Origin of the sequence: Bombella sp. ESL0385 (assembly GCF_009725755.1) — a bacterium.
Lineage (GTDB): Bacteria > Pseudomonadota > Alphaproteobacteria > Acetobacterales > Acetobacteraceae > Bombella > Bombella pollinis.
The window spans coordinates 1,030,985-1,261,670 of record NZ_WNIJ01000001.1; the positions used below are offsets into that span (position 1 = coordinate 1,030,985).

Here is a 230,686-nt window from a genome sequence, read left to right on the forward strand (position 1 = left end):
GGAAGACCCTTATGCGCCATCGATTGAGCGGTTATTGAAGGCTTTTCGGGAGGACCGGAAGGGGACGATTAAGAGGTTGAAGAAAGTGGGCGTCCGATGGGATCATGCTGAGGATGCGGCAGATTTAGTTCTTTCCCAGAAGGGGCGTTATTGGCGTTGCGCGGTTATTGTAGGGGGGTTGTTGGATAATATGGGGTATGAGTGGGGGGATATTACCCATCATGTAGATGCGATAAATAAGGGGTTTTATTACGTAGGGAGTACGGTTGGCGATGGGGTTTGTGATGTGGATAATATGAATCATGACCCGCGAGAGGGATGGTAGAGCAAGGGGTTAGGTTGCTCCGTTGTGAGGTGGTTTTTGGCCGAGATTGGTGCGGATGCAATCTATGGTTGTGTGCCATTTGCCTTCCGCTATTTCTGTTGAGACTTCATGTTGGATGGCAATGGGGAGCCATAGGCCATCCCAAGGGGCTTTGCTGATAAGCTGGTGACTTTGGTTGGTGAGGCTGTTCGGTTGGCTTTGTGGAGGGAGCCAGTTTGCGGGAGCGTATTTGCTATCTAGGGTGAATGGTTGCCAGAAGGCGATGTCTGGGCGGAGGAGTGTTGTGATGGTTGTTCCGGCCTCGTTATATTTGGGGTAGCCAACCATACCATTTTGGGCGGAGATGATGGGTATTGATTTTTCTTGCCCATTTGGAGGGGTGCCAGTGTAGGAGCCGCCCCAGATTTCAACTACCCCTAGATGGGCTGTTGTTTGGGAGATTTGCTGCTTGTAGCTGTTGGGGAGGTTGTTAGTCTCGTCTTGCGTAATGGGGGTGTAAGGTCGGATATTATATTTGATATGTGTTGCGTTTACAACCCCCTTTATTTGGTCTAGCGCAGTCCCAGAGCGGTAATGGTTGGTGAGGGGGGCGTTGTTATCATCGCTCACAGAGAGCATGATGCTGGTGCGGCCGGGAAGAACGTGGTTGAGGAATGTTAAGGTGACAATATGGTTTATTTGTTGATAGGGTGGCTTTGACTTTGTGATTATTGGGGGGTGTGATGCGGGGCATTGTTGCGGGTATTTTGAGTTTTGCGGCGTTTATTTTGGTGTCTGGTTTGGGTGTTTGTGCTGATGGGATACCGCCTATAGAGGAGGGGTTGAAGATGGTTGCGGCGCAGCAGCAATATGCGTTGCAGCGGATGGGCTTGAGTGCGGCGTTAGCGCGGCAGGCTTTGTGGGGGGCGAAGTATAAGCCTGAGTCTATGTGCGCGCAGCATGTGAGTTTGCTGTTGAGCGGGTATGATGCGTTGCATCCTGAGTTCCCTGATGATGGGCCGCCGGATAAGGATAGGCAGGAGCGTATTCGCTTAGCGAATTCTGGGTCGTGGCGGTTTGTTTACGATATTGAGCAGGTGCATATTTGTAGCAAGGCCTTTTTGGATAAGACGCCTGCGAAGCCTGCTTATAACCCGGAGAATGATTCTGTTCAGATTATGGTGCGCGAATTTCGAGAAAATCGGCAGGGTGTGATTGATGAAATGGTAGAAGGAGGGATTGATAGGTCGGTTGCGGAGAATGCGGCTATTCTCGTGAGCTCACAGAAAGGAAGGTATAGGTGGTGTGCGCAGACGTTGAATAATGTATTGAATCGTCGGATGCCTGGTATGCCGGTCGGTAAGGAGGATGCGCGCGAGATGAATCTGCGCAGTTATGAGACGGCGGAGAATATTTGTGACGTAGGGTTGATGTATCAAGACCCGAATGCGGAAGACCCTTATGCGCCATCGATTGAGCGGTTGCAGAGAGCTTTTCGGGAGGACCGGAAAGGGGTGATTAAGAAGTTTGTGAAGGTTGGCGTTAGGCGTATGTGGGCGGAGAATGCAGCGGATTTAGTATTGGCGCAGAAGGGGCGGTATCGACGATGCGCTGTCATTATGGGAGGATTATTGGATAATATGGGGTATGAGTGGGGGGATATTACCCACCATGTACAGGCGATTAATGAGGGGTTTTATACTACTGGTGGTTATCCCGGAGGGGGAGGAGGAAGTGGCGTAGGAGATAGTATTTGTGATGTGGATAATATGAACCAAAATCCTCAAGAGGGGTTATGGTGAGGGAGGCGTGTTTAGGGTTGTGAAGCATTAGGGTATTTCCTATCGAAGGGACGGTTTTTGGCCGAGGTTAGTGCGGATGCAGTCAATGGTTGTGTGCCATTTGCCTTCTTGCATTTCTGTTGAAACTTCATGTTGGATGGCGATGGGTAGGGGCTTTGCTGATAAGCTGGTGACTTTGGTTGGTGAGGCTGTTCGGTTGGTTGGGGGAAGGAAGCCAATTTTGAGGGGCGTATTTGCTCTCTAATATAAGAGGTTGCCAGAAGGCGATGTCTGGGCGAAGGAGTGGTTCTTTATGATACGGCCATGGTAAACTCAGCCCTAGCTTTATCTCGCAGGCGTCTGGCCTCTGCTAGCGTTATCTTTGGATATTATTGTTCGAACTTTATTGGCTGTAACTTAGGCCCGTTGGGCCAAACCAGTATATAAAGCCCCTGTGAGTTAGTAATCTTATACTTACTGCGGATTCTGTTATCTATCCCGCCTCAACGCTATGCCTGTCAGCATACCTTTTCAAAATCATGGGATACACCGGGGCGCATCAAAACCAACCGGAATGGTCGATACCCTGAGAAAGGCCGTTACTCAAGGGGCAGGGGGCGCACTGGAAGAGAGCGAGATAACACTGTGGAGGTCTGGGCGGGAATCGAACCCACATACGCGGATTTGCAGTCCGATGCATAGCCATTCTGCCACCAGACCTCAGCTGCGCTCTCTCTATTAAAGATTATGTCGCTCCGGTCAATAGGGAAAAAACATTCAAGATTTTTTTTACTTATTTTTCACCCTGTTCTGCCTTATACTCACGCCAATGGTTTTTTGTAACTGCAGGCCCTGATAGATTATCGCTATGACATTCCCTCTCTTCGCATTTTTGAAAAATAGACGGTCTATTCAGCTTGGACTAGGGCTTATTACAAGCTTAGGGCTGGGGGCTGGTTATGCGTCCGCGCAGACGATTGAGGGGGCAGGTCGCTCCGAGTTTATCCCTCATACACTAAAAGAAGCCCTCTCTATGGCGTATCTAACCAATCCTCAGCTGCGTGAAGCAAGGGCGCAGTTGCGTGCTGTGGATGAGCAAATGTCCGCCGCTATGGCCGGTTGGCGTCCGACCATTACTGGCAGTGCGGGTTTAACCTATTATAAAGGGAGTAGCCGTTATAGTCAGTTAACTGAGTTGATGGGGCGCAACGTAAAAATCCCGAACGAGCAGCGTTATAGCAATGGCGGTTATAATGCTAGTGTCTCTGTTACGCAGCCAATTTATCAAGGTGGTAAGACGGTTGCGGGCATTCATATGGCTAAGAACCAGATTTTTGCTCAACGTGCCCGCCTCATCGCGACTGAGCAGCAAGTTTTATATAATGCGATGGAAGCTTTTGTGAAGGTTGTTGGTAATAAGCAACTCCTTCAGGTGAGTATTAATAACGAGCGGTCCTTACAACAACAACTTGACGCTACGAATCGCCGTTTTCGTCTTGGGGAGCTAAGCCGTACTGATGTTGCGCAGGCGCAAGGGGCTTTGGCTACCGCTACGGCGGAACGTCAGCAGGCTGAGGGAACATTCCAAGCGGCACAAGCAAGTTATTTACAGACCATTGGTGTCCCGGCTCCGCCGGATCTCGTGCCACCTCAGCCTTTGGCCCTACCTGTACGGACAGAAAAGGAAGCTGTGGATGAAGCCGTGCGGAACAATCCGAATGTGATTGCCGCACTTTTTAACGAGGCGCAGCAGAAGGATAATATCTCCGTCCAAATGGCTGCTATTTTGCCGAAGATTACAGCAGGCTTAGGGTATCAACGCTCTAGGGACCAAGCATCAGATGATTCTTTGCAAGATAACAAGTTTGCGTCTCTGACGTTGCAAGTGCCTATTTATCAGGGGGGCAGTGAATATTCGGCGGTACGTCAGGCACGGCAAACAGCTATTGCAGCACGACATGAGGTAGATGTACAGCGGCGTTTGGCTCTGCAACAAACATCATCTAGCTGGCAATATTATATAGCAACGCAAGAAACGCTAAAAAGCAATAAAGTTGCTGTCTCCTCTAATTTGGCTGCCCTTGCTGGGGTGGAGCGGCAAGCTCTGATGGGGACAGCGACAACCTTATCTGTTCTTCAGCAGCAGCAATCTTTATTGCAAGCTCAGCGTCTTTTAATTCAAAATGCAGCAGCTTTGGTGACATCATCTTACGATATTGCGCGCGCTATGGGTCGTCTCACGGCGATTGATCTGAAATTGGACGTCCCACTTTATGATGAAAAAGCCTATTATAACGCTGTGAAGACCCGCCTATGGGGCGTTGGCGATTATAAAACGAATATTCCGGGACGATAAAAGGGGTTTTTCTAAGGGCGGCCTATCGGCAAGCCTCACGGTCGATGATATGAAGGTCTTATCAATGAAGACCATATATTAAGATGTGAGCGCATGCCTAAACAGACCTCCCACACACCCTTAGCTGCCTCTGAGTTAGAGAAGGCCTTCACCCCGGCTGATTATGAAAATACGCTTTATAAGCAATGGGAAGAGTCTGGTATTTTTGAGGCTCACCCTGAGGATAAGGGCACAGCCTATTCCATCATGTTCCCGCCGCCGAATGTGACGGGGACACTCCATCTCGGCCATGCTCTGACCTTTACCTTGCAGGATATTCTTATTCGCTGGCAGCGGGGGAAAGGGGCGAATGTTTTATGGCAACCCGGCACAGACCATGCTGGTATCGCTACCCAAATGGTGGTTGAGCGTGCTTTGGACAAAGAGGGCATAAACCGTAAAGAGCTGGGCCGCCCGCGCTTCATTGAGCGCGTCTGGGAGTGGAAGAATGAATATGGCGGCACGATTATCAAGCAATTACGCAGGTTAGGGGCCTCTGCTGATTGGACGCGTGAACGCTTTACAATGGATGCAGGCCTCTCACGCGCGGTGCGTAAGGTCTTTGTTCAGCTCCATAAAGAGGGGCTTATTTATCGGGACCGCCGTTTGGTGAATTGGGACCCGGTATTTCGTTCTGCGATTTCTGATTTAGAGGTGGATAATAAAGAAACTAAAGGCTCTATGTGGTATATCCGCTACCCGTTAGAGAGCGGAGCGCATATCACCATCGCCACGACCCGGCCAGAAACTATGCTGGGTGATGTTGCCGTAGCGGTGAATCCAGAAGATGAGCGTTACCAAGCCTTCATCGGGCAGAAGGTTATATTGCCTCTAACGGGGCGTTCTATCCCCATTGTAGCGGATGAACATTCCGATCCAGAAAAGGGAACAGGGGCTGTTAAGATTACTCCTGCTCATGATTTTAATGATTTTGAGGTCGGTAAGCGGCATAATCTCCCTGCCCCAACTATCCTTGATGAAGGGGCCTGCATTTGGCTGGATGAGGTGCGTGGAGAGTTCACCCAGCATGATGGCATTAGCGATTTAGAGTTTGTCCATTCCCTAGAAGGGCTACATCGCGATGAAGCGCGTAAAAAGATTATCGCGCGGCTTGAGGCGATGGAATGGCTGGAGAAAATCGAGCCGCATACTCTACAAGTCCCGACTGCGGAGCGTGGGGGGGCTGTTGTAGAGCCACGTCTGACACTGCAATGGTATTGCGATGCACCCAAACTCGCTCAACCTGCTGTTGATGCGGTTAAAAACGGGGCTATGAGCTTTGAGCCACGCCAGTGGGAGAACACTTTCTTCGCGTGGATGCGAGAGCTTCAACCATGGTGTATTAGCCGTCAATTATGGTGGGGGCACCAAATCCCCGCATGGTATGGCTCCGATGGTAAAACTTATGTGGCAGAGAGCGCGGAAGAAGCCCAACAACAAGCGGGGCCTTCTGTATCCTTAACGCAGGATGAGGATGTACTTGATACATGGTTCAGCTCAGCCTTATGGCCGTTTACGACCTTGGGATGGCCGGATAAGACAGAGGCATTAGAGTTCTATTACCCAACCAGCACATTGGTCACAGGGTTTGATATTATCTTCTTCTGGGTATCGCGGATGATGATGATGGGCCTTCACTTTATGGGGAAGGTGCCCTTCCAGAAGATTCTTATTCATGGGCTGGTGCGGGATGAAAAAGGGCAAAAAATGTCCAAGTCCCGCGGCAATGGGATTGATCCGCTGGATTTGATTGCCGAATATGGGGCTGATGCGACACGTCTGGCTATTGCGGCCGGGGCCGGGTTGGGGCGTGATATTAAGCTTGGGCGCGGTAAGGTGGAGGAGCATCGTGCTTTCATCACCAAGTTGTGGAATGCCTCACGCTTTTTGCAGATGAATGGTGTGAAGCCCCACTTAGAGTTTAATCCAGCTAAGGTGCAATCAACATTAGCGCGTTGGATTGTGGAGGAAGCGCGCAAGGCTGTTGTGCAAGCTGATGCCGCGCTGGAAGCATCACGCTTTGATGATTATACGCGCTGCTGTTATCAGTTCGTCTGGAACATCTTTTGTGATTGGTTTGTCGAGTTCTCCAAACCTGTATTCCGTAGCGGTGGGGCAGAGGCGGAGGAGTTAAAAGCGGCTGCTGCCTATGTTCTGGGTGTCATCTTACAGATGATGCACCCCGTTATTCCTTTTGTCACAGCAACCTTATGGCAGAAATTGGGGTATCATGGGGCCTCCATTGTGGGGCACTGGCCGACTATTCCAGAGAGGAAAGAGGCTCACGCTGCCGCGGATGAAGTGAATTGGGTGGTTCGTCTCATTAGTGAGGTGCGAACCGTGCGGGCAGAGATGAACGTGCCGCCTTCACAAAAGGCACCACTTCTCTTGCGTGATGCTTCGGCTCAGACAATCGAGCGTGCCCAGAGCTGGAAAGCGGCGATTGATCAAATGGCGCGTGCGTCTGAAGTGACAGTTCTTACCAATGAGCCGCCGAAAATGGCCGCGCAAATCATCTTAGATGAGGCAACCATTTTCATGCCGCTTGAAGGTGTGATCGACCTCGAAGCTGAAAAGACGCGCTTGAATAAGGAAATTGCCCGTCTTGAAAGCGAGATTGGGAAGGTTGAAAAGAAGCTCTCTAACGAGAACTTTGTCGCGCGTGCTAAAGCGGAAGTTGTGCAAGAGAACCGGGAGCGGTTGGAAACCTTCCTGCATGAGTTGAAGAAACAAAAAACCGCTTTAAGCCGGATTAGCTAGGCGTTGCATCATGCTGAATCAAAAAGCCTGCCCTTTTGGAGGCAGGCTTTTTTATGGGGAATCTTAACGCTTAGACGGAGCGTTTTTTGATAATAATCTGAGATAGGTCGCGCACAGCCCCATGTGCTGCGCTGGTCGTCATGGCGGCATAAGCTTTTAGAGCAGTGGACACAATACGCTCACGCTGCGGTTGCCAGCCTGCGGCCCCTTTGGCGTCCATAGCTGCACGCCGCGCTCCAATCTCCGTTGCGGCAACGTCCAAATGTAAGACGCGTTTGGGAATATCAATGATGATGGCATCGCCTTCCTCAACAAGGCCGATTAAGCCACCCTCTGCAGCTTCTGGTGACATATGCCCAACAGAGAGGCCAGAGCTCCCCCCAGAGAAGCGGCCATCAGTAATGAGGGCACAGGCTTCTCCCAACCCCATAGATTTCAAATAGCTGGTTGGATAAAGCATTTCCTGCATGCCCGGTCCACCTTTGGGGCCTTCATAACGGATGACAACAACATCGCCGGGGATAATCTGCTTACCCAAAATGGCTGTGACGGCGGCATCTTGGCTATCAAACACTCGAGCGCGCCCTTTGAATGTCAGGATATTCTCAGCAACGCCCGCTGTTTTTACGATGGCTCCATCCGTTGCTAAATTACCATAAAGGACAGCTAACCCACCATCTTGGGAGAAAGCATGATCCTTATCCCGCAATACACCAGCCTGACGGTCTGTATCCAATGTTTTATATTGGCTTTTTTGGGAGAAGGCCTCAACAGTTCTCACACCACCCGGTGCGGCTTTAAAGAAGGCTGTTGCTTTCTCCTTACCATGGGCAATATCCCATTCTGCAAGGGCTTCTTTTAAGCTGGGCGTATGAACAGTAGCTGCACTCGTATCAATCAAACCAGCACGGTCTAACTCCCCAAGAATGGCTGGAATCCCTCCAGCGCGGTGGACATCTTCCATATGAACATTCGGTACAGAAGGCGAAACTTTGCAGAGATGTGGCACTTTGCGGGAGAGAGCATCAATATCGCTCATCTTAAAATCAACGCCTGCCTCGTGTGCGGCGGCGAGGAGATGCAGCACGGTGTTGGTGGAGCCTCCCATGGCGATATCTAACGTCATAGCATTGGTAAAGGCTGCTTTTGTCGCAATCCCACGGGGGAGCGCGCGCTCATCTTCTTGCTCATACCAACGGCGGGCAAGCTCAACGCTCAAACGGCCAGCCTCAAGAAAGAGGTTTTTCCGCTCACTATGCGTTGCCAGAAGGGACCCATTGCCTGGTAGAGACAGCCCTAAAGCCTCTGTCAAGCAGTTCATAGAATTAGCGGTGAACATCCCAGAGCAAGACCCACATGTTGGGCAGGCTGACCGCTCTACTTGGGCGGAAACATCATCACTAACGCGCTCATCCGCTGCGGCCACCATGGAGGTTACAAGGTCCACTGCGCGCTCAATGCCGTTCATATCCGCTTTGCCAGCCTCCATAGGGCCACCAGAGACAAAAACGGTCGGGATATTCAGCCGAAGCGAAGCCATTAACATGCCCGGCGTAATTTTATCACAATTACTGATGCAGACTAACGCATCGGCACAATGGGCATTGACCATATATTCCACAGAATCAGCAATCAATTCCCGCGAGGGGAGGGAATAGAGCATCCCGCCATGACCCATCGCGATGCCATCATCCACGGCGATTGTATTAAACTCTTTAGCAACACCGCCGGCTTCTTCCACCGCGGATGCGACTAATGCCCCCATATTTTTGAGGTGAACATGACCGGGAACAAATTGGGTAAAGGAATTAGCGATGGCGATAATGGGTTTATTAAAATCATCATCCTTCATGCCGGTTGCACGCCATAGAGCGCGAGCCCCCGCCATATTGCGGCCGTGAGTACTAGTATGAGAACGATAGGCGGGCATGAAGAACCTCGTTTAAAAAGAAACGCTCAAAGGCATGTTGTGGTAAGAATAGGTAACATAAAATAAGAAAAATGAAAGATGTGAAAAGCATCTCTCATTTCCCTTTGCTCCCCTAGCTAAATGCATTTAGCTTCCCATATGATAGGGGACTGATTTATGAGACAAAGAGGCGTTATGGCAGAGGCATCATCAATTATCCTCGGAGGCGGTTGCTTCTGGTGTGTTGAGGCGATTTTTAAGGGATTGCGTGGTATTATAACCGCTAAACCCGGTTATGCAGGCGGGCATACGGAGCATCCACAGTACAAAGAGGTATGCACAGGCCATACAGGCCATACGGAAGTTGTAGAGCTTCGTTTTGATCCGCGCGAGATTAGCCTTGAAGATATTCTGCGTGTTTTCTTCACCACGCATGACCCAACACAACTTAATCGACAAGGCGATGATGTGGGGACGCAATATCGGTCCGTTATTTTTGGAGATGAGGCCCAGCAAGCCATAGCGAGGGCAATTCGTGATGAAATTGCCACGCAAGGGATTTGGAATGACCCCATCGTAACAGCGATTGAAGGTCCGGCTCATTTTTGGGAGGCCGAAGCAGACCACCATGATTACTTTGCGCGCAACCCCGAAACCGCTTATTGCGCCGCCGTAGTGGCCCCTAAGGTTGCTAAGGCACGCAAGCTTTATCGCGATCGTCTAAAGCCAGCAGACTAGGATAGTCTTTCCCCAACCCCTAAAAAGGTGGCGGGCTGTTATTCTTCACTTTCTAGTAAGATGCGGTCCGTCTCCTCATCATAATCGAACAGATTGGCATAACGTGCCCATGAGATGGCCGTGTTTAATGTCTGCCGAGCAAAGCTTATCGACATAGATTCTTCCAATCGCCGCCGAAAGACGTCTGCATCAATAGCGTGGCTGTTGCGTTCATCCAATGTGCCGCGAATCAATTTTAACAGTGGAACAGCATGGAGCAGAGCGGCACGCATAATATCGCGCCGTGCATCAGCATCGGCCTCCACAAAGGTACGTCCGGTTTGGGTTAAGATAATATCGCCATCCTCAAGGTCAGCGAAGTCCAATAATTGCAATGTTTCTCCTAATGGGAAAAGGTCATCCAAAGTCATTTGGAGATGTTGGGCTAATTCTGGGAGGTCAGCACGGCCAGAATGAGGCGCATGTTCCAACGCTTCCATAAGTCCGACCAACATCTCGATAGATAAATCAGGCAAGACAAGGAACAGCTCGCTTTCATCCTGTATCTCTGCCGATGGCATGGCTTCCGCCTCCGAGACACTAGGGGCGCGCAAGGTCATCAATGTATAAATCTGGTCCACAAAATGACGGAACTGCTCATCATGCCGGTTACGTGGGTGCGGGAAGGGGACACGGATTTCATGCGTGATGCGCCCCGGCCCCGATGAAAAGAGCAATATCCGGTCACACATTAAAACGGCTTCTTCAATCGCATGGGTTGCGAGAACCATAGCTTTAAGCGGGCCTAGGCGATGTTCCTGCCATAATTCAATCAAATCGGTTCGCAGATTTTCGGCACTCAGATGGTCAATATTTAAAAAAGGCTCATCTAGTAACAAAATCTCAGGTTGGCGAGCTAGGGCACGTGTCAGAGAGGTACGCTCTGCTAATGCATCGGATAATTCTCTCGGATAAGCCCCTTCATAGCCATCCATATCCAACACCTCGATAATCGCACTGGCTATTTTTTCCCGCTCTGCTTTGGATTGGCGTTTAGCTTCTAGGGCAAGGAGAATATTCTCCCGTACGGTCAACCACGGGAAAAGAACATCATCTTGCAAAATGATGGATACCCCCTCCAAAGCTAGGGGAGTGGCTTTATCATCCTTCCAAAAAACAGTGCCCGTTTTAGGCTGCTCAAGCCCGGCCATGATTTTTAATAAGCTTGATTTACCAGAGCCAGAACGCCCCACAAGGCCTAGAATCTCACCCTCTTGCACCTCCATATTAATCTGCTCAACAATAGGAAGGTCTTGGTTACGGGCCTTTTGAGCAACTTGTGTGCAGTCAACTAGGCGTAGAAGTGTATTCATGAGTTAAATCCCATAACGGCGCGTTACGCGCTCTTGTAATGGCATACACACTCCCCAGCGTACAGATAGGGCAAGTGCGGTCATTAAGGCGAGGAAGAGCATCTCTTGACCATAAGATTGACCATGCACCATCGCATAAAGTGTAGATGTTGGAGACGATAGTGCTCCATCATGGCCCAGAAAGCTCACTAGATACACATTATCCCAAAAAAAAGGGAGGGCGAGTGCAATGGACTCACAAAGGATGGGATATAGTAAGGGCAATCTAACCTTCTGCCATAGAGGAAAACTGGGTAAATGTAATTGCTCGCCCATAAGGAATAGTCGTTTTATATCCTCCCTCTTCGATTTATAGGCGATATTCCATCCTACAATACCTAATGATGCTAGTGCTGGTAAAGATATAGCAGGAATGATGTTCTCTAAATAAGGGAACATCACATATATAGGAAAGAGGCTCACAACAAAGCCAACATAACTTATTAGCTTTTGGAAGGGTTTAGGTAAGCCTAAAATTAGGCCTCCTATATAGCCCCAGAAAAGCCCAATAATGCAGACAGCCGCTAAAACGTAACTCAGAGGCCCTAAAAAACGGAGACTATCAACCGGCCATGGCCACATCAGATAGGTTAAAAAACCAGCGGATAGAATGAGGATAACCATTTGTGAGACAACGCTATAATCACGCCATTTCATCATCAAGCGTGATTCAGGGGGTACTTTTTTGAAGTTGTCTAGGCTGCACACAGCATAGCGTTTACCATGCCCGAGCAAGGGGGCTATTAAGCCATGCTGAACAAGGGCCATCAAACCAAGGCTCATAATAATTACAAGCCATATTGCCGCTATATGATGTTGCACTAAAGCCGTATAGGCATAGCCTCCTAAACCCGGATGCCATTCTGGATGGCAGAAGGCGAGCAGATATTCCCCCCCAAAGAGGCAAAGCCAGAAATCTGGGAGATTTAACAAGACAGACTGCACAAGCTCCGGGAAGGCAAAGGGTACATGTAATCGCCAGAACATCTGCCCATAACCCAGCCGTAATGCGCGTGCTGTCTTTAAAAACTCTGTTGGGATGTCGTGCCCTGTCTTTAAAGTTGCATATAAGCTGCGTGCAATGAGGCTAAAAGCCGCCATACATGCGATGCTCCAAAAGGAGGGGAGCACGGCAGAGAATAAGCCAAGCAAACAAAGGGAGGGAATCCCTGCCAAAATTACTGTTACTGCAGAGAGGCCCCGCCTGATAAAAGCTGAATAAGCTGCAAGGGATAATAGGGCGAACTGGCCGATAGCTGCGCTTAACAAAGCAGCGGCGACTTCGCCTAGCGTCCAAAAGGCAGCGTTCCATAATGGGGGAAGAAAGGCAAATGCCTCCAAGCCAAAGCCGAGGGAAAGCCCATATAAGGCCCCAAGCATTAACGCACAACAGGATAAGCCACTGCCGCCATGTGCGACCAACCAACGCAGACAGCTGCCCTCAATGCGCGAGATAAGAGCAAAGGAGAGGAGATGCTTCCTCATGGGCAGAAAAACTCCCGTTAATGGCCCGTACTGCCAAAGCCGTTATGGCCACGCTCTGTTGTATCAAGGCTTTCACATTCCTGCCACGCTATTTTAACAACAGGCGCAAGGACAGCCTGCGCAATCCTCATCCCACGATGTATCACAAAATCCTCAGCCCCAGCATTGATGAGAATAATGCGTATCTCCCCGCGATAATCTTCATCAATCGTGCCGGGACTATTGGGAACCATAATCCCGTATTTTAGCGCAAGGCCAGAGCGTGGGCGGATTTGTAATTCGTACCCTGCTGGTAAGGCGATAGACAAGCCGGTGGGAATTAAAGCACGTTCCCCAGCTTTAATGGTGAGGGGGGCCTCCACAGCGGCTTGCATATCCACCCCCGCTGCCCCGGCTGTCCCATAAGTGGGGAGGTCTAAATCGTGGCCGTGAGGCAGCCGTACAATACGAACCGTTATAGACGCTGACATAATTTAAGGAGCCTCTTGATGAAAAAATGAAGCAATTTTATCCGCTAGGTGCTGAGCAAGGTCCTGCTTGGACATTTCAGGCCATGGTTCCACCCCAGAGCCTGTCAGGAATAGAACCTGGTTCTCTGCCCCGCCAAATTGATGCTTGCTGACATCATTCGCTAACAGCCAATCACATCCCTTCTTTTGCCGCTTTTGCTGTGCATAGTCTTGTAGGTGAGTCGTCTCAGCAGCGAACCCCACGACCAAAGCAGGTCGTTGCTCTGCATGTGAGAGGGTAGCGAGAATATCGGGGTTTTCCACTAAGGAGAGGGTAGGGGCGGCTTCATCCCCCTTTTTCTTGATTTTATGGGCTTGTATCGTATCAGCGCGCCAATCACTTACAGCGGCTACGCAAATGGCAGCATCAACGGGTAAGTGAGCCAAACAAGCTTCATACATCTCTTGTGCTGTTTGGACATTAATCCGCGTAACATGAGGGGGTGTTGGTAAGGATACAGGACCACTTATAAGATGCACCTCCGCCCCACGGGCAGCGAGGGCCTCTGCAATGGCATAGCCCTGCAAACCTGATGAGCGGTTTGATATAAACCGCACCGGGTCAATCGGTTCAACTGTAGGGCCGGCTGTGACCAAAATACGCCGCCCTTTTAAATCAGCCTGCTTATGAGAGATAATGTCTCGGATGGCAGTAAGAATGACCTTAGGCTCGGCTAGACGACCACGTCCCGTTTCCCCACAGGCAACATCACCATGCGCAGGGCCGATTATCTTTACGCCTCGTTGTTGCAATAGAGCTACATTGGCTTGTGTGGCAGGATTCTCCCACATATGCGGATTCATCGCAGGGGCGAGTAAGATGGGGGCATCCGTGGCGAGTAAAAGAGTTGTTGCGAGGTCATCAGCCATACCATGCGCCATGCGTGCCATGAGATTTGCTGTTGCAGGGCATACTACAATAGCATCAGCCGAGCGCGCTAAAGAAATATGCCCGATATCACTCTCACCTCCCGGTTGAAAAAGCTCTGTATGAACAGCCTGACCGCACAGCACTTCTACCGATAAAGGGGTAATGAAATGATGAGCGGCATGCGTCATGACGGGGACAACCTCCACCCCATCACGCTTGAGCTGTCGTGCAACATCCAACGCTCTATAAGCGGCAATACCACCGCTTATGATGAGTAGAATACGGGCCATCTCTCAAAGCCGCCAACCAGAATGAATAGCGACAATCCCACCTGAGAGATTTTGGTAAGAGACACGCTCCATCCCCGCTTGGCGCATCATTCCCGCTAATGTCTCTTGGTCTGGGAACATACGAATACTCTCGGCGAGATACTGGTAGCTTTCCGCATCCCCAGCAATCATCTGGCCCATGCGTGGGAGCACCTGGAAGGACCAGAGATCATAAAGCGCGGAGAGGGCTGCAATATCTACTTTAGAGAACTCAAGGCATAAAAAACGACCACCGGGCTTTAGGACGCGGCGTACTTCGCGCAATACAGCCTCTTTATCCGTACAATTCCGCAATCCAAATGCCATGGAGACCCTATCCATTGAGGCATCAGGGAAGGGGAGTGATTCGGCATCAATGACGCACACATCCATCTTCCCGATCAAACCGGCATTGATAGCGCGTTGCCGTCCTACCTCTAACATGGCCTCGTTAATATCTGAGAGGACAGCGCGCCCTCCACCACGGCGTAGCCAACCAAAGGTAATGTCCCCCGTCCCACCGGCTAAATCCAACAGGTGATGGTTGGGTTGAGGCGAGAGCATAGTGACGAAAATGCGCTTCCAAACGCGATGAATCCCTAGGGACATCGCATCATTCATCACGTCATATTTTCCTGCAACACTTTCAAAAACCTGCCTGACAAGGGGTTTCTTCTCGTGGCGAGGAACATCACGATAGCCGAAATCAGCGCGCTCATTATCAAAATCAGCTGACGGCGAGGAGGGAATATGGGAAGAATGGGTCTCAGTCATAAAACCATCGTTATCTCATTATGAGGATTTATGCCAGAACTCCCAGAAGTAGAAACTATCCTTCAAAATATGAAGCCTTGCCTTATGGGGCGGAGTTTTGGGAAGATTGACGTAAATCGCCCTAATTTACGCACCCCTTTTCCCGCTGGGCTGGCAACGATTCCACTTCATCACCCTATTATAGAGTTGCGGCGGCGGGCTAAATACATCTTGATCGATTTTCAACATGGGTGGAGCCTACTGATTCATCTCGGCATGTCTGGCCGTCTTTTTATCGACCCGACTATCTTCGCGCCCGCTTCGCGCAAACATGAGCATCTCGTATTTTGGACGAATGATGACCAGCGTATTGCTTTTGTTGATGCGCGCCGTTTCGGTATGGTGGCTCTATTCCGCACAGATGAGGAGAGTCAGCAGCCTCAGCTTGCTCATCTTGGGATAGAACCCCTATCGCCACATTTTACAGCAGATTACCTTTACGGGCTGTGCCGTACAATACGGATGCCATTAAAGACGGCCTTGCTAGACCAAAGGAAAATCGTAGGGCTTGGCAATATCTATGTTTGTGAGGCCCTGTTCCGTGCGGGGTTGCATCCCCAAAGGGAGGCAAAAAGCTTAACCCAGCAAGATGCTGTTAGGCTGCATCACGCTATTATTGAGATTTTAGATGCTGCTATCAAAGCGGGAGGGTCAACCTTACGGGATTATGTGCATACAGACGGTACACCGGGGGCATTTCAAAATCTTCACCTTGTTTATGGGAGGGAAGGAGAGCCTTGCCCATCCTGCACGCAGGCTGCTCGGCAGAGGCTTATTGAACGTATAACCCAAAATGGGCGTTCAACCTTCTTTTGCCCTCATTGTCAGAAAAATAAAGAGAATGCTTGACGAGACTTAAACAGAAGGGTAGATGGCAAGCATCATTTTTAGCGAACTATCCGCAGGAAACTTGAAGCTCATGGCAAATAACGCATCCGCCCGTAAACGCATCCGTCAGAATGAACGCCGTCGTCTGCGCAATGCGTCTCGCCTGTCTCGTATGCGGACTTTCATTAAGTCTGTCGAAAAAGCGATTCTTTCTGGCGACAAGGCAGCAGCAGCCGAGGCTCTCCGTGCTGCTCAGCCTGAGATGCAACGCGCTGCTGGTAAGGGTGTGATTGCACGCAATACGGTTAGCCGTAAGCTTTCCCGCCTTTCTGCTCGCATTAAGGCTCTGTCTGCGGCCTGAGGTTAGGTTTGTAACCTACTGCTCCGCTAATATTATGGCGGAGCATTTTGGGCGCGCCTATGGGCGCGTTCTTTTTTCCTGTCAACAGTGATATGCTGTCCGTTCCTCTTTATGGGAAAATGGCCTATATCCTGTTTGCATAGGCAAAAAAGCTTGATTGCGCCTTCCAGCGGGCATTACTCTGGCTGGTGACTTATAAATTATAATGGAGAATAGAAGTGGAAAAAGCTCAGGATGCTGCTATGGCCTCTGCTGATGCCGCTTCTCTCCACGCCGCATGGCTCCGCATTTGTGACCGTTTAAAAGCCGAGGTTGGAGACGTAGAGTACCAATCATGGATTCAGCGCATCACGCTTGGGCCGTTGGATGATGATGAGATTACGCTCTATCTCCCAGAACGTTTTTTGAGGGATTGGGTCCGTACGCAATATGGCCAGCGACTGCAAACTTTGTGGCGGGAGGAAACGCCGCATGTGCAGCATGTTGAGTTAAAGATTGATAAAAAAGCACAGCGCGCCCCTATGTCGAATGGGAGCCATGCGCCGTCTTCTAAGTCCTCCCATAACATAGCGGCTTTTGCTCGCGAAGATGCTGCGGCTTTGGATGCCGAAAAAGAGACCTCCCCGACTGCGGCTAGTCCCTCCGTGGATGTGCGTAATGACCTCGCTGTGCCGTTGGATCGCCGTTTTACCTTTGATAATTTTGTTGTCGGTAAGCCGAATGAATTCGCTTATGCGTGTGCAGGGCGGGTAGCAGACCAGCCAGCAAGCCCCGGCTTTAACCCTCTTTTCCTTTATGGTGGCGTTGGGCTTGGCAAAACCCATCTCATGCATGCTATCGGCCTAAAGCTTATGAGCCGGGGTAATATTTCGGTCGCTTATATGTCGGCCGAAAAGTTCATGTATCGTTTTATTGCGTCCATGCAGTCTAAATCTCAAATGGAGTTTAAGGAACAATTAAGGTCTGTTGATGTTTTGATGATTGATGACCTCCAGTTCCTCATCGGTAAGAATAGTACACAAGAAGAGTTCTTCCATACATTTAATGCGCTTGTTGATGCAGGGCGACAAATTATTGTCAGTGCAGATAAAAGCCCCTCAGACTTATCAGGGTTGGAAGACCGACTACGAACTCGCCTAGGTTGCGGGATGGTCGCGGATATTCATGCGACAACCTTTGAGTTGCGTATTTCCATCCTTGAGGCAAAAGCGAAGGCATCGGGCACTCCTGTTCCACCAAAGGTTTTGGAATATTTAGCGCATAAAATCACCACTAATGTGCGTGAGCTGGAAGGCGCGTTAAATCGCCTCATCGCTCATGCAGATTTGGTTGGCCGTCCTGTTACGCTGGAATCAACGCAGGATGTTCTCAAAGACATGCTCAAGGCGCATGAACGGCGCGTTACGATTGATGAGATTCAGCGGAAAGTTGTGGAGCACTTTAATATCCGCCTAACGGATATGTCCTCCGCGCGTAGGGCACGTGCTGTTGCACGGCCACGACAGATTGCTATGTATCTTGCCAAGCAACTCACAAGCCGGAGCCTGCCAGAAATTGGCCGTAAATTTGGTAATCGGGACCACACGACCGTTATGCACGCCGTCAACCGTGTAGCAGAGCTTATGGAGCAAGACCCCGGTTTGGCAGAAAGTGTGGAGCTGTTAAAGCACATGCTAGAAAGCTAAAATCGCTTTCAAAATATTCTTTTCCTTGCTAGAAGGCCATACTACACGCATTCGGTAAGATTTGGGGTTATCATGAAGTTTAAGGTTGATCGCGCGCCGCTTCTGCGTGCTTTGTCCCATGTTAATGGTGTTGCCGAAAAGCGAAATACCATCCCCATTCTTGCCAATGTTTTGCTAGAACATGATGGCGAGACTCTCCGCTTAACCGCTACGGATATGGAAATTGCTGTTGTGGAGGAGATTCCTTCCACAGCGACACGCGCAGGTGCGGTAACCATTCCCGCTGCTGTTCTTTTCGAGATTGTCCGTAAATTGCCCGATGGTGCAGAGATTGAGTTCAATCAGGAGAGCGCAGAAGAGCCACTTCACCTGCGGGCTGGGCGGTATGCTACGAGCTTGAATGTCCTGCCGGTGGATGATTTCCCTGCTATGGTTGCAGGGGACCTTCCTCATCATTTCACCATCCAAGCAGGGGAGTTGCGCACTCTCATTGACCGTACGCGCTTTGCTATGTCCAATGAGGAAACACGCTATTACCTCAATGGGATTTACCTCCATGTCGTGCTGGAGGGTAAGAAGAACTATCTTCGTGCCGTTGCGACAGATGGGCATCGTCTGGCCAAAGTGGATACAGAGGCCCCACTCGGTGTTAAGTCCATGCCCGGCATTATTGTTCCGCGCAAAACGGTTACAGAAGTGCGAAAGCTACTGGATAATGATGGCGCAGATGTTGAGGTGGCCCTTTCTGAAACGCGCATCCAGTTCCGTATTGGCTCCATCTTGCTGACCTCTAAACTTGTGGATGGGACTTTTCCTGAATATTCACGCGTTATCCCGCAGAATAACAGCCGTATCTTGCGCGTTAGCAAGCAGGATCTTGCCGCGGCCGTTGGGCGTGTGGCAGCGATTAGCCAAGAGCGTTCTCGCCCTATCAAGCTGACGGTAACAAAGAATCATCTTACGCTTTCAGCGATCAGCCCTGACCAAGGGATTGCCCAAGAAGAGTTGGATGAAAATAGCGTCAGTTACGATAGTGATGACGTGGAGATTGGCTTCCAAGCGCGTTATCTAACGGATATTACCGACCAAATTGATGCGGAGGCGGAGTTCGCTTTAGCGGATAGCTCCTCACCGACATTGATTCGCGATACGGAGCAGCCTGCTGTTCTTTACGTTCTTATGCCTATCCGGGTTTAAGTGCCGCCTTGCGGTTACACCGTCTTACCTTAACGGATTTCCGTAATTATTGCCGTTGTGTTTGGGAGCCCGCTGCCAGTATCTCTGTCCTCACCGGAGAAAATGGCAGCGGGAAGACTAATCTTTTAGAGGCCCTGTCTCTCCTTGCCCCGGGGCAGGGCTTGTTAAGCTCCCCAGCGTCTCTTTTGCCACGCCATGGGACAACAGATTGGGGTGTCGCTGCACATTTGGAGAGGGGGGAGCATGATTTCCAGCTCGCTACCGGGGTTGCAGCGGGGAAGGGTCGCCGTGTTTTTCTACTAGATGGGGAAAAACCACGCACCCACGCAGAGATTGCTCAGCTTTATTCTTGTGTGTGGCTTACCCCGCAAATGGATCGTTTGTTTTTAGACGGAGCCTCTGGGCGCAGGCGTTTCTTAGACCGTCTCACTGTAGCTCTTATCCCAGACCATACCCAGCAGCTTATCGCACATGAACGCTCCGTGACGAGCCGTAACCGTGTCTTACAAGAACATCCTCAAGAAACCGCTTGGCTTGATTCGCTCGAAACATCCATAAGTCGTCACGCTGTAGCGGCAACTGTCGCCCGGATGAATCTGATAGACACTCTTGGGGCAACTCCCTTTGGGAATAAGGCCTTTCCTCATACGATGATAGAGCTGCATTGCCCCATTGCAGAGGCTCTTAGAACAAAACCAGCTATAGAGGTTGAGGACTGGTTGCGTCAGGCTCTCCAGCAAGCACGCCAGCAAGACCAAGTCCGCAAAAGCACCTCCCTCGGCGCACATCGGGCCGATATGAGTTTAAAAGACCAAGCAACAGGGCGGGACGCTATACAATCCAGCAGTGGGCAGAAAAAAATCATGCTACTAAGTATTATTTTGTCCCATGCAGAAGCTATAACGCATCTTTTAGGATATGCTCCGCTCATTTTGCTTGATGAACCACTAGTTCATCTTGATGAAAAGCGGCGTATTAATTTGATGGAAAGTTTGCGTGCTTTAAAAACAACCATACTCTTAACCGGTACAGAAGCCGCATTATTTTCCCCCCTGCGAGGTCATGCAGATTTTATAACCATTCGTAACGGAACACTCCTGCCAGAAAGGGGGAGGGAATAGCTCTGGTCATAAGCGGGTTCTCGCAGTATATTCATGGAAAATCCGTCTCTTTCAAACCGGAGTAATGCGTAGGCATGTCAGAATCCCAAAACCAACCGGAGACTCCCTCTTCCAACCATGAGGAATATGACGCATCGTCTATCTCCGTCTTGCGTGGGCTGGATGCTGTCCGCAAACGTCCCGGCATGTATATCGGTGATACGGATGATGGCTCTGGCCTGCATCATATGGTGTTTGAAATTATTGATAATGCCGTGGATGAGGTGCAAGCAGGCTTTGCGTCCTACTGCATATTAACCCTAAATGGGGATGGCTCTGTCACGGTGCGTGATAATGGCCGTGGCATCCCAACAGATATGCATGAGGAAGAAGGAATCAGTGCAGCCGAGGTTGTGTTGACTAAGCTGCATGCAGGAGGGAAGTTTAACCAAAACTCCTATAAAGTCTCTGGCGGGTTGCACGGGGTGGGGGCTGCTGTCGTCAACGCTCTTTCAGAGACGATGGATGTACGCATTTGGCGACAAGGGAAAGAGCATCTTATCCGCTTCCGTCACGGGGAGCCTGTAGCACCGCTCGAAGTTGTCGGGGAGTCCTCTGAGGAAAGTGGCACAGAGGTCACGTTCAAACCAAGTGCTGAGACATTCTCCAAAACGGAGTTCGATTTTAGTATCTTAGAGCGGCGTGTGCGTGAGCTAGCGTTCCTTAATTCCGGTATGCGGATTATTTTGCGAGATGAACGCCATAGCGAACCACGCGAAGTTATCTTCCATTATGAAGGCGGGCTGACAGCCTTTGTTCAATGGCTCAATAGCTCCAAGACAGCCTTAATTGATCCTCCCATCACAGGAGAGTTGCAAGATGAGGCCTCCGGTATTCGTGTAGAGTTTGCGTTATGCTGGAATGATAGCTTCCACGAGACGATGTTGTGCTTTACCAACAACATTCCTCAACGTGATGGGGGCACGCATCTTGCGGGGTTCCGTCAAGCTTTGACGCGCGCCGTTGGGAAATACGCGACTCGATTAAGTAGTCGAAAAGAGACAAATAACCTTACAGGTGAGGATATGCGGGAGGGTCTCTCTGCTGTTCTCTCCGTTAAGGTGCCGGACCCAAAGTTCTCCTCCCAAACTAAAGATAAGTTGGTTTCCTCCGAGGTTCAGCCCGTTGTCCATACCATTGCTGCTGATATGATTAGCCATTGGTTTGAGACCCACCCGAAGGAAGGCCGCACCGTTATTGCGAAAATTGCCGATGCTGCTAATGCCCGTGAGGCCGCTCGCCGTGCTCGTGAGTTGACACGCCGTAAGGGTATTTTGGATGTGTCCTCCCTACCGGGGAAGCTGGCCGATTGTCAGGAGCGTAACCCAGAGGGTGCAGAATTATTTATCGTTGAGGGGGATTCCGCTGGGGGAACGGCCAAGCAAGGGCGGGATAGACGTTTCCAAGCGATTTTGCCGTTACGTGGTAAAATCCTCAATATCGAGCGCGCCCGCTTTGACCGCATGTTAAGCTCTGCGGAGATTGGTACGCTTATTACAGCCCTTGGGACAGGGATTGGCCATGGCCCTGTAGAGCAGGGAGGCTTTAATATTGAGAAGCTTCGCTACCATAAGATAGTCATTATGACTGATGCGGATGTGGATGGCTCCCATATTCGGACTTTGTTATTGACCTTCTTTTTCCGTCAAATGCCGCAACTTATTGAGAATGGGCATCTTTATATCGCGCAACCACCGCTTTTCCGCGCTAAACGCGGGCAAGAGGAGCGGTATCTTAAAGATGAGCCGGCTCTTGATGCTTATCTGCTCGATAAAGCCCTCCATAACGCTGCTCTTACGCAGCATGATGGTCAATCCTTAACAGGAGAGGCGTTGCGTGTCGTTATTGACCGGTTGAGTAATATTGCTCAAGATTTGCGCGCGCTTTCTGCTCGGATTCCGCTGTGGATTATGGACCAAGCTGCTGTGAGTGGCATTGTTGATGCTGAGGCTTCAGCGCGTGAACAAGCCCTTGATCGCTTTCGTACACGGCTTGAAGAAGTCTCGCCTGAGAATGAACGAGGCTGGCAGGTTCAATGTGAGGGCAATGCCATCATATGTCGCCGCTTCTTGCGTGGTGTGGGGGAGCGTTATGTGTTCGAGCCTACGCTTCTGCGTTCTAGTGAGGCACGGCGTCTCCGTATGCAGCAAGAATGGTTAGCGCAGATTTTTGCCCAGCCCGTCACATTGCAATTAGACCAGAAAGAACATCATTTCTCTGGTCCGGGGCTGTTGATGGAGCAAGTCCTCACACAAGGGCGGCGCGGGTTGGCTATCAACCGCTTTAAAGGCCTTGGTGAGATGAATGATGAGCAGCTTTGGCACACAACGCTCGACCCGGCTACTCGTACCCTTCTGCAAGTACAGGTTGGTGATAGTGAGGATGCTGACCAAGTATTTTCTACATTAATGGGGGATGTTGTGGAGCCTCGGCGTGAGTTTATCGTCGATAATGCTCTAAAGGTCGCTAATCTTGATGTATAATCACCTTATAAAACGTCTTTATCGCATCGCATGGCTCTCCGCCCTTTTAATAGGGGGGAGCTGCTTTTGGGGGGCGGGGGTTGGGATGGCTCAGTCATCTCCCTTACCTCCTGCAATGGTGGCTAAAGAAAAACCTATAGGGCAGAATATTCATCTCCATTATAATATATATGTACGTGGCTATCATTTTGTAAATGTTGATGCTGATTATGTGCTTCACCCTTGGGGTTATGGCATACAGACGCATCTTTATAGCGTTGGCTTAGCGAGTTGGTTTTTTACAGTTAATTTACTCAGCACCGCGCAAGGTCATTTTAATGAAGCGAGCACACGGCCCTTGTCTTATGATAATCGCGGCTTCTCTCGCGGAGAAGAGCTGCATACACACATTGAGTTCGACCATGCAGGCCCTCATGTCACGGTGCTTCAACCGCCGGAAACAGGGCGAGAGGCTATGCCAGAAGTAGAGTTCCGGCAGTCTGTGGATATGCTCAGCTATCTCATCGGGTTAGTCCATCACATGGATGTCCATCAGAGCTGTACTACGGGGCAATCCGTTTTTGATGGGATTCGTCTTTCTTACATGGATATGCACGGCCCCTTTAAAACAACACTCCCTAAAGACCATCACCCTTTCTATACCGGGGATGCGATGCGATGCGACTTTACGGGAAAGCAGATTGGCGGTTTTTCCATTGGGTCTCCCTTTAAGGATGCAAAAGCAACACCTCATCCCGGGTCTGTATGGTTTGTTCGGGACCCAAAAGCGGGGCTAATCCCAGTACGATTGCAATTCTCGCACCCTAAGATAGGGATGCTCTTGGTCGTCTTACAAACGCCCCCTTATTTATCGGCTGTTCCTGCTCAAGCAGCTCCAAAATAATGTTACGAGGTCATTTATGAGTTCCATCACCACTGCCATTATTTTGGCCGCCGGGATGGGGTCGCGTATGAAGTCCCGCTACCCTAAAGCAATGCAACGCTTGGGAAACCGCCCTATGATTGGCCATTTACTAGAGACGGCCCAACATAGTGTTGACCAAATTATCGTTGTGGTCGGCCCGGGGATGGAGGAACTTACCCATTATGTTCAGCCGCATCAAACTATTATTCAAGCCGAGCGGTTAGGGACGGGACATGCAGCGAAAATAGGCGTCTCTTCGCTGACAGAGGGGAAAGCTGTTATCCTCTATGCAGATAATCCCCTTCTCACAGAAGATACAATGCAACGTCTGTTAGAGGCTCATACGCACGATAACAAATTATCCCTTTTAGGTATGCGTCCGCACAATCCGGGGCATTATGGACGTATTATTGTGGACCAAAAGGGCATGGTCGAACGTATTGTTGAGTATAAAGATGCCACCGAGGCAGAAAAACAGACGACCCTTTGTAATGCTGGGATGATGTGTGCCGATGTAAGTGACCTCAAGCGGTGGTTGGCGGAAATTACCCCTAATAATGCGCAAAATGAATATTATCTAACAGATATTGTCGCCCTTGCTGCGCGTGAAGGCCATGTAACATGCGTTGAAGGTGGGGAGGAGGAGCTTGCGGGTATTAATTCCCGCGCGGAATTAGCGCAAGCTGAAGCACGGCTCCAAGATAGATTGCGTTTTCGCGCTATGGAGCAGGGGGTTACGCTGATTGACCCTGCTAGTACTTTCCTCAGTATAGATACAAAGCTCGCCCCTGATGTCATCATTGAGCCACATGTTTTCATCGGCCCCGGCGTTACGCTGGAGGAAGGCTGTCTTATTCGTGCTTTTTCACATCTGGAGGGCTGTCACGTTAAAGCAAATGCAGTGATAGGGCCTTATGCCCGCCTACGACCGGGGACGCTTTGCCATGAAGAAACGCATGTTGGTAATTTTGTAGAGCTTAAAAATACGACTCTTGGAGCAGGCAGTAAGGTTAACCATCTCAGCTATTTGGGGGATAGTGAGGTCGGCACGCACAGCAATATCGGGGCCGGAAGCATTAGCTGTAATTATGATGGCGTCTTTAAACATAAAACGATGATTGGTGATGATTGTTTTATAGGCTCCAACAGCGTTATGGTGGCTCCTGTAAAGATAGAAGATGAGGCCATGACAGCTGCAGGCAGTATCATCACTCATGATGTCCCAGCGGGGGCTCTTGCCTTTGGGCGCGCACGTCAGGCAAATAAGCTGGAGCAAGGACGTGCCCTTCAGGCAGCGTTGAGGAAAAAGAAGGAGCGGGGCTGATGTGTGGTATCTGTGGTGTTGTTGGGCATCGTCCCGCTACCCCTATTGTTTTTGAAGGGCTACGCCGGCTGGAATATCGTGGTTATGATTCGGCTGGTATCGCAACGGTGGAACATGGGAAGCTCTCGCGGTGTCGTGCAGCAGGGAAACTAGATAATTTAAAGCATGCGTTGGAGAAAACACCGCTCTCTGGCACAACAGGGATTGGCCATACCCGTTGGGCAACGCATGGTGCCCCTACAACACAGAATGCTCACCCTCATCATGCTGGACAAGTCACTATTGTCCATAATGGTATCATTGAGAACTTTGTAGCCCTTAAACAACGCTTAGAAACTAAGGGACGGAGCTTTGAGACAGAGACGGACTCAGAGGCTGTAGCGCATCTCTTAGATGATTATATTCAACAAGGATTATCCCCTAAAGATGCCGCCTTTGCGACCATCAAGCAGTTGCAGGGGGCTTACGCTATTGCCATGATTTTTGAGGGGCATGATAATTTGCTCATCGGTGCGCGGCATGGTGCTCCTCTAGCCGTTGGGTATGGGGAAGGGGAGATGTTCCTCGGCTCAGATAGTCTGGCCTTAGCTCCTTTATCCAATCAAATCAGCTATCTTGAAGATGGTGATTGGTGCGTCCTAACGCGTGATCATGTTGAAATCTTTGATGCACATGGCGATGTAGTTCATCGCCCAATCCAAACCACCTCCCTTACAACAGGGCAGATTGGCAAAGACGGTTATCGTCATTTTATGGAGAAGGAGCTGCATGAGCATCCAGTAGCGATTGGCCAGACCCTTCAGAGAATTACGGATTCTGTAACGCGGCGCATTGCTCTGCCGCCTATGCCTTTTGATGTTGCCACTTTGCCACGAGTAACTATTACTGCGTGTGGGTCTGCTTTTTACGCCGGTATGGTAGGGCGTTATTGGCTAGAGGAATTGGCACGCCTTCCCATTGATATTGATGTCGCCTCAGAGCTTCGCTACCGCAATCCGCCACAACCTAATCATGGTCTTGCATTGCTTATCTCGCAATCTGGCGAAACGGCCGATACGCTTGGGGTCTTGCGGGAGTTAAAAGCAGCGGGGCAGCATGTTGTCTCGGTTTTAAATGTAGAACATTCTACAATGGGACGCGAGAGCGATTTGGTTCTTGGCATGGTCGCTGGGCCGGAGATTTCTGTGGCCTCTACAAAGGCCTTCACAGCACAACTTTCCGTTCTTGCTGCTTTAACCATCGATTTTGCTCGTCAACGAGGTCTTATTGATGAGGCAAAAGAGCGTGAACTCACCGATAGTCTTTTAGACCTTCCTTCCCATGCGATGGAGGTTTTGGGGCTTTTTGACCAAATCCGTGGTATGGCGCGTGTTATTGCACAAGCGCGCGATATTTTATATTTGGGGCGCGGTATTTGTATGCCTATCGCGCAAGAAGGGGCGTTAAAGCTTAAAGAAATCAGCTATATCCATGCGGAAGCCTATGCGGCAGGGGAGTTAAAGCATGGGCCTATCAGCTTGATAGACCCTAGCGTCCCTGTGGTTGCGATTGCCCCCTCAACAATATTGTTTGAGAAGACACTCTCCAACCTGCAAGAAGCCCGTGCCCGTGGGGGGCGCATCCTTGTCTTTACGGATGCCAAAGGAGCGGAGCAATTAAAGGATATTGCAGAGCATATTATTATCCTACCGGATGTTAATGCCTTTGTAGCTCCCATCCTTTATACAATCCCCGTGCAGATTTTGGCATATGAGGTTGCTTTGTTGAAAGGGACGGATGTGGACCAACCGCGCAATCTAGCCAAATCTGTAACGGTGGAATAAAAGACACTCCCTTCTACCTTCTTTCATTAGAGAAGTGGGTAAGGGGAGGCGGGTTGCTTAATGATGATTTTCTGCGTAACCTTGCCGGGGTATTACGCTAGAGGAAGTAAGAGGGGATAAGTTATGGAAGTGGGGCTTGCTGAGGTTCTGCTGACGCTTGCCTTCCTGTTGGGTCTAATTAGCTTCATCCCCCCTCTTGCTAAGAAGATCAACTTACCGGAAACCGTTATTATCGCCTTATTGGGGATTGTCCTTGGCGGTGTTTCATCCCTTATCAATAGCTCAATGGGGTTGGACCTTTTAGAAGGCCCTGCAAGTGCTCTCTTATCTTTTCCTATAGATAGTGAAGGTTTTCTCCTCATATTTCTTCCCTTATTGGTCTTTAAGGGAGCAATGGGGATTAATGTCCGTAGCTTAACACATGAGATCGCGACGGTGTTGCTGCTCGCGATTGTCGCTGTGATTGTGTCTACAGCAACAATCGGTTTTGCACTTTATCCTTTTGCACAACAAACATTAGTAGCCTGCCTATTATTAGGTGCCATTGTCGCCACGACCGACCCTTCTGCCGTGGCAAGTATTTTCCGCGAGATTGGGGCCGCTGCACGGTTAAGCCGTTTGGTGGAGGGAGAAGCCCTTTTAAATGATGCCGCAGCTATTGCCATCTTTACCATTCTTGCAGGGGCCATCACGGCGCATCATGAAATAAGCTTTCGTGAAGCCGTTACTGACTTTTTAACCAATTTTGCTGGGGCTGTAATTATTGGCGTGGCCGTTGCCCGCTTAGCTTTGCTTATCATCACCGCGATTAGTGGTTTCCCAGCAGCAGAAATTACCCTTTCGGTCGTACTGCCTTACGGTGTTTATATTCTATGCGATAATATTTTGGGATTTTCGGGCGTGGTGGCCACCGCATCTGCTGGGCTAACCGTATCTGCGCTAGGGCCGTCCACATTCCGCCCTTTGACATGGAACTTTCTTAAAGAATTATGGGAACAGCTAGAGTTTTGGGCAAGTACACTTGTCTTTATGCTAGCGGCGTTGCTCGTTCCCCGTATGATGATTGGTATCACACGCTGGGACCTTGTCCTCATCCTTATTGCAAGTCTAGCAGGGCTGTTAGCACGATCGGTTGTGATTTTCGGGATGCTTCCGATTTTGACAGTCACGCGTTTATCTCCGCCTGTTCCTACGCGCTTTAAGGTGACAATGGCATGGGGGGGACTACGCGGGGCCATTACGCTTGCCCTCGCGCTCGCTGTGAATGAAAACCCACATATCAATGATTCCATCACCCATTTTGTAGGGATTGTCGCTACGGGTTTCGTGCTTGTCACGCTGCTTGTAAATGGCACCACCCTGCGCTCTTTGGTGTTATTTCTCAAACTAGATCGTCTCTCACCGATTGATGAAGCTCTTAGAAATCAAATCATCGGGATTGGTCTTAGTCATGTTGCCCAACGGGTCTCTCATGTTTCTGATGAGCTAAGCTTTAGCTTCCGTACCCGCAGCGGGGTGATTAGCCGTCTGGAGCAACGTGCTGAAAAAGAAAAAGCCAGCAATAATTTTGAGACTGCTTTAAGTGATAGAGAGCGTGTGAATCTCGCCCTTTTGACTATTGCCAACCAAGAACGGTCCTTATTGTTGGATCTTTTTTGTGTCCAAGGCATGTCGAGCCGCCGTGTCATTGAGACGCTTTTGCGCGGGATAGAAGCCATTATCGATGCTACTCAATTAGAGGGACGATATGGGTATGTTAAAAGTCGGCGCAAAAGTCTCCAGCCTTCTTTACGCCTGCGCTTAGCACAGATGTTGCATAGGCGGTTTCATATTGACCGCCCTTTAACACTTTGCATGATGGAGCGTTTTGAGACGCTCATCATCTCGCATCTGGTTTCTACCTCTTTAATCCGCTTTGTGCGTGAGAGGATGGAGCCAACTTTGGGACGCCGTATTACGGAAATCGTCTCCGAAGTACTAGGCCGTCAACGTAAATTGCTGGAGGATGCGCTCGCAACCTTACGCCTGCATTATTCGGGTTATTCCGAAGCGTTGGAAAGCCGTCTATTACGGCAAATCGCCCTCCGTTTGGAGGATGAAGAATATGCAACACTTGCGAAAGATAATCTCATCTCAGAGGAGCTTCATCGTGAACTTCGCCGCTCGATTGAACGGCAAAGAACGCGCCTAGATACACCGTTGCGCTTTAACCTTCGTAGTGGGATTGAGCAGCGGTTAAGGATGTTCCAAGCCTTTAATGGCGTGCCAGATGGGGCTTTGCATGAGCTAGCTGCACGCGTCTTTATTTGCTTTCTATCCCCCGGTGAGGTGTTGATTCATAAAGGTGAGCGTATTCATACCATTTACGCACAAGTAGCAGGGCTTGTAGAATCAGCAACAAGTGTAGGAGATGCCCAAGAGGTCATGCTTGGGGCAGGAGACCTCATTGGAGCTAATAGCCATATCCAAGGGCTGCGGGCGCAAAATACTGTACGCTCCTTGCAATTCTCGCATTTACTGGCCATTCCTCAGGCTGATTTTGATAAGCTTTTACGCGCTTTCCCCATCGTGAAGCGGCAAATCATTAGGCGTCATGGGATGCGCCTAGACGGTACATTAGAGGCCAATGTCGTTATCACAAAAGAGGGGGAGACAATCTCCCCAGCGCATGAGGCGGGTTTCATCATTTCCCCTTCTGTAGAGAAGTCATAATCTCTGCGCTTTGGGGGAATCAGTAGGGAAGAGCCTTTGTGAAAGACGATTGGATGCTAATAGACCGAGTGTCGATAATAAGGCGGCACCGGAATGTAGCAGCCAGAAAAGGCTGTCAGGGATTTGATGCAACATAGCCGCCAATTTACCGACAAGCAGATTGCCTATGAAGATATGTAACGTAAAGCAGGAAATAAGCGTTGTATTATGTTGTGGGGGCGCGTACCGCGAGAAAAGGGCCATACCAATAGGAAAGGTCATCCCACAACCGATGTCATTAATGGTATGAAATGCCACACCCCACCAGAGGCTCACCTGATGCGCTCCCGGGTGGAGCCACTCTCCACAAATTAAAAAGAGAGGGCCTAATGTCGCGATAGCACTCCCGATGATAATCTTCATCATGTCGCGCACAATGCCATAGCGGTGGTCGTACCACTGCCAAAACCACAGAACAATAAACCCTGTTATCATGCTAATAACGCTATCTAAAGACACTAATGAGCTAACAGGGCATGTAACGCCCAATACTGTGAGTTGATAATGTTCTCCTCCCCATAGTAGATAGCCGTCCATGATCTCTTGGTTAGGAAGCACACCAAGAGCAAAAACCACTACAAGCCACATAAGGAAAAAGATGCGTTGTTTTTCTATTTTAGAGCAACGTGATTTTATAGGTATATCAGGAAAAGATACATTTTTTTGCTCATCTAAAGGCAGATAATGATGCCCCATAATATAGCATAGCAAGCCAATTATCATCGCACATGCTGTTGAAAGAAACGCCCAGTACCATGCAATCGTACCCAAAAAAGCACAGAGGAGGGGGGAGATTATCGCCATGATTTGGATACTTTGGCTATAGATTTGGTAAGCATCCGACCGGCGGCGGTCATCTAACTTATAGAGCGCGCCGACTTGGGCTTTCAAACTTCCTGAAAACCCAACCCCAATTAAAAACAGCCATAACGCGATGACAAAGAACGATTCTACTGCCATGAGGCAAAAGCTGAGGGTTAGTATAGTAATACCAATCACCCCGGAGCGTGTACGGCCTAAGCCGCGATCGGCAATAAAACTTCCTAAAAAGGGAGCAGCAAAAATAACGGCCATGATAAGCCCGGAGAGGCTTCCTGCCGTAGCGTCTACACCGTTTGGGTTATAAAAAGCTTGGTTAATGACTAAAAGAGAGCGCAGCCCAATAACATACTGCGTGCGCTCTGGATGTTGGAGCAGGTCTTTAAGATATAAGACCAATATAGAGAGCATGCCATATTGGGCAAAGGATAACCAACCTTCTGTCCCAAATAAAACCCATAACCCTTTAGGATGCCCCCATATTTCTGTCGAGGCAGGAGTGTGAGCATGAGAAGGAGGCGTAGATGTAGGGTTAGTCGTCATCCAACGCTTATAACAAGACTTTACCCAAAACGCACCTGGAGGCATGATCGAGCGGATGGAGAAAAATCACATAATATATATTATGCCAACTTATCTATGTTTCAATCTCTTTCCCATAGTCACATAAAGCTGAAACTTTTCACGGCTCAAATATCATCATCGTCATCATGATAAAAACGAGCGAAACGATGCCCCAAAGATGTTAATATCTCATACCCAATTGTCCCAGACTGCGCGGCAACTGTGGCTATATCCTGTTCTGGGCCAATTACGCTCAGCCAGCTGCCTTCTGCCAACTGCTCCTCTGGCACGGCTGTAACATCCACAGTTAGGCTATCCATAGAGACCCGGCCAATAATTGGTAATCGTATCCCTTTATGCCATAAATGGCCTCCTCCCTCCGAGAAAGCACGGAACACACCATCAGCATAACCAATCCCTACAGTAGCAAGACGCATAGAATGAGTGGCGTGATAACTTAGCCCGTAGCCAACACCGGCTCCTTTTGATATTTTTCTTAATTGTAAGATTTGTGCTTCTAGCTCTAAAACAGGATGAAGTGATGTATCCATTTCATTCGGTGGTAAACCATACAAAGCAACACCCGGGCGAACCAAATCAAAATGATAATCTGTTCCTAAGAAAATCCCTGATGAAGCCGCTAGAGAGCGTGGCACATGCGGGAAAGCAGCACTCATTTTTATAAAACGCTTACGTTGCTCCTCATTTGCTGGATGATCAAGATGATCGGCACAGGCCAGGTGGCTCATCACCAATATGGGCTTAAAGCCTTTTAAGGCCTCATTCTGTATATCCTCTTCTGCGAGGCCAAAACGAGACATTCCGGTATCGAACTGTAAAGCGGCTGGGTAATCCCTTCCTTTTCGTGAGCAGAAAGCACGCCACCCCCTCACCTGCTCCAGACTATTGAGAACCGGAATGAGGTTATAATCCGCCATAAGACCCGGACCATCAGGCAGGAAGCCATGTAACACAAAGATGCGCTTATTCGGTAGAATCTTCCTAAGAAGGCACCCTTCCTCTGGCTGGGCTACAAAAAAGCTTTTCACCTGCCCTGCTAAGGCCGTTGCAATTTTGTCCATACCCAGCCCATAGGCATCCGCCTTCACAACAGCTGCACAATCTGCCCCCACTGCGTAGCGTGAGAGCCTTGCATAATTCTTCCTAATGGCAGAAAGATCCACCTTTAGCCGTGCGCTTTTATGTTCGCAGAGCCCCCTCACACGCGGCCTCCTCATTCCCCATAGTGATGCTGAGATGATGCACAATCTTACAGAAAATGAAGCTGTTAGATATTATTTTCTCAAAAAACTGCTTATTTTATATGGATTAGAAGGATATTTTCACGCTCCCATCGCCTCCATCATCACCTAAAATGTGTCCTCTTTGCAATTTTGTCGCTGAAAATTGTGACAGAAGCTTGAGGAGAAGCCCCTTTTTGTATTAGAGAGCAGGGCACAGATGCTGTTTGGCTATTTCGCTAAACGGCTTTGCCCTGTTTTATGGGTAAGATTTTTTGATTTCGCAGGGGCCTAAGATAGTTCAATCTGAAGGTCCAAACGGAGCTAGTCTAGGTTTGACCGAGGCCAACCAAAACACCAATCCCGCGCTCTCCATCACGCCGAGCCGTTCAGGAATCGAACGCCGCTATGGAGACTTTCCCAGCTTCCCTGCTGCTCTGGACTATGCAGCCCAGGGTAAGAGTGGCTTTAACATTTATTCTGGTCGCGGCACCCTGCTGGAGGTTTTGCCTTACAGTAAGCTACGCCAGCAAGCCCATGCTACAGCACGACGCTTGCTTGGTGCAGGACTGAAAGCGGGTGATAGAGTCGCTATTGTGGCTGAGAGCGATGGGGATTTTGCCCGTATCTTCTTCGGTTGCCAATATGCGGGCCTTGTTCCAGCACCGTTGCCTTTACCGGTCGCCTTCGGCGGAAAGGAAGGCTATATTGAGACCCTGCGCGGGATGATTACTAGCGCAGATGCGCGCGCTGTTATTGTTCCTGATGTGATTGGAGGCTGGACAGCTGATATTATTAAGGGCTTCCCTCTTGTTTTTGGTGGTTCCCCTGCTGAATTAATGACCCTTGAGGAAAGAGACATCCCCCTGCCGGAAATATCAGGTGATGGGTTGTCTTATCTTCAATTCTCCTCAGGAAGTACGCGCTTCCCTATGGGGATAAGTGTGACCCAAAAAGCTGGTATGGCTAATGCTCATGCTATCGCAAAATATGGGTTACAAGTTTACCCAAGTGATGATGTGCGTGATGACCGTTGCGTCTCGTGGTTGCCTCTCTATCATGATATGGGGCTTGTTGGCTTCTTTCTCACCCCGATGACATGCCAACTTTCGGTCGATTTACTACCTACTCGTGAGTTTGCACGCCGCCCGAATGTTTGGTTGGAGTTGATTGCCCGTAACAAGGGTACGATGTCCTATAGCCCGTCTTTCGGTTATGAATTATGCGCACGCCGTGGCGCACGTGAGGATATAGACCTCTCCTCATGGCGTGTTGCGGGGATTGGCGGCGATATGATTCGCCCGCACATCATCCATAGCTTTGCAGAGACGTTTGAGAAAAGTGGCTTCGATAAGCGTGCTTTTGTTGCGAGCTACGGTATGGCTGAGACAACTCTCGCCATTAGCTTTGCTCCGCTCAATACGGGTCTTCGTGTTGATACGATTGACCTTGCCGCTATGGAGCGTGAGGATTTTGCTCGCCCCGCTCATGAAAGAACAGACACGGCGCGGGATTTCGTCTTATGTGGCGTTTGCTTGCCTGAGCATCAAATTGAGGTGCGTGACCCTGCCGGTAAGCCGCTCAAAGAACGTGAGGTTGGGACTGTCTTCGTCCGTGGGCCAAGTCTAATGTCCGGTTATTTCAACCGTCCTGAAGAGACAGAGGCCGTGCTTTCCCCAGATGGTTGGCTCAATACCGGTGATATTGGCTACATGCTGGATGGGCAGATTGTTATTACCGGCCGGGCGAAAGACCTCATCATCATCAATGCACGCAATATCTGGCCCCAAGATTTGGAATGGGCGGCTGAGCATGAGGTGAACTCCCTCCGCTCGCGTGATGTCGCAGTTTTCTCCGTTGATTCTGGTGAAGGCGAACAAGTTGTTGCATTGGTGCAATGTCGTTTCACGGATGAGGAGCCACGCACAACGCTGCGCAATGAGCTGGTCGGCCTTTTCCGCCGTATGCATGGCATTGATGTTAATGTTGTTCTCGTACCGCCGCGGTCTCTCCCACAGACCTCCTCTGGGAAGTTGACACGGGCACGGGCGCGGGCAATGTACCTCAACAAAGAATTTGAATAACTCTGCAAGGGCTATCTCCTCGCGAAGGAAGCTTCTATAATCGTCTTATCCTTCGCAGGCTATAAAGGGACAAAACATGACCGACAATGTTGCTGATATTTCTCAGATGATTCTCCAAAAATTGCTGGAGAACCCTAAAGTCCCGCGCGATATCACCGGGGATAGTCGCATTGTGGAGGATTTAGCCTTTGATAGCCTTGCTGTAATGAACTTCGTGATGGAAATTGAAGACACGCTTGATGTTTCCGTCCCACTTGATAAATTGGCCGATATCCGCACGATTAACGATCTTGCTGGCTGCTTGCAGGCCATTAAGGCAGAACAAGCATGAGTGCAGGGTTATTTGATAAATACGCGACCTTACGGGGGAATTATGAATCCCTTATGGCCGCTAGCCCACGCAACCCTTTTGGGGTTGTTATTGAGCGTCCCCTCTCAGCAACAGTTGGCATTATAGAGGGGCGTGAAACCCTTTTATTTGGCACAAATAACTATCTTGGTCTCAGCCAGTCTAACGCAGCACGGGATGCGGCTATCCATGCCGCTCAGACAATGGGGGTCGGAACGACTGGTTCCCGTATTGCCAATGGGACTTTCGGCCTGCATCAAAAGCTAGAGCATGCTCTTGCCAAAGTCTTCCAGAGAAAACATGCTATGATTTTCTCGACGGGCTATCAGGCAAATTTGGGCACGATTTCGGCTCTTGTAAATAAAGATGATACGCTTTTCCTAGATGCAGATAGCCATGCCTCCATTTATGATGGGGCGCGTCTCTCTGGGGCGCAAATTATCCGTTTCCGCCATAATGACCCTGCTGACCTTGAGAAGCGCATCGCTCGGACAAGCAATAGCACAGGGGCTCGCCTCATCATTGCTGAGGGCATTTACTCCATGACGGGGAATATTGCCCCTTTAAAGGAGTTTGTTGAGGTCAAAAAACGCCACAACGTCCCCCTCCTCGTAGATGAGGCTCACTCCTTTGGTGTGCTTGGTGCGCATGGCCGTGGTGTTGCAGAGATGCAAAATTGCGAAGCGGACATAGACTTCATCGTGGGGACCTTCTCCAAATCTTTGGGAACGGTAGGTGGTTATTGCGTTACAAATCATGATGAGATTGACCTCATCCGGCTTTGCTCGCGGCCTTATATGTTTACAGCCTCCCTCCCCCCGGAGATTATTGCTGCCACCCTCGCCGCTTTAGAGGAAATCGAAACAAAACCTGAGTTGCGTGAGAAGCTGCAAAAAAACGCTGCACGGTTGCATGAGGGCTTTAAGTCTGTTGGGTTGAATACCAGCAACTTCATCTCTCCTGTCATCGCTGTGACGTTGGAGGATATACCGCAAGCTCTCGCCTTCTGGAATGCGCTGCTGGCTGCGGGTGTTTATGTAAACCTCTCACTTCCCCCAGCAACGCCTGATAATCGTCCATTGTTGCGTTGCTCTGTCATGGCAGCACATTCTTTTGATGAAATTGACCGCGCTGTAGAGACATTTGGTACAATCGCTAAAGAACTACAGGTCGCTTAAAATATTCCCCCCTCTTTAATTAAGAGGGGGGATTTTTATACTTACTTTGTCGTTTTCCGAAAATGTCTAGCACGCCATAAGAAGAAAGGCAGAGTTAAGATAGGGTGCTTGCGCTCAAAAGTGAAAACATGCACCTGCTTACCGGTATGACGTTGTATCTTCCATAGTAGATAAGAAACGCCGTCCTTAAAGGTAAAAGCCGCTTTAATAAGGCGACTGAGATTAAGAGGGCGACCATAAGCAGCAATTTTTTGCCAGTTTTTGGCAGCTTTCTTCCGAGATGACGCTGTCAGATAAGGGCGCAGTGTTTCATTATTCGTTTGATAACTCAAACCTGCCTGTTGCCACGACGCTTTTAAAAGAGCTTCATATCGCTCCTCGCGCCCTTTAAGCAACTTATGACCACGCCCTTTTTTCTCTACTCGCAGCTCTGCGGCATAAGTATGAGCAAAGAGAGTACGCCAATAATCTATTGCTTCCCCTTCTTTTGGCCCAAGGAGAGCCGCCCAGCATGATGCGGTTATCAAGCATTGCCGCAATGCCTGCAAAATGCGATCAGCCGCACGGCCATTGCGTACCCAAACTAAACGCACAGGCTGACAAAAGCGCGCCCAAATGGTCGTATCAAGGCTAAAAAGCGTCCCTCTCCTTAAAAATTGCTCTTGAGAGAGAACAGCAACCTTAGCACGCAAGGTTGCGGCTTCAGTTTGATGCTCCATATAATAAACATTAGGCGGTAGAACTCGATTAGCGAACCGAGCGAAGGGATTGCCGCTTAAACTTGCTGGTTTCTCCGTAATAACATAAAAATCTAAAATCCCTGTCGGGTCCACTTCCCGCAGGAGAGAGCCGTAAAATAATATCCCTAAAGGAGGCTCCCCCATTTTATATGCGATGGCCTCAGCAAATTGTGCAATCTCGTGCGGGACAGGCGTTGTTAACTCTTGGATGAGGGTTTTATCAATAAAATCAGACATGTAAAAACCGGAAACTCGGCCCCTCTTCTAACATGATTTGCTTATTGGAGGACGCAGGAAATACCTCTCCATCTAAGACAAAATCACTATCTGTCTCCAAGATCATCTTCTGAGCAATCATGCTACTATAATCTTCATGCGACCATAACCAGTTAGGAACATGCCCTCTCAAAAGGTGAAAAAACGCCGCAGGAAGACGCTTGGGAAAGGCATGAACATCTAGAAAATGAAAGCCTTTCCGATTGGAACCAGTATTCCAAAACGGCCAAATACCATAGGATAACTTTTCTAAGGCGGTTGCCATATAAAGAAAACTATAACCTTCTCTTTGCTCCTTTAAATCATCCCCCTCGGCATGCCATGACAAAACATTCCCACTCAGCCATGACTGACGGCTACTCCGCCATAAAAGGCTCGCCACACTGCTAAATAATGTGAAAAATACGGCTAAATCATGAGGAGCAAATCTCAATACCGTTGGAGAATGGGCAATACGCACAGCGCGTGCATAACCAGTACAGCCACCAAACATCCCCAATACGGAGGGCATATCCTGCCCCGGCCAAGATAATTTTATGGGAGCGCGCACGCTACTTTTTAAGCTTTCAGGCTGTAAAATACGATCAACGGCCGCCTCACCACGCAGCCCAAAACCAACATCACCAGCAATGAGGTTCGTATTACCAGAGGGCAGCACTGCGACAGCCGGCAAAGGTGAGCCGCGATATGTGTTAGCGATGGCCGTAAGGGAGGCACTCACAGTGCCATCCCCACCATCAATAGCAATAAAATTAACGCCTTTCTTCTTCAACACTGCCAAATGGGCAGGGAGATGACTATCATTAAGTGTGGCAATGCAAAACTCTCCCATCTTCTGGCGCGCCATGCGCATAAAGCGACCGTTATCTTGTATATTTCTACGGCTATTGGGATTGTGAATGAGGGCAGCTTGTACGTTTTTCATGAATCTCTACATTTTATCCATCACATACCCGCCCAGAAACAAGAAGCCATGTTGTTTCCCAAGCTGGTCGAAATCCTTTAACATGGCTATGCTATAGGAACCAGAAGGGAGTTCCCCTGTAAAGACTGTTCTCTATCGCAATCTATGGTGCCGCCATGTTTTTCGACTCCTTAGCCTCTTTCCCCAACCGGCGCGCTCCCGCTATTCATCTGGCACATATGTCAGACCCGCATCTTCCACCTCCGCACATTCCTTGGACTTCTTTTTTTAATAAGCGATTGCTGAGCCGTACGTTATGGCGCAGCAAAAGACGCCATATTTTGCGCCCTGATATTACGCATCAATTGGTTGAAGATATTGCCTCTCATAAAGAAATACGCGCTGTTCTTATCAGCGGAGACATTACCAATTTTGGCACGAAGGAGGAGTATAAACAGGCCGCAACATGGCTGAAAGGGCTGCCTGTTTCCCCCGTTATTGTGCCTGGTAATCATGATTTTATGGCACCGATTGCCCATAAGCACAGCCTCGCGCAATGGGAAGAATGGTCCGACAAAACATTTCCCTTTGTGCGTTTTTTCGGCAAGGTGGCTGTTATCGGTTTAAACTCCGCGCTCCCGACCTTACCTTTTACGGCCTATGGCCTCATTAACAAAAAACAACGTAATAATCTGGCCAGATTGCTTGCGGAATTAGGCAAAGAGGGATACTGCCGGGTTGTTATGCTTCATCACCCCCCGCGGAAGGGGCTTCTACCCTACAGGAAGTCCCTCATCAATACATCACGCTTGAGTAAGATATTACGTACTTACGGGGCGGAGCTTGTGCTGCATGGTCATTCCCACGATGCCACGCTAACTACAGTGGAAGGCACGGATATTCCCCTCCTTGGGGTGAGTGCCGCGGCAATGGATAGCCACATTATAAGCCGTAAAGCGAGCTGGAATCATCTCAGCTTCACACCCCATACAAAAGGATGGCACATCGCTGTGCAACGCATAGATGCCACAGGGCATGTTTTCGCACAGATGGAATGGGACAGCAGTTCTTCTTTAAGGCCGGTAAATGTTCATTCGTAAGTCTTCTCTACCGACACTAGATCGTTATTTATTACGCCAATTAGTCCCACCTTTTACGATTGCTCTTGGGACAATGCTGGTCGCCTTGTTGCTTGATAGGTTATTGGCCCTTTTTAATCGGCTCGCCAGTAGTGGTAGCTCTATTGCCACCTTATTAACATTGCTAAGCGACCTGCTGCCTCATTATATGGGCTTAGCCCTACCAGCGGCTTTATGCATTGCTGTCTTTATGACCATTAACCGCATGAGCGAGCATAATGAGATTGACGTGCTCTATGCGGGCCATATCTCACTCCTCCGCATTAGCCAGCCTTATATTAAAGTGGGTGCGGTTCTCGCTGTTTTAAGCGTCCTTCTCTATGGTTATTTGCAGCCAATCGCGCGCTATGATTACCGTGAGGGCTTTTATTTTGCACGCCATACAGGCTGGGCCCCTCACCTACAATCCGATATGTTCGCAACTACCTCCACCACAACGCTTCTAACAGCAGATTACGTGGACCATGGAGGCTCTCGTTTACGCCGTATTTTCATCCGCGATGTGAAAGATGATGGGACAACGGAGCTTATTACAGCCCCTAAAGGTCTACTCACCCTCTCTGAACGTGATAAATCTACACAGCTTGATCTTTGGAATGGTCAGATCATACGCGCTAAATCGCCTAACCTTCCTGATAGCCATGTTTCAGTTACCCATTTTGAACATATTGCCCGCTTAATTGAACGCTCTGGCAACCAAGAAGCTTTTCGCTCCCGTGGGAATGATGAGAGAGAGATGACAACATTGGAGATTCTTTCTGCGATTCGGCATAATTCATCGCATATTTCTCCTAAAACGCTGCGAGCGGAAATAGATTTTCGCTTAGCCCGCGCGATTAGTATTATGTTTATACCGTTTCTCTCCATCGCCTTTGCCGTCCGAAAAAAGCGTAAACGCTCTGCCCTCGGGCAAATTATGCTAGCCATTATCCTTGTAGGGTTTGATGAAGTTTTGCTCTTTGGTGATAGCCTCGCCGCTAATGGGACAGCACCTGTGTGGCTAAGCCTTTGGGTGCCAGAAGCTATTTTCTGCCTCGGATGTACATTTGCGCTACTTGCACGCTCCAAAGTAAGTTGGCGGCATAGAGAGCAAAAAAGCTCAAGGACTGCGTGATATTATGAGATTTCCCCTACTCCACGCTACGTTGTTAAAAGTCTTTTTGCGCCCTCTTATCACTAAAATCCTCATTTGCTGCTGTGTGTTGACGGCACTCTTAGAGATATTGGCCCTTCTTGATGATGCTTCCACGATTTTGGACCGTCATCTTGGGTTCCACGGTATCCTAAAATATGTCGGGCTGCATTTGCCTACCCTGCTTGTCGAGATTATGCCTCTTTCGGTCATGATTGGGGGGTTGTTCACATTGCTGCAAATGGCACTCTCTAGTGAGATTGCTGTGCTGCGTGCAGCGGGCCTTTCTACCCTAAATATGTTCCGTTATCTTTTGCCCGGCCCGTTAATCTTGAGCGTCATCTGCATCGCGCTAAAGTTATGGGTCGTCCCTCCTTTTGAGCAAGAACTTAACCGTTGGTGGAATGAAGGGGCGACACAGGCTAACGCTACAAATGACCTCCACAGCCTTTGGTTTCGTGATGGGTCAGATATTGTACGGGTGGAAATGATTAGCCATGGCGGTAATACGCTTTCACAGGTTACGCTCTATCATCGCAACCCCAGTAACGGTGCCTTAACCTCCACTCAACATTATGAGCAGCTAAATTACGAACATAATCAATGGGTGGCGCATGGCACTTTCGATCGTACCGACCTCTACCAAGATAGTACAAAAGCTAGAATTACCTCGGAGTTTATTGTCCCTCTCCTATCTGCCACCCCGATGGATATCATCAATATGACTTTGCCGGGTGTCTATTATACGCCACACCAATTTCGGCAAATTTTTTCCAAAAAAGCACCCTCAAATTTACCTAGATCAAATTATTTGATGACCTTATATGCTATCTTATTCCTACCGTTGCAGATGGCCGTGATGCTTCTCGTTACGCTGCCTATTACATATATCCCGCCGCGGGCAGGGTTACGAACCCCCTTGCCTGTATATGTTATGGCAGCTGGGTTAGGGATTGTTATCCTCCAAGGTATGATTTCGGCCTTGGGGAATGCGGGTTCCTTGCCTATATTACTCGCTACATGTTCTGGTCAGGTTGTGGCGGCCCTGTTCAGCTTGGCTTGGATATTGCGAATGGAGGAAAAATGAGTACATTTAAAAACTTTTTTCAGGGCACGACTCTTATGCATAAGGGTCGAAGCTATGATCTAGGGAAGATGAACCTGTCTCAATTATGGGCAGCCTATCTCACCTACCCCACGATTCTACTTTATTTCGCCCTTATTATAGGGACAGCTGTACTCAGCGTGTATCTACGCCATAGCTGGTGGGGGGTATTGATCCCCGTTCCTGTTATCATCGCTGTTTATCCTACGGCATGGTATATTATTCATCGTTATATCCTTCATGGGCGTTGGTTTTATCGCAATCCAATCACCGCCGCGATGTGGAAGCGTATTCATTTTGACCATCACCAAGACCCGCATCTTTTGGAGGTGTTGTTCGGCTCCCCTCTAAACACTGTGCCAACCATGATGGCAATTACCATGCCTATTGGTGCACTTATTGGCGGATGGGGTGGTGCTTTTTCTGCTCTTGCCACCGCACTGGTGATGACCTGCATTTATGAGTTCTTTCACTGCATTCAGCATTTGGCCTACAAGCCTCGCTGGCAGTGGGTGGTGTATATTAAGCAGCTTCATGTTCTACACCATTTCCATGATGAAGACGGCAATTACGGCATTACAAACTATCTGCCAGACCGGATTATGGGGACATTCTACCGCGCAGCGAAGGATCGCCCTCGTAGCCCTTATGTCTTTAACTTGGGATATACGGTGGAAGAAGCTGAGCGTTATCCTTGGGTGATGCGCCGTACGGGGGCTCCGCCGCGTGACCGGCCCGACCCAGCACGCGCTCCTAAAAAAGAAGAACTCGCCAAGAGCGCATGACAGTTCCTGTTTTAATTCTGGCGGGTTCACGCGATGGAGAGCGTGACCCGCTAGCGCAGATGGGCAAGGTTACGCATAAGGCCCTCCTCCCTATTGGAGGAACCCCGATGATTGACCGTGTTGTCCACTCTTTAGAGCAAACATCGGGCATCGGGCGTATTTGGGTAAGTATAGAGCACCCCGAATATTTAGCGCATTTGGGGGATCGCGTTGCTCTTATAAAGGCGTCCCCTTCACCTAGCGAGAGCGTTCTCAATGCTGTGCGCATGATAGGGACGCCTTGCCTCGTTACCACGGCTGATCACGCCCTTTTACAACCTCAATGGGTCGAGGAGTTCCTAGAAAAAAGTTGTGCAGCGCAAGTGGACCTTACAGCCGGGATTGCTCTTAGGGAGACCATCCAACGGGATGTCCCGCAAACAGAAAGAACGTATATTCATCTCTCTGATATAAGCTTTTCAGGTTGTAATTTATTTTGGCTAGGTAATGAGACCTCACTTGAGGTTATCGCCCTCTGGCGTCAACTTCAGCGTTATCGTAAGCGGCCATGGCGTATGGCTCTTACCCTTGGACTCTCCACTATTCTGCGCGTCTTAACTAAGACACTCACCTCTCGGCGGTTGGAGGAGCGAATCCATACTCTCACCGGGGCGTCTGTCCGTCTTATCCCCCTCTCTGATGGTCGCGCTGCTGTGGATGTAGATAAGCCATCTGATGCCCATCTTGTTGCACAACTTTTAGAGACGTGGTGAGGGGAATACATCCCCTCACGAGCTTCCTCTCATCTTTTCAACAGTTCTTTTTTGAGTTTGAAAAAGGCCGGGCGCAGACCGTGTCGAATCTTTTTAAAATCAACCAAAGTGACTTTGCCCGCAGCAGAGAGCGTGTGCATACCATCAGGATAATCCTTCAAGATAGGCGTATGTAACGGAACAGCCTCTCCCCCGCACAGCACGGGACGTCCTTTTCCAAAGCCTGATAAATGGAGAAAACGTAAGCCACCTCCATAAGTTACGCTACAATCTTGCACAGGGAGAAACACGTCGTCCCCCTCCACAAATGGGGTCCCTCCCGGGCGCGCACCACTTTTATCAATAAGGAACCGGCCTAAATCACACCAAGGCCCGGTTAATTCTTCAGCTAACGCAATATGTAACGTACTCTGTCGGCATGTCTTTGGCTCTGGCGGCGTCCAGAATAACCACCACCGCCCAGCATGATAAAGTGGCGTTGCATCAATCGCCCCAATAGGAAATACAAAACTTGAAACTTTCTCCCATTCATAAGGGAAAGAACGTGCTTTATATAAAGTCAAACGGTCAGATTTATAACCCTCTGGCAGCATATAAGTAACCCCTTCATGCTGGAATACATAAGGGTAAGAGAGGTGCCAATCTTCTTTTAAAACGGTGCGATGTTCTAATAAAGTAAAGGTCTCATCATAAATAAGGACATCTATGACGCCTTTACTTTGGTGATAGTCATAATATTCCGCGAAGACATATAGCTTACCATCCCGCCAAAGCCCGAAAGGATCCGCCAAAAAACCATCATTCCCACAAGATGGCAGAAAGGTCATCTCAATATCATCGAGACCATTTTGCCGGATAATCTGCTCAAAAGGGGCGTGCAAGATTGCTGACCGCCAGTAATCCATTTTAAACAGTTTCATAACCTTGCATCCTACGGATTTATTTATGCGATGCTGTATCATACATCGCCCTTTCCTCAGACGAAAGGGCAGCATGCATAACAGACCTAAAATTGTACCATATCCTTTGTAAGCTTATTGTGATTATTATACCTCATTCTGCTTATTCATAACGAGACTCTATCATGCCAAATACCTCCGCTATTAATGAACGCTTTCATGCGGCACAAAAAATCATCAAAGATGCTGCACAGCTTGCCAAAAATATGCAATCTGCGCCGGGAAAAGCTACAGCCGAGCTAAAAGGCCATCAAGATTATGTCACTGAGGCTGATAGAGCTGTTGAGACTTTCCTTGTAAAGGAATTATCCGCCCTCTTTCCTGATGATGCTTTTTTAGGAGAGGAATATGGAGCCACGCAGTCGGGGGCGTTTCGTTGGGTTATTGACCCTATTGATGGCACCTCCAATTATGCACGAGGGCGTAATCGTTGGTGTATTTCTATAGGTCTTATGCACCATGACACACCCGTTGCAGGGATTATTGAAGCCCCAACTTTACGGGAAAGCTTTACCGCTCGCATAGGCCAAGGTGCCTTTCTTAACGGGACCCCTATCCAAGCCTCCAAAACAGATAAATTAAGGGAGGCTATGGTGGAAATCGGCTGGTCCCCTTATGTCCCAGAGGGATGGTATCCCCAAAAAATGGGCGCACTCCTCACCGAAGGAAGCATGCCACGCTCTCTTGGCTCTGGCGCATTAGCCCTTGCGGATGTCGCTTGCGGTCGCTCGGATGGTTATCATGAATATGTCATATTCTTATGGGACGTTGCCGCCGCACTTGTCTTGCTACAAGAGGCGGGAGCTTGTGTATCTCCCTTCCTAAAGAATGGGGGCCTAACACAACGTACGCCTATCCTCGCTTGCGCCCCGCTCATAGCACCCTCGCTTTCCAAAACTCTAGGCGTCTCACTAGATTAAGTTTATATTGCTGAAGTTCACCTCTATTTCCCTTGTTAGGAGAGATTCGTGTTTAAGCCTTTTGCGTTTGTCTCACGTTCCGTTGCCATTGCGGCAAGCTTACTTGCTGTCAATGCGTGTGCCGCTAATATTTCCACACCGCGGAAGCAGCAAGCTCTTGTTGATAAAGCCGCTTTTGCTGTGCATTCCGCCTTTATCAATTCAAAAACTAACCCTCATACTGCACAGATTCTGCGTGAAGCGAAAGCTATGGTCATTTGCCCAGATGTGACCAAGATGTCTCTCGTTTTCGGTGGTACAGGCGGGGCATGTGTTCTTGTTGGACGTGGTGCTAATAACTCTTGGTCTGACCCGGCTTTCTATACCCTTAGTGCAGGCTCCTTTGGGTTGCAGGCCGGTTATCAGCATAGCCAGCTCTTCCTCATCATCACATCCAAGAATGCTGTTCTCTCCATGATGGACCGTGAATACACTTTTGATGCAAGTGCTGATGCTGCCTTTGGGTCTCATGGAACCAGCGCAAGCAATGACCATCGTGAAGTTTATGCTCTGCAAAAGACTAACGGCGTCTTCGCTGGGGTTTCTTTAGGGAGCAGCAAGCTCAAAGCTAACAATGCTGCAAACCGTGATTATTACGGCCAAGTTGTTGGGGCTGAGGATATTGTTATCAATATGCGTGTTAATAACAAAGCCGCCGACCCACTACGCCGTAGCGTTATGAAGGCTGTGTCTCGCTAAGAGCTTATACTTTTATAGCAAGGAGGCCATTCCTTATTAGGAATGGCCTTTTTTATAATTACTGAACGTCTGCTTTAGTTCGGCGATATGTCCGAACATGCTCTATGTGCTCAGCTAATGTATGTGAAAAATGATGCCCACCATGACCCGTAGCCACAAAATAAAGCGCATCCCCATCAGCTGGATGGGCTACGGCCTCTAAAGCACTTTTCCCCGGTGAACATATAGGCCCCGGTGGTAGGCCCACATGTTGGTAACTATTATAAGGGCTATCAAATTGCAGGTCGTCTTTTGTCAAAGGGCGTGTTAACAGCCCTTCCCCATTGCTAACAGCATAAATGACGGTTGGGTCTGTCTGTAACTTCATCCCCTGTTTTAAACGATTTAGAAAGACACGCGCTATTTGTGGTCGTTCCTCTGGTAGGGAGGTCTCACGTTCAACTATAGAGGCAAGGATCAATAATTGCTCTGGTGTGGTGATGATACCTACTAACGCCTCTTGGTCTCGCCCCGCCCAAACCTCTTTGAGGAGAGTATTCATTAAGGTTTCCATATGGGTTAGTAGGGTTTGACGCTCCATCCCCCATACATAAAAGAAAGTTTGCGGTGCAACGCGGCCTTCTTGAATCTCCCCTATTGTGCCCTGTAAGGCGGGAGCCTGCATCAGTAGAGCTTGAATACGCCGTGCTGTTAGCCCTTCAGCGATTGTAAGGCTATGAGAAACAGGCTGCCCATGCCGCAAAATAGCTAAACTATGAGCGATGGAGACGCGATCGGGAAACTTGAGCTCTGCCGCATGGAGCGCCCCTTGCGATTTTGTAAGGAACAAGGCCAGTTTAAAGAAAAGAGAAGATACACTCCCACGCGCTAGCACACCGTTCTCTTGCAACACATGCACAACGCGATCCGTTCCCCCATGAGGAATGATAACCACGCGCTCTACTTGTAACGGGCCGGGGTCTGTGTAATGGCCGTATCCTGCAAAGACAGTTCCACCCGCTCCGGCAAGTAAAAGGGCCAACACACGCCCTTTTGTAATGAGGCGAAAGTGTTTTGACGTTTTTATTTGTTTATCTTGCGCCTCGGGGACGGGGGATTCTGGCATGCTATACTCTCCTCACCATGTAACGAGTATTACCAAGCCATCCCTCCCCCGGCAAATCAAGCTTTAAAGCGTTTCAATACAAGACTTGCATTCGTTCCGCCAAAGCCAAAGCTGTTGGAGAGAGCGATATCGACATGCTTCTCCTTAGCTGTATGAGGAATACGATCCATCACACTCTCGCGCGATGGCTTATCAAGATTAAGCGTTGGCGGCAGAACACCATCACGCATAGCTTGCAAACAGAAAATAGCTTCTACAGCCCCAGCCGCACCGAGCAAATGCCCGATAGCAGACTTGGTGGAGGACATACTCGCCCCAGCCGCAGCATCGCCAAAGAGACGCTCTACAGCACCAAGCTCTAAATCGTCAGCCATGGTGGATGTACCATGAGCATTAACATAGCCAATCTCGGAAGGCGTTACGCGCGCATCTTTTAAGGCTGCTTGCATAGCCCGGAAGGCACCTTCATGATTCTCAGCGGGAGCAGTGATGTGATAAGCATCGCCAGAGAGGCCATATCCTGCAATCTCACCGTAAATCTTGGCACCGCGGCGTTTAGCATGTTCGTATTCTTCCAATACGACAACACCAGCCCCCTCACCCATAATGAAGCCATCACGCGCTTCATCCCACGGGCGAGACGCTGTCGTTGGGCTATCATTAAAGCTGGTAGAAAGCGCACGCGCAGAGCAGAAACCGGCAATCCCCAACTCGCAGATAGCAGCCTCAGCACCACCAGCAATCATCACATCAGCATCGCCATGCTGAATCAACCGTGAGGCATCGCCAATCGCATGGGTCCCAGAGGCACAAGCCGTTACAACGGCATGATTCGGACCTTTAAAGCCATAACGGATGGACAGGTGTCCCGCCGTCAAATTGATTAAGGAAGATGGGATGAAGAAAGGCGACAGGCGGCGTGCCTTCCCAGAGGAGACCAGAACAGAATTGTCATAGATCGTCTTCAATCCGCCAATGCCGGAGCCAATCATGACACCTGTTGCGCAACGGTCTTCCTCAGACTCTGGCTTCCATCCAGAATCCTCTACGGCTTGAATTCCCGCTGCCAAACCAAGATGGATAAAACGATCCATCTTCTTTTGCTCTTTAACAGGAACCCAATCAGAGAGGGTCAAACCACCCTCTGCCGTTGGTCCTTCTGGCACTTCCCCGGCAATTTGTGCCGGCAAACCGGAAGCATCAAACTGCGTGATGCGCCCAATACCAGATTGTGACTCGATAAGGCGTTTCCACGTCAGTTCTGCACCAACAGCCAACGGGCTTACTACGCCTATTCCCGTAACGACCACACGTTTTCTGCTCGTTCCAGAACCGCTCATCGCCGCCTTACCTCATAATTCCTAATATGCATAAAGCGAAACGGAACTATTCCGCTTCGCTCTTATGATGGCGGGGCGCGCTTTTGCACGCCCGTCCATCATTTTCCGTCACCTAGCTAGATCAGGCAGCTTTCTGCTTGCTGATATACTCAATCGCATCATTCACTGTTGCGATCTTCTCGGCGGCATCCTCAGGAATCTCAACGGAAAATGCTTCCTCAAAAGCCATCACAAGCTCAACTGTATCCAAGCTGTCAGCACCGAGATCATCGATGAAGGAAGCATCTGGCTTTACCTTATCTTCCTCAACACCCAAATGCTCGACAACAATCTTCTTCACCTTGTCAGCGATTTCGTTGCTCATCTGTCTTAAATCCTTACTACCCTAGTGGGTTTGTTTAAGCAAAAACCTGCCCGATTAGAAGCCATACTCTGAACCTTGTCAGGCAAAGCAGGGCGCGCTTAGCACGTTTTTTAGCAAACGCCAAACTTTTCAAACCATGGCCATCCCACCATTAACATGAAGTGTCGTACCCGTCACCCATCCAGCCTCATCAGAAGCGAGATAAACAACAGCGGCAGCTACATCTTCTGGCTTGCCCATACGCCCAAGTGGAATACTACCCAAGAGCTTCTCACGCACGGAGTCTGGCAAAGCATCTGTCATAGCGGTCTCGACAAAGCCCGGGGCTACAACATTAATCGTTACCCCACGACGCCCAGCCTCTTGGGCAAGAGATTTGCTCATCCCGACAAGGCCAGCCTTAGCCGCTGCGTAATTGGCCTGACCGGGATTACCAGTTGTCCCTACGATGGAGGAAATAGAAATAATCCGCCCGCTCCGCCGCCGTTGCATGCCCCTTAAGGCTGCACGGGCGAGGCGAAATGGACTCTCCAAATCCACCTTGAGCACCTGCGCCCAATCTTCATCTTTCATCCGTACTGCCAAAGTATCCCGCGTCAGACCGGCATTATTGACGAGAATATCCAAGGGCTGCCCCGCTGCCTCCTCTGCACGGCTGACAAGCTCATCTGCGGCTGTGGCATCAGAGAGGTTGGCTGTCACGATATGAACACGCCCTTGCCCTAGAGTCGCAGCGACCTCCTGCAAGGCCCCCTCACGCGTGCCACTAAGGACTACAATAGCACCGCGCTCATGTAGCTGGCGTGCAATGGCGGCACCAATCCCGCCAGATGCCCCCGTAATCAATGCCATTTTACCTGATAAAGAAAACATCACTTATTCCTCTTAAAACGTCTTCAACATCGCTTCAATTTCTGCCGGGGTCCCGGCATGGTCGGCTGATAAATCCGGTACGATGCGGCGTGCAAGCCCTGTCAGCACCTTACCAGCCCCTAGCTCATGCTGGTTTGTAATAGCTTTATCAGCCATAGCGAGAACCGTCTCCCGCCACCGTACACGTCCAGTTACTTGTTGCACTAATAAAGACCGAATCTCATCCGGTTGGGAGACGATCGCAGCAGTCACATTAGCGATGACCGGAATCTCTGCTGGATGAAGTTCTGCCTCTGCCAACGCTTCCTTCATCTCCTGCGCGGCTGGAGCCATCAGGGAAGAATGGAAGGGAGCGGATACCGGCAATTTGACAACGCGGCGGATACCCTGCGCTTTTGCTGCCTCCATAGCGCGCTCTATTGCCGCTATATGGCCAGAAAGAACAATCTGACCACCGCCATTGTCATTAGCAATTTCTAACACGTCCCCTTTGGCACATTCGGCACAAATATTTTGTGCTACATCTGGCTCTACACCTAGGAGAGCAGCCATACCGCCTTGCCCAACAGGGACTGCGCGTTGCATAGCTTGCCCACGCAACCGTAAAAGACGTGCGCCCTCGCTAATCCCCATAACACCAGCGGCGGTTAAAGCGGCATATTCCCCTAAAGAATGGCCTGCTAGCACTGCAGCTTTCTCTTTAAGGACAAACCCACCCTCATGTTCCAAAACACGCACAACGGCCATAGAGACGGCAAATAACGCGGGTTGGGTATTTTCTGTTGCTGTAAGCTCTGCAGCATCCCCCTCGAACATCAACCGAGACAGATTGAAGCTAAGAGCCTCGTCCACTTCCTCAAAAACAGCGCGGGCAACGGGGAAGGCCTTATGAAGCTCCGCCCCCATCCCGACAGATTGACTCCCCTGACCGGGGAAAACAAATGCCTGACCTGTCATATTCACTCTCTCCAAACTACTAGATTATTACCGAGGAATCAGCCGGCCACGCTGCCATGATTCAGCGGCCTCCTCCGGCCCCATACCATCAACGCTCACTGCATAATCCAAAGCACTCATTACCTTATTACTGAGCATCATGATGGATAATTCATCCAACATATCCTCATCCACCTCATCGCGCAGTCCTTTACGCAAAACCAGCCGTGCAGTTTGCTCCTGCCCCGCTAAGAGGTCTCCCCCCGGTAGCTCGACCAACATATCGGTATGGAAGATAGCGTGAGGCTGCCATAGAGCAATCAATGGGCATTCCCCCGCTTCTTCTGCCTGCTTTACACGCTCTAAAACAGCCTCCGGGGCTAGAACCTCTAGGGGCAATTCTTTAAGCTCCGGCCGGGTTTCCATAACTTTTTCAAGATAAGGCTGCGCTGCTGCGGTGCTCAGCAAGGAGGTAAACTCCCCCACTGTCCAATTCGCCCCTTTCCCTGCTTTTTTAAGAGCAGAAAGCTTGAGTTCTGGATGATATAAACTGCCGAGAATCTCATGACCATGAGCTAACAAAGCCTCATCCTGCGGGAACCATGCTGAGACAAGAATATCAACACGCCCCTCATCCAACGCAGCTAAGCGTTCATCTGCGCTTAAATCCGCATAGGCGACATCCTCACCATTCGCCTCGATAACACGGGCCACGCCACTAGCACAGGCAGCATGTAACGCCGTGTAGAGATGACCAATAGTGAGATATGACATAGAAAACTGCCTTACGTTTATAAAAGATGCCTTGGGATAGCTATAGCCTACCCCTTTGTGAAGCCCTTAGCTCTGTTTTCCCACCCGCTAAAGGCCTCTATAAAAGATTTGCTCCTAGGAGCTACCAGATTTTAACGCGCTCTTGCGGTGGTAGGTAAAGCGCATCTCCCGCATGAACTGCAAAAGCTTTATACCAGAGGTCGATATTATGAGCGGGCATATTCACCCGGCTACGCGCTGGTGCATGCTCGTTCGATAAGACCTGACGCCGCAGCGCATCGGGGCGGTCCTTCTCGCGCCATACCTGCGCCCAGCCTAGGAACACACGCTGGTCCCCTGTCCAGCCATGCAATGGTTGGTCATCCTTACCGTGAAGGCTATTATGATAGGCTTGGAGGGCAAGATTCAGCCCGCCAAGGTCTGCAATATTCTCCCCCATGGTCATCGTGCCATTTACATGCAGCCCCGGTAGAACTTCTTGGGCGTCATATTGCGCCCCGAGCCGTTTTGCTCGTGCCTCAAAAGCCCGTGAAGATGCTTGGCTCCACCAATCATGCAAACGGCCATGCTCATCATAATGGCGGCCTTGGTCATCAAAACCATGGCTCATCTCATGGCCAATAACGCCGCCAATCCCACCATAATTCACCGCCATATCGCCTTTAGGGTCAAAAAAGGGCGGTTGAAGAATGGCTGCGGGGAAGACAATTTCGTTCTTTACCGGGTCATTATAGGCATTGACGGTTTGTGGCGTCATATCCCATTCGTCCCGGTCCACGGGGCGGTCAAGCTGATGAAGGCGATGCTGCCAATTAAACGCCGTTGCGCGTGAAGCATTGCCATACACATCCCCCGCTCGGACCTCCAAAGCGGAATAATCCCACCATTTCCGCGGGTAGCCAACCTGCATAGCGAAATGATCCAACTTTACCAACGCAGCTTTACGCGTGGGGCTGTCCATCCAGTCATTATGCTCTAGTCGCCAGCGGAAGGCGGTTTTTAGCTCATTAACAAGGTTGGTGATGCGCTCTTTGGCTTCTGGAGGGAAATAATGCTGCACATAAAGCCGTCCTAAAGCCCAACCCATTGCCGTGTTTGTGACACGCACAGCCCGCTTCCAACGGACTGGCTGTTGCGTAATACCGCTTAGCGTACGACCATTAAAAGCAAAGGACGCATCGGAGATATCATGGGACAGATAGGGGGCAGCATTATCGGCGAGATGAAATGCCAGCCATGCCCGCAATGTTGTGCTCTCTGTCCCTGCAATAATCTGCGCCATCGCCGCAATTGAGTGAGGCTCCCGCACATCAATCACACGCTCTGCTAAACCACGCTCCGGCAGCCCCATAGAGCGTAAGTAGGTCATCCAATCTATAGAGGGTGCGAGAGTGATGAGCTCTTTCACCTTCATCGGGTTGAACATTTTTAACGGGTCACGCGTTTGATCCCGTGGTGTCTCAACCTTCGCGAGGGCTGTCTCTAACTCTATAATAGCAGCGGCGTTATGCTCTGGCTCCGGCCATTGAATAAGCTTGAGCATTTGCAAGATATAAGCCTGATATGCTTGCTTTTGCGGGGCTAATTTAGGATTTGTATAATAGCTAATGTCAGGCAAGCCCAAGCCACCGCTAATGCCAATACTCATCCCTTGGTCCAGCATTAACATATACCGGGTTGGGTCTGCTTGGTCTTGCTCAATATCCAATGCAAAAGGACTAAACGATAAGGAGCCTGCCGCTGCTCCAAAGAGATGAGCAAAGGAAGGCGCATCTTTTGCAGCTTGGATTTGTGCTAACTCATCATGCAAAGGGGTTATCCCTTGTGCATCCACAGCGGCTTGGTCCAAATAGCTATGGTAAAAGATAGCAAGCTTATTTTGCTCATCATTCTTCCCTGAAGGCGATAAAGACTCCAATAAGCTCCGCTGCCGCGCTTGGGATAACTCAAATAGAATATGAAACGGCCCATAGCTACTCATATCATCGGGAATATGCAGCTGCGTGATGTAACGCCCATTAGCGTAGGTGAAGAAATCTTGCCCCGGTGGGGTGGTTGGGTCCATGCCCTCTTGGTCAAACCCCCAGCTATTTTGGTAAGGCTGAATAGATGATGCAGGCTCTTGAGCAAGGCTAGGCGTTACAACCCCACCCATAAATCCAGCCCCCATCATCATGAGGATGCTGCCCTGCTTTAATAATTTACGCAATGATAGAGCGTTAACTTTCATCATACCCTCAAGCCTGTTGTGCTAAATAGCGCGCGTAGGATTTCTGCTTCCATGCAATAATTTTATGGAACAGCTTTGCTAACCATGCCTGCATCTTGGAATGTGGTGTCAAACCAGAAGTTTTGAGAATCATTGCCGTTACACGGTCCAGATGCTTCTGCTGATAAAAAGACAAAGCACGCGCCATATAAGCCGCGATGAAGTCTTTATGATTATAATGTGCGTCACCGCGCGTATTTGTGATGTAATAAGCTGTGGCTAATTCATCATCTTCACTTTCCATCACGCGGCTAAGGGCAATCCTCAACCGGAACCAACGGCCTAATTTTTCACGGTCTAAATAACGGTGCATATTGTCATAAAAGAGCTTGAAATGCCGGTATTCGTCGGCGGCTATTTGTTTGCAGACGGCCTTTAAAACGGGTTCATCTGTCGCATCGGCTAACGCGGTGTAAAAGGAGGATGTCCCCGTCTCCACCATACAACGCGCAATCAACTCGCCCGTGCGTGAGCCACGGATGGAGGATGAAACGTCCGTATCGATTTTATAAGCTTCACGGTAGTGGTTAAAAGCCTCAACATAATCCCAACTAGGATCTGCCAGCATGGCCCATTTACCTAATGCATCGCCATGTTGGACTTCTTCTTCAGCCCAATTCTCTGCAGCATCACGAAAACCTGAATCATCATGAAAGACATTGCGGAGGTAAATTGTGTAATCCCGTGCGTTACGCTCCACAACGGAGGCAGCCTTTACCAAGGCCAGAATGTCTGGGTTCACTTTTGTGGCATCAAAAGCATCCCAATCCATTTGGTCGATCTGCCAATGTTTCATACAACCACACTCCTTATAGCCGTGATGATGCCGTAACCTTCATACATTTAGCACACTTTTCAGATGGCATAGCGCGCTCGTTTTGGATAGGTGTAGACAGCTAACTAGGAGAGAAAAGCTTAATGACTGAACAACCCTGCCCTGTGCCGCACGCCCCTCGCCTTCGGCATGATTGGACACGAGAGGAGGCAGAAGCCCTATTAGCCCTGCCCTTCCCCGAGTTAATCTTCCAAGCGCAACAGGCACATCGTCAGTTTTTTGACCCTACCAAAGTGCAGATATCGACTCTACTCTCCATCAAGAGTGGGGGCTGCCCAGAGGATTGCGCCTACTGCCCACAAAGTGCCCATCACGAGAAGCGCATGGAGGCAGAAAAACTCATGCCGTTAGAGCGCGTTATCGCTGATGCCAAACGCTCTAAAGAGGCTGGGGCAGGCCGGTTTTGTATGGGAGCCGCCTGGCGCGCACCTAAAGACCGCGACCTTGATGCCGTTTGCCGCATGGTAGAGGAGGTAAAAGCTTTGGGCCTTGAGACATGCCTAACCATTGGGATGCTCACCCCTAGCCAGTCTGCACGGTTAAAGGATGCCGGGTTGGATTATTACAACCATAACCTTGATACGTCCGAGGATTTTTACGGTAAGATTATCACCACACGCACCTACCAAGAGCGTTTGGATACGCTGGCGAATGTGCGTGATGCGGGGATTAAAATCTGTTGTGGCGGGATTATCGGCATGGGCGAAGATAGCCAAGACCGTGCCGGTTTGCTCACCACCTTAGCGAATCTTCCCACTCACCCTGAAAGTGTGCCGATTAATCTCCTAGTCCGTGTGGAAGGCACCCCTTTAGCGGATGAGACCACAGTGGACCCGATTACTTTTGCTCGCGTCATTGCAACAGCACGCATTATGATGCCTGCAAGCCATGTTCGCCTTGCCGCAGGGCGTGAGTCCATGTCCGAATCCACACATGCACTCTGTTTCCTCGCGGGGGCCAACTCTATCTTCTGGGGTGAGAAACTGCTCACGACACCCAACCCCGCCCAAAACCGTGATACCGAACTCTTGGCCATGCTAGGCATGACGCCTATGGTTCATGCCTAATAGTTTCAAACAGGCTCCCATTCTTACGCGGGAGCCTGTTTTCTAACGCATTTACGGGGTGGAGTGTGTTTTCTGACTATCCACTGCTTGCTGAAGGAGGTCACGGGCGGCGTCATCCTGCCCCATCGCGCGCAAAGCTTGGGCCCGCATCCTAAGAGCGCGCCGCATCGACTCGTAATGCAATGCCTCCTCCCGGATTTGGGCAAGATTATGGGCATCATCCGCAGCGCGCTGCCATTGTTGGTCCATCAATTCACGATGAATGAGCAGCTCTTTCATGTTGGCTTGGTCACGCCCATCATGGCTTTTAGAAAGGAAGGCGATAGCGTCATCCATATGTGAGGGATCACGTAATTCAGCCGCATCTAATCCTGCAAGAGCATAGGCTTCCGCTTGGGTAGCACCCTCTAGGCTTTGTTTAGCGCGTTCCGCCTCTGCGAAAGAGGCCTGCCATTGTTTTTGCTCATAAAACACACTGGCACGAATGAGATGTAAATCTGCTTGCTGCGCGTCTGTCCATCCTCGCACAGTAAGAGCTTGCGTGATATGTTGCAGCGTTGCAAGGCAATCTTGAAACAACTTCAAACGCAGTTCGCTCAACGCAAGGTTAAAGCCTGCATCATGAATAGCCTGTGCATTATTAGCCATAAAAGCACGGTCCAGCGCGGCCCTATATTGCTGTCGTGCAGGCTTTAGATGCTCTAGGTCGAATACACTATTACCGACATCCATCAAACTTTCATAACGCGGGTCATGCCAGCCCTTTGGGTTTCCTCCACCAAAGCAGCCTGAGAGCATCCCCGCTATGCATATAAGGGAACATGCAAGAACCCCCACCTTCATGGCTTCACCTCCCGCGCGGGAAGCCGGCGTGTATGATGTTTTTTACTGCTCCCGTGCCCCCCAAGGAACCACAAGCCACGCAGCTGCTCACTCAACTGTCGCAAACTCTCTGCGGTAGCTTCTGCCTCAGCCAAAACGGCGGGGAGTTGCTCTGTAGCCTCTGCCACATTACGCACTGTCCGATTAACATCGGGAACGGAGGTTTTTAAGCCGTTTGTCATATTGTTCACATTCTTCATCGTCCCATTAGCTTCATCTAATGTGATCTGAAGTTTACGCTCTAACGGCTGCACATTCTCGATCGCTTGGTTTAGGCTAATAAGAATGGCATTAATATGATTCGCTGTTTCCTCCCTTGTAAGGAGAGCACCGGCTGTACCCTTCCCTGCATGTAGGTCTGTCATAATATCGCGCGCTTGCTTCGTAATATCCTGAACATTGCTCATCGCAGGGAGAAGACTTGCCCGTAAATCCGTTAAGGTTTGGATGATCATATCCGCTGGGTTAGGATCAATATTGGTGTTAAGGACCGCGTACCCCCAATTTAACGGCTGGCCCTGCCCGCGTGTAATCTCAATATATCCAGCACCGGTTACAACAAGGCGTCTCTTAATGGTGGCAATGCTATCACTACGAATATAACGCTCAAAATGCGGCTCAATCGTCCCTTCAGCATACATCCGGCCAGACTCATTGAGGTCTAGCTTGCGTATTTCCCCAACACGAACCCCCATGACTTCAATATCATTATTAACGGCCAGACCTGCAACGCCACTTTCAGGCAAGACAAAATGAATCCGCCCAGCAGGGGTTAGCCATTGTTTAAGCAAACCAGCCTCTACCAAGGTTGCTGTTAAAATAACAATCGCAATTAAAACCAGCAGCCCTACCCACTCATCCACAAAAGTGCTTCGGAATAACGGAGCTGATAAACCTGTCTGGCGGCGCAAACGCAGGGAACGCATCATTTATCTCTCACTTTAAGAGTCCATTATCACCAAGACGAAAGCATTGCATACCCTGCTGAAGATAGCCAGACCATGCAGAACGCTCCGCCCCCACCCATATGACGGCACAGCCTCGCTCTCTTGCGGCTGTCAACTCGGTAAAAAACGCATTATAAAGCTCAACCGGTGCGGTAAGACTGACGGGATTTTCCAATAAAAGCAAGGAGGGGTTATTCATAAAAGCCCGCACATATTCTGCCCTTTTTCTATCAAGAGCAGAAAGCTTCTCGGGGAGCTGTGTTGGCAAACCCGGCAAACCAAATGATTGACATAATTTAACAGCCTCCCCCACTAATCTATCATAAGGGGCACGGCTATGATGCAAGCTCGGCCATAAGATATTGAGGTGCATTTCATAAAGGTCAATCCAGCCACTCTCAACTGTGATGCGCCCTATACGACCGCGCAAGGCATTGGCTCGCCGCTCATCCAGCTCCGCCCAATCTAACCCCATACAGCTGACAGCACCGCGCCTTTTCCCCGTTGCAGGGTCCTCTTTAACAGGCAAAATGCCAGCACAGAAATCTGCAAATTGGGCTGAACGGAACTCATCACGACACTCTACAAAGACACATTCGCCCGGCTCGACAAAGAGATTATATTTTACCGGTGGAAGGCCTGTTGAATCTGATGAAGGGACGGCTTCATCCAATTTTAAGATGAAGTCATAATCGCGCCCCATTCCGGTAAGGGTATTATCCATCAAAGACTCCCCAAAATAACGTCAATGAGGACATTAATCACCAAAATGGACATAATCCCCCGTGAGAAGCCGCGTGGCATTAATGTCGCCAAATTATCCTCTGCAGTCACATCAATACCTGACAGGCAACAACATAGCCCAACAGTGGAACCACTAAGTAAAAACTTTAAAGGGATACCAATATAATCCACCAACTGCATGCTATTTACGACTTCAAAAAGGAAAGACCAAATAGATACGGTGACAATTCCCTTCGCCCAGCATGCCACATAGCCAGTGGCCAGGGCCATTGCTCCAAACAAAGTCCCTAATGTCACCCCCCCAACAGTCATGGCGATTGTGCGCGGTACAACAAAGATAAGGAACGGGTCCATCCCCATACCGCTGAGGGTATTAAGCCGCCCTCCTTTTGTTAAATTACCCATTTCCGTCAGCATCAACATGCCAGAGCGACCTAGCAGAATGACCCCCACTAAAATGGGAGCTATTTCCCGCAGCAAGATACTGGACAAAAGGCCGCCTGTCATCTGAGACATACCGGCAAAACCTAGCCAATAAACAGCTTGGGAAACCAAGCCAAACCCGGTCAAACACGCCACAACAACAACGCTAAAAAATCCACCGCCTATTAACTGGCGCAAGCTTCGGCGGAACTCAATCATTACAGTTCGCCGCCACGCGCTAGGGCGGAGAACCGTATAAAGCACCCCCCATCCTCCCCCAATTACAATGAGGAAAAAGCGTGGGAGGGAACGAGAAAAACGCCCTAAAAAAGCAAGGCCAATATGTAAGATGGAAAAGCGTTCAGAAAAGTTCATGTTTTATCTGTCGCTCCTATATCCCCCTTACCGGCGAGGATATAGCTATTGGCAATGCCACTCCCCGGTAAGAAGAACTCCCCTCTCAAGCGGAATAGGAAGACCCCTTGCAGCACTTGATAGGCACGGTCCGACACTTGAATCTGCCCGCCATCTGGCACGTTATGGGCCAAAGCCCCGGCCATGGTTAGCCCTTCCCCCCAGAGGTTGAAGACGTCACGTTTCTGCCCTAACCGCGCTACAAGGACTGCGCCAACATCAATCCCGATACGGAACATAAGCCGCGTATTAGTTTGTGAAATCGTCATCAAGCATGCTTCGCGGATACCAATCGCTGCATCAGCTATATTAGCTGCCCCCTCGGAATCCGCAGTTTGAGAACAACTCCCTAGAAAAATAAATCGATTCCCCGCCACTTGTACTGAGAACAACTTATGTTCACGCGCAATAGCTTGGATCTTATCGGTCAACTCACTGACCAAATCCAACATCACACGCGCCGCATCATGATTGGCGGAATACGCCTCGGAGAACTCCAAGACCATAATAGGTACACTTGGATATAACCCTGATTCTGGGAGATCATTTGGATGATGTTCCTCCTCCCCAGAACGCAGGAGGAAGCCTTCGATAATCCGCATTGGCGGCCTAGATTGCGTTGCTGATGCTTGCTGTGCCACAGAAGGCGGCAGGGGAGACGCTTCTTGCGTGTGTTTATCTTCCTCTTGAGCCTGACTAAAACGCACCGCCAAAATAGAGGCTACTAACGTCATCACTCGCTCGGATTCCGTAATCTGGTTTGGGTCCTCCACCATAATAGCCCCAACGAGGTGATGTTCCTCTAAGATAGGAAGCAAAACAAGATGGTGCGTATCAATCATACGCATCACAACACGTTGCACACTCTGAAGACGAGGATCATCTTCTGCATTTGGCACATCGATGAGATGTCCGTCCTCTAAGCACTCAAACAAGCCGGGATGACCCATCTTTGTTAGCTCCATACCGAGACGATGGGCGTTGCGTTCCCGGTCGAACATATCTTCACAAAGAAGGCGATTACCATCAGATAAAAGCCGCCAAATACTAACACGCCGCGCCACAGACCTGTCGGCTAAAGCCTCACATAAATAAGGCTGCTCTTTACTGGGGTCTAACAAGCCCGTGGTGTTAATAATTTTGAGGAGGATGATATTATCTTCTTTTCTCTCCGTTGCAAAAGACCCTAACTTCTTCTGTAAGTTTTCAACACGACGCCCTTGATAAATAAGCCCCGCGGCCAAAACTAAAGCCAAACCAACGATAATAATGGAGAAGTAAAGTGTTTGATGCTTCACAACTTGTGTAAAATTAGCAAAATCATTCTCAGGAGCATTAAGTAAAAGCACCCAAGAGCGTTTTGCTAAAGGCATAGCTGCGGCAATTGTTACATAATTTAACCCACGCGTATGAACCAGACCAGAACCATCCCCCATAACGCGGAAGACATCTAACGCACGTACAAAAACAGGTTGTGTTTTAGGGTCTAGCCTCACATTAGCAGCATCAAAGCCGGGCTTGCCAATGTCAGCCATATTATGGCCCGCGATGACATGACCATCTAAATCGACAATAACGGCCTGCCCACTTTTACCGACTTTAAGGCTGTTTACAAACTTAGTAAGCTGATTAAGGGAAATATTAATTGCAAAAACAATCTTATGTCCATCCAATGCTTGGAAAGCCAAAGACGCTGTTACAATAAATTGACGTGTTGAAAGATGCAAATATGGTGCCGTCCAGAATAAACGGCGATCAGGCGTTCTACTTTCACGCTCTACAGCCTTTTTATACCAAAGCCGTAAGCGAGGGTCGTATCCTTCAGCCGAAAAACGATCTGTCGAGATAAAGCGACCATCTTTATCCGTGACTTTATGACGATAATAGGGAGCACCGTCCTCCATTTGCATGGTTGTTTCTTCATAATCATCATCTCGCCGGCTCGTCATCCAAAAATGACCTTGGTCATCCGCGAGATAAAAGCTATCGACATGCGGCATATCACGCAGGACGGAACGACCAAGGGTCATGAAGGTTGCGACATTTTGTTTCTGGTCGTCACCTGTCAGCATATTGCTAGCCATAAAGGAGATCCCCGTAGCGGGGGAGAGATAATGGCTGACCTCCTCGGTAATGTAGCGTTGTTGGCTACGCAGCAAGTTGCGCGATAGGGTAATCGCCCCTTCCCGCATGGTGCGATATGTGTAGAGCGTCACCATCGCGATGGTCACAATGACCAAAATAACGCCCAAAATCGGCCCAATAAATTGGAAGAGCTGCCACCGCCGCCCTGTGGTATCAATAGCGGGGTCAACGATTTCATCTGTCAGCAAAGCTTAAAAATCCCCTCTAATCGTCCAGAACGCGAAGATGATCTCTTGTATCTCACCCCTAAATGGGGCGAAACTCCCCACACCTAAGATTTCACTATCATGCGGACACTGATGAAGCGCAACCATCTTTCTCACCGTTCTGTCATTTCATTAACAGGAAATGAACGCGCAAGCTTTCTCCAAGGGCTTATCACTAATGATGTCCTCACTCTGCCACCACAACAAAGTTGCTGGGCGGCCCTCCTTAATGCACAAGGCCGTATAGAATCGCTCTTCTTTCTCTGGAAGACAGAAGACGCTCTCTATCTCGACATTACTGCCGCGCAGGCTGAAAGCATCATTAAAACACTCAAGCGGTTTCGCCTCCGGGCTGATGTGCAGATAGACCTAACAGAGTATGGCATCCTAACAGGTACGCCAGAAGATGCCCCCCCAGAACACACCCTCATCACCGTGACAGACCCGCGGCACCCTAGCCTTGGATGGCGGGCCATATGTCCCCCCTCTATCATCACGACACCTCATCACGACACGACATTAGCCTCTTTGGAACATCGCCTGACAATTGGTGTCCCTGATGATGCGGACATCATACCCGGCCAAACGCTCGTATTAGAAGCGAATATGGATTATTTGCATGGTGTCTCGTGGGAGAAAGGCTGTTACCTCGGCCAAGAAGTCACCGCTCGTACCCATTATCGTGGGCTTATCAAAAAGCGGATTTTGCCGATTTCATCACGAGATGGAACACCCTTCCCTGCTGATGCAGCTATCACGCTTGATGGGCAAGAGGTAGGCGAACTCCGCTCCTATAACGGATCTCACGGTCTTGCTCTGCTCCATCGCCGTGCTTGGGAGGCGACTAACCTTATGCTCGGACCATGCCCCATCACACTTAATTGGCCAGATTGGCTACCTCGTGAGGAGATGAAACATGACACAGCAGGACAATAAAGTGGAATGGGCCCCTATAGCCACGCCTATTTTGACAGAGCTTTTGGGAAAAGTCCGCTTTAATGAGCAAGGGCTTATCAGTGCCATTGCTCAAGATGAGAGCAGAAACGTCCTTATGCTCGCCTGGATGAATCGAGAGGCCCTGGCAGAAACACTCACAACGGGCCGGGTATGTTATTATTCACGCAGCCGCAAAACACTCTGGCGTAAAGGGGAAAGCTCTGGCCAAGTGCAGCATCTTCTTGCCGCTACGCTAGATTGTGATTTGGATTGTCTCTTGCTGACTGTAAGACAAAAAGGTGTGGCCTGCCATACAGGGCGGCGTAGCTGTTTTTATAACGCCCTTACCCCTACCGGCCTCATAGAACTTACCGAGCCAGACATCACACCAGATGCCCTTTATGGGGCAAAAACATCATCATAAAAGGAAAATCCCCTTCCTCTTATACAACAGGAAGGGGATTTTTTATAATAAGGACCTTACAGCAAGCCTTTAGCATGATGAGCGAGGTGATCTTTCACAAAGCTTTGCACAAACCAATAGGAATGGTCATAGCCTTTATGGCGGCGTAGCATGAGAGCTTGGCCTGCCTTCGCGGCCGCTTCCTCCAACAAATCAGGGCGTAAGCGGTCGAGGAACTCATCATCTGTACCCTGATCAACCAGCAAAGGCCCGGGATGAGTCTTCCCTGCGGCTAAAAGTAAACAAGGGTCATATTGCCCCCATTCAGCCTCATAGCCCCCAAAATAAGCCTTTGTGACTTTCTGGCCCCATTCGACGCGCGCAGGGGCAGAAATAGGCGCAAAAGCGGAGACCGTTTGCCAAGCAGAGGCATCCCCCAACGCAATGGCTAACGCTCCCATCCCGCCCATAGAATGGCCCATAATGCCACGGCATCCCGCTTTAAGGGGGAAATGGGCTTCCATCAAAGCAGGAAGCTCTTTGCAGATATAGGAGCCCATACGATAATGAGCTGCCCAAGGGTCCGCAGTGGCGTCCAGATAATAACCAGCCGCTGTCCCTAGGTCGTAAGCCTCATCTTCCCCCGCGACATCTGCGCCACGTGGAGAAGTATCAGGCGCAATAAGGGCCAAGCCATGCGCTGCCGCATAGCGGATGGCATTGCTTTTAATCAAAAACGTATCTTGGTCGCATGTCAGCCCAGCCAGACAATACACAGCCGGGACAGCCGCACCCGCCACGGCACTTTCTGGGAGGAAAAGATTAACCCGCGCTGGCAAGCCTAGCTCACGGGATTGATGGGAGAGGAAGCGTACTTCCCCCCCACAACATGCATGGCTCTCAAGAAGTGTGAAAGGATTTGCCGTCATAATCTGTAATTCACGACATTACGAATCCCTTCGCCGCGCCCCATCATGTCAAAACCTTTATTGATGTCCTCTAGCTTCATCTCATGGGTGATGAGGTCATCAATATTGATGCGTCCTTCCATGTACCAATCAACAATTTTGGGCACATCCGTCCGGCCACGCGCCCCCCCAAAGGCGGAACCAATCCAACGCCGACCTGTCACAAGCTGGAAGGGACGCGTGCTAATTTCTTCCCCCGCACCGGCAACACCAATCACGCAGGAAACACCCCAACCGCGATGGGCACTCTCTAGGGCCTGACGCATGAGGCTAACATTACCCACACATTCGAACGTATAATCCGCCCCACCATTGGTCAGCTCAATTAAGTGCGCAACAAGGTCACCCTTCTCACCAAGCTCTTTAGGATTCACAAAATCTGTCATCCCAAACTTACGGGCAATGGCCTCACGCTCTGGGTTCACATCAATACCGATGATGCGGTTTGCCCCGACCATTTTAGCCCCTTGGATGACATTCAGCCCAATACCGCCAAGGCCAAACACAGCCACGGTGGAGCCTGCTTCAACCTTCGCCGTAAATAATACCGCGCCGATACCCGTGGTCACACCGCAGCCAATATAGCAAACTTTATCAAACGGTGCGTCAGAGCGAATCTTTGCCAAAGCAATCTCCGGCATGACCGTGAAATTAGCAAAGGTAGAGCAGCCCATATAATGATGAACAGGCTTCCCTTTATAGGAAAAACGTGTCGTCCCATCAGGCATAAGGCCCTTGCCCTGTGTGCTGCGGATAGACGTGCACAGATTCGTCTTACGAGAGAGGCAAGACGGACATTCCCGACATTCCGGCGTGTAAAGAGGAATGACGTGATCGCCGGGTCTCAGATGCTTCACACCTGCGCCTACCTCACGCACAATCCCTGCACCCTCATGCCCCAAGATAGAGGGGAACAGCCCCTCCGGGTCTTTACCGGAGAGTGTATATTTATCCGTATGGCATAGCCCGGTAGCCATCAGCTCTACCAAAACTTCCCCTTCGCGAGGGCCTTCAAGCTGAACAGTATCGACAACCAGCGGTTGTCCTGCCTCTAAAGCGATTGCAGCGCGAACATCCATTGCGTAATTACCTTGTTTCCACAGTTTCTGTTATCTGGATTGTGCCACAGAATGAGCGGGCTTCAAGCCCTGATGTCATCACTGCTAATTTATGTGAGGATTCTGCCCCCGTGATCATCAAACGCCGGTACGGCTTCTCCATATTATTTAAGGAAATTATCCCCCCTCTCGTTATCCTGACAGGATGGGATTGCGTGGTTGTGATTCTCTTCCAAATCTTCCATCAGGAATGGATGGAGCAACCTGCCTTACCCTTCTCCCTGATGGGGTCGGCTTTAGCTATCTTCCTCGGTATCCGCAATAATGCTGCTTATGCGCGCTGGTGGGAGGGACGTACCTTATGGGGCTCTGTCACCAATAATTGCCGCTCTTTTGGCCGTGAGGTCGACTCCCTTCTCGGCGGAGCACCGGATCTTGCACGGGCTATGGCAGCCTATCCTTATATCCTCAAATCTTCCCTCAGTAATAATGAACCTGATGCTGTCATTCGCACATTGCTAGATGAAGATACCTATAACTTTGTATTTTCATGCGGCAATCCAGCCAATGCATTGCTTTATAAGCTGGGTCAGTCTGTCCGCCATCTTGTTATAGAACGTAATGTTGATGGTGCTGTTCATGGAACAGTGGATCGCATCCTCTCCGACCTTGCCAATGCACAAGGGGGGTTAGAGCGTATTCGTAATACACCATTACCGATTCAATATTCGATGCTACCGAATATCGTTACGCATTTATTTTGTATCTTACTTCCGCTTTCGGCTGTACAAACCTTAGGGTGGATTACTCCCTTAGGCTCCAGCATTATCGGGGTGCTCTTCCAAATGCTTGATAGAAGCGGGCGCAACCTGCAAGAACCCTTCCGCGATAGCCCTCATGCTCTACCTATGCTGACTATTAGCCGCACGATTGAGCGTGATTTGCTCCAACCCTTGGGGCAAAAGCCCCACCCCATGCCCACCCCACAATTTGGGCGTGTGCCGTAATAACGGTATAAAAAGATTAACCAGTGCGTAAAAACAAGACAACTTCCTCTTTTTCTGGTAGGGTCGCTACATGAACAACAGCTTCAGAATGCCCCATAAGGGTGGTGTCACTGACGAGATGGCCCGCGCCGCCGCCGAGCACACTGCCCGTCAGAAAGACCCTGAGCAGGAAAAGAATCCTTTCCGCGAGGGAGACGCTATCGTTTACGCAGCCCATGGTGTTGGCCGGGTTGACCGCATCGGCGAAGAAGAAATCGCTGATACGAAGATCGAAATGATTCAGATTTCCTTCCCCGGCAATCAAATGACTTTGCGCATCCCACTGGCTAAGGCGCGCAAATCCGGCTTGCGTAAAATTGCAACGCGCGAGATTGTCGATAAAGCCATGGCTGTGGTCAAAGGTAAGCCCCATGTTAGCCGTGGTATGTGGGCGCGTCGTGCTGTAGCGTATCAAGAGAAGATTAACTCTGGCGATCTCGTCCAAATCGCCGAAGTACTGCGCGACCTCCGCCGCAATGTCGATAGTTTGGATGGTAGCTTCTCTGAGCGGAAACTTTTTGAAGCCGCACAGGAACGCTTTGTTGCAGAGCTTGCCGTGTTGGAAAATAAAGACCCCGGCAAAGTTTTGGATGACCTTACCCAAACGATGAAAAACGCTTGATTTTCCTCTCCCTCTCCCACAGGATTCCTGCTGGGAGGGGTTTTCCTTCCCACAACCCTAACGGGAAAGGTTTGAGGTTTATATGTCCACAAATCCATCAAAACGTTTTAAAGGGCAGAAGGTCCTCATCACTGGGGCATCTCAGGGAATTGGTGAGGCTGCTGCACAATATTTTGCCAAAGAAGGGGCCCGCGTTGCTATTAATGGCCGTAAAGAAGATAAGTTACGGGCCGTTTTAGAGACATTGCCTAAAGTCGAGGCAGGTGAACACGTCATCGCTACAGGTGATATTTCACATGAGGAGACAGTCCAAAAGCTCTTTAAAGAGAGTATTGAGACCATGGGCGGCTTGGATGTACTCATTTGCAATGCCGGGTATCAAATCCCTTCCCCTTCTGAAGATGTCAAATTGGCGGATTTTGAAGGTGTATTATCCGTTAATGTCACAGGGGTGATGCTCTGCTGCCGCGAAGCCCTGCGCTATTGGCTAAAACACGGGATTAAAGGGAGGGTTGTTGTCAACTCCTCCGTGCATCAATTAATCCCTAAGCCCCATTATCTAGGTTATTCTGCCTCTAAAGGGGCAGTCGATAATATGGTGCGTACATTAGCGTTGGAATATGCCTCCCGCGGCATCCGCGTTAACGCTGTCGCCCCCGGTGCTATTGTGACACCAATCAACGATTCATGGGTAAAAGACCCTGAGCAATATAAAGCCGTTGCCAGCCATATCCCTATGAAACGACCGGGTGAAAGCCAAGAAATTGCCGATGCTATGGGCTTCCTCGCTTCTGAGGAAAGCAGCTACATTACAGGGCAGACGCTCTATGTCGATGGGGGGTTAACCCTCTTTGGGGATTTTGAGAAGAACTGGTCTTCCTAATCCCTTACCCTAGGGTCTATGGAGGATGGTTTTCGTCAAGCGGCCATCCTCCGCAGCATCTAACTATAACTATTAATCGTCTTGATCTTTGGAGGCAGGCTGTACAGCCTGCCGCTCAAACGCACCAGCAATCCGCAATTCTACTTCATCGCTAATATATGGGACGAACATTTTAATCCCAAACTCACTCCGTTTGATGGTCCCTGTTGCGTCAAAGCCCACTGTGTATTGTTTATCCAGCATATTAACACCCGCCCCAATAAAATGAACATGCAAGGTCTCTGGGCGTGTTATCCCATGCAGGGTCAAGTTACCCGTTACAAGGGCATCATTAGGCCCTGTTTGCTTCACACTTACGGAGACAAACTCCGCCTTAGGGAATTGCGCGGCCCCTAGCCATGCGTCACTTTTCAATTCTTCTGTCAGTTTGCTGCTGGTTGTTTGGACAGAGGCAATGGGGAGAGACACTGTTAGACTAGAGGATTCAGGCTGCCGAGGGTCCAAAATAAGGGTACCAGACGCCCCAGAAAACAACCCCTCATAAACAGTAAAGCCCAGATGCAAAACTGAGAAACTAACCTGTGTATGGAGAGGCTCGACCCTATAATACCCCCCTTGGATTGCCGCTGACTCACCGCTTACTTGGGCGAAAGCCGCTACCGGTGCGGCGCATGTTAATGCCATTGCGGCAAGAAGACTACGAGAGGTCAACAACATACCAAGGTCACCCTTTTTAGGACTGTAGAAACATAAATGTATAATTCTCTATCATCTTTACAGAGATGTCCCTTAATAATCTATCCCATAAGAAAGTCCAATGCTGGAGCCGGGGTCATTTTCTGGCGTGGTAAAGCCCGTCACTTGCCCGCCTGTACCAATAGTCGTGTTAAGTTGAAGCCTTTTTGTAAGGTCTACTTTTACCTGTGCTTGCGTCCCTTTACTGGAAAGCCCTTCCCTTGCGCCAACATAAACACGTTTTGTAATATATTTGCCAGCTTCCAAACTCGTACCGCCATTACCAACGCTACTCCCCCCACCTATAGCAAGATGATCTAACCCTAGGCCATTCCTCACCTTACTCATGGGATCAAAAGCCGAGCCACCCCCAATCTGCACAACCGCCACCCCCAAAGATGCTAATTGAGCAGGCGATAAGGAGCTACGCTTTGTCCCAAAAAGCAAAATCGATAATACCTCATCGCGCGGTAATTGAGGGTTAGAAACAAACTCAAACTTTGGCTCACTCGCATAACCACGAACGAGCAAACTCGCTAATGTGCCATCCGCATTACGATCAGCGCGAAAATCTATTGTCGGATCTAATTTATGCACTGCACTAGCCCCAGAAAAACCAATTTCCCCCCGCGTAAAATTAAGATTAATCCCCGCTAAGTTAAAATTACCCTGCTTGAGGGAAATCCCCCCCGTCACAACGGGGGCCATACTCAACCCTCCAATATGTAATTTCCCCTGCATTTCAGCAAAAAGCCCATGCCCACGCACAAATAATGCCCCCGGGGACATGACATTAACATTCAAGCCAATAATCATCTTGGGCGGTGGCTTAACTGGCGTCTTGGTTTGTTCTGGTGTAATAATCTCTAGTTGCGGCACAGAGGCCGGCATGGAATCCGGTATCGTGATGGCTGCCTCTGGGATAGTAACATCCCCCTCTACATCCAACCGTGTTGCCACTTGGCCATAAATATGAAGCCGACTATCTATCCGCTCGGTCAATAAATCACTTTGAACTGGCTGCGCCTTATCCATGGTAAAATAGACATCCACCGGCAGACCGGGTTGTAACGCGCCAATCTGCCCCGTTACCCCTAAAGAGCCTTGCCCTGCGCGCGCGGTAAAATGCTCGATTGTGAGGCGATCGCCCTGCGCTTTGATGAGGCCATCTCCTGCCTCAACATGCACACCATCGGCATATTCCTCGAACGAGCCATTATGTAATTGAATTGACCCTGTAAGCTGCGGCTGTTTGAGAAGGCCATTTACGCCAAGGTCTAAGTCCAACTGTCCCCCGGCCCCCATACCATCAGCCCCTAAAAACGCATTGGCAATGGAAAGGTCCGCTCGTCCTTTTGCGGCTACAGCAAATTGTCCCGTAGGAGATAATGGCACCTTCCCTGAAAGTATGAAGACCAACGGCTCCCCCGCACGGAATGTCGTATGAAGGAGTGCCTGCGTCCCGGCTAAATCGGCCTCTATATGCAGTTGCCCCGCCGGTAAGGAAGCTGTCGCAGCACTGATGAAGCGAAGACCGCGCCCCTCCATCGTAAACCGTCCGGTAGGAGAGGCTAATGTGCCACGTAGTTTTGCCGCCGCAGAGACATCCCCCTCCGCCTGTAAAGCCGGTAGAAACGGTGCGGCTAGCGCGGGGGTGATATGCTCCAATCGCGCTTCAAGAACCAGATTTGGCTTTATCGTCCCGTTGAGGAAAACACGCCCAGCCACGCCATGAGGCGGGCTAAGCTCTACCGCCATATGTTCCACGGCGAGGTCCGCCCCATAACGCACAATGGCAGGGGCTGTTAATTTGAATCTATCGCCCTTTATAGACGCTAACGCCCTATCCACTCTAACGCTGTGCTCTGGTAGATGGAGCTGTGCGGCGGCATCAAACCGCGCAGGCGCGTGCATAACATTTTCAAACGCTCCACGGGCTTGCACATCCAACGCTGTTTGCGGCCCTTTGAGAGAAAGCTGTGCCGCCCCCGTTATTTCTTTAAACCGCACCCCTGTAAGATGCAGATTCATCACCACATTAGGATCCTGCGTTATATTATGTAAATCAGCCTGCAAATGCGCTGCCTTAACGGCATAATCTTTCATGAAGGCCTGACCATCAAGCGCAATCTGCATATGGTCATGCGCCGTATTTTCCATACCCACATGGAGATGCCCCGTAAGGGATTGGCCAATTAAGCGGCTAAATATATCCAATCGCGGCACATTAAGCATGACCTCCCCTTGCGGAACCATCGTCCCCGCTGGGAGCAACAAAGAGGCACGCCCCTGCGCGTCTTTCCACGCTAATTTATGGAGATCTGCTTTTATCGTCCCATCGCTCGCACGCTCAAATTGTGTATCTACAATAAGAGGTGCGCGATCCAACATGCCCTCTATATGTAACATCCCTTGAGGATGAGAAGGCAGATGCGCCACATCCGCCGTCATCTCCAACGGGGCTACAGGGAGGGAGGCTGAAGGATGAACAACGCCCAACGCCCCCGCAAGACGGGTATGGACTGCCATATCATCCAAAGGCCCTTGCAGCTCTGCCTGCAAGGCTGCATGGCCCCGCAAGACTTTGTGCAAAGCTTCTAAATCCGGCAATGATAGCTTTACAGAAGAAGATAAATGCCTCTTTGCATCAAGCTGCCCCTCTCCCTCTAGCTGAAAGCCACACCCTGTTAGAGCTGCCTGCTTTATGAGGAAGGCACCATCATTTTGCTGTGCAAGATGGAACGTAAGGGTGCCTTTCGGCCCGATGAGAGCCATAAGAGGCGGAGGGCCTTTGTCTATACCAAATTGCCCCCCTAACGCCGCGGATAATGCTCCGCTTTGCCGTAAGGGTACGGTAAAATCCCCCAATAAATGCGCTGTCCCCTCGACCTTCTGCCCCATAAGGGCTGTGAGGTCTGGTAGTTTGTCTATAGCAAGCTGCACATGGCCAGAAAGCTGGTTCTCTACCTTCCCCGTAACATCTAACGCCATAGCCTCATGCTTGATATGAATCTGATACGGCTTTCCCTCTTGCTGGGGTGCAAGCATGGCCTCTATCGTCAGAGGTGCTGAAGCCAAAAGGGACGAAGCCTTACCCGGCACGCTAATCCCATCAAAACGAGCGGATAAAGCGAGATGATCTGCCCCTCCGCCCACTATCTTTTGACGGAAGGTTGTATCATCTAAAGCAGCGGCTAGGCTGTTTCCTTGCCCTTCAAATTGTACGGACATATGCCCAATACCCGCACCTGCGGCGAGCAAACCCGCCCCTTCTAACTTAACCGTGCCATAAGGTGCGCGGAGCGGGCCGTGAAGCTCCGCCTCCATCATCAAGCTCTCCCACCCCAAACCGGGGCGCAAGGTCATAGCCGGAGCATTGAGGGAAAAATGCAGGTCATGTGTATATTGGATGAGGTTTAGCTTGCCCCTCAATATAACTGCCAGCGGTGTGGCCTGATGGATCATCGCCGCTTGTATGTCCAAATTGGTCTTTAAGGCCTCATAAGGACCCTCCGCCGTAACATCAATCGACAACGGGTCTAGCACACCAACCGTTCCCGGCATGGCGGCAAAACCATTTACGGATTCATCATAATGCACATTGCTCATCATCTGATGACGGTCCATCCGAAAGTGCAAGCGCAAATACGCTGGGTTATCTAACCGCTTCATGAACAAATGGAGCTGCATAGGCGGCGCATCTGCAAAAGAGATGGGCTTAGAGAATGCACTCACATCCTTTATCTGCATATCACCAGACAGCTGCATAGACACTGCTTGCCCCATCACAGATGGGCCGAGTGTCAAACGCGGTATAGCTAGCTTATCAAGCCGCACACCCCATGCTGGCAGGCCTGTCGAAGGATGAGATGATGGAGGTGATGGTGGGAAAACGGGGTTACGCTTATAATCAAGCGTCTCAGCAGCGATCGTGCGTACACGGATGGTTTTTCCCAGCAGATCGAATAAACTTAGACGCAGCTCTAGCCCACGCCCTTCCAACCAAATGCCTTGCTGGTCTTTCAAAACAATATGCGCCAAAGAGAAATGCCACGGCAAAACGCTTTGCATCCCCTCTATCGCCACCATCCCACCCGTCCAATTTGGGACTTTATGCTCAATAAAACGCTTCGTTGGGGGCAAATTGATGCCTATGAGAGCAACAATCACCACACAATCCAGCACAATACCTACATAGGCACTATAACGGAGAAACCTACGCCAAAAGAGCATCAAAATGTCTCCCCCAACCCTAAATAAAGTTCCCACCGGTCTCCCCGTTCAGCCCGATGAAGCGGGAAGGCGACATCCACACGCACAGGGCCTATGGGCGTAAAATACCGCACACCACCACCATACCCAACCCGTAGCTTACCATGCGCAGGGATAGAGCCTGAACTTACCTGACCTGCATCAACAAACCCAACTACCCCCAGATTCTTAGGCAGTCTTTGACGAAACTCCACAGTCCCTGCATCCATAGCTGTGCCACCAATCGCATATTTTGTATGTTGATATTGCGGCCCAACCCCTTGATACCGATAACCACGAACAGAGCCCGGTCCCCCGGCATAGAGCCTTTGGTCTGGTGGTAAATGCCATGTCGTTGCCCCTTGTACGGACCCAACCATTGCACGCAGGGCAATAACACTATTCCCCGGTTTGGTTAGCCCTAGATGGGTAAGGTCAAAATATGTGGAGGCCTGTGCATTCATAGGGATAAAAAAGGAGGTTTGATGCTCTAGCGATAAAGAAGGCGTCACCCCAATAGAGGCTTTCACACCATGAGTTGCTGGTTCAATCGGATTGGAGCGATGGGTGCCGTCATAATCCAACTGAAGGGGAAGAGACGCGATGAAATATTCCGCCTTATGGCCAAATTGCCGAATATGCTCTTGTTCCACCGTAGCCCCTATACTGCCTGAAAGGTCCTTCCCTAACGGACGAGACACCCCACCATGAAGCAAGAAGGCCGTTTGTCCATAGGAATAAAGGAGCTGTCGAATCCCCTCCAACCGCACATTAAGCGTCTGACTACGTTTGAGAAAATCAGGCTTTGTAAAATCGACATAAGCGTCATAGCCCACACCTTGTTGTGCCGTACCGCCCAGCCCGGTTGCCAAAGCCGCAACACGCAACTGCTCCCCATTCCCCAAAAGGTTGCGATGCAGCCACGAAACACCTGCTCGCCCGCCAAGGTCAGTCGAATACCCAACATCGCCAGTGATACGATGGCGTTTGCCTTCATCAAAATCAAAGCTGAGAGGCAATGCCCCCTCTGCCCCAGCGGGTAAGGGAGGAGCTTTCCCTTTTTTATCAACCTTCCCTTTTGCTGAAGCCCCTTGAGGGGGCAAAGGCAGGACATAATCCGCATTACGTTGTTGGATGGAGGAAAATAGACCTGTACTCCCTAAATCCAATCGTGCTTGCTCAATAGCAGAGGGTTGATAAAGCTGCCCCTCTTTTAACGCTAAACGCCGCCTTACATATCGCTCCTTAACGCGCTTTAGCCCCTCCAACGCGATAGGGCCGACAATCAATTTGGGCCCGCGTTTCATCTTGATATAAACGTCAATCTGATGATTCGGCCGCAACATCGCTTGGGGGGTCTGTACGTCTGCAAGGCCATACCCTTCCTCTTGCAGAAAATGAGAAAGCCGCCCTTGCGCTGCTAAAATATCCCCTGCAATGGCCGGTTGCCCTTCTTGCACTCCCATACTCTTACGCTCTGCTTCAGAGAGGCTAGGCTCTTTATCCTTCGCAAGCCCCTCCGCAGGCGTGGCCGCTAAGGGAGTAATAACAATCTGTCCTATCGTAAATTGTATGCCCGGTTCTGCTTGGATGCGCACCTGAACCTTATCGTCTGCTTCAGCCTCATTAAGAAAAGAAGCGAGGTCAGGAGCGGTCCCCTCAAGAGTTTTGCCATGCAGGGACACGCGCACCACAACACGCCCTGCATAATATCCACGCGACTGCAACGCCCCTTGCAAACGCGCATAATCCCCCCTTATGCGCCCTGCTAACGCATAAGGCCCCACATGCCGCGTTTTTTGCAAACTCACAAGCTGAGAGGCCGCTGCCATATTATCGCTAATGGTTGTATCATCTGTTTGAGCAATATCGACCTCATAAGCGACGCCCTTTTTGGGAAGGGCCTGCACCTTAGGGAGGCTGTCATTTTGTTCTGCGGCAAAAAGATGCGTTGGTACGATGAGAGAGGCTATACACAGCACTCTCCTAACACCGCACAGTTTTTTATTGATGCCCTCAGTCAAACGCTGCACACCACCATAGACGAGACTGCCCTCCCTTTATCGCACCCACTGGCCAATGCAAAAGTGTCTATTCTGTCATTTATCGTTAAGATAGCTGTTAAGAGAGTATAAACAATATCCCCTATGTCGGATAATGATTGTCTCTCTCCCCTAAAACGCTTATTTAATGCATTATGTCTTTTGCTGAGCTTCCTTCCCCCAAACGCCGCAACAAAAATCGTCCGGTTTTTGATCCTGACCTCCTTTTTGCGGAAGATGAACGTGCCGCTGCACATGATACAATCTGCGACCGGCTGCGTATTCGCTTGCGTGCGTTAGCTCTCTTATTCTGGGCGGCATGTGGGTGTGTTGGCCAAGGAACATGCCTCCTTTTACCGGGGAAGATGTTTCGCCGTTTTCCGCTCTTTTTCTGGACAGTAGCTTGCCGAATCCTCAATATAAAAGTGCGGACTATCGGCAAGATGGAAGGCTCACTAACGCTGCGCCCTGATGGGCGGCGTGTTATTTATGTCGCTAATCATAGCTCATGGTTGGATGTCCTCGTACTGGGCAAGGTGCTGCCTGCCTTCTTCATTGCTAAGCAGGAAGTCCGCCATTGGCCATTGATTGGTTATTTAACCTATCTGGGTCGGACAATTTTCATTAATCGCAACCGGCAAGAAGCTGGGCAGGATGTGCAGGAGGTTATTAACCAACTCCGCAAAGGGTATAATATCGCCTTCTTCCCGGAGGGGACGACCTCAAAAGGAACACAGCTTTTACCCTTTATGTCCTCCCTTTTTGCCATTGCTAGGCCTGTACGCCGGCGTGATGACCCAACAGAAGATGACCATCCAACCTGCCTTATCCAGCCCGTAACTGTTACTTATGACCGCTTAGAAGGGCTACCTGTCGGGCGGCATAGGCGGTCCTTCGTCTTCTCATGGTTTGGTGATATGGATTTCGGCCCCCATCTTGTGGGCTTAACACGGTGGCGTTCTATGCGCGCGACAGTCCTCTTCCATCCTCCTCTAAAGCCGGAGGATTTCCCCTCCCGTAAGGCACTCTCTAACGCAGCTCGCGCGGCTATCGAACAAGGGAGTGAGGACCTCCGGCAAAATCGCCTCCCAGAGGACCATCTCCTCCCCACAACCGACCATACTGACCATTAACGGATAATCACACCTCTCTACTTATGCCAGAACAGCTCACCCCCTCCCCCGCTCGCGGTCTGCACATCATCACATGGGGCTGTCAGATGAATGTTTATGACAGTGCGCGTATGGCAGATGTGTTGCGCCCGCTCGGTTATAGTCCGGTAGATAGTCCTGACCATGCCGATATGATTATCCTCAATACCTGCCATATTCGTGAAAGAGCGGCAGAAAAGGTGTTTTCCGAGCTAGGGCGTCTGCGGCAAATCCGGGAAGCGCGCAAATTAGAGGGCAAGCAAACCCTCATTGCCGTTGCGGGCTGTGTTGCTCAAGCGGAAGGGAAAGAGCTTCTTGCCCGCGCTCCTTATGTGGACCTCGTCCTCGGCCCACAAACCTACCATCGCTTACCGGAAATGGTCGCCCGCATTGCGCGTGCTGGCGGTAGTGTGATTGATACAGACTTCCCCGTTGAATCGAAGTTCGACCTTCTACCGGAGGATGCCGCCCCACAGAATGAGGGCAACCTCACCGCCTTTCTGACCATTCAGGAAGGATGCGATAAGTTTTGTTCCTTCTGCGTAGTCCCTTACACACGCGGGGCAGAAACAAGCCGCCCCGTAGCCTCCATCCTTGCTGAGGCGGAGCGACTTGTCGCCAGTGGGGTGAAAGAAATCACCCTGTTGGGACAAAATGTAAACGCCTTCCATGGGGAATGGCAGGACGGTATCGCCAGCCTGCCAGAGCTTGCCTCATTGCTCCATGAGCGGATTCCCGCGCTCAAACGTCTGCGCTATGTTACGTCTCATCCGCGCGATATGGAGCAAGCCCTGATTAATGCTCATCGCGATAACCCCATCTTTATGCCTTATTTGCATCTCCCTGTGCAGAGTGGCTCCGACAAAGTGCTTAAAGCCATGAATCGTGGCCATACAGCGGATGAATATCGCGACATCATCCGTAAATTAAGGGCAGCTCGGCCTGACATTGCACTAACATCGGACTTTATTGTCGGCCATCCGGGGGAAACGGATGAGGATTTTGAGGCAACAATGCAACTGGTCCGTGATGTGCGCTTTGCCAGTGCCTATAGCTTTAAATACTCCCAACGCCCTGGCACACCCGCTGCGGGGCAGCCCTTCCAAGTGGCAGAAGATGTAAAAGAAAAACGCCTCGCAGCCTTGCAAGCCCTCCTTAGAGAGCAGCAAGATGCCTTCAATGCGTCTCTGATTGGCACAGTTCAGGATATTCTTGTGACGGGAATCGGTCGTAAACCGGGGCAGCTAAATGGACGCTCGCCTTACCTTCAGCCTGTGCATTTTGAGGGCGACCCTGCCCTTATTGGGCAGATTGTGAAGGTACATATTACAACCCCCTTCACCAATTCCCTCGGCGGTCATCTCTCTAAACAAGAAGGCACAACCATTTGAGCAGCTCTGCTGAAGGATATCGCACGACAACCTTGCGATTTGAGGATAACCAAAGGCTACAAAACGTCCTTGGGGACCATGACCGCCATCTCATTCGCCTAGAGCAAGGGACAGGAACACGGCTTGTGTGCCGTGGCAATCGTGTTGCCATCTCTGGCGAGAATGACGCTGTAGAGCGGGCACAAGCCGTGTTACACGCACTCTATAAGCAAGCGGGGAACGGCATGACGGTCGATAGTGAACAGGTTGATGGCGTGATTCGCCTCACCGCACTCCCTTCTCATCGCCGGGCAGTGCAAAATCCTGCCCCCCATACCCAAGATGACGCCTTACCGCCGGGGGCTCTACCGCAAATACAAACCAAACGGGGGGTTATTTCGCCACGCTCTCCGGGTCAGATGCACTATATGCAGGCTCTTGCTCGCAAAGAGCTTGTCTTTGGCCTTGGCCCAGCAGGAACGGGGAAAACATATCTCGCTGTAGCGCAAGCGGTGGCTCTCTTCCAAGCAGGGCAGGTGGACCGGATTATCCTCTCCCGCCCTGCGGTGGAAGCAGGCGAGCGGCTCGGCTTCCTCCCCGGTGATATGCGAGAAAAAATCGACCCATATCTCCGTCCACTTTATGACGCCTTGCATGACATGATGCCCGGGGATCAAGTCAGTCGCCGCATGGCTAGTGGCGAGATTGAAGTCGCCCCCCTCGCCTTCATGCGGGGGCGGACGTTAGCTCATGCCTATGTCATTCTTGATGAAGCCCAAAATACCACCTCAGCTCAGATGAAGATGTTCCTCACCCGTATGGGGCCGGGGACCCGTATGGCAATTACGGGAGATATGAGCCAAATTGACCTCCCCCGTGGGGTCACCTCTGGCCTGCGTGATGCTGTTACAACTCTTGAAGGGGTAAAAGGTATTTCGATTTGCCCCCTCACCGCGGCGGATGTGGTCCGTCATCCTCTTGTCGCACGCATTGTAGACGCTTACGATCGCCACGCAGATGAGACCTCTTACCCCTACCGGACGCATCATGAAACGCCCTATCGCCCCACGCGCTGAGATTATCGTTTCCGACCCTCGTTGGCGTGCTAGCGTGGGAAATATTGAGCAGCTCGTCCAACGCACATGCCAGATGGTTCAGCGTTATGGGATGATATTCGCACCAGATGCACCGGGGCCTTCATTTGTCTTTTCGGATAATCGGCATATTCAACGGTTGAATGCGCAATTCCGCGGTAAGAACAAACCAACTAATGTTCTTACATTCGAGCCACCGTCTCCCCTTATGGGAGGAGATATTATTCTTGCTTATCAAACCATGCAGCGCGAGGCTGAACAGGGGCGTAAGAGCCTGCGGGAACATACAACGCATCTTCTTGTTCACGGGTTGCTTCATCTTGCTGGTTATGACCATCATCACCCCGGTGAAGCCCGCAAAATGGAAGGGTTAGAGACCTTCATCCTCCGCCGGATGGGCCTCCCAGACCCATGGAAGCCACGCCTACAAGGCCATATGTCAGCCCCTGCTCCTCTCATTTTGTCGCGTTAAGGAAGACCGCTCTTACAATGAAACTTTTCAATCGCAAGGCCCGTACCAAGACTATTAGGCAGCAAATTGCTGACCTTGTCCGGGAAGCTGCCAGCCTTGGAAAGAATAGCCACGAAACACCAGAGCTCGACCGGCAAGAGCGCGCGCTCATCATGAATGTGCTGCGCCTACGCACTAGCACCGCTGATGATGTTATGATCCCCAGAGCGGACATCATCGCCATGTCCGATGACCTCTCATTTGATGAAGCCTTAGCCCTCATGCGGGAGGAAAATCATTCCCGTATGCCTGTCTATCATGGCGAGTTAGACGATATTATCGGGATGATTCATGTTAAAGACCTCGTAGCCCATATCGGAACGGACGAACCTTTCCGCCTACGCGCGCTTTTGCGCCAACCTCTTTTGGTAGCTCCTAGTATTCCCGTTTTGGACCTTCAGCTCCAAATGCGCCAACGCCGGACACATATGGCCCTCGTCATTGATGAATATGGCAGTATTGATGGCCTCGTCACGATTGAAGACCTCATCGAAACCATTGTGGGCGATATTTCTGATGAGCATGATGAGCCTGTCACAACCCCATGGTTCAACCGCCCTGATGGTACCATAGACCTTGATGCCCGCCTCACCGTCCAAGAGCTTGAAGACCGCCTTGGCCCTATCCTCACGCGTGAAGAACGTGAAGCCGAAATTGAAACGGTAGGCGGTTTAGTCTTTCACCTTGCCGAGCATGTTCCCGCGCGTGATGAAGTCCTCGCTCATCCTAGCGGGTTGGAGTTTCGTGTTATTGATTCTGATGCGCGGCATATCCTTACATTACGGATGCGCGTTCCCCCGCATCTTAGACGCCAGCCCCCTACGGCTGAGGGTCAAGCAGCAAACACACCTTCTCCCTCTTGACGGCAGGGCTATCTTGCCGTTCATGTTCGCCTAGCGTGGTCTCCTAGACCTCTGCCTCACCTATTGCCATCGCAAAGGAGCTACCATGTCCACCCAGCCTTCTCTCTCCCGCCGTAACCTCCTTATAGGGGGGGCTACCCTGCTCGCTGCTCCCTTCATCACGATGGGCCGTGCCCACGCACAAGCTGCACAAGACCCACGCATGGGTCCGCGCATTATTGGTAATCCACAAGCGCCTATCCTTGTGCAAGAATGGTTCTCCCTCACTTGCACCCATTGCGCTCATTTCGCGACAGAATTATTCCCCAAAATTAAAGAGCAATTCATCGATACAGGGAAGATTCGTTTTCAATTCCACGATTTCCCACTAGACCAAGTCGCCCTCATCGCCGCTATGGTTGCACGCTCCCTGCCAGAGGAGCGTTATGTACCCTTCATTGAATCTCTGTTCTCCCGGCAAATGCAATGGGCCTTCTCCGGCAATGACCCGGTCGCTCACCTCAAGCAAGAAGCCGCTTTAGCGGGCATCGCTCCGGCTGAGTTTGATAAAATCAGCAAGGATATGAGCTTTGGTCAGGCTCTTTATCAGCAGACACAAAAAGAGGGCCAAGAGTACGACATTAAAGGGACGCCTTATTTCCGCTTCAATAATACCCCTTATGCGCAAGACCCCGAAACGGTGGAAAAATTTGCGGAGCTTGTCAGTAAGGCCTAAAAGGCTCTCACTCACCTCATCCCAGCGTTTATAGGGTGCAATGACACAACATAAGGCGATCACAACCCGCCTCGATATTGTTGGCTTCAAAAGCTTTGCTGATGAGGTCCATCTGGATATCCTCCCCGGCCTAACGGGGATTGTCGGCCCTAATGGCTGCGGCAAATCTAATATTGTCGAAGCCTTACGCTGGACCATGGGGGAAAGCTCCGCCCGTGCCTTACGCGGCGGGGATAGTGATGACCTCATTTTTGCGGGTACAGGCAGTCGCCCTGCGCGTAACCTAGCCCGTGTCACGCTTCATCTTGCCGAGGCTACGGGCCTTGCTCCCGCCCCCTTCCACCAAGCAGGAGAGTTAGAAGTCTCCCGCCAAGCAGAGCGTGGGACGGGTAGCACCTACCGTATTAATAATCGGGTCATGCGCGCGCGGGATGTGCAAACCATCTTTGCCGACCTCTCCTCAGGGGCGCGTAGCTCCTCTATCATCAGCCAAAATCGTGTTAGCCAGCTTATTGCCGCTAAGCCGGAGGAAAGACGCCTCTTATTGGAAGAAGCTGCGGGCATTAGTGGCCTCTATGTACGCCGCCGTGATGCGGAACTTAAACTCCGCCAAGCAGAAGCAAATCTAGAGCGTGCTGAAGAACACCGCCAAAGCCTTGAGCAACAACTCACCACATTAGCTCGCCAGTCAGAAAAAGCACAAACTTACCGCGCTGTTTCAGAGGAAATCCGCCAGCATGAGCGTTCTCTCCTCATCCTCCAACATGCCCGTGCGGAACAGCTTGTCCAAACCCGCCGCACCGCTTTGGACAAAGCGCAAGAGACACTCACTAAGAATGATGCAGCCCTAAAAGAAGCCCAAGAGCAGCTTGCTCAAAAAACACACTCGCTCCAGCAAAAAGAGGATGAACACGCAGCCCTGCGCCCTCGTTTGGAGCAGCATCGCATCCATATTGAGGTCGCCCAGGCCTCTCTCCAGCATCAACGGCAGGCCTCTGAGGACCACGCACGCCAAAAAGCCCAACTTGATGAAGACATAGCCCGCCTTAAAGAGGACCTGCACCGCCTTGACGGCCAGCAAAAAGACGCCCAACAGACATTAGAGGACCTCACCGCTCAGCAACATACGCTCAACGCGCAACACCCAACTATAACAGAGCAAATTGCCGCTCTACGCACCCAAGAGACCGAGCAACATACCCAACTTGAGAGCGCATCATCCCAGTATCATACCGGGTTGCTCCAGCAAGAACGGTTACAAAGCCGCCAACAAGCTCTCGCTCGGCAAATCTCAGATGATTGCAACACATTAGACCATCTCAAAGCTGAACTGAAACGCCTTGAAGATGACTGCGCGCAACACACCCCTACGGACGATGCTGCCCAACATGTAGCGGATGCTATAACCGAGGCAAAGCAGCAAGACGAACAAGCCCATGAAGCGGCAGAACATTTCCAAGAGCAACGCCTCATCACAGAGCGTGCCCAACGAGATGTACAGGAAATGCGCGCGCATCTACAGCAGCTTCAGCAGCGGGAGGAGGAGCTTACACAACGCTTCACCAAACAGAAGGCGCGCCTTACAGCAGAGCAAGCACAAGCCAAACACACCCAAGCCACCTTGCTGGATGACCACGCCAAAGCAGCCCTTCATCAAACCCAACAAACCGCTCAACAAGCCGCCCATAAAGCGACGGAGGTGGAGCAGGCCCTCACACAACGCCGCCAAGAGGCTGAAAAATGCTGGTTAGACGAGCAAGCCGAAACAGAAAAACAACAACAACGCCGCACCTCTTTGCAGCACGATATCACCCGCCTCGCCGAACAACTAAAGGCACAAGCAGCACGCTCGGCTACATTACAAGCCGCTCTTGAGGATGTTCATGCCAAAGCCATCCCTCATCATGCGCTTGAGGAAGCGCAAAAAAACCTCGCATCATTAGAGGCTCAAAACACAAGCCAACATAACGCGATTGAAGAAACGGAAGCCCAGCTTGCTACACAACAGCACGCTACGCAGAAAGCACAAACGCTCCTCCGTGACATAGATACGGCTTTACTCCGCCATAAAGGCGAATATGAAGGGCTACAGCAAAGCCTTGCAAGCAGCTTAAAAACCATTCCTCACCCTGTGATGGAGCAACTCCACATCCCAGAGGAGCTTATCAATGCTTTGGCCAGTGCCCTAACTGATGGTTTAGAGGCCTCTTTGCCACAAGCTGATGCCCCTCTGGCAGATACCCCACGGCAATGGTGTTTATTACCCGATGATGGGGCTACCCTGCGGCCTGCTCCTGCCATCGCCGCCCTCCCTTGTTTGGCTGCTCTTATTAACGCCCCGGCCCCTCTTAGTCGGGCTCTCCATGCTATCTTTTTGCTTGATACGCCAGAAGATGGCCCAGATTTGCAAACCCAGCTACAACCGGGGCAATCGCTTGTTACAAAAGATGGGGCGTTATGGCGATGGGATGGTTTTATCCGCCAGCCGAACAGCCCTACTGCTGAAATGATTCGCCTTCAGCATATTCAAAAACTAAAGAAAACAGCCCATCTTATTGAAAAACTGACACAAGATTATAATGCCCAAAAACAGATAACCACACAAAGCGCACATCAATGCGCGGTGCTGGAACATACGCTAAAGGACTTACGCGACAACTATACCACAATGCGTGAGGATTATGCTCAACAACGTCACGCGCTGGAGGGGCTAAAACAACGCCATGCGTTGCATCAAGACCAACTTGCCCTCATCAACCATGAGGTCCAAACCCATGAGGCGCACATTGCACAGATAAAGGCCGAACATCATGCTGCACAGGAGGCTTTAACCACCCTCCCACCCCCCAAAACTGAACCCTCAGAAGCCGCTCTGACGCTTAAAACGCTACAAGCTGAAGAACAAGCCGCCCGCGAGGCGTTAGAACAGGCCCGCGCCCGCGCACAAGAGGCAACCACACACCAACAGCAAGCTCTCTTTCAGGATGACGCACGTCTTACACGCTTAAAGGAAATAGAGCAAAATATCGCCCAGCTTACGCAAGAGCTGGAGGACATCACAGCCCAAAAACACGCTTTAGAAGCAGAACGCGCCAAGAGCGACCTCCCCGCACGCCAAGCTTGTTACGAAAACGCTCATTCCGCCCTTCAACAGGCGCAAAGCACCGCAGAGGCAGCGGCTAAGCATGCTGCAGAAGCACGCCAAAACGCCACGCAGCTAGAGCAGGCTTTGCAGGAAAAGAAACGCTTGCTCACAGGATTGCAAGCGCGCCGCGATGGGTTGGTCCAGCATATTCAATCAAGTGAGGCTACACTCACGACACGTCAGCAGGAAGAACGAACTTGCCAAGCAGAGCAAGCCGCCCTACCGGACCTCTCTGCCCTAAAAGAAACGGTGGATCGCCTCACTGAGCACCTCAACCATACACAAGAGGCCCTCAGACGCGCACATGGCAAACGCCACGCCCTTACCCAGCAACTTTCCCTTCTCAAAGAACGTGAGGAGCATCTAAACCACACCTATCAGCAAGCGAAAGACCGACAAAATCAGCTTAATATGCAGCTTCAAGGCCTCACAGAGCGTCAGGCTGCCTTACAAAAAACAGCCTCCGCGCAAAAAGATGACGATAGCCTCGCGCGCCATGAGCAACAGCTTCAACGCGATAGTGAAGCCCTTAAACAGCTAGAAGAGCAAGAGCAAACACTCCTAGCCACTCTGGCTCAAGCACGACAGCATCTCCAAGAACAGCAAACCCTGTTAGAGCATCATCAAGAAGGGGCACATCGCTATCGTGAAGACACAATCCGCCTTAATGAGCGGCTCGCCCAAGCTCAAGAGGCCCTAGCCCTCCTCCAACATGAGACCCCTTTGCCTGACGATGCCGAAGCCCCAGAGACACTCTCGGCAGACACAGAGCAAGCTTTACGACAAACCCTCAAACGCGCGAACAAGAGACGTGATGAGCTAGGAGCTGTTAATCTCTGCGCTGAGGAGGAGTTCCGCACCGCCCAAGAGGAAGCAGAACGCATCACTAAAGAGCATCAAGACCTCTCCACGGCCATTGCCCGGCTGCGCGGTGGGGTTGGGGCTATTAATCGTGAAGGCCGGCAACGTCTTATGGCCGTCTTTACCGATATTAACACCCATTTCCAAACGCTTTTCACCCGGATGTTTAATGGGGGGCAAGCACATTTGCAGATGGTCGGCAGTGATGATCCGCTCGAAGCTGGATTGGAGATTTTTGCCCAACCACCGGGTAAGAAGCTCTCTACCCTCTCGCTCCTTTCGGGTGGGGAGCAAGCCCTTACGGCCTTATCGCTCATTTTTGCCGCCTTCCATTGCACCCCGGCCCCCATCTGCGTGCTTGATGAAGTCGATGCCCCTTTAGATGATGCTAATGTGGAACGTTTCTGCACCTTATTACGCGATATGACAGAACAAACCAAAACGCGCTTTTTAGTCATTACCCATCACCAACTCACAATGGCCCATATGGACCGGCTCTATGGCATTACGATGCAAGAGCGCGGAGTGAGTCGTCTCCTCTCTGTCAATCTTGATGAAAGTATCCGCATGGTAAATGGTTGACCTTCGGCCATTATCATCAGAGAATTGCCTCCCCTTTTAGAGAACCGGAGGCTGAGTTACCAAAACCGTGAACGAGCGACCTATTTTTTCAGAACCACGGCTTGCCGAATCGGTTTTATCCCGTATTCGCAAGTATGGGCTGCGCGTTGTCGGAGACGTCCACGGTGACCTCAATGCCTTTCGTCACGCTATCGCAACAAAACGTTTTATCATTCAACTTGGCGACCTCGTGGATCACGGGCCTGATAGTGCCGGCGTGTTAGAGACAATGCTGGACCTACAAGAAACCGAACGCGGCATGTTTGTTCTTGGGAATCATGACCGTAAATTAGGCCGCGCTTTAGAGGGAAGACGTTTAAGACGTGACCTCCCGCTAGAGACCACATTACAGCAAATCCAAGCCTCCCTCATGGAAGACCTCGCCCAACGGACCTATCATGCCGTTGCTACAGCCCCAGCATGGCAACGCCTTGGCAATTTACTGTTTGTTCATGGGGGATTTCATACAGCTATGCTCTCCGGCCCCCCGCCTGAAACAGGCCTTGCTGATATGTCCGCCCCGCTATCACGCGCACTCTTTGGGGAGACTACAAGCCGCCTCCAACCTGATGGCTACCCAGAACGCCGATTAAGTTGGATAAACCGCATCCCAGAAGGCATTACAGTTTATGTAGGCCATGATAGACGCTCCCTTGATGGCCGCCCCCTTTACAAAACAGGTCGTTTGGGGGGTAAGGCTATCTTTATGGACCTTGGTGCCGGTAAAGGCGGGCATCTCGCATGGATTGATCTCAATGACTTCTGACGCCACACAGCAGCTTTCTATCCTTCGTCAACGCATTGATAATATTGATGCCGCTTTGATTTATATGCTAGCCGAGCGTTTCCGTTGTACTAATGAGGTTGGGCATTTAAAGGCTGCTACGCATCTCCCCGCCTGTGACCCTGCACGAGAGGCAGAACAAATCCAGCGTTTAAAAAAACTTGCTGAAGATGCTGGGTTAGATATGGCCTTCACAAAAGCTTTTTTCACATTCCTTGTGGGGGAAGTAGTCGCAAAACATAAAATCATTGCACGTCAAAATCAGGCTAAATAAGCACGGACGGCCTCCAGCCTGCTATTCTAATATAGATAAAACCTTTCAATGATATAGGTTTTATCTTATATATTTACTTTCCAAGTTGTTAATTTTTGACTCATATCAAATCATGGTCCCTACCAACTGGAGGCAACAACGTGCCATCACTCTCATCTCGTAAAACCTCATTAGGATTCGCTGATTGGGTTATTTTTGCCCTCGCAGCCATCATTCTGTTTTTTGGCCTTTATTTCATCATAGGTGGTGTTTGGCTCGCTTGGTTAGGTGGATCATGGTATTATATCCTATGCGGCATCGTCCTTTTCCTCTCGGGCTTTTATCTGTTCCGCCGTAAGCCCCTTGGGGCATGGCTCTATCTTCTCGCTTGGGCAGCAACAATCCCATGGACAATTTATGAGGTTGGGTTTGATTGGTGGGGATGGCTGCCACGCCTTTTTGGTCCTACTTTATTGGCTATTCCTGTCGTGGTTTCCCTGCTTTTCCTCGTCCGTAAGCAAAGGGAATACCCTCATGCGTAAACATACTTATGCACTCACCGCACTGCTTACTGGGACAATCCTAGGGGCTTCCTTTTTTGTCTCACCCTCTCTGGCGCAGATTCCGCCGTCAGTTGAGACACCCGGCCCCGGCAATGCTGATGATTCCTCAGCCGATCCATCTCCCAGCATTTACCACGACCCCTCCCCTAACACCCCTCAAGCACCGGGTGTGAATGCGGCGAATCTGCCCGATATTGATGAGCTTCCCATCGACCAGCTTCCACAAGCTGTCCCGCAGGAAAGTGCCAACCCTAAGCCAGAGGACTGGCCCGCTTATGGCCGAGATGATTCAGCGAGCCGTTATTCACCGCTCACCCAAATCACACCTGCAAATGTTGGCCAACTAAAACGGGCCTTCGTCTATCATACTGGCAGCCTTCCGCCAAAAGATAAGGCAAATAAATGGGCCGCAGAGACAACCCCCATTAAGGTTGGGGATTCCCTCTATCTCTGCTCCGCTACAAACGACATGATGCGCGTTGATGCCGCAACAGGGCAGGAGAAATGGCATTTCCACTCTCATGAGAGTTATGATGCCATCCCCTACACAGCTGCTTGTAAGGCTGTAACCTATTACACCTCCTCCACCAGTGCGGAAGGCCAGCCCTGCCACAATCGCATCATTGAAGCCACATTGGATAACCGTCTCATCGCTGTTGACGCTGAAAATGGCAAATTATGCGAAAGCTTCGGCCATGGGGGGCAGGTCAATCTCATGCAGGGGATGGGATGGTCTGTCCCCGGTTTTGTCGCCATGACAAGCCCGCCGCCCATTATTAATGGCGTTATTGTCGTCAATCATGAGGTGTTAGATGGCCAACGCCGCTGGGCTCCCTCTGGCGTTATTCGTGGGTATGATGCTGAGAGCGGTAAGTTCCTCTGGGCGTGGGATGTCAATAATCCCGATAATCACCATCAGCCTGATAAAGACCATTTCTATAGCCGAGGCACGCCTAATTCTTGGGCCGCAATGACGGGCGATAACGCCCTAGGCCTTGTCTATGTCCCTACGGGTAACTCCGCTGCGGATTATTATAGTGCAATGCGCAGCGAGGCGGAAAATAAAGTCTCCTCCGCTGTTGTCGCTCTGGATGTCCGCACAGGTGAGCCACGCTGGGTCTTCCAAACAGTTCATAAAGATGTGTGGGATTACGATATTGGCTCTCAGCCCACATTATTCGACTACCATGCTGATGATGGCACCATCATCCCTGCCCTCATCATGCCAACCAAACGGGGGCAGACCTTCATCCTAGACCGCCGCACGGGCAAACCTTTGCCAGACTTCCCCGTGGTGGAAAAACCCGCCCCAAGCCCCGGCTTTGTAAAGGATGACCCACGCTCCCCTACACAGCCTTGGTCCATTGGGGTACCGCGTCTTGGTATCCCCAAAATGACAGAGGAAGGAACATGGGGCATTTCCCCGCTGGACCAGCTAGCGTGCCGTATCAAGTTCCGTCAGGCGCATTATGTGGGTGAGTTTACACCGCCTACCATTAAGCAACCATGGTTGGAATATCCCGGTTATAACGGGGGAAGCGATTGGGGAAGTGTCGCCTATAACCCTCAAACAGGCATCTTACTGGCGAATTGGAATAATTTGCCTATGTATGACCAGCTCGTCAGCCGTAAAGTGGCCGATAAGATGGGGCTTATCCCTATCGACTCTCCGCAATATAACCCGTCTGGCGGTGGTGCAGAAGGTAATGGTGCCCAGGCCCAAACACCTTATGGGATTGTCGTGACACCTTATTGGAATAGCTTTACAAAGATTATGTGCAATGCCCCGCCTTATGGCATGGTCACTGCGATTGACCTCAAAGCCCATAAGGTTCTTTGGCAAAAACCATTCGGGACAGCACGCGCTAATGGGCCGTGGGGCCTATCAACTGGTCTGCCTCTCACCGTTGGTACGCCTAATAATGGTGGCCCTGTGATAACCGCTGGTGGTGTTGCCTTTATCGGTGCCTCTACCGATAATCTGCTCCATGCCATTGATGTGAAAACCGGCAAAACACTTTGGACGGATGTTCTCCCCGGCGGCGGGCAAGCGAACGCTATGACCTATGCTGTGAATGGCCGCCAATATGTAGCTATCATGGCTGGGGGGCATCACTTTATGCGTAGCCCCGTCTCTGACGCGCTGGTTGTGTACGCGCTGCCAGAAGAAGGAAAATAAAATACGCCCAAATAAAAAGCGGAGCTCCGAGGGGAGTTCCGCTTTTTTAAATGCACATCTTGTTAACTTAGTCTGGATGGGTGGGCGGGCAGTTACAACCACGCGTTGGAGCTTGTGACCGCCGAACAATATGATGATCAATCCATTCCGACACTAAAAGCCGTGCCTCAGGCAATGAGGATTCGGGATGATGAATCCTATAAAGAGTTGTACAGGCGGCAAAAATCTTCATCTCATTCTGCCCCATAGCATGTAACTCTTGATACGCTGTAATTACGGCGCGTTCGCATTTGCGGCCAATGCGACGAGTGTTAACTTTCATATCCTAAAACCCCTACGATACCCTGTTTCTCCTGAAGGATACCCGCAAAAATAAAGATGTACCCTCTTTATCGCTCTGACACATAACAGAGTAAAGCGTCACCAATAACAGAAATAGGAAAAAAGACATCTTTCCCCTACCCCTATCCCCTTCTAACGGGTAGATGTCTCCAAAGGAACCATTTTTCGAGATTATGGAGAGAATAATGTCCTCAACTGGCACTGCCCCCACTCTGGGGCCTCGTCTCACGCAATGGGACCGCGATGCCGCCCTCACAACAGCGCGCATCCTGCTGGAGATTAAGGCCATTAACTTCCGCCCTAGTGAGCCTTATACCCTCACCTCTGGGTGGAAATCTCCTGTTTATATCGACTGCCGCAAGATTATCTTCTTCCCCCGCGCCCGCACAAAATTGATGGAACTGGCCGTGGAGAAGATTGGCCGTCATATCGGTTATGAGAGCATTGATGCCGTTGTGGGGGGAGAGACAGCCGGGATTCCTTTCTCCGCATGGATTGCCGACCGTTTAATGACACCTATGGCCTATGTTCGCAAAAAACCCAAAGGCTTTGGCCGTAATGCCCAAATTGAGGGCGATGTGCCAGAGGGTATGCGCACTTTGTTGGTCGAAGACCTCACAACCGATGGGGCCTCCAAGATTCGCTTCGCTAACGCACTGCGTAAAGCTGGGGCGATTGTGGACCATACCTTTGTGGTCTTTTTTTACGGCGTCTTCCCCGGTGCGCAAAAAACCTTACAGGATATGGGCATTAGCCTCCATGCGCTTTGCACGTGGTGGGACGTACTAGAAGCCTGTGCAGATGGACAATATTTCTCCACCGAGGATAGCGCAGAAGTCCGCCGCTTTTTGGAAGACCCTTGCAGTTGGTCCAAAGCACATGGCGGTGTTAGCAGCGCAGAAGAAGCTCTCGCTTTTAAACAAGGCTAAGACCTACGCCTTATAGGGATTCACTGATGCCGAATACATCACCCCCTCGTATTCTTGTCTTTGATTCCGGTATTGGGGGGCTTGGGGTGGTGCAGGCTCTGCGGAGCCTCGCCCCCTCCCTCACGCTAGATTATCTCGCTGATACAGCACTCTTTCCCTATGGGGAGCAAGATGATGACTTCTTGCGAGAGCGCATTACCCAGCTTATCCGCCATGCCTGCGCTTTATTACAACCCACTCTGGTCATAATCGCCTGTAATACCGCAAGTACCTTAGCCCTCGCCCCTCTGCGAGAGACACTCACCTTACCTATTGTTGGCTGCGTGCCACCTATCCGCTGGGCTGGGCGTGTGTCTAAAACGCGCACCATCGGCCTACTCGCCACCAGCGCAACAGCCCGCCGGCCCTATCTTGCGCAATTACATCACAATTATGCAGCAGATTGTAAGCTTATCATCCACGGCTCTCGCCATCTCGCCACTATGGCAGAACGTGCCTTCCGCGGTGAGATTCTAGAGCCTGAATCCGTACAGCATGAATTAGCGGCTCTCTTTGAACAATCAGACGGCAGCAACATTGATGCTATTGGCCTTGGCTGTACCCATTACACTTTTTTGATGCCATATTTCCAGCGTCTTGGTCCCTCCGGTATGATGTGGTTGGACCCCGCCCCCGCTGTCGCCCAACAAGCCCTACGGCGGTTAAGTGATGTTACTGAAGGCCCTTTAACAGCCGTACCCTCTACCCCACCAGATCGCTTCTTCCTCACCGCTCCACCACCTCACGGGGCAGACCTTGCGCAGCATATTGCCTGGTTAGGCTTTGCAAATGGATGGCAGCTTCTCCCCTAACGGGCCCGCTCTACGGTATAAAGAACCGTCTCCCTCAATAAGGCTTTAAGGGGAGTTTCGGGGAAGTCCACCAAAGCCTCTACCGCTTGCTGAGCATAGATGCGTGCGCGCTCAATCGTAGCACTGATAGCCTTTGTTCGCGCGATGACCTCCAAAGCATGAGGCAGGTCGGCCTCTGTTTGCTCTGTATCCTCAATCACACGCTTCCAAAACTGCTTTTCATCTTCCGTCCCACGCTCATAAGCTACAAGAACAGGCAGAGTAATTTTCCCCTCGCGGAAGTCATCCCCCACTGTTTTGCCCAATATTTGTTGGTCTGCCGCATAATCCAACGCGTCATCCACAAGCTGGAAGGCCATGCCCAGATTCGTACCGTACTGCTCCAAAGCCAGCTCAGCCTTACGGTCTTTCTGCGCCACAACAGCTCCAACACGGCAAGCTGCGGCAAAAAGAGCAGCGGTTTTGCCGTGAATCACCTCTAAATAACGCTCAATGGAGGTCGAAAGATCATTCTGCGTGGACATTTGCAGCACTTCACCCTCCGCAATCGTTGCCGAGGCTGCAGAGAGAATAGCCATGACCTCCAATGAGCCATCGGCCGTCATAAGCTGGAAAGAGCGCGCAAATAGGAAGTCCCCCACCAGCACAGAGGCCTTATTCCCAAATAAGGCATTGGCTGAGGCCATACCCCGCCGCAAGGTGCTTTCATCCACCACATCATCATGCAAGAGGGTCGCTGTATGGATAAATTCCACACAAGCAGCCAAACCTATATGACGGGTTTCATCCGGCCTCTCACCATAGCCACATAGCCGAGCAGAAGCCAAAGTAAGCAACGGGCGCAACCGCTTCCCCCCCGCTGCGACCAAATGCGCGCCAAGCTGCGGAATTAACGGTACAGAGCTTTGCATCCTATCAATGATGGCCTGATTACAGGCAACCATATCATCAGCAAGGTAAGCAGAAAGGGCTCTTAGGGCATCCTCCCCTTTGACCTCTTTCTTCATAGCCTCACCGCTAGATGTAGCCAGAGACCCCGATGAGGAAGATACCAAAACGCAAAACTCCAGTTCTATCCGCTTGAGCTACACATAACCCTGCAAAGCGAACAAGGTTAGAGGGTTATTGCTCCGCTATTACGGCATCACCATAACGCGCAGAGCATGCCCCCTTACCCCGATTAACATGTGCACATCATATGAGCGGCTACGGAGATATGGTCAAGATACGTTTTGCCCATAAGACACTCATATCATACAGCTTCTAGGGTTTAATCAAATACACCACTCTCAAAGGCGTCTTCCCATGTGCCCTGAGTAGAGGCGCGTGAATATTCTGTAGCGCGATTCTCAAAAAAGTTCGTATGCTCCACCGCATTGAGCATATCATCAACCCAAGGGAGCGGATTCTCCTCAATGCCATAAATAGGGTCCAACCCAAGCTGGGTTAGCCTACGGTCGGCAATAAAGCGGATATAACGCTCCACTTCCTGAGCTGAGAGGCCTTCTACAGGTCCCATCTCAAAAGCAAGCTCAATAAACGCATCTTCATGCGAAACGGTTTGGCGACAAATCTCCACCAACTCGGCACGGAAATCCTCTGTCCAAATCTCCGGATTTTCCCGCACAAATGTACGGAACAGGCGAATCATAGACAGGCAATGCAGTGTTTCATCTCGCACAGACCATGAAACAATCTGCCCCATCCCCTTCAATTTATTAAAGCGCGGGAAGTTCAGCAAAATGGCAAAGGATGCAAAAAGCTGCAATCCTTCCATAAAGGCCCCAAAAGCAGCCATTGTTTTGGCGATCTCGCGCTTACTATTAATATTGAAGGATTGCATGTAATCATACTTATCCTTCATCTCTTTATATTTCAGAAAAGCGGAATATTCCGTCTCTGGCATCCCGATTGTATCTAACAAATGGGAATAAGCAGCAATATGAATCGTCTCAATATTAGAAAAACATGAGAGCATCATCAGCACTTCGGTCGGTTTAAAGACCTGGCTGTAATACTTCATGTAAGCAGAGTTCACCTCCACATCCGCTTGCGTAAAGAAGCGAAAAATCTGCGTCACAAGATTCTGCTCTGCTTCGGAGAGTTTGCGGTGCCAGTCTTTTACATCCTCAGCGAGGGGCACTTCCTCTGGCAACCAATGCAAACGCTGTTGTGTCAACCAAGCATCATAAGCCCACGGATAACGGAAGGGCTTATAAACCGGATTCTCCACAAGCAGATTCGCCTGCGCGGCAGACTCTGGGGCTTCTGGTAACGGAGTTGCTTCTGTCATATCTGAGACCTTCTATCCTAACGCGCTGCTGCTCTTATTGGCAGGAGAGACATTCCTCATAGCTCCCCGCCCCACTCTCTGCATGGCGCGGTGTGGCTTGAGGGAGGTGATCATCATCACCCTCCATGATATCGCGTTTCACCGCCATATTGGAAACAGTATCAGCCCGTTGGATGGATAAAGAGCGGCAGTAATAAAGAGATTTTACACCTTTTTTCCACGCTTCGTAATGAATACGCACAAGGTCGCGCTTATGCACATCTGCCGGCAAGAAAAGATTAACCGATTGCGACTGACAGATGAACGGCGCGCGATCAGCCGCATGCTCAATCACCCAACGCTGGTCAATCTCAAAGGCTGTCTTAAAGACATCTTTTTCATCCTGAGAGAGGAAGTCCAAATGTTGGACAGAGCCCTTACTCAACGTGATGGAAGACCAGACCTCATCCGTATCCTGCCCATATTTCTGCAATAGCGTAGCGAGATGGCGATTCCGCACTGTAAAGGAGCCGGAGAGCGTTTTTTGCAAAAAGACATTCGCACTAATTGGGTCAATCCCGGGGCTGGCATTCCCCGCAATGATGGAGATAGATGCTGTCGGTGCAACAGCCATCTTATGAGAGAACCGTTCTTGAATCCCATAATCTGCCGCATCGGGGCATGGGCCACGCGTTTTTGCAAGAGCGCGTGATGCTGCGGCTGTTTGCTCGGCAATGTGCTGGAAGAACTTCTTATTCCACACCTTGGCCATCACGCTGCCAAAAGGAATCATCTTCGACTGCAAGAAGGAATGAAAGCCCATAACCCCCAAGCCGACCGAACGCTCCCGCATGGCGGCATAACGTGCATGCTCCATATCGTTAGGGGCATTATCGATAAAATCCTGAAGGACATTATCTAAAAAGAGCATCACATCTTCAATAAAGCGCGGCTCATCTTTCCACTCATCCCAATATTCGAGATTTAAAGAGGAGAGGCAGCACACCGCTGTGCGTGTCTTGCCGTGATGGTCTATCCCTGTTGGCAGGGTAATCTCCGCACAAAGATTAGAGGTTTTAACCTCCAACCCCGCAAGACGATGATGCTCTGGCCGTGCGCGATTCACCGTGTCGGAAAAGACGATATAAGGCTCGCCCTGCTCCATCCGCGCCGTAAGCAGACGAATCCATAACGCACGCGCCGAGACCTTCCGAATCACACTATGATCCTTCGGGGAGATCAGAGCCCATTCCTCATCACCCGCAACAGCGCGCATGAAGTCATCTGTAAGCAAAACACCATGATGGAGATTTAGAGCCTTACGATTCGGGTCCCCCCCCGTGGGGCGACGCATCTCGATAAACTCCTCAATCTCAGGGTGCCAAACCGGCAGATAAACAGCGGCGGACCCACGGCGTAAACTCCCCTGACTAATGGCGAGTGTTAAACTATCCATCACCCGGATGAAGGGGATCACCCCAGAGGTCTTCCCATTACGGCCGATATTCTCCCCAATGGAGCGCAAATTGCCCCAATAAGAGCCAATCCCGCCGCCCTTTGCCGCAAGCCAGACATTCTCATTCCAGAGCCCGACAATCCCTTCTAGGCTATCTTCAGACTCATTAAGGAAGCAGGAAATTGGCAACCCACGATTCGTCCCCCCATTGGAGAGAATAGGCGTTGCGGGCATAAACCAATGGCGCGACATATAATCATAAATACGCTGCGCGTGCCCCTCATCCGCCCCATAACGCGAGGCAACACGGGCAAATAACCCTTGGTACGTCTCACCTTCTAACAGATAGCGGTCATCTAAAGTGGCACGGCCAAACGCCGTCAGCCGTTCATCCCGTTCTGGATTTATATAAACAGGATGACGCCCCGGTAATTGCACTCTCTCTGCAAAAAGTTCAGGCTCTGTCGCCTTACCCGATGGCCGCGCGGCTGTCTGCACGTCAGGCGTTGTCATGAATCGAGCCCCTTATCCTGAGTTCTTTTATAGTCCGTTGAGTACCCTCATCTCCCATGTATAAGGGGCACATTTCAAGGCTTGTTTTTTGCAGATAATTGTGATTATGCCGATATATAGCTATTAAAGAATGGTTTAGAACACTATATATTGTTTTTATAACTTATAACCCGACTTTAAGAGTCGCCCCTTAAAGCCACCCGCACTGCGCGTGATTCCGCAAAAGCTGGTCAGCGAGAATACACGCCACCATCGCCTCCGCCACTGGTACAGCTCGAATCCCAATACAAGGGTCATGCCGTCCCTTCGTCATCACATCCACAGCCTCGCCAGCACGATTAATGCTTGGGACAGGGATGAGGATGGAGCTGGTCGGTTTAATGGCCATGCGCGCAACAATAGGTTGTCCTGTTGAGATTCCTCCCAGAATCCCACCTGCATGATTGCTCAAAAACACGGGCTCTAAAGGCGATTCCGAAGGCCGGATAGGGTCAGCATTCTCATGCCCATGTAGAGCCGCAACAGCCATGCCGTCACCAATCTCGACCGCTTTAATGCCGTTAATCCCCATCAAGCCGCCCGCAAGTTCAGCATCTAACTTGCCATAAACGGGTGCCCCCAAACCGGCGGGCACCCCTTCTGCCACAACTTCAAGAGTCGCCCCGATGGATGAACCGGCCTTTCTCACAGCCTCTAGCTGCTCGCTCCATTGCGGAACAATCGCCGCATCGGGGGAGAAGAAGGGATTGCGTTCCACCTCATCCCATGCCCAGCGCGCATAATCCACCTTTTGATGGCCAATCGCCGTTAATGCCCCACGGATGACGAGCTGCGGCCCCACAAGCTCCCGCAAGATCACGCGCGCCACAGCCCCTGCCGCCACCCGCATAGCCGTCTCGCGCGCGGAGGACCGCCCGCCGCCACGGTAATCGCGTATGCCGTATTTAAGGTCATACGCGATATCTGCATGGCCGGGACGATATTGCTGGGCAATTTCCCCATAATCCTTAGAGCGTTGATCCGTATTCTCAATCATCAAAGAGATGGGCGTTCCCGTCGTCTGCCCTTCAAACACACCGGAGAGGATGCGCACTTGGTCAGCCTCGCGCCGTTGTGTCGTATAGCGCGACTGGCCGGGTCGCCTTTTATCCAACCAAGGCTGGATGTCCTCCTCCGACAGCTTCAGACGCGGGGGACAGCCATCAATCACACAGCCAATCGCTGGCCCGTGGCTTTCCCCCCATGTTGTTACACGCAACAAACGCCCAAAGCTGTTCTCTGACATAGCTATTAATCCTCTGAGGATAGGGTCATATCTGGGGCTTCTGGGTTCTTCATGCCGATAATGTTATAGCCGCAATCCACATGGTGAATCTCGCCAGTTACACCAGCGGAAAGGTCGGAGAGAAAATACAACCCAGAGCCACCAACATCCTTCAGCGATACATTCCGCTCCAGCGGGGCATTAATCTGATTCCAACGCAGAATATAGCGGAAATCCCCAATCCCATTAGCCGCTAATGTCATGATTGGACCGGCGGAAATCCCATTCACCCGGATATTATCGCGCCCTAAATCCACCGCCATATACCGCACAGAGGCCTCCAAAGCGGCTTTGGCAACACCCATCACGTTATAATGCGGCATTACACGCTCTGCACCGAGATAAGTCAGCGTCAATAAAGAGCCACCCTCATTCATCATCGCTGCGGCACGCCGCGCTACAGCGGTAAAGGAGAAGCATGAAATATCCAATGCTTTAAGAAAAGCCTCACGTGGCGTATCAACATAACGCCCGCGTAGATATTGCTTATCAGCCCAGCCAATCGCATGGACGACAAAGTCAATCTTGCCCCACTTCTTCTCAATCTCATCAAAGGTGGCATTAATAGCGGCATCATCACCCACATCACAGGGTAACACCATCTCCGAGCCCACACTCTCCGCTAGGGGGCGTACCCGTTTCCCCAACGCTTCGCCTTGGTAGGTAAAGGCAATCTCCGCCCCTTGGTCCGCACAAGATTTTGCAATGGCCCATGCGATGGAGTTCTTATTCGCCACACCCATCACGACACCACGCTTGCCTGCCATGAGTGTCCCCTTGGCTGTTGCCTCTAGCGTATGAGATTCTTTCTCCGACATGGTCCCCCCTTGAGAATGGTCCAGCATATGTAATAAATTGGGCCATCTCGTTGCACAAGGATGGCCGCACGGCAAGAGGACACTGCCTTCACGACATTGTTTTCCGCCTCATCCGGTGTTGTTCTACGGCAGATGATGCGAAAATGCACCACCGGGAAAAGATAGCCCCCTATGCGCTTTGCCCCTCTCCTGTGCCTTTGGTCTCTCATTGGTTATATGGCCATGCCATGGCTATGCCGCCATACCCGTACCCGTTTACGCATTGGCAAAGAAGATGGCTCCCGCCTACAAGAGCGTTTTGGCCAGCCCACCCAGCCACGCCCGCCTCTTAACGCGCCCCTTTTATGGCTCCATGCCGCAAGTGTAGGGGAAAGCCGCGCGGCTCTTCCTGTGATTGATGCGCTCTTAAAGCTCCAGCCCACTCTTACCATCTTGGTAACAACAGCAACCCTTACGGGCGGGCAAGTCATTACAGCTCATGCTCCCCCTTATAAAGGCCGCTTGCTGCATCAATTTATCCCCTACGATGCCCCTCATTTACTCAGTCGCTTCCTCACCCATTGGCGACCTGATGGGCTAGTCCTGATAGAGAGTGAATTATGGCCGGGTTTGCTATGCCTCTGCCGAAGACAACATATCCCTGTTATGCTACTCAACGGGCGGCTCTCGGCGCGTTCTGCCCGCCGCTGGCGGTTGGCAGCCCCTCTTTTGCGTTACTTATTACGCCCTTGCCGCTGGATTATGCCACGCAGCCATGCTGATGAACGTGCCTTCGCACAGCTCGGCATAACCTCTTTGCTGCCACCAGCAGACCTAAAGGAAGATGCTCCCCCCCTCTCTTTTGATTCCACAGAAGCCGCACATATACGCCAACAGCTTGGGGATCGCCCTCTCTTTGTTGCGGCCTCTACCCACCAAGGCGAGGAAGACCTCATCGTTGCCGCTGTGCAAGAAGCCCGTCAACAACGACCTAACCTCCTTACCGTTATCATTCCCCGCCACCCAGAGCGTGGAGCAGCTTTAGCGACCCACTTTAAGGCCCCACGCCGCTCCCAAAACACCATACCACACCATAATGAGAGCCTCTGGATTATCGATACATTAGGTGAGGTCGGTTTATTCCTCCACTTAGCTGAGCGTGTTTTTATTGGTCATTCTCTCTGCCCACCCGGCGGAGGACATAACCCCTTGGAATCTCTGCGTTTTCATCGTCCTACAGCCTGTGGACCCTATATGCAAAACTGGCAGGATATTTGTGCCACATATGCCACATTCCTCCATCGCTTAGAGGGGCAAGAAGCCTTAACCCAATGGCTTATAAAGCCCGTCATCCCAGCTCCCCCGCCTTTAAAACGCACTCATATTAGCCATGATATCTCATGCCTTATTCTTACCACAATCCTTAGCCATAAGGAAAAGTGATGAAACTGACTGCTCCTTCTTTCTGGCAAGGCGATAAGCCAAGTAGCCTCTCTAACCTTCTGCTCCCCGCCAGCAAAGTGACGGAAGCTCTCAGCCACCATCGCCAAAAAAAACCGTCTCTTAAAGTATCTGTGCCCGTCTTATGTTGTGGCAATATCAGCGTGGGCGGGACGGGTAAAACGCCACTTGCGCTTCATATCCTCCAAAAGCTGATCCAACGTGGGCATAATCCTCATGTCATTACGCGCGGCTATGGGGGCCGCTCCAAAAAGACGGGGCACATACATCCCCAACATGATAAGGCGATAGAGGTCGGGGATGAGGCTATGCTACTCGCTCAGCTAGCCCCAACATGGCGTGGGCCCGACCGTTACGCCAATGCCCAACAGGCTATTAAAGCCGGGGCTGATTGCCTTATTATGGATGATGGTCTGCAAGACCCCACCCTCCATAAAGATTTAGCCATCCTCACCATTGACGGCCCTGCGGGCTTTGGTAATCAACGCCTTCTTCCTGCTGGCCCCTTGCGGGAAACATTGGCCGAGGCCTTACCGCGTTTAGATGCAGCCGTCCTTTTTGGAGAGGATACCCACAACATAGCCGAGCAATTACCTAAATCCTTACCTTTATTAAAAGGCCAGCTCACACCCTCTCCTGCCATTCACCAGCTCAAAGGGCGTAACATTATTGCCTTTGCAGGCATTGGCAGGCCGGAGAAGTTCTTCACAATGCTCCGTGAGGCTAATCTAACCATTTTAAGAACGCTCTCTTTCCCCAACCATCATATTTACTCCGAACGTGACCTTCAGCATCTTGCTCAGCTTACCCACACACCTAATACGGTCTTAGTCACGACTGAAAAAGATAATGTGAAACTGCCGTCTCTCTTTCAGCAATGCATTACCACCATTAAAATTGAACCCACATGGCATAATCCCGCCCTGCAAGAGGAGCTTCTGGACCGCTTCATGTCGTGCTAAACCCCTAAAACATGAAGACTCATTTAGAAGCGTGGGGTTTAAACGGGCTGTTATGGTGCTTTAGCAAACTTCCCCCCGCTTTTGCCTCGACCCTTGGGGGGATGATAGCGCGTTCTTTGGGTCGCTTTCTGCCCTCCTCCCATAATGCGATGGTCAATCTCCAACGCGCCTTCCCCTCCGTGAGCAAGGAAGAACGACAGGCCATCATCTATAATTGTTGGGAGAATCTAGGCCGTACTTTCGCAGAATTCCCCCATCTTGCACGCTTGCCCGCTCACCCTGATAACGGGCCGGGATGGCATGTCCTAAACGACTATATTTTACACCATGCCCGTGCGCAGCAACGGCCTATTATTTTCTTCTCCGGCCATTTAGGGAATTGGGAACTCATGCCCCTTATTGTGGCGCGTTATGGCCTTACTTTCTCCCCTTTTTACCGGGCACCGAACAACCCATTGGTTGATCGTCTCCTCTGCCAATTACGCCGCAATATTGTTAATCAACCCGTGCCATTCTTTCCTAAAGGCAAGCAAGGGGCGTTAGAAGCCATACGTCACCTCGCTAAGGGTGGGCATCTTGGTGTATTAGGCGACCAGAAAATGAATGACGGGATAGAGGTCTCCTTCTTCGGCCACCCCACCATGACAGCCCCCGCCACAGCTGCCTTGGCCCTACGCTTTAATGCCTTAATCGTCACCGGCCGGGTTTGGCGAGATGGGCCTGCACGCCTTACCTTAGAGGTCTGCTCCTGTCTAGACCCACACATGATGGTTCCCCCTTCCTCATCCCGCCAAGAGAAAATCCATCATCTAACACAGCATCTTAATGACCAACTGGAATCATGGATTACAGAACGGCCGAGTGATTGGCTCTGGCTACATCGCCGCTGGGAAAAAAAGTATTATCGATAACAATATGGTAACTTCCCTCTAGTCATGCGCTCAAAACATGGTAGGATTGCAAAATAGGAACCAACTCATAAGGATTGCGTGTTTCCATTCATTTTTTGCATAACACGCACAGCTTTAAGAGGATGTTCATAGAGGAATGTGGCAGCACAATTGCCCGTTCTTATAAAAGGAGATGCTGACATGGCTCAAAAAGCGTTTCGTGTGGCAGATCGTGCCGCTACTGCCTCCTCCGCCCAACAGGGCTCTGCCATTATCATCCCTTTTCGTCAGAAGATTCTCCCACGCCATCATCACTATCTCGCCCAATGGCTAACCGCGAGCGAACCGATGGGGATTCTTGATGCCTCGATTGAGACTATGGTTGAGGAGCCTTCCCCTCTCATTGTGATTTGGGTACGGGAAAATGCAGACCCTGCTTATCTCATCCGCTTAGAGGGGCCGCAATGGGTGTTGATGGATTGCCTAAGAGAGCATGAGCTTGGCCGTTATACAGATTTGAGCGCGGCACTCCATACAATTCGTCCCGTTCTCCCTCTCTCACCCGAACATACAGCATCTTGTTAAGAAAAAGCCCGCCTAAACATACAGGCGGGCTTTTTTCTATCTATGAGGCACGCCCTTTAGAAATCCGCTGGAAGAGGTGTCTCTTTTGGCTCCTCAGCTTTTTTAGCAGCGGGTGTTGCTGCTGGTGTCGCCGTTGTCAAAGCTGAAGGGGCTGTTAAGTCACGCGAAGCAGGGATAATTATTTGGCTCCCCCCACCGGGGACGATTTGATACACCCCCAAGGCCCGCAACATACGCCCATCAGCCCGTAAATGGAACAAACCATCAATCCCAATATAGCCCTTTGGCTGGGTTAAAGACTCGGTCGTTAAACGATTTTGACGAATCAACGCACCAGCTAACGCAGCGGCATCATAAGCATAATCGGACACGGGCGATGGTGGGCGGTGATAGCTGTTTTGATAGGTCTGCACATAGCCACTACGAAGCTGCTCATCAAACGCAACATACCAGGCTCCGTGGAGGTCCCCCAATTTGCCATCAAAGGCGCGCCATAACATCGGCCCTAAAATACGAATTTGCGGTGTTAAAAGCTGATTCGCCTTTAGGGCCTCAATGACATGAGCAAGGTCTAAGCCTGTATCACCCAGCAATAACGCATCAAACGGCACAGAGGGCACTGATGAGGCCGAAGCGGTAGATGCTGTAGAGGCAGTTGGAGAGGATGAAGACGTAGAAGCCGCTGGCGCATCATTCTCCGCTAACGGGTCCTCTGCTGAGGGACCAGCCTCTTTAGGCTCTGGCGCGGCTGGTGTTGAGGTGGGCGTTGACGTGGGGGTTGATGGAGACGCTGCGGCGGCTACCCCATGGCTTAATTGCGCCATTTTCTGCGTAATATCGTTGATATCACTGCTATGATAAATGATTTTAGGCACGTCCAACCCTGCCTCTTGGCAGGTTAATGTTAGCCCTTCCCCTAAAGCATGGCCAAAAGCTGTATCAGGTAAGAACGCAGCAAGATGCTTCCGCCCATCTGTCCGCGCAGCATCCACAAGCCGCCGCACTTGTTGCTCCGGTGTTAAGCCCATCACCCACACACCTGGCCGCGCTTGTGTAACATCACTTGTAAAGGCCAGCTCCGGCACATGAGCCGATTGCAACACGGAAGCTACCGCTTGTGTATCAGCCGCTGTTAAAGGGCCAAGGACAATCTTATCACCACTCTCCAACGCCATTTGGGCTGCATGAGCAGGGCCTTCCGCCTCGGCACTATCAAACACATCAAGGGCGGGGGATTGGCCATCTGGCAAAGCAAGGCGCGCGGCCTCTTGCATACGTTGGCCAATAGCTGCATGAGGGCCCGTCAGCGGGACGACCAAACCTACACGAGCCGGTTTTTCCACAACAGGGGCAGGATGTGCAAAGAGGTCTGCCCCTTTATCGACTTCCTCCCGACCGCCACACGCTGTGAGCAAAAGAAAAACGCCCGCCGTGACTATCGTACGGCCATGTTTCCTCTTGCCGCGCCCCTGCCCATCGCGGCTATAAGGGATAGAGCAGCTCTTTAAGGATGGCGATGTCTGACAAACCATATACTTCCCCCGTTAACGGATCGTTCCCCTCTTCTACCGGGCAGCTCATACTTGTGGCAACGCCTATTGGGAACCTTACCGATATTAGCCAACGCGCGCTTGAGGCTCTCAAGACAGCAAACGCCATCTTATGCGAAGATACACGCGTTACCACAAAATTATTACGCCATTATGGCATCAATAATCAGCTTATTCCCCTCCATGACCATAATGAGCAAGAGCGCATCCCCACTGTGATTGAACAATTACAGCAAGGCCAATGCCTCGCACTCGTCTCCGATGCGGGAACACCGATTGTCTCTGACCCCGGCTATCGGCTTGTGCGCGCTGCTCAAGAGGCCGAGATTGCCGTCACCTCTTTACCGGGGGCAAATGCGGCCATCACCGCTTTAACCCTCTCAGGCTTGCCACCACACCCTTTTATGTTCCTTGGTTTTCCACCACGCGGGGAAGCAAGACGACAACATTTTGCCGCCCTCCGCGCTATGGAACAAGCAGGCTTAACCGCAACATTATTATGGTATGAATCCCCCCATCGCCTGCTTGATACATTGCACACACAACAACAAGTCTTTGGTGCAGACCGAGCCGCAGCCATAGGACGGGAATTAACCAAGCATTTTGAAGAAATGCGCCGCGGCACTATTGCCGAACTCATTGCCCATTTTGAGGCAAACCCACCGCGTGGTGAGATTACCCTCCTCCTCGGCCCACCAGAAGCCGCAGAAACAGGCGCGTTAGAGCTAGACCATGCACTAGAGGACGCCTTGAAAACACATTCCGTTAAAGATGCTGCAAGCCTCGTAGCGGGGATTGTCACCCTCCCAAAACGCACTGTTTATCAACGCGCCTTGGAATTAGCCAAACGGAAGAAAAGCTCTTAATCATCTTCCTTCGGCAAGGTGAATTGCCCCGCCGCAATCGGCATCCCTGTACGGATATTCGTAAAATGCACAACCGTTTTATGGCTTTGTGCGTCTAACACTGTCCATCCCTTCAAAGTGAGGGGCTGAGCAGCGAAATAGAGCGTCATCTCCCCCTCACTTGGGTTTTCCGTCCTCGTGACACGCAAGCGAATCTCATTGCCACGTTGCTCATAATCCAGAATCGTTACATCACCTGAGAAGCGTGGGTCAGGCCGTAACAGCAACCCCAACGGGGTATGCTCCAAGGGGATGGTCGTAACCTGCCCTATGCTGCGGTCCTGAAACACCACTTTCCCCTCATTAGCTACTAGTAAGAGCGGGCTTGGTGGATCGTATGAAAAACGCATCTGCCCCGGCCGCTCTAACAAGACCGTGCCCGTGACTGTGCCATTCTGCTCACTGAGTTGCTCAAAACGTGCTTGAAAGGTTTTTGTCGCTTTCAAGCTCGATTCAATCTTATGCACCCAACCTTGCTGCGCCGGGGTAAGGGATGCCGCAGCATATGCCTCCTTCCCTAGAGCCATGACCCCACTGCCTAAGCTAATAGCCATCGCGCAAGCGGTTATGATATGTTTTATCTTCATCTGACCACTCCGCCTTACTTATAAAGAGATATCCGCAGCTTGGAAAATGGGCCGCACATCCTCACGCCATGCCCCATAATATTGCTCTAACCAGCGTTCGGCTTGTGTTTTAGCCCCATCAGCAATCTCATAAAGCGGTGCGAGGTAATATTCCTCCCCATAATTACGCGCTTTTAGGCCACGTTCCGAAAGCTCCAAAACCCGCTTAGCAAGAGGGCGCAACCCACCGGGGAATGGCGCATCCATAGCTTTCTCGACAACCAATTCCGCAAGGGATTGATATTGTAGCCAAGGCTGCTCCTTCACCAGCTGTTCCGCCTCAGCCAACACATCAGGGTCATAGAACAGCCCGACCCAGAAGGCCGATTGTGCAATCATCATAGACGGATTGCCCGCATCAGCCCCGCGCATCTCTAAAAACTGCTTCAACCGCACATCAGGGAATAATGTTGTGAGATGGTCCTCAAAATCCCCAAGGGTGGGACGTAGGCCCATTAAAGGCTCTTGTTGCTCCCCAGCCAACCATTTACGGAAGGAACAGCCTGCAACATCAAGGTTATGCCCATCCCGATTGACAAAATACATCGGGACATCCAACGCCCAATCCACATAACGCTCAAACCCAAAGCCTTCCTCAAAGAAAGGCGTGGGCTGGCCACTCCGCTGGTTATCCGTATCCAACCAGATATAAGCCCTATTAGAGAGACGGCCAGTTGGCTTACCCTCTGCGAATGGAGAATTGGCCATCAGCGCGGTAATAAGCGGCTGTAAGGCAAGGGAGACGCGCATTTTGCGCGCCATATCGGCCTCGCTGGAGAAATCAAGATTCACCTGCACAGTGCAGGTACGCGTCATCATATCCAGCCCACGCCGCCCAACTTTCGGCATATAACGGCGCATAATCGCATAGCGGCTTTTGGGCATCCACGGCATGGCATCACGTGGCCAAAGCGGCTGGAATCCCAAAGGGGCAAAGCCCAAACCCAACTCCCGCGCAGGCCCACTAATCTGCTGGAAATGAGCAATCATCTCCTGCTCTGTCTCTTGCAGCGTCCGCACGGGTGCGCCAGAGAGCTCAAATTGCCCCGCAGGCTCCAGGGAGATGGAACGTCCCTTATGCGCCCCAGCACCTTTTAGGCCAATAATATGCCCATTATCGCGGATAGCCTGCCAGTCTGGCCCTTCCAAAGCGGTTAAAAGGGCTTCAATCCCTTCTGGTTCGTAAGCTGGTGGGGCAAAAGGCTTTAAATCCCCCCGCGCACGCTCTGGCAGGCGGAAGCCGAACTTCTCATGCTCTGTCCCAATCCGCCACGCCTCTTGCGGCTTACAGCCCTTAGCGAGAACATCAATAAGCTGCGCTTTATTTTCAATTGGAGCTGTATTGCTCTCACCTGGATTGGACATACACAAAACCTTACCGGCTATAATTCATCTTAATACGCTATAGGACCGCCAGAATTGTCCGTAAGCCAGAGACTGCATATTAGGGGTCATCATGATGCTCATTCAAGAGACCAGCACAGAATCCCCTTTATCGTACCGCCATAATCTGCGCTAGAGCAGCACAAGCAGCCGTATCAGCCCGCAAAATACGCGGCCCTAAAGAAAAAGACTGCACAGCCTCATGCCGCGTTAGACGGTGGATTTCATCCTCCGCAAAACCTCCCTCCGGCCCAATGAGCAGCGCATCACATGAAGACGGTGCCCCACCTTGGCCAACACGCTCCAACGCAACAGTTAAGGTACGCCGGTTAGGCCAACGGGCCAGCACAGCGGCCAATGGCTCTAACGGCATAATCTCTGGGACATCCAACCGCTCGCATTGCTCTGCGGCTTCCTGCGCGATAACGGCTAGACGCTCCAAATTAAGGCGATGCGTATTCGTCCTAGCTGTCACAACAGGGCGAAAGCGCGTTACCCCAAGCTCCGTCCCCATGCGAATAACTAACTCCGTCGCATCGCGCTTTAATGGGGCAAAAAGCAGCTCTATCCCCTTTGTCTCCTCCTGCGGGCGCAGGCAAGAGCGCAACCGTGCAGAGCCACGCTGCTTTTGTAAGCTCTCAATCTCGGCATGCCATTCGCCATCGCGCCCATTAAACAGCACAACAGCGTCCCCCACCTGCAAACGCATGACCTTACCTAGATAATGCGCCTGCCCTGCAGAAAGCTCAATAATCGCGCCCTCATCCCAAGGGAAAGCGGATTCGACAATAAAAAGGCGTGGTTCTGTACGGCTCATAATCTCTAAGGGCATAACGCGTTCCCTCACAGCTTGCCAGAGATGATGATAAAATATTGACCTCCCCCTCATTCTCGCTAAGCACTAACTTTATGATTCAAAAACATCCTCATACTGATATTTGCCATAATGGCCTCATCGGGCGGCTTGGTGAGCCGTGGCGGTCCTACGCGCTTCTTGCCCGTTTAGACCGGCCCGTTGGCACATGGCTCCTCTTTCTCCCCGGCGTGTTTGGCATTTTCCTTGCGGCTCAAGGCCCCAGCTTGCAAAAACGGCTCCTCTATGTCGGGCTATTTGCCATTGGCTCACTGCTAATGCGCTCTGCAGGATGTGTAATTAACGATATATGGGACCGCAAAATTGACGCCCAAGTCTCTCGCACGGCAGGCCGTCCCCTCGCCAGTGGGGCTCTCAGCCTAAGACAAGGAATCGGGCTGCTCGTCCTTCTTCTGTTAGGCGGGCTGGCTGTCCTCCTCGCTTTACCACCCTTCTGCTGGGCCTTAGCTCCTGTCGCGATGCTCTTTGTGACATTCTACCCCACCGCAAAACGCCTCACATGGTGGCCACAACTTGTGATGGGCTTCACCTTCGGCTTTGGGGCCCCTATGGGCTACGCTGCCAGCCAAGAGAATATCGATCTACCGGGGATACTCCTCTATAGTGGGGTTATCCTCTGGCAACTCGGTTTTGATACGATTTACGGCTTCCAAGATATGGAAGATGATGCACGCATTGGCGTGAAATCGACCTCACGTTTAATGCTCAGCCATGCCCGCTTATTTGTTGGGCTTTGCTATGGGCTGACGATGGCCTTCTTTGCCGGGGCGGCTTACACAGCACACCTGGCACCGGCCTTTTGGCTGCCTTTCCTCCTCGCTGGCCTGATGATGGCCTATCAGGTGAAACGCCTCACCCCCCATGATGCGCCACTCTGCCTCTGTTTCTTCAAGCAGAATGTCCTAATAGGCCTCATACTGGCATGCGCCTTTGTCCTAGGACGCTTGGGAGTTAACGGGGGGCCACTCAGCTTTTAAATAAAATCCGCCCCGCACTCAGCATAGCCCCAAAAAAGGCCACAAACGCCGCCGCTCCTAAGCAAATGAAGGCAGGGTGAGAAAATAAGGTAAACAACCCTGCCACCAGCAAAGCCCCCGTTGTTTGGCCAGAGAGACGCGCTACGGACAACATCCCGCTTGCTCCCCCTTCGCGCCCCGGCGGGGCTGTAACCATAATCGCGCGATTATTAGGCGGTTGGAAAAAACCAAACCCCATACCCGCTAATAAAGTCCGCCATGCAATGGCACTATTGCTCGCATCCAATGGCAAAGTACAGAGTAAAATAAAGCCAATACAGGTTATCAACAGCCCAATGGAGGACAATAACGATGCAGGGAAACGATCAGCAATTTTCCCCACCGTGAAGGACATAACCGCAACCCCTACGGCCCAAGGGGCAATCAACAACCCAACTGTTGCTGGGTTTTTATGAAAAGCAACAGCCAAGGTGAAAGGCATCGCCACAATATACAGGTTGGACGCCACAAAACCACAAAAGCTTACCAAACATGCGACAAGAAACGGCACACGTTTGAGCAAATCCAGAGGGACAATTGGCTCAGGCCGTTTTTTCTGCCAGCGTAAGAGCAACCACCAGCTCACCAAACTCCAACCTGTCAGACCCGCTCCCCAGCCTATATCACCGTGCATGAAGCCATCTAGCCCCACACCTAAAAGTGTGAAGGACACGACTGTAAGGATAGAGCCGGGAATGTCAGTTTTCACATCGCTACGCGGTGTTTTAGGTAAAGCACGGCTCGCTAGTAAAATAGCCGCGCCGCCCAAGGGTAGGTTAATCCAAAATATCCACGGCCATGAGGCAATAGAGAGGATAAACGAACCAATAGTCGGCCCTAATGCCACCCCTAACCCAATGAATAACCCATTGAGTGCAATCCCTTTACCAATCAATTTATGAGGGTAAATAAAACGTACGAGCGCAATATTCACACTCATAATGCAGGAGCTACCAATCCCTTGTAACGCGCGGGCTAAGGTAAGCTCTAACATATTTTGGGATACAGCACAGGCTACCGAGGCGATGAGGAATAAAACAATCCCTAACTGGCTCATCCGCCCAAAGCCAACCCGCGCCCCAAGAGCAGCTAACGGCAAAAGACACGCCAAATTCGCAAGCTGATAAGCATTGATCACCCAAATCGCCTGCGATGGAGACGAATGCATATCCATAGCGATGGTCGGCAATGCCACATTCGCAACGGAATAATCCAAAATTGATAGCATCAAGGCTAAAATGACCGATGACATCGCCTTGACACGCTGCATCCCATATAGGCCAGCATGTCTCTCCGGGTCGTATTCGCCCTCTAAGCTGGGGTCAGCTATCTTACTGCTCATGCTCTCTCTGCTCTCCTAAATGGCGCAGGGAGACCCCTGCAAAAAGATTAGCCTCTATTTGCTCCAAAGACGTACCCTTTGTCTCTGGCACAAAACCTAATGTGATGAGAAGGAATATACCATTAAACACCGCAAAAAGGACAAACGTCCCTGATGCCCCCATCACCAGCATCATAAGGGGGAATATGCTGGAAATCACCCAATTTGCCACCCAATTTGTCACCGTGGAGCAACCAATACCAAAATCCCGCCCGCGTGTAGGTTGCACCTCAGAGCATAAAGCCCAGACCAACGGCCCTTCCCCAATAGCAAACCCCGCCACAAAAAGAAGGATAAACCCACAAAGCAAAAAGGAGGCCGTTACACTCTCCCCACCATAGGCCAGAACAGTACTAACCCCTACCAAAGCTCCCCCAACAATCGCGCAGCTTGCTAGCAAAAGAGGACGCCGGCCCCAACGGTCTGCAAACATAATCGCCACACCGGTAAAGACCATATTCGTCAAGCCAACGAGTGTAGTCGCCCAAACAGAGGCATTCACGCCAAAATGAGCAGCCTCAAACACGCGCGGCGCATAATATAAAAGCGCGTTAATCCCGCTAAGTTGCTGCATAATTTGCAGCACAATCCCTAAAAATACGGACCGTCTGAAATGACGATTACTACGGAATAACCCAAAGCCAGCATCACTACTTTTAGAGAGGCGGCTATGAATATCGGCAAGCTCTGCCTCGGCTACTTCTTCATCAGAGCGAAGAACACGCAGGGACCGTACGGGCACGCTCTGTATCGCCCCGCATCATCAACCAACGCGGGCTTTGGGGAAGTATCAACACCACAATAAGGAACAATATAGCTGGTAGAGCCATGATGCCTAACATCCACCGCCAATGCCCCCCTGAGGACAAAAAGCTATCGGAAATAAAGGCAAGGAAAATCCCCAATGAAACCATGAGTTGATAGAAAGAAATCATCGCCCCACGAGCGGATTCTACCGTGATTTCGGAAATATAAAGCGGGGCGGCAAAGGCGGCTACACCAACAGCAAGCCCTAATAAAACGCGCCCGACAATCATCACCCCCACATCAGGAGCAAAAGCGCAAAAAAGCGTCCCTATTAGGAAGAAAATACCCGCCCCTAGCATGGCCCCTGTTCGGCCAAAGGAGACGGAAATGCGCCCAGCAAACATAGCTCCAAAGGCTGCACCTGCCATCATGGAGGAGACAATCCACCCTTGCAAAACAGGCCCCGCATGGAAATCCACCGCCATAAAAGGCAACGCACCAGCAACAACACCCGTATCCAACCCGAACATCAGCCCAGATAAAGCGGCAAGAATCCCCAATATTGTGGCACGTCCTGTAGCTTTTTGGCCCGCTGGAGGAGCAGATCCACCCTCCTGCGGAGCTACCGGTGTTACGCCTACCATGATGTCTCCCTAGCCACACTCTACGATACCTCTCCGGTACGAAGCATCGGGGACTATGAACTTATTGGCCCAATCTGCAATCTTTTTAATGCTCGTTTTGCTTCACAAAAGGGTTACGGCTACCCCGCAGGAGCAATCTTATCGGCGTACCGGGAAGATGGAATGTCTCCCGCAACCCATTGATAAGATAACGCTTATAGCTATCGGGCAGTTGTTCCGCCCGCGTCCCAAAGAGCACAAAAGTGGGAGGGCGGCTCTTTGCCTGCGTCATGTAACGCAATTTTAAACGCCGACCATCCACAAGGGGAGGCTGGTGTTTTTCCACCGCTTCTTCAAACCAACGGTTTAAATCGCTTGTCCCCACGCGAGCATTCCATACCTCGCCTGCACGGCGCACAGCGGGCAAAAGGCGATTTAGCCCTTCACCTGTTAGAGCGGAGAACGTGACCACTTCAATCCCCCGCATTTGCGCGAGTGATATTTCAATCCGTCCCGCAATGGCCTTACGTGTTGCTTGACGCTCCTTTACCGCATCCCATTTATTAAGGGCCAGCACACATGCCCGCCCTTCTCGCTCGATCAACCGTGCGATTTGCAAATCTTGCTCATCCACACCGCGCTCGGCATCCAACACAAGGATAACGACTTCCGCCATCTTCATTGCCTCAATAGAGGCAGAGACAGAGACGCGTTCTAACCCTTCCTGTACACGCGCACGTTTACGCATGCCCGCTGTATCGACAATCTCAATCGGCCCAATGTCATCCTCTAGCCCAACGCTAACAGCATCGCGTGTTAAGCCAGCCTCCGGGCCGGTAATCATGCGCTCCTCACCGAGCAAACTATTCAAAAGGGTGGATTTCCCCGCATTAGGACGGCCAATAATAGCGATGCGAAGCGGCTTTTCCCCATCATGCTCCGCAAGTGTATCTTCATCAGGGAGAAGGCTTGCAATCTCTCCCATAAGGTCCGCCAGACCTTCCCCATGCTCAGCAGAGACCGCAAGAGGCGTCCCTAAACCTAGGGAATAAGCCTCCATCGCAGCCTCGGCCCCTGCACGGCCCTCCGCCTTATTCGCCACAAGGAGAACGGGGCGGTTCTGCCGCCGCAGCCAATTGGCAAAATGCTCATCCGCGGGAGTGATACCAGCCCGCACATCAACACAGAAAACCACCAAATCCGCTTGCGTAATACCCTGCTCTGATGAGGCGCGCATACGGCCAAAGAGAGTCTCTGGAGCGGCTTCTTCCAACCCGGCTGTATCAACAAGGCGCACACGCCGCCCGCGCAACATCGCTACGCCGTCTTTACGATCACGCGTTACGCCGGGCACGTCCGACACAATGGCCTGACGCCGCCCAACAAGCCGGTTGAAAATGGTGGATTTCCCAACATTTGGCCGTCCTGCGATAACGACAACCGGCAGTCGGCCTGATTCAAATTGCTCAACCATAGGCGCGTAAGACACCATCATCGCTTAGGACAAGCAGCTGCCCATCACACACAATCGGCTGAACTTGGCAGGATGATGGCGTGTCAATCTTCCCGATATCGCTCCCTGTTTGGGCATCAATAATCACCATGCCGCCGCGCTTCATACTGGAGAGGCAAACAAGCTTATTATTCAACAAGATTGGGCCTGTCCATTGAATGCCCTTTTTCTCGTGTTTTGGGTCTTCAAAGCGGGTTAGCTGCTTCACCCAACGCACTTGCCCACTCACCCGGTCGAGGCAAGCAAGCTGCTGATCTAGCGAAATAACATAGAGCCAATCACCACAAATGCAGAGCGGGGACTGACCGCTCACCTCACGCTCCCACAAACGGCGGCCGGAGCGCATATCAATCGCTACCAGCACGCGCGAGAGAGAAATTGCATAGGCTGTACCATCCACCACGACAGGGCCACCGCGCACACAAGCGAAGTCCAGCATCGCACCGAGCCCGTTGCCTCCGCCAAGGCTATCGCTCCATACAATCTCACCAGAGGCTGCACGAAGGGCCACGAGGTCGCCACTACCAAAACCGACAACCACAATGCCATTCACCACAGCCGGAGCCCCTGCCCCAAACAAGCTCGTACTCACATTGGTGGCTTGATAGGTCCAACGCTGTTTACCCGTGCTGGCCTCCAGCGCAAATAACCGGGCATCAATAGTGGTAAAGAACATCAAACCATCAACGATGGTTGGGGCAGAGCGGCCCGGCGTACCAATATCAACAGCCCATTTCTGCTTCCCTGTTGCGGCATCTAAAGCAAGAGCTTGGGCAATGCCATCCACAACATAAAGCGTATCGTCAACCAGCGCGATGCCGCCACCAATATTAGTCGAGCGTGTTTTACGCGCGGGCTGGCAATGCCATAGCAGCTTACGATCCGGCCAGCTCCAAGCGCGAATAGCCCCTTGAGCATCCACCGTAAAGAGCCGCCCGCCCCCTATAACGGGAGAGGATTGCAAAGCCCCACGGCGATTAGGCATGAAGAATATATTGGACAGCCAACCAACTTCCTTCACAGCGGCACCGATAGATTGGCTCCATAGCTGACGCGTGCCATTCCATGCCGCATTTACAGCCTCATGAGAGGGCTCTCGACCTTCTTGCGTCCATTGATGAATAGGCTGCACCGCAGGTAAATGAACAGCCGTTTTATCATGCGGATCTACCGTCAAACCCGCCCCGGTGGAGAGGACATCAATACGCCGGCCGGGGAGAACCGTCTTTTTAGGATCATCTGCAAAAATGCCGCAACCTGCAAGCCCGGCCATCGCCGCAACAGAGCAAGCCCCTTTTAGAACAGACCGCCGAGATGTCTTTACAGGCTGGCCAAGCGAAGGTGAAGAAAAACGATGGCTCATCCAGCCTCTCCTAATGTTTGTAATAACATCCCAGCCCGTTGACGCAGGCCCTCTGTACTATCGGGGGAGGATTGCACTTGCTGTAAAAGGCGACGTGCCTCCTCATGGTCTGTCTTTGTGCTACCCGGTGCAAGGTCAAGCACCGCTAGGCCTTCCTTCGCAAGGGGGACCCAGCTCCCGCCCTCTTGTACTAAAGCTTGATACCCCGCCCGGAGCTCATCACGCGGGGCCGTATCCATCCGCGCATTCAACCCTCGATATTGCGCCATAGAGCGAAGAGACGTATCTGCTTTTTTATCCTCTGCAACAGCGGACCATAACTTCAAAGCGGAGGCTGTGTCATGCTCTTGCAGTTTAAGTTCCGCCAAATACATAGCAGCGTAGCTCCGCACACCCTCTGGCGCGCTTTGGGCAAGATCTTGTAAAATGCCCTCAGCTTTTTGATGCGCCGCCCCCTCTGTCACAGGCTTGCCCGACAACGCCCCAAGCAGTGACATGGCCTCAAAATAACGATTAGACGCTTGCGCTTGAGCAGTATGGAGCTGATGCTGCTTCCATCCCCAAACACCACCGCCAATGCCTGCCACAATAAGCACGCACAACACCACCACACCCACGCGCAAGCCCACGCTACGCATTTTTGCAAGGCGTTGTTCTTCCTCTAATTCTTGAAATAAATCGTCTGCCACGCCGTATCCTTAGCTGGACTGCACACACTCATTCCGTACCCTATAGCATGGCGGCTCTGCTACCAACATACTATCACGATAAAAAAACATCGCCTTCTTAACTCGTTATGGCTGAAAGCGGATAGGCTGGCCTACATTATGCGTGATAATCGCATCATCCTCCATCACCACATGACCGCGCACAATCGTCCCAACGGGCCAGCCTGTCACGTTTTTACCGTCATAAGGCGTCCACCCGGCGGGGGAGGCTATCCAGTCATTACTAATGGTGCGTTGCTTCTTCATATCCACAAGGGTGATGTCGGCATCGAACCCCACGGCGAGCCGCCCCTTATTGGGCAAGCCATAAACCCGTGCAGGGCCAGCAGCCATCACATCAACAAGGCGTGTCAGGCTCAACCGCCCCGCATTTACATGGTCCAACATCAAAGGAACAATCGTCTGCACACCCGTTAGGCCGGAGGGGCACTCCAACCAAGGGAGCTCTTTCGCATCCCTAGGGTGCGGGGCATGGTCAGAAGAAACAACATCCACCCGGCCATCACGCAAGGCGGCCCATCCAGCCTCAAAATGGCGGCGTTCATTCCTCAACGGAGGATTCATCACCGCCTTACCTCCAAGACGCTCATAGCATCCCGGCCCTTCATTGGTTAGGTGATTAACCAGAACCTCCACGGTGGCGTAACGCCGGTTCTCAGCCAGAAGGGTAAACTCCTCCTCTGTCGAGACATGAAGAATATGGATAGGCCGCCCCGTCTTATGCGATAATGCCAAGATACGCCTCGTCCCACGGATGGCACATTCAGCATCTCGCCACTCTGCATGGAGATGGTAAGGCTGACCCGGCTCAAACAGCTTCCGCCGTTCCCGCAGGCGATATTCATCCTCTGAATGGAATGAGACACGGCGATGACCCGAGCGTAGAACAGCCTCTATCCCCTCATCATCCTCAATCATCAAATCACCAGTAGAGGAACCAGCAAACACCTTCACTCCACATACGCCCTCCTCTTGCTCAAACTCAGCAAGTAAAGGGGTATTCTCCCGCGTAGCCCCGATATACATTGCGACATCTATATGGGCTGTGTCGATAATATGCTGACGCTTCCAATCCAGCATCTTTTTATCGGTCACAGTGGGGTTTGTGTTGGGCATATCAAAGACGGAGGTGATCCCCCCTAAGGCAGCAGCGCGTGTGCCTGTCTCCAACGTCTCTGCCTCAGGCTTGCCGGGGTCACGCAAATGAACGTGAGAATCAATCAGACCGGGAAGAACATAAAGCCCTGTTGCATCGATCACCTGTGCAGCTTCATCCTGCGAGGAAACACTCAGTGAGGCAATCTTCTGATCACGGACCCCAATATCCGCTTGGGCCTCCCCCCACGGGAAAATGCACCGCCCGTTCCGAATGATGAGGTCAAATCGCATGATATCTCCTTAGAGGCTTGGCCATCGCTCTATCTAAATAACGGTATAATCCTACTGTGCTCTGGCCCGTTCATAAAGAGCCAAGGCGGCATGCTGCACATTTTCCACCTTTAAGGCGGCCATATCACCCTCTCCCTCCGGGCCGGGGGCCAAAAGAACCTCTGCCCAGCGGCCTGACGGCGCATATTGGGACGCATAGCTTGGCCCAAACAACCCTAATGTTGGCACATTTAAAGCCGCCGCAAGATGCATCAGCCCCGAATCACCCCCTACAAAGAGAGAGCAACGCGCAATAAGAGCCGCTACTTGAGCAAGGCTATACTGCCCGCCCCCAATATCCAACGCATTAGGCAATAAGGCCCGTACCGGGGCGGCAAGGCGTGCTTCTCGCTCCCCCGGCCCATAAACCAAAAGGGGGCGAAACCCCCTTGCCTGCATCTGCCGCGCGAATGTCGCAAAGGATTCAACGGGCCAGATTTTATGCTCTGTCCCCGCCGTAATGGCTAAAGCGAGCCATACACCCTCATCAGGCAAAAGCGTAGCAGCATAGGCCTGCTCCTGCGCTCCTAACCATAAGGTGGGGTAATGTGCATATTGTACGCCTAAAGCGCGCGCATGTTGAGCCAGCTTTAAGCCCTTTTGCCGCCCTCCACGAACCTTATAACGCGCCCTGCTCCATACCCCATAACTGACAAGAGAGGCCCGTAAATCCACCACCGCCTCCCACCGATAACGCACAACATCGCGCCATAGAGCAAGCCAATGCTGATTATAAGGGCGTTTCTCCATTACAATCAGCCGTTCGCAACGCGGCATATAACGAAAGAGGTCACACACAGCCGGGCCGCATACGATGGTAAAATATGCCTGCGGATAGCGTGTCATCATGGCCGAAAGGGCCGCTAAAGAGATAACAGCATCCCCCAACCGATGCGCCGTGATGAACAGGACGCGCTTCACTCTCGCATCCAAAGGGGGTTATCGACCGTCTCTAAAAACTGGGCATGACGAGCTAATGTGGCTTCATCTGGCGGGGCCATAGGGCGCGGGGTACGCCCTGTTACCGCCTTACGCTTTACCCGCCCCTCTGATGAAGTTCTTTGTGTTTGCTCATTACCCAGCCCCAAACCGCGTTGTCGTCCACCGATAAGCTCTACATACACATCGGCAAGCAAGCGGCAATCAAGCAACGCATTATGCGTGCCACGCTCGGAGAGGTCGATATTAAAACGACGGCAGAGCGCATCCAAATTCGCAGGCATACCGGGGAACTTCTTCCGCGCCATAATGACTGTATCAACCGCGCGGCTTTCATAATCCAATGGTGGACGCCCGGCCCGTTTTAGCTCCGCATTGATGAACTTGAAGTCAAACGGTGCATTATGGGCTATCATCTTCCCATCACCGATGAAGGCTAAAAACTCATCAGCAATATCAGCAAAAAGGGGTTTGCCCTCCAAATCGGCCAACGTAAAACCATGCACTTTTGTGGCCTCAGCCGGGATGTCTCGCTCTGGATTAATGAGGACGTGGAAGTAATTTTCCGTCCGCAAATCATTCACCAATTCCAAAGCAGCAATCTCAATGACCCTATCGCCAGTATCAGGGTCTAGCCCTGTGGTCTCTGTATCAAAGAGGATAGAACGCGTCATATCTTCCCTTCCTGTGCAGAAGCCTCATCCCTCTCCTGCCGTAATTGCTGCAAAAAGCGATGAATCTGCCGCGCACTAAACGCACAAGACAGTCCCGTTTTTATCACGATATCGGCCCGCTGTCGTCTCTCTTGGTCTGTCATTTGGCGTGTCAGAAAGGCTTTGGCCTCCTCAACACTCATCTGCCCGCGATGTTGATGACGCTGCCGCAAACGCGCTATCCGCACAGCGAGCGGAGCCTCCACCACCATCACGGCTGTGCAATCACGCTCTGCTCCTGTTTCCCACAATAAAGGAATATCCAATACGCAAAACGGCACGCCCCGCGCCCGACACCGCGCCAAAAATGCGCGTCTTTCTTGCCTAACAAGGGGATGGATTATCTGCTCCAACCGAGGCAACACAGTTGCGTCTTGCCCGATGAGCCGCCGCAAAGCCGCACGGTCTAACTGCCCATTATGCACCACCGCAGGGAACGCCCGCTGCAAAGGCCCAATAGCCCGCCCATGAGGAACTTGTAGGCGACGCACGCAAGCATCAGCGTCAAAAACTGGGACCTTAGCACGGCGAAATAAAGCCGCGATCGTACTTTTCCCCGCTGCCATTCCCCCTGTAAGGCCCAGAACATACATAACTAAGTAAGGTCTGCCATCAAAAGGTCAAAGCTCTGCTTATCAACCTCTGGCCATAAACCAAACCACGCATGAAACCCAGCCCGCGCTTGATACAGCAACATCCCTAAGCCCTCTACAGTGCGTAACCCACGCTGTTGAGCAGCGCGCAATAAAGGAGTTTGGAGGGGGGTATAAACAATATCAGCAACACTCAACCCTAATTGAGCCTGTTGGAGGATGCTGGGCCAATCTGTCTCATCATGGCCACCCATACCAAGTGATGTCGCATTGATGAGTATCTGCATATCCCCTAAACGGGCAGGCCAATCCGCCCATGGCAACACAACCCCTGCCCCAAGGGCCGAGACTAAGGCTTCAGCCCGTGCGGTCGTCCGATTGGTGATGAAAACATCGCACCCGCAATCCTGCAGTGCTGCGGCAATCGCCCGTGCTGCCCCACCTGCACCAAGAATCAACACAGACCCGCTGGGAGATACGGCATGAGCCCGCAAATTATCGCAAAAGCCCGTGCCATCCGTACAATCACCAAGGATGCGCCCATCCTCAAAACGTAGCGTATTAGCCGCACCGGCCCTCTTTGCGGTCATTGTTAGCTCATCACATAAGCGAAAAGCCTCCTCCTTATGGGGGATTGTAACATTCACGCCGCGAAATCCCGCTGCTGCCAAGCCACGCAACGCGACCTCTAACTGCCCCGGCGCAACAGGCAGAGGGACATAAGCCCCATTGATCTGATGCACCTTACACCAATGATTATGCAACATAGGCGAGCGTGAATGGGCAACAGGCCACCCAATAACGCCCGCTAAAACCGTTTTACCATTAATCATCATGCTCTCTCTTTGCGTTGCGCCCATAAAAGCGGCAAGAGACGTGCCAAACGCTCCGCCCATGCGCGTTGCCCAGCGTCATCGGAGATTAAATCTTGCCTAATTTCAATCTCCAAAGCAGGGAGCTGACGCCGCCCTGCATGATAAGGCACGCTATATTCATTATGGCTATTTAACACATAAGGCTGATTATCCCCCACACATAACCCGCCTTCTGCCTCCAAAAGGGCACGCATAAGGCGCGCTGAATGTGGGTCATGATCATGCAAAAGGCCAATCTCCCACGGGCGCGGCTCTCCACCCTCCATAGCGGGGGTAAAGCTATGGAGAGAAACAAACAAAAACTCCCCTTTATCCCGCTGAGCAAGATGACGCTCTATCTCATCATGATAAGCATGGAGTATCTCCTCCTCCCGCGCATACCGCTCTTGCTGGGAAAGATTCTGATTCCCCGCAATCGCCGTGCCATCACTCACCGGCGGGATAGACGTTGGATGCCCTGCGGTTCGGTTACAATCAATCACCAGGCGAGAATAGACCTGCTCAATCAACAAACATCCCAAGGCGTTTTGCAGATGCCGCCCAACCTCCTTAATGCCAATATCATAAGCGATATGCCGCTCCCATGCCTGAGGAGGTACCCCCATATCCCCCAGAGATGAAGGCACAGCCCGCCCGGCATGGTCGCTAATCATCACAAAGGGACTTTCCTCCCTTGCGGGGAGACTATGATAGGGCAAAGGGTCTGCCGCGCTTAATAACGGCATGGTTGGCGCGCGCGTCATTCAGTCTCCTGCAATAAATTACGAATTATAGACGCAGCCTGAGCTTCATCCCATGTCACCCCACCATCGGAGATAGCCCGCACCTGACCGCTTGCATCAATGAGCAGCGTCATCGGCAAGCCCGGATCTTTCACCGTTTTGATGAAAGGTTGCACATGCTCACGCTCTGCGACCCATACGGGTAAACCCACAGCATGCAGGCGGGGCAAAGCCGCTGCTACTTGCTCTGCTGACCCACTATCTAACGCTACAGGCACAATGGGAAGATCGGGATGCGCCTTTAACAAAGCTGCAAGCTTAGGCAATTCCTCCCGGCAAGGCAGGCACCATGTCGCCCATAAATGCAGCATATAAGGCTTATTTTCATGCAATGGGAGGGTCGCCTTCTGCCCTGCTACGCCAGTGACAGGAAGCATCACCGGGGCAGAGAGAGCGGGCTCTGGCTCCAATTCTTGCAGATTCTGCAATCCATCAGCCTGCGCGTAATTGTGCCTTACCCCCACAGCCGCTACAGTAAGGAGAGCCAAACAAACGGCACCTACGCGAATCTTCTTTAAGTATCTCATCATATCGGTCCTCATGACGCACCCTAATACCAGCAACGCCTCCCCTGCAAATAAACCAGCCGCTCCCGAAGCTGCCAACCCCCAATGGGGTGGACGTTTTGCCAGTGGCCCCGCCGCGATTATGGAGGAAATCAACGCCTCTATTGGGTTTGATAAAACCCTCTGGCGACAAGATATTCGCGGCTCGCTCGCTCATGCAGCTATGCTGCGCAAGGTTGGCCTACTTACAGCCCAAGAAGAAGCCGAGATTCAGAGCGGCTTAGCAGCCATTGGTAAGGAGATTGAGGAAGGGACATTCCCCTTCTCCCCCGCTTTGGAAGATATTCATATGAATATCGAATCCCGCCTCTCTGAGCGCATTGGTGAGGCTGGTAAACGTCTGCACACCGCCCGCTCTCGCAATGACCAAATCGCAACGGATTTCCGCCTTTGGGTGCGGGATTCCATTGATGGCATCATAGAGCAAACCGAAGCCCTCATGCGGACCCTCGCCCGCCGCGCTTTGGAGTATCACGATACCCCCATGCCGGGCTTTACGCATCTTCAAGTTGCTCAGCCTGTGACCTTTGGGCATCATTTACTCGCCTATGTGGAGATGCTCTCCCGCGATGCCTCTCGCCTGCGTGATGCGCGCCGCCGGATGAATGAGTGCCCCCTTGGCTCTGCCGCGCTTGCGGGGACCTCTTTCCCCATCGACCGCGAGATGACGGCCCAATCCCTAGGGTTTGACCGCCCTACAGCTAACTCTCTTGATGCTGTATCTGACCGTGATTTCGCGTTGGAATATCTCTCCGCCCTCTCCCTAGAGGCGATGCATCTCTCTCGTCTCTCTGAGGAGATTGTACAATGGGCGTCTGCCGCGTTTAATTTTGTGCATCTCTCAGATGCCTTCACAACGGGCTCCTCCATCATGCCGCAAAAGCGTAACCCTGATGCGGCGGAGCTTGTCCGCGCCAAAGTCGGCCGCATTACGGGAGACCTCATCGGCTTACTAACCGTCATGAAGGGCCTGCCCCTCGCTTATGCGAAAGATACGCAAGAGGATAAAGAGCCTGTTTTTGACGCAACAACGGCCATCACCCTCTCCCTCGCCGCGATGGAAGGCATGATTCGGGACCTCAAAGCCAATAAGGCACGCATGAGGGAGCTAGCGGGGGCAGGTTTCTCCACCGCGACAGACCTTGCCGATTGGCTTGTACGCGCACTGCGCCTCCCCTTCCGCACGGCGCATCATGTTACAGGGCGGCTTGTGAGTTTGGCCGAGCAAAAAGGCTGTGACCTTGCCGACCTCTCCTTAGAAGAGATGCAGGCTGTAGAGCCCGGGATTAATGCCTCTCTCTATGAGGTTTTGACGGTTGAATCCTCCCTCGCGTCACGCACGAGCAAGGGCGGGACCGCTCCGCAGAATGTACATGCTCAAGCCACTGCATGGCTAGAACGCCTTAATCATCATAAAGAAGGAGAGTAAGATGCGCTCCATCCGTACGACACTCATCAAACTAAGCCTTCTTGCCCTTGTGGGGGGAAGCATGCTGTTTGGGCTAAATGCTTGCGGTCAATATGATGACCCGCAACCACCCGGCCCCGCTAACAAAGTAACGTACCCGCAGCCTTATCCGCCAGAATAAGGCTAAGACAGTAAACATCATCTAATGCATGGTGCTGCAACATTTAAGGGGACAGCACCATGCCATCCCATGCGGGCCTTACATCCTCTGGCAATAAGCGGCAGAGGGACTCATAATCCATATCCGGCCCCATATGGGTCAGGACTGTATGACGGGGGCGGAGTTGTTCACGCCACTCCAACACGCGCCCTACCCACCCATGAGAGGGATGAGCCTTCCGTTGAAAGCACCCTACCACCCACATGGATAGATTCTGCAAAACCGTGAGGGATTCAGGGGGGAAGCTCTCAACATCAGTGCAATAAGCAAAATCCCCTACCCTAAGGCCGAGGCTCCTCGTCCAACCATGCTTCTGCGGGAAGATATGGCCTGTTAAAGGGCCAAGACTAAAGGGGCCATAATCTGGGACCTCTTGTACGTCAAAAGCCGGGCAATAGAAATTACCGCCCTCCCACGGGCGAAAAGCGTAAGAGAAACGCTGCCGCAATTCACTCAATACCACCTGGCTCGCTAACAGTTGGATGGGACGGCCAATCACACGATTCACCGCCCGTAATTCATCTAGCCCTGCGATATGATCACTATGTGCATGGGTGTAAAAGACTGCATCAATATGTGTCAGCCCATTATGAAGCATTTGCTGGCGGAGGTCTGGCCCGCTATCGACTAACAGACGAAACCCCTCATACTCTATCACAATAGAAGAGCGCAGCCGATAATTCCGCTGATTAGCAGGGTCACACACGCCCCATATCCCCGTAGCAGCTCCTTCAGCACCCCCAATCATCGGGACACCGGCCGAGCCACCACAACCGAGGATTGTCACCTTCATGCAGCACTCTTTGTAAAAAGACGCTGCGTATTAGCCCGCGTCACTGCCGCAAGCTGCTCCATCGTCATCCCACGCTCCTCAGCTAAACGCTGCGCCGTATGCACAACATAACCCGGCGTATTGGGCTTGCCACGCTTAGGCACAGGGGCCAAGAAGGGGCTATCAGTCTCCACCAAAAGCCGATCTTCAGGGGCATGACGCGCGACCTCGCGGATTTCCTCGCATTTTTTAAAGGTCAAAAGACCAGAGAAGCTAAGATACCCCCCCAACGCCAAAGCCGCCTCAGCAAGCTTCGCCCCAGAGGCAAAACAATGGATTAAGAAAGGGAACGCCCCTTTCTCATGCTCATCCCGCAAGATAGCAATCGTATCGTCATCAGCTTGACGCGTATGAATCACCAACGGCAAACCCGTTACCCGCGCGGCCTCGATATGACGGCGAAAAGAGGCTTGTTGCGCAGGCTTCACCGCCTCTGTCCCGTGGAAATAATCCAACCCAGATTCCCCAATCGCCACAACTTGCGGGGCCTCAAGGGCTGTGAGCATCTCATCAAGACTAGGGAGGGCCTCCTCATGGGCATGGTCGGGATGTGTCCCCAACGCACACCACACACGCAGCTCCGGGCTATCATGCGCGGTTAAAGCCAGTTGGCGCGCCCGCTCTGACCAGCGCGTGCCAATCGTAATCATCCCCGCTAACCCATGATGCCGCGCAAACTCCAAAGCGGCTGGCACGTCCTCTAGCCGGTCCAAATGGCAATGAGTATCAATCAGCCCCTTCATGCGCCCTTTTCATCCTCCACAAAGCGCGGGAATAGCCCTTGCGGTTTTGGCAACACCCGCCCGCCGGGGAGGGGTGTTTCCAACGCTTTAAAACAACGCTCAGCCTCCTCAACCCCTAGCTGGTCGAGCATCTTCGCCATCGTATCAGGCATATAAGGTTGGAGCAAAGTCGCCACTGTGCGGATAACATCGACCAACACGCGCAATACATCAGCCATACGGGCGGGGTTTTCCTTCTTCAACACCCAAGGGGCTTGCCTATCAATATACGCATTCGCCTCACGGATGAGTTTCCAAATCTCCTCCAACGCATCACTAATGGCCAAACGCCCGATGTAATCACGCGTCATAGAGGGCAGAAGGCTGGCTTGTGCTAAAATATGCTCATCATCTTCCTGCAATGCGCCACGCTCTGGCAACACACCATCAAGATTACGCGCAATCTGGCTGAGTGTTCTTTGAGCAAGATTGCCGAGGTCATTGGCTAATTCGACATTCATCCGCGTAATGAGCGACCGGCGGCTAAAGTTAGAATCCCCTCCAAAGGGGACTTCCCGCATTAAAAAGAAGCGCAGCTGGTCTAGCCCGAACTCATCAGCAAGGGCTTTGGGGTCCAACACATTACCAAGCGATTTGCTCATTTTCTCGCCTTCAACGGTCCACCATCCATGAGCAAAAACACGCTTAGGCAAGGGCAAACCTGCGGCCATGAGGAAGGCAGGCCAATAAATGCAATGGAAGCGGATAATCTCCTTACCCACCACATGCACATCCGCTGGCCAATGCACATGCCGCGGGTCCTTCATATCAGGATAGCCCACGGCGGTGAGGTAATTCGCCAAAGCATCGAACCACACATACATGACATGGTCCGCATCGCCGGGTACCTCAATGCCCCATTTAAAGCTCGTCCGGCTGATGGAGAGGTCCCGCAGACCCTGCTTTACAAAGCTAATCACTTCTCGCTTTGGCCCATGAGGGCCGATAAAGTCGGGATTCTCCTCATATAACGCCAATAATTTGTCTTGGAAGTCAGACAGGCGGAAGAAGTAAGAGGGCTCCCGCACCCATTCTAGCGGAGCCCCAGAGGGAGCTGTCCGGCTGCCATCGGGATGTTTGGTAATCTCATCCTCGCCCACGAACATCTCATCGCGTGTGGAGTACCACCCCTCATAAGCATCCAAATAGATATGGCCATTTTCCGCCACTTTTTCCCATAATGCTTGGGCGGCCTTTTTATGGCGCGGCTCTGTCGTGCGGATGAACTCATCAGTCTGCACCGCCATATCACGCTGCATCTGACGGAAGCTTTGGGAGATACGATCAGCAAACTCTTGCGGCGGAACAGACTGCGCTTTTGCGCTTTGCTCCACTTTTTGACCATGCTCATCCGTCCCGCTGACAAACAACACCTCTTGGCCATCTAACCGATGGAAACGTGCAATGACATCACACGCAATAGAGGTGTAGGCATGGCCAATATGTGGCGCGCCATTCACATAAAAAATGGGGGTTGTGATGGTAAAACGCCGCGTCATAAGCCGTCCTATCTCGCTTCAAGTCTTTATACTGCCACCTGTTATTGCCAGCCTTTAGGGGGCTAGAGCAAGGGCTTCTCGGAGTGCTTCTGCTTTATCAAGGTTAAAGCGTTCTGTCTGCTGGCGCAGTTGCGCTAGCTGACGAACACGCTCCGCCCGCTCTGCGGCTTGTAGGCTGTTGCCTTCCATCGCCGCATCCCGCGCTTGCGTGGCTAAAGCCTCACTAAACAAATCACAAAAAAGGGCAAAGCCCTCCCCTTCGCGCGCAATCTGCTTAACCCGCTCCCACATCTCAGAATCCATAGCCGTGCCTGCCATCACTTGCTCAACCAAGCCCGCGCATAAGCCATCACGATCTTGTGCCAAAAAGAGCGCACGCCCCGGGGAGCCATGAGCGCGGCGTAACAAATCGGCAGATATATCGGGAATCAAGGCCCGCATGGCCTGCTCATCCAAGCCAGAAAGCGTTAAAGGCCGACAACGGCTCCGCAGCGTAGGCAATAACGCGCCGGGGACTGATGTTGTCAAAAATAACACAGCCTTAGGAGGAGGTTCTTCTAGAATCTTTAACAGCGCATTCGCCGCAAAGCGATTTAAGCTCTCCACCCCATCTACAATCACAACGCGCCACCCGCCCTCTGTAGCGGTATGATGAAGAAACGTCTGTACCGGCTGGACCTCTGCAACCGTAATCTCGCCCTTCAACCGCCCTTTGCGCGGGTCAATCTTACGAGCAATCTCCAACAAATCCCCATGTGTACCAGCGGAGATGCGCCGCCCGGCAGGGCTATTTAGGTCACTCCCCCCCAATAATTTACGCGCAAGATGAAAGGCCAAAGTCGCCTTCCCCACCCCCGCTGGGCCAGAAATCAACCACGCATGATGCAAACGCCCAGACTGCCACGACTCCTCAAACCGTTGTACAGCCGCTTCATGCCCCCATAAACGCGCGGCCTGTCGCGGTTCTGGCAGGCTCACGATGCTCCCCTCTTTTGGGCGAGATATTGGGTCACAACCTCATATAAACGGGCTTGTACCTCTGCCTCTGAAGGCTCTGCATCCACCCGAACAATGCGCTCCAAATCGCACTCAGCCATGGCCTGAAAGCCTTCACGCACGCGCTCATGAAAAGCCGCTTGCTGGCCCTCGTAACGGTCCAGCTTGCCCCCACGTTGTGCGATACGTTTATGAGCGACCTCACAAGGGAGGTCCAACCATAAGGTCAGGTCCGGCTCCCCACCAACAAGCTGACGCAACGCATTGATGAAGGCTAAAACCTCTGGCTTCTTCTGGCCTATCCCATAACCTTGATACGCCCATGTGGAATCGTGGTACCGATCACACACCACAATCTGCCCCTCAGCTAAGGCGGGGTGAATCACTTTGGCGAGATGGTCCACTCTAGCTGCCATATGCGCCATAATCTCGGCCTGCCAGCAAAACTCCGCCTCGCCAAAAAGGAGAAGATTCCGCAAGGCTTCCGCCGCAGGGGTACCACCGGGCTCGCGCGTTTGATAAACGCGCCATCCATCCGCCCGCAAACGCTCACTCAAAAGGTGGGATTGGGTAGTTTTACCCCCGCCTTCTCCACCTTCTAGCGTGATGAAGATACCGGGATGCTTACTCCGGCGCATGGCCAAATCGTGCCATAAGCCGCCCCACAATGCCCAACTCCTCCACAGAATCCACCGTATAAAGCGGTGAATATACACGCGGCTGACCGGGCAACCCAGCCGATACATGGCCGGACTTCTGCCCTACAACAACGGGTGCAGCAATCGGAGATGGATAATCCACGCTAATTTGCACCCTCGAGGACCAGCCGATAGGGATTGTCAAACTAACATCCTCTGCCACGGCAAGGGCCACGCTGCGATGCTCTCCCATCCAAACAGCCGCTTTAGGCTCGACCACCTGCCCACGACTTAGGAACTTAACTGTCTCAAAGCTAGAAAACGCCCAGCTCATCAATCGTTCCCCTTCATGAGCGCGCTCATTGGTAGAAGAAGTCCCGTTAATGACGACAATAATGCGATTCCCATTATGCTCCGAGCTTGCACAGAGACCAAAGCCACCCGCATCCGTATGGCCTGTTTTTAAACCATCGGCTAACCCTTTATCGACAAGAACATTTCTGTTGCCTTGGCGAATATGATTAAAGGTAAACTCCTTCTCCCCAAAGAAGTGATAATAACGCGGGAAGTCAGAGATGAGATGTTGGGCCAGTGCAGCCACATCCCGCGCGCACATATAATGGTCATCCGCAGGCAGGCCGGTCACATTCATAAAATGAGAATTATGCAAGCCGATACGATGGGAGGCTTCATTCATCAAGGTAACAAATCGTTCCTCAGAGCCAGCAATCCCCTCCGCTAAGACCACGCAGGCATCGTTACCCGACTGGATGAGCATGCCGCGGATTAAGTCCTCCACGCTGACAGAACTCCCCAGCGGCACGAACATACGCGAACCTTCCATCCGCCACGCCTTATGGCTAACGGGGAACATCTGCTCCAGCCGAATACGACCAGAGGCGAGAAAGGCAAAAACAACATAAGCCGTCATCATTTTTGTTAAGGATGATGGCGGCATGCGCTCCTCCGCATTGCGGCTGAGCAATACGGTGTTGGTCGTACTATCAAGAATATAAGCCCAACGCGCAGAGGTTGGCATCGGCCCCATAGGGGTTGTGGCATCCCCTGTAGCCGAATCCGAAACACTCGCCGAATGCGCGGCAACGGCTTGTTTTACAGCCGGATTCCCTTGCTCTGACCGCGCGGCCCCTTTAGCGTGCCCCAGCCGTGATAATGCCAGTAAGGAACAGGCCGAAAAACCTGCTACTCCCCCCATAAGAGAACGTCTTGTCTGCACGTCAATCCCCGCGCTATAGGCCCTGCCACAATGGCGAAGCCCTCTTTTTAGAAACCATCATGCCATACCCGATAAAACATCTTAGCGGGTAATGTAATCACCTAAAATCCCAACCGCTAATGCGTAATAATCGGACGGATTATAAGCTCGTATCGCTCGGAAATTACGATAAACAAGGAAGGCTTGTCCACCAGGCCCATCAGGTTGAAGCAAACTCCCCTCAGCTTGCGGGGCTAAAAAACGCGATGACTGCACAGGCCGGACACCTAACGCCACCCATGTCCCCACCGGATGAACGGCAGCGTGACGCGATTTTGTTGCAGCAATTTGTTGGAACTGCCCATGAACTCCCAAGGGGACCGTTACTTCCTCCCCCCATGGCTCCCCACGCTGCCAACCAGACCGGCCTAAATAATGCGCAATAGAGGCAAAAACATCGGCCTCAGAGGTCCAAATATCGCATTTACCATCACCATCACCATCGGCACCATAACGCAGATAAGCACTCGGCATGAATTGCGGTTGCCCCATCGCCCCTGCATAACTCCCCATCATCCGCGCGGGATCTATCGCCCTTTGACCAAGAATATGCAGGGCCTTTAATAATTCACTCCGAAAAAAGGCGGCCCGGCGTCCATCATAAGCGAGTGTGGCAAGGGCGTCGATCACATTAAACCGCCCTTGCGTAGCCCCAAAGCCGGACTCCAAACCCCATATGCCCATAACGCTCGATTCATCACTGCCAAACCGCGCCCCTAATGGGCTGAGTGTGCCTTTAACACGCTGATAAACCTGTCGCCCTTGCTCTATGCGCGATGAGGTAATGACACGCTGACGATACTGCGCCCATGTCATTGTAAACTCAGGTTGATGACGGTCTAAGCGTAAAACCTCCTGATTCGGCTGTGCCGTCAACGCTAACGCTGCCTTCAACACATCAGAGGGGACATCTTCTGCAAGGGCCTGTTGGCGAACTCCCTGCAAAAAGGCCTGATACGAATCCCCACGCGCCCATGCATTCCGTGCGCCCCAGAGCGGCACGCTAGAGGCTACCGTACTGGCCATCATAGTTGCTAAAAGCTTACGTCTACCTAGCATATTAACCATCCCACACTATCCCTTCCTCTATAAAAACCTTATCCCACATCATGCGTTGTAGGAATTGAAGAACAATCTATTTCGTGCCACAACGCGCTCACTTCATAGTTAAGGCCGTTTCTTTGTGATTCGTCTCAATGCTCTTATGGCGTCCCAGCCTCTTTGGTTGAAGGCGTTCTCAATCATCCTTGGTACGTTCATCCTAGAGGATGTTGCAACCGTCTTAGCGGCCACTGCTGCTAAAAATGGCAATATTTCCAGCATAGCCGCTTTATTAAGCCTTTATGTAGGAGTTGTTGTTGGGGATGTTGGATTATACGGCCTTGGCCTTGCTGGGAGCCATTGGCAATTTCTTAGACGTTTTCTCACATTGCCGAGTGAGGAACAGGCCCGCAAATGGTTCTCCCGCAACATCATTGCAGTTGTCGCTATTGCGCGTTTTGTCCCCGGTGTGCGCTTGCCACTTTACACGGCTTGCGGGTTTTTCCGTGCTCCTTTCTGTGCGTTTGCCCTTACAGCCATTGCCGCAACATTAGTATGGACGAGCTTACTCTTTCTTCTCTCCCTACATATTAGCGGGTGGCTTCTCGCCCATAAAACCGGCTGGCGTTGGGCGGGTATTGTAGGATTCGTACTCTGTATTTTCATGATGGGCCGCTTCATCGGTCATCTTCAGCGTAGAAGTCACAAATCATGACCCTTCAGTCCGACCATAATGGTTCCTCCCTCTCTCTATTTGAGTTTTGGCCTGACAAAATCTTCTATACCCCCATTGCACTTTATTGGTTCTTTATGGGGTTACGCTACGGGGATTTAACCATCCCTACCGCGGCTAACCCTCGTATTGAAACAGGCGGGCTGTGTGGGGAGAGTAAAAGCTCCATCTTCGATCTCGCTGGCCCTATCGCCCAAGAGGTCATCGCCCCTTATCGTGTTATCCAAAATGACGCTCAGGCCTTCGAAAAGGTACTCGCTGCTTTGGATTCATTAGAGATTACCTACCCCTTCGTATTGAAGCCTGATATTGGCTGCAACGGAACAGGCGTAAAGCTCATCACCTCTCAAGACATGCTCCAAAATGTCCTGCCCCTGTTCCCTACCGGGGTGGCGTTGATGGTGCAAAAGCTTGTTCCCTATCCATCGGAAGTTGGCGTTTTTTACATTCGGCATCCTCGTGATGAAAAAGGCCATATTACCTCCCTCACCTACAAGGAGTCTCCCATCCTTACTGGTGATGGACATTCAACATTAAAAGACCTTATCCTCAACGACCCACGCATGGGGCAGATTCCTCAATTATATCTTCCTCGTATTAAGGGGCGGGAAAATGAGGTTCTGCCTGTTGGAGAGACGCTCTCACTCCTCTTTGCGGGGAATCATTGCAAAGGGTCCATCTTCCGTAACGGTAAGCAAGACATCACCCCTGCGCTAGAGGAACGAATCTGCGCCATTGTGCAGGATATACCTGATTTCCACTTTGGACGAATTGATCTTAAAGTCCTCTCCCCTGAATCCCTGCGTGAGGGGAAGGACTTCCAGATTATCGAAATTAATGGTGTCGGGTCAGAAGCTATCCATATTTGGGACCGCAGAACGACTCTAGCCGAGGCCTACCTCACCCAGTTCTACCATTATCGGCAGGCCTTCCTCATTGGGGCTGAAAAACGCAAACAAGGGTGGAAAAGCTCAGGCATCCTCGGCACGCTGCGTTCTTGGTTAAAGCAACGCCGCCTCCTCGCCTCTTATCCAACAAACGACTAAGCCACGCGCTTTTTTAAAGCTGCCCCGCACCGAAGATATAATTGCTAATCTGCTGCTCCAAAGAGAGCAGCGGATGCGCGTCCATAATTACAGCCCCAGCAGGTAAAGTCTGGGTCGCCTTACCGGGCATTATCTGCAAGGCATTATCCCCACCCACAGTGGGTGCCCCGATACCAACGGCCGTATCGGACGGTAATTTTAAACGATCCTCCACCACAAAGGACACATCCACAACGGCTGTCTCTGGGTTCAGGGTAATCGCCTTCACCCGGCCAACCGTCACCCCGGCAAGGTCTACATCCGCACCATTGGCTAGACCATTTGCGGAGCTAAAAACAGCATGATAGCCCACCATATGCCGCCCCGGCCCCTTTAGCAGCCCCAGCCCATAGGCCAAGAACGTGCAGGCCGCTATAAGAACACAGCTACTGGCGATAAATGCCCCACCACGCCCTTTAATCATTGCCTGCATAGACACCTCGAAATCTCATCGACCTTCTGTTACCATTATGGCGAAATGAAGGGCTTGATAACATATTACACATTCACGTTATCATGTCCTTTTACACCCTACCAGCGTTGACGCGTATTTTCCCCGCTTCTCCGTAATGAAGCACGACATCATGGTCCTTTTATGACATTATTTCAGGCTGTTATCCTCTCCCTCCTCCAAGGTATTACAGAGCCCTTCCCTGTCAGTAGCTTGGGTCATGCTGTTCTCCTTCCTGCTTTGTTGCATTGGCCATTGGATGAGCATAGCCCACTCTTTCTGCCCTTCTTAACCATGTTACATGTTGGCACACTGGTTGCTCTCGCTCATGTCTTTTGGGCCGATTGGTGGATGATTCTTTCTGGGCTTTTTACGCCGCGTCAAACCCCACAAAAACGCTCTCAAGCAATACATTTATGCCGTTTGCTCGTAGTGGCAACGCTACCAGCGGTGTTCATCGGGGGGATATTTGAGCATTATCTCCGCCATATATTTGCCAGCCCCCTTATGGTAGCGGGTTTTCTTACCCTCAATGGCCTTTTGCTCATCACGACAGAAGCTATGCGCCGCCGTGCTTTACGCCAGACACACTTTAGTAAAAACGATTCACCTAAGCTTGATTCCCTAACCCTAAAAGATGCTCTTTCGATAGGTTTTTGGCAGTGTCTTGCCCTGCTCCCCGGCCTCTCACGCTCTGGCGCAACCATCAATGGTGGTTTAATGCGCGGGCTAGACCATCTTACAGCCACACGTTTCTCCCTCCTCATGGCTCAACCGATTATCCTTGCCGCTACGGCTAAAGAAGCGTGGCAGCTCCGCCATGCTCACCTCTCCACCCCTATCATTGAACAATCCCTCTTAGGGGCCTTCATTGCCGGAATCACGGCGTTTATTTGCTCGCGCTTATTATTGCGCTTCTTTAAGGAGGAGAGCCAACATACCTTAACGGGCTTTGGTCTTTACTGCCTCATTGCCGGTATTGGCAGCGGATTATGGCTCTATATCGCCCCCTAAAAACAGAAAAAAGACATCTCATAATTTACAAATGCGCTCTAAAAGGCCATGAAAGAAATATTCCGGTATCATACCGTTTTCGGAGCGTTATGGATGAATAAAGCCCGCCGCAAAACTCTTTCCCAAATCCAAGCCACAGGCAAGCAACACAACCTCAAGCGCAGCCTTGGGGCAACGCAGCTCCTCCTCTTAGGGGTTGGTACGGCTATCGGGGCGGGGGTTTATGTCATCACCGGGACAGCCGCGGCGGAATATGCTGGCCCTTCTGTCTTACTCTCCTTTCTCATCGCTGCAGCGGCCTGCCTTTTTGCTGCACTTTGTTACGGAGAGTTAGCCTCTACCTTCCCCGTATCTGGCTCAGCTTATTCTTACGCTTATCTCTCCATGGGGGAGAGGATGGCATGGGTTATCGGCTGGCTCCTCTTGTTGGAATATGGCGTTGCTGGCACGGCTGTTGCCGCTGGTTTTTCGGGGTATCTTACCTCGTTGTTGGAAAACTTTAACATCCATCTCCCCGCCATTATTACCCAAACGACCTTTCAATCTATTCCTCATTCCACCAGTGGGCTTTTATCATTTCACCATAGCATCAACCTACCGGGGCTGCTTGTGATGCTCTTTATCAGCCTCATTCTCATACGCGGGATTGAAGCTGTCGCACGGTTTAATACGACTTTTGTGTGCATCAAAATCGCTGTTCTTGCCCTCTTTGTGGCGATTGGTGTGTTTTATATAAGCCCTGCCAACTGGCATCCCTTTATTCCCCCCTCACAAGGGAACTTCCATTTCGGCATTGCGGGGATTTTTCGGGCAGCGTCTATCATCTTCTTTGCTTATGGCGGATTTGAGACCGTCTCCACCGCTGCGGCAGAAGCCCGCAACCCAACGCGTGATGTCCCTATCGGCATCATTGGTAGCCTTGTAATTTGCACCATCGTTTATGTAACCGTTGCCGCTGTCCTTTTAGGGGTAGCCCCTTACCATCTTCTTGATAGAGCTGACCCTTTAGCGGTTGCCACAATGCTCATCCATAAGCCATGGCTTGCTTTGCTCATCAATGCAGGGGCAACCATCGGCCTTTTCTCGGTCCTAATTGGGCTGCTTTATGCAATCTCCCGCATGGTCCATGCCATTAGTCATGATGGTTTATTGCCACGCGTCTTCAGCATCATTCATCCCCAGTTTAAGACCCCATGGCTCGCCACAATTCTGCTCGGCCTCCTCATGGGAGTGATGAGTGCAACCATGCCTATCGCCCTCCTAGGAGACCTCCTTTGCATTGGGACGACCCTAGCCTTTGCCATGGTCTGCTTTACCGTTATCTGGCAACGTAATCAGGACCCCAAGGCGCATCGTCCCTTCCAAGTGCCACTGGGGGCTATCTATATTCGTGGTATTTGGTTGGGCATTACCCCTTTGTTAGGGATTTTCTTCTGCCTTTGTATGCTCATACCCCTTGAGTTGAACATTATACGCTCCACACTCAACGGAAATCTCATCCCATTGCTCTTTTTCATCATCTATGCCGCTCTTGGGGTATGCACTTATCTCTTTTATGGGCGACATAACTCGACTATGAACCAGAAATCTCCCCATCACCCTCATAATCATCACTCCTAACGCCATTACTGGATAGCCTCTCACTCTTATGCCTAAACACTCTCGTCACTCCGCTAAGAAACGTCGTGATCCACGGCGGAAAACGATGGATCAAATCACGGCGGAAAATGATTCCATGACGCTTAAACGCAGCCTAACGGCCACCCAATTACTGCTAATGGGAGTGGGGACGACCGTTGGGGCAGGTGTTTATGTCATGACGGGTACTGCCGCGGCAGAATATGCAGGTCCGGCCGTCCTGCTCTCCTTCCTTATTGCCGCAGCATCCTGCTTATTTACGGCCTTTTGTTATGGGGAACTTGCTTCAACCTTTCCCGTAGCAGGCTCCTCCTACTCTTATGCTTATATCGCTATGGGAGAGCGCACGGCATGGAACATTAGCTGGCTCATGCTGTTGGAATATGGCATCTCTTGCACGGCAGTGGCGGCTGGGCTTTCGGGCTATCTAAACTCCCTATTAGGCATCTTCCACATCCATCTCCCGCAATGGTTAACTCATACCAGCCTACAGCCTGTCCCCGGCTCTGAAGGGACTGCCCTAACAGCGGGATGGCGGCTCGATCTTATTGGGTTTCTCTCCGTAATTTTGGTGACGGCCTTATTAGCCCGTGGGGTGGAGGAATCGGCACGCTTTAACTCCCTCATCGTAGCGTTAAAGATTGGCGTGTTATTTCTCTTTCTCATTATCGGCGTGGGCTATATTACCCCTGCCAACTGGGTCCCTTTTATCCCGCCTGCTCAAGCGAATTTCCATTTTGGCGTGGCAGGGATTTTCCGTGCCGCCTCAATTATCTTCTTTGCCTATGGCGGGTTTGAGGCCGTCTCCACCGCCTCCTCCGAAGCCCGCAATCCAACGCGAGATATTCCTATCGGGATTATCGGTAGCTTGCTTATCTGCACCGTTATCTATGTCGCGGTAGCAGCTGTTCTATTAGGGATTGTCCCTTACGCTAAGCTTGATGTTGCAGACCCCCTCGCCGTGGCCACGCAAATTATGGGCAAGCCATGGCTTGCGCTGTTAGTCAATGGTGGGGCAACCATTGGCCTTGCCTCTGTGCTGCTAGGTTTAATGTATGGGCAATCGCGCATCCTGCTAACCACTGGGCGCGATGGATTAATCCCCTCCGTCTTTAGCGAGATACATCCCCGTTATCGTACCCCTGCGCGTGGAACCTTCATTATGGGCGGGATTATTGCCCTTATGACGGCGACCCTCCCTATTGACATTATCAGCGACCTCGTTTCCCTCGGTACGGCCCTTGCCTTTGCCATGGTCTGCTTTACCGTCATTTGGCAACGTAATTACGCACCTGAAACTAAACGCCCTTTCCGCGTGCCTTTAGGGGGAATCCGCATTCGCGGTTTTTGGATTGGTGTTACACCCCTTCTCGGAATTATCTTCTGCCTTGTGATGATTCTACCGCTGCTCTTTAATATGGTGCATGCCCTATTGGGAGGAAACCCCGTGCCTGTCCTTCTCTTGGTCGGCTATTTCCTCATCGGGGTACTAACATATCGTTTTTATGGATTTCACAACTCCCTCATGGCCCCATCGCGCCCTCACGAGCAAGGGACATCATCTCACCCGGAGTGAGCCCCACTCTCCGGCCCCCTATAGCTGCCCGGCGGGGGGCAGTGTATAGGGGGTGAGAGCAATGTATCGGGGTCTGTTATGTCCAGCTTCGCCCCTGTCTCGGGCGAGACAAATGCCACACGCCGCCGCGGCAGAGCTTGAGGGAAATGCTCCCGAATATGGGCAATAGCCTTCTCCCGAATATCGCAGCGTAAATCCCAGCTCTGCATCGCATTGCGCGCACTCGCAATGATACGCACTGACATAGCTTGGTCTGTACAGTCGGACACTTGGGCATCAAACACCTTGCCATCCCATAAAGGGCAGCCCCGTACGATTTCCCGCAACACATCGCGGATTTCATCCATTGGGGCATCATAATCCAACCAAAGAAACACAACCCCCGTAATCGCTGCGGAATTATGAGTCCAATTCTCAAAACGATTTTCAAGAAAATAAGAGATAGGCACAATATGACGCCGCCAATCCCAGACGCGCAGCACCACATAGGTGGCTGTTATCTCCTCCACCCAGCACCAATCCCCATTAATCACCACCAAATCTTCCATACGGATAGGCTGGGTAATGGCAATTTGTACCCCAGCGATAAGATTCGTCAGTAAGCCACGGGCTGATAAACCGACAATCAAAGACGCTGCACCAGCAGAGGCAAAAAGAGACACCCCATATTGCTTCACCGAAGGAAAGAGCATTAACGCTGAAGCAACCGTGATAAGGCCAATTAGGATCTCCCCCAGCCGCCGCAATACTTTAATTTGCGTCTGATGGGCACGCGCCATGATGTCATCTGCATAATCTAGCCGCTCCAGACGGTTAAGATACGCCTCTGACATTAAGCGAAATGTAGTGATGAGGGAGAAGCCAAATACCAAAATCAACACAAAGAATAGGAAAAGGCGAAGGTCTTGCTCTTGATCGTAAGAAAAACCTGTCGCTGCGGGTAAGGCGGCGAGGAGCGCAAATACCGTCACCATCACCTGCATAGGCCGCCGCAATGCACTCACCGTATTGCGAATCATCGCCCCGCTACGCGTACCCGGAATACGCAAAATGAGCGCACTAGCCCCATAACCTAAATAAAAGGCCGCCAACCCCACAATCAGCAACATAAGGATAGATACGATGGCCGGTGGTAACCAAGACAACGCATTGCTGAAGGTGAACAAGACATCTGTAAAATGCTGAGACAAAAAGGCCGCCCCCATTCTCTTATGGCTAATATGGCTGAACGTTCACGAGGGAGAAAAATAACAGCCACATCTCTGAAAGAACATAGAAAAGAATAAAAAACGCAAACTCTATTCCTCTAGAGTGTTGACTCACCCAGCCGCTTGCCATAAAAGCACACCCATCGTAAGCACAGGCTTATGAAGACATGATGGCGGCGTAGCTCAGTGGTAGAGCAGGGGAATCATAATCCCTTGGTCGGCGGTTCAAATCCGTCCGCCGCTACCATCTTCTTCCTATAAAATGATGTGGCGTTCTTCGATATGCGTGCTTTAGCGCAAGCGCGTTATATTGCTTGGCGTTTTGCACCACTTCTCTTTATAAAAAAAAGCAGATTGACCTAAGGCCAATCTGCTTCCTCTATCTCCCCCTTACGAGAGATAATCAATCTTCATCATCCTGAGGCTCAGCGTCCTCCTCATGACGTTCAGCACGTCTCCGCCGTTCTGTCGGGCGGCGTTCGCTGCTGCTCGCTACAGGGGCAGAATCATCTTCATCCTGCTCTCTACGCTCCCGTGCATCGCGGCGTTCTTGCCGTGCTTGCTCATAATTGCGCTGCCGCTCGGCACGTTCTTGCTGAGCAGCTTGTGCGGCTTGATTCATCGCATTCAAAACGCGGAAATAATGCTCCGCGTGTTGGAAATAGGCCTCCGCCTGCACACGATCGCCTGTCCCAGTTGCATCGCGCCCTAGCTGAAGATATTTCTCAAAAAGCTGCTGAGCTGTGCCACGAATACGCAAATCCGGCCCGTGACTCTCAAACACATGGTTCCGGTTCAGAGGAATCTGACCATTATTGCCGCGGGACGTTCCCCCGCCCCCGCCTGCACGATGATGACGGTTCCTCATTCGCTTCATATTCTCAAACCCGCAATCTTTTCAAAATGGTACATTAAAGTCGCCAATTTGTTGCTTCTTCTTATTACGCTTGGGAAGAAACACCAGAACAAAGAGGCAAGGGCTATCGCTGCCCGCATCACCTCTCTCTTTAACAAAGCGCAATCTATCAGGCCTTAGCGCATAAGCCAACCGCTTTCCTACGAAAAGGTAAGAACCAACGCACGCTCTATCCCTCCAAGGTCTTTCCGGCACGCTACTCGCTTTAACCCCTCGGCCTCTGCTAATAGGGTTACGGCCTCGGCTTGGCCTATCCCTAACTCTAAAATTGCACAGCCATCTTCTGCCAATAAATGCGGCAGGCTTTTGCATAAAGCACGATAGGCGATTAACCCATCATCACCGCCATCTAAAGCACGATGTGGCTCATATTGCCGGACCTCCGGCATGAGCTGTGCCATGACCTCATGCTCAATATATGGCGGGTTAGAGAGCACCACATCAAAAGGCCCTTTCACTGCCTCTGCCCAGCAGCCTGCAATAAAATCGGCTCGCTCTGCTAAGTGATTCCGCCGCGCATTATGCTGGGCTAATTGCGCAGCTTGGGGCGCAATATCCACCCCCAATCCCCACGCTTGCGGATACTCACTAAGAGCAGCCAGAAGCAAACAACCCGTCCCTGTCCCTATATCCAGAATCGAGCGTACAGACTCACGCTCTGGCTTATGCGCCAATAACGCCTCAATTAGGCTCTCACTATCCCCGCGTGGGATGAGCGTCTCTGGTGAGACGGAGACATCCAACGTCCAAAAGCCCTGCTCCCCCGTGATGAAGGCCATAGGCTCCCGCGCACATCGCCGCTCCAGCGCGGTGGAAAAACGATCCACAAGCGCAGCCTCAATCTCCGTAAGGTGCATAAGCTCCAGCGGCGTACATTCACACGCCCAGCAAAGTAATAAACGTGCCTCAGAGCTAGCATCTTCAATCCCTGCGAGAGAAAGCCTCTCCACGGCGTGCCGTAAAAGGTCTATTTTACGCATAACATCATCTCCGGCGGCTCACCTGTCTCTTTTGGGAGGATAACATGACCATACGCCCGTACCTTCGCTCCGTACTCTTATCCTCTTTAGGCGGTTTCATCCTCACCGCCTCGGCATGGAGTGCCACAACACCCCCCATGCCCGATGGCCCAACGGGAGGGAGTTTTACCGTCCATGATGGCCGCGCCTCGGATGAATTATCCGAAGAATCACGCCTTTATGTAAATGGACAGCTTGCAGCGACCTTCCATCTCGACCTCGCCCATGCTGATGATTCCGCTATTATTCCATTACCTTTAGGCCGGACGGACCTGCCTTACAGCCTGTGCGGTACAATCACCATTATGCGTGATGGCCATGCTGTAACGCGCTCAGTAAGTGGGGAAGGTATCCTCCATAACCCCGATGGGCATTATTACGAAGCCATCGGCACAGAAGAATTTAAAGATTTCTTCTTAATGGATGAGGATGACCCCACCGCCGCTGAGCATCGCAATGGCCCTTCTTCCCGCTGTATTACCTCCAACAGCTAATCGCGACCATTAAGGCTGGCCAATTTCCTCCGCCAAAAGGGCCATCTGCTCATGATGGGTGAGCGCATTGACAATCTCACCAAACTCCCCGCTCATCACCTGAGCAATCTTATAAAGGGTTAGATTAATGCGGTGGTCCGTCACGCGCCCTTGGGGGAAATTATAGGTCCGAATCCGCTCCGAGCGATCCCCCGTCCCCACTTGGGACTTACGATCTGCCGCGCGGTTCTCATGGGCTTTTTGGCGTTCTGCCTCATAAAGACGAGCGCGCAAAATCTGCATTGCCTTGGCCTTATTGCGGTGCTGGCTCTTTTCCTCCTGCATCGCTACGACAACACCCGTGGGTAAATGTGTGATACGGACAGCACTTTCAGTCTTATTCACATGCTGTCCCCCTGCACCGGAGGCACGATACACATCAATCCGTAAATCTTCCTCATTTACCTCCACATCCACTTCTTCCGCCTCTGGCAGAACAGCGACTGTAACGGTGGAGGTATGTATCCGGCCTTGGCTCTCTGTCGCAGGGACACGTTGAACCCGATGCACACCAGATTCATACTTAAACCGTGCAAACACGCCGCGCCCTGTGATGGTCGCCATCCCCTCCTTCATGCCAGAAAGTTCACTCTCTGTGAGGGACATGACCTCAAAACGCCAGCCGTTATTTTCAGCAAAACGGCGATAAGCCTCAAATAATTCTGCAGCGAAAAGAGCCGCCTCATCCCCACCAGCAGCGGGTCGAACCTCTAAAATCGCGCTACGCTCATCAGCATCATCACGAGGGAGCAGTGCAAGCTGCATCGCCTGCTCCAAAGCGGGCATTTCCGCCTCGACCTCTTCTAGCTCTTGCTGAGCAAGCTCTTTCATCTCCGGATCTTGCAAAAGGCTTTGCGCCTCTTTGAGACGTTTCTGCCCCTCTTGCCATGCCCGAATCGCCGCAACAGGCTCCTCCATCGCCGCATAATCACGCGATAGACGGGAGAAAGCCTCTCCCTCCACCTCACCAGAGGCCATGAGAGCCTGCAATTCCTCAAAACGAGCAATAATCAGCTCTAGCTTATGCTCAATCGCCGTGCTCATGAGTTCCGAGCGCGCTCCAAAGCCTCAACAAGCTGCCCAATGGGGACTTCCTCTTGCTCCCGTGTGGCCAGATGACGCAACTGCACCACATCACGAGCGAGGTCATCATCACCGAGGAAAAGAACATGAGATGCCCCGGATTGCACAACGCGATCCATCCGCTTCTTCATATTCCCCCGCGTCTCTATCGCAAGGGAGAAACCATGGTCACGCAATGTGCGGGCAAGAGACGCCGCCTTAAGCAAGGCTGTATCTCCCATAGGGAGAATCGCAACATCGCTCACCTCCTCCGCAGGGGGGGCAATTAATGCCGCAAGACGCTCAATCCCCGCAGCCCAACCGATACACGGCACGGCAGGGCCGCCCATCTCCTCCACTAATCCTTCATAACGACCACCAGCCAACACCGTCCCTTGTGCGCCCAATTTATCCGTGACGAACTCAAAGACTGTATGGCTGTAATAATCCAACCCACGCACAATGCGGGGATTCTCCACAAACGCGACGCCAAAAGCCGCTAAGGCCGCCTTCAACTCCTGCCAGAAATGACGAGAATCCTCATTAAGGAAATCATCAAACGCAGGGGCATCCGCTAAGAGGGCTTTATCCTGCTCGGCCTTACTATCCAAAATGCGCAAAGGATTCAGCGCAAGCCGTGCCCGACTCTCTTCCGAGAGACGCTCTTCATGCTGGCGAAAATAAGCGACCAACGCCTCCCGCCATGCCATACGGCTCGCTTTATCGCCCAGCGTATTTAGCTCCAACGTGAGGTCATCACCCAAGCCAAGCGAGACCAGAAAATCCCGCGCCATGGCGATAATCTCTGCATCTCGAAAAGCACTCTCCGCCCCAATCAGCTCCGCCCCAATTTGATGAAACTGGCGAAAACGGCCTTTTTGTGGACGCTCATAACGGAACATCGGTCCCGTATAGAAAATCTTCTGCGGGAGGGCTTGCGTCAACGCATTGGAGACTAACGCCCGTGCAACCCCCGCTGTTCCTTCTGGACGTAAGGTGAGGCTCTCACCACCGCGATCCTCAAATGTGTACATCTCCTTAGAGACAACATCCGAGCTTTCCCCTAAGGAACGCGCAAAAACGGCCGTATCCTCAAAAATAGGCGTTGCCCATTGGCGAAAACCATAGCGGTGGAAGATTGTCTGCCCAGCGTCAATCACCCGCTGATGGCGGCGCATATCCTCGCCTAAAAGGTCCTTTGTCCCGCGCGGGGGTTGCAAACGTGCCATTAATGTGCGGCCTTCTCAGCTGTACCGGCCTCTATAGCCTCCACGCGTGCTTCTACCAGCTGAACAATATGCTCAATCATATTTTCAGCGGGCATTGTATGATCCTGCTTACCCGCCGCATAGACCATATGGCGACCAGAGCCACCGCCTGTTACCCCAATGTCGGTCATCAAAGCTTCACCCGGACCATTAACCACACAGCCAATGATGGAGAGTGTCAACGGTGTTTTAATATGCTGCAACCGGTCCTCTAACGTCTGGACGGTTTCCACCACATTAAAGCCCTGCCGCGCACAAGAGGGGCATGAAATAATCTTCACCCCACGATGACGCAGACCAAGGGATTTGAGAATATCCCACCCAACCAGCACTTCTTCCTCTGGAGGGGCAGATAGTGAGACACGCATCGTATCACCCACGCCAGCCCAAAGGAGATTGCCAAGCCCTAGTGCGGATTTCACCGTCCCCGCACGTTTAGACCCGGCCTCTGTAATGCCAATATGAAGCGGATGGTCACAACAAGCAGCAAGCTGCTTATAGGCTTCCACCGCCATAAAGACATCCGAAGCCTTCACGCTGATTTTAAACTCATGAAAATCATGATCCTGAAGAATCTTCGCATGCTCTAACGCACTTTCGACAAGAGCTTCCGGCTTTGGCTCACCATATTTCTCCAATAGGTGACGCTCCAAAGAGCCAGCATTGACCCCAATACGAATGGAGCAGCCATGATCACGCGCTGCCTTTACAACCTCGCGCACACGCTCCGCACTGCCGATATTCCCCGGATTAATCCGCAAACAAGCGGCCCCGGCCTCAGCAGCCTCAATAGCCCGTTTATAGTGGAAATGGATATCCGCAACGATGGGGGTGTTGACCTCCTCCACAATGGTTTTTAAGGCCTCCGTACTCCCCACATCAGGACAAGATACACGCACAATATCCACGCCAGCTAATTCAGCTTTGCGTATTTGAGCAATTGTACCTTCAATATCTGTGGTGAGTGTGTTCGTCATAGTTTGCACCGAGACAGGTGCATCACCACCAACGGCAACATCACCAACATAGATCTTCCGTGATTTACGGCGTTCAATATGCTGATAAGGACGTAAACTGCTCATTAAAACCTCTCCGGGTTACTTCTCTTATAACCCATGATGAACCAACCTGCTCCCACATACAGAGCAAGCATAATAGTATGGCGGCGTTTATCAGTGCGCAGCCGCTGCAGGGGACGCTCCCGTTAATGGAGAGCCATAGCCATAATGACCCTGCGTGATGGCGGTAGCATCCACAGTTAGATTACGCACCACGCGCCCACGCTGCCCTAAAGGTGCGCTTACAACATTCCCTGTCTGAAAAACAACACCCCCTGCATTACCACAGGTGATGTGATAGCTCGCCCCAGCCGTGCCTTGCCATGTTTCACCCGGCTTCAGAACCTTCGCGAAAAGGACCTTCCCCGTTGAATCACTTACCTGCACCCAACTATCCTCACGCGCCACAATGCTTACAGCATCTTCCACGGACTGAGCAGGCTGAAACGGCTGAACAACCGGCTTTTGTGCAGGTGTTGCCGCAACAGGTGGGGCCGCAGTTGAGGGGACATCCACCGGCTTTTGCTCCGCTGGCCCCTGCGTTGGAGACGTTGTTTGAACAGATGTAACAGGCCCATTAGCGACAGCCTGTCCTTCTTTATCAAAAGAGCTGCTTCCCTCCGTGGAGGATGGTAGAGCCTCCGGTGCTGGTGGTATGTCAGGCGTATCTTTGGCCGACTCATCTACCTTCTGCGCGCCTTCCTGCGGTGAGGTCGCTCCTACTGGGGGAGATACTGTAGCAAGCTGCTGAGATTGTGTCTCTGAAGTGGATGTGACAGTCGCAACGGCCTTTTTCTCCACTGCTTGAGGGGCATTAGCCTCGCTTGTCATATGCGCAGGCAAAATGGACGAGCCTAACTCCCCATGGGAATAGAAATGATACCACCCCACATAACCACCGGCGATAACGATCAACCCAACGCCCAGTAGGAGCCACAAACCCGCAGAGCGTCCCTCTTGCGGGCCGGGAAGGTCTAGCTGCATTGTGTGTCGTTTTGGCACAAGGGAGGCAAGCTCTCGCTCGGCTTGCTCCATAACATTTGCAACATCAAGACCAAGGAAGTGAGCATAGCTTTTGATGAAACCAAACGCATAGACCTTATCGGGCAAATCCGCATAACGCTCGCTCTCAATCGCCTGAAGAGTCGCATGTCGCATTTTAAGATACGACTCAACCTGCTCTAAGCTCCAGCCTAGCTCTACGCGCCGCTTCCGCAAGCGGGCACCAAGCGTCACAGATGCCTGCCCGGCCATATCATGCCTTTTATTTGCTTCTGTCATGGTACCCTCTCGCTTGCCTTATTCCATACCCTGAAGGCGACGCTCACGCACCTGCAAAGCCTCGACTGCTTGGTCCACCAATGTTGTAATAATCTCTGCAACAGGGCGAATCTCTTTCACCATCCCCACAGATTGTCCGGCCATCATCGAGCCATTTTCAACATCGCCTTCAATCACCGCGCGCCGCAACGCCCCAGCCCAGAAATGCTCAATCTCTAACTGGGCTGCTTCACGCTCAATCTGACCTTTACGGAAACGCTCAATCACATCAGCCTGATGTTCCATAAAATGACGCGTTGCAGCATTGGCTAAGCCGCGTACCGGGATGACGGGGAACCGCTCATCCAACTGTACGGACATTACAGCATCACGCGCATTACCGCGGCGGAAAGCCTGCTTAAAACGCTCATGCGCAATACTCTCCTGCGAGGCCGCAAAAATCGTCCCAAATTGGCCCCCAGCCGCCCCTTGTTCCAAGTAAGAGAGAACCGCATCCCCGCGGCCTAACCCCCCTGCAACAAACACGGGCACCTCGGTGATATTCGGTAATATCTCTTGAGCAAGAACATTCAACGAGACGGGACCAACATGCCCCCCGGCCTCAGACCCCTCAATCACCAGAGCCTCAATCCCTAGCTTGACCAAGCGTTTCCCCAAGGCCACAGCCGGCGCAAAACCCATAGCCCGCGCCCCACCATCACGCACACGGCGGATAATCGACCCGCTCGGCACGCCACCAGCTAAAACAACATGGCTGACATTATGCGCTAAGCAGACATCCACCAAGGCTTCTAACTTCGGGTGCATAGTGATGAGATTCACACCGAAAGGCTGGTCCGTAAGAGCTTGTGTCGCCACAACCTCCTCCTCCAAACGCTCCGGCTCCATCGCTCCACAGGCAATTACGCCAAATCCCCCTGCATTAGAAATCGCAGAAACAAGATTGCGCTCACTCACCCATGACATCGCCCCGCCAAGAATAGAGTACCGGCTCCCTAAAAAGTCACAGCCCGGCTTCCAAAGCTGGTCTAATACAGCGCGTGCCTTCATCTCGTCACTCATGGCTGTTCTCCAACAGGTGCATCCAAGCCATAAGCTGTGTGCAATGCACGCATAGCCAGCTCCATATATTCTGCATCAATAAGGACGGAAATCTTAATCTCACTGGTGGAGATTACCTGAATATTAATCCCCTTCTCCGCCAAGGTGCGGAACATGGTTGCCGCCACGCCTGTATTAGAGCGCATACCAACGCCCACCACGCTTATTTTGGCCACATTGCGGGAGGTACTTAATGCCCCATAGCCAATATCAACCCGCATTTCCTCTAAAATCTGGCATGCCCGCTCAGCATCACCTTTCCCTACGGTGAAGGTCATGTTCGTGCTACGATCTGCCCCAATGCTTTGGACGATCATATCAATATTCAAACCAGCAGCCGATAAAGGGCCAAAAATCCGTGCGGCTATACCCGGTTCATCGGGCACTTGTCGGATGGTGATTTTCGCATCATCCATAGAATAGGCAATCCCGGTAACCAGCTTCTTTTCCACGCTTTCGTCCTCATCCACAACTATGGTCCCGCTCTTATCGTCCGTTTCGACAAAAGAAGACAGAACGCGCACATGCACCCTCTCGCGCATGGCAAGCCCAACGCTGCGTGTTTGCAGCACCTTAGCCCCTACAGAGGCTAGCTCTAACATTTCCTCATAAGTAATCCGATCTAACCGCTGGGCCTGCTTTACGATGCGCGGGTCGGTTGTATAAATCCCATCGACATCAGTATAAATGTCACACTGGTCCGCCTTAATCGCCGCCGCTAATGCAACAGCTGATGTATCGGACCCCCCGCGCCCTAACGTGGCAATACGCCCATGCGCATCCACCCCTTGGAAGCCAGCGATAACTGGCACTACGCCTTCATCCATACAGGCGCATAAAGCACGCCCCTCCACATCTTCAATCGCAGCACAACCATGTGATTCATCGGTCCGCAACGGGATTTGCCATCCTTGAAAGGACCGCGCAGGCACCCCAATCGCCCCCAAAGCAATGGCTAATAAACCACTCGTCACCTGCTCACCAGAGGCGACAACAGCATCATATTCAGCAGGATCAGCCTGTGAGTCGAGGTCGCGACAATAATGCACCATTTGGTTCGTCACACCCGACATCGCCGAGACAACCACAGCCACACGTTGCCCACGCGCACGCTCTTTTTTAACTTTCTCCGCTACAATGCGAATACGCTCTAAGTCTTTGACGGATGTACCGCCAAACTTCATTACGACTGTACGAGAAGCAGATGGCGACGAAAGCGCATCATCAACGGACTGCGCTGTATCATCTGAACAGTCGGGCATGGACATCTGAAAGGCGGCTCCAATATTAAGGCTATCATTGCATAAATATCTGTCTCACATAGCTCCCCTGCCCTTTTCCGTCTAGCCACAACATGGCAGAAAAGCATCTCGACTCTTGGAGAGGTGCCAAAATGCCCATTTCATCACCATTACACGAACACTCTCACACGCACACCTCGTCCGTTGTGGAGGATGAAATTAACCAATTCGCAGCATTAGCCGCACAATGGTGGGACCCTAAAGGGCCTATGGCCCCCCTCCATGCTATGAATCCGCTGCGGACCTCATGGGTTTTCAAGCGTCTCCCCTCCGCCTTATTCTCCCAAGCGGCACCACCCAGCCTCCTAGATATTGGCTGCGGCGCGGGGATCGCTTGTGAACGCTTTGCAAGCCTAGGCTTTAACACATTAGGGGTTGATGCCAGCCAAGAGGGCATTAAGGCCGCCCAAGCCCATTTGGAGCGTTACCCTTTACCCCCCCATGCAGCCCCTCTCCATTATATATGCAGCACAGCAGAAGCATTATTGGAGGAAGGACGGCAATTTGATGTTATCTCCGCTTTGGAGGTCATCGAGCATGTACGGGACCCGCAAGAGTTCCTCTCCACACTTGTAAGCCTGACAAAACCCGGCGGGTATATTGCCATCTCGACCATGGATCGCAGCATCCGCTCCTTCCTCATGGCGAAATTGGGAGCGGAATATCTGCTGCGCCTTCTGCCCATCGGCACCCATGATTGGAAGAAGTTTATCCGCCCAGCGGAGTTAGACCAAATGGCACGCCGAGCAGGCCTGCGGCTTTTGGACCTCAAAGGCCTTAGCTATAGGCCACCTCATTGGTGCGAGAGCCATGATACGAGCGTGAATTACATCGCTCTTTTCCACAAACCCTAACATTTCAACAAAAAGAAAAGGCACCTCATCACAAGGTGCCTTTCTTCCAGAAAACCTTACCTTATAGCGATCTTATGAATCCGCCACCATAAAGGCAAAGGTGGTGGGGCTGCCCACAGCGGTAAAGTGATTGGTGAAGACAGGCTTGCCCGTCTCCCGGTCCACGCGGAAGGCTGTCACAGAATCAGACCGCTGGTTCGCACAGAAGAGGAAGGTCCCGCTGGGGTCGAACATCATCGCACGGCCATAATCGGCATGCATCCAGACCTCATCCTCCAGCGTCAATGTGCCATCAATCCCTACAGAGAAGACAGCCAAAGAATCACCAAGACGGTTGGAGACATAAACAAAGCGGCCGCTCTCTGCGATCAAGATCTCAGCAGCGAGCGTGGAGCCACGAAAGTGAGACGTCACCGTGCTGACAGATTGAATCTGGGTAATCTCCCCCGTTTGCGGATTAAACTTGGAGACCACAACCTTGGAGTTCTGCTCACACAGATTATACAGCACACGCCCCGTATGATCGAAGACGAAGTGACGCGGTGCAGAGCCCGGCTCCATCTCGTAGAACGGCTTCTTCGCAGGGATCAACTTACCTGTATTAAGGTCCAGCCGCCAGACATATACACGATCCAACCCAGCATCATCCACCAACACGAATGTACCGCTGGGGTCTGTGGCAATCATATGCGGATGCGCACCAGAGTGATCGGACACAGCGAAATTACCCTCTGGGTTATCAGCTGCACGCTCAGGCTGTTTAGGGCCAGAATTATGTACAACATCCGTTGCTTTACCCAAAGACCCATCAGCATGGATAGGCAGAACAGACACGCTACCGCCCATATAATTAGCAACAAGCAAATATTTGCCTGAAGGATGAACACTTAGATGCGCAGGCACTGCCCCGCCAGAGCTTACCGTGTTCAACTTGGCCAATGTGCCATTGCGCGTATCAACCGAGAATGCCGTGACAGAGCCGCTACCGGCCTTATCAAAATCATTAACCTCGCTCAGCGCGTACAGGAACTTCCGGTTCCGGCTTAATGTGATGAAGGATGGGCTCGGGATGTCCATAAAGGTGGTAACCAAGGTTAAGAAACCCGTTTCCCGGTCCATCTCGAAAACGGCAATCCCCTTACCATAGCCTGTCACACCGGGCGGCCCGTGTTCCGTATAACCACCAACGAAACACAAAATACGCGGCTGTTGCGCCTGCTCGGCTTTAACACTACGCAGCGGTGACAGGGCTGTCGCAGCCCCTAGCCCAGCAAGCCCTAGAGCGAATTGACGCCGGGAAAAACTCTGTGACATGACGTATCTACTCTCCTTCAACTGCACCCCATGGCCAAGAAAATAAAATAAAATTTTATTTTCTGCCGATTCACTCCACCCCTACAAGAAAAAAGGGCCTAACACTAGCCACCTTTCTGCATACGACATTGCGCACCAATAGCAGGAGAGTCTATGCGGCTCCATGTCTGGGTTTGGCCAAAAAGACTCAGCCCTACATAGCCGCGTAATTTCAACGTCCCATCTTTTGCCAACCACATACTCGCCTGATACCGGCTTCCCGTCCGTGGGTTAAGCACCGTTCCATGCCAATGACCATTCTTACGGGGAATCATATCGCTGATGATTTCCATCCCACATTCCGAATGACCCGTATAATCCTTCTCTGGCTCGGCTTCGGTATAATCCATCCCGACCAAATAGCCGCATAATTTAGCAGCATCATTTTGGCATGATTGGATGAGGAAAATACCATCCTTCTCCTTAACCAACCATGTACCAGCCAAAGGCGATGATGCCGCATAGGCGGATGAAAAGGCTGCCATGACCAGCCCCCCAACAACGCCCATCAAACCTGTATGAAAGGCGTTAGGAACGGCCCAAAAGCGCATCCAACTGGCCCGCTTTCTCCAACTGCATAAGCTCACTGCACCCTCCTATGGCTTTCCCATCAATAAAAATCTGTGGAACAGTTGTCTTCCCACCAGAACGCTCCTGCGCCTTTTCGCGCTCGGCAGAGCCACGAGGGGCGTGGATTTCCTCAAAAGGCACGTCTTTCGCTTGAAGCAGCGTAATTGCACGCACGCAATAAGGACAACCTGGTTGCGTATAAATCTCGATCTTTGGCATTACAAAACTCCTTCCCTCTCAAAGCAACGTTACCCGCGCTGCCACTAGAATATCTACCGAAACACAGCCAATCTCAAACAATGCTTTTGCACAACTCCCCAATGTTGCGCCTGTCGTCAAAATATCATCCACCAAAATGACAGAACGCCCCTGTAGGAACTCACAATGCCGCGGATTCACCGTCATGGCCCCCGCTAATTGGTGATGCCTCCCATGCCGTGATAGATGAGCTAACGCCTCCGTACGGAACTGCCGTTTTAGCCCATTAGGGCAATGGGCCAGCCCCTGTTTACGCGCAATGACGCGCGATATTAGAGCCGCTTGATTATAACCACGCGTCCATAAACGCCAACGATGGACTGGAACAGGCACAAGTACCGTATCTGGCTTTAAAATGTCCGCCCCAGCAGTGGTCATAAACCGTGCTAATGTTGCAGCATGTTCGGTTTTACTGCCATATTTTAAGCCCATGATGAGCTGACGCGCTTGACCTTCATATAAAAAGGCAGACCGGCCTTTCCGCCATAAAGGCGGGCGTATTTCGCACGTCTCACACAGCCACCCGCGCTCTGCCACCTCATCTTGGGTAAGAGGCAAAGCGCATACATCACAAAAGGGCGGATGCACAAAACGGATCGCATTAAAACACGCCCCGCACACACCCGCACTCCCGGGTGCGATTTCACAACCGCAAGATAGACAACTGGGCGGGAGGAGCCAATCCAGAACATTACGCCCGCATTGCCGTCCCCAACGAGCTAAACCCGCCGGTACATCCCCCTCCCACATCAGTTTAGAGCTTAATGACCAGCGGCCGCCGCATCAAAATCCGGGGCTTGCAGGCCAGACGCCTCTAATTGCGCGGTAAAAGCTGCTTTAAGCCGCGCTAACCCCTCATGAGTGCGTGCCTCAATCCGCCCGACTAGCACTGCCTGCGTGTTAGAGGCCCGCAAGAGCCACCAGCCATCATCCGTGTTCACCCGCACACCATCTACGGAGGAGACATCAGCCCCTTCCTTCTCCAGACGGGAGGCGACCTCTTTGATAACATCAAATTTTCTAAGGTCATCACAGGGGAAGCGCAACTCTGGCGTATTGACCATCTGCGGCAAGCCCTCACGCATCTCCGCTAATGTACCGGTGAGACGGGCAACAATGCCAAGCACGCGGATAGCCCCGTAAAGAGCATCATCAAAACCGTACCATTTATCTGCAAAGAAAATATGGCCCGACATTTCCCCTGCCAGGGGTGAAGACGTCTCCGCCATTTTACTTTTGATGAGCGAATGACCCGTCCGCCACATGAGCGGTTTACCACCGGCTTTGCCGACTTCATCAAAAAGAACTTGGCTCGCCTTCACATCAGCAATGATGGTCGCACCAGGATGCTTCTTCAGCACATCACGCGCTAAGAGAACGAGGATTTGATCGCCCCAGAGAATCTCTCCCTTACCATCCACAACGCCTACGCGGTCCGCATCGCCATCAAAAGCGATACCAACATCGGCCTTACGCGTCCGCACCTCTTTGATGAGGTCCTGTAAATTACCTTCCACAGTAGGGTCAGGATGATGATTGGGGAATGTCCCATCAATCTCTGGATATAGAATCGTATGCTCACCGGGGAGTTTCTTAATCAGACGAGTGAGGACCTCCCCCGCGGCGGAATTACCATTATCCCACACTACCTTGAGCGGCCTCTCGCCGTCATAATCCTCAAGAAGGCGGGCAATATAGGCTTCGGAAGGGTCGATGGTCTCAACGCGACCTTCAGCCTTAGGCACAACATCGCCTTGCGCGGCCAAACGCCCCACCTCACGAATCTGCTCACCAAAGAAGGGCTTGCCCTTCATCATCATCTTAAAGCCATTATGATCCGGCGGATTATGGCTTCCTGTAACCATAATCGCCCCATCAGATTGCCCCGTAACGGCTGCATAATAGAGCATCGGTGTTGGACCACGACCTACACGCCGCACTGTCACGCCAGAATCCACAGCCCCACGGACCAAGGCTTCTTCCAAAGACGGTGAGGAGAGACGGCCATCATAACCGACCGTCACCACATGCCCACCATTACGGCGAACCATGCTGGCAAAGACGCGCCCTAGAGCATAAGCATCTTCGGGATGGAGGGTTTTACCTACAATGCCGCGAATATCATATTCACGCAGGCTTGTTGGCTCAAAATCATGCTTAAACGCAGTCATCTTACGGCTTACCCCTCACACATATTTCTTTAAGAAAGCGCGGACATCATCAGCAAGGTCGTCGCGTTCCAATGCCATGGCGACCTGAGCCTCCAAAAAGCCGAGCTTGCTCCCACAATCAAAGCGCGTCCCTTCGTAGCGCAACCCGTGGAAGGGCACCTTACCAATCATCTCCGCCATAGCGTCCGTCAGCTGGACCTCTCCCCCTACGCCCGTTTTTAACGCAGAGAGCGGTTTCAAAACATCCGCTGTGAGAACATAACGGCCAATAATCGCGAGGTTCGAGGGGGCATCCTGCGGGGCGGGCTTCTCAACAAGGCCGGTGACTTCCACCTTCTGCCCATCATCTTTACCAATCTTGAGGACACCGTAGCGGTCTGTCCATTCGTGAGGGACCTCATTTACGGCGACAACATTACCACCTGTTTGATGATACACATCGGCCAATTGCGCTACACAACTACGCCCCCCATGGACGATATCATCCGGCAGAAGGATGGCAAAAGGATCACTACCAATAAAGTTACGCGCACACCAAATAGCATGACCCAAACCAAGTGGATTCTGCTGCCGCACAGCCACAAGAGATCCCGCCTCCACGCTGCTACTCTCCAGTGCTTTCATGGCCGATTCTTTTTGACGTGCCTGCAGCGTGGCCTCAAGCTCATAAGCAACATCAAAATAATCAATCAAATTATCTTTACCACGAGCCGTTACAAGACAGAACTCCTCAATCCCTGCGGCACGGGCTTCATCAATCGCATATTGAATTAAAGGTTTATCAACAACTGGGAGCATCTCTTTCGGCATAGCCTTTGTCGCCGGGAGAAAGCGCGTCCCCAAACCTGCAACCGGCAAAACGGCTTTTTTCAATGGCTTAATCATCTTAGCTCTCTTTCTGTCCGTTCCTACTCTTGTACATTCATACTGAGAGGCATGCGTTAACTTAATAAACACCCTCTCCGAAGCGGGGCTAGTGTAAAAGAAAACACAAGCTTAACGCCACCCCATACAAGGAGATGAATACAAACGAATAGGGGTTTTTTTATGAATTTATAGCAATCTGCCAGATGGGCAGAGGAACCATTCCTTCATCCTTATGAAAGAAATGGTGCGGCCGAGAAGACTCGAACTTCCACGGGGTTATCCCCCACAAGCACCTCAAGCTTGCGCGTCTACCATTCCGCCACGGCCGCTCCGTGACAAGCGGTCTTTTTTGCCTAAGAAGGCGTGACCGCTTCGGTGACATCGCCTATAGCTTAGCCACGCAGAAAGGGCAATGGTCATGACACAGTTTTATGAAGAAATTATTTGGCAGAGAGACAATACCCTCTCCCCCTACCCCCACGCTCTCACGTTTATGCAGCAAAATGTGGAGGCCATTGCCCATCACCAAGCCCCACAACGTATTTGGCTAACAGGACATCCACCACTCTACACAGCTGGTACATCAGCGAAGGCAGAAGACCTCATCAACCCACATCATTACCCAACATTTGAGGCCGGACGCGGTGGGCAATGGACATATCATGGCCCCGGCCAACGCATTGCCTATATTATGCTCGACCTCACACGCCCGCACGGCCCCCTCCCCGCACGGGATATACGCGCCTTCGTCCAATATTTGGAACATTGGCTCATTATGACCCTCGAATCCCTCAATATCGAAGCCTTTACGCGGGAGGGACGCATTGGCGTATGGTGCTTTGATGCCCAAACAGGGCAAGAGGCAAAAATTGCCGCTTTAGGCATCCGTGTAAGCCGCTGGGTCAGCTGGCATGGGATTTCCCTCAATGTCGCGCCAAACTTAGAGGATTTTGATGGTATCATCCCCTGCGGCATACGCGATTACGGCGTTACCAGCCTGCAACGCTTTAACCCCTCCCTTACCATGGCGGAAGCTGATGCCGCCTTGCTAAAAAACTGGGTTGCCCTCTTTGGCCCTGTTAAGCAGGAGGGATGAAGTGGCTTTCATCCAGCGGTTGATTCTCTTGCACATCAAAGAGGGAAAGGCCGAAATGATGATGCCGCCCATCAACCCCCTGTATGCCAATCAAGCTCAACCTGCCCCGCACATCAGAAAATTGCAGGGTCAGCAACCCTTGGGAAGGGTCGTTCGCTTCCGCTAGGGAGATTTGCAGCGATTCTTCACCCCGTGCGACTTGTGTTACCTGCACATCTTTATCAAAGCTGATTGGATGGCGTAGTAGCAACCCCATTGGGTTACGCTTTAGCGATAAATGCGTCACGGCTCCATTATCGTCATTGCGTAAAATCAGATGACCATCACGCGCAACAGCCCGCGTTGCATGTGGGACGTCATACACCATCTCAAAACGCCCCGGGACGTAGAAGAAACGACCATCTCCCTGCTGCTGGGCCGGTCCATCCTGAGCAAATTGCGCTTGGATGGAACTCAACCCGTTTAAATATGCTTCGACCCGATGAATATCATGCCGCTCCCCTGCGGCAAGATGGTCATATCCTGCTGTAGCGCACCCTATTAAAGAGAGCGACATGACCAGCAAAACAGACCACAGCCTGACATGATAAATCGCACCATAGCGCATGAGCCGAGAGCATAAATCCTTCACGCAGATATCTCCCCTTTTAAGGTCAAAGAAAGGGCGTGCAAACCGCTCTCAAACTCTGCGGCCAAAAGCTGATGAACAAGGCGATGGCGTTCTACCGGCTTCATCCCATCAAAATGACGACTCACAATATGCAGACGATAATGCGTCTCGCCCACCTGCCCCGGCCCTCGCGCCTCCTGCTGTGCACTGCGTGCGTGGGCATGATGGCGATGGCGTGCGCTTTCATCATGAATCTCTAGCTGAGAGGGCATCAATGCTTCCTCCAGCACTGCCTTCATACGCTCGGCTCTTGTCATTAACTTTCTTCCACGCTGACCCACAGATAACTAGGGAACATACGCCCCTTCACCGCCTTGTATAATAGAAAACTTTCCTTCTCTAAAAAAGGATGCTTGCATCTAAGGCGAACCTCTCCCCATATCGTCCATTATGCAACGCAAATCCTCTCGTCATAAGGCCTTCGCGCCCGACCCAGATGCCCCAGAGCAATGCTGCGACCATCCTGATTGCGACCTTCCTGCTGGCTATCGTGCCCCACGCGGGCGGGATAATTTGCGCGCTTATTACTGGTTTTGCCTAGAACATGTCCGCCTTTATAATGCGAACTGGGATTATTACCGGGGCATGACACCCGGCCAGATTGAGCGGCATCTACGTGAGGATACCTCATGGCAACGCCCCTCTTGGAAGATGGGCACACCGGGGCACGATTCTGCACGCACCTCTTTTACGCTTGATGGGCTGCATGACCCGTTGGATATTCTTGCAGGCCGTAGGGCTCGCCCTTCACACGCTGCTGAGACTCGCAAGCAAGCTCCCCCCGCCCTGCGTGACCCCCTTGCTCAGCTTGATCTCGACTGGCCAACCACTATTGAAGTGGTAAAAACACGTTATCGTGTCCTTGCGCGCCGTTATCATCCCGATGCGAATCAGGATGACCCGCGTGCAGAAGAACGCTTTAAAGTCATCGGGACGGCCTATGCCACACTCCGCGCACACTTCGCCCATAATACAAACTATGAGGACAGTAATGTGCCATAATGACGCTACCCCTCTTTTTTTCCCATTATAGGGTGATTATGTAATCGTACTGATGAAGTCCATAATCAGAGGTTATTCCCTCCTCCGCCACATTTCTTCATGACAGGATTTTCGCTATGGCTCTTCCCTCTACACAGTCTCTTTCTGACATATTGCCAGCGACTCCCGATGCACAAAAATCAGCACGGGAGCTTTTCGGCCTGGATTTAGATTTTGATGTGCCCCTCTGGTCCAAAAAGACAGACCATGTGCCAGAGATTGACCCGAGCTATCAATTTGACCGCGATACGACCCGCGCGATTCTGGCGGGGTTTATGTATAATCGCCGTGTGTTAGTGCAGGGCTTCCATGGGACGGGGAAATCCTCTCATATCGACCAAATTGCCGCACGTCTTAACTGGCCTTGTGTACGCATCAATTTGGACAGTCATATCTCCCGCATCGACCTCATCGGCAAAGATGCCATCACGCTAGAGGATGGCAAACAAATCACCGAGTTCCGCGAAGGCTTGTTACCATGGTGCTTACAAAGCCCATGCAGCCTCATTTTTGATGAATATGATGCTGGGCGGCCTGATGTAATGTTCGTCATCCAACGCGTGTTGGAGACTGATGGTGCCCTTACTTTGCTGGACCAAAATCGTGTTATCCAGCCTCATCCCTCCTTCCGCCTTTTTGCAACAGCCAATACGGTAGGGCTGGGTGATACAACGGGGCTGTATCACGGCACACAGCAAATCAACCAAGGGCAGATGGACCGTTGGAACATCGTCACCTCCCTCAATTACCTCCCCAAAGAGCAGGAAGTCCGCATCATCAAAGCCAAAATGGGCGGTAAGCTGGATGATACACTCATCGGGCAAATGGTAGAGCTTGCCGACCTTAGCCGCGCAGGCTTTATGAATGGCGATATTTCCACCGTTATTTCCCCCCGTACGGTCCTCTCTTGGGCGGAAAATATTGACATCTTTAAAGATGTTCCTTTCGCCTTCCGCCTCAGCTTCCTCAATAAATGTGATGAGGCAGAACGCAGCATCGTTGCTGAATATTATCAGCGTTGTTTTAATGCCTCACCTTTAGGGTGATTTATGTCTGACCCGCACGACCTTTTCCGCAAGGCGACCTTAGCCACACAGCGTGCTTTAAGTGGGCAGCAGGACATTCCCTTAACCCCTGCTCTAGCCTCTTTAGAGCGTGCGGCTCTTACCCCGGAGGAGATAGCTTATATCCGTGGGGCGACCGATGCCGCAGCCCTACAGCAGCGGCATCACGACCCTGCAAAGCGCGTCACTTTGGCGGATGCTCAAACGCAAATCATCACCGATGGGATGGAGCAAGCCCGTTGTGAGATTTATGGCTCCCGCCATATGGCCGGGGTGCGGGCGAATATAAATAACCACCTCGCCCGGCGGCTCTACGCGCTTAATAGCGCGCGCATGATGGAGCGTGCAGATATGCCCGCCCCCCTCGCGTTAGAACTCCTCACGCGCGAGGCACTCTCTGGTCAAACATTGCCAGAAGAGATAACCGGCCCCGCCTTGGCAGAATGGCGACAAGCCCTTGGCCCCAAAGCCCGCGCTGCTTTAGAGACGCTTGCCCTCGTCCAAGACGACCAATCACGCTTCCACCAAGCCACACAACATTTTGTAAAAACCTTCACTCTAGAAGAAACGGGCCAAAGTGATGAGGAAGAGCCGGAATCCTCTAGCTCCCGTAATCAAAATCAGAGTGAAGACAGTGAAGCTGGAGAGTCCGCCTCCCCCGACCCACAAGGCGAGGAGGAAGAAGAAGGCAGCTCTGACGATGAGCACTCCATCCTCAATGATGAAGCGGAAGATTCCACCTCCAGCGGGGAGGACCCAGCCTCCGATGAGATTGAGGCCCTTCTTGCAGAAGGGGAAAATGGGTTTGAGCAACCTGCTGGCCCCTCTGAGATGCGTGAGGATGAGCCACCCTGCCCAATTACGGGCCTTGGAGGGTACCATGCTTACACGCAGGAGTTTGATGAAGAAATCCACGCCCATGAGCTTTGCGACCCGACCGAGCTAGACCGTCTGCGGGAAAAGCTGGATGAGCAGTTGCAACAAACCCAAGGGTTTGTCTCCCGTCTGGCGCATCGCCTGCAACGTAAGCTTTTGGCCCAACAGCAACGCCGTTGGCATTTTGACCAAGAAGATGGGATTCTGGATGCAGCCCGCCTGCCGCGTATCATCAGCAATCCTTCTCTCCCCCTCTCTTATAAGCAAGAGGGCAAGGCGGATTTCCGCGATACGGTCGTCACCCTCCTGATTGATAATTCAGGCTCTATGCGCGGCCGTCCCATCACCACAGCGGCCATTTGTGGCGATATTCTTGCCCGCACGCTCGAACGCTGCGGCATTAAAGTGGAGGTTCTCGGCTTTACTACCCGCGCTTGGAAGGGCGGCCAAAGCCGTGTGAAATGGAGCGAAGATGGCCGCCCTAAAGAGCCGGGGCGGCTTAATGACCTCCGGCACATCATCTATAAATCAGCCGACACTCCATGGCGGCGTGCCCGGCGTAATATTGGGCTGATGCTCCGCGAAGGGTTGTTAAAAGAAAATATTGATGGTGAGGCCCTCCTCTGGGCATGGAAACGTCTAAAACATCGGCCAGAACATCGCCGTATTTTAATGGTGATTTCCGATGGGGCTCCAGTGGATGATAGTACCTCCTCCGCTAATGGACCGGAATATTTGGATCTGCATCTCCATCGCGTCATTCATCAGCTCGAAAATGACCATGCAGGGGAGCTTTTGGCCATCGGCATTGGGCATGATGTCACCCGCTATTACGCCAATAGTGTGACCATTAGCTCGGCAGAGGATTTAGGCGACACGATGGTAGCCCAACTCACAGCTCTCTTTGCCCCGCCCTCTGGTAAGACAAAACGGCGCGGATAATTTTCCCGCGCCCCATTGCCAGAAGGGCCAGACTCCGCCACTCTACGGGGTACTATGTTACATTCTTCTACACATCGTCTCCGTATGGCAGCGCACGCAAAAGGCTTAGGCTTACTGGCTCTTTTAGGGGTTATGGCCCTGCCAGCAGCATATGCTGAAACACTGCCCCATCTTTCAGCCAACTGCTTTACCTATAGCCCCGGGCAAGTGAGTAAGACGAAGCAGGGCGGCCTCATCATCAAAAACATGCAGGCGGAACTTACTGGCACGCAACACCGCATCACCGTGCGCTCCAGCACAGTGGTAGACCATAAACGCACCCTTGATGCAGCCGGTCTAGCCCGCCTTAATGCCGCTGTTGCTTATGCTGCCCTCACCGCTTATCACCGTGGCATGACAGAGGCTTGCGCTAACCAACCTCTACCGGGAGTGCAAGAAGTCAAAAATGCGCTGCCAGAAATGAGCTGGCAAGGCATCACCCTCACCCGGCCAGACCGCGCCTCCACCGCAAGCACGGCTCATGTGCGTGTCCTCAGCACAAGCCCGGCTATTCATTTCCTTTTTGATGCAAACGGGATGACCTCCCCACAGGCGATTCTCCTACCGCCGTCTGTCTCGGGGGATATTACCTTTATCCCCTCTTCTCAGCCGCCTTATCATGTGACGGTCAATCAACTCCATACGGCCTTAAATGGTAGCGATATTGATGGCCGAGGTGATGTTCTCGCCACGGTAGGGCGTGAAAATCTCAAAGCTGATGTTCATCTCTCCATCAGCCATATTGGGGAAATGATAGACCAGCTTGGCAAAATCGCCCCCACAAAAATCACCGCAGCTTTGCTTATTGCCCGCATCATGGGGGAGAGAGAACCCAACCACCGCACGGGGTGGCACATCACGCTAGAGCATGACACCATCCATGTGAATGGCGTTAAAGTCCCCATGCCTTTTTAAAAGGATGCGATAACGTCTTGCTTATTAGAGGCCACCCTTCCCGGTGGCCTTTTCTTTTACGCTTGTTTTAACTCCTTAATCCCCTCCAACGTCTTCATCTGCTCGGCAAGACGTGGGGTAACGCGATAGAATCCGGGCAACCTAATCTCAATCGCCTGCGTCTCCTCCAGCTCTGGCAGCAAGACAACACGGCCTCGGCCACCCTTTACATCCTCTAACATTGTCTGAAGGGGGGCTAGAGCGATGGCGCGGTTAATCCATATCCGCAATTCCCCTTGCTCCTCAGCTGCAGCAGCCTCTAAATCTTGCACATGTTGGGCCGTAATACGCAGTGCATCACCATCTAGCTTCAACTCCGCCTGCACCAACACAGCCTGCCCTGCAACCAACAAATCGCGACAAGCTTGCAATGTCTCAGAAAAGAGCGTGACCTCGCAACTCCCGCTCGCATCGGTCAACGTCACCCACGCCATTTTCTTTCCTGTTTTGGTGGGGCGTTCCTTCTTCTCCACCACACAACCAGCAATCGCAACACGCATCTGCCCTTGATGCGCCTTTGGCTCTAGCTGCACCGCAGGGGTCACAGCCAGCCGCCGCAACACATGCTTATACGCATCTAAAGGATGTGCGCTCATATGGAAGCCAATCACGCTAGCCTCATGCGATAACCGCTCGAAATCCGGCCAAGGGCGTACCTTCTTCAGCCGCAAGACTTCACGCAGGCTACTATCCACGCCGCCGCCAAAAAGCCCCGCTTGCCCGACCTCTTTCTCCTGCGCGCGCGATTGGGCACGGCGTAACACAATCTCCGCACTGGCAAAGACTGTGTGCCGGTCAGGCTCTAAATTATCAAACGCTCCAGCCTTGGCTAAACTCTCCATTTGAAGCTTGTTGATATGACGGGAATCACAACGCTCGGCAAAATCTGTCATATCGCAAAAAGGCTGTGTGCCACGGTCTTTTACCAGGCCTTCCATCGCCACAAACCCAACACGCTTTACGGCAGCCAAAGCGTAACGAATCCCCAACTGCCCATCCTCTAACCGCTCGATAGAGAAATCAGCTTGGGATTTATTAATATCCACGGGCAGGACGGGAATCCCCATCCGTTTAGCCTCTTGGCACAAGGCGGCTAGCTTCTCCGTCTTTTCCCGTGCGAGGGACATACAGCCCGCAAGGAAAGGCACCGGGTGGTTCGCCTTCATCCATGCGGTTTGATAAGAAACCAACGCATAAGCCGCCGCATGGGATTTGTTAAAGCCGTAATTGGCAAATTTCGCCATGAGGTCGAACACTTCCTCGGCCTTCTCTGCCGTAATGCCCCGCTTTGTTGCGCCCTCACAGAAGATGGCCCGTTGTTTTTCCATCTCTGAGGCGATTTTCTTCCCCATCGCCCGGCGTAATAAATCCGCCCCACCAAGACTATAACCCGCCATCTTCTGAGCAATTTGCATCACCTGCTCTTGATAGACCATAATCCCGTAGGTCTCCTCAAGGATGGGACGAATCTCCTCATGGGGCGGCTCCCACGGGGCTCCATGTTTCCGGCGGCAATATTCGGGAATATTCTCCATCGGGCCGGGGCGGTAAAGCGACACCCCAGCAATGAGATCCTCCAACCGGCTGGCTGCCATCTGCTTGAGCATGTCGCGCATACCCGCGCCTTCAAACTGAAAGACGCCCGCCGTATCCCCCCGCGCCATCATATCGAAGGTTTTTTTATCATTGAGTGGAATATGGGAGAGGTCCACCTCCTCCCCTAAATCACGCAGAAAATCAACCCCGCGCTTGAGGATGGTCAATGTCGTCAAACCGAGGAAGTCGAACTTCACCAGCCCGGCTTGCTCAACAAACTTCATATTATATTGCGTAACGAGCATCTCACTACGCGGGTCTCGATAGAGGGGGACAAGCTCTACAAGGTCACGGTCCCCAATCACCACACCGGCTGCATGGGTGGAGGCATGGCGAAATAACCCCTCCAACTGCAAGGCAATCTCCAAGAGGCGGCGAATCATCTCATCATTATCGCGCATCTCCTGCAAGCGTGGCTCTTCCTCAATCGCTTGCGCTAAAGGCGTTGGCTTAGCCGGATTATTCGGGATGAGCTCTGCCACACGATTGACCATACCATAAGGCAAGCCCAACACACGCCCCACATCGCGCACTGCCGCCTTGGCTTGTAACTTCCCAAAGGTGATGATTTGCGCCACACGCTCATGGCCATATTCATCGCGCACATAGCGAATGACCTCATCGCGCCGGTCCTGACAGAAATCGATATCAAAGTCCGGCATGGAGACACGTTCAGGGTTGAGGAAACGCTCAAATAACAGACCAAAGGGGATGGGGTCGATGTCGGTAATCGTCAAAGCATAAGCCACTAATGACCCTGCACCAGAACCACGCCCCGGCCCTACAGGAATATCATGCGCCTTCGCCCATTGGATGAAGTCCGCCACGATGAGGAAGTAACCGGGGAACCCCATGCGGGCGATGATGCCGAGTTCCGTCTCCAATCGTTCTTCATACTCAGCGCGGCGGGCCTCGCCATCCTTCATAACCGCAAGGCGTTTTACCAGCCCTTCTTGGGCCATAGCACGCAAGGTTTCCTCCTCCGTGCTGCCTTCGCGCACTTTAGGGCAAACAGGCAAAAGCGGCTTGCGTGTATTCACCGCCGCGGCACAATGCTGCGCGATAATCAACGTATTATCACATGCCTCTGGCAGGTCATGGAATAAAGCGCGCATCTCCTCCGGTGTTTTAAACCACGCTTGTGGGGAGACACGCCAGCGGTCCTCCTCCGCCATTGTCCGGCCTTGAGCAATACAGAGCAAAGCATCATGCGCTTCATGCAAATCCGGCGTAGGGAAGAAACATTCATTGGTGGCTACTAAGGGGAGGTCAAGCTCATCAGCTAAAGCGATGAGCTGAGGCTCCGTCACATCCTCCCCAGCTTCATCCAGCCGGTTAATCTCCACCGCCACATAGCCATGAAACGCTTCTTTAAAGCGTTGGAGCATCTGTTTTGCTGCGTCTCTTTGCTCACCTAGCAATAATTTATTGATAGGCCCACGATTACCGCCTGTAAGCAGAAATAACCCTTTAGCCCGGCTGCATAAAACATCCAGCGGCATAGAAGGATCCGCCGAATCTCCGTTCAAAAAACCTTGGGTGGAGAGATATTGAAGATTCTCCAAGCCTTCTTCCGTGCGCGCCAACACAACCAACGGTTCTGCTGGAATACCGGGCCGAGCAGAGGGAGATGGTAAAGCTAATTGGCACCCAATAATCGGCTGAATCCCCGCCTTACGACATTGTTGGGAAAACTCCAGCCCGCCAAACATATTGCCGCTATCAGTCAATGCGACAGCTGGCATGGCGTTTCCTTCTGCCAACTTCACAAGGTCAGGCACACGGATAGCACCCTGACTAAGAGAATAGGCTGAATGATTACGGAGATGGACAAAATGAGCGTAAGACATGCCCTCCATTTACCACGCCCTCATCCCCGCATGGAACAGAAAACAGATTTACGCGCGGAATGGGACGATGTGCCCTTCCGCCAATGTCACGGTGCGGTCCATCGCAGCAGCCAGTGCCTCATTATGAGTAGCAATAAGCGCGGCTACGCCTTCTTCTCGCACGATGCGCGTTAATTCCGCAAAAACAAGCTCCGCTGTTTTTGTATCAAGATTACCCGTTGGCTCATCAGCCAAGAGTAAACTAGGACGATTCGCTAGAGCGCGAGCAATGGCTGTGCGTTGCTGCTCCCCACCGGACATCCGCCCCGGCAAAGATTCTAACCGATGAGACAGGCCAAAGCGTGTTAATAAATCAACTGCTCGCAAACGTGCCTCGGCACGGCTTACCCCCGCCGCTAATTGAGGCAGCATGACATTCTCGCAGGCTGAAAACTCACCCAGAAGATGATGGAATTGATACACAAAGCCAATCTCATCACGCCGCAATGCTGTCCGCCCGCTCTCGCTCATTTTGCGAGTGCTACGCCCTTGAATCAGCACATCCCCAGAATCAGGACGCTCCAACAAACCTGCTAGATGCAGTAAGGTCGATTTCCCCGTCCCACTGGGGGCAACCAAGGCCACCAGCTCCCCGCTTTGTAGAGTGAAATCCGCCTCTTTAAGGATATGCAGCTCCTCATCACCGGAGCGGAAAAACCGGCTTAATCCCTCAAGGGATAAAACGTAAGCCTCTGAATCCTTACTCATGACGCAGAGCCTCCACCGGGTCCGTCTTTGCCGCACGCCATGAGGGATAAAGCGTAGCTAAGAGCGATAAAACCAACGAGAGCACCGCTACCTCTACCACTTGCGACCACACTAACCGCGCCGGGAGACGCGCTAGGAAATAGACTTCCGGGTTAAATAAGTTCGTCCCTGTTAGGGATTCCAAAAGATGGCGAATATGCTCGATATTGAGGGCAAAGCAAATGCCCAACCCCGTCCCTACCAGAGTACCCACCACACCAACAGAGGCTCCACACATCAAGAAGATACGCATCACGCTCCCACGGCTCGCCCCAAAGGTGCGCAGAATGGCAATATCGCGCGTTTTATCCTTCACCATCATAATGAGGGAGGAAATCACATTAAACGCCGCCACAAGGATAATGAGCGTGAGGATAAGGAACATTACATTCTGCTCCACCGTCACGGCATCCAAAAAGCCATTGGCACTATCTGTCCAATCCAGCACTTGCAGGCGCGGATCATTCAACGCATCCTCAATCTGGCGGCTAAGAGGCTGAATATTGAGCGGGTCATGCGTACTCACTTGTATAAGAGAGACACTATCGCCCATCATCAAAAAGGCCTGAGAGGCTGCCAAAGGCATGAGGATGACATTGCTGTTATAGTCGTTCCAATTCGCATCAAAAATGAGCGCGACATGCACCTTCCGCACCCGTGGCATCGTGCCAAACGGCGTTGCTTGGCCATTGGGGGACAGGATGGTCAAGCTTGAGCCAACATGCAGCCCTGCACGCTCGGCCAAAGTCACGCCAATGGCCACCGCATCATTGCCGCGGAAATCCTCTAACCGGCCATCCATCACCCCTTGGGTGAGGGCTTTCCACCCCTGTAAATCCTCTGGGCTTAGCCCCTCCAACAATGCCCCGGTGGAGTAACGCCCCGCCTCTGCCAAAACAGTGCCTTGCGTCATGGGCAGAACCTGCGTCACACCGGGCACCTTACGGATGATAAACGCATCATCACGATAATCGCGAATTGGCTGCCCATAGGCATAGACGTTCAAATCCCCATGCAGGCCGAGAATCCGGCCCATGAGGTCTGCTTTAAAGCCATTCATCACGGCCATGACGATGATGAGCGTCGCCACCCCTAAAGCAATGCCAACAAGGGAGAAAAGCGCAATGACAGAGGCAAAACGCTCCCCCTTGCGGGCCCGCAAATAACGCAAGGCGATTGTTCGCTCAAACCGTCCGAACATGTTAGCCCAGCCCTAGCTTGGCCAAAGCGTCATCAAGCGGCAATTCACTCCGCTCGCCAGTGGCACGGTGTTTTAGCTCCACCATACCGGCTTTAGCCCCACGCGGGCCGACAATAATTTGCCAAGGATGGCCCATCAGGTCAGCATCATTAAACTTCACACCAGCACGATCGGCGCGGTCATCATAAAGCAACCCTTCTGGGTCACGGCTATAAATGCTCTCACAAAGCTTATCACAAAGCTCATCACCGGGGCGAAGATTGAGCAAAGCTGCCCGATAAGGAGCCACTTCCTCCGGCCAAATAATACCGGCTTCATCATGAGAGGCTTCAATAATCGCCCCGACCAGACGGGAGACGCCAATCCCATAGGACCCCATATGCGGGTGCAACGGTGCCCCATCAGCCCCATTAACCTCAACGCCCATAGCCTCGGTATATTTCGTCCCGAAATAGAAGATATGCCCGACCTCAATGCCACGGCCACCACGCCGGCGCGACTCTGGCACGCTCTCCCAAGCTGAGAGGTCATGCTTTTCATCCGTAGCGGAATAGGTTGTCTTCACAATCTCGCGCAGTTTTTGGAGGTCATCCTCCTTCTGCGGGTCAAGACCGATGCTATCCCAGTCGATCTCATCCCACCCGGCATCATAAAAGACTTCACTCTCCCCCGTTGGGGCAAGGACGAGGAACTCATGGCTCAATTCCCCACCGATAGGCCCCGTATCAGCAGCCATAGGCACGGCTTGCACACCCAACCGGCGGAAAATCTTCAAATAAGACAACATGATACGATAATAGCTGCTTACGGCATCCTCATAAGAGAGGTCGAAGCTATAACCGTCCTTCATGTAGAACTCACGACCACGCATCACACCAAAGCGCGGGCGGATCTCATCCCGGAACTTCCATTGGATATGATACAGCATCTTCGGTAGTTCACGGTAGGATTTCACCGTGCTGCCAAAGAGGTCCGTCACCATTTCCTCATTGGTTGGGCCATAGAGCATCTCGCGCCCTTGCCGGTCCTCAATGCGCAGCATCTCCGGCCCGTACGCATCATACCGACCAGACCGCCGCCATAGCTCGGCAGATTGAACAGTCGGCATCAGGATTTCCTGACCACCAATTTTATCCTGCTCTTGCCGCACAATAGTAGCAATGTTGCGCAGGACACGCAGCCCTGCTGGCAGCCATGTATAAATGCCAGATGACGTCTGCCGCACAAGCCCCGCCCGCAGCATCAAGCGATGAGAGGCGATTTGTGCCTCGGCGGGGACTTCCTTCAAAGTGGGCTGAAAAGCCTGACTTAGACGCATAATATTAAGGCCTCAGACACGCAGAAGATGGACATCAACCAGCGGACGCTTCCGCAATTTCCGCCCCAAAGCGCGGCGCAGAGCCGTGCGTGCTGCATCGCGGAACGCTTGATCATCTTGGCGGAACTCATCGGGGATTTCATCAATCGCATAAGCGAACTCTTCCCGAATCCGTGCGCTTTCAGGGTCATCCCGCTCCAGCAAGCCTGGTGCGCTAATACGTGGCTCGCCGATAACATAGCCCTCATCATCCACAGCAAAGCTTGCCAGAACGATGCCGTTAAAGAGCATCCGCCGCCGTGCCGCTAAGACCCCGCCCGTCATGGGGAGGAGGCGGTCGCCATCCAGAGCCAACAAACCCGTTGGCGCGGTATCAATCACCTCGACAGGCCCCGGCCCTAAATTGAGGATATCGCCATCCTCTAACAACACAGCCTCTGCCCCCGCCTCACGCGCTAAAGCCCCATGAGCGGTAAGATGACGCCATTCCCCATGTGTTGGGATGCTATAACGCGGGCGCACCAAGCTATAAAGATGCCGAATATCCCCACCTGTTGCATGGCCGGATGTATGAACCATGCCGTCTTTATCCGTCAGCACCGTAACACCACGGCGCGTTAGGTTATCTTGCACGGTCATCACCGCTTGCTCATTGCCCGGAATCACGCGGGAGCTGTAAATGACCGTATCACCCTCACCTAGTGAAATGGTGGAATGTGTATCGCTCGCAATGCGCGATAGAGCTGAACGCGCCTCACCTTGGCTGCCTGTGATAATCATCAACAGATTATCATCAAGGACATCCTTAATGTCATATTCCGTCAAGAAGGGCGGCAAATCAGCAAAATAGCCACATTCCCGCGCTGCTGATTCAAGATTGCGTAAAGAACGCCCTACCACCATGACCTCACGGCCAGAGGCTAACGCTGCTTTGGCGATGCTCTCCACACGGGCTACGTTACTGGCAAAGCAGGTCACAGCCACGCGCCCTTCTAGCCCGGCAATCATTTCTGTTAAGCCAACGCGAACATCCGCTTCGGACTGGGACCGCCCCTCCTTCATGACGTTCGTGCTATCACCGACAAGGGCCAACACGCCCTCATCCCCCAAAGCACGGAAGGTCTCTTCATCCGTCACAGGCCCAACAAGTGGGGTGGGGTCTAACTTCCAATCCCCAGTATGAATAATAATCCCGTGCGGTGTACGAATAGCTACCGATTGTGCTTCCACAATCGAATGGGTCACCGGGATGAATTGGAGGTCAAACGGGCCAACCTCAAAACGAGAGGATGGCATGATGATATGGATAACAACCTGATTCTGTAATCCAGCCTCAGTTAATTTACGGCGCAACACCGCAGCGGAAAAAGGCGTGGCATAAACCGGGCACTTTAAATACCGCCATAAATGCGCGACCGCCCCGATATGATCCTCATGCGCGTGGGTAATCACCAAACCGCGCAAATCCTTCTTACGCTCTGCAATAAAAACAGGGTCTGCAATAAGGACATCGGCCTCTGGCGTATCATTACCCGAAAACCCAATACCGCAATCAATCGCCAACCAATGCTCCTCACCGTTTTCACGCATACGGTAGAGGTTAAAATTCATACCGATTTCGCCCGTCCCTCCTAAAGGGAGAAAGGCAAAATCACTTACTTGCTCTGTCATAAACGCATCTGATCCTCTTCAAGCGTTACCATTATGCCCAAAGGCATTGCGGGCCTGTTGCCCAGAAAAATCAGTGATGAAGCGCCCCTCATTCTGCTCCGCGAGAAGTCTTAACCCCTCCAGCGTGAGGTCTGGTGCTACTTCATCAAATAATGTCGTCCCCTCGGAGAAAAGCGGGGCTAAACCGCCTGTCGCCACAATTTTGGGACTCTTATCCATCTCACCGGCAATACGGTGAACAATCCCTTCAACCAGACCAACATAACCCCAAAATAAGCCTGACCTCATCGCCACACTCGTATTGCGGCCTATGGCCGTCATTGGTCGTCCTACACTCACACGCGGCAACCGTGCTGCAGCTTGATGCAACGCATCCATCGAGAGATTCACCCCCGGTGCAATCGCCCCACCGCAATAACGGCCCTGCGCATCAACAACATCAAATGTTGTCGCCGTACCAAAATCCACCACAACCAAGGGACCGCCACCATAAAGCTGACGTGCCGCAAGGCCGTTTAACAACCGGTCTGCCCCCAATTCTGCCGGGGTATCAACCAGCACATCCATTCCCCATTCCAGCTCATGATTCGCCACCAAAGGCTCCACATGCAGCCAGCAACGGCAAAAACGCCGCAAATCATACAACGCAGCCGGCACCACTGTGCCAATAATCGCCTGCGTTACACAATCCGCACCAATGCCTGCACGCTCCATCAACCCCAAAAGCCACGCGGCATATTCATCCGCTGTTCTACGGTCATCGGTCGAAATACGCCAGCGGCCAATCCATGATGAACCATCATGAATAGCAAAAACCACATTCGTATTGCCTGCATCAATGACGAGCAGCACAGCTCCCCCTACTCACAGATAACATCACCCGTCACAACCGAGGTCACAGTGCCATCATCTTGTGTGAGCAAAAGACGCCCCTGCACATCCAGTCCGGCAAATCGGCCTGATGTCCTCTTACCATGTCTTTCTAATATCAGTCGAGTACCTAGAGGGTGCGCACGTTTAAGCCATGCCTTCCATAAGGTAGCCTCGCCCTCCTTCTGCCACTCATTCCACCATTTATCAAAAGCCCGCAGAATAGACTCGGCACATAATTGTGGCTCAGGCGGTGGCTTTAATGCGGAGAAAGCCACAACCTTACGTTCGGTAAGGGTGGGAGCTTTCTGCAAATTGACCCCTATGCCAATAACAACCCAACAGACCGTTGCAGAGACCACTCCAGTCTCGATGAGGATACCAGCCATTTTATGAGAGTTAAGCAGAAGGTCATTCGGCCATTTTAAGTGAAGCTGCTGACACTCATCAGGTGATAAAGCCGCTGCTTCAACAAGCCCATCATAAAGAGCCAACCCGGCCAAATAGGGTAAAATTGAACGAAAAGATGCTGTCTCTGGTGCATGAAACAAAAAGGAGAAAGCGAGGTTCCCCTCTCCACTCTCCCATGTACGGCCACGGCTACCGCGTGCTGCGCTTTGGCGTCGTGCCAAAACAGCTAGCCTCGTCTTCTCGCCGGCCTCAGCGCGCTCTCGACAAAAATCGGAGGTAGATGCCAGCGTTTCATAAATCTCGAAACGCCAGGTCATAATAGTAAACTTACAAAGGGATGGTGGGCAATGACGGGATCGAACCGCCGACCCTCTCGGTGTAAACGAGACGCTCTACCGCTGAGCTAATTGCCCGCCACAGCTTATAGACAAAACCCTAATGGAAGGCAACGGGGAATTTTCTTTTTTTTACAAAAAAACTTCCCCGCTAATCTGTCATGCAATTACTTGCTGACAGCGTCCTTTAAGCCCTTACCCGGCTTGAAACGCACAGAGGTAGAAGCAGGAATATCAATTTCCTCACCTGTACGCGGGTTACGACCCTTAGCAGCCTTACGCTGTGCTGTAACAAAGCTACCAAAGCCTACGAGACGAACTTCCTGCCCTTTGGAGAGGGTCTCCTCAATCGTCTTGAAAACAGCGTCCACAACATCCCCAGCCTTTGCTTTAGGGAGGTCAGCAGCTTCAGCAACAGCAGAAATAAGCTCCTGCTTGTTCAATGGTTTCTCCATGACAAACCTTTCTTATTAGTTAAGTGAATCAACCCACTGGGATTAGAATCACCTGATAGCGTTTCCACCTGCACTATGAAGCGGATTTTCCCTGCGTCAACCATCAGAAAGCAAGAATAGCCTCACTTAATGCCGAAAAGAGCGAGAAAGTCCCTTCGGAGTCTCTTTTTTGCCTTTTGTGCCTACTATATGCGCTCCCGGCAGAGCCTTAGGGGCCTCTGTCAATGCGACACTCAGCACATCATCCATATGATGAACGGGGATAATCTCCAGCCCTTCTTTCACATTTTCTGGAATCTCGGCGAGGTCTTTAACGTTCATTTCAGGGATTAACACAGTCTTAATCCCTGCGCGCAACGCAGCAAGAAGCTTCTCCTTCAATCCGCCAATCTCCAACACGCGACCACGTAAGGTAACCTCCCCCGTCATCGCAATATCATGCCGGATGGGGATGCGTGCCAGCGCACTGACCAGAGAAGTCGTCAAGGCTGCACCGGCAGAAGGACCATCCTTAGGTACGGCCCCTTCAGGCAAATGCACATGAATATCGGTTGTCTCTAAGAGTTTAGGGTCAATCCCCCAAACATCCATACGCGACTTCACATAAGAAAATGCCGCAGAGACGCTCTCTTTCATAACATCCCCAAGCTTACCAGTTTGGCGAATATTGCCTTTACCGGGCATGGTCAGGCTCTCGATCGTCAGAATCTCACCACCAACTTGCGTCCATGCTAAGCCTGTGACGATACCAATCTGATCCACCTTATCTGTTTCGCTATGGCGATAGCGCGGAATACCGGCATATTTCTCCAGCGTTTCCGGTGTGACCTCAATGCTCTTTACCTTACTGCTGAGAAGCTCGCGCACCGCTTTGCGGGCAAGACGTGCAATCATGCGCTCCAAATTACGCACCCCAGCTTCCCGCGTGTAAGAACGAATCAACGCCAGCAGAGCCTCATCACTCACATGCCATTCACCGGGACGCAAATTATGCTCTTTAGCTTGCTTAGAGAGGAGATGCCGTTTTGCAATCTCCAGCTTTTCTGCCTCCGTATAACCAGAAAGACGGATAATCTCCATCCTATCCAGGAGCGGTTGCGGCATATCCAAAGAGTTCGCCGTGGTGATGAACATAATATCTGAAAGGTCGTACTCTACCTCCAGATAATGATCACCAAAGGTGCTGTTTTGCTCAGGGTCTAGCACCTCCAACAAAGCAGAAGATGGGTCACCACGCCAATCCGACCCCAGCTTATCCACCTCATCCAGCAAAAAGAGCGGATTATTTACTCCAACCTTTTTAAGCCCCTGGATAATCTTCCCCGGCATGGCCCCGATATATGTCCGGCGATGGCCGCGAATCTCGGATTCATCCCGCATACCCCCTAGGGACATACGCACATATTTCCGCCCTGTTGCGCGCGCAATGGAGCGTGCAAGAGATGTCTTACCCACACCCGGCGGGCCAACCAAGCAAAGAATAGGGCCTTTCAACTTCTTAGCCCGACTCTGAACAGCGAGATATTCTAAAATCCGCTCTTTGATTTTCTCCAACCCGTAATGGTCTGCATCCAGAACATCTTCTGCTTTTTGGAGGGATTTTGTAAGTTTGCTGCGCTTAGCCCATGGCAAGCCTACCAACCAATCCAAATAGCTACGCACCACAGTGCCCTCGGCGGACATCGGGCTCATATTCCGCAGCTTTTTCAACTCACCGCGCGCTTTTTCTTTCGCCTCTTGACTCAGGCCTTCTTTTTCAATCTTATCTTCAATTTCACTAAGCTCATCACGGCCATCCTCGCCTTCACCCAGCTCCTTTTGGATCGCCTTCATCTGCTCATTCAGATAATATTCGCGCTGCGTCTTCTCCATCTGTTTTTTAACACGGCTGCGGATGCGCTTCTCCACCTGAAGCACGTCAATCTCCGCCTCCATGCAGGAGAAAACACGCTCCAACCGTTCCTCAACAGACACAATCTCCAAAAGCTCTTGCCGCTCCGGAATCTTAAGATTCAAATGGCTGGCAATCGTATCAGCTAAACGTGATGGGTCCTCAAGCTGACTAACAGAGGTAAGAACCTCCGGTGCAACCTTGCGATTTAAACGGGCATAATCCTCAAAACGAGATAGAGCAGAACGCGCCAGAGCCTCACGCTCACCCGGCCGTGCCCCTAACTCATCAGGCACTATCTCCGCAGAGCTTTGGAAATAACCATCCTGCTCTTTCAGCCCCACTAAATGAACGCGGTGCAAGCCTTCCACAAGGATTTTTACCGTGCCATCAGGCAGTTTTAAAAGCTGAAGAACATTCGCAACCGTGCCAACACGAAAGAGGTCATCAACTGTTGGCTCATCTTTTGCCACATCCTTTTGGGAGACAAGTATAATCTCCCGCACATCCTCCGGCATTTGCTCTAGAGCATGAATGGACTTCTCCCGCCCCACAAAAAGCGGCACAACCATGTGAGGGAAAACCACAATATTGCGTAGCGGCAATACAGGCAGAACAGGCTTTTTAACGCGCGCTGGCCGCTTAACCCGCGCTTTAGCCGCGGCAGGTTCGGCCTGTTTTGCTTCCTCTTTCGCGCTAGAGGCCCGCACACGCCGTGCAGGGACCTTGCGCGGAGATGTTGGCGTTGCTTTATCAGCCGTTTTGCGGCGGCTAGTTTTTGTTTTCTTTTCGTCACTCATGATTTCAAGATCTCCATAACGGACGATCAAACCCCTATACCGCCCAATTAAGGCACGGCAGGGGCTTTCACTCTATGGGCTTAATGTGGGGTGTTGGGAGATGAGGGGCAAGACCCAACACCACAGGAAGCATACATAAACAGACCAAAACCGCTACAAAGCCGGTCAGTCTGCCTCCGTTTTAGCGTCATCACCTTCTGCATAGACATAGACCGGCTCGGCTTTGCCCTCTGCAACATCGCGATTAACAACCACTTTCTTAACCGTCTTTCGCCCGGGAAGGTCGAACATTGTCCCCATCAAGATTTTCTCCATGATGGAGCGCAAACCCCGCGCGCCTGTTTGACGTTCGATCGCACGAGCTGCAATCCCTTTAATCGCCTCCTCCTCGAACTCCAACTCCACCCCTTCCATTTGGAAGAGCTGCTGATATTGCTTCACCAAAGCATTCTTTGGTTCGGTCAATATCTGCACCAAAGCGGCTTCATCGAGGTCATTGAGTGTGGCGATAACAGGAAGACGGCCTATAAACTCCGGGATAAGGCCATATTTCATCAAATCTTCAGGCTCAATATCCTTAAGAATATCACCAAGCTTGCGATCATCTTCAGAGCGTACATCCGCCCCAAAGCCAATCCCACTTCCCTTACCGCGTGCGCTAATGACTTTGTCCAACCCAGCAAACGCCCCGCCGCAAATAAAGAGCATGTTCGTGGTATCGACCTGCAAAAACTCTTGCTGAGGATGTTTACGCCCCCCCTGCGGTGGAACGGAGGCTACGGTCCCTTCCATTAATTTTAGCAAGGCCTGTTGCACACCCTCACCGGAGACATCCCGCGTGATAGACGGGTTCTCAGCTTTACGGGAAATCTTATCGATTTCATCAATATAGACAATCCCTCGCTGGGCCCGCTCAACATTATACTCGCACGCTTGCAAAAGCTTGAGGATGATATTTTCAACATCCTCCCCCACATAACCGGCCTCTGTCAGCGTTGTGGCATCGGCCATTGTGAAGGGGACATCCAAAATCCGCGCTAAGGTTTGGGCTAATAAGGTCTTACCGGTCCCTGTCGGGCCGATGAGCATAATATTCGCCTTACCAATCTCTACATCACTGCCTGATTTTTCGGTATGCTCGAGGCGTTTATAATGATTATGCACCGCAACGGAGAGGACTTTTTTCGCATCGTCCTGCCCAATGACATAATCATTTAAAATCGCACAAATCTCACGCGGCGTAGGGACCGAACCGCCAGTCGTAATAGGGCCTGCCCCACGCTCCTCACGGATAATATCCGTGCATAACTCTACACATTCATTGCAAATAAAAACGGTCGGCCCGGCGATGAGCTTCTTCACCTCATGTTGAGACTTCCCACAGAATGAACAATAAAGCGTGTTTTTAGAATCGCTCTCTTTTTCGCTCATTACAGCTCCTCAAACCCATACTAGCGGGTATGTTCAGGCACCGGCCTTCTTCTCTGCTGGGTGGCGCAGCACGACTTCATCCACCAATCCGAAATCTTTCGCCTCTGTTGCGGAAAGATAGCGGTCACGCTCCAACGCTTCTTCAATTTCCTCTAAAGCGCGACCTGTATGCTCACGATAAATCTCGTTCAAGCGGCGGCGAATCTGTAGAATCTCGCGCGCTTGAATCTCGATATCAGAAGCTTGACCCTGCGCCCCACCAGAAGGCTGATGCACCATCACGCGGGCATTGGGCAAGCAAAAACGCCGCCCCGCCTCACCAGCAGCTAACAACAAAGAGCCCATAGAGGCCGCCTGACCAATACACACCGTACTCACGGGCGAGCGGATATATTGCATTGTGTCATACATCGCTAAGCCAGCCGACACCACGCCGCCGGGACTGTTGATGTAAAAGGAAATCTCTTTAGTGGGATTAATACTCTCCAAATACAGCAACTGAGCGCAAATTAATGAGGAGACCTGATCATACACAGGCCCTGTGAGAAAAATAATGCGCTCCTGCAAAAGGCGGGAGTAAATATCAAAAGAGCGTTCCCCGCGCGAGGTTTGTTCCACCACCATTGGCACGAGTGTATTATTAAACACTTCCAGAGGGTTACGATCTTCAATGCCCATAGGTATTTTCCTTTACAACGTCCCCTCACCCTAGCACAGCCCGTTAGGCTTTGTCTTTGTGAGATAAAACAGCAACGCGGCTATACAAGAGGGCCAGCACCGGCAAGAGCAAAAAAAAGGGGCAGCGGCAGGCTGCCCCTTCTTTATACAATGCGGCGATTATTCCGCATCTGGCATATCAGCAAGCTCCTCGGCTGTGACTTCTTTATCCGTCACATCAGCAAGCTCAATGAGATAATCCACCACCTTATTTTCTAAGATAGGACCACGGAGGCTCTCAATGGCCTGAGGATTCTTTGTAAAGAACTCAAAGACCATCTGTTCTTGACCCGGATAGCGGCGTGCCTCCTGCTGTAATGCAGAAAGTAGCTCCTCCTGAGAGACTTGAATCTCTTGCTTACGACCAATCTCTGCCAAAAGCAGGCCGAGCTTTACACGGCGTTCGGCAATTTTGCGATAGTCAGCGCGCAGGGTGTCTTCATCCTTCGCGGCATCTTGCTCATCAAGAGTGCCGTTTTTACGCTCTTCCTCAATCCGACTCCAAATCTGCGCGAACTCGGCATCCACCATGCTCTCAGGCGCATCAAAATTGGTCTTTTCGGCAAGAGCGTCCAACAGCTCGCGCTTAATCCGCATACGGGAAAGCTGTTTATACTCACCCTCGGCCTGCTCGGTGATGAGCTTACGCATTTGCTCAACACTCTCTAGGCCCAGCCCTTTAGCAAACTCATCATCAATGGTTGGGTCAACCGGCTTCTTTAGCGCGTTTGCTTTAATGTCAAACGTCACTTCTTTACCGGCAAGGTCAGCAGCTTGATAATTCTCTGGGAAGGTCACAGTAATGACGCGCTCATCACCGGGCTTCATACCTTCCATCTGGTCAGCAAAACCGGGGATGAAGCCTTCGCCACCAATCTCGACATTCACATCATCAGCGGTGCCACCCTCAAAAGGTGTGCCATCTTTTTTGCCAACGAAATTGACATTCAGCACATCACCCTTCACAGCAGGGCGGCTTTCTTCAATCACTTCAAATGTGCGGTTACGTTGTGCAACCTCACGCAGAGCTTTCTCTACGACCTCATCAGCAACTTTCGCGCTATAACGGGTCAGCTTTGTGCCAGATACATCGGGGATGGTAATCTCAGGCAGGACTTCCATCTCGATTTTAAACTCAAGGTCCTTACCGTCTGTCCCGGTAGAAACAACATCAACTTGCGGCTGCATAGCTGGGCGAATCGCCTCATCCTCTAGCAGCTTACGCACACTCTCCTGCACCAGCTTCTCAGCCACCTCAGCTTGAACAGACTCACCAAAACGCTGCTTTACAACGCTGGCGGGCACTTTACCGGGGCGGAAGCCGGGGAGTTTAACATCGCGACTCACTTCAGCCAGACGAGCCTCACACCGGCCCTGCAGGTCAGCGGCAGGAACAACTACTGTGAAAGACCGTTTCAGGCCCTCATTGAGGATGGGCTTAACCTGCATGAATCCGACATTCCTTCTCTATAATACAGGGGATCTCCAGCATCGTACATTTAAATGGAGAGTGCCTTGGTGCGGGCGGAGGGACTTGAACCCCCACAGCTTGCGCCACCAGAACCTAAATCTGGCGTGTCTACCAATTTCACCACGCCCGCATAAACCAGACGGCTATCTCCAGTACCAGCCCGTTTAAGGACCGATGCCTTCATTGTTCTGCGGATTTAACGCATGAACCCCTTCACGGCAAGGGGCCTTTCCTGCAAATCTCTCTTTTATGCTGTAAATTATCCCTTAATGCGCCATTTTCCTGCATCTTCCAGGCTATGAGAAGCTGCCTGACGCGCCAAACCAAGCTGGGCGAAGATATCTTCTGGCACAATCCATCCCCCCTTTAACGCCGCAGCGCGCCGTGCCGCCTCCCCGTGCACCCACACACTTGCCGCAGCAGCCTCCCAAGCGGGCATCCCCGCTGCGAGACATGTCGCGATAATACCGCTAAGCACGTCCCCTGCCCCTGCTACAGCTAAAGCGGGAGTGGCGTGACTATTAATCGCGACCCGACCATCAGGGGCTGCAATGATGCTATCGGCCCCTTTCAGCACGACCACAAGATTCAACTGCTTTGCTGCGTGACGGGCTGCCTGTAAGCGATCCCCCTGAATAGGCCCGAAAAGTCGTGCAAACTCCCCCATATGCGGTGTCATAACAGTCGCCCCCTTTAAACGCTCGGGATTCCCCGCAGCCCAAGAGAAGGCACCTGCATCAACAACAATCTGCCGCCCTTCCTTTTGGAGTAACGGAAGGGTGCGTCCCACTTCATCAGGCTGCAAACCGGGGCCACAAACCCACACATGCCGCCGTTTATCCTCCAAAGCGGCGGCTAAAGATTGGGTATCAACAATCGCGGCTGGAGAGGCGAGTCGATACATCATGGCGGCCGCCTCTGGCACTGTCAGCCGCACCATACCCGCCCCAACATGCCGCGCTGCCTCAGAGGCAAAAAAGGCTGCACCAGGCATCTCGGCCCCGCCGCACACACTTACCACACCACGGCTATATTTATGATCAAGCGGCTCTTGCTGCGGTAATGCCCATAAGGCAGGGCCATTCTCCCACATTATACTGCGCGTATCGGCTAAAATCGCTTCAGGAATGGCCAAATCAGCACACAGCACCTCCCCACAAACCGAACGTCCCGGCAAAAGCAAATGCCCCGGCCGCTTGCGGATAAGTGCAATGGTCATAGCACATGGTGCTACCTGCCCCATCAAGCTGCCCGTTGCCCCATCAAGACCAGAAGGAACATCAATGGCAATAATGCGCGGTGCCGCTGCAAAAAAGGCTTCTACAAGAGGCGGTAATGGCCGATTCACCCCGGCCCCAAAGACGGCATCCACCACCAACTCCGCCCTTGCAGCTTCCTGCGGGGTAAAATCGACCACATCACCATGCCAGCGCGCCGCCATTTGCTGGGCCAAGCTGCCCTCAACAGGGGGCTGCGTCATCGCAACACGCACCGGCCACCCCCATGAGAGCAAATGCCGTGCCAGCACATAGCCATCCCCGCCATTATTCCCCGGCCCGCACGCCACCACAACACGACAGGGCTTTACATGCTGGCGGATTAGCCGTGCGGCCATCATGCCTGCACGCTCCATAATCATAGGGAGAATCGCCTCCATGGCTTGGTCCATCTGGCGTGTTTCTTCTGGTGATAAAAGAGCTGATGACAAAAAACTTTGCTGGGAAAGACAGGACATAAAGCAATCTTCTCTCTATAAAGGTGGGCGAACAGATTATGACACAGTATGGATGAACTATGACCAGCTCTCTGCTTTGGGGCGTTGTCCTTGCCCTACATCTTCTTTGTATCACCTATTGGGTTGGTGGGGCTATTTTCTGCCTACAAACACGCCGCACCACACGTTTATTAGACGCCCAACAAGCCAGCACGGTTTTATTACAGAGCTATAGCCGTTTTTTAAGAGCATTATGGCATGTTATTCCTCTTGCTATTCTCAGCGGCATTGCGCTCATCATCCACGCAGGTGGGCATCTACCATGGCCGTATCATCTTATGGCCCTGTGCGGCCTCTTAATGATTATTCTCTTTCTAAGCATGACTTTTGGCCCCTTACGGACGGCACGCCGTGCTTTGCGGCCTCAACCGCAGCTCTTTACCATTTTACACCGCCGTACTGCGCTCATGGCACTTTGTGGCATTATTGCCATCTTTGCCGGGGCTCTTGGTGGGGTGGGCTAATAAACACCCTGTTTTAACTATAAACCGCTTGGCCTTCACCTTGCCAAAAAGGGCTTTTGCAGATAACAAACGGGAAACGCATACTGCAGAAGGTCGTTTCCCCTATCTGCAAAATGCGCGTGGGGCTGTCCGACGGGGTGCCGGATGGCCAGACCTGTAACAGCAATAGTCCGAGAGTCATTTGAGCAGCAAAACCTCCTCTGGTCCGTCCAAAACCCGCAGCAGCACAAGCCGCACACGGAAAACCCCTTCCCCACGCACCAAAACAGCTAAGGCAGAGGCCGAAACGGGAACGGAACCATTAAGCGATGAGGATGTGAAGGCCGACTCTACGCCTACCCCCCCTAAAAAGACGACTACGCGCCGCCGCACAACGGCAACGAGCCGCAAAAAAGCCGTCACTCCTGCTGAGACAGAGAGTGGAGCTGATGCTTCTATTGAGGCTGAAGCTGCAACTGAGACGCCAAAACGCAAAACACCCACCCGCCGCCGTACAACCAAAGCTACCGCAGCGGAAGAGACCATTCTTGCTGACGGACCTGAAAAGAAGCCCGCTAAACGGACACGCCGTAAGACGGTGAGTGCAGATGAGGCCCCTACCACCACGGACGATGGCGAGGCCAAAGCCAAACCGACTACGCGTAAAAGAACGACCCGCGCCAAAGCAAAACCCGTAGCCTCTGAGCCTGAAGTGACAGATGCGGACGAGGCTCCAGTCCCCAAAACGCAGCGTACACGCCGTAAAAAAGCGGTTGAATCAAAAACCACTGCACCAGCCGATGAGGCTATAGCAGATGGCGATTCTACCACACCAAAGACAAAGCCCCGTACTACTACGCGGAAGCGGGCAAGTACGCGCAACACTAAGAGTGCAGACGCCAATAAACCTGCTGAGCAGACCGAGACACAGCCCGTCACAGCGTCTTCATCGCAGCATAAAGATACCCCTCATCATGAGGATGCGGAGCAGGAAGGCCGTCCGCGCTTCCAAGACCTTGCCTTATCAGCCCCTATTCTTAAAGCTGTTGAGGCCATGGGGTATACTCACCCAACGCCTATCCAAGCTCTTGCCACGCCGGCAATTCTAGCAGGGCGTGATGTGCTGGGGGTTGCCCAAACAGGGACGGGTAAAACAGCCTCTTTCACGCTGCCTCTTCTAGAGAAGCTCTCCAAATCCCGCGCACGAGCGCGTATGCCGCGTTCGCTCATTCTGGAGCCCACGCGGGAACTAGCATTGCAAGTAGCAGAGAACTTCAAGCTTTATGGGGCACATCTCCGCCTGACCCACGCTCTATTAATCGGCGGGGGGAAACTGAATGAACAACGCGATATTCTTAATCGTGGGGTAGATGTACTCATCGCCACACCGGGGCGTTTACTAGATATGTTCGACCGCGGCGGGCTGCTGCTTACACAAACGGACACGCTCGTTATTGATGAAGCAGACCGTATGCTAGATATGGGCTTCATCCCTGATATTGAGCGCATTGTCAGCCTCCTCCCTCGCCAGCGTCAGACGCTTTTTTTCTCTGCGACGATGGCACCGGAGATTCGCCACTTAGCGGATAATTTCCTCAATAACCCGAAGGAAATCACCATTGCGCGGCAATCCTCTGTTGCTAGCACGATTACTGAAGGGCTGCTCATTGTCGAGAAACGGGATAAAAACCGCGCTATCTCCGCATTACTACGCCATGATGATGTTCAAAATGCCATTATCTTCTGCAACCGGAAGCGCGATGTTGATTCCCTAGAACATTACCTTACTAAACAGAAGTTCTCTGTAGGGCATCTCCATGGTGACCTCGCCCAAGATGTGCGTTTTGATACGTTAGAGCGTTTTCGCTCTGGTGAGTTATCCATTCTTGTTTGCTCTGACGTTGCAGCACGCGGGATTGATATTGGCGGGCTTTCCCATGTTGTGAATTACGACCTCCCCTTTAATGCGGAGGATTATGTTCACCGTATTGGTCGGACAGGCCGCGCAGGGAAGGAAGGAATCGCCTATAGCCTCGCCACGCCTGATGAGCAAAAGCTGCTCGAAGCTGTTGAGGCCCTCACCGGTAAGAAAATTGAAGCTATAGAGGTTGAGGATTTCCCCTCCCTGCAATGGCGCGGCGAGGATAAGGCGAAACCATCTCATAAAAAAGATGGGGCGAAAAATACCCGCCAAGGGCGCAACAAACGCGCCCCAGAGGCAAAAACGGACGAGCAACCCACACCGCCGAAGAAGCAAGCTTCACGCGCTCTTCTTCCTGAGGCGCGTAAGCATGACCATAAACGCTCTGGTCGGGCGGAGCTGCTCCCCCCTGTGCCAGAGACAAATGGCATGCAGGATGGTTTTGGTGAGAACGTCCCTGCCTTTATGAAGGTCAGCTATCTGCCAGAGCCGCATGAACCTTCTGATTCATGAGGGGGGATTCCCAGCAATGCCATCTCACGGTCGAGCAGCTAGGCCGCTCAGGCGATGGGATGGTGCGTTACGAAGGACGCAGCTATTACATCCCCGGCACATTGCCCGGTGAGCAGCTTCATCTACGTTTTCATCACGAATCAGTAGAGCTTTTGGGGTGGGATCATTATGCCCCGGAGCGTGTTAACCCCCCTTGTAGCCTTGCAGGCCGTTGTGGGGGGTGTACCCTCCAACATATGGAGCCTACCGCTCTCCTGCATTGGAAGGCCCAGCACATAGAGCGCGCTTTAACCAAAAGTGGGTTTACCGACCTCCCCACCCCCATAATGTATCAAACCCCACCTCATAGCCGCCAAAGGCTGGATGTGGCCCTGCAACGCGTGCCCGGTGGGGTTATTCTCGGCTTACATGAACGCGGTGGGGACCCCGTTGATATGACGGAATGTCCGCTCATCCGGCCAGAACTATTCGCTCTATTGCCCCCATTGCGTACATGCCTTGCCTCATTAGGGGCTTTGACAGGCCGGGGAGCTTTAGCGATTAATCTGCTCGAAAGCGGACCAGACCTCACCTTAGAAACCCCCGCCCCTTTGAGCGGCTCAGACCGTGAAAAACTCGCAGCTTTTGCGCGTGCGCACCATATACCACGCATCACATGGCGGCCTGCCCCCGGCAAAATGATGGAAACTGCTGCCCAGAATGGCCCCGTTTTTCATCATTTTGGGGGTGTAAAAGTCACCCCGCCCCCCGCTAGTTTCCTCCAAGCCAGTAGCGAGGGTGAGGCCGCTATTTGCGAAGCCGTATTAGCAGGGCTGCCTCCCCTCAACCGTAAAGACCGCATTATTGAGCTTTATGCAGGCTGTGGGACATTAACCTTCCCCCTCGCACAGCATGGTTTTGTGAAAGCCTATGAAGGCGATAAAGCGGCTATATCCGCGTTACGCGCAGCCACGCATGGAAGTCGCGCTGAGGGAGCAGAGCGCGACTTAAACCGCCAACCTCTCCTCCCAACCGAGCTTAATCAGGCACGCGTTGTTGTGTTGGACCCACCCTATGCAGGGACGGGCAAGCAACTCGCCTCGCTTATACGCTCGACTGTGCAGGACATCATCTATGTAAGTTGCAGCCCTGCAGCGTTGGAGAAAGAACTTCCAGCCCTCCACAAAGCTGGGTTCGCCTTGCTCTCATGGCATGTGATTGACCAGTTCCTATGGTCAAGCGACGTAGAGGCCGTCTTAACACTCTCGCGCGACCCCAAACGCATCCGCAAGGCGAGAAAAGCACGGCAAAGCTAATCTCTATACCGCTTAAACGTGGAAACTTTCCCCGCAGCCGCACCGGCCTTTCTCATTAGGATTGGTAAAGGTGAATCCTGATTCAAGCTCCTTCACCTCATAATCCATCACAGTACCGATGAGGAACAAAGTGGCCTTGCGGTCCACCAGCAACGTCAAGCCATGGTCCTCAACGCGCTCATCCCCTGCTGTGGCCTCAGAGACAAAATCCATCTCATAAGACATGCCAGAGCAACCGCGCTTACCAACACTAATCCGCAAAAGCTTACCCTGCTCTGCCCCTTCATAAAGGGCTTTTAAACGGGTAGCGGCTTTATCTGTTAAGCTCATCAAGGGTGGTAAAGAACGCTTCTTGGGCATTTCTGTCATGATATTCCCCTTGCTTAAAACATATTCAAGGCCAAACGGGCCTGATCGCTCATCCGGCTCATATCCCATGGCGGGTCCCACACGACCTTAACGGTCACTTCCTTCACCGTAGGGACGGAAAGAACAGCGTAACGGACCATCTGGGGTAATTCTTGCGCGCTAGGGCAGTTAGGCGCGGTAAGGGACATCTCAATATCCACACGGCCATCATCATGCAAATCAATCGTGTAAATCAGCCCTAGCTCATACACATTCACTGGAATTTCCGGGTCAAAGACCGTCTCAATCGCAGCAATGACTTCATCTTGCTGTGGCGGCGCATCCACTGGTGGGGGGACAAGCTCCTCCTCCCCCGCATAAGCCTCCTCTTGCGTAGGCAGGGGCATCCCTTCTGTAGGCGTAGTCGCCTCACCTTCCAGAGGGGCTGTGGAATCATTCATCATCTGGTCATCTGCGCCTGTCATAACACCCTCACGCAAGTAAGCTACGCGTACGCTCAATCCCATGTGCCAGAGCGTCTATATCATCACATGTTGTATAGATAGCAAAGCTAGCGCGTGCTGTCGCTTGCACGCCAAGCTCATGCATCAATGGTTCGGCACAATGTTGCCCCGCACGGATGGCAATGCCCTGTTGGTCCAGCAGTACAGCCAAATCATGCGGATGAGCCCCCTCCACTTGGAAAGAGAACACCCCCCCACGCTCTACAGGGCGGCCCATAATGCGAACACCCTCTAGCCCTTCAAGCCGCTCTTGCGCATAAGCCACCAACTCACGCTCATGCGCTTCTATCCGCTCAGCCCCTATGCCCTCAACAAAGCGAATAGCCGCCCCAAGGCCGAGCACCTCCAAAATAGCGGGCGTCCCAGCCTCAAACTTATGCGGCGCATCCGCCCATGTTGCTGCTTTAAAAGAGACAGAGCGAATCATATCCCCGCCCCCTAGGAAAGGCGGCATCTCCTCCAGCAAAGGCAGCTTACCCCACAAAATGCCAACACCAGTCGGGCCATATAATTTATGCCCCGTAAAGACAAAGAAATCCGCACCAAGAGCCTGCACATCTACCTTGCGATGCACGATAGATTGGGAGCCATCCAAAATGATTTTTGCCCCATAATGATGGGCCAGCTCCACAAGCCGCTTGGCCGGTGTAATGGTCCCCAACACGTTGGACATATGCGTGACTGAGACAAGAGCCACACGGCCATCACGCAGCAAATCCTCATAAGCGGTCAGGTCAATATCCCCCGCAGCATTAAGCGGTGCAACGCGCAGCTCAATACCCAACCGCTCTCGCAACATAAGCCACGGGACGATGTTCGCATGATGCTCCAAGGCGGAAATCAACACCGCTTGGCCAGGTTTTAGCTGATTGCCTAAGGAATGAGCCAAAAGGTTAAGGCCCTCTGTGCTATTCTTTGTAAAGACAATCTCACGCCGGTCCGCTGCATTAAGGAAGCGCGCTACATCATCACGCACGGCCTCATAAGCCTGCGTGGTCCGCTCGCTCATATCATAAAGGCCGCGATGAATATTCGCATAACAATGCCGCGCCGCATGCCCCATAGCCTCGATGACACATTCCGGCTTTTGGGCCGAGGCCGCACTATCTAAAAAGACAAGCGGGCGGCCATGTGCCGTCTCTGAAAGAATGGGGAATTGGGCGCGTACATCATCCAACATGGCCGGGTAATGCCTTTAGCAAATAATGACGGAGGCTCTCATGCTCTACGAGCTCTACCGTCTCTAGCAAGAAAGCCTGTACGAGCATATCACGCGCCTGCGCCTCTGGCACACCGCGCGAGCGTAGGTAAAAAAGCTGCTCCTCATCCAACGCCCCCACAGTCGCCCCGTGGCTGCATTTGACATCATCAGCATAAATCTCAAGCTCTGGCTTGCTGTTCATCTGCCCTTTTTCAGAGAGAAGCAGGGCCTGATTCATCTGATACCCATCCGTCTTTTGGGCAATTTGGTCTACCAAAATCTTACCCTGAAAGACCCCTTGCCCTTGCTCGGAGAGGACTGTCCGCACCGTTTGGCGGGATGTGCAATCCGGTGCGGCATGATGAATCATAGAGGACAGGTCATTCAGCCGCTCTCCATCCACAAGCTGAATCGCATTCACATTCGTATTGCTAAACGGCCCATTAAGCTGGCTAACAACCTCTTGCCGCGCTAAGGCTCCCCCTTGATTGAGGGTAAAGCTATCATAATTGCCCCGCCCCTCAATCTTGGCCCCAGCAATCGCAAGACGTGCTGCAAGGGGGCTCTCTTTTTGATGCGTGATATGGCTGAAATGAGCCTCCTCCGCACAATGAACATCCATTTGCGGGTTTGTCAGATACCGCCCAGTCCCCAGCTGAATATCCAGCAAAGTCAACTTTGCCCCTTTTGCTAAGGTAACACTATGGTGCAAATGGGTGGAGACATCCTCGCCCTCAGTGAGGCTGACCATAATCACCAAACCCGCATCCCGCTCAGCAGGGACCTTCAACCGCGCACCCGGCTGACGCAAGGCGGCATTCAATCCCGCTGAAAAACGCCCTGTTAGCAAGCGCGGTACAGCGGCCCCATCACCATATTCTTGCACTTCCATACAAGCAGGTAGATGGGACAATGCAGGGCAGAATTGCCCATTGGCAAAAACCAAAATCCCATCATGCTGAGGGAGGTCTAGCTCTGCCACGCTCTGCTTAATGCGCGCCTCCCCCAACGCAGGAGCAGCCTGCCATGCCACCCCATTAAGCGATTGCAACGGCGTATAATGCCATGCTTCCACTCGTCTTGTCGGCAGCCCCTCCGTACCGAGCAGGGCTGCACGCTCCCCAGCACGACCCGTTAGAGCCTGCCAAGCTGCTGCCTTATTCTCACTCACGCTGCGGCCTCAAGAAACTGTTTATAGCCTTGTTTTTCCAGCAATTTGGCCACCTCTGGCCCACCGCTATGGATGATACGCCCATGGGCCATCACATGCACACGGTCTGGCACGATGTAATCCAAAAGACGCTGATGATGAGTAATCACCAAAGAAGAGAAATCCGGCCCACGCAGGGAATTAACCCCCTCTGCCACAATACGCAGCGCATCAATATCCAAGCCGCTATCTGTCTCATCCAAAATGGCTAAGGAAGGCTTCAATAAGCGCATTTGCAGCACTTCATTACGCTTCTTCTCACCACCGGAGAAGCCGACATTCACGGCCCGTTTGAGCATCTCATCCGACATGGAGAGACGCTTTGTCTCTGCCCGTACGAGTTTGAGGAAGCTTACAGCATCCAACTCCTCCTCCCCGCGGGCCTTGCGCACGGCATTAACGGCGGTCCGCAAGAAGTTAGCGTTATTTACCCCCGGCAATTCCACCGGAGCTTGAAAGGCCAAAAACACACCAAGAGCAGCGCGTTCTTCTGGCTCTAAAGCTAATAAATCTCGCCCCTTAAACTGCGCTGAGCCTGCCGTAACTTCGTAATCCTCACGCCCTGCCAGAACATAAGAGAGTGTGGATTTACCAGAGCCATTCGGCCCCATAATGGCATGAACCTCCCCTTTGGGAATCTCCAAGCTTAGGCCCTTTAGAATCTCCTTTGGGGTGCCATCAGCATCAATCTGGGCTTTCAGCCCCTCAATTTTTAGAAACTCACTCATACCTTACCCCACGCTTCCTTCTAGGCTGATTTGAAGCAATTTCTGCGCTTCCACAGCGAATTCCATTGGCAGCTCTTTAAGCACTTCCCGGCAAAAACCATTGACGATAAGCCCCACAGCTTCCTCCTCGGAAAAACCACGGGAGCGACAATAAAAGAGCTGGTCCTCAGAGATTTTGGAGGTTGTGGCCTCATGCTCGACACGCGCACTCAGAGAGCGGCTCTCGATGTAAGGCACTGTATGCGCCCCGCATTGGTCGCCAATAAGCAAGCTATCGCATTGCGTAAAGTTCCGCCCATTGCGTGCCTTTGGCTGCATCCGCACCAAACCACGATACGTGCTATCGGACTTCCCTGCCGAGATTGTCTTTGCCACAATGGTGGAGCGTGTATCGGGGGCGAGATGGATCATCTTCGTACCCGTATCAGCTTGTTGATGACCATTTGTGACGGCAACGGAGTAAAACTCCCCCACTGAGCCTTTACCGGCAAGAATACAGGAAGGGTACTTCCATGTAATGGCAGAGCCTGTTTCTACCTGCGTCCACGAGATGCGGGCGCGATCGCCTTTGCAAATCCCCCGCTTGGTTACGAAGTTATAGATACCGCCTTTGCCATCCTCATCACCGGGATACCAGTTTTGCACTGTGGAATATTTAATGGAGGCATCCTCCATCGCCACAAGCTCTACAACAGCAGCATGAAGCTGATTTTCATCACGCTGCGGGGCTGTACAGCCCTCCAGATAGGACACTGTGGCACGGTCCTCAGCGATGATTAAGGTCCGCTCAAACTGCCCAGTATTACGAGCATTAATGCGGAAGTAAGTGGATAGCTCCATCGGGCAACGTACCCCTTTAGGCACATAGACGAAAGAACCATCGGTAAAAACAGCTGAGTTTAACGCCGAGAAGAAATTATCCCCCACTGGCACAACCGTGCCGAGATACTTCTTCACCAAGTCTGGATGCTCAATAATCGCCTCAGAAATTGGGCAGAAAATCACTCCCGCTTCGGCCAATGTTTTACGGAAAGTCGTCGCAACAGAGACGCTATCAAACACCGCATCAACGGCAACGGGCGTTTTTTGCCCGGCCCCCTCAACACCAGCGAGCATCTCTTGCTCATGCAGGGGGATGCCGAGCTTCTCGTAAGTCTTCAGCAGTTCGGGATCCACCTCATCAAGGCTTTTAGGCCCCGGCTTCTTTTTAGGCTGAGCGAAATAATGGGCATCTTGATAATCAATGGGAGGGTGCTTCACCTTCGCCCAATTTGGCTCGCTCATCTCCTGCCAAGACCGAAACGCCTTTAACCGCCATTCCAACATCCATTGCGGTTCTTTCTTCCGTGCAGAGATGAGCCGGACGATGTCCTCATTCAGTCCCTTAGGGGCGAGGTCCATCTCCACATCTGTCTCAAAGCCCCATTCATAATTGGACTTTGCCAGTTTCTCTACAGCTTCACGAGTTTCCGACACAGCCGGCATGGCATCCTCCCTGTCCTTCAGCTACACGCATTGTCGCTCCCGCCGATGCGGCAGAGGACGGATCAAACTTGAGAGCGGGGTTGGCCATATCCGCAAGGCTAATACTCTCTAACGCCTGACGAACAGCCTGATTGACCATATCCCATTGGCCAGAGAGACCACAGGTCTCCCCATGGGCACACTCCCGCCCATCACAACAGGCGGTAACACGAATGGGACCATCCACAACCGTAATGACCCGCGCTACAGAAATATCCTTTAGCTCATCAACTAACCGGTACCCCCCACGCGCACCACGAAAGGAAACCACAAGCCCACCAGCGGCAAGGCCTTTTAACAGCTTTGCCACGGTTGGCTCTGGCACGCCTGTCTCCTGCGCGAGAGCCGCCGCCGTGGCCAAAGTCCCACGCTCCCCTAATCTTACGAGGACAACAGTCGCATAGTCAGCCAATTTGGATAGTCTCAGCACGGTGAAAACCCACAACCTCTGTTACGATTCTTTATTTAAGACCTGCACGGTCCGTATTTAAGGAGGTGGCCTATATTTTCCCGGGGGTCAAGCTTTATCTTGGGTTTTTTAGGCTATGGTACAAGCCAAACCAACAAAGCTTCTAACAAAGCTCCTACCACAAAACCCACCACGGTGCCATTCACACGAATATAAGCGAGGTCACGCCCAATACCGGCCTCTAACCGTGCCGAAAGGCTCTCTGCACTCCATTCTCCCATCACGCGCTCTATCATCCCTGCGGCATAATGCTGCGTAGCAGGCAGAGCCTTTATTACTGCTTGCTGAACTGCTTGGTTCATCCGATTAGACAAAACCGTCCCATGCGTTAAGCTCTCAATAAATTGCTGATAAATCGTGCGTAATGCCTGCATGCTTAGCCCATCATCACGCGCGCTATCATCCTCGACCATCATCCGCAAACGCTGCCATAAGCTCCCACTCCATTCCTTGACACTTTCATGGGCAAAAAAGGCCGTAATGCTCTCCATCACATCATGCGCACTTTGTGGGTCGTCCTCTAACTCCTGAATCTTTGTTCGTACCCACCGGGTAAAGCCATGTCTTAAATCGGAATCCATGGGGTCCACACGTCCCAACTCGGCCCGTAATGCTGTAAGCACTTGTGTTGCAATAGATGTTCCCATAGCCCAGCCAATCAGCCGTCCACCTTGCTCCTTCACCCGTTTTTCTACAAAACCTCGTAAATCCTCCTCGCGCGTTGTAACAAACTCCTTCAACTGAGCGAGAAAGAAGGAGAACACCTCCTGATGTATCTCCTCATCCACTAACGCTTTAAAGCCTCGCAACACTAGAGCTGTGACATCTTCACGCTTTAAGAGTGTGGGAAATAACGTCACCAAAAACGAACTACCGCGCCCATCGCCAATACGCTCTAAAATCGCTGGGGTCAGGTTGCGTAAATATCTTAGGATTTGATTCTCGATCTCTGACTTTTGCAAAAAGCGCGCTAACAAAACAGGGAGATCAACTTGCTCTAATAGGCGAATCACCTCCACTTTTGTGAGAAAATGCTCCACCATAAACCGCCCCAAAGCACTCCCAAGCTGTGCTTTGCGTTGCGGAAGGATAGCCGTATGCGGGATAGGCAGCCCTAGAGGATGGCGAAATAAGGCCGTCACGGCAAACCAATCAGCAACCCCACCAACCACACCAGCTTGGCTACCAGCTTGGAGCATGTCCAACCATAATGGTGTGCCATATAGATGTTGCCATAGGCTCAACCGGCTAATAATTGCCACGCCGGAGGCTCCTGCCAGCAACAATGTCGCACTCAGAGAGACCCGATTTTTCCGCTGTGGAACGGACATGATAACGGTCACCCCCTCCTAAAGCCTCGATAAAACCCACGCTTATTAAAACGGAGGGGCTTATCCTCGCTCCTTAAAGTAAGTACGCAACAGTTTTTATCAATGCTTGGCTCTCTAGCACGATTCCGCCTATACAGGAACAATCACGTTAGAAGGGGAAGTGAGCCTTCCCTACCTAATAACCACAAATGAACACAAGCGAGACTGTTCCTCATGCCAGATTGCGCCTCCCCAACTGACGCATCGCCTGCCGAACTGATTAAATCCTACGCGGCTACGCTTACACATAAGCCGCATGACCTCTCCAGCCTCATTATTACATTAGCGGAAAAAATAAGTGCTCCGGAAGAGAATGAGACAATCAAACAGGCGATCCGTCTATTACGGGACCGCAACTTCACAACACGCGCTGCCGCCCTGCGCCGTTATATCGGCTTAGAGCAAAACGGGGCGGAGGCATCCCCTACCGAACGGTTACGCCATGTAGCAGAGCAGCTTGTAGCCCATGCAAAAACGCCGGATGACCTCGCTATAACGGGTTTTTCTGCCGTTTTTACAGCCCATCCCACCTTTGCTTTAGCCAATGATGTGTACGACCTTCTCGCCCAATGTGCGGAGGACCCGGCCCATCCTCTCCCCATCCTACCGACTCATCGCCGTGCTGCCCCTCCCACATTGGATGAGGAACAGGCCCTCGCCCTTGCCGCCATCACGCGCGGACGCGATGCATTGGATGTCCTCGCCCAAAACATCTTCCAAGCAGCACGTCAGCGTTGGCCAGAGGTCAAGAACCTAAATCCCGCCCCTATCAAACTCGCAAGCTGGGTAGGATTTGATACTGATGGACGTAATGATATTGGCTGGTGGGATACAATCCGCATCCGCCTCGGCCTTAAAATCGCCCAGCTAGAACGCCTCTTAGAGGGGCTGAAAAAGATTGGACTGCACGATTCCCCTCTCGGGGAGCGCGTTCTTGCGGCCCTTATGGCCACTGTGCAGCAACGCGATGCCTGCCCACGCTCCATCCCGGGGAAAAGCTTAACGCCAGAAGAGATTGTTCAATTCTCACACAAGCTCATCTCATTGCGCGAGACGGCCTTGCTTCATGCGGAAGATTTGCTCCCGCTCTTCCAAGCAGAGCGTGCCAAGCTAGATGACGCAACGGCTCAAGAGCTTGATGTCATCCGGGCTGGCTTTCTCAATCACGGTCTTGGTATCTCCCATATCCATACCCGCCTCAATGCTGCGCAGATTTATAATGTCGCACGCACGCGTTTAGGGTTGACGGACGATCCAACACTCCCCTTCCATCGCCGGGCTTTACTCTCCCATATTGATGCCGCGATGGATAACCTCAAACCCCTCGCGATTGATTTCGGGGCCTTGTTGGTTGAACCAAGTGCCGCCTCGCGTTTGATGATGGTGATGGCACAGATCCTCAAACATATTGATTCCGGCTCGCCCATTCGCTTCCTCATTGCAGAAACGGAGAGCGGCTATACGCTGCTTGCGACTTTGTGGTTAGCGCGCCTCTTTGGGATTCGGGATGAGCAAATCGAAATCTCTCCCCTCTTTGAGACTGAAACAGCTCTCGAAAATGGGGCAGAGATTCTTGAGGAAGCCTTCCGCTCTCCCCATTGGCGGGCTTATCTCCGTGTTAATGGGCGGCTCTCGCTGCAATTTGGTTATTCCGATTCCGGCCGGTATGTCGGCCAGCTCGCAGCAGGGCCAATGGTCGAGCGGCTACGGTTACGCACCTTAGAGCTTATGAAAGAACACGGGCTGGATGACATCGCCCTCACTATGTTCGACACACATGGTGAGAGCATTGGCCGTGGGGCACATCCTTTCAGCCTTAAAGAGCGGTTGGATTATTTCTCCCCCGCTAATACCCGCCAAGCGTTAAAAAAGGCCGGTATCACCAGCCGGGTGGAAACGGCCTTCCAAGGGGGGGATGGGTATCTTCCCTTCGGCACGGCTAAGCTTGCTGCCTCTACCATCGCCACATTAGCGGAGTTTGTCGCTGCTCAACATGAGCCAATCAACCCTATTGCTTTAAAAGACCCCCTCTTTAGCAAGCCTGATTTTGCGATGGATTTCTTCTCCACCATCGCCCTAAAGATGGGGGATTTGGTGGATGATCCCGGCTATACAGCCCTCCTGAGTGCTTTTGGTCCCGCTTTGGTGGATAAAACAGGCTCCCGCCCTTCTGCTCGTCAATCTGATACAGCGCGGGTGACGCGTATTACGCACCCAAGCCAAATTCGCGCTATCCCTAATAACGCCATCCTCCAACAACTTGGCTGGTGGGCCAATGTGCTACATGGCCTTGGGGGCGCAGCACGACGTCATAGCGAGCAATTTGAGCAATTACGGCATAAATCTCCCCGTTTTCGCCAGCTTATGGATTTCGCAATCCAAGCCCTTAAACATTCGGACCTGGATGTCCTGCGTGCGACCATCCATCAGCTTGACCCCGGCACATGGCTCAACCGCGCAACAGAGTGCGATAATGCCGATGACCGTATGCACTTCCTCAGCATCGCGCGCGACTTGGAGGAGCTAGAATTCTGGAAGAGTGTGCCCGCCCTTTTCCGCCGGATTCAACGGGAGGATATTGCTCTCCGTTCCGCCTGGCCAGAAACACCCCGCATGGAGGTTGAAGAAAAGCTCCTCCATGTCATCCGTTTCGCTTTGATGGAACGGATTTGGACATTAGGCACCCAGATCCCCTATTTCGGCCCACGTGGCGGCCTCACGCGTGAGGCCATCACCACCTTGATTCTCTGCCTCGATGTCCCACGGGCCTTGCGCCTCTTGGATGATCTTTTCCCCATCTCTGCCCCCAGCATTGCCGACCTCGACTTCGGTGAGCCCGGCGGGGCGGGAGAAGCCCAAGGCTTTGCACGCGAACATCGGGAGATCTTCCAACCGCTGCAAGAGGCGTTTGACCTCCTTCGTGAGGTTGGCATCGCCATCATGCATGCAAACCATTGCTTTGGCTAACACGCTTATAATGGTCCCTTCCCTCTTGGAAGGGACCATCAAGCAAAAAAGCAGCGCGCGCGAGCGGTTAGTCCTCCTCCCGCCACACACCGTTTCTGGCACGTTTTAACAAGATACCGGGTTGGAAATCAGCCCGCCAAATCTTGGGGATACCAACCCGTTGGGAGAGATAAATCCCCGTATGGCCGGAGCATAAATACGCAATAAAACAACCCGTTGCGTAATAAACGATGTTCGTACCCCCAAAAAGCTCGACCCCCATAATGGTACAAGCTAATGGGGCATTTACTGCGCCCCCAAAGACAGCCACCATGCCTACACCGGCGAGCAAATCCCCCGGCACACCTAAAAATGGTGCGAGGGCATTGCCTAACCCAGCCCCTATGAAGAAGAGCGGCGTAACCTCCCCTCCTTTATAGCCTGTTGCCAAAGCAATGACGGTAAAGAGCAGCTTTAATAACCAACTCCACGCATAATGTGTTGAGCCGAAGAAATTGACAATGGACGCCCCGCCAAGCTCCGGTGCTGTAACGCCCAAGCCCAAATAATCCCGCGTCCCTAAAAGCCAGACCAGTGCAATCGTTGCGACACCGCCAATAGCTGGCTGCAACCATGTGTGAGGGCAAAGTTTTTTAATAAGCGGGGCAAGCCTATACACCCCCTCGGAGAACGCCTTACTCGCAAACCCAAAGGCTACCGCTGCAAGTGCCACTTTAGCCCATAACAACGCATCCACATGGAAAGCAGGCTGACCTTGTGCTGCAAACCCTTTAAAACTAACGATATAACTCGCGTGATGAATCCCCCATTGATGGCATGTCCAATCCGCTATGATGGACGTTACTGCAACGGGCAAAAGTGCTGAATAATCCAACGCCCCAAGCGTGACGACCTCCAGCCCAAACACCGCCCCGGTAATCGGTGTGCCATAAACTGCCCCTAGACCGGAGGCCATACCAGCCATGAGGAGGATACGCGTCTCTCTTTCATCAAGGCAGAAGAGTCGCGCAAAATTACTGGCAAGGCTTCCGCCCATCTGCACCGCTGTACCTTCCCGCCCGACAGATGCCCCGAATAAATGGCTCACCACCGTCCCAATGAACACAAGGGGAGCCATACGCAACGGCACGCCTTCACCGGGCTTGTTAATCTCATCAAGAATGAGGTTATTGCCCCCGCCAGCACGGCCACCCCACCAATAATAGGATAACGCTACAGCAACACCCGCCAAAGGCAGCCCATATAGAATGTTCGGATGGGTAAAGCGATAATGCGTTACCCATTCCAACATCCACAGGAACAGAGCGCAGAAGCTCCCTACAAACAGGGCAAGCGGCACTAAAAGGCAGAACCAACGGCCCAAGCGCAGCATAAAGGCTATAATTTCTTTAAAAGATACCATATCAGACTCCTACACCATGCCCCTTATCCTTAATTCATAAGGGGGTCCATTGGTAGGAATCATCAGCCTTTCCCTCGCGGGTGGCGGTTCGGCCTATCGGCCCGGTGGTAATCCATCACCGTATAACGAGGATAACATCATTCTTAGGGATAAGGTCAAGCCCAAAAAGAAAACCCTCCGCCAGATGACTGACGGAGGGCCTCCCCTAAGCAAGACTTACCTGCAAAGCGTCTTAGGTACGCTCTGCGATAATCTCATCCTGCACGTTGCGCGGCACAGCTTCATAATGATGGAACTGCATTGTAAAGGACGCACGGCCCTTTGTTGCAGACCGCAGATGAGAAATGTAACCGAACATTTCCTTCAGCGGTACCTGAGAGCGAATCAGAACAGTGGAGCCAGAGGTCTCCTGATTCTGAATGATACCACGGCGGCGGTTAAGGTCACCCACAACGTCACCAACATGATCGTTTGGTGTGGTGATCTCCACATCCATGATAGGCTCCAGAATGACCGGACCAGCCTTCTTCATCCCCTCACGGAAGCACGCCTTAGCGGCGATCTCAAAGGCCAGAGCGGAAGAGTCAACATCATGGTACTTACCGTCTTCCAGCGTGAACTGAAAGCCCACAGTCTCGAAGCCTGCTAGAACACCCGTGCTGGCCTGCATACGGATACCTTTTTCCACCGCAGGAATATATTCCTTCGGCACGGCACCACCAACAATCTTATTCTCGAAGAGAATCTCTTCTGCGCCCTTCTCTGTCAGCGGCTCGAAGGTGATCTTCACCTCAGCGAACTGACCAGACCCACCGGACTGCTTCTTATGCGTGTATGTCTCGGTGTGGGACTGTGTAATGGTCTCACGATAAGCCACCTGCGGAGCACCGATATTGGCATCCACGCCATATTCACGGCGCAAACGGTCCACGATGATGTCCAGATGCAGCTCACCCATACCGGAGAGGATGGTCTGGCCTGTCTCTTGGTCTGTACGCAGATGCAAGGATGGATCCTCAGCTGTCAGCTTTTGGAGAGCCAGCGTCATCTTCTCAACAGCGTCTTTGGTCTTTGGCTCGACAGAAATATCAATCACCGGAACCGGGAACTGCATACGCTCCAAAATGACAGGGTCAGCAGCATCAGCCAAAGTATCACCTGTTACAGTGTCCTTCAGCCCCACGAAGGCAGCAATATCACCAGCTCCAACAGACTTTACTTCCTGACGCTTATCAGCGTGCATTTGGAACATGCGGCCCACACGCTCCTTGGTGCCCTTGGTGGTGTTCAGCACGGTATCACCCGTATTCAACACACCACGATAGACACGCACGAAGGTCAATGTGCCATATTTATCGGAGATAATCTTAAAGGCCAGACCAGCAAACTTACCCTCTGGGTCAACCGGGATGATCGGCAAGAAGCTCTCATCAACTTCCTTATCTTCCGGCGGAGCAATACGGATACCCTCAACCTCATCAGGAGCAGGAAGGTAATCAATCACGGCATCAAGAAGAGGCTGCACACCCTTATTCTTAAAGGCAGTACCGCACAGGACAGGGCGGAACTCACCAGCGATTGTACCTTTTTTGATACAACGCTTCAGTGTGGCGACATCCACCTCACCTTTATCGAAATATTCTTCCATCGCAGCGGTATCGATACTCAAAGCTGTGTCGAGAAGGTTCTGGCGTGCTTCCTCAGCACGTTCCTTCATATCGGCTGGAATCTCTTCGTAATGGAACTTCGCCCCAAGCTCGCCACCTTCCCATACGATGGCGCGCATCTCCACGAGGTCCACAACACCGACCATATTCTCCTCAGAGCCAATCGGTAGCTGAAGGGGAATCGCCACGATGTCCAGCTTTTCCTTCAATGTGCTGAAAGCGTAGTCGAAGTCAGCCCCGGTGCGGTCCAGCTTATTGATGAAGATAATACGCGGCACGTTATAGCGGTCTGCCAAACGCCAATTGGTCTCAGATTGCGGCTGCACACCAGCCACACCCTCGATCACGAAAATCGCACCATCCAGCACGCGCAGGGAGCGGTTCACCTCGATGTTAAAATCGATATGGCCGGGAGTGTCGATGATGTTGATGCGGTGGTCATTCCACTCACACGTCACAGCAGCGGAGGTAATGGTAATACCGCGCTCACGCTCCTGCTCCATATAGTCAGTTGTGGTGTTCCCGTCATGCACTTCACCGATACGATGAGACATACCGGTGTAGTAGAGCATACGCTCTGTTGTGGTCGTCTTACCGGCATCAATATGTGCGGTAATACCGATGTTACGAATCTTTGAGAGAGCGGACTTCGCACCCTGGACGCTATCGTCGGTCACGGGAAACCTCCAAAATCAAGGAAAGGTGCCTCGGCTTAATACCGGGGCACCCTCATAAGCCCTGTATGAATATCATAAATCGTCCTCCAGCAGAGCCACCCCAGAGGAACCATCAAACCCTTATCAGGCTGCGGACTGTGCCGTCTTACGCTCCTGAACGCGCAGGATACGCCGCTTAATCACCAGAGCTTCTGGCGTTAGCTTACGGTTTGGCGTGCCGAGCAGGAAGGAATCCAGCCCGCCATTATGCTCAACCGTGCGGATGCCCTTGGCAGAGAGGCGCATACGCACAGGGGCCCCAAGAATATCGGAAAGAAGGGTGGCCTCCTGCAGATTCGGCAGGAAACGACGGCGGGACTTGTTATTGGCGTGGCTGACGTTATTGCCCGTCAGTACCCCTTTGCCCGTGACATGGCAACGGCGAGACATAGAACTTCCTCGATACTGTGATACGCCAAGCAACGAGGCTCGGCGTGTTCCGTAAATAAGGCGGGCTTATGACTTACTAACGACGATACGTCAAGTCTTTCCTGCCTTTCTACCGACAGAAGCAGCCCGCTATCCCTCTACAACCGAATGAGCCTTAGTGAAACCCCCTCTTACCTGTAATCTCCACATTCCTGCATAAATACCCGCTTTTCTCAGCAATTCTTCATGCGTTCCCTCCTCCACCACACGCCCGGCCTCCATAACAAGAATATGGTCAGCCGTTTGAATCGTGGAGAGGCGATGGGCAATGACAAGTGTTGCCCGCCCTTGAGAGAGCTTCAATAATTCTTGCTGAATAGCATGCTCGGTGCGCGTATCTAACGCACTGGTGGCCTCATCCAACACAAGCAGGGGCGGATTGCGCAAAATCACACGAGCAATCGCAATGCGTTGCCGCTCCCCGCCGGAGAGGCGTATCCCACGTTCACCCACTATACTCTCTAGCCCATCAGGCAACTGCGCTAATAGGGGACCAAGCTGAGCGGCTTCTGCCACGCGTTGAATCTCATCCCTACTAGCCCCAATCCGCCCATAAGCAATGTTCTCAGCAATCGTGGCGTTAAAAAGGGATGTCTCCTGTGCAACCACACCGATGTGACCACGCACAACATCCACTGCAAGCTCTGGCAAGGGCACGCCATTCATAAATACAGTACCAGAAAGCGGGTCATAAAGGCGGCTCACCAATTTCGCTAACGTAGATTTACCAGAGCCACTCCGCCCCACAATCGCTACCCTCTGCCCCGCATGAAGCTTAAAACTCACATCCTTGAGACGCAGCTTATCAGCCTCATAGCCAAAGCAGACATGCCGCATTTCTATCCCCACACTACCTGATGGCCCTTTGGGCAATGGCGTAGGATGTGCAGGCGAGCGTATCTCTGGCTCTAAAGCAAGAAGCTCAAGATAGGATTCAATATCTACACGCGCATTACGCCAGCCAGCCCCAACATAATTTAAGGCCCCCACCGCGCTATAGACACTCCGCAAATAAGTGCCCATCAATACAAACTGCGCTACACCAAGACGATGCGCTAAAATATCCCTCACTGCCAGCCCCAATAAAGCCGCACTAGCAAAGGCGATTACGCAATTACGGATAGCTTGGGAGCCCCCGACAAGCCATTGTAAATGGCTCTCGGCACGATTTAACCCCCGCCATACGACTTTTTGCCGCTCACATTCATAGGCTATATTCCCAAAAGCACGCACAATATCGGCATTGAGCAGACTATCCACTATATGCCGATGCACCATATTATTCGCCGCATTACGCGCCCGCCGCGCCCGCATACGCCAGCGTGTAAAGAGATACGATATTGCGCTATATAAAAGGAGCGTGCCGCACAGTAGAACGAGGTACTCCCCACTAAACACACGCAACACGACAAAAAAGGTTAGCCCCAATCCCAGCATATTCGGCAATAGATTGGAGAGGGCCATATCCACAATCATGCTTGCCGCGTCCGCCCCTCGGTCAATAATCCGCGTTAAGGCCCCTGTTTGCCGGCTTTGATGAAAGCGTGCGCTAAGATGATGGATATGCTCCACCCCCAACACGCTAATACGTTCTTTTAAGGTCGTCCTTACCGGCATCATCAACACGCTACGTGCTGGCCCTGCTACGGCCCCTAAGACACGCAGCACCGTATATTGTGCAAGCAAGGCTATCATGGCTGCCGCTACGACATCACGCCCTGAAAGCTGACCAACCATACGGCTAAAAAGCCATGGCGTGGCCACTGTTGTGCCACTTTCCACCACTAATAGAAGGCAGGACACACCAAAGCGCATCACCCAGCCATACAGCCTTGCTGGTCGCACCTTTTGCCATAAAACACGCAGGGATAAACGCTGTGTCGTGCTGGATGCCATGAGCCCCTATCCCTTTTAGCATTGGAATGAGCTGAATAAGAATGACAATTTTTTTACACAGATAGCCCTTTTCTGCCAGTGGTTCCCTGTTATGGCTGTTACAAGCACGCCTTCCTAAGCAGGCTATCTTTTACGCATCCGAGCCTCTATCGAGGCCTTGAGAGGGACTTATGCTATCCCCTGCCGCCGCACCATTCCTCCGCCATATAAAACGCTGCCACAATGTCACACTCCCCGCAGGGCGAATCCCACTTTTATATCAAGGCATGACAATAGGATTAGTGGACCCTAACGCCCTAGACTGGCTCACCAGTGGTCCATGTGCATCCTTGCTCCATGTGACCTCTAACGCCATTACCCTCCCCGCGGGGGAGCATCTGCGTGACATCAGCACCGCCCTCATCGCGCAAGAGCGTGTTGTACCGTTTAATGAATGGTTTGATGTACGCACACCAGAAGGCACCATCATCGGGCAAATTGACCGCGCTCTTATTCCTGTTTTTGGTGTGGAGGCCTCTGGCGTCCATATGAACGGCCTCGTACGTAAAACAGATGGTTTATATCTCTGGGTTGCCCATCGTAGCCCCCATAAACGCCTAGACCCCAGCAAGTTAGACCATCTTGTTGCTGGCGGTATGAGCAGTGGCCTTACACCTCTTGAGACCCTTGTTAAAGAAGCGGAAGAAGAAGCGGCTATCCCTGCTGACATTGCCCAACAAGCACATCATGCCAGCACACTCCATTATGCTATGACGCGCCCAGAGGGCCTCCGGCGTGATAAGCTTTATTGCTATGACCTCACTTTACCTGAAACATTCATCCCTCATGCAAATGATGGTGAGGTCGAATCCTTTCATCTCACCCCTATTCAGGAGGTTTTTCAACGCGTGCGGGAAAGTGATGACTTTAAATTTAACGTCAATCTCGTTCTCTTAGACCTTTTCCTCCGCCTTGAGATGTTCGATAAGCAGGATAGTCTATTATTGACACGCGCTCTACACGGGCAGACTAAGCCCGCTTAGTTTCTCATTCCTTCATAGCCATAGAGCGTTGTAGTATTTTTTGGAACAACATGACCGAAACACCTCCTCCCCCCACACAAAAACCCTTCCCTAAAGAAGCGCGCCAGTTGCGTCTGCCTGCGCCCTCCAAAACATTACAGCGGCGCGCACGCAGTTTTCTTGCGCTCTTCTTCATCATCGCTGCCCTTTGGACGCTAAGAAACATGCTGCCAGCCCTACTATGGGGCTGTATCTTTGCAATTGCGTTATGGCCTCTTTATAAACGGGCTACCAAACGCTTCGGGACCTCCATTTGGCTTCCCCTCTCATTCACCGCTATTCTAGCCTTGGTCTTTTTGGTACCGGTCTCCTTCATCAGCCTAAAAATCGCCGATGAGGTCAGCGGAGCTTTGTTGTGGGTCGATCAGATTCGTCATCAAGGCATCCCTACCCCAAATTGGGTGGACCGCCTTCCTATTGCCTCCGCGCAAGTGAAAGCCTTCTGGGCGCAACATCTCAATAACCCCGATACGTTAAACGAGCTTGTCCACTCCCTCAGAATGGGGCGCGGGGTTGCGTTTGGTAAACAATTTGGCTCTGAGATTCTCCATCGCGGTATCTTATTTGTCTTTTCTTTGCTTACGCTTTTCTTCCTTCTCAAAGATAGTGAGAGCATCATCCGCAAATGCCTCATCGGCTCACAGCGGCTTTTCGGCGCGCAAGGGGAAACATTAGCGCGGCAGATTATCTCCTCCATTCATGGCACTGTCTCCGGCCTTGTCCTTGTTGGGCTTGGTGAAGGGGCCATCATTGGAGTGTGTTACATCATAGCCGGAGCCCCACAGCCACTCATCTTTGGCCTCGCCACAGCCATTGCTGCCATGGTGCCACTACTGGGGTGGATTGCCGTAACGGGTGTATGCTTCCTCATCGCCTTTAAAGGTAGCATGCTCGCCGCTGTCATTGTGTGGCTTATTGGGGCGATTGTTCTCTTTATTGCCGACCACTTCATCCGCCCTATCTTAATCGGCGGTAGTACAAAAGTACCCTTCCTATGGGTTCTGCTTGGCATCCTTGGGGGGGCGGAAACATGGCATCTCATGGGCCTGTTCCTTGGCCCGGCCATTATGGCAGGCCTGCACATGCTCTGGAGCCTCTGGACCAGCAATAAAGGCCCGGGACTGCGTGTTGTGCGTTATCATAGGAGGAGATGAACCGCAGGAGATGGTCGGGCAGGCGGGATTCGAACCCACGACCCCCAGTCCCCCAGACTGATGCGCTACCAGACTGCGCTACTGCCCGTCGTCCTGCGGTGAGGAAGCTCTAGCAGCCTCGCGCCATTCCTGCAATGGGGCGAGGCTCTTTTTTAACTTTTTTTACTCTGTAATGAGCTGTTTCAACTGGTACAGCTCACCCTGTAACTCTTGTAGGAACTGCTGAATCCCTGCCTGTTTCTGCCCTACAGCGTGATGTTCTTCATCCCGGGCAGATAAGGCTTGCTGCAAAGAGGATCGCTCTGCCTTTAAGGTCGCATTAGCACTCTCTAGGGCTTGAACACGCTCTGTTAACCGTACCTGCTCCTGCCGCATCGCCTCCCCTTCCTTCAGAGAGCGTTTAAGCCGCACATTCTCATCTTCTAAAGTTTGCATGAGAAGGACAGACTGCTCAAACTTTTGAACCAACCTATGCCGCTCATTTTCTAACAACGTCTGTCGTTCTTCTCCCGCGCGAGTCTCAGCCTCATGGGTCGTTTGTCTTTTTTGCTCAGCATCGCGTAACGATTTACACTCTGCTCGACTGCGCGCAAGCTCCTCACGCAAAGCCACAAGGGCGGCAGTATGCTCACTCTCTTGCACCTGCATATGGGCTTTGTGCCCAGCTAACTCCCTCTTTAGCTGCTCTATCGTATCATGTAGGGCGGCGTTATCTTCCTCCAACGCACGCTTAGAGGCTTCATAGCTCTGACGCTCATACTCATCGCGACTCTGCGCGGCCTCTTGCTTTTGCCTTAGAAGCTCATTTTCATCCTCAAGTGTCTTGAGGGAGAGAGCAATCTGTCCAAACGCTTCCAACTGCTCCCCAAGCTGTTTATTTTCTTGCTCTAGCTGCTTCAATCTCTCTGTCAAAGAAGTCACATCATGACGTGATAAACCATGATTCTGAAACGAGTCTTCTTTGGGAAGTCGTTGCGATTCTGCAGGTTTTTCCGTCTTAATCACCCCATCTTGTCGCAAGCAAGAGATAATCTCGTGGCTTTTGGCCCCCTCTTGATAAAGCAGGCGCGCAATATGCCTTACAACTTCAACGGCATGAGCATCATAATAACTCTGCCCATCCTCACCTTGATGAGTCGCAAAAACGGGATATAAACTCTCCCACGAATGAAGACGATAAAGAGGCAGGCCTAGCTCCTCCGCCACACTCAAAGCTGAGCGTAACCTTTCCTGATGGAGGTGATGTGATGGCGTTGCTGTCATAACTGAACATCCTGCATCGGTGATGAGCTATTCACACTCTCTCGTAATAAGCGTGAAGGACGAAAGAAGGGCACACGCCGCGCAGAGATAACAGCTTCCTCCCCCGTTAGCGGGTTACGGCCTAACCGGGGGGCTTTATCCCGTACGGCGAATGTCCCAAACCCACTAATCTTCAGCGGCTCGCCTCGCTCAAGCGTTTGGACGAAAAGCTCGAACATTTCCTCCAAGAACAAGGTCGCCTGCTGACGCGAAAAACCCTGCTCCTCTTGAAGAAAATCTACCAAATCGGCGCGTGCAATGGTCTCCATAATGGATAAACCGTATCACGCGCTTCTCATTTAGCACACTGAAAAAAATGCAAAGCCGTTAATAACCGCATATCACATACGGATTAAGGCTGAACCCCATGTTAAACCACCGCCTAGAGCTTCCATCAAAACAAGATCACCTTGTTTGATGCGCCCATCGCGTACTGCCTCATCCAAAGCAAGTGGAATAGAGGCCGCAGAGGTGTTTGCATGGCGGTCTACCGTGACCACAACGCGCTCTGCAGGGAGATGAAGCTTCTTAGCCATCCCCTCAATGATTCGAAGATTAGCCTGATGTGGGACCATCCATTGGATGTCCGTCCCCTTTAAGCCGTTTGTCTCCAAAGCTTCATCCACCGCTGCTGCCAGATTTACCACGGCATGACGGAAAACCTCACGGCCTTGCATCTTCAAGGCAACCTTGCCAGACGCACAACCAACCGCACCATCCACATAAAGGAGGTCACCCAAATGGCCGTCCGCATGGAGATGAGTTGATAAAATACCCTCTCCCTCACCAGCACCTGACTCTAGCAGCACAGCCCCGGCACCATCGCCAAATAACACGCATGTGGAGCGATCTTCCCAGTCCAGCAGGCGTGAAAAAACCTCAACCCCGATGACCAAGACTCGCCCCACTTGGCCAGCACGAATCATAGAATCAGCTACCGATAGCGCATAAACAAAACCCGAGCAGGCCGCACTAACATCAAAGCCAAAACCACGCTCCATCCCCAAAGCGGCCTGCACACGCACCGCAACAGAGGGAAAAACTTGGTCAGGTGTCGAAGTCGCTACGATAACAGCATCCACATCATCTGCTGTTTTGCCTGCGTAATCTAACGCATTCTGCGCTGCTTTATGAGCTAGAGAAACGGCTGTCTCGTCACCAGAAACGAGATAACGCTGACGAATACCTGTCCGTGTCCGAATCCATTCATCTGACGTATCAATCTGTGCAGCAAGCTCATCGTTACTTACAGCACGCTTGGGAAGAGCCGCCCCAACACCTGTTAACCGACTACCAGCTCTCTTATTCTCAGAGGAAGGATTCTGCGCCATGGGAGGTCTCACTCCTGCTCTTTTGCCTCTACGGGCTGGCCGAGCATCCCAAGCTGCTCCAACCGATGACGAATCTTATCATTGAGGGTGTTTTCAACAGCATCAATCGCGACATCCACAGCAGAAGCAAATCCCTCTGCATCTGCACCACCATGAGATTTTACAACAATCCCATTCAACCCGACAAACACCGCACCATTATATCGGCTAGGGTCAATCCACTCCCGCATGCGGCGCAAACCGGGGCGCACTAACATATAGCCAAGCTTCGTCAACCAATTCGTTTGGAAGACATGCCGCAGGAGACCTAGAGCCAGCTTTAAAGCCCCTTCCCCCGTTTTTAGCGCAACATTGCCCGTAAACCCATCGGTCACAACAACATCCGTTACGCCTGCGGTAATATCATGTCCCTCTACAAAACCATGAAAACTATCGGCCAACACACTATCACGCAGTCTTTCCGCTGCTTGCCTTAGCCGCTCATCACCTTTTAGATCTTCTGAACCAACATTGAGCAAGCCAATAGTCGGGGCTTTTAATGACAGAGTCGCTTGAGCGAAAGCCTCACCCATAATCGCAAACTCGACAAGGTTACGAGCATCACACACAATGTTCGCACCAAGGTCCAACATCACAACATCACCACGCGCAGAGGGTTGAACTGCCGCCATAGCTGGGCGGGAAATACCCGGTAAAGCCTTAACGATAATCTTCGCTAAAGCGAGCATTGCCCCGCTATTACCAGCAGACACAACACCGCGCGCTTCCCCCGCGGCAACAGCTTCCATCGCAGCGCGCATAGAAGACCCACGCACACGCAGAGCCGCGGTGGGTTTCATATCCATAGGGATGCTCTCTGGTGCATGGCGCACCGTGCAAGCAGCACTCAACCGAGGATAATTTTTAAGTGATTGATTTAGAATCTCCTCATCACCGATGAGAAGAATCCGAATCTTCGGATGATGGATAAGTGCCGTCTCCAGCCCTGCTAGGACGATTTTGGGAGCGTTATCCCCCCCCATAGCATCAACAGCTAGGGTAAAAGGAACTGAAGCTTGCGCCATCCGTTTATCAGCCTCGCCCTCAGCTCTGACGACAGACGCCTCCGTCATGAGTGCAGCCCCCTGAAAGTTCTTCCATCTTCCCTGTTTGCACAAACGCAAGACAGGCGCAGCCCTAAGCCATGCTCAGGGCTTTTCCCCTTTATACAAAGGGATGATTAAGCGCGGACAGCTTTCAGCGCACGACCTTCAGCATTAACAACCTCACGCCCATCATAATGGCCGCAATGGCTGCATACATGGTGCGGACGCTTCATTTCACCGCAATTTGCACATTCTGCATGAGCCTCAATACGAAGCGCATGGTGGCTACGGCGCATACCGCGACGGGACGGTGTCGTTTTTCTCTTAGGGACGGCCATGGGTCTCTGCCTCTCACTGGGTTATATTCCGGCTCCTGCTACCGCATAGCGCGGCCTCAAGCCAGAGAAATCTCAATTACTCTCACCACCGCCATAAGCTACGGTGCTTAGGCGTGGGGCTCTAGCAGAGAGAAAGCCTCCCTGCAAGCCATCAATGCCTTACGACATCACTACTCTGCACGTTTTTCTATCAGAATCGTTACAGAAAGGCCACTCTTGGCTCTATTTTTCCTGCATTTTTTTCAAAATATCAAAAGGAGTCTTTCTCTCTGCCCCAGAGCCTGCATCAAGCTCATCATCAGAGGGCGTAACATCCACAAAGCTCTCCAGCCCTGCTCCAGCACGGCGTGGATAAGGCGTTAGGCATAAAGCTAATTGCTCCGCTGCCGCTTCACCAAGGTCAATCATCCGTCCATCATAAGGGACATCATCCGCATCTTCTTGCAGCAAGCTTTCAATATCAATTTCATCATCAGCAGGCATAGCGAATTCTGGCACAAAGCGAAGCTGGAACACTTCATTCAGCACCTCCTCTACCGGCTCGCCTGTAATGATACAGGCTTGCTCAGCCTTTGCATGAAGATGCCCACCCGCTAATACAATACCATCTTGCCCCCGTTGAAGCTGGAACTCACATTTTAGCTGGCTTAACGACACTAACCCAAAACGCTGTTTAAGGGCCTCGCGCTCCTCAGCATTAGCCTCCACACACGCCTCTAAGGGGCGACCAAGCTTTGCTAAAGGAATACGGCGTGAAAACTCCGGTGTTATACGCTCCAACGGTACGACTGCACTAGGCTCGGCTGGGTTTTTAGGGGGCATCGTAACCTCACGAATGAAAGCATTTATAGTCCTTAACTATGGCACAAATGCTACGAAAACGCATGAAAAAAGATTGACATATCTCGCTCGCTAGGGCACCGGAAAGAGCCATATAACTTGCCCGCATGCTATCAGGACAATTCGCCCTCCCATGACTACCCTTACGACAAGTTGCTTTCGCCTGTTCCGGTCCCTAATAACGCGCCCCTGCTCCATGGCAGGTCTAGCGGCTGTCGGGCTCCTCATGCTCAGCGGTTGCGAGGCTATCAGCCCGCCGCCTATCCCACGCGGAGCTTTGGTGGAGAAGATGGATTATGACCAGCTTGTCCTTAATTCCAGCACGCAGAATGATGCTCTAAGCATCCTCGGCTCCCCAACGGCGCATGCGACATTTAATGATAACACATGGATTTACATCTCCATGACGAAGGACCTCGTCCCACTGGCACATCCTGTTATTGATAAGCAGCAAGTCTTGGTACTCAACTTCGATAATTCTGGCATCCTGCGGAAGATGAATGTGCTGAATAAACGTGATGCCATTCATGTTCATATGGCAGGCGGGGTCACCCCTACACCGGGGACGCATATCTCCGTTATTCAAGAGCTGTTAGGCAATGTTGGCCGTTATAACCCGATGAACAGCATGGGCAACACCTTCGGCGGAATGGGCAATGGCATGGGCCCGATGAGTGGCCAAGGCACAGGCAATGGGGGCGTTGGCAACTCCATGCCATAACGCGACTCATACCGTTATGGATAATGTTAGGGCGTGCCTGATGATGGGTACGCCCTTTTTAATGCGAAACGCTTAAAGCCTCGACTGCCCGTAGCACACGGCGAAATCCATCAACTGCATTACCATCAACCTGTTTATAAGCCTGTATCACAACAGCCCGAATAGCCCCGAATAACTCACGCTCTAAATCCTTTCCCTTCGCTGTTAAGAAAATGGGACGGCGTCTTTTATCAGCACCATCCTCACGCTGCTCTACCAAAGCATTATCCTTCAACTCCCCCAAAGCACGGCCAAGTGATTGTTTTGTAATGCCTAGTTTTGCGCATAATGTGCTGGGCAATAAGCCTTCATGACTACCTAGCATGAATAAAATCCTATGATGTGCAGGGCCTAACCCATGATGGGCTAACCCCTCCTCACAGGCCAAAGACAGGCACCGCCACATCGTTAGCAAGCCCTCAAAAGACTGCCTGATGGAATCCTCACGCAAATATAGATGCGTCTCTACCATCGCGCGCCCTTCATCCTGCATCATACCCTCCTTTGCCACTATTAATGATGTGATTATGCCCATAATTCATAAATAATCGCTCCTCCCCTCTTTCCTTATCTAGAAACTATTGTCTCATCTTTTGGAGTATGATAGGCCCTTACGCACTGTAATCGGATCCCATCCTTTCAGTGTGCTGTGGTTATAACACATGCTGGAGGATCAGAACCCCCAAAGGAGATGACGACACCGTGCAGGTTCTCGTTCGTGATAATAATGTAGATCAGGCTCTGAAAGCCCTTAAGAAGAAAATGCAGCGCGAAGGCGTCTTCCGTGAGATGAAGCTGCGTCGCCATTTTGAGAAGCCGTCTGAGCGGCGCGCTCGTGAGGTGGCCGAGGCTGTACGCCGCGCCCGTAAGATGGAGCGTAAGCGTCTGGAGCGTGAGGGCTTCTAATCCTCTCATCTCGTACTGTTACGAATGAGAAAGCCATCCGCTACGGGTGGCTTTTTTCATAAGCGCATAAGCACTCTTACCGAATCTGCCAGCCTGTGCTCTTAGATTTTAGCTCAATACGATAAGCCCGCACACGTTGAGAGCCGCTATACCGCGTAATCTGCTCCCCCCTCGTTTGGGCAAAAGCATAATGCGCATCTTCTATCAAAAGGACAGGCTGCACATTCATCCGTGGGAGTTGCTCAATATATGCCCAACGCGAATCTAACCCGATTATCTGAAGGCCGCGCGGGTGGTAAAACGCTAAAATAGAGGCCAAGGCATAATCCCGCACAGCAATAGTTGAGATAGTCTTCTGCTGCGCCTGAGCTATAATATCCGCTGTTAATCGCCCCCATCCTGCACTAAGGCGTGTGATAGGATTCATCGAGGCGGGCAGAGCCATAAACCCCGTCAGAGCTTGGCTATAGATTAAAAACGAGCTTGCCATCCCCATCAGCACAGCCCCCTTTATGTGGCCTCCATACCCGGCACCTGCGACAATAAGAGGGGGATATAATACCCACACCCAATTTGCCTGAACGCGATCTCCTAGTGCATGACATAAGAAGACGGCCATCATCGGCAAAGCAAGCCATAAAAGCACGTTTTGCCGACTACGCGCCCGCCATAGCCCTAGCATGCACACCCCTGCTACCCACGGGGTCAGCAACGCCGCTTGCCCTAGAAAAAACTCCCCCAGAAACTGCCCTGCACGCTCTGGGTGCCATTGCATAGTGCGCCCCCCCTGCTTTAACAGCCCAGCCCAATGATGCTTCAGATTCCAATATAGAGTCGGCACTGTCATCACACAGGCAGCACAGCCCGCAACCCAGGGGCCTGCCATACGCCACAAACCGCGCTGGCTAAAGAGGATGTATCCCGCAAGCCCAAGCCCCCATAAAACCGCTGTGTATTTTGAATCCATCGCTAAGCCGAGGCATATACCGCACAGCACCCACCACCCCCAGCGGCTTTGTGGCTGCCCAACCCTTAGCGCGTGAGCCAAAGCCCATAGGGACATGGATAGAAAAAGACATAATGGTGCATCTGGCGTGGCGGGAATAAGCCCAATACTCGCCATAAGCGTAGCATTAAAGAGCCATATAGCCCGCCCCCCTGCTGATTTTTCCTCTGGGAAGAATTGCTGTGCTGTGAGAAAGATGAAAAGATTCGCCACACCGAACCCGACCAGCCCAACAAAGCGCACACCAAAGGCTGTATCACCCCATAAAGCCGTGCCCCCACGCACCCATAAGGCCACCATAAAGGGGTGATCCAGATAGCCCCACTGCATATGGCGCGACCATAGCCAATAATAGGCCTCATCCGGTACGAGCGGGATGCGTATGGCGAGCAGAAGATGCAACAGCCAAAGCAGCCCTAGAGCACCATATAAAAGACGCGGCCCGCGCCAAAAGGTGCATCTATTCCCGCCCGTGCTTGGCATATTTATCTTGACATATTTATATAGGCACACCAGCCCGCTCGCAGCTTGTCCTAATCACCTGCAAGGTCTGCACACGCACCACATGGGTAACCTCTATCAAATCCCGTGTAAGGCGATTCTGATGCTCAGCATCGCGAACCATGAGGCGTAACAGGAAGTCCTCTCCACCACGAATCATGTGACATTCCCGCGTCTCTGGCCATTGTGCAACGAGGGCTTCAAACTCCTCCAACACCACACTTTTCTGACTATCTAAACCTATGAGCGCGTAAAAACTAATCGTCCACCCTAATTGAGCCGGGGCTAAAGCAGCATGATAGCCTTGGATAAGCCCCATCTCCTCCAGGCGTCTTACCCGCCTTAGACAAGGGGGAGCGGAGATTCCGACACGGCGCGCAAGCTCCACATTAGTCACCCGCCCATCTTGCTGCAATTCAGCGAGAATGCTCCGATCAATCTCATCAAGGTCTGCAATGCTCATATACCGTCCCAAAAGGCTGCGGGAGAAGACTATACCAGCTTATATAACCTGCTCTTTTTAATGTGAAAACCATTTCCTCCTTTCTGGGCAATAATCTTTCATATTTCTTCTCTTATCATTATTTTTATCGACATCTTTCATATACTATATTTGTTACCCAACAGGCTTAGGTCAGTGCCATAATGGTCCTACCCTACGGGGGCCATCTGGTCATCCTCTTTAGAATTATGGAGCTTATCATGGCTAAACAACACCAAACCGATATGTTAATTGTTGGTGCTGGCCCCGCAGGATATACCGCTGCTATCTATGCTGCCCGCGCGGGAATGAATCCCCTCCTCGTCACCGGTATGCAACCCGGAGGGCAGCTCACCATCACAGATGAGATTGAGAACTTTCCCGGTTTTGCCAAACCTGTCCAAGGCCCTTGGCTGATGGAACAAATGCGCGAGCAAGCCGAGCATGTTGGCACGACATTACTCTACGACCTCATTACAGAAACCTCCCTTAAACAAGGCCCCGATGCGGAAGGTTATTTTCACCTCACAGGAGATTCTGGTGATCAATTCCGCGCCCGTACGGTTGTTATCGCTACAGGGGCCCAAGCGAAATGGCTCGGTTTAGAATCTGAAAAAGCCTATCAAGGGGCGGGCGTCTCGGCTTGTGCAACTTGCGATGGATTCTTCTATCGCGGCAAAGAGGTCGCCGTTATCGGTGGGGGCAATACAGCTGTGGAGGAAGCCCTTTACCTCACTCATCATGCTTCTGTTGTCCATCTTATCCATCGGCGTGATAGTTTGCGCGCAGAGCGTATCTTGCAAAAACGTCTGCACGCAAACCCCAAAATCAAGCTGCATTGGAACAAAGAGGTCCACGAGATTTGCGGCAGTGGAAGCCCTGCCGTTGTTACAAAGCTGCGCCTTGCTGATACAAAACAACCCGGCGTTATAGAGGAACTCCCCGTAGATGGCGTATTCATTGCCATTGGTCATAGCCCTAGCATTGGGCCTTTCCGTCATGAGGTCGCTTGCGATGAGGAAGGCTACATCATCACCAAAGCAGGGACGGCGAGCACCTCCATCCCCGGTGTTTTCGCGGCGGGTGATATTCAGGATAAAACCTACCGCCAAGCCATCACAGCCGCCGGGACAGGGTGCATGGCCGCATTAGAGGCGGAACGTTACATTGCCGAACTCGGCCTAAATGACGAAAAACCGCGCTAAAATACCGCTTATTCCCCTTCACAAAGAACGATACGCAAAAGAAACGCATTTGATTGCTATTCTGCCCTTGACCATTCAGTGCTTTTCAGGAAGTTTTTACCAAAGAAAACACTGAAGGTCAGGGCGTAGGGTATATGAGCAAAGCAGGCCATGATTATTGCGAAGGGGCTTACGGGAATCAAAAAATGGATTGGGATAAACTCCGCATCTTTCACACCGTAGCTGAGGCCGGGTCCTTTACCCATGCAGGGGACCGCCTTAACCTGAGCCAATCTGCTGTATCTCGACAGATTTCTGCCCTTGAGGAAGTACTCGGCGTACCACTTTTTCACCGTCATGCGCGTGGCCTCATCCTGACCGAGCAAGGTGAAGTCCTCCACCGGACGGCGCGAGAGGTCTTCTCTAAACTGGCTCTAACCCAAGCGTTTTTAAGTGAAAACCGCGAGAAAGCAGCCGGCAAGATTAAGGTCACAACAACCTCTGGCTTCGGCCTCTCTTGGCTAACACCGCGCCTTCATCGTTTTGTGGAGAAGCACCCTCATGTTGAGGTCACTCTCCTACTTGAAGATTCCGATTTGGACCTCAGCATGCGCGAAGCTGACGTAGCTATTCGCCTGCATCCCCCAACCCAGCCGGACCTTATTCAACGTCATCTCGCCAGTTTTCACATGCCTATTTATGCCAGTAAGGAATATTTAGAGCAGCACGGCACACCAACTAGCCTTAAAGAACTTGCCCAGCATAATCTTATAGGATTTGCAGGCTGGCACCTTCCCCTACCTCATGTAAATTGGCTCATAGAGCGACTTTTAAAAGATAAAATTATCCTTCACCCCAAAATCAACCTTGCTATTAATAATATAGCTGCCGTTGGTATGGCTATTGCCCAAGGTAATGGGATTGGAACCCTACCCTTTTACACAGCTTCTGCTCATCCCAATCTAGTCCGTATTCTACCAGATGTTCATGGACCATTGGCAGAAGCCTTTTTTGTCTATCCTGAGGAGCTAAAAAGCTCTAAACGCATTTCTGTCTTCCGGGACTTCTTGTTAGAAGAACTCAACGCCGCACGCACAGGGAAGGATGTGCCCTCCCATAGCGCAGAGGCCTTTATTACTTCGCACGATTGACCCGTTCGCGCAGCTCCTTCCCCGCGCGGAAGAAAGGAACGCGCTTTGCCTTAACATCAACGGCCGCCCCCGTCCGGGGGTTGCGCCCTTGGTGAGCGGTGTGTTGACGCGTCCCAAAGCTACCAATCCCCCGCAGCTCTGCCCGATTGCCAGCTTCCAACCCTTCGGCAATATGCGTAAAAATCCCATCGACAGCCTTGCTGACTTTCTCTTTAGCCATGCCATCCAGACGTGAGGCTAACAAGGCGACAAACTCCGACCGCGTCATTTCTACCCTCCGTCATTTTGTTCCCTAACAAGCAGAGTGGCAAGATGTAGGCCGGAGCGTCAAGCAAAAAGCAGTATTACAGAAAAAGCCGGGAACATGCCCGGCCTTCTCATTACTCATAGCTTCTACTTCACTCTATTAGAGGTCACTATTATGACCACGCTTATGCTCCGCAGAGACCCCAATATTCCGCCCCAGACCAATCGTTCTGGCTAATTCAGAACGGCGTGCAGCATAAGAAGGAGCCACCATAGGATAATCCGAAGGGAGGCCCCATTTCTCGCGATATTGGTCCGGTGTCATATCATAGGTGCTTTTAAGATGACGTTTGAGCATCTTCAGCTTTTTACCATCTTCCAAACAGATAATGTAATCTGGGAAAACAGATTTACGAACGGGAACAGCCGGCTGCTGCTTAGGGGATGCACCTTCCTCTCTTAGGTCGCTCTCCCCTCCTGCCAAAGCCTCATATACCTGGCGTATCAGTCCCGGTAGACTATCAGCAGGCACATCAGAGCCTGCTAACTTAGCAACGACAATATCAGCCGTTAACTCTAAGAGCTGTTTACGCTCGGCATTGGAGGAACTTTGGCCTTCTCTAGCCGGTATATTTTCTGTCATTGAATAACCTTCTTCGCTATAAATCTTCATGAGAGGATTCATGAAACTTTTACTATTTTTCCTCTAAACAAAAAAGAGAAAATATTCCTACTTACAAAAAAAAACATCTTTCCCGTCCTCCTTCCTTCCACGAACTTTTCAATTACTAAGTGTTACCCCTCGCCTAAACAGACAAACAGAAGTAGGGTCCTATACAGAAATCTTTTTGGACCAGAACATGCTTACCCGTTTCCTAACTAACTTACATTCCAGAGGGGCTTCTTTTTTACCCTGGGTACTAGCCCCCTCTCTCAATGGGTTTCTCTTTGCCCTTCGCACGACCATTGCCGCCTGCCTAGCCCTCGGAATCGCCTTATGGCTGGAGCTTGATAGCCCCATCTGGGCTCCGATGACGGTATGGTCTGTAGCACAACTTACGCGTGGGGAAAGTCTCTCTAAGGCACGCTGGCGCATCATTGGCACGTTGATCGGCGGGACGGCGGCTCTTGTCTTTATTGGTATTTATCCGCAAGCTCCATGGCTCTTTTTCCCCCTCATTGCGGTATGGATTGGCCTATGCAGTGGGTTTGCTACCTTTGTAAGTAATTTTCGCTCATATGCGCTTGTTCTCTCTGGCTATACCTGTGCTATCATTTGCATGGATATTGTCCCAGAAACCAACAACATCTTTATGTTTGCTGTCTCGCGCGCCAGCTACATCATCCTTGGTGTGTTATGCGAGGCATTTATTGGCCTCCTTTTTGCCTTTAACCAAGACCACCGCGCCCATATTAGCGTCCGCCAAAAACTAGAATCTGCTCTTACTCTTGTTTGTAATACTTTATACCACATTCTGCGGCAGGATCGTGGTGCCATAACAGAGGCCCGCAATCTCTTTGGGACCATTCTATCCATCAATGATCAAATCGAGTTTTCCGAGCTTGAGATGGGCGTGCATGGCCATGAAGGCGACCATGCCCGTGCAGCCTTGGCAGCCGTCTCCGCTTTGTTATCTCGCAGTTTTGGGATGGCCACACGCTTGGAGCTTCTCTCCTCCAACCATAAGGATTTTGATACAGTCATTGCGGCCTTCATCCAATTCTTGCAGCATTTCTCTAAGCGTCTCCCCCAGGAGAGTGAAATATCAGAGCTTCTTGCGGAACTTCAGCATCTCAGAGACCTTTGCCGCCGCTATGCGACTCCTCACCGCCTTATTCCCCTTACCCCGACCGACCCCACCACACCAACAGAAGATAGCCTCATCACCAACTCCGCCTTAGATGAACGTATTCTCTTTTCCTCTTTAGGGGACCTCATCGGTGACCTTGAAGAAGCCATTACAGAATATCACGCCAGTACCCACACAATTCGTGGTGACCATTTTCAGTTCCAACGTCATACCCACCGTGATGGGCGGCTTGCTTTTAATAATGGCTTCCGCGCTGCATTGGCTGTTCTTGTTACATCTTTTATTTATGAAGTCACCGCTTGGTCAAATGGCAATACACTCATCAGCATTACCGCTCTAATCTGCGGCCTTTTCGCTACGAAGGAAAACCCTGTCCTAGGAACGATCAAGTTCCTAAAAGGATTGGCGGTAGCATGGTGTGTTGCGTGGCTACTCTGCTTTGTCTTCATCCCGATGGTAACAACTTATGAGCCCCTTATCATCATCCTCTCTGCTGCGATGATGCTCGGCGGCCTCGCACGGGCTAACCCTGCAACGGCCCCTGCGGCAGCGGCGTATAATCTACTCATGCCTCTTATGCTGGGGATTCAAAACCATCATATTATTGATGAATCGAAGTTCTATAATACGACATTAGCGATTATGCTTTCCGGCGTTACGGCGGTTTTAATCTTCCGCAGCATTCTCCCCTTTAATCGCAAAGCAGAAGCCTTCCGCTTACGCAAGGCAACCCTACGCGAGCTACGCAACCTCGCTAGCCTGGGCAGCACACCGCATATCAGCGCATGGATTGGGCATAATACGGACCGTTTCTCCCGCTTGCTCCGCCATGCCACAACCATCACTCCACTCGTAGAAGCTGGCATACAGGGGACATTAGCTACCCTTACCTTAGGGCTAAATATCATTCGCCTTCGCGGTTTGCTCAATCGTGAATATTTACCCGAAAGCGCGCGCCGGCCTATTACGCTTGTTCTCTATTACATCGAACATTCATCCCGCCGGCATGACCGCGCCGCCCGCCTGACCCGTGCAGCCATTCGCCGCCTCCGCGAGCTTGATACACAAGACCATGAGGCCATCATTCGGCTAGAAATCACCCGCGCCTTGACCCATCTTGTCGTCATTGAATACACATTGCGTACCAATGAGAACTTTCTTGATGCGAGCGAGCCTTTCCGTGGGGAAGGTCCCATCATCACACCTCCCCCTCAACCGCCAACATTGCAAGAGTTAGAAAGTACCTAACGATTATGAAAATCCATTATCTCGTCACAAGTTTAGAGACAGGCGGGGCGGAATTTGCCATTCCTGACATCGTTCATGCCCTTAAAACCTATGGGCATCATGTTGATGTCACCGCATGTGAACCCCGCGATATGGGAGCCGCCCCGTATCTTGATCGCGCAGGCATCCCGTATCGACTACTTGGGACAAAAAGGCGGCCTTTCCTCCTCACGCTCTTGCGTATTTTACGCTTACTCCGCAAAGACCGCCCTGATATTATTTGGACCTCCCTAAGCCGCGCTACGTTACTCGGCCAACTTGCAGGGAAAATCCTCTCCATCCCCGTTGTGAGCTGGAAGAATAGTGCAAGCATCCGTTTTACCACGACAGCGGGGCGGCCCATCACACGGTTATGGGTGGCGGATTCCCCTTATGTTGCACAATTTTTACAGGATGTTATGGAGATTCCTCCAGCAAAGATAACATGCTGGCCACTTTATATTGCTGCGCCTAACAGCCATCCAGCCCCGCAATGGGATGGCACAACACCGCTGCATATTGGCACTACAGGCCGCTTACATGAGGTTAAAAATTATCCCCTCTTGATTGAAGGCCTTGCCCTCTTCCGCCAGCGTTACCCACAATGGGCCGACCATATCCGCCTCTCCTTTGCTGGAGATGGCCCCCAACGTGCCGAGTTAGAAAGCCTCATCAAAACATATGGGCTTCAACACCATGTGTTTCTTTTAGGCTTTCAAACAAATGTCACGTCTTTCCTCAAGACACTCCATCTTTATACGCAACCCTCACGCTATGAGGGCATGTGCCTTGCCGCGCATGAAGCCATGAATATGAGCCTCCCTGTCATTGCCACACCAGTGGGGGAAATGCGTCATAGCGTCCAACCCGGTAAAACGGGGTTTATCCTCCAGCCTGACCATATCCCAGAAACATTCTGTGAGACCTTAGCAGAGATATTCCAACACCCTGAAGAACTGCACCGCTATGGCATAGCCGCTAAAAGCTATATTGATGCACATTATAGCCGAGACGCCTTCATGCAGCGATGTGGAACGATTGTTGAAAGACTGGCGCAGATGACTGGCACACAGTCATTGGAGAATACTCCATCATGACAAAACTCTGCCGCTATGGCCTCCTCGGCTCTGAAAAACCCGGATTAATTGATAGCTCTGGCACAATACGAGACCTCTCCGGCCTTTGGGATGATGTAACACCAGAGCACCTCTCTCCCCACTCCCTTGCCCAACTAGCGAAGATTGATACAGCGACCTTGCCACTTGTGGAGGGCTCTCCACGGTTCGGCGTACCTGTTAGTCATGTTTCTAAATGTGTTTGCATTGGCCTAAACTATGCTGACCACGCCGAAGAAGCCGGTCTTCCCATCCCGCAAGAGCCAATCGTCTTTCTAAAAGCTCCTTCTGCCCTTTGTGGTGCTTATGATGATATTCCCATTCCCCCCCATGCCACACAGATGGATTGGGAGGTGGAGCTAGGCATCATCATCGGCAGCACGGCACGCTATGTGACAGAAGCGGACGCTTTGAACTATGTGGCAGGATACTGCATCATCAATGACGTGTCAGAACGCAGCTTCCAAATGCAATCCTCACAATGGGACAAAGGCAAAGGCTGCGATAATTTCGGACCTGTTGGTCCCTATCTCGTCACGGCTGATGAAATTGCCGAGCCACAGCAACTCCGTCTCTGGCTGGATGTGAATGGCACACGCCGGCAAGATGGCTCGACAGCGACTATGATTTTCTCCGTCAGGCAGATTATCGCCTATCTCAGCCGGTACATGACCCTCCTCCCCGGCGACATCATCGCCACTGGCACCCCACCCGGCGTGGGGATGGGGCACAAGCCACCCCTTTGGCTGCAAGAAGGTGATGAAATACGACTTGGTATTGAAGGGCTGGGCGAGCAAAAACAAACACTAATACGGTGGCGGCAATGAAAACACCGCCACCATCCTCGTGAATATGGAGCATCAGTTTCACAATACCGGGAGGAACAAGAATCATATTATATTGCTGATCCTCGGCACGTGAAGCTGAAACAATTTATGATCTTATTTTTCAACACAATATTATCTGTTTTATATCACAGCTTCTTTAACTTCTTCTGTGCATCTATATTACCCATAGACGCTGCTTTACGAAGCCAATTTGCCGCTATATGTACATCCCGCTTTGTTGAATGTTCTTCTAGATATATAAGCCCCAAAGTATAAGCCGCAACATCATCACCTTGTGCAGCGGCACTTTCCAAATAGGCTATCGCCGTATCGAGGTCTTGCCACCCCCAATAGATTGTCCCCAGTTTAGTTTGGGCAGGGGCGTAACCTGCCTCGGCGGCTTTTTTATACCACGCTAAAGCGGTATCTTCATCGCGCTTCACGCCCTGCTTATTCTCATAAGCCAAACCTATATCATAGGCTGCCGCTGCACTACCTTGCTTCTCTGCTTTTTGGAACAGAGCAAACGCCTTTGCATAATCACGCGGGACACCATGGCCATCCCTATAAAGCTCTCCAAGCTTTGCTAACGCCAAGTCATCATCTTGAGCTGCGGCCTTTTGATACCATTTTAAAGCTTCGTTATAATCTTGGGGAACGCCCTGCCCGTACTCGTATAATAACCCAATATTATATTGGGCCACTGAATCATCTTGCTCTGCGGCCTTCCGATACCATTCTAAGGCCTTGCCATAATCTTGAGGAACACCCCGCCCCAACCGGTATAACGTCCCAAGCCCCTCTTGGGCTGTAACATCATCTTCAACAGCCGCCTTCTGGTACCACATGGCAGCTTTTGCGTAATCTTGAGGCACACCTATGCCTTGGTCGTAAAACTCACCCATCTTCGATTGAGACGGCACATCACCTTGATCTGCCGCCTTTTTATACCATTCAGCCGCTCTTACTTCATCCTGTGCAACACTTATCCCAAAAAGATAAGCGTTCCCCATGACACTCTGAGCACTTGCATTGCCATGCTCTGCCTTATTAAAAATAACAAACATGCCCGGGTCTCGCGGGTCTATATTAGGATTCTGCTTAGACTTCGCACATCCAGCATGGCTTAAAGAGACCATAACCGTGGCTGATAATACCGTTAGAATGATACGCGTCTTCATCCTGCAGCTCCCTAAACTCTGCTGTATAAGCAGCAATCTGCCCGAGACTAGCATCTTCTATGATGATTCATATGTAAAAAATACGGAATCCTTGGCGGAGAGAGAGGGATTCGAACCCTCGGAACGCTTGCACGCTCAACGGTTTTCGAGACCGCCCCAATCGACCACTCTGGCACCTCTCCGGGGCTTGGGGCTAAAGCCGGGACTATGCCCGGACACCACCAAGTAATGCCGGTGTTATGGCGAGATTTTACCCACTTGGCAAGGGGTTTCCCCTCTCATCCTCTCGTCAATCCTCCCCTGCAACCCATAAATCCTACTTTATTTATTGACGATACAAGGGAAAAGCAGTACAGAACCCCACTGTTCCTATGGTTTTCTACCACTGGTAGGAAATTGTTTGAACCAATGAAAAAAAGCGAGCGGGTCTGCCAAACCTACAAAGCTAGGTGAGGCTAAGGGCCAGAGGCTTCGGTAACATAAAGAGAGTTTTGCATGTTTGCAGTCATCCGCACGGGCGGGAAACAATATCGCGTTGCTAAAGACGCTATCTTGAAGGTCGAAAAGCTAGAGGCTGAGGCTGGTAGCACAGTGACCTTCTCGGATGTTCTTATGGTTGGTGGTGAAGGCAGCACCAAGGTTGGGGCTCCGCTGGTCGAAGGGGCTAGTGTTACCGCTGAGGTTGTTGCCCAAGATCGCTTGCCAACGGTCATCATCTTCAAAAAACGCCGCCGTCAGAATAGCCGCCGTAAGAATGGCCATCGCCAGCCGGTAACTGTTCTGCGTATTACCGCAATCAACGCCGCGTAACTTCGCCCGTTCTTTAAGGAGACACAGTCATGGCACAAAAAAAAGCAGGTGGTTCCAGCCGTAACGGGCGCGATAGCGCAGGCCGCCGCCTCGGTGTGAAAAAATTTGGTGGCCAGAGCGTCATCGCTGGGAACATCATCGTCCGTCAGCGTGGCACAAAGGTGCATCCGGGTGAGAATGTCGGTATGGGCCGTGACCATACACTTTTCTCCCTCGTTGATGGCCGCGTGCGCTTCCAGCGTCGTGCTGGTGGTAAGGTCCATGTGTCCGTTGCTCTAGCAGAAGCTGCTGAGTAACACTCTCTGTTGCCCTTATAGGCGCAGAGCATGAGGAAGGGTCGGCTCCATCATGGTGCCGGCCTTTTTTCTTCTCCCCTCCTCCCTTCGTACATGCGGTCTTTCTCATGAAATTTCTTGATCAAGCTAAAATCTATGTCCGCTCCGGTGATGGGGGGGATGGTGTGGTCGCTTTCCGGCGCGAAAAATATATCGAGTTTGGCGGCCCTGATGGCGGTGATGGTGGCCGGGGTGGGCATATTTACGTCCGGGCTGTGCCGAGCCTTAATACATTAATCGACTTCCGCTACACTCAACATTTCCGCGCCCGTAAGGGAGGGAATGGGGCTGGCTCCAACAGAACGGGGGCTGGAGCGGATGATGTCATCATTGATGTGCCCATCGGTACGCAAATCTTTGATGAAGACCGTGAGACCCTTCTCGCTGACCTTGATGAAGATAATAAAACCGTTCTGCTCTGTCAGGGGGGTGATGGCGGGCTTGGTAATGCTCATTATAAAAGCAGCACCAACCGGGCCCCGCGCCGTGCGGATAAAGGCTTCCCCGGGGAGGAACGCTGGGTTTGGCTCCGGCTGAAACTCATTGCCGATGTCGGGCTTGTGGGCCTGCCCAATGCAGGTAAGTCCACTCTCCTCTCTGTTGCCTCGCGTGCCCGGCCAAAGATTGCTGATTATCCCTTCACAACCCTGCATCCTCAACTTGGCGTTGTGCGTCTTAACGCTATGGAAGAGTTCGTCATTGCCGATATTCCCGGCCTCATTGAGGGCGCAAGCGAAGGTACAGGGCTGGGTGATCGCTTTCTCGGCCATGTGGAACGCTGCGCGCTGCTCATCCACCTCATTGATGGAACAGATGAACATTTCGTCCAAAATTGGCGGATGATTCGTAAAGAGCTCAAAGCCTATGATGAAGGCCTTGCTGCTAAACCAGAGGTTTTAGTCCTTAATAAATGCGATGCACTTCTGCCAGAAGATATTGCAGAACGTAAAGCCGCTTTGGAAGCTGCCTCTGGCGCGGAGGTCCATCTCCTCTCCGGGGTCAGCAGGGATGGGCTGCCAGAATTACTCCGCTATGTACAAGACCGCGTAACAGCCTCTCGTAACGCTTAAACCTTTAAAGGGAGGGACGCCTTCATCCCAACGCCCCTCCCCTTTATCGCTACGCCCATATAATCGAAAGGCTGCGCACGCCTTGTGCGCCGCGGATTAAGACCCCTTCAATATCCGCTGTGGCAGAAGGACCGGACATTAACACGCCATACCCTGCTGTACGGAACTCCGAGCGTTCCCGATAGGCATTATGCATGTTCCCGACCAACTCATCTTTGGCGAGCAGAACAACCAAATGCTGTGCAAGATGGACATCTGCGAGATGGTCCTTCAACTCCACTTCGCTAAGGAAGATACCGCCCATCTCCGCCACGCCAAAGGCTGCACGCACCACCATAACATCCACTGTATCTGCCTCTTGGTGCGTGGTGAGGTCCTCTATTCGTAACGTGCCTTTTACTTCAGGCACAGCGGTGCAGAGATTACGCCGTTTAGGGAAAGCACGCGCAATCGCTGCCTCCACCGTCTCACCATCTTGGCGATGAATCATCTGCCCGCCCATCAAAGCAAGGTTGGATTCAAAACGCTCAGGGCTAGCATCTTGGTCACCCAGCATCACAATGGGAGGCAAAGGGTAAGCCTCCTCCGCAGGGGACTTCACCGCCCGTAAACGACCAAGAATGGCATCACGCGCGCTCATAGCCTTATCACTCATGATGATGTCCCCTCCTGCGCGGTAGTCTCTTTCTTTAAGCGGTTCTTTTTGTACCAACTATGGAATGTCTCCTTCACCGGGTGAGGGAGCTCGCGATGTTTTCCCCATGGGTTCAAATAATTATACAGCACAAAACGCGGCATGGTTTTTAAAGCCACCTCTGTCCCGCTAATGGAGAGGCGGTATAATTTAGGCTGGGATAATAACCGCCCGGCCATCTTCATAATTTCCTTTTTCACAAAAGGAATCTCATGCCGCTCGGCTAAAATACGCCGCCATTTATAAAGCTGGTCGTGAATATCAATCTTCACCGGGCATACATTCGTGCAGCTTCCATTCATCGTGGAGGCAAAGGGAAGTGTGCTAAACTTCTTCGCATTAAACGTAGGGTCGATAATCGCCCCGATAGGGCCAGAATAAACCGCACCATAAGACTGACCACCAGACCGCCGATAAACGGGACAGGTGTTCATACACGCCCCACAGCGAATACATTTGAGCGAGGACCAAAAATCCTCCATCCCCAACCGTTCTGAGCGGCCATTATCCACAAGGATGACATGCATCTCCCCTCCCTTCTTCGGCTTACGGAAATGCGTTGTATATTGCGTAATGGGTGAGCCAAGCGCGCTGCGGGATAATAAGCGTATAAACACGCCTAAATCTTCCATCCGCGGCACAAGCCGCTCAATCCCTAATGTCGCGATGTGCAGATTCGGCAGATTCGCACTTAAATCCGCATTGCCTTCATTAGTACACACCACAAAACTCCCTGTCTCTGCAACAAGGAAGTTCCCCCCCGTCATGCCTGTATCACCACTCAGCAAAACCGGGCGCGCTGCATTGCGCTGTGCCTCTGCCAAAGCGTGAGGGTCATCAATCGCAGGGTCTGTGTGGTAATGTTTGGCAAAAACCTTCGCAACATCTTTGGTGAGCTTCTGCACCGCGGGGACCACCACATGGCTAGGCAGCTGATTATCCAACTGTTGGATGCGCTCGCCGAGGTCTGTCTCCGTAACGGTAATGCCTTTAGGCTCCAAATATTCGCGCATTTCACATTCATCAGTAATCATCGACTTACTTTTGATGATGGATGAATGACCATGCGCCTTGAGGATGCCCTCTACGATGCGGTTATGCTCTGCCCCATCGCGTGCCCAATGGACGTGAATCCCATTCTTTTTGGCATTCTGCTCAAATTGCTCCAAATAATGCGGCAAATGGGCGAGTGTATGCTCTTTAAGCCGGGATGCTTGTTGGCGCAGCTCCTGCCATTCTGGCAGCTCGTGCATTTGTTCATCCCGTTTCTGCCGCATCCCCCAGAGACGTTCATCATGAAAAATGCGATGCAGATCATCCTTTAAAAACTCAGCCGCCAATGAGGCATGCGGGACTGGCTTCTCCCTCATGAGCGCGCTCCATTAAGAATATCAGCAATATGAATAAAGCGGATTGGCACGCCATTGCGCTCCGCACAGCCTTGTTGGTGCATCATGCAAGATGTATCGGCAGAGACAATATATTCCGCCCCCGCATTATGGTGATCATTCACTTTATCCAACCCCATCCGCGCTGAGACGGCTTCCTCCGTTACGGAATATGTGCCGCCAAAACCACAACATTCATCAGGGCGTTTCGGTGTTGCGAAGGAAATACCCTTCACCGCAGAAAGTAACGTCTTAGGTTTGGAGAAGAACGGCTCGCCCAACTCGGACATGCTGGCCGTACGCAAAGCGCGTAATGTTGCACAACTATTATGCAGCCCTACTTTGTGAGGAAACTCTGCCCAAGGGAACTCCCGCACCCGCAGCACATCATGAATGAACTCTACAAGCTCATACGTATTTTGCCGCACATGACGGACCTCATCAGTCTGCTCAATCGCATCAAAGTTCTCACGAATATGATGAACACAGCTCCCAGATGGAGCCACAATCATATCATATTTAGCGAAATTACGGATAAAGAGTGCTTCTGTCTCTTTCGCATCGCGATTGCACCCGGAGTTCGCCATAGGCTGACCACAACAGGTTTGGTCCATAGGATACTCAACATCCTGCCCCAATTTCTCCAGCAACTCCAACGTTGCAATGCCTGTTTTGGGAAAGAATGCATCTATATAACAAGGAATAAATAAGCCAATTTTCATAATGGCTTGTTGTATGAGGGGCTTAATGAACAATCAATAAAACAAAATGTGACTAAACTTAATAATCAATGAGATTACTAAATGATAATCACTCTCATCTATACTAATACCTCTGATGAAAAAAGGGGGCGTTCATCACGCCCCCTCTCCTCACGACCTAATAAAAGGCTACCTCTTACTTAGTAAGAGCCGGTAGCGGGTCCATTAGGCCAGGGTTATCGGCATAATCAACAGGCACAGCAATCACAACCGGGCCTTGTGTCTCCATCCCCTCACGCAGAGCAGCTTTAAAGCTCTCTACGCTATTGACGTTAATCCCCTTCGCCCCAAAAGAGCGGGCAAAGGCTGCAAAGTCAATCGGACCGAATGCTACTGCGGCATCACGGCCATATTTCTTCTCTTCCTGAATACGGACCATGTTGAAGTGCTGATCCACCCAGATGATATGGATGAGGTTGCTCTTCAGACGAACAGCCGTCTCCAGGTCCATAGAGGACATCATGAAGCTACCATCGCCAGAGACGGAAATAACCTTCTGCGCTGGGTTAAGGATGCTGGCAGACATACCCCATGGCAGAGCAACGCCCATCGTCTGCTGGCCGTTACTGATGAGCATCTGCCGTGCACGGAAGACGTCCAAGAAACGCGCATGCCAAATATGGAAGGACCCCATATCCAAACAGATTGTCATATCCTGCGCGACGATGTCTTCCATCACCTTGATGACCTCAAGCGGATGGAGCATCCCCTGCTGGGTGCTTTTTGCCTTCTCGAAAGCGAGCTTTTGAGACGCACGATACAGCTCTAAAATCTTATCCAAAGCAGCACCGTTGGAAAGGCCAGAAACCTCCCGCGTCAGATGCTTCAATGTATGAACAATGGAGCCAATCAACTCAATTTCTGGATTAAAGACATTATCCAGCTGAGCCGGAACGACATCAATATTCACAATCGGGCGATCGGGCTTCGTGTTCCAAAGGCCGGGATCATACTCGATGGGGTTATACCCAATGGCAATGACAAGGTCCGCCTCTTGCAGCAGGTAATCACCATACTGGTTGTGGAACAACCCAATCCGACCACAGAAGCGCGATTGCAAGTCTTTAGAGAGAGTACCAGCAGCCTGGTAGGTCTCCGTTACCGGTAAGTTGGTTGCCTTAATAAAAGCACGGATTGCCTCGGCATTTTCAGGCTTGCTGGCCTTCATCCCCAATAGGACGACCGGCTTTTTAGCCTTCTTAATCGCCGCAGCGGCATCCTTAATCTCATCCTCTGGGGCTGGGCCAGCTTTAGCAAAGCTGCGTTTACCCATTAGCGGATAATCTTTGGTGATTTCTGCGTTCAGCACATCCATCGGGATGCTTACAAAGGCACCGCCCTGCCGGGGGCTCTCTGCTGCACGCAACGCATTGCCGATAACCTCGGAGGCCGCAGCGGGATCACCAATCTCTGCGCTATATTTCGTCACCGGGCGCAACATGCTGACTGTATCCATGCTTTGATGGGTCAATTTCAGCAAATCAGCACGCCCAACAGCCCCGCCAATGGTGAGGACAGCATCACCCTCGGAGGTTGCTGTTGCCAAACCGGTTGTCAGGTTGGACACACCGGGGCCAGATGTGGCAATCGCTACACCAGCTTTACCCGTGATACGGCCAATCCCCCCCGCCATAAAGACGGCATTTTGCTCATGCCGCGCTACAATGGTGCGGATGGGAGAATCTTCCAATGCCTCAAAGAGACGGTCAATCTTTGCACCGGGAATCCCGACAATATGGTCAACGCCATGGGCTTCTAAATTACGGACGATAAGATCCGCTGTTGTTTTGCCCGCGTTAGGAGCTTTCTTCTGCGTCATGAGCTACGTTCCTAATCCCATATAACCCCGCCATTATCTAGGCGGTGTTATTGTAAACATATCAAACCAAGTAAAAATCAACCGCCCTCAGCCGTGCGAATAGCCTCATGCAAGCCTGCTGGCAGGAGGTCGGCCTTAGCGAATTCTTCTGTCTTTGGCAGGGAGATTTCCAAGTCGGACATACGGGCGACTTCCAGCTTGCCAGACTTCACACGGTAATCCGTCACATGCCCGCCATGCTTGCGATCATCACTCAAAACATGGAGGTGATAACCTGCAACATTAATCCCTTGCATATAAGGCGGGGTACGGAAGCCAAGCATCACACCGCTAATCTCCCCCATTTTGAAGGTCGGCTGCTTGGCCACAACCTCCAACATGCCCGGGTAAGGCTTATGCTGGCAAAAGACTGTGCGTGTATCGACTTTCTCAAACTCACCGGTAAACCGCACAGCCCCAAAGAGGTTAGGGTTATCGATAAGCTCATTTACAAGAGCCTCAAACTCTTCTTTGCTCATGGGCTTATCAATTGTGACGGTCTTTTCAGGCTCAAAATAGGTCACACAAGCGAAAGGGGTCTTCATATCCGCTGTCGTGCCAGAAGCAATCCCCTCGGAGCGGAACTGCCGTACCTCCCCTTCGGTGACGATCATCTCACCATCTAGAGCATCAAACGTACCCAGACCGAAATCACCATGCTGAACCAGCTCACCCAGCGTCATTTCACCGTCATAAACAGCGTCCAACAACGCGGCCATGGTAGATGTCTGGAAAAGCCGGTTCGGCTTTACACCTGAAGGTCGAGTCATATTGCCCCCTGTGTTGTTACTCTCTTCTTCCCTAAAGCAGGTTAGGGAAGGTCACAAATATATAGTTACCATTACCACCATATATCTTATATATGGCTCCTATGGAGATTCGTCATTTTCGCTATTTTGTGACCATTGCTGAGACTGGCAACATCACCCATGCTGCTGAAAAGCTAGGGATGGAACAACCACCCCTCAGCCAACAAATCCGCCGTTTAGAACATACACTCGGCATTGCCCTCTTTCGCCGCCAAGCACGCGGTGTCAGCCTAACAGAAGCCGGACGCGCACTCTTGCCCCATGCGCGTTTGATTCTCGACTTACGCCGTCAATTCATTGAGGATGCACACGGCCTTGCCAGAGGGGAGAAGGGCCATCTACGCATTGGCTTAGCAGGGGCTGTCCCCCTCCTCCCCAGCATTCCTTTTGCCATCCGCCAATTCAGCACCATTGCGCCGGGCGTTACCCTCTCCCTAGAAGAAAGCAATACCCCCGCCTTGTGCGAGGCCTTACTCTCCTACCGCACGGACATCACAATTTTGCGCCCGCCTGTGCCGGATCAAGCGAATGTCCATGTCATTCCTTTATTAGATGAACCGACCCTCATCGCCTTACCGAAAGGGCATCCTTTTACCGATGTAGCAGAGATTCACCTCAGCCGCTTAGCCACCGAGCCACTCATCATCTTCCCGCGGGAATTAGGGCCGGGATTCTTTGACGCTATATTAGCGGCTTATCGCGATGCCGGAGTTACGCCTGCCCTTGGCCAACAAGCCCCACAAATTGCAGGAACCATCCCCCTTGTGGCCGCAGGCTTAGGGGTGTCCATCGTCCCCCAATCACTCCACCAACTTCATACAGGTGGGGTGACATTCCATAAAATCGCACGGCCTGCCCCCCATGCAGCCCTCGCGATTGGGGTGCGCAGAGGCGAACAACCACCTCTCATCAACCATTTTATCAGCGTATTACAACAAGCCTGCAAAACACATACCGAATTGCCTGACCTACCATAACCGCCTTACATACCTAAAGCGCGCCGATAAATATCCAGCAATGTTTCTTGCTCCTCAACCTCAGCAGGCTCTTGCTTACGCAATTTGATAATCTGTTTGACCACTTTTACATCAAATCCGGCGGATTTTGCCTCGGTGAAAATATCACGAATATCCGCCCCTAATGCTTTACGTTCCTCCTCCAAACGCTCCACACGCTCGATGATAGAACGCAAGCGATCCACCGCAATACCGCCTGTTACCGTACCTTCTTCATTATGATTCATATCCATAATCTCTCTGCCTCCCTACTCAACAATTACACGCTACGATGTTTAGGCGGCTTATCGCCCCCTTTTGAAGGGGTCAATACCGCTCCCTGTGGGAAAAAAGCACACCCTCCGTCATAAAGGGGATAAAACGACTTTAAAATCGCCAAAAATACTCGCAAGGAGCAAAATAGCAGTTCTAAATAAGGCGTAACAGCATCCCTCATAATTTTGCATAGCCCCACCATACCCTCCGTCAGTGCGGCTTCCTCACCTGCGATGCGGTTATGGCTTGAATAAACAAGGCTAGAGGCTTTAAAGGTAAGAAACCAGAAATAAGAGGTCGCTTTCGCCTCACCCTAATTTCCCCTTTAGGAAAGGTACGCCCATTATGGCTTACTCTCAACAAACCGCACCGTTTGATTATGTCATCTTCGGTGGGACGGGCGACTTGACGATGCGCAAGCTCCTCCCCGCTCTGTATAATCAGCTCCGTATCGGGCATGTTCCTGAAGATGCACGCATCATCGGCACGGCACGCTCAGAACTCTCATGCGATGAGTATCGGGAGCGGGCACGGGAAGCGTTGGAGCATTTTCTGCCTCCCGCCCATAAGGATGCAGCCCTTATTGAGCGTTTCCTCAAAAAAGTGCATTACATCACGCTTGATGGCACTAAAAGCGACCATAATTGGGATGACCTCCATGCACTCTTAGAGCAATCCCCAGCAGACCGCATCCGCGTCTTTTATTTCTCCACTGCGCCACAGCTTTTTGAGGCGATTAGCGAGAATCTGCATCGCTTCAGCTTCATCACGCCACAATCCCGCGTTGTGCTGGAGAAACCCATTGGGACCGATAGTGCCTCTGCCCGCGCTATTAATGAAGGTGTAAGCCGCTTTTTTAAAGAAGAACAAATCTTCCGCATCGACCATTATCTCGGCAAAGAGACTGTACAAGACATCATCGCCCTGCGCTTTGCTAACCCTGTTTTTAACGCAGTATGGTCGGCTGAGCATATCCAAAGCATCCAAATCACTGCCGCAGAGACGGTGGGGGTCGAGGGCCGCGCTGCTTATTATGATACATCCGGTGCCCTGCGCGATATGATTCAAAACCATCTGCTGCAAGTGCTTAGCCTATGCGCGATGGAAGCCCCGGCAGACCTTGGTGCAGATTCTGTTCGCGATGCCAAGGTGAAGGTTCTCAAAGCCCTGCGCCCCATCCCAGCTGATAAGGTGGCACAGGAGACACTCCGCGCCCAATATGTTGCTGGCGAGATGGCTGGCTCGAAGGTCCCCGGTTATTTAGAGGAGCTAGGTACAGAGAGCGCAACAGAGACTTACGCCGTTATGCGCGCTTATGTCGATACCCCACGTTGGAAGGATGTCCCCTTCTATATCCGCACCGCCAAACGCTCTCATAAAAAAGTGAGCGAGGTGGTGGTGACCTTCAAAAAAACAGCTTCCTCTCTGTTTGGTAAAGACGGGGAGCATAACCGCCTTGTCATCCGCCTTCAGCCTGATGAGGGCTTTGGCCTGGCCCTGAACATCAAAAACCCCTCTGCTGCGGACTTTTCCCTCCAGCATGGTGCTATGGACGGACGCTTCGCCCCGGCTGATGGCTCTCTCATCCCCGATTCTTACGAGCGTCTCATGCTAGATGCTGTACGCGGCTACCCCGCTCTCTTTATCCGCCGCGATGAGGTAGAAGCCGCATGGGCATGGGTTGAACCTACATTGCAGACATGGGCGGCTAATAAAGTGCCCATGACACATTATCCCGCAGGTTCTTACGGACCAGAGGAGGCGCGTAAGTTCATCGCCTCAACGGGAGATGCATGGCATGAGGATATGGGAGCTTAAAAAAGCTCCCTCCCCTCGCTCCCCATGGTTATCACAACACAAGACCGTCCTGCTTTGCTTTTAGCAGGGCGGTTTTGCTATCTCACTGCTCATCCCCTTATTCAAAACATGCAGGTTCATCATCGTGACAGACAACACGCCCCCACGCCTTGGCCGCCGCCGCCCAAGGCCGCCGCGCTCTCTCAAACAGCATATCATCCGCCGACTCATTGTTATCGTCCCAGCCTTTTTCTTAATGTTCATTTTTGTGAGAACAGGGGCACTAGATAGCCTCTATGACCGTTTCACCTTTAATAAGCTAAGCTGGTTCGATAATACGGCTTTGGTAGAGCATTTACGGACGGTCATTACCCGTAAAGGCCTTACCACCATGCCACGCCGCTGCCTTGTTATGGTCGTCAACGGGGATGCGAGTACACCCGTACCCTCTATTGATGTCTTGGGACGGCATGGGAATGGCTGCCCCGGCACAACACCATCGGCTGAGCTGTTATTTCACCTTCGCGTTGATCGTGCTGGCCAAAGCATCATGACCGACGCAGGCTCCCCCGGATTATATCGCCCCCTCACCCCCTAACCTTTTCCACTAACTTGACCTCCCCCCATGAGGCAGGCATAAGCAGCCCAGTCAGATGGTCGGGCGATCGCTGTAGCTCTTTAAAAGGGCTAGGGAGGAAAGTCCGGGCTCCACAGGAAGACGGTGCCGGCTAACGGCCGGCGGGGGTGACCCTAGGGACAGTGCCACAGAAACAAAACCGTCCGCCTATCCCCCTTTTTACAAGGGTGATGCGGATAAGGGTGAAACGGTGCGGTAAGAGCGCACCGCGCGGCTGGCAACAGCAGCGGACATGGTAAACCCCACCGGGAGCAAGACCGAATAGGAATGACAAGCCACATATGGCTGGGGGTGCCTGCCCCGTCATTCGGGTTGGTTGCGTGAGGTGTATTGCAAAATACATCCCAGAGGAATGATCGCCCCATCCCCATAAGGGGATAGGACAGAACCCGGCTTACAGACCATCTGGCCCTTATCCCTCTTTCCCTAACATTCTTTTAATCACAACAAAGCTTCATCATGAGATTTGCCATCACCATGACAAGAAGGAGGCCTTTTCCTGTCATCCCACAAGCCCTTCTTTTCACAAGAGATACACTCCTAACAGCCCGATAGAATCTATTTACCCTCCATTCATCGTTCATTAATTTTAAAATAGTTTTCCCTCCCTTTGCCTCCTTTTTTCTGCCTAAAAAACGCACTTTATCGCCGTTTTTGCACAATAAAACTTTGACGACCCATAAAATCCCATGATACCCCATAAGCTCCCAATTTGTGGGACGTTGTATCCATCACTCAGGTAAAGGGGAGGAGCATTTCACAACATGACTATGTTTCTCGGTACCCATGCCAGCAAGGTGGATGCAAAAGGACGCATCTCCATCCCCTCACCCTTTCGGGCAGTCCTACGCGATAATGCCCGGCCGGGTGATGCGATGATGATTATCCGCCCCTCCCACCTCCATGATTGCTTAGAAGGTTGGACATCCTCTGCCTTCTTCGCCTTCTCCAATGCGTTGGATGAATATGATCCTTTCTCTGAGGAGCATGACGACCTCGCCACAAGCCTTTACGCTGATGCCTACCCGCTTGATTGCGATAAAGAGGGACGCGTCAACCTCCCCAAAGCGTTAAAGGAATATGCCAACCTAGAGGGGGACGTTACTTTTATAGGGCTTGGGCGTGTCTTTCAGATATGGAACCCCGCTCTTGCTGAAGACCGTAGGAAGCAGGCGCGCAGCCATGCGCGTGAGCTAGGCCGCCGCAAGGTCACCTCCCCGCGTGAGGATTCCGCACCATGAACCACGATATGTATCGCATTGCCGAAGATATGCGGCTGGAAGGGCACTTCCCCGTTATGCTGCCAGAAGTGCTAGAGACATTAGCCCCTAAACCGGGCGGGACTTATCTGGATGGCACCTTTGGCGGTGGCGGCTATAGTCGTGCCCTCCTCCGCGCCGCGCCCTGCACAGTCCATGCGATTGACCGCGACCCTGATGCGATTAAACGCGGCCAGCCTCTCATTGCCGCCTCAGAGGGGCGATTGCACCTCCATCAAGGCACCTTTAGCGCGATGGAGAAGCTTGTCGGCGCATATGGACCTTTTGATGGCATCGTCTTGGACCTCGGTGTTTCATCCTTCCAACTCGACCAAGAAGAACGCGGCTTTTCCTTCCGTCATGATGGGCCCTTAGATATGCGGATGAGCGTAACCGGCCCTAGTGCGGCCGATATCGTCAATGGGGAGAGCGAAGCTGCTCTAGCAGATATTCTGTACCATTATGGGGAGGAACGCCGCTCCCGCCGGGTTGCCCGCGCTATTGTAGATGCCCGCCAGAGCGGCCCCCTCCAGACGACAGGGCAACTTGCCGAAATCATCCGCAAGGCTGTGCCGAAAGAACGACCCAATTTCGACCCTGCAACGCGGAGCTTCCAAGCCATCCGCATCGCTGTGAATGACGAATTAGGCGAGCTAGAGCGCACCTTAAAAACGGCCCCTAACTTGCTCGCCCCGGGCGGTATTTTCTGTATTGTGACCTTCCATTCCCTAGAGGATAGAATGGTTAAGCGCGCCCTTGCCCAGCTAACGGGCCGTGTTGCAGGGCCGTCACGCCATACCCCTCTCTCCTTACAGCAGGCAGAAGCCCCCGCTTTTGCGCTGCTCCATACACGCCCTCGCTCTCCCTCCGAGACAGAGCTTACCCTTAATCCTCGTTCCCGCAGCGCACGTTTGCGCGCTCTGCGGCGCATTTCCGCCCATGGAGCTTCCGCATGATCCGTTTTGCTACTCTTCTCTGCGCCGCGATGGCCGCTGGGTCTGGCCTCTTTCTTTATACAAAGAAGCATGAAACCCTCGTGCTCAATCAGGATATTCGCAAAACAGTGGAGGAAACCCGCCGCGTCCAGCAAGAGACGGCAATACTCCGCACACAATGGGCGTTGCTCAACCAGCCAGACCGCCTCTCTGCGTTATCGCAACGTGTGCTGCCTCAACTAAGGCAGGTCGAGCCTACACAATTTGTTCAGCTTGCCAATTTACGAGAGAGACTCCCTGCAATCAGCCATCATGTCATTGCCATGACACCTGCGCGGGAGCAAGCACGGCGTACATTAGTGGCCCTCACCACGCCTGCTGCCCCCACAACAGCGACCCCGCATGATGATAGCCCCCTCACTGAACACCACACCACACACACGCACAGCCCCGCCAGCATTGCGGATAAGCAGAGCGTCACAAACCACAGTTTAGAGCAAGACCTTGCCTTACTTAGCGGGCCTGATAATACTAAAGCCACACGCCCTCACCGGCATGATACAGGTGCTACCATCCTTCACAAAAGCCATTCTGTAACGTTCCATCCCCATACAGAGGCTACGGATGATGTCGCTTGGCATCCGTCTGCTTCTCACCAAGAGGGACACCACAGCCATGAAAGGGGCATCCATACATCCGCCCTCTCTTTTGGTGATGACGACCAAGCCCCCTTACCCCCACCTACGCCTTTAACGAACTAATCAAAGCGGTAAGGCGTACCGCTCCCCTCCTCCA

205 protein-coding genes, 7 tRNA genes, 1 other RNA gene, 1 pseudogene and 1 riboswitch (1 of these 215 only partly in view) are annotated in these 230,686 nt (G+C 51.8%); of the genes and pseudogenes, 88 read left to right on the forward strand and 126 right to left on the reverse strand.

The genetic code is table 11. The features are described 5' to 3' along the window. Positions 1–325 carry the 3' end of a hypothetical protein gene (locus tag GM557_RS04800; RefSeq protein ID WP_155573179.1) on the forward strand. 698 nt of this gene lie to the left of the window's left edge, so only the last 325 of its 1,023 coding nucleotides appear in the window; its start codon lies off the left edge, out of view; it ends in the stop codon at positions 323–325. Between the two features lie 9 nt (positions 326–334). On the opposite strand, the gene GM557_RS04805 is transcribed toward GM557_RS04800, so the two are convergent. Then, positions 335–943, reverse strand: a complete 609-nt coding sequence (locus GM557_RS04805; protein WP_155573180.1) for a hypothetical protein — start codon at positions 941–943, stop codon at positions 335–337. 104 nt (positions 944–1,047) lie between these two features. On the opposite strand from GM557_RS04805, the gene GM557_RS04810 reads away from it, so the two are divergent. Next, on the forward strand, positions 1,048–2,106 hold the full coding sequence (locus GM557_RS04810; RefSeq protein WP_155573181.1) for a hypothetical protein: 1,059 nt from the start codon (positions 1,048–1,050) through the stop codon (positions 2,104–2,106). A gap of 625 nt (positions 2,107–2,731) precedes the next feature. Here the strand turns inward: GM557_RS04810 and GM557_RS04815 are convergent. Next, a tRNA-Cys gene (locus GM557_RS04815) sits at positions 2,732–2,805 on the reverse strand. Positions 2,806–2,953: 148 nt separating this feature from the next. Between GM557_RS04815 and GM557_RS04820 the strand changes: the two genes are divergently transcribed. Then, the gene (locus GM557_RS04820; protein WP_155573182.1) at positions 2,954–4,441 is read left to right on the forward strand and encodes a TolC family outer membrane protein; all 1,488 of its coding nucleotides are present in this window, start codon (positions 2,954–2,956) and stop codon (positions 4,439–4,441) included. A 93-nt stretch (positions 4,442–4,534) separates the two neighbouring features. After that, a complete protein-coding gene (locus GM557_RS04825; RefSeq protein WP_155573183.1) occupies positions 4,535–7,240 on the forward strand; it encodes a valine--tRNA ligase in 2,706 nt (901 codons plus the stop codon). Positions 7,241–7,310: 70 nt separating this feature from the next. Here the strand turns inward: GM557_RS04825 and ilvD are convergent, their stop codons facing one another. Then, entirely contained in the window at positions 7,311–9,170 is a 1,860-nt protein-coding gene (ilvD, locus tag GM557_RS04830; RefSeq protein WP_155573184.1) for a dihydroxy-acid dehydratase, read from the reverse strand. Between the two features lie 174 nt (positions 9,171–9,344). On the opposite strand from ilvD, the gene msrA reads away from it, so the two are divergent. Beyond that, entirely contained in the window at positions 9,345–9,887 is a 543-nt protein-coding gene (gene msrA, locus GM557_RS04835) for a peptide-methionine (S)-S-oxide reductase MsrA (protein WP_155573185.1), read from the forward strand. A gap of 38 nt (positions 9,888–9,925) precedes the next feature. Here msrA and GM557_RS04840 read toward each other — a convergent pair whose 3' ends face one another. Genes GM557_RS04840 through GM557_RS04860 form a run of 5 tightly spaced genes read right to left on the reverse strand, consistent with a single transcriptional unit; the run spans position 9,926 to position 15,225 of the window. Continuing rightward, positions 9,926–11,239 (reverse strand): AAA-associated domain-containing protein, encoded by a 1,314-nt coding sequence (locus GM557_RS04840; RefSeq protein ID WP_155573186.1) that lies wholly within the window; start codon positions 11,237–11,239, stop codon positions 9,926–9,928. Positions 11,240–11,242: 3 nt separating this feature from the next. Beyond that, positions 11,243–12,763 carry an ABC transporter permease subunit gene (locus tag GM557_RS04845; RefSeq protein WP_155573187.1) on the reverse strand — a complete coding sequence of 507 codons (1,521 nt, stop codon included), beginning with the start codon at positions 12,761–12,763 and terminating at the stop codon, positions 11,243–11,245. A 17-nt stretch (positions 12,764–12,780) separates the two neighbouring features. Beyond that, positions 12,781–13,233: a dUTP diphosphatase gene (gene dut / locus GM557_RS04850; RefSeq protein ID WP_155573188.1), complete on the reverse strand. Its 453-nt coding sequence runs from the start codon at positions 13,231–13,233 to the stop codon at positions 12,781–12,783. 3 nt (positions 13,234–13,236) lie between these two features. Continuing rightward, positions 13,237–14,433, reverse strand: coding sequence for a bifunctional phosphopantothenoylcysteine decarboxylase/phosphopantothenate--cysteine ligase CoaBC (coaBC, locus tag GM557_RS04855; protein WP_155573189.1), 1,197 nt, complete (start codon positions 14,431–14,433; stop codon positions 13,237–13,239). 3 nt (positions 14,434–14,436) lie between these two features. Further along, positions 14,437–15,225 carry a class I SAM-dependent methyltransferase gene (locus GM557_RS04860; RefSeq protein ID WP_099027325.1) on the reverse strand — a complete coding sequence of 263 codons (789 nt, stop codon included), beginning with the start codon at positions 15,223–15,225 and terminating at the stop codon, positions 14,437–14,439. A 30-nt stretch (positions 15,226–15,255) separates the two neighbouring features. Here GM557_RS04860 and mutM point away from each other — a divergent pair, with 30 nt between their 5' ends. The 10 genes from mutM to GM557_RS04910 all read left to right on the forward strand — a co-directional run bounded on the left by mutM (position 15,256) and on the right by GM557_RS04910 (position 29,741). Continuing rightward, positions 15,256–16,113, forward strand: a complete 858-nt coding sequence (gene mutM / locus GM557_RS04865) for a bifunctional DNA-formamidopyrimidine glycosylase/DNA-(apurinic or apyrimidinic site) lyase (RefSeq protein ID WP_155573190.1) — start codon at positions 15,256–15,258, stop codon at positions 16,111–16,113. 70 nt (positions 16,114–16,183) lie between these two features. Further along, positions 16,184–16,453: a 30S ribosomal protein S20 gene (rpsT, locus tag GM557_RS04870; RefSeq protein WP_155573191.1), complete on the forward strand. Its 270-nt coding sequence runs from the start codon at positions 16,184–16,186 to the stop codon at positions 16,451–16,453. Positions 16,454–16,695: 242 nt separating this feature from the next. Continuing rightward, on the forward strand, positions 16,696–18,138 hold the full coding sequence (dnaA, locus tag GM557_RS04875) for a chromosomal replication initiator protein DnaA (RefSeq protein ID WP_155573522.1): 1,443 nt from the start codon (positions 16,696–16,698) through the stop codon (positions 18,136–18,138). 72 nt (positions 18,139–18,210) lie between these two features. Further along, entirely contained in the window at positions 18,211–19,335 is a 1,125-nt protein-coding gene (gene dnaN / locus GM557_RS04880; protein ID WP_155573192.1) for a DNA polymerase III subunit beta, read from the forward strand. 8 nt (positions 19,336–19,343) lie between these two features. After that, positions 19,344–20,456: a DNA replication/repair protein RecF gene (gene recF / locus GM557_RS04885; RefSeq protein WP_155573193.1), complete on the forward strand. Its 1,113-nt coding sequence runs from the start codon at positions 19,344–19,346 to the stop codon at positions 20,454–20,456. Positions 20,457–20,530: 74 nt separating this feature from the next. Next, on the forward strand, positions 20,531–22,978 hold the full coding sequence (gene gyrB, locus GM557_RS04890; protein WP_155573194.1) for a DNA topoisomerase (ATP-hydrolyzing) subunit B: 2,448 nt from the start codon (positions 20,531–20,533) through the stop codon (positions 22,976–22,978). 85 nt (positions 22,979–23,063) lie between these two features. Continuing rightward, on the forward strand, positions 23,064–23,861 hold the full coding sequence (locus tag GM557_RS04895; RefSeq protein ID WP_196424594.1) for a DUF3108 domain-containing protein: 798 nt from the start codon (positions 23,064–23,066) through the stop codon (positions 23,859–23,861). Positions 23,862–23,877: 16 nt separating this feature from the next. Further along, positions 23,878–25,206 carry a bifunctional UDP-N-acetylglucosamine diphosphorylase/glucosamine-1-phosphate N-acetyltransferase GlmU gene (gene glmU / locus GM557_RS04900; RefSeq protein WP_155573196.1) on the forward strand — a complete coding sequence of 443 codons (1,329 nt, stop codon included), beginning with the start codon at positions 23,878–23,880 and terminating at the stop codon, positions 25,204–25,206. Next, positions 25,206–27,029 carry a glutamine--fructose-6-phosphate transaminase (isomerizing) gene (gene glmS, locus GM557_RS04905; protein WP_155573197.1) on the forward strand — a complete coding sequence of 608 codons (1,824 nt, stop codon included), beginning with the start codon at positions 25,206–25,208 and terminating at the stop codon, positions 27,027–27,029. Before glmU ends, glmS begins: the two co-directional genes overlap by 1 nt. 123 nt (positions 27,030–27,152) lie before the next feature. After that, on the forward strand, positions 27,153–29,741 hold the full coding sequence (locus GM557_RS04910; protein ID WP_155573198.1) for a cation:proton antiporter: 2,589 nt from the start codon (positions 27,153–27,155) through the stop codon (positions 29,739–29,741). Here GM557_RS04910 and GM557_RS04915 read toward each other — a convergent pair. After that, positions 29,736–31,142, reverse strand: a complete 1,407-nt coding sequence (locus GM557_RS04915; RefSeq protein WP_196424595.1) for a peptide MFS transporter — start codon at positions 31,140–31,142, stop codon at positions 29,736–29,738. The genes GM557_RS04910 and GM557_RS04915 overlap by 6 nt on opposite strands. Positions 31,143–31,288: 146 nt before the next feature. Beyond that, entirely contained in the window at positions 31,289–32,386 is a 1,098-nt protein-coding gene (gene alr / locus GM557_RS04920) for an alanine racemase (protein ID WP_370513429.1), read from the reverse strand. 353 nt (positions 32,387–32,739) lie between these two features. Between alr and GM557_RS04925 the strand changes: the two genes are divergently transcribed. The 3 genes from GM557_RS04925 to spt all read left to right on the forward strand — a co-directional run bounded on the left by GM557_RS04925 (position 32,740) and on the right by spt (position 36,015). Then, positions 32,740–34,488, forward strand: a complete 1,749-nt coding sequence (locus GM557_RS04925; RefSeq protein ID WP_155573201.1) for a fatty acyl-AMP ligase — start codon at positions 32,740–32,742, stop codon at positions 34,486–34,488. A 76-nt stretch (positions 34,489–34,564) separates the two neighbouring features. Next, a complete protein-coding gene (locus tag GM557_RS04930; RefSeq protein WP_155573202.1) occupies positions 34,565–34,819 on the forward strand; it encodes an acyl carrier protein in 255 nt (84 codons plus the stop codon). Then, complete coding sequence (gene spt, locus GM557_RS04935; RefSeq protein ID WP_155573203.1) at positions 34,816–36,015, forward strand: serine palmitoyltransferase; 1,200 nt, start codon at positions 34,816–34,818, stop codon at positions 36,013–36,015. Before GM557_RS04930 ends, spt begins: the two co-directional genes overlap by 4 nt. Before the next feature lie 41 nt (positions 36,016–36,056). On the opposite strand, the gene GM557_RS04940 is transcribed toward spt, so the two are convergent. Then, positions 36,057–36,992 carry a hypothetical protein gene (locus GM557_RS04940; protein WP_155573204.1) on the reverse strand — a complete coding sequence of 312 codons (936 nt, stop codon included), beginning with the start codon at positions 36,990–36,992 and terminating at the stop codon, positions 36,057–36,059. Then, entirely contained in the window at positions 36,985–37,956 is a 972-nt protein-coding gene (locus GM557_RS04945) for a diacylglycerol kinase family protein (protein ID WP_155573205.1), read from the reverse strand. Before GM557_RS04945 ends, GM557_RS04940 begins: the two co-directional genes overlap by 8 nt. Before the next feature lie 155 nt (positions 37,957–38,111). Between GM557_RS04945 and GM557_RS04950 the strand changes: the two genes are divergently transcribed. The 5 genes from GM557_RS04950 to GM557_RS04970 are packed head-to-tail and all read left to right on the forward strand — an operon-like array spanning position 38,112 to position 42,848. Further along, on the forward strand, positions 38,112–39,035 hold the full coding sequence (locus tag GM557_RS04950) for a metallophosphoesterase (RefSeq protein WP_155573206.1): 924 nt from the start codon (positions 38,112–38,114) through the stop codon (positions 39,033–39,035). Continuing rightward, the gene (locus GM557_RS04955) at positions 39,022–40,188 is read left to right on the forward strand and encodes an LptF/LptG family permease (RefSeq protein WP_155573207.1); all 1,167 of its coding nucleotides are present in this window, start codon (positions 39,022–39,024) and stop codon (positions 40,186–40,188) included. Before GM557_RS04950 ends, GM557_RS04955 begins: the two co-directional genes overlap by 14 nt. A 4-nt stretch (positions 40,189–40,192) precedes the next feature. Beyond that, on the forward strand, positions 40,193–41,293 hold the full coding sequence (locus GM557_RS04960) for an LptF/LptG family permease (protein ID WP_155573208.1): 1,101 nt from the start codon (positions 40,193–40,195) through the stop codon (positions 41,291–41,293). Next, entirely contained in the window at positions 41,290–42,096 is an 807-nt protein-coding gene (locus GM557_RS04965) for a sterol desaturase family protein (protein ID WP_155573209.1), read from the forward strand. Before GM557_RS04960 ends, GM557_RS04965 begins: the two co-directional genes overlap by 4 nt. After that, positions 42,093–42,848: a nucleotidyltransferase family protein gene (locus GM557_RS04970; RefSeq protein ID WP_155573210.1), complete on the forward strand. Its 756-nt coding sequence runs from the start codon at positions 42,093–42,095 to the stop codon at positions 42,846–42,848. Before GM557_RS04965 ends, GM557_RS04970 begins: the two co-directional genes overlap by 4 nt. 29 nt (positions 42,849–42,877) lie before the next feature. Here the strand turns inward: GM557_RS04970 and GM557_RS04975 are convergent, their stop codons facing one another. After that, entirely contained in the window at positions 42,878–43,768 is an 891-nt protein-coding gene (locus tag GM557_RS04975; RefSeq protein ID WP_155573211.1) for a hypothetical protein, read from the reverse strand. Positions 43,769–43,932: 164 nt separating this feature from the next. Between GM557_RS04975 and GM557_RS04980 the strand changes: the two genes are divergently transcribed. Further along, a complete protein-coding gene (locus GM557_RS04980) occupies positions 43,933–44,727 on the forward strand; it encodes an inositol monophosphatase family protein (protein WP_155573212.1) in 795 nt (264 codons plus the stop codon). 48 nt (positions 44,728–44,775) lie between these two features. Then, positions 44,776–45,465, forward strand: a complete 690-nt coding sequence (locus GM557_RS04985) for a lipid-binding SYLF domain-containing protein (RefSeq protein WP_266137405.1) — start codon at positions 44,776–44,778, stop codon at positions 45,463–45,465. Positions 45,466–45,523: 58 nt separating this feature from the next. On the opposite strand, the gene mltG is transcribed toward GM557_RS04985, so the two are convergent. The 8 genes from mltG to GM557_RS05025 form a co-directional block, all read right to left on the reverse strand. Then, positions 45,524–46,570 (reverse strand): endolytic transglycosylase MltG, encoded by a 1,047-nt coding sequence (mltG, locus tag GM557_RS04990; protein ID WP_155573213.1) that lies wholly within the window; start codon positions 46,568–46,570, stop codon positions 45,524–45,526. Between the two features lie 56 nt (positions 46,571–46,626). Beyond that, positions 46,627–47,910 (reverse strand): beta-ketoacyl-ACP synthase II, encoded by a 1,284-nt coding sequence (fabF, locus tag GM557_RS04995; protein WP_155573214.1) that lies wholly within the window; start codon positions 47,908–47,910, stop codon positions 46,627–46,629. 121 nt (positions 47,911–48,031) lie between these two features. Beyond that, on the reverse strand, positions 48,032–48,274 hold the full coding sequence (locus tag GM557_RS05000; RefSeq protein WP_099027300.1) for an acyl carrier protein: 243 nt from the start codon (positions 48,272–48,274) through the stop codon (positions 48,032–48,034). 129 nt (positions 48,275–48,403) lie between these two features. Beyond that, on the reverse strand, positions 48,404–49,147 hold the full coding sequence (fabG, locus tag GM557_RS05005) for a 3-oxoacyl-[acyl-carrier-protein] reductase (protein ID WP_155573215.1): 744 nt from the start codon (positions 49,145–49,147) through the stop codon (positions 48,404–48,406). Between the two features lie 12 nt (positions 49,148–49,159). Continuing rightward, on the reverse strand, positions 49,160–50,104 hold the full coding sequence (gene fabD, locus GM557_RS05010) for an ACP S-malonyltransferase (protein WP_155573216.1): 945 nt from the start codon (positions 50,102–50,104) through the stop codon (positions 49,160–49,162). A 27-nt stretch (positions 50,105–50,131) separates the two neighbouring features. Then, on the reverse strand, positions 50,132–50,857 hold the full coding sequence (locus GM557_RS05015) for a glycine betaine ABC transporter substrate-binding protein (RefSeq protein ID WP_155573217.1): 726 nt from the start codon (positions 50,855–50,857) through the stop codon (positions 50,132–50,134). 121 nt (positions 50,858–50,978) lie between these two features. Continuing rightward, positions 50,979–53,090, reverse strand: coding sequence for a M13 family metallopeptidase (locus GM557_RS05020; protein WP_370513430.1), 2,112 nt, complete (start codon positions 53,088–53,090; stop codon positions 50,979–50,981). Positions 53,091–53,094: 4 nt separating this feature from the next. Then, a complete protein-coding gene (locus GM557_RS05025) occupies positions 53,095–53,922 on the reverse strand; it encodes an acyl-ACP desaturase (RefSeq protein WP_155573218.1) in 828 nt (275 codons plus the stop codon). A 122-nt stretch (positions 53,923–54,044) separates the two neighbouring features. On the opposite strand from GM557_RS05025, the gene bioB reads away from it, so the two are divergent. Next, on the forward strand, positions 54,045–55,028 hold the full coding sequence (gene bioB, locus GM557_RS05030; protein WP_155573219.1) for a biotin synthase BioB: 984 nt from the start codon (positions 54,045–54,047) through the stop codon (positions 55,026–55,028). A gap of 51 nt (positions 55,029–55,079) precedes the next feature. Here bioB and GM557_RS05035 read toward each other — a convergent pair whose 3' ends face one another. The 5 genes from GM557_RS05035 to GM557_RS05055 are packed head-to-tail and all read right to left on the reverse strand — an operon-like array spanning position 55,080 to position 60,771. Continuing rightward, positions 55,080–55,871, reverse strand: coding sequence for a hypothetical protein (locus tag GM557_RS05035; RefSeq protein WP_155573220.1), 792 nt, complete (start codon positions 55,869–55,871; stop codon positions 55,080–55,082). After that, positions 55,868–56,839: an MlaD family protein gene (locus tag GM557_RS05040; RefSeq protein WP_230880598.1), complete on the reverse strand. Its 972-nt coding sequence runs from the start codon at positions 56,837–56,839 to the stop codon at positions 55,868–55,870. Before GM557_RS05040 ends, GM557_RS05035 begins: the two co-directional genes overlap by 4 nt. A gap of 7 nt (positions 56,840–56,846) precedes the next feature. Next, positions 56,847–57,581 (reverse strand): ABC transporter ATP-binding protein, encoded by a 735-nt coding sequence (locus GM557_RS05045; protein WP_230880599.1) that lies wholly within the window; start codon positions 57,579–57,581, stop codon positions 56,847–56,849. Then, positions 57,581–58,399 (reverse strand): ABC transporter permease, encoded by an 819-nt coding sequence (locus GM557_RS05050; RefSeq protein WP_155573221.1) that lies wholly within the window; start codon positions 58,397–58,399, stop codon positions 57,581–57,583. Before GM557_RS05050 ends, GM557_RS05045 begins: the two co-directional genes overlap by 1 nt. Continuing rightward, complete coding sequence (locus GM557_RS05055) at positions 58,396–60,771, reverse strand: adenylate/guanylate cyclase domain-containing protein (protein ID WP_155573222.1); 2,376 nt, start codon at positions 60,769–60,771, stop codon at positions 58,396–58,398. The genes GM557_RS05050 and GM557_RS05055 overlap by 4 nt, the downstream gene beginning before the upstream one ends. Before the next feature lie 99 nt (positions 60,772–60,870). Between GM557_RS05055 and GM557_RS05060 the strand changes: the two genes are divergently transcribed. Together GM557_RS05060 and hisI are read left to right on the forward strand one after the other, a co-directional pair. Next, a complete protein-coding gene (locus GM557_RS05060) occupies positions 60,871–61,725 on the forward strand; it encodes a folate-binding protein YgfZ (RefSeq protein ID WP_155573223.1) in 855 nt (284 codons plus the stop codon). Then, positions 61,706–62,149 (forward strand): phosphoribosyl-AMP cyclohydrolase, encoded by a 444-nt coding sequence (hisI, locus tag GM557_RS05065; RefSeq protein ID WP_155573224.1) that lies wholly within the window; start codon positions 61,706–61,708, stop codon positions 62,147–62,149. Before GM557_RS05060 ends, hisI begins: the two co-directional genes overlap by 20 nt. A 56-nt stretch (positions 62,150–62,205) precedes the next feature. On the opposite strand, the gene fghA is transcribed toward hisI, so the two are convergent. Further along, positions 62,206–63,057 carry an S-formylglutathione hydrolase gene (fghA, locus tag GM557_RS05070; RefSeq protein WP_155573225.1) on the reverse strand — a complete coding sequence of 284 codons (852 nt, stop codon included), beginning with the start codon at positions 63,055–63,057 and terminating at the stop codon, positions 62,206–62,208. Next, positions 63,054–64,175 (reverse strand): S-(hydroxymethyl)glutathione dehydrogenase/class III alcohol dehydrogenase, encoded by a 1,122-nt coding sequence (locus tag GM557_RS05075; protein WP_155573226.1) that lies wholly within the window; start codon positions 64,173–64,175, stop codon positions 63,054–63,056. Before GM557_RS05075 ends, fghA begins: the two co-directional genes overlap by 4 nt. A 110-nt stretch (positions 64,176–64,285) precedes the next feature. On the opposite strand from GM557_RS05075, the gene GM557_RS05080 reads away from it, so the two are divergent. From GM557_RS05080 to GM557_RS05090, 3 genes are all read left to right on the forward strand, one after another. Next, positions 64,286–65,161: a bestrophin family ion channel gene (locus tag GM557_RS05080; RefSeq protein WP_266137494.1), complete on the forward strand. Its 876-nt coding sequence runs from the start codon at positions 64,286–64,288 to the stop codon at positions 65,159–65,161. Between the two features lie 70 nt (positions 65,162–65,231). Then, the gene (locus tag GM557_RS05085; RefSeq protein ID WP_099027284.1) at positions 65,232–65,822 is read left to right on the forward strand and encodes a CarD family transcriptional regulator; all 591 of its coding nucleotides are present in this window, start codon (positions 65,232–65,234) and stop codon (positions 65,820–65,822) included. Between the two features lie 82 nt (positions 65,823–65,904). After that, entirely contained in the window at positions 65,905–66,705 is an 801-nt protein-coding gene (locus GM557_RS05090; RefSeq protein ID WP_155573227.1) for a glucose 1-dehydrogenase, read from the forward strand. Between the two features lie 72 nt (positions 66,706–66,777). Here the strand turns inward: GM557_RS05090 and GM557_RS05095 are convergent, their stop codons facing one another. From GM557_RS05095 to GM557_RS05105, 3 genes are all read right to left on the reverse strand, one after another. Continuing rightward, the gene (locus tag GM557_RS05095) at positions 66,778–67,422 is read right to left on the reverse strand and encodes a YceI family protein (RefSeq protein ID WP_155573228.1); all 645 of its coding nucleotides are present in this window, start codon (positions 67,420–67,422) and stop codon (positions 66,778–66,780) included. Positions 67,423–67,494: 72 nt separating this feature from the next. After that, complete coding sequence (locus GM557_RS05100; RefSeq protein WP_155573229.1) at positions 67,495–71,673, reverse strand: translocation/assembly module TamB domain-containing protein; 4,179 nt, start codon at positions 71,671–71,673, stop codon at positions 67,495–67,497. Next, positions 71,673–73,724 (reverse strand): autotransporter assembly complex family protein, encoded by a 2,052-nt coding sequence (locus GM557_RS05105; protein WP_370513431.1) that lies wholly within the window; start codon positions 73,722–73,724, stop codon positions 71,673–71,675. Before GM557_RS05105 ends, GM557_RS05100 begins: the two co-directional genes overlap by 1 nt. 164 nt (positions 73,725–73,888) lie before the next feature. Between GM557_RS05105 and GM557_RS05110 the strand changes: the two genes are divergently transcribed. The 11 genes from GM557_RS05110 (at position 73,889) to GM557_RS05160 (ending at position 87,843) form a co-directional block, all read left to right on the forward strand. Further along, positions 73,889–74,866: a 1-acyl-sn-glycerol-3-phosphate acyltransferase gene (locus GM557_RS05110; protein WP_155573230.1), complete on the forward strand. Its 978-nt coding sequence runs from the start codon at positions 73,889–73,891 to the stop codon at positions 74,864–74,866. Positions 74,867–74,889: 23 nt separating this feature from the next. Further along, a complete protein-coding gene (miaB, locus tag GM557_RS05115; RefSeq protein WP_099027280.1) occupies positions 74,890–76,275 on the forward strand; it encodes a tRNA (N6-isopentenyl adenosine(37)-C2)-methylthiotransferase MiaB in 1,386 nt (461 codons plus the stop codon). Then, positions 76,272–77,330 carry a PhoH family protein gene (locus GM557_RS05120; protein ID WP_155573231.1) on the forward strand — a complete coding sequence of 353 codons (1,059 nt, stop codon included), beginning with the start codon at positions 76,272–76,274 and terminating at the stop codon, positions 77,328–77,330. Before miaB ends, GM557_RS05120 begins: the two co-directional genes overlap by 4 nt. Then, entirely contained in the window at positions 77,302–77,820 is a 519-nt protein-coding gene (ybeY, locus tag GM557_RS05125; RefSeq protein ID WP_155573232.1) for an rRNA maturation RNase YbeY, read from the forward strand. The genes GM557_RS05120 and ybeY overlap by 29 nt, the downstream gene beginning before the upstream one ends. Positions 77,821–77,837: 17 nt before the next feature. Beyond that, positions 77,838–78,722, forward strand: coding sequence for a hemolysin family protein (locus GM557_RS05130; protein ID WP_230880601.1), 885 nt, complete (start codon positions 77,838–77,840; stop codon positions 78,720–78,722). 85 nt (positions 78,723–78,807) lie between these two features. After that, positions 78,808–79,437: a thioredoxin domain-containing protein gene (locus GM557_RS05135; protein WP_155573234.1), complete on the forward strand. Its 630-nt coding sequence runs from the start codon at positions 78,808–78,810 to the stop codon at positions 79,435–79,437. 40 nt (positions 79,438–79,477) lie between these two features. Beyond that, positions 79,478–84,025, forward strand: coding sequence for an AAA family ATPase (locus tag GM557_RS05140; RefSeq protein ID WP_155573235.1), 4,548 nt, complete (start codon positions 79,478–79,480; stop codon positions 84,023–84,025). An 82-nt stretch (positions 84,026–84,107) separates the two neighbouring features. Further along, positions 84,108–84,830, forward strand: coding sequence for a metallophosphoesterase (locus tag GM557_RS05145; RefSeq protein WP_266137495.1), 723 nt, complete (start codon positions 84,108–84,110; stop codon positions 84,828–84,830). After that, on the forward strand, positions 84,814–85,122 hold the full coding sequence (locus tag GM557_RS05150; RefSeq protein ID WP_370513446.1) for a chorismate mutase: 309 nt from the start codon (positions 84,814–84,816) through the stop codon (positions 85,120–85,122). Before GM557_RS05145 ends, GM557_RS05150 begins: the two co-directional genes overlap by 17 nt. A 140-nt stretch (positions 85,123–85,262) precedes the next feature. After that, entirely contained in the window at positions 85,263–85,643 is a 381-nt protein-coding gene (locus GM557_RS05155; RefSeq protein ID WP_266137419.1) for a glycerol dehydrogenase, read from the forward strand. Further along, positions 85,636–87,843: a pyrroloquinoline quinone-dependent dehydrogenase gene (locus tag GM557_RS05160; protein WP_155573237.1), complete on the forward strand. Its 2,208-nt coding sequence runs from the start codon at positions 85,636–85,638 to the stop codon at positions 87,841–87,843. The genes GM557_RS05155 and GM557_RS05160 overlap by 8 nt, the downstream gene beginning before the upstream one ends. A gap of 67 nt (positions 87,844–87,910) precedes the next feature. On the opposite strand, the gene GM557_RS05165 is transcribed toward GM557_RS05160, so the two are convergent. After that, positions 87,911–88,165: a hypothetical protein gene (locus GM557_RS05165; RefSeq protein WP_155573238.1), complete on the reverse strand. Its 255-nt coding sequence runs from the start codon at positions 88,163–88,165 to the stop codon at positions 87,911–87,913. A gap of 193 nt (positions 88,166–88,358) precedes the next feature. Here GM557_RS05165 and GM557_RS05170 point away from each other — a divergent pair, with 193 nt between their 5' ends. Continuing rightward, positions 88,359–89,114 (forward strand): orotate phosphoribosyltransferase, encoded by a 756-nt coding sequence (locus tag GM557_RS05170; protein WP_155573239.1) that lies wholly within the window; start codon positions 88,359–88,361, stop codon positions 89,112–89,114. Between the two features lie 26 nt (positions 89,115–89,140). Beyond that, complete coding sequence (locus GM557_RS05175) at positions 89,141–89,965, forward strand: glutamate racemase (RefSeq protein ID WP_155573240.1); 825 nt, start codon at positions 89,141–89,143, stop codon at positions 89,963–89,965. On the opposite strand, the gene GM557_RS05180 is transcribed toward GM557_RS05175, so the two are convergent. The 5 genes from GM557_RS05180 to fabI form a co-directional block, all read right to left on the reverse strand. Continuing rightward, entirely contained in the window at positions 89,962–90,972 is a 1,011-nt protein-coding gene (locus GM557_RS05180; protein WP_155573529.1) for a polyprenyl synthetase family protein, read from the reverse strand. The two genes, GM557_RS05175 and GM557_RS05180, sit on opposite strands and share 4 nt — an antisense overlap. A gap of 263 nt (positions 90,973–91,235) precedes the next feature. Further along, positions 91,236–92,258 (reverse strand): ribonucleotide-diphosphate reductase subunit beta, encoded by a 1,023-nt coding sequence (locus GM557_RS05185; protein WP_099027077.1) that lies wholly within the window; start codon positions 92,256–92,258, stop codon positions 91,236–91,238. Between the two features lie 34 nt (positions 92,259–92,292). Continuing rightward, positions 92,293–94,206, reverse strand: coding sequence for a ribonucleoside-diphosphate reductase subunit alpha (locus tag GM557_RS05190; RefSeq protein ID WP_155573241.1), 1,914 nt, complete (start codon positions 94,204–94,206; stop codon positions 92,293–92,295). Positions 94,207–94,396: 190 nt separating this feature from the next. Then, positions 94,397–95,491: a chorismate synthase gene (gene aroC / locus GM557_RS05195; RefSeq protein WP_155573242.1), complete on the reverse strand. Its 1,095-nt coding sequence runs from the start codon at positions 95,489–95,491 to the stop codon at positions 94,397–94,399. 5 nt (positions 95,492–95,496) lie between these two features. Next, positions 95,497–96,348 (reverse strand): enoyl-ACP reductase FabI, encoded by an 852-nt coding sequence (gene fabI / locus GM557_RS05200; protein ID WP_155573243.1) that lies wholly within the window; start codon positions 96,346–96,348, stop codon positions 95,497–95,499. Positions 96,349–96,519: 171 nt separating this feature from the next. On the opposite strand from fabI, the gene GM557_RS05205 reads away from it, so the two are divergent. From GM557_RS05205 to GM557_RS05220, 4 genes are all read left to right on the forward strand, one after another. Next, entirely contained in the window at positions 96,520–97,770 is a 1,251-nt protein-coding gene (locus GM557_RS05205) for a 3-deoxy-D-manno-octulosonic acid transferase (RefSeq protein ID WP_155573244.1), read from the forward strand. After that, positions 97,770–98,750, forward strand: coding sequence for a tetraacyldisaccharide 4'-kinase (gene lpxK, locus GM557_RS05210; protein WP_155573245.1), 981 nt, complete (start codon positions 97,770–97,772; stop codon positions 98,748–98,750). Before GM557_RS05205 ends, lpxK begins: the two co-directional genes overlap by 1 nt. An 11-nt stretch (positions 98,751–98,761) precedes the next feature. After that, positions 98,762–99,661: a lysophospholipid acyltransferase family protein gene (locus GM557_RS05215; RefSeq protein WP_155573246.1), complete on the forward strand. Its 900-nt coding sequence runs from the start codon at positions 98,762–98,764 to the stop codon at positions 99,659–99,661. Positions 99,662–99,841: 180 nt separating this feature from the next. Then, entirely contained in the window at positions 99,842–100,225 is a 384-nt protein-coding gene (locus tag GM557_RS05220; RefSeq protein WP_155573247.1) for a hypothetical protein, read from the forward strand. Positions 100,226–100,281: 56 nt separating this feature from the next. Here the strand turns inward: GM557_RS05220 and GM557_RS05225 are convergent, their stop codons facing one another. Then, positions 100,282–101,757, reverse strand: a complete 1,476-nt coding sequence (locus tag GM557_RS05225; protein ID WP_155573248.1) for a penicillin-binding protein activator — start codon at positions 101,755–101,757, stop codon at positions 100,282–100,284. A gap of 47 nt (positions 101,758–101,804) precedes the next feature. Between GM557_RS05225 and rsmI the strand changes: the two genes are divergently transcribed. After that, positions 101,805–102,641: a 16S rRNA (cytidine(1402)-2'-O)-methyltransferase gene (gene rsmI, locus GM557_RS05230; protein ID WP_370513447.1), complete on the forward strand. Its 837-nt coding sequence runs from the start codon at positions 101,805–101,807 to the stop codon at positions 102,639–102,641. Here the strand turns inward: rsmI and GM557_RS05235 are convergent. From GM557_RS05235 to GM557_RS05245, 3 genes are all read right to left on the reverse strand, one after another. Next, positions 102,638–103,267, reverse strand: a complete 630-nt coding sequence (locus GM557_RS05235) for an outer membrane lipoprotein carrier protein LolA (RefSeq protein ID WP_155573250.1) — start codon at positions 103,265–103,267, stop codon at positions 102,638–102,640. The genes rsmI and GM557_RS05235 overlap by 4 nt on opposite strands. Before the next feature lie 18 nt (positions 103,268–103,285). Next, positions 103,286–104,671 carry a glutamate--cysteine ligase gene (locus GM557_RS05240; RefSeq protein WP_155573251.1) on the reverse strand — a complete coding sequence of 462 codons (1,386 nt, stop codon included), beginning with the start codon at positions 104,669–104,671 and terminating at the stop codon, positions 103,286–103,288. 127 nt (positions 104,672–104,798) lie between these two features. After that, the gene (locus GM557_RS05245; protein WP_099027088.1) at positions 104,799–105,521 is read right to left on the reverse strand and encodes a 16S rRNA (uracil(1498)-N(3))-methyltransferase; all 723 of its coding nucleotides are present in this window, start codon (positions 105,519–105,521) and stop codon (positions 104,799–104,801) included. 77 nt (positions 105,522–105,598) lie between these two features. On the opposite strand from GM557_RS05245, the gene ubiA reads away from it, so the two are divergent. Next, positions 105,599–106,540 (forward strand): 4-hydroxybenzoate octaprenyltransferase, encoded by a 942-nt coding sequence (gene ubiA / locus GM557_RS05250; RefSeq protein ID WP_155573252.1) that lies wholly within the window; start codon positions 105,599–105,601, stop codon positions 106,538–106,540. Here the strand turns inward: ubiA and GM557_RS05255 are convergent. The 12 genes and pseudogenes from GM557_RS05255 to GM557_RS05310 form a co-directional block, all read right to left on the reverse strand. Beyond that, entirely contained in the window at positions 106,530–107,921 is a 1,392-nt protein-coding gene (locus tag GM557_RS05255; RefSeq protein ID WP_155573253.1) for an MFS transporter, read from the reverse strand. The genes ubiA and GM557_RS05255 overlap by 11 nt on opposite strands. Next, positions 107,911–109,351 (reverse strand): annotated as a pseudogene (locus GM557_RS05260) (sugar porter family MFS transporter). The gene GM557_RS05255 and the pseudogene GM557_RS05260 overlap by 11 nt, the downstream one beginning before the upstream one ends. Positions 109,352–109,436: 85 nt before the next feature. After that, positions 109,437–110,804: a ribosome biogenesis GTPase Der gene (gene der / locus GM557_RS05265; protein WP_155573530.1), complete on the reverse strand. Its 1,368-nt coding sequence runs from the start codon at positions 110,802–110,804 to the stop codon at positions 109,437–109,439. Next, entirely contained in the window at positions 110,797–112,206 is a 1,410-nt protein-coding gene (locus tag GM557_RS05270; RefSeq protein ID WP_155573254.1) for a PQQ-binding-like beta-propeller repeat protein, read from the reverse strand. Before GM557_RS05270 ends, der begins: the two co-directional genes overlap by 8 nt. Continuing rightward, positions 112,203–112,895, reverse strand: coding sequence for a tetratricopeptide repeat protein (locus GM557_RS05275; protein ID WP_155573255.1), 693 nt, complete (start codon positions 112,893–112,895; stop codon positions 112,203–112,205). The genes GM557_RS05270 and GM557_RS05275 overlap by 4 nt, the downstream gene beginning before the upstream one ends. A 105-nt stretch (positions 112,896–113,000) precedes the next feature. Further along, positions 113,001–114,323, reverse strand: a complete 1,323-nt coding sequence (locus GM557_RS05280) for a dihydroorotase (RefSeq protein ID WP_155573256.1) — start codon at positions 114,321–114,323, stop codon at positions 113,001–113,003. Between the two features lie 51 nt (positions 114,324–114,374). Continuing rightward, positions 114,375–115,283: a glycosyltransferase family 9 protein gene (locus GM557_RS05285; protein WP_370513432.1), complete on the reverse strand. Its 909-nt coding sequence runs from the start codon at positions 115,281–115,283 to the stop codon at positions 114,375–114,377. Continuing rightward, a complete protein-coding gene (dnaQ, locus tag GM557_RS05290; RefSeq protein WP_099027095.1) occupies positions 115,280–115,975 on the reverse strand; it encodes a DNA polymerase III subunit epsilon in 696 nt (231 codons plus the stop codon). The genes GM557_RS05285 and dnaQ overlap by 4 nt, the downstream gene beginning before the upstream one ends. After that, entirely contained in the window at positions 115,972–116,607 is a 636-nt protein-coding gene (gene coaE, locus GM557_RS05295) for a dephospho-CoA kinase (protein WP_155573257.1), read from the reverse strand. Before coaE ends, dnaQ begins: the two co-directional genes overlap by 4 nt. A gap of 2 nt (positions 116,608–116,609) precedes the next feature. Next, positions 116,610–117,440, reverse strand: a complete 831-nt coding sequence (locus GM557_RS05300; RefSeq protein WP_155573532.1) for a shikimate dehydrogenase — start codon at positions 117,438–117,440, stop codon at positions 116,610–116,612. Continuing rightward, positions 117,440–118,207, reverse strand: a complete 768-nt coding sequence (locus GM557_RS05305; RefSeq protein WP_155573533.1) for an N-formylglutamate amidohydrolase — start codon at positions 118,205–118,207, stop codon at positions 117,440–117,442. The genes GM557_RS05300 and GM557_RS05305 overlap by 1 nt, the downstream gene beginning before the upstream one ends. Positions 118,208–118,221: 14 nt before the next feature. After that, a complete protein-coding gene (locus GM557_RS05310; RefSeq protein ID WP_196424596.1) occupies positions 118,222–118,794 on the reverse strand; it encodes a TlpA disulfide reductase family protein in 573 nt (190 codons plus the stop codon). 10 nt (positions 118,795–118,804) lie between these two features. On the opposite strand from GM557_RS05310, the gene argH reads away from it, so the two are divergent. Both argH and GM557_RS08850 read left to right on the forward strand, forming a co-directional pair. Next, on the forward strand, positions 118,805–120,259 hold the full coding sequence (argH, locus tag GM557_RS05315) for an argininosuccinate lyase (protein ID WP_155573259.1): 1,455 nt from the start codon (positions 118,805–118,807) through the stop codon (positions 120,257–120,259). 1 nt (position 120,260) lies between these two features. Beyond that, positions 120,261–120,419 carry a hypothetical protein gene (locus GM557_RS08850; RefSeq protein WP_196424597.1) on the forward strand — a complete coding sequence of 53 codons (159 nt, stop codon included), beginning with the start codon at positions 120,261–120,263 and terminating at the stop codon, positions 120,417–120,419. A gap of 43 nt (positions 120,420–120,462) precedes the next feature. Here the strand turns inward: GM557_RS08850 and GM557_RS05320 are convergent, their stop codons facing one another. From GM557_RS05320 to GM557_RS05350, 7 genes are all read right to left on the reverse strand, one after another. Beyond that, a complete protein-coding gene (locus tag GM557_RS05320) occupies positions 120,463–121,251 on the reverse strand; it encodes an MBL fold metallo-hydrolase (RefSeq protein ID WP_155573260.1) in 789 nt (262 codons plus the stop codon). Beyond that, positions 121,248–122,033 carry a TatD family hydrolase gene (locus tag GM557_RS05325; RefSeq protein WP_155573261.1) on the reverse strand — a complete coding sequence of 262 codons (786 nt, stop codon included), beginning with the start codon at positions 122,031–122,033 and terminating at the stop codon, positions 121,248–121,250. Before GM557_RS05325 ends, GM557_RS05320 begins: the two co-directional genes overlap by 4 nt. Further along, complete coding sequence (metG, locus tag GM557_RS05330; protein ID WP_155573262.1) at positions 122,030–123,571, reverse strand: methionine--tRNA ligase; 1,542 nt, start codon at positions 123,569–123,571, stop codon at positions 122,030–122,032. The genes GM557_RS05325 and metG overlap by 4 nt, the downstream gene beginning before the upstream one ends. A gap of 54 nt (positions 123,572–123,625) precedes the next feature. Continuing rightward, on the reverse strand, positions 123,626–124,543 hold the full coding sequence (locus tag GM557_RS05335; RefSeq protein WP_155573534.1) for a DNA polymerase III subunit delta': 918 nt from the start codon (positions 124,541–124,543) through the stop codon (positions 123,626–123,628). Positions 124,544–124,545: 2 nt separating this feature from the next. Next, positions 124,546–125,205: a dTMP kinase gene (gene tmk, locus GM557_RS05340; protein WP_155573263.1), complete on the reverse strand. Its 660-nt coding sequence runs from the start codon at positions 125,203–125,205 to the stop codon at positions 124,546–124,548. Further along, entirely contained in the window at positions 125,192–126,421 is a 1,230-nt protein-coding gene (locus tag GM557_RS05345; protein WP_155573535.1) for a D-alanyl-D-alanine carboxypeptidase family protein, read from the reverse strand. Before GM557_RS05345 ends, tmk begins: the two co-directional genes overlap by 14 nt. A 102-nt stretch (positions 126,422–126,523) precedes the next feature. Next, the gene (locus GM557_RS05350; protein ID WP_155573264.1) at positions 126,524–127,540 is read right to left on the reverse strand and encodes a lytic transglycosylase domain-containing protein; all 1,017 of its coding nucleotides are present in this window, start codon (positions 127,538–127,540) and stop codon (positions 126,524–126,526) included. Positions 127,541–127,664: 124 nt separating this feature from the next. On the opposite strand from GM557_RS05350, the gene GM557_RS05355 reads away from it, so the two are divergent. Continuing rightward, positions 127,665–128,237, forward strand: a complete 573-nt coding sequence (locus tag GM557_RS05355; RefSeq protein WP_266137436.1) for a VTT domain-containing protein — start codon at positions 127,665–127,667, stop codon at positions 128,235–128,237. Further along, on the forward strand, positions 128,234–129,301 hold the full coding sequence (locus GM557_RS05360) for an ATP-grasp domain-containing protein (protein ID WP_155573265.1): 1,068 nt from the start codon (positions 128,234–128,236) through the stop codon (positions 129,299–129,301). The genes GM557_RS05355 and GM557_RS05360 overlap by 4 nt, the downstream gene beginning before the upstream one ends. Positions 129,302–129,314: 13 nt before the next feature. Here the strand turns inward: GM557_RS05360 and GM557_RS05365 are convergent, their stop codons facing one another. Continuing rightward, positions 129,315–129,773 (reverse strand): MlaD family protein, encoded by a 459-nt coding sequence (locus GM557_RS05365; RefSeq protein WP_155573266.1) that lies wholly within the window; start codon positions 129,771–129,773, stop codon positions 129,315–129,317. A gap of 162 nt (positions 129,774–129,935) precedes the next feature. On the opposite strand from GM557_RS05365, the gene GM557_RS05370 reads away from it, so the two are divergent. The 3 genes from GM557_RS05370 to GM557_RS05380 are packed head-to-tail and all read left to right on the forward strand — an operon-like array spanning position 129,936 to position 134,019. Beyond that, positions 129,936–130,805: an undecaprenyl-diphosphate phosphatase gene (locus tag GM557_RS05370; RefSeq protein ID WP_155573267.1), complete on the forward strand. Its 870-nt coding sequence runs from the start codon at positions 129,936–129,938 to the stop codon at positions 130,803–130,805. Between the two features lie 48 nt (positions 130,806–130,853). Beyond that, the gene (locus tag GM557_RS05375) at positions 130,854–132,425 is read left to right on the forward strand and encodes an APC family permease (protein ID WP_230880603.1); all 1,572 of its coding nucleotides are present in this window, start codon (positions 130,854–130,856) and stop codon (positions 132,423–132,425) included. Between the two features lie 28 nt (positions 132,426–132,453). Next, positions 132,454–134,019, forward strand: a complete 1,566-nt coding sequence (locus GM557_RS05380) for an amino acid permease (RefSeq protein ID WP_155573268.1) — start codon at positions 132,454–132,456, stop codon at positions 134,017–134,019. Here the strand turns inward: GM557_RS05380 and GM557_RS05385 are convergent. After that, the gene (locus GM557_RS05385; RefSeq protein ID WP_155573269.1) at positions 134,007–135,209 is read right to left on the reverse strand and encodes a mechanosensitive ion channel family protein; all 1,203 of its coding nucleotides are present in this window, start codon (positions 135,207–135,209) and stop codon (positions 134,007–134,009) included. The genes GM557_RS05380 and GM557_RS05385 overlap by 13 nt on opposite strands. Before the next feature lie 190 nt (positions 135,210–135,399). Here GM557_RS05385 and GM557_RS05390 point away from each other — a divergent pair. Then, positions 135,400–135,474: transfer RNA gene (locus GM557_RS05390), tRNA-Met, on the forward strand. Between the two features lie 156 nt (positions 135,475–135,630). On the opposite strand, the gene GM557_RS05395 is transcribed toward GM557_RS05390, so the two are convergent. Next, the gene (locus GM557_RS05395; RefSeq protein WP_099027112.1) at positions 135,631–136,104 is read right to left on the reverse strand and encodes a DUF4167 domain-containing protein; all 474 of its coding nucleotides are present in this window, start codon (positions 136,102–136,104) and stop codon (positions 135,631–135,633) included. 179 nt (positions 136,105–136,283) lie between these two features. Continuing rightward, on the reverse strand, positions 136,284–137,123 hold the full coding sequence (prmC, locus tag GM557_RS05400) for a peptide chain release factor N(5)-glutamine methyltransferase (protein WP_155573270.1): 840 nt from the start codon (positions 137,121–137,123) through the stop codon (positions 136,284–136,286). Positions 137,124–137,167: 44 nt separating this feature from the next. Between prmC and GM557_RS05405 the strand changes: the two genes are divergently transcribed. After that, on the forward strand, positions 137,168–137,656 hold the full coding sequence (locus tag GM557_RS05405) for a hypothetical protein (protein ID WP_155573271.1): 489 nt from the start codon (positions 137,168–137,170) through the stop codon (positions 137,654–137,656). A 9-nt stretch (positions 137,657–137,665) separates the two neighbouring features. Here GM557_RS05405 and prfA read toward each other — a convergent pair whose 3' ends face one another. From prfA to GM557_RS05435, 6 genes are all read right to left on the reverse strand, one after another. Then, positions 137,666–138,739, reverse strand: coding sequence for a peptide chain release factor 1 (prfA, locus tag GM557_RS05410; RefSeq protein ID WP_155573272.1), 1,074 nt, complete (start codon positions 138,737–138,739; stop codon positions 137,666–137,668). Beyond that, positions 138,736–139,986: a histidine--tRNA ligase gene (hisS, locus tag GM557_RS05415; protein ID WP_155573273.1), complete on the reverse strand. Its 1,251-nt coding sequence runs from the start codon at positions 139,984–139,986 to the stop codon at positions 138,736–138,738. Before hisS ends, prfA begins: the two co-directional genes overlap by 4 nt. After that, positions 139,986–141,107 carry a flavodoxin-dependent (E)-4-hydroxy-3-methylbut-2-enyl-diphosphate synthase gene (gene ispG, locus GM557_RS05420; protein ID WP_155573274.1) on the reverse strand — a complete coding sequence of 374 codons (1,122 nt, stop codon included), beginning with the start codon at positions 141,105–141,107 and terminating at the stop codon, positions 139,986–139,988. The genes hisS and ispG overlap by 1 nt, the downstream gene beginning before the upstream one ends. Before the next feature lie 90 nt (positions 141,108–141,197). After that, a complete protein-coding gene (locus GM557_RS05425) occupies positions 141,198–142,364 on the reverse strand; it encodes a RodZ domain-containing protein (protein ID WP_155573275.1) in 1,167 nt (388 codons plus the stop codon). Positions 142,365–142,382: 18 nt separating this feature from the next. Next, positions 142,383–143,426: a nitronate monooxygenase family protein gene (locus GM557_RS05430; RefSeq protein WP_155573276.1), complete on the reverse strand. Its 1,044-nt coding sequence runs from the start codon at positions 143,424–143,426 to the stop codon at positions 142,383–142,385. Beyond that, a complete protein-coding gene (locus GM557_RS05435; protein ID WP_155573277.1) occupies positions 143,423–144,733 on the reverse strand; it encodes an aspartate kinase in 1,311 nt (436 codons plus the stop codon). Before GM557_RS05435 ends, GM557_RS05430 begins: the two co-directional genes overlap by 4 nt. Positions 144,734–144,858: 125 nt before the next feature. Here GM557_RS05435 and ubiG point away from each other — a divergent pair, with 125 nt between their 5' ends. Continuing rightward, complete coding sequence (gene ubiG, locus GM557_RS05440; RefSeq protein WP_155573278.1) at positions 144,859–145,620, forward strand: bifunctional 2-polyprenyl-6-hydroxyphenol methylase/3-demethylubiquinol 3-O-methyltransferase UbiG; 762 nt, start codon at positions 144,859–144,861, stop codon at positions 145,618–145,620. Positions 145,621–145,692: 72 nt separating this feature from the next. Here the strand turns inward: ubiG and GM557_RS05445 are convergent, their stop codons facing one another. The 7 genes from GM557_RS05445 to GM557_RS05475 form a co-directional block, all read right to left on the reverse strand. Then, a complete protein-coding gene (locus GM557_RS05445; protein ID WP_155573279.1) occupies positions 145,693–146,934 on the reverse strand; it encodes a lactonase family protein in 1,242 nt (413 codons plus the stop codon). A gap of 104 nt (positions 146,935–147,038) precedes the next feature. Further along, complete coding sequence (locus GM557_RS05450) at positions 147,039–147,524, reverse strand: DUF2147 domain-containing protein (RefSeq protein WP_155573280.1); 486 nt, start codon at positions 147,522–147,524, stop codon at positions 147,039–147,041. Further along, on the reverse strand, positions 147,502–147,762 hold the full coding sequence (gene grxC / locus GM557_RS05455; protein WP_099027124.1) for a glutaredoxin 3: 261 nt from the start codon (positions 147,760–147,762) through the stop codon (positions 147,502–147,504). The genes GM557_RS05450 and grxC overlap by 23 nt, the downstream gene beginning before the upstream one ends. A gap of 18 nt (positions 147,763–147,780) precedes the next feature. After that, positions 147,781–148,551 (reverse strand): ComF family protein, encoded by a 771-nt coding sequence (locus GM557_RS05460; protein WP_155573281.1) that lies wholly within the window; start codon positions 148,549–148,551, stop codon positions 147,781–147,783. A gap of 11 nt (positions 148,552–148,562) precedes the next feature. Beyond that, entirely contained in the window at positions 148,563–149,972 is a 1,410-nt protein-coding gene (pgmG, locus tag GM557_RS05465; RefSeq protein ID WP_155573282.1) for a phosphoglucomutase/phosphomannomutase PgmG, read from the reverse strand. 15 nt (positions 149,973–149,987) lie between these two features. After that, the gene (galU, locus tag GM557_RS05470; protein WP_155573283.1) at positions 149,988–150,857 is read right to left on the reverse strand and encodes a UTP--glucose-1-phosphate uridylyltransferase GalU; all 870 of its coding nucleotides are present in this window, start codon (positions 150,855–150,857) and stop codon (positions 149,988–149,990) included. Positions 150,858–151,081: 224 nt separating this feature from the next. Beyond that, positions 151,082–151,168 (reverse strand) — tRNA-Leu (locus GM557_RS05475). 83 nt (positions 151,169–151,251) lie between these two features. Between GM557_RS05475 and lipB the strand changes: the two genes are divergently transcribed. Beyond that, positions 151,252–151,935, forward strand: a complete 684-nt coding sequence (gene lipB / locus GM557_RS05480) for a lipoyl(octanoyl) transferase LipB (protein ID WP_370513433.1) — start codon at positions 151,252–151,254, stop codon at positions 151,933–151,935. Here lipB and GM557_RS05485 read toward each other — a convergent pair. Then, the gene (locus tag GM557_RS05485; protein ID WP_370513434.1) at positions 151,919–152,566 is read right to left on the reverse strand and encodes an outer membrane lipoprotein carrier protein LolA; all 648 of its coding nucleotides are present in this window, start codon (positions 152,564–152,566) and stop codon (positions 151,919–151,921) included. The two genes, lipB and GM557_RS05485, sit on opposite strands and share 17 nt — an antisense overlap. Then, complete coding sequence (locus GM557_RS05490) at positions 152,563–152,862, reverse strand: BolA family transcriptional regulator (RefSeq protein WP_155573285.1); 300 nt, start codon at positions 152,860–152,862, stop codon at positions 152,563–152,565. The genes GM557_RS05485 and GM557_RS05490 overlap by 4 nt, the downstream gene beginning before the upstream one ends. A 133-nt stretch (positions 152,863–152,995) precedes the next feature. Between GM557_RS05490 and GM557_RS05495 the strand changes: the two genes are divergently transcribed. The 4 genes from GM557_RS05495 to GM557_RS05510 all read left to right on the forward strand — a co-directional run bounded on the left by GM557_RS05495 (position 152,996) and on the right by GM557_RS05510 (position 157,482). Beyond that, on the forward strand, positions 152,996–153,607 hold the full coding sequence (locus tag GM557_RS05495) for a J domain-containing protein (RefSeq protein WP_155573286.1): 612 nt from the start codon (positions 152,996–152,998) through the stop codon (positions 153,605–153,607). 116 nt (positions 153,608–153,723) lie between these two features. Next, positions 153,724–154,692 carry an AAA family ATPase gene (locus tag GM557_RS05500; protein ID WP_155573287.1) on the forward strand — a complete coding sequence of 323 codons (969 nt, stop codon included), beginning with the start codon at positions 153,724–153,726 and terminating at the stop codon, positions 154,690–154,692. A gap of 3 nt (positions 154,693–154,695) precedes the next feature. Next, on the forward strand, positions 154,696–156,528 hold the full coding sequence (locus GM557_RS05505; protein ID WP_155573288.1) for a cobaltochelatase CobT-related protein: 1,833 nt from the start codon (positions 154,696–154,698) through the stop codon (positions 156,526–156,528). 54 nt (positions 156,529–156,582) lie between these two features. Next, positions 156,583–157,482 (forward strand): hypothetical protein, encoded by a 900-nt coding sequence (locus GM557_RS05510; RefSeq protein ID WP_155573289.1) that lies wholly within the window; start codon positions 156,583–156,585, stop codon positions 157,480–157,482. Positions 157,483–157,538: 56 nt separating this feature from the next. Here the strand turns inward: GM557_RS05510 and dnaE are convergent, their stop codons facing one another. The 15 genes from dnaE to GM557_RS05585 all read right to left on the reverse strand — a co-directional run bounded on the left by dnaE (position 157,539) and on the right by GM557_RS05585 (position 176,059). Next, positions 157,539–160,967, reverse strand: a complete 3,429-nt coding sequence (dnaE, locus tag GM557_RS05515) for a DNA polymerase III subunit alpha (RefSeq protein ID WP_155573290.1) — start codon at positions 160,965–160,967, stop codon at positions 157,539–157,541. A gap of 48 nt (positions 160,968–161,015) precedes the next feature. Next, positions 161,016–161,714, reverse strand: a complete 699-nt coding sequence (locus GM557_RS05520) for an ABC transporter ATP-binding protein (protein ID WP_155573291.1) — start codon at positions 161,712–161,714, stop codon at positions 161,016–161,018. After that, positions 161,707–162,954, reverse strand: coding sequence for a lipoprotein-releasing ABC transporter permease subunit (locus GM557_RS05525; protein WP_099027134.1), 1,248 nt, complete (start codon positions 162,952–162,954; stop codon positions 161,707–161,709). Before GM557_RS05525 ends, GM557_RS05520 begins: the two co-directional genes overlap by 8 nt. Position 162,955: 1 nt before the next feature. Continuing rightward, entirely contained in the window at positions 162,956–164,272 is a 1,317-nt protein-coding gene (gene proS, locus GM557_RS05530; RefSeq protein ID WP_099027135.1) for a proline--tRNA ligase, read from the reverse strand. Between the two features lie 12 nt (positions 164,273–164,284). Continuing rightward, positions 164,285–165,943 carry a ribonuclease J gene (locus tag GM557_RS05535; RefSeq protein WP_155573292.1) on the reverse strand — a complete coding sequence of 553 codons (1,659 nt, stop codon included), beginning with the start codon at positions 165,941–165,943 and terminating at the stop codon, positions 164,285–164,287. Positions 165,944–165,961: 18 nt separating this feature from the next. Next, positions 165,962–166,795 (reverse strand): type III pantothenate kinase, encoded by an 834-nt coding sequence (locus GM557_RS05540; RefSeq protein ID WP_266137447.1) that lies wholly within the window; start codon positions 166,793–166,795, stop codon positions 165,962–165,964. Between the two features lie 8 nt (positions 166,796–166,803). Then, positions 166,804–167,541, reverse strand: a complete 738-nt coding sequence (locus GM557_RS05545) for a biotin--[acetyl-CoA-carboxylase] ligase (RefSeq protein ID WP_155573293.1) — start codon at positions 167,539–167,541, stop codon at positions 166,804–166,806. A gap of 21 nt (positions 167,542–167,562) precedes the next feature. Beyond that, positions 167,563–167,637, reverse strand: a tRNA-Val gene (locus GM557_RS05550). Between the two features lie 89 nt (positions 167,638–167,726). After that, entirely contained in the window at positions 167,727–168,014 is a 288-nt protein-coding gene (locus GM557_RS05555; RefSeq protein WP_155573294.1) for an HU family DNA-binding protein, read from the reverse strand. Positions 168,015–168,140: 126 nt separating this feature from the next. Next, on the reverse strand, positions 168,141–170,705 hold the full coding sequence (lon, locus tag GM557_RS05560) for an endopeptidase La (protein ID WP_155573295.1): 2,565 nt from the start codon (positions 170,703–170,705) through the stop codon (positions 168,141–168,143). Between the two features lie 165 nt (positions 170,706–170,870). Further along, positions 170,871–172,136: an ATP-dependent Clp protease ATP-binding subunit ClpX gene (clpX, locus tag GM557_RS05565; RefSeq protein WP_155573296.1), complete on the reverse strand. Its 1,266-nt coding sequence runs from the start codon at positions 172,134–172,136 to the stop codon at positions 170,871–170,873. Positions 172,137–172,169: 33 nt separating this feature from the next. Then, positions 172,170–172,814, reverse strand: a complete 645-nt coding sequence (locus GM557_RS05570) for an ATP-dependent Clp protease proteolytic subunit (RefSeq protein WP_155573297.1) — start codon at positions 172,812–172,814, stop codon at positions 172,170–172,172. Between the two features lie 159 nt (positions 172,815–172,973). After that, positions 172,974–174,302: a trigger factor gene (tig, locus tag GM557_RS05575; RefSeq protein WP_155573298.1), complete on the reverse strand. Its 1,329-nt coding sequence runs from the start codon at positions 174,300–174,302 to the stop codon at positions 172,974–172,976. Between the two features lie 67 nt (positions 174,303–174,369). After that, positions 174,370–174,454 (reverse strand) — tRNA-Leu (locus GM557_RS05580). Positions 174,455–174,583: 129 nt separating this feature from the next. Then, on the reverse strand, positions 174,584–176,059 hold the full coding sequence (locus GM557_RS05585) for an NAD(P)H-hydrate dehydratase (RefSeq protein ID WP_155573299.1): 1,476 nt from the start codon (positions 176,057–176,059) through the stop codon (positions 174,584–174,586). A 59-nt stretch (positions 176,060–176,118) separates the two neighbouring features. On the opposite strand from GM557_RS05585, the gene GM557_RS05590 reads away from it, so the two are divergent. From GM557_RS05590 to GM557_RS05600, 3 genes are all read left to right on the forward strand, one after another. Next, positions 176,119–176,562, forward strand: a complete 444-nt coding sequence (locus GM557_RS05590) for a hypothetical protein (protein ID WP_155573300.1) — start codon at positions 176,119–176,121, stop codon at positions 176,560–176,562. 181 nt (positions 176,563–176,743) lie between these two features. After that, complete coding sequence (locus tag GM557_RS05595; RefSeq protein ID WP_155573301.1) at positions 176,744–178,975, forward strand: DEAD/DEAH box helicase; 2,232 nt, start codon at positions 176,744–176,746, stop codon at positions 178,973–178,975. Further along, a complete protein-coding gene (locus tag GM557_RS05600) occupies positions 178,972–180,270 on the forward strand; it encodes a class I SAM-dependent RNA methyltransferase (protein WP_155573302.1) in 1,299 nt (432 codons plus the stop codon). The genes GM557_RS05595 and GM557_RS05600 overlap by 4 nt, the downstream gene beginning before the upstream one ends. A 12-nt stretch (positions 180,271–180,282) precedes the next feature. Here the strand turns inward: GM557_RS05600 and GM557_RS05605 are convergent, their stop codons facing one another. From GM557_RS05605 to GM557_RS05640, 8 genes are all read right to left on the reverse strand, one after another. Then, positions 180,283–180,639: an iron-sulfur cluster assembly accessory protein gene (locus GM557_RS05605; RefSeq protein ID WP_099027147.1), complete on the reverse strand. Its 357-nt coding sequence runs from the start codon at positions 180,637–180,639 to the stop codon at positions 180,283–180,285. A 14-nt stretch (positions 180,640–180,653) separates the two neighbouring features. Continuing rightward, positions 180,654–181,103: an SUF system Fe-S cluster assembly protein gene (locus GM557_RS05610; RefSeq protein ID WP_155573303.1), complete on the reverse strand. Its 450-nt coding sequence runs from the start codon at positions 181,101–181,103 to the stop codon at positions 180,654–180,656. Between the two features lie 7 nt (positions 181,104–181,110). After that, the gene (locus GM557_RS05615) at positions 181,111–182,322 is read right to left on the reverse strand and encodes an aminotransferase class V-fold PLP-dependent enzyme (protein WP_155573304.1); all 1,212 of its coding nucleotides are present in this window, start codon (positions 182,320–182,322) and stop codon (positions 181,111–181,113) included. Beyond that, complete coding sequence (gene sufD / locus GM557_RS05620; protein ID WP_370513435.1) at positions 182,312–183,514, reverse strand: Fe-S cluster assembly protein SufD; 1,203 nt, start codon at positions 183,512–183,514, stop codon at positions 182,312–182,314. The genes GM557_RS05615 and sufD overlap by 11 nt, the downstream gene beginning before the upstream one ends. Next, the gene (gene sufC / locus GM557_RS05625; RefSeq protein ID WP_155573305.1) at positions 183,511–184,281 is read right to left on the reverse strand and encodes a Fe-S cluster assembly ATPase SufC; all 771 of its coding nucleotides are present in this window, start codon (positions 184,279–184,281) and stop codon (positions 183,511–183,513) included. Before sufC ends, sufD begins: the two co-directional genes overlap by 4 nt. A gap of 3 nt (positions 184,282–184,284) precedes the next feature. Further along, complete coding sequence (sufB, locus tag GM557_RS05630; RefSeq protein WP_155573306.1) at positions 184,285–185,766, reverse strand: Fe-S cluster assembly protein SufB; 1,482 nt, start codon at positions 185,764–185,766, stop codon at positions 184,285–184,287. Continuing rightward, the gene (locus GM557_RS05635; protein ID WP_370513436.1) at positions 185,741–186,235 is read right to left on the reverse strand and encodes an SUF system Fe-S cluster assembly regulator; all 495 of its coding nucleotides are present in this window, start codon (positions 186,233–186,235) and stop codon (positions 185,741–185,743) included. The genes sufB and GM557_RS05635 overlap by 26 nt, the downstream gene beginning before the upstream one ends. Positions 186,236–186,348: 113 nt before the next feature. Then, the gene (locus GM557_RS05640; RefSeq protein ID WP_155573308.1) at positions 186,349–187,605 is read right to left on the reverse strand and encodes a DUF445 domain-containing protein; all 1,257 of its coding nucleotides are present in this window, start codon (positions 187,603–187,605) and stop codon (positions 186,349–186,351) included. A gap of 213 nt (positions 187,606–187,818) precedes the next feature. Between GM557_RS05640 and GM557_RS05645 the strand changes: the two genes are divergently transcribed. Further along, the gene (locus GM557_RS05645) at positions 187,819–190,611 is read left to right on the forward strand and encodes a phosphoenolpyruvate carboxylase (protein ID WP_155573309.1); all 2,793 of its coding nucleotides are present in this window, start codon (positions 187,819–187,821) and stop codon (positions 190,609–190,611) included. A gap of 67 nt (positions 190,612–190,678) precedes the next feature. On the opposite strand, the gene GM557_RS05650 is transcribed toward GM557_RS05645, so the two are convergent. From GM557_RS05650 to GM557_RS05665, 4 genes are all read right to left on the reverse strand, one after another. Continuing rightward, positions 190,679–192,013 (reverse strand): voltage-gated chloride channel family protein, encoded by a 1,335-nt coding sequence (locus GM557_RS05650; protein ID WP_155573310.1) that lies wholly within the window; start codon positions 192,011–192,013, stop codon positions 190,679–190,681. Positions 192,014–192,059: 46 nt separating this feature from the next. Further along, positions 192,060–192,142, reverse strand: a riboswitch (Fluoride riboswitch). Between the two features lie 103 nt (positions 192,143–192,245). Next, a complete protein-coding gene (gene fusA / locus GM557_RS05655) occupies positions 192,246–194,357 on the reverse strand; it encodes an elongation factor G (RefSeq protein WP_370513437.1) in 2,112 nt (703 codons plus the stop codon). Between the two features lie 123 nt (positions 194,358–194,480). Then, on the reverse strand, positions 194,481–194,786 hold the full coding sequence (gene rpmB, locus GM557_RS05660) for a 50S ribosomal protein L28 (RefSeq protein WP_099027157.1): 306 nt from the start codon (positions 194,784–194,786) through the stop codon (positions 194,481–194,483). A gap of 129 nt (positions 194,787–194,915) precedes the next feature. Then, complete coding sequence (locus GM557_RS05665) at positions 194,916–196,721, reverse strand: ABC transporter ATP-binding protein (RefSeq protein ID WP_155573311.1); 1,806 nt, start codon at positions 196,719–196,721, stop codon at positions 194,916–194,918. 170 nt (positions 196,722–196,891) lie between these two features. Here GM557_RS05665 and GM557_RS05670 point away from each other — a divergent pair, with 170 nt between their 5' ends. Then, positions 196,892–197,743, forward strand: coding sequence for an NUDIX domain-containing protein (locus tag GM557_RS05670; protein ID WP_230880604.1), 852 nt, complete (start codon positions 196,892–196,894; stop codon positions 197,741–197,743). Between the two features lie 50 nt (positions 197,744–197,793). Next, positions 197,794–198,936, forward strand: coding sequence for an AI-2E family transporter (locus GM557_RS05675; protein ID WP_099027159.1), 1,143 nt, complete (start codon positions 197,794–197,796; stop codon positions 198,934–198,936). 11 nt (positions 198,937–198,947) lie between these two features. On the opposite strand, the gene GM557_RS05680 is transcribed toward GM557_RS05675, so the two are convergent. The 7 genes from GM557_RS05680 to GM557_RS05710 form a co-directional block, all read right to left on the reverse strand. Next, a tRNA-Pro gene (locus tag GM557_RS05680) sits at positions 198,948–199,024 on the reverse strand. Positions 199,025–199,098: 74 nt separating this feature from the next. Further along, entirely contained in the window at positions 199,099–200,199 is a 1,101-nt protein-coding gene (locus GM557_RS05685; RefSeq protein ID WP_155573312.1) for a MerR family transcriptional regulator, read from the reverse strand. Beyond that, entirely contained in the window at positions 200,196–200,507 is a 312-nt protein-coding gene (locus GM557_RS05690; protein ID WP_155573313.1) for an integration host factor subunit alpha, read from the reverse strand. The genes GM557_RS05685 and GM557_RS05690 overlap by 4 nt, the downstream gene beginning before the upstream one ends. A 72-nt stretch (positions 200,508–200,579) precedes the next feature. Further along, a complete protein-coding gene (locus tag GM557_RS05695) occupies positions 200,580–201,569 on the reverse strand; it encodes a beta-ketoacyl-ACP synthase III (RefSeq protein ID WP_155573314.1) in 990 nt (329 codons plus the stop codon). 8 nt (positions 201,570–201,577) lie between these two features. Further along, complete coding sequence (gene plsX / locus GM557_RS05700) at positions 201,578–202,681, reverse strand: phosphate acyltransferase PlsX (RefSeq protein ID WP_155573315.1); 1,104 nt, start codon at positions 202,679–202,681, stop codon at positions 201,578–201,580. A 107-nt stretch (positions 202,682–202,788) separates the two neighbouring features. Further along, positions 202,789–202,992 carry a 50S ribosomal protein L32 gene (rpmF, locus tag GM557_RS05705; RefSeq protein WP_099027164.1) on the reverse strand — a complete coding sequence of 68 codons (204 nt, stop codon included), beginning with the start codon at positions 202,990–202,992 and terminating at the stop codon, positions 202,789–202,791. Positions 202,993–203,214: 222 nt separating this feature from the next. Then, positions 203,215–203,814 carry a DUF177 domain-containing protein gene (locus GM557_RS05710; protein WP_155573316.1) on the reverse strand — a complete coding sequence of 200 codons (600 nt, stop codon included), beginning with the start codon at positions 203,812–203,814 and terminating at the stop codon, positions 203,215–203,217. Positions 203,815–204,028: 214 nt separating this feature from the next. Here GM557_RS05710 and GM557_RS05715 point away from each other — a divergent pair, with 214 nt between their 5' ends. Continuing rightward, the gene (locus tag GM557_RS05715) at positions 204,029–204,553 is read left to right on the forward strand and encodes an outer membrane protein assembly factor BamE (protein WP_230873286.1); all 525 of its coding nucleotides are present in this window, start codon (positions 204,029–204,031) and stop codon (positions 204,551–204,553) included. 58 nt (positions 204,554–204,611) lie between these two features. Here GM557_RS05715 and GM557_RS05720 read toward each other — a convergent pair whose 3' ends face one another. Further along, positions 204,612–205,088, reverse strand: a complete 477-nt coding sequence (locus GM557_RS05720) for a MarR family winged helix-turn-helix transcriptional regulator (RefSeq protein WP_155573318.1) — start codon at positions 205,086–205,088, stop codon at positions 204,612–204,614. A 206-nt stretch (positions 205,089–205,294) separates the two neighbouring features. Between GM557_RS05720 and rpsU the strand changes: the two genes are divergently transcribed. After that, a complete protein-coding gene (gene rpsU, locus GM557_RS05725; protein ID WP_026294133.1) occupies positions 205,295–205,498 on the forward strand; it encodes a 30S ribosomal protein S21 in 204 nt (67 codons plus the stop codon). A gap of 76 nt (positions 205,499–205,574) precedes the next feature. Here rpsU and GM557_RS05730 read toward each other — a convergent pair whose 3' ends face one another. Next, positions 205,575–206,987, reverse strand: a complete 1,413-nt coding sequence (locus GM557_RS05730; protein ID WP_155573319.1) for a glycosyltransferase family 39 protein — start codon at positions 206,985–206,987, stop codon at positions 205,575–205,577. 16 nt (positions 206,988–207,003) lie between these two features. Beyond that, positions 207,004–207,468: an Lrp/AsnC family transcriptional regulator gene (locus GM557_RS05735; protein WP_155573320.1), complete on the reverse strand. Its 465-nt coding sequence runs from the start codon at positions 207,466–207,468 to the stop codon at positions 207,004–207,006. A 239-nt stretch (positions 207,469–207,707) separates the two neighbouring features. Between GM557_RS05735 and trxB the strand changes: the two genes are divergently transcribed. Both trxB and GM557_RS05745 read left to right on the forward strand, forming a co-directional pair. Then, the gene (gene trxB / locus GM557_RS05740) at positions 207,708–208,691 is read left to right on the forward strand and encodes a thioredoxin-disulfide reductase (RefSeq protein ID WP_155573321.1); all 984 of its coding nucleotides are present in this window, start codon (positions 207,708–207,710) and stop codon (positions 208,689–208,691) included. A gap of 185 nt (positions 208,692–208,876) precedes the next feature. Further along, positions 208,877–209,821 carry a LysR family transcriptional regulator gene (locus GM557_RS05745; RefSeq protein WP_155573543.1) on the forward strand — a complete coding sequence of 315 codons (945 nt, stop codon included), beginning with the start codon at positions 208,877–208,879 and terminating at the stop codon, positions 209,819–209,821. Here the strand turns inward: GM557_RS05745 and GM557_RS05750 are convergent. Together GM557_RS05750 and GM557_RS05755 are read right to left on the reverse strand one after the other, a co-directional pair. Next, positions 209,805–210,089, reverse strand: a complete 285-nt coding sequence (locus GM557_RS05750; RefSeq protein WP_155573322.1) for an HU family DNA-binding protein — start codon at positions 210,087–210,089, stop codon at positions 209,805–209,807. The genes GM557_RS05745 and GM557_RS05750 overlap by 17 nt on opposite strands. 138 nt (positions 210,090–210,227) lie before the next feature. After that, on the reverse strand, positions 210,228–210,710 hold the full coding sequence (locus tag GM557_RS05755; protein WP_155573323.1) for a MucR family transcriptional regulator: 483 nt from the start codon (positions 210,708–210,710) through the stop codon (positions 210,228–210,230). Between the two features lie 217 nt (positions 210,711–210,927). On the opposite strand from GM557_RS05755, the gene GM557_RS05760 reads away from it, so the two are divergent. From GM557_RS05760 to GM557_RS05770, 3 genes are read left to right on the forward strand one after another with little or no spacing between them, the layout of a single operon-like run. After that, positions 210,928–213,126, forward strand: a complete 2,199-nt coding sequence (locus GM557_RS05760; RefSeq protein WP_155573324.1) for an FUSC family protein — start codon at positions 210,928–210,930, stop codon at positions 213,124–213,126. A gap of 5 nt (positions 213,127–213,131) precedes the next feature. Next, positions 213,132–214,241, forward strand: coding sequence for a glycosyltransferase (locus GM557_RS05765; RefSeq protein ID WP_155573325.1), 1,110 nt, complete (start codon positions 213,132–213,134; stop codon positions 214,239–214,241). Continuing rightward, the gene (locus GM557_RS05770; protein WP_155573326.1) at positions 214,238–215,086 is read left to right on the forward strand and encodes a fumarylacetoacetate hydrolase family protein; all 849 of its coding nucleotides are present in this window, start codon (positions 214,238–214,240) and stop codon (positions 215,084–215,086) included. The genes GM557_RS05765 and GM557_RS05770 overlap by 4 nt, the downstream gene beginning before the upstream one ends. Positions 215,087–215,232: 146 nt before the next feature. Here GM557_RS05770 and GM557_RS05775 read toward each other — a convergent pair whose 3' ends face one another. Then, on the reverse strand, positions 215,233–216,267 hold the full coding sequence (locus GM557_RS05775; protein ID WP_196424599.1) for a tetratricopeptide repeat protein: 1,035 nt from the start codon (positions 216,265–216,267) through the stop codon (positions 215,233–215,235). Between the two features lie 92 nt (positions 216,268–216,359). Then, positions 216,360–216,449, reverse strand: a tRNA-Ser gene (locus GM557_RS05780). Between the two features lie 313 nt (positions 216,450–216,762). On the opposite strand from GM557_RS05780, the gene rplU reads away from it, so the two are divergent. The 3 genes from rplU (at position 216,763) to obgE (ending at position 218,482) form a co-directional block, all read left to right on the forward strand. Next, positions 216,763–217,077 carry a 50S ribosomal protein L21 gene (rplU, locus tag GM557_RS05785; protein ID WP_099027176.1) on the forward strand — a complete coding sequence of 105 codons (315 nt, stop codon included), beginning with the start codon at positions 216,763–216,765 and terminating at the stop codon, positions 217,075–217,077. A 29-nt stretch (positions 217,078–217,106) separates the two neighbouring features. Continuing rightward, positions 217,107–217,373, forward strand: a complete 267-nt coding sequence (gene rpmA, locus GM557_RS05790) for a 50S ribosomal protein L27 (RefSeq protein WP_099027177.1) — start codon at positions 217,107–217,109, stop codon at positions 217,371–217,373. A 107-nt stretch (positions 217,374–217,480) separates the two neighbouring features. Continuing rightward, entirely contained in the window at positions 217,481–218,482 is a 1,002-nt protein-coding gene (gene obgE / locus GM557_RS05795; protein ID WP_155573328.1) for a GTPase ObgE, read from the forward strand. Between the two features lie 49 nt (positions 218,483–218,531). Here obgE and GM557_RS05800 read toward each other — a convergent pair whose 3' ends face one another. The 5 genes from GM557_RS05800 to budA form a co-directional block, all read right to left on the reverse strand. Beyond that, complete coding sequence (locus GM557_RS05800) at positions 218,532–219,122, reverse strand: LUD domain-containing protein (protein WP_155573544.1); 591 nt, start codon at positions 219,120–219,122, stop codon at positions 218,532–218,534. Positions 219,123–219,133: 11 nt separating this feature from the next. Beyond that, on the reverse strand, positions 219,134–220,546 hold the full coding sequence (locus GM557_RS05805; protein ID WP_155573329.1) for a lactate utilization protein B: 1,413 nt from the start codon (positions 220,544–220,546) through the stop codon (positions 219,134–219,136). After that, positions 220,543–221,286, reverse strand: a complete 744-nt coding sequence (locus GM557_RS05810; RefSeq protein ID WP_155573330.1) for a (Fe-S)-binding protein — start codon at positions 221,284–221,286, stop codon at positions 220,543–220,545. The genes GM557_RS05805 and GM557_RS05810 overlap by 4 nt, the downstream gene beginning before the upstream one ends. A gap of 175 nt (positions 221,287–221,461) precedes the next feature. Next, on the reverse strand, positions 221,462–223,144 hold the full coding sequence (gene alsS, locus GM557_RS05815) for an acetolactate synthase AlsS (protein WP_155573331.1): 1,683 nt from the start codon (positions 223,142–223,144) through the stop codon (positions 221,462–221,464). 77 nt (positions 223,145–223,221) lie between these two features. Continuing rightward, complete coding sequence (gene budA, locus GM557_RS05820) at positions 223,222–223,953, reverse strand: acetolactate decarboxylase (RefSeq protein ID WP_099027182.1); 732 nt, start codon at positions 223,951–223,953, stop codon at positions 223,222–223,224. A 101-nt stretch (positions 223,954–224,054) separates the two neighbouring features. On the opposite strand from budA, the gene GM557_RS05825 reads away from it, so the two are divergent. Next, positions 224,055–224,969, forward strand: a complete 915-nt coding sequence (locus tag GM557_RS05825) for a LysR family transcriptional regulator (RefSeq protein WP_155573332.1) — start codon at positions 224,055–224,057, stop codon at positions 224,967–224,969. 5 nt (positions 224,970–224,974) lie between these two features. On the opposite strand, the gene GM557_RS05830 is transcribed toward GM557_RS05825, so the two are convergent. Further along, complete coding sequence (locus GM557_RS05830; RefSeq protein WP_155573333.1) at positions 224,975–225,241, reverse strand: DUF2312 domain-containing protein; 267 nt, start codon at positions 225,239–225,241, stop codon at positions 224,975–224,977. 367 nt (positions 225,242–225,608) lie between these two features. Here GM557_RS05830 and zwf point away from each other — a divergent pair, with 367 nt between their 5' ends. The 6 genes from zwf (at position 225,609) to GM557_RS05860 (ending at position 230,652) form a co-directional block, all read left to right on the forward strand. Further along, positions 225,609–227,081, forward strand: coding sequence for a glucose-6-phosphate dehydrogenase (gene zwf, locus GM557_RS05835; protein ID WP_155573334.1), 1,473 nt, complete (start codon positions 225,609–225,611; stop codon positions 227,079–227,081). A 124-nt stretch (positions 227,082–227,205) separates the two neighbouring features. Next, the gene (locus GM557_RS05840) at positions 227,206–227,658 is read left to right on the forward strand and encodes a hypothetical protein (RefSeq protein WP_370513438.1); all 453 of its coding nucleotides are present in this window, start codon (positions 227,206–227,208) and stop codon (positions 227,656–227,658) included. A 51-nt stretch (positions 227,659–227,709) separates the two neighbouring features. Beyond that, positions 227,710–228,110, forward strand: an RNA gene (gene rnpB / locus GM557_RS05845) — RNase P RNA component class A. Between the two features lie 351 nt (positions 228,111–228,461). Beyond that, entirely contained in the window at positions 228,462–228,938 is a 477-nt protein-coding gene (mraZ, locus tag GM557_RS05850; RefSeq protein WP_155573335.1) for a division/cell wall cluster transcriptional repressor MraZ, read from the forward strand. Between the two features lie 29 nt (positions 228,939–228,967). Then, a complete protein-coding gene (gene rsmH, locus GM557_RS05855; protein ID WP_155573546.1) occupies positions 228,968–229,912 on the forward strand; it encodes a 16S rRNA (cytosine(1402)-N(4))-methyltransferase RsmH in 945 nt (314 codons plus the stop codon). Then, positions 229,909–230,652, forward strand: a complete 744-nt coding sequence (locus tag GM557_RS05860; RefSeq protein WP_155573336.1) for a hypothetical protein — start codon at positions 229,909–229,911, stop codon at positions 230,650–230,652. Before rsmH ends, GM557_RS05860 begins: the two co-directional genes overlap by 4 nt. Positions 230,653–230,686: the final 34 nt, after the last annotated feature.

What these genes read in the sequence shown, in the direction of transcription:
- GM557_RS05730 (WP_155573319.1), bottom strand. Translation starts at nt 206,987, where the DNA reads ATGCCAAGCACGGGCGGGAATAGATGCACCTTTTGGCGCGGGCCGCGT.
- GM557_RS05170 (WP_155573239.1), top strand. Translation starts at nt 88,359, where the DNA reads ATGGAGAGAATAATGTCCTCAACTGGCACTGCCCCCACTCTGGGGCCT.
- GM557_RS05535 (WP_155573292.1), bottom strand. Translation starts at nt 165,943, where the DNA reads ATGACAGAGCAAGTAAGTGATTTTGCCTTTCTCCCTTTAGGAGGGACG.
- GM557_RS05075 (WP_155573226.1), bottom strand. Translation starts at nt 64,175, where the DNA reads ATGGATGTTCGCGCTGCAATCGCTTTAGAGGCAGGACAACCGCTGGTT.
- GM557_RS05675 (WP_099027159.1), top strand. Translation starts at nt 197,794, where the DNA reads ATGACCGAAACACCTCCTCCCCCCACACAAAAACCCTTCCCTAAAGAA.
- glmS (WP_155573197.1), top strand. Translation starts at nt 25,206, where the DNA reads ATGTGTGGTATCTGTGGTGTTGTTGGGCATCGTCCCGCTACCCCTATT.
- ilvD (WP_155573184.1), bottom strand. Translation starts at nt 9,170, where the DNA reads ATGCCCGCCTATCGTTCTCATACTAGTACTCACGGCCGCAATATGGCG.
- tmk (WP_155573263.1), bottom strand. Translation starts at nt 125,205, where the DNA reads ATGCGCCGGAGTAAGCATCCCGGTATCTTCATCACGCTAGAAGGTGGA.
- GM557_RS05645 (WP_155573309.1), top strand. Translation starts at nt 187,819, where the DNA reads ATGCCAGATTGCGCCTCCCCAACTGACGCATCGCCTGCCGAACTGATT.
- GM557_RS05615 (WP_155573304.1), bottom strand. Translation starts at nt 182,322, where the DNA reads ATGTTGGATGATGTACGCGCCCAATTCCCCATTCTTTCAGAGACGGCA.
- GM557_RS04980 (WP_155573212.1), top strand. Translation starts at nt 43,933, where the DNA reads ATGCCAAATACCTCCGCTATTAATGAACGCTTTCATGCGGCACAAAAA.
- GM557_RS05770 (WP_155573326.1), top strand. Translation starts at nt 214,238, where the DNA reads ATGACAAAACTCTGCCGCTATGGCCTCCTCGGCTCTGAAAAACCCGGA.
- lon (WP_155573295.1), bottom strand. Translation starts at nt 170,705, where the DNA reads ATGAGTGACGAAAAGAAAACAAAAACTAGCCGCCGCAAAACGGCTGAT.
- GM557_RS05810 (WP_155573330.1), bottom strand. Translation starts at nt 221,286, where the DNA reads ATGAAAATTGGCTTATTTATTCCTTGTTATATAGATGCATTCTTTCCC.
- GM557_RS04950 (WP_155573206.1), top strand. Translation starts at nt 38,112, where the DNA reads ATGTTTTTCGACTCCTTAGCCTCTTTCCCCAACCGGCGCGCTCCCGCT.
- coaBC (WP_155573189.1), bottom strand. Translation starts at nt 14,433, where the DNA reads ATGGCCCGTATTCTACTCATCATAAGCGGTGGTATTGCCGCTTATAGA.
- GM557_RS05750 (WP_155573322.1), bottom strand. Translation starts at nt 210,089, where the DNA reads ATGACGCGGTCGGAGTTTGTCGCCTTGTTAGCCTCACGTCTGGATGGC.
- GM557_RS05235 (WP_155573250.1), bottom strand. Translation starts at nt 103,267, where the DNA reads ATGAAGATAAAACATATCATAACCGCTTGCGCGATGGCTATTAGCTTA.
- budA (WP_099027182.1), bottom strand. Translation starts at nt 223,953, where the DNA reads ATGACTCGACCTTCAGGTGTAAAGCCGAACCGGCTTTTCCAGACATCT.
- fabG (WP_155573215.1), bottom strand. Translation starts at nt 49,147, where the DNA reads ATGTTTTCTTTATCAGGTAAAATGGCATTGATTACGGGGGCATCTGGC.
- GM557_RS05205 (WP_155573244.1), top strand. Translation starts at nt 96,520, where the DNA reads ATGCGCTTTGCCCCTCTCCTGTGCCTTTGGTCTCTCATTGGTTATATG.
- GM557_RS05110 (WP_155573230.1), top strand. Translation starts at nt 73,889, where the DNA reads ATGTCTTTTGCTGAGCTTCCTTCCCCCAAACGCCGCAACAAAAATCGT.
- mltG (WP_155573213.1), bottom strand. Translation starts at nt 46,570, where the DNA reads ATGCCAGAATCCCCCGTCCCCGAGGCGCAAGATAAACAAATAAAAACG.
- GM557_RS05245 (WP_099027088.1), bottom strand. Translation starts at nt 105,521, where the DNA reads ATGCCCTTAGAGATTATGAGCCGTACAGAACCACGCCTTTTTATTGTC.
- grxC (WP_099027124.1), bottom strand. Translation starts at nt 147,762, where the DNA reads ATGCCAAAGATCGAGATTTATACGCAACCAGGTTGTCCTTATTGCGTG.
- GM557_RS05715 (WP_230873286.1), top strand. Translation starts at nt 204,029, where the DNA reads ATGGCAGGTCTAGCGGCTGTCGGGCTCCTCATGCTCAGCGGTTGCGAG.
- GM557_RS05100 (WP_155573229.1), bottom strand. Translation starts at nt 71,673, where the DNA reads ATGCTCTTTTGGCGTAGGTTTCTCCGTTATAGTGCCTATGTAGGTATT.
- GM557_RS05735 (WP_155573320.1), bottom strand. Translation starts at nt 207,468, where the DNA reads ATGAGCATTGCAGACCTTGATGAGATTGATCGGAGCATTCTCGCTGAA.
- GM557_RS05130 (WP_230880601.1), top strand. Translation starts at nt 77,838, where the DNA reads ATGAAACTTTTCAATCGCAAGGCCCGTACCAAGACTATTAGGCAGCAA.
- GM557_RS05755 (WP_155573323.1), bottom strand. Translation starts at nt 210,710, where the DNA reads ATGACAGAAAATATACCGGCTAGAGAAGGCCAAAGTTCCTCCAATGCC.
- rpmF (WP_099027164.1), bottom strand. Translation starts at nt 202,992, where the DNA reads ATGGCCGTCCCTAAGAGAAAAACGACACCGTCCCGTCGCGGTATGCGC.
- GM557_RS05450 (WP_155573280.1), bottom strand. Translation starts at nt 147,524, where the DNA reads ATGCGCTTTTGGGCCGTTCCTAACGCCTTTCATACAGGTTTGATGGGC.
- GM557_RS05445 (WP_155573279.1), bottom strand. Translation starts at nt 146,934, where the DNA reads ATGTCACAGAGTTTTTCCCGGCGTCAATTCGCTCTAGGGCTTGCTGGG.
- dnaE (WP_155573290.1), bottom strand. Translation starts at nt 160,967, where the DNA reads ATGTCTTACGCTCATTTTGTCCATCTCCGTAATCATTCAGCCTATTCT.
- GM557_RS04930 (WP_155573202.1), top strand. Translation starts at nt 34,565, where the DNA reads ATGACCGACAATGTTGCTGATATTTCTCAGATGATTCTCCAAAAATTG.
- tig (WP_155573298.1), bottom strand. Translation starts at nt 174,302, where the DNA reads ATGCAGGTTAAGCCCATCCTCAATGAGGGCCTGAAACGGTCTTTCACA.
- GM557_RS05380 (WP_155573268.1), top strand. Translation starts at nt 132,454, where the DNA reads ATGCCTAAACACTCTCGTCACTCCGCTAAGAAACGTCGTGATCCACGG.
- ubiA (WP_155573252.1), top strand. Translation starts at nt 105,599, where the DNA reads ATGATTCAAAAACATCCTCATACTGATATTTGCCATAATGGCCTCATC.
- GM557_RS05510 (WP_155573289.1), top strand. Translation starts at nt 156,583, where the DNA reads ATGTTACATTCTTCTACACATCGTCTCCGTATGGCAGCGCACGCAAAA.
- GM557_RS05240 (WP_155573251.1), bottom strand. Translation starts at nt 104,671, where the DNA reads ATGTCCAATCCAGGTGAGAGCAATACAGCTCCAATTGAAAATAAAGCG.
- GM557_RS04805 (WP_155573180.1), bottom strand. Translation starts at nt 943, where the DNA reads ATGCTCTCTGTGAGCGATGATAACAACGCCCCCCTCACCAACCATTAC.
- GM557_RS05015 (WP_155573217.1), bottom strand. Translation starts at nt 50,857, where the DNA reads ATGTCATATCTCACTATTGGTCATCTCTACACGGCGTTACATGCTGCC.
- GM557_RS05605 (WP_099027147.1), bottom strand. Translation starts at nt 180,639, where the DNA reads ATGACAGAAATGCCCAAGAAGCGTTCTTTACCACCCTTGATGAGCTTA.
- GM557_RS05435 (WP_155573277.1), bottom strand. Translation starts at nt 144,733, where the DNA reads ATGTCCATGCCCGACTGTTCAGATGATACAGCGCAGTCCGTTGATGAT.
- GM557_RS05135 (WP_155573234.1), top strand. Translation starts at nt 78,808, where the DNA reads ATGTCCACCCAGCCTTCTCTCTCCCGCCGTAACCTCCTTATAGGGGGG.
- sufC (WP_155573305.1), bottom strand. Translation starts at nt 184,281, where the DNA reads ATGAGTGAGTTTCTAAAAATTGAGGGGCTGAAAGCCCAGATTGATGCT.
- hisS (WP_155573273.1), bottom strand. Translation starts at nt 139,986, where the DNA reads ATGGCACGTTTGCAACCCCCGCGCGGGACAAAGGACCTTTTAGGCGAG.
- GM557_RS05310 (WP_196424596.1), bottom strand. Translation starts at nt 118,794, where the DNA reads ATGATGAGATACTTAAAGAAGATTCGCGTAGGTGCCGTTTGTTTGGCT.
- dnaA (WP_155573522.1), top strand. Translation starts at nt 16,696, where the DNA reads ATGGCCTCTGCTGATGCCGCTTCTCTCCACGCCGCATGGCTCCGCATT.
- dnaQ (WP_099027095.1), bottom strand. Translation starts at nt 115,975, where the DNA reads ATGACGCGTTCTATCCTCTTTGATACAGAGACCACAGGGCTAGACCCT.
- GM557_RS04970 (WP_155573210.1), top strand. Translation starts at nt 42,093, where the DNA reads ATGACAGTTCCTGTTTTAATTCTGGCGGGTTCACGCGATGGAGAGCGT.
- GM557_RS05000 (WP_099027300.1), bottom strand. Translation starts at nt 48,274, where the DNA reads ATGAGCAACGAAATCGCTGACAAGGTGAAGAAGATTGTTGTCGAGCAT.
- GM557_RS05185 (WP_099027077.1), bottom strand. Translation starts at nt 92,258, where the DNA reads ATGACAGAAGCAACTCCGTTACCAGAAGCCCCAGAGTCTGCCGCGCAG.
- GM557_RS05460 (WP_155573281.1), bottom strand. Translation starts at nt 148,551, where the DNA reads ATGTGGGAGGGGGATGTACCGGCGGGTTTAGCTCGTTGGGGACGGCAA.
- trxB (WP_155573321.1), top strand. Translation starts at nt 207,708, where the DNA reads ATGGCTAAACAACACCAAACCGATATGTTAATTGTTGGTGCTGGCCCC.
- GM557_RS05830 (WP_155573333.1), bottom strand. Translation starts at nt 225,241, where the DNA reads ATGGATATGAATCATAATGAAGAAGGTACGGTAACAGGCGGTATTGCG.
- GM557_RS05350 (WP_155573264.1), bottom strand. Translation starts at nt 127,540, where the DNA reads ATGCTAGGTAGACGTAAGCTTTTAGCAACTATGATGGCCAGTACGGTA.
- GM557_RS05220 (WP_155573247.1), top strand. Translation starts at nt 99,842, where the DNA reads ATGGCTCAAAAAGCGTTTCGTGTGGCAGATCGTGCCGCTACTGCCTCC.
- GM557_RS05585 (WP_155573299.1), bottom strand. Translation starts at nt 176,059, where the DNA reads ATGTCCTGTCTTTCCCAGCAAAGTTTTTTGTCATCAGCTCTTTTATCA.
- GM557_RS05500 (WP_155573287.1), top strand. Translation starts at nt 153,724, where the DNA reads ATGGCTCTTCCCTCTACACAGTCTCTTTCTGACATATTGCCAGCGACT.
- GM557_RS05650 (WP_155573310.1), bottom strand. Translation starts at nt 192,013, where the DNA reads ATGGTATCTTTTAAAGAAATTATAGCCTTTATGCTGCGCTTGGGCCGT.
- GM557_RS05045 (WP_230880599.1), bottom strand. Translation starts at nt 57,581, where the DNA reads ATGGATAATACCCTTACCGGAATGGGGCGCGATTATGACTTCATCTTA.
- GM557_RS05140 (WP_155573235.1), top strand. Translation starts at nt 79,478, where the DNA reads ATGACACAACATAAGGCGATCACAACCCGCCTCGATATTGTTGGCTTC.
- GM557_RS05190 (WP_155573241.1), bottom strand. Translation starts at nt 94,206, where the DNA reads ATGACAACGCCTGACGTGCAGACAGCCGCGCGGCCATCGGGTAAGGCG.
- GM557_RS05365 (WP_155573266.1), bottom strand. Translation starts at nt 129,773, where the DNA reads ATGCAGGCAATGATTAAAGGGCGTGGTGGGGCATTTATCGCCAGTAGC.
- GM557_RS04960 (WP_155573208.1), top strand. Translation starts at nt 40,193, where the DNA reads ATGAGATTTCCCCTACTCCACGCTACGTTGTTAAAAGTCTTTTTGCGC.
- GM557_RS05745 (WP_155573543.1), top strand. Translation starts at nt 208,877, where the DNA reads ATGGATTGGGATAAACTCCGCATCTTTCACACCGTAGCTGAGGCCGGG.
- GM557_RS05060 (WP_155573223.1), top strand. Translation starts at nt 60,871, where the DNA reads ATGCGGACACTGATGAAGCGCAACCATCTTTCTCACCGTTCTGTCATT.
- GM557_RS05280 (WP_155573256.1), bottom strand. Translation starts at nt 114,323, where the DNA reads ATGCGATTTGACCTCATCATTCGGAACGGGCGGTGCATTTTCCCGTGG.
- rpmA (WP_099027177.1), top strand. Translation starts at nt 217,107, where the DNA reads ATGGCACAAAAAAAAGCAGGTGGTTCCAGCCGTAACGGGCGCGATAGC.
- glmU (WP_155573196.1), top strand. Translation starts at nt 23,878, where the DNA reads ATGAGTTCCATCACCACTGCCATTATTTTGGCCGCCGGGATGGGGTCG.
- GM557_RS05425 (WP_155573275.1), bottom strand. Translation starts at nt 142,364, where the DNA reads ATGACAGAAGCAAATAAAAGGCATGATATGGCCGGGCAGGCATCTGTG.
- GM557_RS05300 (WP_155573532.1), bottom strand. Translation starts at nt 117,440, where the DNA reads ATGATTAATGGTAAAACGGTTTTAGCGGGCGTTATTGGGTGGCCTGTT.
- prmC (WP_155573270.1), bottom strand. Translation starts at nt 137,123, where the DNA reads ATGCGTAAAATAGACCTTTTACGGCACGCCGTGGAGAGGCTTTCTCTC.
- GM557_RS04975 (WP_155573211.1), bottom strand. Translation starts at nt 43,768, where the DNA reads ATGAAACTGTTTAAAATGGATTACTGGCGGTCAGCAATCTTGCACGCC.
- GM557_RS04825 (WP_155573183.1), top strand. Translation starts at nt 4,535, where the DNA reads ATGCCTAAACAGACCTCCCACACACCCTTAGCTGCCTCTGAGTTAGAG.
- GM557_RS05360 (WP_155573265.1), top strand. Translation starts at nt 128,234, where the DNA reads ATGACCCTTCAGTCCGACCATAATGGTTCCTCCCTCTCTCTATTTGAG.
- GM557_RS04915 (WP_196424595.1), bottom strand. Translation starts at nt 31,142, where the DNA reads ATGACGACTAACCCTACATCTACGCCTCCTTCTCATGCTCACACTCCT.
- GM557_RS05695 (WP_155573314.1), bottom strand. Translation starts at nt 201,569, where the DNA reads ATGGCGCAGAATCCTTCCTCTGAGAATAAGAGAGCTGGTAGTCGGTTA.
- GM557_RS05325 (WP_155573261.1), bottom strand. Translation starts at nt 122,033, where the DNA reads ATGAAGGGGCTGATTGATACTCATTGCCATTTGGACCGGCTAGAGGAC.
- GM557_RS05430 (WP_155573276.1), bottom strand. Translation starts at nt 143,426, where the DNA reads ATGAGTGACGAGATGAAGGCACGCGCTGTATTAGACCAGCTTTGGAAG.
- GM557_RS05320 (WP_155573260.1), bottom strand. Translation starts at nt 121,251, where the DNA reads ATGAAGGTGACAATCCTCGGTTGTGGTGGCTCGGCCGGTGTCCCGATG.
- proS (WP_099027135.1), bottom strand. Translation starts at nt 164,272, where the DNA reads ATGCGTCTAAGTCAGGCTTTTCAGCCCACTTTGAAGGAAGTCCCCGCC.
- clpX (WP_155573296.1), bottom strand. Translation starts at nt 172,136, where the DNA reads ATGAGCGAAAAAGAGAGCGATTCTAAAAACACGCTTTATTGTTCATTC.
- GM557_RS05405 (WP_155573271.1), top strand. Translation starts at nt 137,168, where the DNA reads ATGACCATACGCCCGTACCTTCGCTCCGTACTCTTATCCTCTTTAGGC.
- rpmB (WP_099027157.1), bottom strand. Translation starts at nt 194,786, where the DNA reads ATGTCTCGCCGTTGCCATGTCACGGGCAAAGGGGTACTGACGGGCAAT.
- GM557_RS05255 (WP_155573253.1), bottom strand. Translation starts at nt 107,921, where the DNA reads ATGAGCAGTAAGATAGCTGACCCCAGCTTAGAGGGCGAATACGACCCG.
- GM557_RS05720 (WP_155573318.1), bottom strand. Translation starts at nt 205,088, where the DNA reads ATGATGCAGGATGAAGGGCGCGCGATGGTAGAGACGCATCTATATTTG.
- GM557_RS04810 (WP_155573181.1), top strand. Translation starts at nt 1,048, where the DNA reads ATGCGGGGCATTGTTGCGGGTATTTTGAGTTTTGCGGCGTTTATTTTG.
- GM557_RS05570 (WP_155573297.1), bottom strand. Translation starts at nt 172,814, where the DNA reads ATGGGCATTGAAGATCGTAACCCTCTGGAAGTGTTTAATAATACACTC.
- GM557_RS04955 (WP_155573207.1), top strand. Translation starts at nt 39,022, where the DNA reads ATGTTCATTCGTAAGTCTTCTCTACCGACACTAGATCGTTATTTATTA.
- ubiG (WP_155573278.1), top strand. Translation starts at nt 144,859, where the DNA reads ATGCCCATTTCATCACCATTACACGAACACTCTCACACGCACACCTCG.
- GM557_RS05215 (WP_155573246.1), top strand. Translation starts at nt 98,762, where the DNA reads ATGAAGACTCATTTAGAAGCGTGGGGTTTAAACGGGCTGTTATGGTGC.
- GM557_RS05345 (WP_155573535.1), bottom strand. Translation starts at nt 126,421, where the DNA reads ATGGGGGGAGTAGCAGGTTTTTCGGCCTGTTCCTTACTGGCATTATCA.
- GM557_RS05490 (WP_155573285.1), bottom strand. Translation starts at nt 152,862, where the DNA reads ATGACAAGAGCCGAGCGTATGAAGGCAGTGCTGGAGGAAGCATTGATG.
- miaB (WP_099027280.1), top strand. Translation starts at nt 74,890, where the DNA reads ATGCCAGAACAGCTCACCCCCTCCCCCGCTCGCGGTCTGCACATCATC.
- GM557_RS05035 (WP_155573220.1), bottom strand. Translation starts at nt 55,871, where the DNA reads ATGAAGGTGGGGGTTCTTGCATGTTCCCTTATATGCATAGCGGGGATG.
- fabI (WP_155573243.1), bottom strand. Translation starts at nt 96,348, where the DNA reads ATGTCGGAGAAAGAATCTCATACGCTAGAGGCAACAGCCAAGGGGACA.
- GM557_RS05860 (WP_155573336.1), top strand. Translation starts at nt 229,909, where the DNA reads ATGATCCGTTTTGCTACTCTTCTCTGCGCCGCGATGGCCGCTGGGTCT.
- GM557_RS05665 (WP_155573311.1), bottom strand. Translation starts at nt 196,721, where the DNA reads ATGGCATCCAGCACGACACAGCGTTTATCCCTGCGTGTTTTATGGCAA.
- dut (WP_155573188.1), bottom strand. Translation starts at nt 13,233, where the DNA reads ATGTCAGCGTCTATAACGGTTCGTATTGTACGGCTGCCTCACGGCCAC.
- hisI (WP_155573224.1), top strand. Translation starts at nt 61,706, where the DNA reads ATGACACAGCAGGACAATAAAGTGGAATGGGCCCCTATAGCCACGCCT.
- GM557_RS05395 (WP_099027112.1), bottom strand. Translation starts at nt 136,104, where the DNA reads ATGAAGCGAATGAGGAACCGTCATCATCGTGCAGGCGGGGGCGGGGGA.
- msrA (WP_155573185.1), top strand. Translation starts at nt 9,345, where the DNA reads ATGGCAGAGGCATCATCAATTATCCTCGGAGGCGGTTGCTTCTGGTGT.
- GM557_RS05545 (WP_155573293.1), bottom strand. Translation starts at nt 167,541, where the DNA reads ATGACCTGGCGTTTCGAGATTTATGAAACGCTGGCATCTACCTCCGAT.
- GM557_RS05685 (WP_155573312.1), bottom strand. Translation starts at nt 200,199, where the DNA reads ATGACAGCAACGCCATCACATCACCTCCATCAGGAAAGGTTACGCTCA.
- GM557_RS05555 (WP_155573294.1), bottom strand. Translation starts at nt 168,014, where the DNA reads ATGGAGAAACCATTGAACAAGCAGGAGCTTATTTCTGCTGTTGCTGAA.
- lpxK (WP_155573245.1), top strand. Translation starts at nt 97,770, where the DNA reads ATGAAACTGACTGCTCCTTCTTTCTGGCAAGGCGATAAGCCAAGTAGC.
- dnaN (WP_155573192.1), top strand. Translation starts at nt 18,211, where the DNA reads ATGAAGTTTAAGGTTGATCGCGCGCCGCTTCTGCGTGCTTTGTCCCAT.
- mraZ (WP_155573335.1), top strand. Translation starts at nt 228,462, where the DNA reads ATGACTATGTTTCTCGGTACCCATGCCAGCAAGGTGGATGCAAAAGGA.
- GM557_RS05670 (WP_230880604.1), top strand. Translation starts at nt 196,892, where the DNA reads ATGCTATCCCCTGCCGCCGCACCATTCCTCCGCCATATAAAACGCTGC.
- GM557_RS05305 (WP_155573533.1), bottom strand. Translation starts at nt 118,207, where the DNA reads ATGCCGTTATTAAGCGCGGCAGACCCTTTGCCCTATCATAGTCTCCCC.
- GM557_RS05505 (WP_155573288.1), top strand. Translation starts at nt 154,696, where the DNA reads ATGTCTGACCCGCACGACCTTTTCCGCAAGGCGACCTTAGCCACACAG.
- sufB (WP_155573306.1), bottom strand. Translation starts at nt 185,766, where the DNA reads ATGCCGGCTGTGTCGGAAACTCGTGAAGCTGTAGAGAAACTGGCAAAG.
- GM557_RS05050 (WP_155573221.1), bottom strand. Translation starts at nt 58,399, where the DNA reads ATGAACTTTTCTGAACGCTTTTCCATCTTACATATTGGCCTTGCTTTT.
- GM557_RS05495 (WP_155573286.1), top strand. Translation starts at nt 152,996, where the DNA reads ATGCAACGCAAATCCTCTCGTCATAAGGCCTTCGCGCCCGACCCAGAT.
- GM557_RS05020 (WP_370513430.1), bottom strand. Translation starts at nt 53,090, where the DNA reads ATGATGAAAGTTAACGCTCTATCATTGCGTAAATTATTAAAGCAGGGC.
- prfA (WP_155573272.1), bottom strand. Translation starts at nt 138,739, where the DNA reads ATGAGCACGGCGATTGAGCATAAGCTAGAGCTGATTATTGCTCGTTTT.
- GM557_RS05090 (WP_155573227.1), top strand. Translation starts at nt 65,905, where the DNA reads ATGTCCACAAATCCATCAAAACGTTTTAAAGGGCAGAAGGTCCTCATC.
- bioB (WP_155573219.1), top strand. Translation starts at nt 54,045, where the DNA reads ATGACTGAACAACCCTGCCCTGTGCCGCACGCCCCTCGCCTTCGGCAT.
- GM557_RS08850 (WP_196424597.1), top strand. Translation starts at nt 120,261, where the DNA reads ATGCGCTCCATCCGTACGACACTCATCAAACTAAGCCTTCTTGCCCTT.
- GM557_RS05095 (WP_155573228.1), bottom strand. Translation starts at nt 67,422, where the DNA reads ATGTTGTTGACCTCTCGTAGTCTTCTTGCCGCAATGGCATTAACATGC.
- GM557_RS05525 (WP_099027134.1), bottom strand. Translation starts at nt 162,954, where the DNA reads ATGTTCGGACGGTTTGAGCGAACAATCGCCTTGCGTTATTTGCGGGCC.
- GM557_RS05165 (WP_155573238.1), bottom strand. Translation starts at nt 88,165, where the DNA reads ATGAAAGTTAACACTCGTCGCATTGGCCGCAAATGCGAACGCGCCGTA.
- lipB (WP_370513433.1), top strand. Translation starts at nt 151,252, where the DNA reads ATGGTCATGACACAGTTTTATGAAGAAATTATTTGGCAGAGAGACAAT.
- GM557_RS05610 (WP_155573303.1), bottom strand. Translation starts at nt 181,103, where the DNA reads ATGACAGGCGCAGATGACCAGATGATGAATGATTCCACAGCCCCTCTG.
- aroC (WP_155573242.1), bottom strand. Translation starts at nt 95,491, where the DNA reads ATGTCAGAGAACAGCTTTGGGCGTTTGTTGCGTGTAACAACATGGGGG.
- fghA (WP_155573225.1), bottom strand. Translation starts at nt 63,057, where the DNA reads ATGACGGCAAATCCTTTCACACTTCTTGAGAGCCATGCATGTTGTGGG.
- metG (WP_155573262.1), bottom strand. Translation starts at nt 123,571, where the DNA reads ATGACGCGGCGTTTTACCATCACAACCCCCATTTTTTATGTGAATGGC.
- GM557_RS05270 (WP_155573254.1), bottom strand. Translation starts at nt 112,206, where the DNA reads ATGAGCCATCGTTTTTCTTCACCTTCGCTTGGCCAGCCTGTAAAGACA.
- GM557_RS05765 (WP_155573325.1), top strand. Translation starts at nt 213,132, where the DNA reads ATGAAAATCCATTATCTCGTCACAAGTTTAGAGACAGGCGGGGCGGAA.
- GM557_RS05825 (WP_155573332.1), top strand. Translation starts at nt 224,055, where the DNA reads ATGGAGATTCGTCATTTTCGCTATTTTGTGACCATTGCTGAGACTGGC.
- fabD (WP_155573216.1), bottom strand. Translation starts at nt 50,104, where the DNA reads ATGACAGGTCAGGCATTTGTTTTCCCCGGTCAGGGGAGTCAATCTGTC.
- GM557_RS05160 (WP_155573237.1), top strand. Translation starts at nt 85,636, where the DNA reads ATGCGTAAACATACTTATGCACTCACCGCACTGCTTACTGGGACAATC.
- gyrB (WP_155573194.1), top strand. Translation starts at nt 20,531, where the DNA reads ATGTCAGAATCCCAAAACCAACCGGAGACTCCCTCTTCCAACCATGAG.
- GM557_RS05180 (WP_155573529.1), bottom strand. Translation starts at nt 90,972, where the DNA reads ATGAAGAAAGAGGTCAAAGGGGAGGATGCCCTAAGAGCCCTTTCTGCT.
- GM557_RS04845 (WP_155573187.1), bottom strand. Translation starts at nt 12,763, where the DNA reads ATGAGGAAGCATCTCCTCTCCTTTGCTCTTATCTCGCGCATTGAGGGC.
- GM557_RS05520 (WP_155573291.1), bottom strand. Translation starts at nt 161,714, where the DNA reads ATGAGTAAGGATTCAGAGGCTTACGTTTTATCCCTTGAGGGATTAAGC.
- GM557_RS05175 (WP_155573240.1), top strand. Translation starts at nt 89,141, where the DNA reads ATGCCGAATACATCACCCCCTCGTATTCTTGTCTTTGATTCCGGTATT.
- GM557_RS05710 (WP_155573316.1), bottom strand. Translation starts at nt 203,814, where the DNA reads ATGCCCCCTAAAAACCCAGCCGAGCCTAGTGCAGTCGTACCGTTGGAG.
- GM557_RS05640 (WP_155573308.1), bottom strand. Translation starts at nt 187,605, where the DNA reads ATGTCCGTTCCACAGCGGAAAAATCGGGTCTCTCTGAGTGCGACATTG.
- GM557_RS05590 (WP_155573300.1), top strand. Translation starts at nt 176,119, where the DNA reads ATGACCAGCTCTCTGCTTTGGGGCGTTGTCCTTGCCCTACATCTTCTT.
- GM557_RS05775 (WP_196424599.1), bottom strand. Translation starts at nt 216,267, where the DNA reads ATGAAGACGCGTATCATTCTAACGGTATTATCAGCCACGGTTATGGTC.
- mutM (WP_155573190.1), top strand. Translation starts at nt 15,256, where the DNA reads ATGCCAGAACTCCCAGAAGTAGAAACTATCCTTCAAAATATGAAGCCT.
- GM557_RS04840 (WP_155573186.1), bottom strand. Translation starts at nt 11,239, where the DNA reads ATGAATACACTTCTACGCCTAGTTGACTGCACACAAGTTGCTCAAAAG.
- GM557_RS05690 (WP_155573313.1), bottom strand. Translation starts at nt 200,507, where the DNA reads ATGGAGACCATTGCACGCGCCGATTTGGTAGATTTTCTTCAAGAGGAG.
- GM557_RS05085 (WP_099027284.1), top strand. Translation starts at nt 65,232, where the DNA reads ATGAACAACAGCTTCAGAATGCCCCATAAGGGTGGTGTCACTGACGAG.
- spt (WP_155573203.1), top strand. Translation starts at nt 34,816, where the DNA reads ATGAGTGCAGGGTTATTTGATAAATACGCGACCTTACGGGGGAATTAT.
- rsmH (WP_155573546.1), top strand. Translation starts at nt 228,968, where the DNA reads ATGCGGCTGGAAGGGCACTTCCCCGTTATGCTGCCAGAAGTGCTAGAG.
- der (WP_155573530.1), bottom strand. Translation starts at nt 110,804, where the DNA reads ATGGTTGAGCAATTTGAATCAGGCCGACTGCCGGTTGTCGTTATCGCA.
- ybeY (WP_155573232.1), top strand. Translation starts at nt 77,302, where the DNA reads ATGAAACGCCCTATCGCCCCACGCGCTGAGATTATCGTTTCCGACCCT.
- GM557_RS04860 (WP_099027325.1), bottom strand. Translation starts at nt 15,225, where the DNA reads ATGACTGAGACCCATTCTTCCCATATTCCCTCCTCGCCGTCAGCTGAT.
- GM557_RS05225 (WP_155573248.1), bottom strand. Translation starts at nt 101,757, where the DNA reads ATGGTTTGTCAGACATCGCCATCCTTAAAGAGCTGCTCTATCCCTTAT.
- rplU (WP_099027176.1), top strand. Translation starts at nt 216,763, where the DNA reads ATGTTTGCAGTCATCCGCACGGGCGGGAAACAATATCGCGTTGCTAAA.
- GM557_RS04945 (WP_155573205.1), bottom strand. Translation starts at nt 37,956, where the DNA reads ATGAAAAACGTACAAGCTGCCCTCATTCACAATCCCAATAGCCGTAGA.
- zwf (WP_155573334.1), top strand. Translation starts at nt 225,609, where the DNA reads ATGGCTTACTCTCAACAAACCGCACCGTTTGATTATGTCATCTTCGGT.
- rpsT (WP_155573191.1), top strand. Translation starts at nt 16,184, where the DNA reads ATGGCAAATAACGCATCCGCCCGTAAACGCATCCGTCAGAATGAACGC.
- GM557_RS05805 (WP_155573329.1), bottom strand. Translation starts at nt 220,546, where the DNA reads ATGAGGGAGAAGCCAGTCCCGCATGCCTCATTGGCGGCTGAGTTTTTA.
- ispG (WP_155573274.1), bottom strand. Translation starts at nt 141,107, where the DNA reads ATGAGCAGTTTACGTCCTTATCAGCATATTGAACGCCGTAAATCACGG.
- GM557_RS05370 (WP_155573267.1), top strand. Translation starts at nt 129,936, where the DNA reads ATGACATTATTTCAGGCTGTTATCCTCTCCCTCCTCCAAGGTATTACA.
- GM557_RS05760 (WP_155573324.1), top strand. Translation starts at nt 210,928, where the DNA reads ATGCTTACCCGTTTCCTAACTAACTTACATTCCAGAGGGGCTTCTTTT.
- GM557_RS04895 (WP_196424594.1), top strand. Translation starts at nt 23,064, where the DNA reads ATGGCTCAGTCATCTCCCTTACCTCCTGCAATGGTGGCTAAAGAAAAA.
- GM557_RS04965 (WP_155573209.1), top strand. Translation starts at nt 41,290, where the DNA reads ATGAGTACATTTAAAAACTTTTTTCAGGGCACGACTCTTATGCATAAG.
- argH (WP_155573259.1), top strand. Translation starts at nt 118,805, where the DNA reads ATGACGCACCCTAATACCAGCAACGCCTCCCCTGCAAATAAACCAGCC.
- GM557_RS05375 (WP_230880603.1), top strand. Translation starts at nt 130,854, where the DNA reads ATGAAAGAAATATTCCGGTATCATACCGTTTTCGGAGCGTTATGGATG.
- GM557_RS05025 (WP_155573218.1), bottom strand. Translation starts at nt 53,922, where the DNA reads ATGAAACATTGGCAGATCGACCAAATGGATTGGGATGCTTTTGATGCC.
- coaE (WP_155573257.1), bottom strand. Translation starts at nt 116,607, where the DNA reads ATGTATGTTCTGGGCCTTACAGGGGGAATGGCAGCGGGGAAAAGTACG.
- GM557_RS05600 (WP_155573302.1), top strand. Translation starts at nt 178,972, where the DNA reads ATGAGGGGGGATTCCCAGCAATGCCATCTCACGGTCGAGCAGCTAGGC.
- fabF (WP_155573214.1), bottom strand. Translation starts at nt 47,910, where the DNA reads ATGAGCGGTTCTGGAACGAGCAGAAAACGTGTGGTCGTTACGGGAATA.
- alsS (WP_155573331.1), bottom strand. Translation starts at nt 223,144, where the DNA reads ATGACGCAGAAGAAAGCTCCTAACGCGGGCAAAACAACAGCGGATCTT.
- GM557_RS05040 (WP_230880598.1), bottom strand. Translation starts at nt 56,839, where the DNA reads ATGATGCGTTCCCTGCGTTTGCGCCGCCAGACAGGTTTATCAGCTCCG.
- obgE (WP_155573328.1), top strand. Translation starts at nt 217,481, where the DNA reads ATGAAATTTCTTGATCAAGCTAAAATCTATGTCCGCTCCGGTGATGGG.
- pgmG (WP_155573282.1), bottom strand. Translation starts at nt 149,972, where the DNA reads ATGACTGCGTTTAAGCATGATTTTGAGCCAACAAGCCTGCGTGAATAT.
- GM557_RS04820 (WP_155573182.1), top strand. Translation starts at nt 2,954, where the DNA reads ATGACATTCCCTCTCTTCGCATTTTTGAAAAATAGACGGTCTATTCAG.
- plsX (WP_155573315.1), bottom strand. Translation starts at nt 202,681, where the DNA reads ATGACGGAGGCGTCTGTCGTCAGAGCTGAGGGCGAGGCTGATAAACGG.
- GM557_RS05800 (WP_155573544.1), bottom strand. Translation starts at nt 219,122, where the DNA reads ATGAGCGCGCGTGATGCCATTCTTGGTCGTTTACGGGCGGTGAAGTCC.
- galU (WP_155573283.1), bottom strand. Translation starts at nt 150,857, where the DNA reads ATGATTAAGCCATTGAAAAAAGCCGTTTTGCCGGTTGCAGGTTTGGGG.
- GM557_RS04910 (WP_155573198.1), top strand. Translation starts at nt 27,153, where the DNA reads ATGGAAGTGGGGCTTGCTGAGGTTCTGCTGACGCTTGCCTTCCTGTTG.
- GM557_RS04940 (WP_155573204.1), bottom strand. Translation starts at nt 36,992, where the DNA reads ATGTCTGATTTTATTGATAAAACCCTCATCCAAGAGTTAACAACGCCT.